The following is a 230,686-nucleotide window of genomic DNA, read 5'->3' as shown; positions in this document are numbered from 1 at the left end:
TTCAAAAGCTTTTCATATTTTTTACTATAAAAATAACATTTTGTTTTTCGAAAATTTTCTTACAGGAGATAAACAATTTCTTATAGGCTTTTTAAGTTTTGTCACCTATGATCAAACCTAGGCAATATTATGTTGTAGTCAATGAGGTATCGAAGATATGGCAAAGAATGCAAGTTCACCTGGCAAACGATTTATGAAACTTGCAGGAATGACCGCGAGCATTGCAACAAAAACCGTTTCTAACTCGATTCGAAACCTGACTGCGGATGAAGAACAGAAACTGGCTGCAAAAACAAAATTATTTCAAGATATCGGACTTCAAATTGCAGACACCTTGGGAGAAATGAAAGGTGCGGTCATGAAGGTCGGACAAATTGCATCGCAATATAAAGATATCTTCCCGCCCGAAGTCGCCAAAGCGATATCAAAACTACAACGCCAAGCTCCAGCTATGCCTTTTGCAGCGATTCAGCAACAAGTTGAACGTGAGCTTGGCAAACCACTGAATGTTGCCTTTAAATCTTTTGAACAAGAACCTTTTGCTGCTGCATCGATTGGGCAAGTTCACAAAGCTGTTCTGCCAAGTGGCGAACAAGTTGTGGTTAAAGTTCAATATCCCGGTGTTGATGAAGCCTGTGAAAGTGATTTAAAACAAGTACGTTTAGCCCTTCGCTTAATGGGTGTACTTAAGATTGATAAAAAGCTACAAGATCAGCTTTTTGCAGAGATTCAAGATAGTCTATCAGCAGAGCTTAACTATGAAATCGAAGCTCAAAATCTTGAAGTCTTTAAAACTTTTCATAGTAAATTAGACGACAAAATTATTATCCCGACTGTTTATAAAGATTACTCTTCAAGACGTATTTTAACCTTAAGCCTTGAACAAGGTGACAGCATTGAAACTGCTAGTTCTTGGCCTATCGAAATTCGAAACACAATTGGCCGTCGTCTAATCCGCGCTTTAGGTCAAGAAATGTTCTTTTTAAAACGTTTCCACTGTGACCCCCACCCAGGTAACTTTGCCTTCCGCCAAGATGGTAGTGTGATTATTTATGACTATGGCAGTGTTAAAACACTTTCCAATGAAATTGTGTATAGTTTCAAACGACTGGTGAATGCAGCTCGCCATGAAGATATCGACTTAATTGAAACAGAATTACTCGAACTACATTCACTAGCAGAAAAAGGTAAATTCCCGAGCGATCTTTATAAACTCTGGATTGAAGTGTTATTGCGCCCGCTTACCACAACCTATGATTTTGCAGAGAACTCATCACATCATGATGGCATGCTACTCGTGAAGAAATCTTTAAAATATTGGGATGTCTTTAAGCCTTCACCAGATACATTAATGGTCAATAGAACCATTTCAGGACACTACTGGAACCTCATTCACTTAAAAGTGCATGACAATCTTAACGATCTATTTGAAGAGCTTGTACCACTTTCTAACTAACTTAATTTACTTATCAATGTAGCCTTTTTAGGGTTACATTGACTTATTTAATGTTATGTTATAACATTTCTTTAATCAAAAATAATTTAGGACAATTTCTCATGCGTAAAGATATTCATCCTGCTTACCAACAAGTGTTATTTCATGACACCAATGCAGACGTGTACTTCTTAATTGGTAGTACCATTCAGACTAAACAAACCAAAGAATATCAAGGACAAGTCTATCCTTATGTGACTCTTGATATTTCAAGTGCATCACACCCGTTCTACACAGGTGAAGTACGTCAAGCAAGTAATGAAGGGCGTGTTGCAAGCTTTAACAAACGCTTCGCTCGCTTTAATCGTAAGAGTTAATCTTACGTTAAGTTTTAACCAATACACTTAAACCATTGGAAGCCTAAGACTCATCTCCTCCACTTAGGCTTCTTTTTTTATGTGCATTTTTTAATGATTTTCTAAGGTGTGTATAAAGTTAAACTTATCCACAATTTTCACAAGAACGCTTCTGATCTTTCTCAACAACCCATCATTTTTTATAGCTCTCAAGCTTTCAAAGCATGTATTCAATGCTATGCTTAAGCCCCATTTGATAGGAAGTTTAAGATTATGGCACAAGAGTTACTTGCCCAATTACAAGCAGGCACAGCAAAATTTTCAGATGTTTTAGCTTATATTGAAGCACGCTACCAACATACTCCAACAGCTTTTCAAAATGGCGCACAGCATAACGCTGCAACTGAAAATCAAGGCAGTGCGAAAGTTTTCTCTTTTGCCAAGTTACAAGGTTTAGACCAAGCACAAACTTTAAGTTTATTTGCAGAGCACTACGCATCTGTATTGGCTACCCCAGAGGGAACTGACCACCAAAATATTCGTCAGTTTATGCAAAATGGTTGGGATGGTGTGAAGTTTGAAGGTCAGGCTTTAACTGAAAAGTAATTAAGAATTTGTGAATACGCGAGGGAGTCTTACCGTTTATTCTCAAATGAAAGTAGCTAATTCTGTTACTTTGGTTTTGCCCAAAGTAACCAAAGGCATTTGTCATCAACAGAACCTGTTCCCTGTTTACACTTATCAACTATCTTGCAAAAACAAGATATAGCTGATTTCAGTCAGGCTGTTGATGACTTTAACGCGTATCAAATCCCAAAAATAAATCAGAAGTTTTTAATTCGTCATTTACTATCGTAACAAGCGGCATGGATGCCGCTGTTTTGCTGTGCTACATGGATGTAGCATCAGCGAAACAGAAGATTTTTGCTTACTTTTGATCTTTCAAAAGTAAGGTATGCCTATACAAATGCTCTTTGAGAATATCGTAAAACGGAGGCCGTGCCGTATATCTCGCTCCTTAAACATCCCAATAATCAGTTGCCCGCTACCCAATAATAAGTCGCCAACCCCAAACACGTAAAAATTAAAGACCCAATTAAATGAATAGAAATGGCCAACATCGCCATTCCCCACTTACCACTTTGCAATAAGGTGACGATCTCAATTGAGAAAGTTGAGAATGTAGTTAAAGCACCACAAAAACCGGTAATCACAAAAAGCTTATAGTTCGGACTCAAATCACTATGAGCAAAATAAGCCATCGCAAAACCAATAATAAAGCCACCGACCAAATTAACAGTAACCGTACCCAACGGAATTTGCGGATAAATCGGGTTCAGTTTTAAACCTAAAAACCAACGCAACCACGCCCCAAGAACTGAACCTAAGGCAATTGAAAGTAAAGGATAATACATAGAACCACCCCTTTAGTGAGATGCTAAAAGAGCAAACAAAAATGATGGGAAATGTGACATGGCGCACTCCAAAAATAAGCAGAGTACGCAATAACCTACGTACCCAGCGTTATAAATACATGAGGGTAACGTAGGCATCATTAGCCAATACGGCGGTTTTTCAAGGGAGGAATGCCATCTCCCTGTTTTAAGTATATTAAATCATCTACAATTTGATTAAAACATACTTTTTAAATCATGGACGTTCATCATATTGCGGTAAATCGTCATGAATGCATTCCCACTCTGCCTTTGAAGCAGCAAAAATATGCATTGTCGGCTTTTGGTCTAATGGTGTATCTAGTGTCCCAATTCTTAAACGATACAGTTCAGGCTGAGCATCACGCGAGCTAATAAGCGGTGAACCACATTCGCTACAAAACCAACGGTACACACCATTCACAGCAAATTTTTTGATAAGGTCTTCACCTTGCGTAATTTTAAAATCTGCACTATTGATAGGAGCATTCGTTGCAAATGCTGTTCCATTGGATTTTCGGCAGCGTTGACAATGGCATTGGATAATATCTCCGATATCGCCTTTAATTTCATAGCGAATACCCTGACATAAACAACTTCCCTGATAGACTGGCGATGCTTGAGACATACGATTCCGGCTCCTATTATTATTGATCGCTCAAAAATAACACTTTTCACATATCAAACATAGCACCGAATTCGTTGTTATTTCTCTAAGAATGAATGCACACCTTCACCAGCTGCTCGTCCCGTAGCAAAGCATGCTGTCAGCAAATATCCCCCTGTAGGAGCATCCCAATCCAGCATTTCGCCACAGCAAAAAACACCTGAAGTTTGTTTCAGCTCTAAACTTTCAGTTAATGCATCTTGCTTAACACCACCAGCACAGCTAATCGCTTCTTCAATAGGCCTAAAGCCATCTAACTTAATTTGAAGTGCTTTCATTTTTTGCGCCATCATCTCTGGTTGACTCCATAGTGCTTTATCAACCACTTCTCTAATTAAGTTAATTTTAGCTGTGTCTAAGCCTGCTTTACGCCAGATATTGGTGAGAGATTGTTTTTTGCTAGCCCGTAACTTTTTAACTAACTGTGTAAGCTCTACATCAGGCAATAAATCTAAAAATAGATTTAAGCTTTTTCCTTGTTTTTGTTGTTCTCTTAAGGCACGTCCGAGTTTATAAATGACCCCACTTTCTAAACCGTAGTGAGTAATCACAATATCACCATGAGTAACTTGGCTGGGTTCAACCCACGCATTGATACGCTTTAAAGGCTCACCAAAACAGCTTTCCATAAAAGCTGACCAAGTATGCAATACCCCTGCATTACTTGCTTGAAAAGGTTCAATACTAGATTGATCCATCCATTGTTGCCAAGCACCATCACTGCCCAATTGAGACCAAGAGACAGCTCCACAAGCCAACACGACTGCATCGTATTGCTGGGTAAAGGTTGCAGTGTTCTGTTTATTTTGGTTTTCTAAAGTCACTGTTGTACCTTGCAAATTAATACAACGATGACGATAAAAGAATTTAACCTGCTGTTCTGCTAAACGTTTTAACCAAGCACGCAGTAAAGGAGCAGCTTTCATTTCGACAGGGAAAATACGACCGGAACTACCCACATACGAGTCTATTCCCAATCTTTTCATCCAGTTCTGAATCCAGGCTGCATCCCATTTTTCAACCCACGGTTTGAGCCATTCTGCATGGTCATAACGTTCAATGAACTGGGGTAATGGTTCAGCATGCGAGATATTTAGCCCTGTTTTACCAGCCATCAAAAACTTACGCGCAGCCGAAGGTTTTTGCTCAAACACATCAATTTCATAAGCATACTGGCTCAGCACCTCCGCGGCCATTAAACCAGCCGGCCCCGCACCAATAATGGCAATCCGCTTATTCGACATATATTTGCCCTTGCAGCGGTGCAAACTCATCAAATCGAGTTTTATAACCTTCAGGCTTAGTCATAATGAGCTGCTGACAAAGCTCACCACGCTCTAAATATTTAATTTCAAAATGGGTACGTGCAGAGGTTTGAGCAATTTTTTCTTTTTGGTAAGGCAGCTTCCACACATTTAATAACTGTTGTTCAGCTTCTTCAATATATTCAGGAATATTACTTGCCAAAGTAATGGTTCCACCTGTTTTCAGACGTGATAGCAGGAACTCAAAAAATGGCATGTTCAACCAGCGTTGTGCCGGATTATGAGGTTCTGGGTTCGGATAGAGGATAAAGAAATGTTCTACTTGAGCAGGATATAGAGCATGTACAACCCAAGGTAAAGCATCTGCATGTACAGGCACCAAGTTGTCTCGTGGTTCCAAACCATGCTGCTTTTGCATGGCCAAGAATTTTTCTCTAGTTCGTTCAATTGCATATAACGTGTGCTGAGGATTTTGCCCACTAAATAGCAAAGCATGTTTACCTTTGCCTGCCCCAATTTCCACACAAATCGGAGTATTTTCAATTGGGGTAAAATCGCGAGGCGCTTGCATACGTTGTGCTTGAAATTGACGAATCTGCATAATCACATCAAACTAAATAAAAATCGGCACAAGTCTAACAAGTCACCTGACTTTTGCCTAATCTATTTCTCTTCACTTTGAGGTTACTGCTTTATGCCACGTACATTTCCCTGCCCACGCTGTGGTGAACCAAGTGTTTGGGAAGGTAATGAATTTCGCCCGTTTTGTTCTGAACGTTGCAAACTTATTGATTTAGGCGCTTGGGCAAACGATGAATATAGACTGCCTACCCAAGATGCTCCTCAGCAAGACAAGGGTAGTCAGCATGAAGATGATTATGAGGATTAACCCGCTTTACTTGCGACAAACGGGTTAAATTGTTTTTCATAGCCAATGGTACTCATTGGTCCATGCCCTGAAATAAACTGGGTTTCATCTGGTAAGCTAAAACACTCACGCTGAATTGATTCAATCAGTTGATCATGATTACCACGTGGAAAATCTGTTCTTCCAATTGAGCCTTTAAACAGGACATCGCCAGTCCAGAGTAAACCATGATTCTTGTTATAGAACATGACATGACCTGGTGTATGTCCTGGTGCAAAACGCACTTCAAACTCATCTTCACCCAGTTTTAGCACTTCACCGCCTTCAAGCCATTGATCGACTTTTACAGGCTGTGGGATTGGAAAACCATAACGGGCCGAAACTTCCTGAATCATATCTAGCCAGAACTGATCTTCTTTATGCGGACCAACAACAGGAACACTCCACTCTTTTGCGAGTTCACCTACAGCCCCTGCGTGATCTAAATGCCCATGAGTAAGCCATAACGCCTTTACTTTTAAACCTAAGGCTTCTACTTCTTTCTTCAAAACAGCAGCATCACCGCCTGCATCAATCAAAACTGCTTCTTTTGTTTCACTGTCCCAAACTAAAGAACAATTTTGAGCAAAAGCAGTAACTGGAACAATTTTGACTTGCAGCATAAGAACCTCTGGCTAAAACGCAATTAACGGTGGGCTAAGGTATGGGTAAGGGCATCAAGATTAGCCTGAACTAAACCTGCAAGCAAATCAATATGCACTTGATCACTGTTTAAAGCAGGGATGTAAGCATAGCTTCCGCCACCAGCTTGCTGAAATAACTCAGCATTTTGAATAGCGAGCTCTTCAAGCGTTTCTAAACAGTCAGCAGAAAAAGCTGGGCTTAAGATCTGAACAGACTTAACGCCCTGCTTCGCCCAATCTTGTAAAAGTTGATCAGTATAAGGTTTCACCCATTCTTGTTTGCCAAAACGTGATTGGAAACTAATTGCCCATTCATCATCTTTTAAATGCAAAGCTTCAGCGACTAACTTTGCGGTAATACGACAACGGTCTGCATAAGGGTCACCTTTATCTGCATAAGGCTGTGGAATACCATGAAATGACATCAACAGCTTTTCAGGTTTGCCGTGTTGCTCTTGGTAAGCTAGAACACTTTCTGCCAACGCCTGAATAAACATTGGATGTTGATAATAATCTTTAATAATGGTCAGACCCGGCAAATTTCGCTGAGTAGGAATCCACTTAGCAAATGCGTCGTATAACGGTGCTGTAGAAGTGGCTGAATATTGAGGAAATAAAGGCAATAAAATGACATGCTCTTGCGGATTAGTCGCCAGTTTTTCTAAAACTGCATCAATACCCGGATTACCATAAGTCATAGCGGGCAACACAGTTAAATCAAACTGTTTATTTTCACGCTCTAAATAAGCCTGCACACGTTGAGTTTGCTCAAATACAATTTCACGCATTGGTGAATCGGTAGACCATACCGAAGCATAGGCATGCGCTACTCTTTTTGGGCGAAAAGGTAAAACAAACAGATTTAAAATAATCCACCAAATGAATTTTGGTATTTCAATTACACGTGGATCAGATAAAAACTGCTTTAAAAAACGGCGCACCGCTGGGACAGTTGCCTCATCCGGTGTGCCTAAATTCGCTAAAATGACAGTAACTTTCGGTTTTTGTTCAAACGACATGTGTAAATGCCTTTCAATTCATCTTATGACACTAATGTAACAGCTTTCATGGTCATATCTAAATTGAATCGCTCTAAGCTTTTAATCGAGTACTCCGATGATTCCATTTATAACTGAGCAAGAGCTTTTGGGCTTTGGTCGTTACTTTCCATAAACTATGTTGTTGATCAATCTTGGTTGGAACAATCCATCCTTGTGATTGCATTTGCTTTTTAATACGAAACAGGGCCTTATGATTAATTTGTGCACCTGCCACTGCATGTGCTCTAGGCAACTCTTGGCGAGCGTCCTCTAACCCGTCCTGATTTAAATACTCATTGAGGCAAGTCCCAAAGTTCTCTTCTGGCATGGCTGTCTCAAAATGTTTAGCCAAAATACTTAACAGTTGAGACCAAGTCATTTGTCTCTGGCGCTTAAGCTCTTTAAAGTTGCCATCTTGAAAAGCCTGAATTTGATATTCAAAAGCAAAAACATCTTGCGGTGCCACTTCATTTGCTTGAATTGATGACTCTGATAACTGTTGTTCTAATTGTAAAATTTTACTTTTTAATCGATTAATTTCATCTTCCAAATGATGCGCTTGGCGTGCAGGCACCCAACCTTGTCCCATATATTGTTCAACCATTAAAGGCATATTTAAACGGACAGCAAGTTCTAAATCACGTGGGCTTTTAAAATAAAAAATATGATTCGCTTCATGTAATAACTTTTTTCGGAATGCCAGAAATTTCTCTTTAAGCTGCGGATGAGTCTCTTGTAAATGCATATCACGACTTTCAGGTTGTTCATGCATAAAGACGACAATGGGCTTCGCCCGACTTAACGCATATTCATACTCTAAAGAAAAATAACTCGCCCCTGAAATTGATTGCTCCCCATACTGACTACCCAGCAGCAAAACAACATAATCCGATTCATCAATTTGCCGACGGGCAAGTGTCGTTGTTAGAGGATTTCTATATTCTAACCCCCAAGCAAAAAATCCCATATTGACTAAAGTTTGGGAAAGAACCATACGCTCAGGTTGCATCTCGCGACCTGAGGTTGAAATAAAAATCTGATAGCGTGTATCGAGCATAGCAATACCCTTATCGCCCCATAATCTTGATATGGCCTGAATCAGCCAAGATTATGAACCGCCCCAAATAAGAAAAATAAATATAAAAAAACGCTTTCTTCTGAATGCCTACAACAGAGCTCAACTCAGATTGTGCAGCGTCCATGTCAATTCTTGTGGAATCATATTTTGTAAAACAGGTTGTAATGCATCTGCATTATTACCACTTACATAACATTCAATACGTGCAACATTCTGACGCATTTGGTCACATAATAACTCATTTTTTATTAAAATACGGGCTGTTTGTCGGGCAACTGCCAATCCCGAATCAACCAGTGTGAATTGGTTATCAAAAAGATAATGAATGGCTTCATTTAAAAAAGGATAGTGCGTACAACCAAGTACCAAATAGTCCGCGCCTTGCTCAACTGCAGGTTGTAAAACTTCTCTTAATGCATTTAAACAAGCAGGGCTCATTTGCTGCCCTGCTTCTACACAAGGGACAAGCTCTAAACTCGTTAGAGTCATCACTTTAACACCCGCTGGAACAGCAAACTTTTCGACAACATCCTTAATGAGTTGTCCACGAAAAGTAGCTGGTGTCGCCAATACTGCAACCACTTTAGAACGAGTTTGTAATACTGCAGGTTTTAGTGCCGGTACCAAGCCAACAATCGGGAAGTGTTCGCCATAATGTTCTCGTAAATGATCAAGGCTAAATGCGGAAGCCGTATTACAAGCTACGACCGCAATTTTACAACCCTGACGATATAACCAGTCGACGGCACGAGCCGTTAGCTCTCTGATTTCTTCATCAGAGCGAGGACCATACGGAACATAGGCTGTATCTGCATAATACACAATACGTTCGTTTGGCAAATATTTGGCAATTTCTGCTGCAACCGACATACCTCCAATACCTGAATCAAAAATACCAATTGGGGCATCTGCTAATGCTTTAGGCATAGGTTCTAATTCAGTAAATAAAGGCTGTATGGCTGTCATGGCAGTACTAGAGAGTGTCGGAAAATTTCACTCTATAAAGCTTAAACCTCAAGTGCCTAATTGCAAGTGCAAATTACCACTTTTTAACTGCAAAATGGTTTCGCCTTTATCATTTTCGACCAGTGTTCCATAGTTCACGAGATGATAGAAAGCCTGACGTTGAATAAGCGCATTAATACCAAATCGAACATGGACATAAGGACGCAACTCCCCTGCATATTCCCGCATAAAAATCGGGTGTTCTGCATCAACTAAAATCACATCCTGATTGGTCGTCGTCAGTTGTAGAAACTCATCACCTGAAATTTCAATCTGATCTACCTGATTGACTAATAAAGGTTCATCTTCAACTTCGATTTCAATTTGTTCTACAGGGGTTTTCAGGTAGAATTTACCCTCTTCTTTCCATAGGACTTTGGTAAACAAATCCAATAGGGCTTGGCGCTTGATTAATTGACCTTCGTGCCACCATTCTCCATTGGCTTTCACCGTTAAATCCATTTTACCGCAATGCTTTGGATGCCATTGCTCTAAAGGTGGGATTGACCTTTTGTGACTTTGCTGTACACCTTTTAAGTATTGTGCAATGTTCATTAAGTTTTTATCATCAGATAACGGTATTTTTCCCATATCCGATGGGGAATTATTTTGATTTACCATAGTTTATGCCTTGCTGACGAAAAAATATGACGACTCAGCCAATTGGCTAGATCATGGTTTAAAACTATACTAGCCCAAACGATAAAAGGCACAATAGCATATTTGCGCCTATGGATTAAAACACTCACGGCAGCACCGGATGATCTGACATTACGGTTGCCACCTTTAAGTATTGAGGAGTCCTACATGGAACACATCGAACGTGAATCGATGGAGTTTGACGTTGTCATCGTAGGTGCAGGACCTGCAGGTCTATCTGCTGCGATTAAGATCCGTCAATTAGCGATTGAAAATAACTTACCCGATCTTTCAGTTTGTGTAGTTGAAAAAGGCTCTGAAGTAGGTGCGCATATCTTATCTGGTGCTGTACTTGAACCGCGTGCTATTAATGAACTTTTCCCGAACTGGAAAGAAGAAGGCGCGCCTCTTAACGTACCTGTAACTGAAGACAAAACATTCTTCTTGCTTTCAGAAACTACCTCTAAAGAAGCACCTCACTGGATGGTTCCTAAAACCATGCACAATGACGGGAACTATGTTATCTCGCTAGGTAACGTTGTTCGCTGGTTAGGTCAAAAAGCTGAAGAATTAGAAGTTTCTATCTTCCCTGGCTTTGCTGCATCTGAAGTGCTTTACCATGAAGACGGTACTGTAAAAGGTATTCAAACTGGTGACATGGGTATTGGTAAAGATGGCGAGCCTACACATAACTTTACTCCGGGTTATGAACTTCACGCTAAATACACTCTCTTTGCTGAAGGCTGCCGTGGCCACTTAGGTAAACGCCTAATTGCAAAATATAATCTTGATAAAGATGCAGATCCTCAACATTACGGGATCGGGATTAAAGAACTTTGGGAAATCGACCCAGCAAAACATAAACCGGGTCTAGTGATGCACGGTGCTGGTTGGCCATTGTCTGAAACTGGTTCTTCTGGTGGTTGGTGGTTATACCACGCTGAAAACAACCAAGTGACTTTGGGTATGATTGTGGACTTGTCTTATGAAAATCCACACATGTATCCATTCATGGAAATGCAGCGCTGGAAAACTCACCCACTCATCAAACAGTATTTAGAAGGTGGTAAACGTATTTCTTACGGCGCACGTGCTGTAGTGAAAGGCGGTTTCAACTCTTTACCTAAATTGACTTTCCCGGGTGGTTGCTTAATTGGTGATGATGCAGGCTTCTTAAACTTTGCGAAAATCAAAGGCTCACACACTGCCATGAAATCAGGCATGTTATGTGGTGAAGCTGTATTTGAAGCAATTGCTGCCGGAGTTGAAAAAGGTGGTGATCTTGCGGTTGCTCGTGTAACCGAAGGCGAAGATTTATTCGTTAAAGAATTAACTTCTTACACAGACAAATTTAACAACAGCTGGTTAAAAGAAGAGCTTTATAACGCTCGTAACTTTGGCCCTGCAATGCATAAATTTGGTCAATGGATTGGTGGTGCATTTAACTTTATTGACCAAAACGTCTTTAAAGTGCCATTCACTTTACATGACTTGAAACAAGACTTCGCTGTATTGAAAACTGTTGATGCAACGAGCTTCAAGCCAACTTATCCAAAACCAGATGGCAAACTGACATTTGACCGTTTATCTTCTGTGTTTATCTCAAACACTGTACACGAAGAAAACCAGCCAGCTCACTTGAAGCTTACTGATCCTTCAATTCCAGTGAACGTAAACTTACCAAAATGGGATGAGCCTGCGCAGCGCTATTGCCCTGCTGGTGTTTACGAAATCATGGAAAATGATGACGGCTCTAAACGCTTCCAGATTAACGCAGCGAACTGTGTTCACTGTAAGACCTGTGATATTAAAGACCCATCTCAAAATATTACTTGGGTAACACCTGAGGGTGGTGGTGGTCCGAATTACCCTAACATGTAATTCCTTGCGCCGCTTTAGCTGCGGCTCATATCCTAAGATGTAACAAAAAGCCCCGATTATTCGGGGCTTTTTATTCATTTACATATCGAACAACCTTACCCTTTCTGTACCAGATAACGGTATTCTTTATGGTTCTGCTCATCTAGAACTTCTTCTTTTAATAGGAGTTCGTGTCCCAAATGCATACAAAACTTAGGGATATCCCAAGAAGTCGAAGGGTCAGTCGCCAACACTTCAACAACATCTCCTGATTTTGCTTTGCGAATCGCCTGATGCAGCATCATGACAGGTTCCGGACAACGTAAACCACGCGTATTAAGTTGTACAGTAGGTGAAATAGGTTGTTCTGACATAACAAACTCGAACAAATAGAATTTTCATATTTTAGCATAAACCCATCACTGTCTTATGAACTGTAACTGGCGTTTACATAACAATATGTGTTTTGTCTTTTACTTTGTTTTATAGATGCATAAGGGCTTTTTCTTCGGTATGATCAGTGTATTCATTTGATACATTGAGTCTTTAGGAAAGATCATGCAAGAGGAACCGAGTCCGTCGTGGGGTATGCGAGGCTTACGAAAGTGGTTAGGTACAGCGCCAGAAACCCGAGATGAATTATTAAAACTAGTCCAAAATTCACGTCGTTTTTTAGAACCTGATACTGTTGCCATGCTTGAAGGTGTTCTTGACCTTCCTGCTACAAAAATTCGTGAAGTCATGACGCCACGAACAGCAATGATCAGTATGCAAGAAGATGATCAGTTACTTGATATTCTTCACGTATTGGTTGAGTCTGCTCACTCACGTTTTCCAGTTTTCTCAGCTGACCAGCCTGATAATGTTGTTGGTATTTTACTGGCAAAAGATTTACTACCATTTTTGACTGAACCAAATACTAAATTAGATATTGGCTCGCTCATGCGTCAGCCATTATTTGTGCCTGAAAGCGCACGTTCAGATCAAGTTCTTCGTATGCTTAAGCATACCCAGACCCATATCGCGATTGTGATTGATGAATATGGATCAACAGCGGGACTGGTCACGCTTGAAGATATTCTTGAAGAGATCGTTGGTGAAATTGAAGACGAACATGATACTGCGGATGAAGATGCACAGTACATTGTTCCAGATAACGACCATACAATAGCGAATGCATGGATGGTGCAGGCACTTACACCAATTGAACACTTCAACACTGTTTTAGATGCTGATTTTTCTGACGATGAAGTAGAAACTGTCGGCGGTTTATTGCTTCAAGAAATTGGTCTAGTTAGTGATTTACAAGGTCAGACTGTTGAGCTTGGAAATTGGTTATTTACGATTGTTGAAGCAGATGCCCGCACTATTCATCTGATTCGAGCTGTACGTCAATGAGAGCATACTTTGAAAAGCTGTTAGATTCTTCGCAACAACAAAAACAGCTTCCTTTAATTTTTCTATTGCTCATTGCTTTATTTTCAGGTGCCGTGTTCAGTTTTGCACTGGCACCTTATTATTGGTGGTGGCTGGCAATTTTGTCTCCTGCTCTACTCTATGCGACATTGCATAACCGCTCAGCCAAACAAGCATTTGCAATTGGCTGGAGCTATGGCTTTGGTTTATGGTTTGTCGGGGCTTTCTGGCTCTATACGTCGATCCATGTATATGGCGATACCAATGCTTTTCTAAGCGTATGTATGATTGCTGTTATGGCCCTTGTGATGGGTTTATTTACAGCATTTCAGACATGGATTTATCGACGCTTCTTCCCTGAAACACCGCTGACTTTCGCCCCTCTCTGGATTATTTTTGAGTGGGCTAAAACTTGGGTATTTACTGGTTTCCCTTGGCTGTTTGTAGGTTACGCTTTTACTGAACGTTTACTCGATGGTTATGCTCCGCTATTTGGTATTTATGCAATTTCCTTTGTAGTAATTGTATTGGCATGTGCTTTAGTTGAAATTCTACGTAAGCGTATTTTCTGGATTATCCCTGCTGCCCTATTGGTTTTGGGTGCATGGGGAGCATCATATATTCAGTTTGTACAACCTAAAGCGGCTAAACCGCTTAGCGTTTCGCTCATTCAAGGTAACATTCCACAAGATTTAAAATGGCTAACTGAATATCAAGTTAGAACATTAGAAATTTATGCTGGTTTGACTCAATCTGAATGGGGCCGTGACCTCATTGTATGGCCTGAGTCTTCAATTCCACTCTTCCAAACCGACATTGAACCGTTTTTGGATGCAATGGATGCACAAGCTAAAAAGAACCATACCGCTTGGGTAACTGGCATACCTTATTGGGATGTAGCGAAATCGCATCAAGTCGGAAGTCCACTGTATTACAACAGTATTATGGCCTCTGGCAGCGATTCAAGCGGCCTTTATAAAAAGCAGCGTCTCGTACCTTTTGGTGAATATATTCCGCTGTCAGGTTTGCTTTCTTGGGTGTTACCAGCCATGCAAAATGATATTAGCATGAGCGGTTTTACACGTGGTGAGAGTGATCAGAAACCACTTTTAATTAAAGGGCACGCGCTTGCGGCTGCAATTTGTTATGAAGTGGCTTACCCGAATCTGACACGTCGTAATGCAGAAGATAGCGACTTTTTGGTAACTGTATCTAACGATGCTTGGTTTACGGGTACTGCTGGGCCTTGGCAACATTTACAAATGGTGCAGATGCGTGCGAAAGAAAATGGTCGCTGGTTTATTCGTGCAACTAACACAGGAGTAACAGCGTTTATTGATCAAAATGGTCATATCACTGAACAAGCACCGATTGATAAAGAGTTTGTCTTGAGAGGCGATTTACCAGCCATGCAAGGTCAAACTCTCTATAACCGTCTAGGTGATTATCCAATTTTAGGTTTTGCAATATTACTGCTGGTTTTAGGTTGGATCTATCGTCCACGTAAAGTAGACGTGTCTTACAAATCACGTCGCTAAATTATAATAACTTTGTACCCAGAGGTACTTCAAACTCTGGGATACAAAGTGCTACATCCCCATCTGCATTATGAAACCCTGTTACCAAACATTCCGATTGGATAGGACCAATTTGTTTCTTAGGGAAATTCACTACCGCAACAACTAATTTACCAATCAAATCCTGCGGTTGATAAAGTTTAGTAATCTGTGCACTCGATTTACGTACACCCAATTCTTCACCAAAATCTACATGCAAAATATAGGCAGGTTTTCGCGCCTTTTCAAAAACCTCAGCTTGAATAATTTTACCAACGCGCAGTTCTACTTTTAAAAAGTCATTCCACTCGATTTGTTCCATTTCATATTTCTCATCTTCTTAAATTGCTGATTTGAAGCATATAATATGTACAAATGAAGAAACACCCTGTTTTAAGTCCAGTTAAAAAATAAAACGTAGATGTTGAGTCTACGTTTTATTTAAAAATTCTGTTTTAAAATAAGATTAAAAAGCAATCGATAATTGCAAAGATAAATAAGCAACTAAACTGGATAAAAAAACCATCGGCACATAACGATAAGCTTTAAAAAGCAATTGTTCGTATTTAGAAGCCATCTGTTTAGTTTGCCATACACTCGTTTTTAATGCGGTAAAGAAGCTCACCATTAACCAAGCGCTTACAATACTTAAGGCAAAGAAACCAATCATGATTTGGCTACTTCCCTCAGTACTCAACCATAGCTTTAATGAAACTTCAGCAATAGGTAATAATGCTAAAATCAATAGGACAGATTTAAGCATCGCCCAATGAAACTGATTCAGCTCATCAAGTACGAGAAATGCTTTCATTTAATCTCTCCCATTCATTGAATAAAGTGCTTTTTATTTATTATGCAAAGCTTTTATTTAAATATATAGCTTATTTTCTCTTATATTTTAACTTTCTTGTAACTATTAAATATGGGAATAATTCTTATTTTAAATCTCAAATCTAGATATTAACTTTTTTACTTTATTTTCAATGCATTATTATATTTTTATGATTAAGAAAGATTATCAATTCGGATTATTGTTTTATCTTATTAACCGAATCGATAATCTCTCTTACATTTTAATTAAGGCTGATAATAAATATCGGCATCGTTACCTTCACCACCTTCTTTACCATCTGCGCCAAATGAATATAGATCAAAAGGATGGCCGTCTTTTCCAGGTACGACATATTGGATATCATTTTTCCAGCTATCTTTAGGATAACCACCTTTCACATAACCACCCGGCATCCAGTTTTTTGCTGTAGCAGGTTGATTAATAAGCGCATCTAAACCACCTTCTTGCATGGTTGGGAAATGCCCATTATCGAGCTTGTATTGATCTAAGGCACCCGCTACCCCTTTCAAAGTAATTTGAGTCGTATCAATTTTAGCTTTTTCACTACGGCCCATGACGTTCGGTACGATTAAAGCAGCCAACACACCTAAGATTACAATCACGACCATAACTTCAATAAGGGTAAAGCCTGAGGCACGTTTCATTCGAGCACGGCTCGAACGTGTCGCAAGTCCGAAAGCACTTGAAGAGCAAACATCTGATACAGAGCTATGCTCGGAATGGCACGTTGGTTCAAACTGATTTGAAACCACAGATTCACTATGTTGTTTCATCGCTGTTTCGCTTTGAATATTTTTTACTTTCATCATTATCTCTAATATCAAAGTTATTAAATCATATTGTTCATATTTACGATTGGCAGCATAACCGCAATTACAATAACCAGTACGATGCTTGCCATTAAAACTAGCATTAGCGGTTCAAGTAATGCTAATAAGGTTGAGATAAATGTCGTCACCTCGCGGTCTTGCATGGTCGACGCACGTTCAAGCATACGGTCAAGCTCACCTGATGCCTCACCACTTCGAATCATTTGTACCATCATTGGTGGGAAATAACCACTGCGCTCCAGTTGCGTACCGAGGTTACCGCCTTCGGTAACACGCTCAGCCGCTTGGGAAATTGAATCACGGATAACCCAGTTATTGGTCACAGCAGCACCAATCTTTAAGGCATCTACCAATGGCACGCCTGAACGAGTCAAAATAGATAAAGTACTGGCAAAGCGCGCAGCATTAATACCACGGGATAGTTTACCGAATAATGGCAATTTGAGTGTTAATCGATCAAAAGCATAATGTCCCGCAGTAGTTTTTAAAAAACGGACAAAAGCTACCACCCCTACAATTGCAAAAAGAATAATAAATACCCATGCATGACGGATAAAATCACTCGCTTTCATTAAAGCAACTGTAATCCATGGTAAGGCATCTTTGCTTTGATCGAAGGTTTTTACGATCTCTGGGACCACATAAGTCATTAATCCCATCACAATACCGAAAGACATCAGCATTAAAATGATTGGGTAAATCATGGCACCTTGAACTTTCTTTTGCATGGCAAAACGGTTCTCGGTGTAGTCTGATAGCTGATCTAAAATGAGATCTAAGTGTCCTGAACGCTCACCTGCAGCAACAGTAGCAATATAAAGGTCAGGAAAACGCCCGGACTGTTGCATACCTTGTGCGAGTGAATGCCCTTCCAATACTTTCGAACGAACTGAGAGTAAAAGATTTTGTACATGCGCTTTTTCACTTTGTCTGCTCACGGCGCGGAGAGCTTCTTCTAAAGGAATTGCAGCAGCAACCAAAACCGAAAGCTGTCTGGTCATGAGCGCCAAATCGTAAGCACTAAACTTTTTTTGGAATAATCCGTGGCTTTGATGCTTATCTTTTTGTTCAACCGGGTCAACGCTAATCGGAGTCCATGCTTTATCGCGTAATTGTTGGCGAATCTGACGTGCCGAGTCTCCTTCAAGCACCCCCTTTTGCTGCTTCCCTGAAGCATCAATAGCAGTAAATTGATATGCAGGCATGGTAATGTTCTAATTTTCCAAAAATAATAGTCGCTGCTGTTGCATCTATGCTACGCAATCATTCATATTCATTCTATAGCCTGTGTAGAATACCCAAGTCCTCTTCACGACGCTATGCCGTTTTTTAAAATTGACGAAATGAGCCTCTATGACCATAACGCCAAAGCCTGATTCAGTTGTTTATCGTGTGCGTGTTGCCGTACCTGTGCATCTGTACGACACTTTTGACTATACACTCACCAAAGCACAATATGAACGGGCTCAAGTAGGTTCACGCGTCGCGATTTCATTTGGACGGCAAAACCTGATTGGTATCATTACTGAAAAAGTTGACCCACAAGAATCATTTACAGGTCACTTTCAGCTTAAGGCCATTTCTGAACTTTTAGATGATGAGCCTATTTTAGATGAACAAGTTTTAAATTTATTGACATGGTCAGCACAATATTACCAATTTCCGATTGGCGAGGTGATGCAGACTGCTTTACCTGCGTTATTGCGTCAGGGCAAACCCATGGATGTTTTATTTCATCTATGGAAAATCATTCCATGTGATAATGCCGAAGCTTTATTAAAACGCTCAATCAAACAGCAAGACGCTTATCAAATTTTAAAATTACATCCTGCCGGAACCACTGAAAATATTCTCAATTTAAGTGGTGTAGAAACTGCAACACTTAAAGCACTGCAAAAGAAAGGTCTCGTAGACTGTACGCTTGAGCCTCATGACTTTAGCCCAGCCCCTGTGCAATTGACGCAAATGCCACTCACGCTCAATGAAGACCAAAAGAAGGCCACCCAGCACGTCCTTAATGCACAGCATCAATATCAAGCCTTTTTATTAGATGGTTTAACGGGAAGTGGTAAAACTGAAGTTTATTTGCACATCATGCATGAAGTGCTAAAGCAAGGTAAGCAAGTACTGGTGTTAGTTCCCGAAATTGGTTTAACCCCTCAAACCATTTCGCGCTTTAAGTCTCGTTTTAACTGCGACATTGCTTTATTACATTCGGGGTTAAATGACTCTAAACGCCTACAAGCATGGCAACAAGCACAGACTGGAAAGGCCTCTATTATTTTAGGAACACGTTCAGCCATTTATACTCCGCTGCCACGTTTAGGCCTTATCATTTTAGATGAAGAACATGACCTTTCTTATAAACAACAAGAAGGTTTCCGTTACCATGCGCGTGATGTCGCGCTTTATCGAGGACATTTACAAGGCTGTCCTGTTCTTTTAGGTTCGGCAACTCCAAGCATTGACAGTTATCACTTAGTCGAAACTGGCAAGTTAACTGCACTTCAGCTGAACCAGCGTGCAGGCCATGCGCTTTTACCAAAAATGCATTTGATTGATCTTAAAATTGTCAAAAAACAGCATGGTATTAGTCAGCCTTTAATCGAACAGATTAAAAATACCCTAGCAAGAAAAGAACAGGTTTTAATTTTTTTAAACCGACGTGGTTATGCACCTGTTCTGGTCTGTGAAAGTTGTGGTTGGCAAGCGAATTGTCCGCATTGTGATGCGCATTTTACGTTACACACTCAGCCTTATTCTTACTTACATTGCCACCACTGTGGCACAGTTCATCGCTTGCCAGACCACTGCCCTGAGTGTCAGCAAAAGAGCCTCAAAACTTTAGGTGCTGGCACAGCCAAGGTTGAAGAGCATTTACAAGAATTATTTCCAGATCATGATGTGATTCGGGTCGATCGTGACAGCACCAGCCGAGTCGGTAGCTGGCAAAAAATTTATGATCGCATTCAGCAAAATAAACCTTCGATTTTGCTCGGTACACAAATGTTGGCAAAAGGTCACCATTTTCCGCATGTGACCTTGGTTGCTATTTTAGACATCGATGCAGGTTTATTGAGTGTCGATATTCGAGCGCCAGAGCGTACTGCTCAATTGATTGTACAAGTGGCTGGTCGTGCAGGTCGTGGAGAACATAAGGGTCATGTTTATTTACAGACTTTAAGGCCAGATCATCCTTTACTCACCACACTCATCGAAAAAGATTATCGGGCAGTCGCGAAACAAACATTGGCTGAGCGTAAAGTTGCATTACTGCCGCCTTATCGCTATGCCGTACTTATACGCGCTGAATCGAAAGATCGTGACTATACCTTGCATTTTTTAAATGAAGCTGCCGAGCAACTTCGCCAAATTGCAGGTGACATTGTTGATATCTGGGGGCCAATTCCAGCGCCAATGGAACGTAAAGCGGGACGTTACCGCGCACATATGGTGATTTTGTCTGCTGACCGCGCTCGTCTGCATTTTTACTTAAGACAATGGTGGGCTCAGTTGGTCCATGCGCCAAGACAGCATCAACTTAGACTCTCAATTGATGTTGACCCGCAAGAATTTAGTTAGATGATTTGAATATCATGGTGTGAAGAACACTTTTTCCCTTTACACTTAAAAAAGATCAATACATTCGGGGCAATGAATGTCATTCCTACTGCAAGCAACTATTTTTCTTGGAGCATCTCTGATTTTAGTCCCTTTGGGCAAACGCCTAGGGATTGCAACAGTTTTAGGTTATTTATTTACGGGCATACTTCTTGGCCCGAGTGTGTTAAATATTGCCCATGACCCTGAGGCCATTATGGAGTTGGCTGAATTTGGGGTCATTTTACTTATGTTCCTGATTGGTCTAGAGCTCCGCCCACAACGTTTGTGGGAAATGCGTGACTCTATATTTGTGATGGGAAGTTTACAGGTCGTGATTACGGGCATAATTCTTATGCTCACCGTATTGCTGCTATTTCAACAACACCTTGCTGCCAGCTTTGTGATTGGTTTTGCGCTTGCGCTGTCTTCTACGGCCTTTGTATTACAGCTTCTGACTGAGAAACAACAGCTCAATACCACCTACGGTCAGCAATCGTTTTCAATTTTGCTTTTTCAAGACATTGCAGCAATTCCATTACTTGCGGTAATTCCTCTTCTGGCAGGAACCGAATCTACCCATCATGGTATTGCTTATTTTGCAGCCATCATCGCGACTTTTACCGGCTTGTTCCTATTTAGCCGTTATGTCATGCGCCCATTTTTCCGTTTTGTCGCCAAGAGTGGTGCGACTGAACTGATTACGGCTGTAGGGTTATTTATTATTCTTGCCGTTGTGTTACTGATGGACACTTTAGGCATTAGCACAACATTAGGTGCTTTCCTTACCGGGGTTCTTTTAGCCGACTCAGAATTCCGTCATGAGCTTGAAGCGAGTATTGCACCGTTTAAAGGGCTCTTACTTGGCTTATTCTTTATGACCGTAGGTATGACGACACAATTGTCGTTACTGATTGAAATGCCTTGGCTCATTATTGGTGGAGCAATCGGCCTACTCGTCATCAAAACCCTCGTTTTAACTGCCATTGCCCGCTATAAAAAGTACAGTTGGAACAATAGCTTGTTACTCGGGACTTGCTTGGCTCAAGGCGGTGAATTCGCTTTTGTAATTTTGAGCCTAGCAAAAAGTGAAAAGATTTTAACGGATGCCTTATTAGAGCCTGTCACGTTGATTGTGACCTTATCAATGGTCCTTACCCCAGTGATTTACTGGATCATGGCCTGTAAGATCATTCCCCTTTTTCATAAAGAATTGCCACCTGAATATGATGAGATTCCTCAGCAAGATAACCCAATTATCATTGCCGGTTTTGGGCGCTTTGGACAAATTATTGCGCGTATTGCCCGCTTACAGCATTTAGGCTTTACTGCCATCGACAACAATCTTCATCAAGTGGACTTTGTTCGACGTTACGGCGGTAAGCTCTATTATGGTGATGTCACCCAGCCTGACTTACTCCGCTCAGCAGGCATTGAAAAAGCGAAAGTATTTATTTTGGCAATTGATGATGTCGAAGATTCTATGAATGTCGCACGTCATCTCAGATTGAACTATCCGAACTTAAAATTACTGGCTCGTGCTCGTGACCGCCACCATGTGCACCTATTAAGAGACTTAGGTGTTGAACATATTTGGCGTGAAACCTATTTATCATCATTAGGTATGGCTTATCGTGCTTTACGCGAACTCGGTATTTCCGATGAACAAGCTTATAACAATATCGAAATCTTTCGGGATTATGATGAGAAATTACTCATACAGCAGCAAAGCATTTATACCGATGAACAAAAGGTTTTTGAAACCCATCGTAATGCTCTGGCAGAACTTGAACACCTATTTGAAAGCGATGCTCAACAAGCCACATCGAAGCACGACGTTAACTTAAAGCGTCATTTACAACCAAATCGTATCGACATTACACGAGATCACGAAGAATAACTTGAGATTTCGCAAAATGGCTATATTAAGGACTTATTCACATTGCCTAAATGATTGCGACAATCGGTACAAGAGTTGCCGTTGTCCTGCTTGCAGCTTCGCTGCATTCCCTAAGCCTGATTAAACCGAAATTGTTATAATCTGCTTAGGGCCCTGGAGAATATTATGTCTGATTTACGCCAACGCTTTTATATAGAGGACTTTCCTGTTCGCGGTGAAGTGGTTCATCTAGAAGAAGCATTAAAAACTATTTTAGCTCAACGCGACTACATGCCTGCGGTTCAAATTCTATTAGGCGAGATGTTGAGCGCTACAGCATTACTTGCGAGTACTTTAAAAATCAAAGGTCGTATCAGCTTGCAAATCCAGGCTAACGGCTCTTTCAAATGGGCTATGGCAGAATGTAACCATTTAGGCGAAGTTCGTGCTTTAGCAGACTACGAAACAGATCCACGTTTTGGTGAAGCAACAGATAGCAGCACTGTTTTAGCTGCTTTGGTTAACCCTGTTTTATTTATTAACATTGAACCTGAGCATGGTGAGCGTTATCAAGGGATTGTACCTCTTGATCAAGCAAATTTAGCTGGCTGTTTAATGCAGTACTATGACTTGTCTGCACAAATTCCAACTCGAATTGTACTGGCAAGCACCGCACAGCGCTCAGGTGGTTTGCTCATTCAGTTATTACCTCGTCATGATGAGGAAGAGCAAAAACTGGTTGATGAAGATTTATGGCCACGTTTAACCATGCTAACTGAAACGCTTAAGTCAGAAGAACTAACAGAGCTTTCAGCAAATGAGATCTTGTATCGTCTTTATAACGAAGAAGAAGTACGTTTACCAGAAGTTGAACACTTAAAATTTGGTTGTACTTGTTCTAAAGAACGCTGTGCCAAAGCCCTCATTCAAATTGGTGTTGATGCTGTTCATGAAACATTGGAAGCACAAAACCCGATTCAAATGGATTGCCAGTTCTGTAACACCCGTTATGAGTTCACTGCTGAAGAGGCATTGGGTCTGTTTGGTGAACATTTGAGTTAATTACTTACTTTATAAAAAGGCGGGCAATCCGCCTTTTTATTTATCTATAATTTTTTGATGATAATTTTCAGCATGTTATTTTAAATCAGTTAATATGAGCTTACTTGATAACCCAATAAATAAGATGCTTATATCTCATGAATTATTTTGATTATTTTCTCTTTATTTTTAGTGTCATTATTATGATTGCGACCCCTGGCCCTGTCATGATTTTAGTGGCAAGTGCCGGACTTAAAGGTGGTTATAAAAAAGCACTGGAAACCATTTTTGGTACAAACCTTGCCTCTCTCGTTTTAATTTTTATTTCAGTACTCGTACTTAAAGGCGTATTGGGTATTAATGAAAACTATTTAAATATTATTCGTATTTTAGGCTGCCTATATATTGGTTATTTGGGTTTTAGTATTCTCAAAGAAGTCATTCAAGCCCCTCATCCTGAAGCAATTCAAACCGTTTCTGCTCAAAATGGCGGTTTTAAAAAAGGCTTTTTAGTGGGTATTTCAAACCCTAAAGATATTATTTTCTTTTCAGCTTTCTTTCCGCAATTTGTTTCTATTTCACCTCATCTAGATTTAAGTTTAACTATTCTTACGCTGACATGGATAGTTTTAGACTTTTTAACGCTATCTTTAGTCTATATATTTTTCCGCCGCCTCTCGGACAGCCATTTATACCCGAAGATCCTCGGTTTATGCGGTCTATTACTGTTAGTTATTGCCGTTTACGGTTTATATCAGACATTCATTTAAACAATGAGAGGCATAGCTCCCACAGTTCGATGTCTCTTTTATTTTGCTCGCCTTATTTCGCACGAGAACAACTCTTATACAATCTAGCTCATTGAAAGCTTTAAAAATCGTTTCATAATGAAATAAACAACACCATCGTGATAAAACATTATGGCTAAAAATTATTATGAAGAATTAGGGGTTAAACGAGAAGCCTCAGCTGATGAAATTAAAAAAGCGTATCGGAAATTAGCTCGTAAATATCATCCCGACATCAGCAAAGAAAAAGATGCAGAAGAAAAGATGCAGGCAATTAATGTTGCCTACGATACCCTAAGCAACCCTGAGAAAAAAGCTGAATACGACCAAATGTTAGACCACCCACAAGGTTTTAATGGTTTTGGTCAAGGGGCAGCTCAAGGTGGTTTCGATGGTGCCAGATTTTATCGTCAAGGTTTTACAGGCGGCGAGCAAGCAGACTTTAGTGGCTTTGAAGACTTATTTGGACGCTTTGGTGCAGGCTTTGGCGGTGGACAACAGCAATATCAAAGACAACAACGTAGTTATCGAGGTGAAGACCAGCATGCCAGCATAGAGGTCGATCTTGATATTGCTTACCATGGATCAACACAACATATCACACTGCAAATTCCAACCATTAATGCCTATGGTGAACCAGAGGTACAACGAAAAACCTTACAGGTAAAAATACCTAAAGGCATGAAAGAAGGACAGCAAATTCGCCTAAGTGGACAAGGACAAAGTGGTATTAATGGTGGTGCCAACGGCGATCTTTATATCGAGATTCAATATAAAGATACAGATCGTGTGCATGTCGAAGGCAGTGATGTATATTTGACTGTAGATGTAGCCCCATGGGAAGCCGCATTAGGGCAAGGCATTGAAGTAAAAACACCTGCAGGACCTTTACACGTCAATTTACCTAAAAATGCAAAACAAGGACAACAGCTACGTTTAAAAGACAAAGGGATACCAAATAAAACGCCAGGCCATCTTTATTTAATTTTAAATATTGTATTCCCACCGGCGCATTCTGAAAAAGAAAAAGAAGCCTATCAGCAATTGGCAGAAGCCTTTGCTTCATTCGAACCTCGTTCATCTCATTAGGGAGCAAGATCATGACAACCATCCATTATCGAGAAATTGTATGTGACGGCCACACCTTTAGTGCTGAAGTCGTTGATGAACAATGTACATTTGACTTGCAACAGTTTGCTCAAGCCTGTGGTCAAAGCCCTGACTGGATTCTCCAGCTCATTGAGTACGATATTTTAGCGATTGATACGCCACCTGAAAAACATCAGTTTATGGGTGAAGATGTTATCCGCGCTCGTAAAGCATATCGTTTGCAACGTGACTTTGGCGCAAGCCTTGCAGCTGTTGCGGTGATGTTAGATTTGATTGATGAAGTGCAACAACTTAGAAAACAGTTGAAGCATTTTCATTGAGGAATAGCATTAATACAGCATAAAACCCTAGTTGAAATCTGATAGTCGAGAAAGCCATCTGCAACCTGCGTGGTATCAATCAGATAATGGTTTTGTAATACTGTTATTTAAAAATAGGTATTGAACAGGTTTTGCAGATGGTAATGGTTTTGCCTACTTTTGCCGAAACAAAAGTAGGTCGAACCGAAGGTTCATGACTATATTAAATAACAAGTTAGCAAGACCCAGTCGTGCAGAAATAAAAATTTATTTCAACCGAGTAATCTTTTCCACTTCCTTCAAAGTCTGCTTAATCGGTTCATATTCCAAAAACCAAAACAAATTCATACGATCTTGGCGGTGCTGCTGCGCCAGTAAATCAATCACACTTTTTTCCCCACGCCCTACCAAATGCTGTCTATAAAAATAGTAGAGCAATAAAATGGTACTGAGCAGCATAACCCCGAGCATAATCCAAAAACCTACTGGTGATTTAAGCCCCGGAATAAACTCAAAGTTCATTCCATAAATACCCGTTAAAAGCGTAAGCGGCGCAAACACAGCAGTAATAATGGCAAGAATACGCATGTTCTCATTGGTCTGGTTAGCAATTGCCGAGAAATGCAAATCTATTGCCGATTGAATCGCACTACGTAAACGTAAAGTATGTTTTTGAATACGTTCGACATGACTCATTAAATCGTTTAAACGCACTAATAAAAGGTCTTGAGAACTATGCGTCTTCTCTCCAATAACATGATGATAGTTTTCTACAATTTCATCACGAAACTCTTGTAAGGTTTCGATTTGTTCTTCGCATAGATTTTCAACCTGTTGAAAGGCCATATTTTCATGAAACAGTTGATGCCACTGCTTAAAACGCCGATTCCCTTGTAATAGCTGTTGTTGCCAATGTTCGACCCTTCTGGTCAAAGGTGAACGAATATCAAGATAACCATCCACCATACTATTGAGCAGACGTAAACACAGATCTACAGGTGAATTAGGCAGCTTACGGGTTTTATTTTGCTCTTCGAGAGTTTTACATAAAATATTTTCAAGACGCTGAATATAGTTTTCAATCGACTTGTTGCCCTGCTCACGTACGCTAATAAGTACTTTAGGCGTAAAGATAAAACTGATCGGTGTGGTGGCTAAACCAAATACACTCTCATGTGATTCGCCATTTTTAATTTCATCATCCGGCGTTACGAGTTTTCTAAAAATAAGCAGGTCGTATTCTTCAAGCGTATCAAATGCACAAGGATGTTCGATATTCGCAATATCTCGCATATGAAACTCATTAATGGATACATCTGCAAGTTGCTGAATTTTTTGTTGCCATTCTTCATTCTGGCTCACAACATCCGATCTCACACTATCAATCCAGAAAAACTCCAGAATATGTTCAGTGTGCTTTTCACGGCTTATAAAAACATAGCCGTCGTTTTGATGACGATAAAAATAATAAACCTGCATACTATGTCGATCTATTGGTGTATTACTTGCATCATGCCATAAAAAAAGCCCGCATCAAGCGGACTTTTTTAGTGTGTTAAGCAATTATGCTTGCTCAATATCTTTCATAGTCAATTTGATACGACCACGATTATCAACGTCTTGAACCTGTACTTTTACTTCCTGACCTTCTTTAAGAACATCAGTTACGTTCGCAATACGCTCATTAGAGATTTGCGAAATATGAAGAAGACCATCAGTACCCGGCATGATGTTTACAAATGCACCGAATTCTACAATACGAATTACTTTACCGTCGTAGATCTTACCTGGTTCAACTTCAGCAGTAATCGCTTGAATTTTCGCAATTGCAGCTTTAGCAGCAGCTTTAGTTTCACCAAATACGCGAACTGTACCGTTATCTTCAATATCGATAGCAGCTTTAGTTTCTTCAGTGATTTGACGGATTGTTGCACCACCTTTACCAATAACATCACGGATTTTATCCGGATTAATTGTAATCACTTCGAATGTTGGAGCGTGCATTGAAATTTCAGGACGAGCACGTGAAATTACTTTGTTCATTTCATTAAGGATATGCATACGGCCAGCAAATGCTTGGTTTAATGCAACTTCCATAATTTCTTCAGTAATACCTTCAATCTTGATGTCCATTTGAAGTGCAGTAATACCGTTTGCAGAACCTGCTACTTTAAAGTCCATGTCACCAAGGTGGTCTTCGTCACCTAAAATGTCAGAAAGTACTGCGAAACGCTCGCCTTCCTTCACTAAGCCCATTGCGATACCAGCAACTGGTGCTTTAAGCGGAACACCTGCATCCATAAGTGATAATGACGCACCACATACAGAAGCCATTGAAGATGAACCGTTAGATTCAGTAATGTCAGATACAATACGAATAACGTACGGGAAGCGGTCAGCTGCAGGAAGAACTGCTTGAACACCACGACGCGCTAAACGACCATGACCAATTTCACGACGCTTAGGACCAGATTCACGACCTGTTTCACCTACTGAGTAAGCAGGGAAGTTGTAGTGCAACATGAAGTTGTCAGTTTTAGTACCAGCAAGAGTATCAACCATTAATGCATCACGAGTATTACCCAAAGTCGTTGTTACCAACGCCTGAGTTTCACCACGTGTAAATAATGCAGAACCATGTGCACGCTCAAGTACACCCACTTGTACGTCTAACGCACGAACAGTTTTGGTGTCACGGCCATCAATACGTGGTTTACCAGATAAAATGTTGTCACGTACAGTACGGTATTTAAGATCTTCAAATAAGTAGTCTACTTCGTCAGCAATACCGTCTACATCTTCTTCAGGAACGAATTGAGCAACAGCTTCAGCATGAAGTGCATCTAATGCTGCATAACGATCTTGTTTTACTGCAATGGTATAAGCTTCTGAAATTTTTGCTTCAAATGCTTCTTTTAATTTTGCACGTAATTCTTCGTTGTGTGCAGGAGCAACCCAGTCAGATGGTTTCGCACCAGCAGCAGCTGCAAATTCATTGATCGCTTGAATTGCAATTTGCATTTCGTCATGACCAAAAAGAACCGCACCTAACATTTGGTCTTCTGAAAGTTCTTTCGCTTCAGATTCAACCATTAATACAGCAGACTCTGTACCAGCAACCACAAGGTCAAGGTCAGACTGAGCCATTTGCTCAAAATTCGGGTTTAAAACATATTCGCCGTTGATTAAACCAACACGTGCTGCACCGATTGGACCACGGAATGGAGTACCTGCAATTGCCAACGCAGCAGAAGTACCTAACATAGCTGCAATATCAGCTTCCATCGTTTTGTCAGAAGAAACCACAGTTGCAGTTACCTGAATTTCGTTGTAGTAACCTTCTGGGAACAATGGACGAATTGGACGGTCAATAAGACGTGAAATTAAAGTTTCAGCTTCAGAAGCACGACCTTCACGCTTACCATATCCACCAGGGATACGACCTGCTGCATATTGTTTTTCTTGATAGTTAACTGTTAAAGGGAAGAAATCCTGACCAGCTTTTGCTGTTGGAGCAGCAACTACTGCTACCAATACAGTTACACCACCCATTGTGATTAAAACTGTATTTGCTTGACGTGCAACGCGACCCGTTTCTAAAACGACTTGATGCTGACCGAATTGAAATTCTTTACGAACGATGTTAAACATTGACATGTATTGTATTTTCCTAATTTTATTCTAGTGAGACCCCTAAGGTTTGGCATTCAGGCTACAACTATCGGTAGGTAAATGACAAAGCTTAGAAGCCATCACACTAGACCAAAAATTTTAAATAATATTAAACGCAAAGAAGGAGCGCACAAGCGCCCCTTCTATAAATCGCCTAATGGTTTATTAGACGAAACTTTCTTTTCAGAAACAAAGCATAGCAACATGCGATAAACCGAAAACAAAGCAAAATCGAATTAACGACGTAGACCTAAAGCACCGATCAAAGCAGTGTAACGCTCGTGGTCTTTACCATTTAAGTAGTCAAGCAATTTACGACGTTGGTTAACCATACGGATCAAACCGCGACGGCTGTGGTGGTCGTGTTTGTGAGCTTTGAAGTGACCTTGTAAATCATTGATTTGAGCAGTCAATAAAGCTACTTGTACTTCTGGTGAACCAGTGTCGTTTTCAGCGCGAGCAAATTTAGCAATGATCTCTGCGCGGTCTGCATTAGTTAAAGCCATTCGATTTCTCCGAGATGCTTAAAAAATAAAATGATATGAATCAGTTGAGCGCAACTGACTGCCGTGCATCACTACAGCAAGTTGCCTATTTTAAGGTATCTATATATGGATTGCAAAATAGTTTTCTGTTACCTGTCATTTTAGACACTGACATCAGCCCCTTAACCCTGCACACTTGGCCTTGAATAAAAAGAAAGAAACGCGAGGGACGTGTGAAAATATTTTCGACCAATACCTGTCCGGTACCGAATGACCTTGAATCGGTCATTCATCACAAAGATGAAGTACCTGCCGAACTAGGTGGAATGAGTGAACAGCAAGTTCAAAAAATCTGGAAAAGTATTGAGTCACTCTATAAAACCGGAAACTATCCGCTCATTACTTTTTGCTTACGTCGACAGGGGAAAATTTTATTAAATCGAAGCATTGGCTATGCTCAAGGAAACTCGCCGGCTGGTCTGCAAAAGGATGCCCTCATCGCAACGCCGGATACTCCCGTTTGTCTATTTTCAGCATCCAAAATGATTACTGCCATGTTAATTCATCTTTTAGATGAAAAGGGCGAAATCAACTTACTTGACCCCGTGAGCTATTATATTCCCGAGTATGGGGTGAACGGAAAGCGCCGTGCGACAATCTTTCATTTATTATCTCATCGTGGAGGCATTCCTTATGTTGATGGAGATGTCACACCTGAACTGCTTTTTGATAAAGATGAAATTTTAAGGCGCTTATACGCAGCAAGACCTGTTTCTCCAGCGGGAAATCACCTTGCCTATCATGCAGTAACGGCAGGTTATATCTTAGGAGAAATTATTGAACGCGTTACAGGACAAGACCTTCGCCAATTTGTGCATGAGACTATCGAAAAACCGATGGATATGCCCTATTTTAACTATGGCTTAAAACCAGAATATCGTGCTGAAGTTGCTCTTAATTGTGCAACAGGTTTGCATCCTCGTTTAGGAACAGATCATTATCTCAATCATGTACTAGGTGGAGGTTTACAACTCGCTGTAGATGTTACTAATGATAGCCGTTTTATGGATACCATCTGTCCCGCCGGTAATATTTATACCAGTGCAGAGCAAGCTGGACGCTTCTTTGAAATGCTTTTAAGTGGGGGAAGCTACCAAGGCAAACAAATTTTAAGCGAGAAAACAATTTTTAGAGCAACACTCCCTACCACAGGAGTTAACATTGACCGAACTTTATTAATACCGATGCGCTATGCCTTAGGACCAATGCTAGGCAGTAATCCGGTAGGGTTATTTGGTCCAATGACTGGACAAGCTTTTGGTCACCTCGGTTTTTCCAATATTTTGTGTTGGGCCGACCCAGAGCGTGATATCAGCGTTTCTTTGTTAACCACTGGCAAATCTGTGGTCGGTACACACCTTCCTGCTCTAGCCAATCTGCTTTATCAAATTTCGACTCAATGCCCACGAATTCCTAGAGATCAACGCCGTTCACTATTTGGTAGTGATTCGCATGAAACCGATCTGGTATAGCTAAAATTAACCCAGCGACAAAATAAAAAACCCAAGCATTTCTGCTTGGGTTTTTGGCGCTGTAGTTGTTGTTTATCGTGTTTATCGCTGTTCTTATTGTTATGTGTGAGATGCTTTCCACATCCTTCTTCTCGTTTTACTCACTTCCGTTGTTTTAGTTCTATTTCCTTATGGGATGTATTTTGTCATATCCAATTATGAAGAAAAGTAGTATTTTTCTTATCATCATGTAAGCGAAAACGTACAGGTCTGTCTAATATTTATCGTTTATCTGTAAATGCTAAATAACATACGGTTCTGTATAACATTTAACTTAACAATTCACGCGAAAAATGCTTATTTAAGAATCATATTATAAATAAATATATTAAAAATTATTGAGTTAAATAATTGATAATATAAGCAAGAAATAGGGTGAGTCATCTAAAGATTTATTCAGATATTTTGGTGGGGTTAAGACTTAAATATAAAAAAGCCCTGTAGTCTCTCCCAAAACTACAAGGCTTAGCGGCTGTAAGTTTCCTCTTTATTCACCTACATCATTGTAAGTTCGCAGTCTCTCGACTTAAGTTATTATTATTGTGCGATTTTGCCCGACATTCCTTGCCAAGCTCGTTGTGCGTTTATAATCTCAAAAACAGGGTGGGTTCTCTAGCAGCAAATATCTCGAATCCATGTAAGCTTTTTCTTACAAGGGTAAAAATATTAAGTTTGGCTTAACGAACTAACCGATTAACTTTTTCAACTAAACCGCTTTTTCTTGTCGTGCGAACTGTAAAAGATTGGAGTAATGCCTCTGGGTGAACCAATAAACTCACTACTTTTTTGGCTCGTGTAATCGCAGTGTAGATCAACTCTTGGCTTAACAAATTCTTGGCAGCCTGATCAAGAACAACAGCTGTATGGGTAAATTCAGAACCTTGTGATTTGTGAATTGTTAAGGCAAATGCACTTTGAATACTTTTAGGTAGCCGATTTGCAGCAACCCACTTATTTAAACTTGGGAAATACACTTCAAACTGTTGCGGCTGGGTTCTATGTTCAAAACATAAACCAATGTCACCATTTGAAATGCCGAGTTGGTAATCGTTATAAGTCATCATAACCGGACGGCCAACATACCATCCTCCTAAAGTCACAATACCTAGCTGTTGTTGTAACCAGCGTTCGGCATATTGATTAAGTTGCTGTAAACCAAATGGCCCATGACGTACGGCAGTTAAAATACGGTAGTCATCGAATGACTTAACGATATTTTCAATATGTTCAAGTGAACGATCATCTTGTATATAAGCTTTTAAGCTTTGCACATAGCCTTGAAAACCCACCATCAATTTTTGGTAGTAAGTTTCTAGCGCTATAGGTGACTCTTCGGGTAAGTATTCAAGCTGAACCACATCGGGCATATCAGCTTCTAAAGGTATTGAACGTAGCTCTGAAACCTGAACAATATCAATTTCAAACTGTTGTAAAACTTGCTCATGGTTGATTTGACTGGTTTGCATTTGAATAAATCGAGCAACCTGACCAATCAAAGCACCCTCTGCAAAACGACGGCTGGTTTGAAGGTGAACACGGTTTTCAGACAAAGCCTCGATTTGCTGTAAATCTGCAAGTACCGCTCCGACATCTACGGAAGCAAGCTGGTTGGCATCGCCTAATAAAATAATTCGACAAGACTCAGGAACCGCTTCAAATAATAACGTTGCCAGATTTAAGTCCAGCATAGAGGCCTCATCCACCACAATAACGTCATAAGGCAAAGGCTGTTTTTGATTAAACCGTGGAGTTTGACTATGCCCCATACCTAATAATCGATGGATAGTTTGGGTACTTTGGTTTCTTAGCTCATCACTCATTAGCCCCGACTCAAGCAGTTTGGGATCATTAAACGAGTTTTGTAAGGCTTCTTGCATACGCTGTGCAGCTTTACCCGTCGGAGCAGCCATCGCCACACGGATATGCGGAATTGCCTGACTAAGCACAGCAATAATACGAGCAAGCGTATAGGTCTTACCTGTACCCGGCCCACCTGTAATAATACTTAAGCTCTGCCGAGTCACCATTTGCAAAGCAGCTCGCTGATGAGGATCAGTTAATAAGTCTAAATGCTCTTCACATGAAACAGGTTGAATTGGTTGTTGCTTTAATCGGCGAATTTGCTCAGCTAGACGTTGCTCTAGGTTCCAATATCGGTATAATGCCAACCCCTGCCCGTCGTGGACACAAGGGGCAACTTGAGACTTTGCTTGTTCAGCAGATATCACCAGTTGGCCAAGTGTTTCTATTTGCTCTGGGCTAATCTCAATACAACTGTCACCCTGCAAGCTCGCTTCAATCAGCTGCTGCAAAAAACAAGCTGCCTCTGGAGCTTGTGTCTGTGCAGTAAACGGGGCTTGATTTAGAAAGGTACTCCAAGTCGTTAACCAGCTTAAATCGCTTTGTTCAGGGCTATTTAGATTGTCCACACACTTATCCACCTAGTTTTCCACACGCTTGTCCACATGGTTATAGACAGGCTTATCCACACCCCAAGTATTTGTTAATTCTAAAATTAGATCATTTATCAGCATTTTTTATGCAATTTTATCCTCAGCAAAGTACCCTAAAATAGCATCGAGTCGTAGAACAAATTCTGTACTTGGCTGCCAATAATAATAACCTTGCTCAGCTTCGCCATTCATACCGCGTAAGTAAAGATAAGTTGCCCCACCTAAGTGTTGTTCAATATCATAATTCTGCATTTTGACTTTTAAATAACGATGTAACGCAACCAAATACAGGCCCGCTTGTAGCCAATAGCTGGCTAAAGACATACTTTGTGCAATGCTTTCTACACTGTAATCAGCAAGGTTCTCACCCAAATAGTTACTCTTATAGTCAGCAATGTGATAACGCTGCCCATCAAAATAAACCAAGTCTATCGAACCATTTAAATATCGTGCAGAACGAGCCTCTAATAACTCTGGCATTTCCATACCATATTCAGCAAACAGCTGCTGAATACGTTTCATGGCTAGTACACGATCTGACAGGGCCAAATAAAAAGGACACTCTGATAAATAGTGCTCTGGCTGTAACCGATTTAGGCGAAAGCCTTGATATAACGGCGTGCTTAAAATCTCTTGCAACCATTCGGCCACAGCGTGATAAAGCGAATATTCCGCTTCTTGTTCTTCGGGAAAGCTTTCTTGGTATTTGATTAATAAATCTTGCCACAAACTACTGTAGTCATTTTTAAAACGACGACGTATTTTGCTTACCCACTCATCTGAACATTGAAAATCAATATGCTCAAAAATTTCATGTAAGAAATTACCTGCGAGCGTCCCTCTTGGAAAATTGCTTTTGATCCAGCTAATGGGCTGTGCTGCGGGCGCCTCAACAGAAATAACCTGATCGAGTTCATCTTCGGCTAAAACAGCTTCATGGCTCTGACTCGCGAGTAAATCTGTACCTACTTTATGTCTTAAATGCTGTGCCAGATAACTAAAACTGGTTTTGCCTCTCGAATAAAAGCGCTGATCAGGAAAATGCTGTGCCTGTATCTCAATAATATTGATGTGTTGATTTAAATGTCTTGCAGCAGGTGGTTGCTCCAAAATTATTTCATCGGTACAACAACGGTGCTGGAATGGTTCAGCTCTGTTTTTCCAAAATGCCAAACCTGAAACAGACTTGCCATCCGTATCTTGTAAGAGCGCATAAACACGATGACTTGCCCGAGTTAAAGCAACGTACCATAGACGGTTTTGTTCCGCCAAAGCCCGTTCTTCATGCTGCTTCAGCTCGGTTTCGTTTAAATATGTTTTATCGGCAATCGCAACAACACGTTGTGTTAGAGTTTGAGCCGACTCTGGAACTGTTATATCTTGGGTCGAGAAGTTAAGTGTTTTGTTATTTTCCCGAAATGGCTTGTCGGCCCCGAGCAAAAAGACAATTTTAAACTCAAGACCTTTTGACTGGTGAATGGTCATGAGCTGTACGCCAGCTTCACTCGACAACCTACGCTCTAACTCCCATTCACGATCAAGCGGTGATTGTAATTGCTTGAGATACCAGTGATAGAGATTTTGCGCGCCCTGATATTTCTCGCTATGTTGGCTCAAAATTTCGGTCAAATGACGCAAGTTCACCACAACCCGCTCATTATCTTTACTCTGGACAGCAACCAGATTTTTCCAAATGCCAAATTGGTTTAAACATTGCTGCCATGCTACTAAAAAGCCCTGAGCTGACCACAATTCCCGAATAGTATCAAAACCCGTCATAAACTGGCTTAAACCTTCGGCCGTTTGTTCGAGTTGCAACAGCTGTTTAAGGTCCATAGCAAATAAACGGCTAATCAAAGCTCGTTTCACTTTGGCCTCATCGTAAGGATGAAGAATCGCAGTGAGTAAGGCCCCAACATCCTGAGCAATTGTGCAATCAAAAACACTTCGTTTTGATGGCCGATTAACTCGTATTCCTAAACGTTCTAATTCAAATTGAACTTTATCAAGACCATCATGATTACGCGACAAGACCGCAATATCATCTTCATTTAAGGTTTGAGTCTGAGCATCTTTTTGAAAATAAAGTTGTCCTGCATGTGACTGATTGAGTAAATCACGTATTTTCCACGCGACTTGCTGTGCTTCCGTTTCCTTGTCTTTTAGCATGAGCCAACGTAAAGGATGCGGATTAGGCTGGTTTTGATCAATTAAAACCGGATGAGGTCGAGTCCCTGCCCGAATCGGGTCATATTGAACCTGTTCACCAAAGTCGATTTGCCTTTGAAATAAGGCATCAACCACTTCAACCAAGTCAGCGACTGAACGGTGGTTATGAATTAACTTATATTCACGACCATGCTTTGCCTGAATATCTTTGTAGGCATTCAAGAAGGTGAGCATATCCCCACCACGGAAACCGTAAATTGCCTGCTTACGGTCACCCACCATAATCATGCAACCTTTTTGGTAACGTTCTGGATGACGCCAAATGCTGGCAAGCATGTCATCTTGGTCTTGGTTGGTGTCTTGAAACTCATCAACCAAAATTAAGGGGTATCGAGCCTGCACAAATACGGCGAAACGTTGCCCCTGCTCGCCCTTTAAAGCTTCTGACAAAGTGCGAATTTGCTGAGAAAAAGTCGTCTCGCCCTTGTTTTGTAAAACCTGTGGTAAACGTTTTTTAACCTCTACACACAAATAGGCTTTTAAATAAATATGAAGCTGATCGAACTGTTCAGCATAGTTTTTCAGCACACCAAATAACTGCTGAATCTGCTGAATACAAGGATGCTGATAAAATCCATCCGAAATTTCGGCAGGACATTTCTTGAAAACTTTCTGATCGGCAAGCTGGCCTAAAAACTTAAAAACAAGTTCCCGTTGTACTGCCAAAGACCCATCAAAAACTAAAATACTGTCGCTTTGCTTTAAAACTTGTAATAACTGTGGCAAACATTCACTAAATAACTTATTAAATGCCCCATTACGGAATATTGTGCCGCTTACATGTTTATAGTGCTCGCCATCAAGCGAGTAATACGGTTCTAGAAGACTGATATCAATTTCTGCTGCCAGCTGTTTGAGCTGAGCAAGCTGTTCAAACTGAATGGTAGGCTTTTCAGGAAGTTTAAAGTGAGCCGAACTAAAATTCAGTGAGTCTTCGACCAGTTTGACAAAACTGTCGACACTTTTTAACTCTCCTGCCAGATACAACGCATCAATCACGGTTTGAGGTTGAGACTGTATCCATTCACGTAGTACATCATGAATCAGTTGTCGGCTATAGGTTTTGGCATCATCGGTAATTTGAGCACGTTCAATTTTGCCACTTTCAAAGGCAAACTCACGTAATAGCTTTTGGCTAAAGCTATCAAGTGTTCCGACAAACAGCTCATCCAACTGATCGATCACGAGCTTTAAACGCTCACAGGCATAGGCAATCCGTGTCGCAAAATGCTTGAGAATATGTTGCAGCAATAAGTCAGATTCTTGCTCGGCCTGTAAAAGAATCTCTTTTTCGGTCAGGCTCCGCTTGGCATCTAAGTAACGGTAGGTTTCGACCAAACGTGCACGAATTCGGCTTTTTAACTCAGCCGCAGCCGCACGGGTAAAGGTGGTCGCAATGACTTGGCCCGGTAAATATTTCTCAAGAAAAATACGGACCATTAAACTCGACAGTGTATAGGTTTTTCCAGTACCCGCCGAAGCTTCAATTAAATGCAGTCCACTAAATTCAATATCAATAATAGGTTGATAAGACACCTGTACTCTTGAGTTCATGTCTTACTCCGAATGTTGAAATTGAAAAACCGGATGATACAGGTCATAGGCAAACTCATCACAAGCATGTTGAAGTAATGCTTGTGCATCTTGTTCTTGCAAAATGAAACGCCAGTCTTGATGTAACTTACACGCTTCATTTTGTGTCATATCAATAGAGGTAAATGTCCCCGTTTCATTCCAGTATTTTAACAGCTCCGCATAGCTCTTCTCATCCAGTTTTATTTTTTCTGTCGGATTTGTTGTTTCCCACTGATATGCCTTGGCTTTTTCAAGTGGCTTTAATAATAAAGCTGCTGGTAACACGAGTGGCTGCTGTTGAGCATAACGCCAGATTTTAAACCACGGTTGTAAATACTGCCGAGCTTGCTCTGAACTAATACCCTTACAGATGACGGTTTGGTCACTAAAAACCACAATACGGCGTCTTTCAGTTCCTGCACTTCCTTCATTTAAATAGGCCAACCAAAGCAGGTACTCTAACCAGACTTTTGCACGTCTTTTTGCCCGAGCACTTGATGCTTCCATGCTGACCCAATCCTGAGTTTCAGATTTTGGCACCGTAATATTCATATGAAGCTGTTTGGCAATTCGCCACACACGCTGAGTCGTTTGTGTCACGGCTGACGCATAATGATGAAGGCGCTCAAGCAAACATTCCTGTTCAAAAATGCCCTGTTGCCATGCGCTGTATTGAACTTTGCCTACAGGCAACTGATCAAGTAGGACTTCAGGCTGTGCCTGCTGTTCGTTTTGCTGTAAAAAATGTCGAATGGTATAACGGCCCAAACCATCTAAAAGCAAAGGTTCATTCTGATCTAATACGCCTACATTTCCTAAGTTTTCTACGCCCAAAGTTTTTAAATATAAGCGTGCAGGAAAAGTCACATCCTGTATCCACTGATGGCTGTCTAAAACCAACATGTCAGGTATTTCTAAAGGATAAGATATATTTGCCCAAGGCTTAAGAACACCGGAAGCTTGCTGAATTTGCATCGCCACGTTAAACCAGTGATCTTGATAACGAATATAGCGGTTTTCGGCCATAAAACCTTTAGGGTCAAACGGCTGTAAATAATGTAAGTGATAGAGCTGTTTTAATTGAGAGGGAATTTCAATACCTTCAATCACTTCTCGATCGGGTGCATTTGGTTCCGGCTTTACAATAAGTGCAAGATGCTCACGGAACTCTTGAAGAATACTAGAAGGATCTCTCACCTCACCGTCATTGACATCAAAGCCGTTATAAAACAGCCATAAGTTTTCTTGAGCTAAAAGTAAGGCGTCTAAGAAAGCGCCTTGGTCATCCTCAAGACGGGAACGGTCACCTAATTGTTGACGTAAGGCATCCATCAAATCAAATGGCACATGGGTGTCTCGATTTGGAAACTGCCCCGCATCAAGGTTCAACATCACAATTAAACGATAAGGTAAAGGACGAATTTGTCCAATCTGGGCAAAGGTAATCTGTCCAGTCGGTTCAGCTTGAGCCGTTTGATTTTCTAAAGTTCGCTGAATCTCATCCAGAATATAAGGCAAAGGCAAGGTGATTTTACGTAAGGTGCCTGTTTCTGTCTCGGCATAGTAGCTTGCGAGCGTTAACATACGCTCTTGTTTTTTTACAATTTCCCGCGCAGTTTTTAAAGCAGCAACACCGGCCTGCTCAAACTCAATAATATCTTGCGAGAGTATTTGCAGCCAGTATTCCACCGTATGACTTTTTTTCTGCTCATGCATAATGAGCCAGTCACGGCGTTCATTTAAATCTTGATAAATTTGAATGAGTGTACCAATAAGCTCAAAATCGCCCGGTTGAACCTTAGCGTAACTCAGCACCTGATTAAATGTAGCATGTTCGGGAATTGCTATGCCGAGCGCTAACCGCTCTAAAGCAAATTTAAAGCTATATCGATAATCATCATCGCCGTCACATAAACTACGTTTCAGATGTTCTGCATCAAGCCCACGTTTAAACCCTGCATCGGCAAGTAAATTTAAAATTCGCTCTACTTGAGCATATTCAAGTGCATAACGCTGTTGAGTCGCGTGTAAACCAAGCCAGTCAGCAAACTCATCAAAGCTAAATCGCCCTTGCATAAGGTGAATACGCCCAATCACGGCACGCCATGCATTAAGTGCATCGAGTGAGGCAATTCCTGCTATTTTGACAGGCAAATGCACGCCTTGCTCAGTCGCTGTAGCAGGAAAAACACTTCGTATTAAAGGCTCTACTTCTGCCAAATTAGGAACTAAAACCAAAATATCATTTGGACGACGCGGCTGTTCGTGCGGTTTTGCCAACCAGCCAATCAATTGTTCTTTCAATACTTCAAGTTGCCGTAATGTCGAGTGGCAGACATGAATCTGAATTGAGTCATCGTTAGGGGCAAGCTCATACTGCTTTGCTTGGGGCTCCACCAAGTGCAAAATATCTGACTGAACTTTGCCAAGTAAACTTTCAGGAAAATCATCGACAAAAGCATCCACCCACTTACCTTCTTCACCTGTAGACAAGTTTGAGAGTAATGAGAAGTGGTCGCGGGCTTGTTTGCCCAATCTTGTTAACAGCGGATGTCTTGACTCACGCGCCTCAGCATTAAAATTAAGCGTAAATTTATTAAAGAAATCGGCAATTTCCGCATCGGTCGCTTGGGGGTTCTTCGCTATAAAACGCTCTTTTACCCCTAAGTCATAGCGCTGTTTCCAGAGTGGGTCGACACTATCGGCCCAATATTCTTGCGAAGGGTTATAGTGCAAAATCAAAACATCAATGTATTGCCCTAAACGACGTAAAAACTGAAGCTGGCTGGGTGGTAAATCCAGTAAAGTAAAAATGACTATTTGCTCCGGCAAACGAGCCAATGCCTTCTTCTGGCGCTCAGGATGCTCTAACTCTTGCCAAAACAACTCATCAATTTGCTGCATTTGCATAAAATCATCATGAAAATGCTGCTGCCATAACCAGCGCTGCCAACGCTCTAACTCTTGGGTTTGCTGTAAAGTAAAAGCAGAAATTTCTTTATCTTTCTGCGCAATATACTTTTCGATATCGAGTGATCGTCCTTGTCCCCATGCTGCTAACCAGTTATTTGGACAAGTACAGGTATTTTCACAACCACGCTGGCACTGTCCCCGATAGACCATATAGTTACTAAATAAATCGGCAACCTGCTCGGCAACCCAATACAACATTTTTTGTTTTTTTAGCTGCTTCTCAATACCTTGTTCAAGCCGATCTGCGCTGTCATAAATACGTTGAACAATAGAATGCAGTGGATGAGAGCTATCTATACTCATAACTTCAGGCTGAATAAATTCCTGTAAGGCTTGATGTACACGCCATTTAAAAATCAAGCGTGGAATATTGGCTTTACGAACCTGCTCCTTATGCGCCGTGAGGACCTGTTGATAGGCATACCACTGAAACCCGCGCACACGTTGGTGAAACTGGTAATTAGCGCTCATTCCCTGCTGTTCTGCAAGTTTTTGTATCAGCCACTGCTCGATGGCAGGACTTGGCACAATGAAATGCTGGGCTTTCAAAACCTGTAATGGATGCGTTGACGGCTGGGACGTAGATGCCAGTACGCCCTGCAACAACACATCAATACGTTGACTTTGAATAACATGGATACCCATTTATTTCATATCCTACTCGCATAATTTATGCACAAAATCATAAACATTCATTACTATACAACTGAATCTGACTATGTCACGTTGGTTTAAACACAGCATAATCTCATTTTAGGTGTCACTTACCTTGTGTTGGCAAGGCACCTTCAAGGAACACATTACAGGTAAAACATTATGAAAATTGATAACATTCCTGACTATATTGATCCTAGCCTAAATCTGGAACAAATTCGCGATGAGTGCCAAGAACTCATTCAGAAAAGAGCTTACGTCTCTGCTGGTGCAGCAATTGTACCCATTCCTTTTTTTGACGTGGTAGTAGATTTGGGAATTTTGTCACAGCTTATTCCCGATATTAATTCCCGTTTTGGTTTAGCGCCTGAACATGTCAGTGTCTATGATCCAAAAACAAAAACAATTCACTGGGATGAATTACGAAAACGCGGCTTTCAATTTTCAGGCTTTGTGGTCGCTCGCACTACCGTTAAAAAAACCTTTAACGGTTTCTTTGGAAAGATTGTTACCAAACAAGTGACAAAATTCGTTCCACTAGGTGGGCAACTTGTCGCAGCAAGTTTAGGCTATTTTATGATGAAAAAAATAGCCCAAACTCATCTAAATGACAGCTACAACCTTGCTAAACGTATTCAACAAAAAAGTCGTGGCACGGTTGTAAACTAAAATCTAACTTACGGCTGAGAGTTTAATCTGCTCTCAGCTGTTTTAAAATAGCTCTTAACACTTCTAAGCGTGCAGTGTATTTATCGTCTGTTGCGACAATATACCAAGGCGCATATTCGGTACTGGTTCGCTCAAACATATCTGCAGCCGCCTTTAAATAATCATCCCACTTATCACGGTTACGCCAATCTTCGGCAGTAATTTTAAAGCGTTTGTGCGGTGTCTCTTCTCTGGCTTTAAAACGCTGCTCTTGCTCATCCTTACTAATTGCCAGCCAAATTTTTACCACAATCGTTTGACTATCAAATAAGTCTTTTTCAAAGCGATTGATTTCGTCATATGCCCTTTGCCATTCGATAGGTGAAGCAAATCCTTCAACACGCTCGACCAGCACACGACCATACCAGGTACGGTCAAAAATGGTAATTTTTTCAGCTTCATTAATACGATTCCAAAAACGCCACAAATACGGGTGTCTTGCTTCGAAACGTTCAGGCGCCCCAATACAGTGAATATCATATTCACGCGGGTCTAAGTTTTTAACAATTCGCTTGATGGCACCCCCTTTACCCGCAGCATCCATCCCTTCAAATGCAATCACCACATTACGTTTATCAAAGCGCATGGTATCGGCAATTTTTTTACTGAGTTTGTCGAGCTCTTTTTTATATTCGGCTTTATCCATTTTTTCCTGAGCAGGTTTTAATAAACTCTCGGGAATTTTTGCCTGCTGCCATTTACCTTTGACTTCAGTTTCATGTTCAGGCAGCTGACGCATGTGTTGTAAAAGATACTGAGCAAAAAATTGATCGCGCTGTTTTTCATCTTCCCCATCAATAATGTACCAATCGTCGGTAAAGCGACGGCGTAGCTTTTGCAAAGTGTCATATTGTTTTTTATTACGCCAGTCTAGGCCGTGAAGCTTATGCCAATGCTGTTCAGATGGATCTATTTTATCTAACCGTTTTTGGAGTGATTTCCACGAAAGATCAAACCAAACCTTAATGACATCGACATAGTTATTTTTTAGGTCCTGTTCAAACGCTCGCATATTTTCAACATAAGCATCAAAACGCGCATCATCCAAAGGTTCTGACACATGAGTTGCCGTAACCAACAAATCGCTATACCAGTTGCCAAACATCACCACAATTTGGCCTTCAGTCGGAATAAATGCTGAATAAGACTGCCAGAATGCTTCAGAGTCTGTCAGCACACGTGGTGCATCTGCTTTCACCCGCAGATATCTTGGATCTAGCCACTCACGAAGCTGTTTAACCGCTTCCCCTTTTCCAGCTAACTCGATACCACTCATTAAAATGAGTGTGCTTTTGGCATTGGGTTTTCCTCGGCTTTCTTTTAAAGCATATTGTGCTTCAATTAAATCAACTGAAAGCTGTTCTTCGTCTCGTATTTCAAATTTTGGTTGTTGTTCACTCATGGTCCACTGCTCTAATCTTTTTATTTAATTTCGCCATTATTTAACTTATGCGCTTGGATGATGAATTGCTATACAAATTATGTCATTGCAACATGATTTAACCTGAAAATTGACGCATAAATCATTTTTTTTACATCTACTCGCCATAGTAGAAGGTTACAATGCCTCTTATGATTTTTTGTAAATAGCCCAATATTAGAGCCTTACATGTCTAAACTCGCTGCTTTTGATGAACTTTTACAACAATATAAAACATTTAATTATCACGACAATCCAGTGCTTGCCCAACGTTTGCAAGATGTACAAACATGGCTAAAAGAACGGATGAAAGAGACGCATCACGACTTTTTTAATTTACCAGAACACAAACTGATGGCTCAGTACTTTTTAAACCGTTTATATGGTGGACCAGAGTTCGATGCGCTTGCAGCACAAATTGAACGTTTATTGAAATATGCACATAAAGCAGAAAAGGTTTTACCTGAAAACGCAATTAAGACAGGTACAAAGTCGGTAAGTTTGGCTGTACTTGCCACTCAACTTGATGAACAAGTAGCAATGCAGCTTCTTGAAGACTATCCGGCAGATACTGTACTTACCGACGAGATCATGCGCTTAACCTTAATCAAGCTTGATCAGGCCGAAGCCCGTTACCAGCAGCTTGCCCTTCTTGACGATTTAGGAGCAGCACTCGATAAATACATGCGTTCATTTATGATGTTTACTGCTTTTAAAATGTGTAAAGGTATTGCACAAAAATATCACTTCGAATTGATGTATGATTTTATTCAAGATGGTTTTAGCGCAATGAAACCTTTAAAATCGGCTGAGGCCTTTATTAAAACTTTTACGGAAAAAGAACGCCAGATTGTTGAAAAAGTACATTCAGGACATCCGAATCCGTTTAGAGTGTGATAAGGTCGGCACATAGAAAAAACTCAACCTCACGAAGTTGAGATTTTATTCATTATATTTGCATGATGATGCCTGTAAAAATAGACAAAATCTGTCATCATGCAGAACTTATTCCGTTTCACTTGAGTTTGAGTCTAGGAGAGACAATATGTCTAACGAAAACCAAAAGCCAACATCTCCAACTGAGCAGGCACAAAGTTCAGACAAAGTTAGCCCATTCCTAAGCTCACCGTTACCTCAAGGTACCCCTCAAGGGCAACAACAATCTTTACAGCAAACCTTAACAGATACGCCTGTGAATGGTTCTGTACCTAAATACAATTTACCACGTGGTGCAGGCAACACTGGCAACGTTGGTGAAACAACACACTTTGGTTATTCAACAGTTCGAACTGAAGACAAAGCACAAAAAGTTGCTGAAGTTTTCCACTCGGTTGCAAGCAAATATGACCTTATGAATGACTTGATGTCATTTGGTATTCACCGTTTATGGAAACGCTTTGCAATTAACATGTCTGGTGTTCGCCGTGGCCAACACGTGTTGGATATTGCAGGTGGTACAGGTGACTTAGCAAAAGTATTTAGCCGTGAAGTTGGTCCACAAGGTCATGTGGTACTTTCAGACATTAACGAATCTATGCTCAATGTAGGTCGTGACCGTCTAATTGATGCAGGCTGCACCAATGTCGATTTTGTACTTGCCAATGCTGAAACTTTAGAACCATTTGCAGACAACAGCTTTGACCTTGTCACCATTAGCTTTGGCTTACGTAACGTGACAGATAAAGACGCAGCGCTTGCTTCTATGTTCCGTGTGCTTAAGCCAGGTGGTCGTTTACTTATTCTTGAGTTTTCTAAACCAGTATTTGAGCCATTCTCAAAACTTTATGACCTTTACTCATTCACTGCTTTACCGATTATGGGTAAATTGGTTGCCAATGACTCAGAAAGTTATAAGTACTTGGCTGAATCAATTCGCATGCACCCAGACCAACGCACCTTAAAAGGTATGATGGAAAATGCTGGCTTCCAGAACTGTGACTATCACAACCTGACTGGCGGTATTGTTGCTGTTCACCGCGGTTTCAAACTGTAAGGGATAACGATATGTGGTCGATTCTGGCACTCGGTGCAGTCGAACGTATCATTCATCATCTGATCGATCTGGATGCATTAACCCGCATTCAGCTCAATCAGCTACAGGGCAAAATGTTGCGTGTTATCATCGATAGCCCGCAACTTTCTGTTGATGTATTCTTTGACCAAGAAAAAGTACGTCTTGAACCTACCGTTACAGGGCACAGTGAAAAGCCATCTATTTTTGAGCAGCGCCCTTTTGATCCACAATTTAAAATTTCTGAAGCCACTGCAACTTTGCATGTCAAAGATGTCGTTGAACTGATCAAATTATTATTAAGCGATCCAGACCAGATTGGTAATATCCCGCTTCAAGGTGATTATCACCTCTTGCAGGATATTCAAAAAATTATGCAGCAAGCTGAACCTGATTTAGCTGCGCATCTATCAAAATGGGTTGGTCCTCAACTCGCTCACGAAATCGGTAAGATTCAACTTGCACCAAAACATTTAAAACGCTCTCTTCAAAGTCATCTATTTTTTGCTGAAGATGCCTTAAAAGAAGACAGCGGTTTATTTGCCCCACGTTGGGAAATGGACGATTTAAATCAGGCTACGCGTAAGCTTAATCAAGACATTGATCGTCTAGAAGCTAAATTGCAGCAGCTCAATGCACAACTACAACCCACTCAAGACTAGGTAAGACTTTATATGATTCCGCACGTTTCACGTTTACTCGAACTTTGGCGTATTGCAGCGCACTATAGACTCGATACGTTGTTCCCTGCGGATGAATTACCTGTTAAAGCTAAGCATGCATTGAATATTATAAAAATGCATCCGGCAGCATGGTCTAGTCGTGAACGCAAAAATCCTTTAAAGCTTAAAGAAGCTTTAGAAGATATGGGGCCGCTTGCAATTAAGCTTGGACAACTCCTGTCAACTCGCCGTGATTTGATTCCACCTGAAATACTCGCCCAACTGGTTTTGCTTCAAGATCAGGTCAAACCTTTTGATGGAGAAGTTGCCAAACAACGTATTCAAGATTCTTTAAAAGCAGACGTAAATACACTATTTGCTCGCTTTGATGACCAACCCCTTGCTGCTGCCTCAATTGCACAAGTTCATACAGCGGCACTACATGATGGACGTGAAGTTGTTGTTAAAGTTACTCGTCCAGACATTCGTAGCCAGATTTTACAAGACTTTGAAATTCTGGCTTGGCTAGGCAACACCTTAGAAAGTCGTCTTGAAGCTGCCCGTGCATTACATTTATCTGAAATTATTCAAGACTACCGCCAAATCATTTTAAATGAGCTGGACTTGAGTATTGAGGCAGATAACACCCGTCGTATGCGCCATTACTTCACTGATTCAACCATGATGTATGTGCCAGAAGTCTACATGGACACCAAAGATGTGATGGTGGCTGAGCGTATTACTGGTGTCCCTATTTCAGATACGGCAACCTTTGATCGTTTAGGTATGGACCGCGCACAACTTGCAGAAAAAGGGTTAACCATTTTCTTTACGCAAGTATTCCGCGATAACTTTTTCCATGCCGACATGCACCCCGGTAATGTCTTTGTAGAAACCATTAACCCAAGCAATCCACGCTTTATTGCGCTGGACTGTGCAATTATGGGTGAGCTATCTAAACACGACCAAATGACGGTTGCCCGCATGTTACTTGCTGTCATGAACAGCAACTTTATGCAGCTCATTCAAATTGTGCATCAAGCTGGCTGGATTCCACCGGGTACAGACCAAGACGCGTTAGCACGTGAAATGCGCCGTACTGTTGGACCAATGGTGTCTAAGCCAATGGACCAGCTTGATTTTGCGGGTATCTTAATTCAAGTGATGGATATTGCCCGTCGCTTCCATTTAGAAATCCCGCCACAACTCATGCTGCTACTCAAAACTTTGGTGCATGTAGAAGGCCTAGGTACGGACCTTTATCCGCAGCTCGACATCTGGAAATTGGCAAAACCAATTTTGACAGAATGGGTCAAATCTAATATGAACCCAGTCAAAAATGTAAAAGAGCTTGGTCAGCAATTACCAGACCTGCTTTTAGGCGCTCAAGATTTCCCAAGTTTAATTATTGATAGCTTAAATGGTTTAAAAAATCAGTCTGCTTGGCAAGATCGTCAGTTACGTGAAATTCAACAGCTTCGTTTACAAATGGAACACCAACAACGTCGTAGCTGGATGTTTGGCAGTACTATGCTAATTTTGCTAACTATTGCGATTATTAGCCCTTGGTTTGTATCTATTATTTTGATTGTGTTGAGCAGCTTATTGGCGCTTTGGCGTGTATTGAAATAACTTCCAAGTCCCTTGCCCATGCAAGGGATTTCTTTATGGGTAAAACTTATAATTTAAAAAAATATAGATCAATTATCCGTTCATTGCTAAATTTAGTTTTATGAATGCTTGAAAAGAACAAACAATGAAAACACCTCATTTTGCCATTATTGGTGCAGGCACGGCAGGTTTAGCCACTGCGATTTTGCTCGCCCGTGAAGGCAACCACGTTACTATTTTTGAACAAGTTGATGAGTTATCTCCGGTAGGTGCAGGTTTACTGCTACAACCTGCGGGCTTAGCCGTATTTGAGCACTTAGGTGTGCTCGACAAAGCCCTAACCTTAGGTGCGAAAGTCACAGGCTTAGAAGGACAACTTCCAGACAAGCGTCTTTTAGTTAACAGTCACTATCGCGAAGCATCAACAAATCTTTATGGTCTAGGTATACACCGAGCCACTTTATGTCACGTTCTCACTCAAAAACTTAGCGAATATTCAAGCCAGATTACCTGGTGCATGAATCATTCCGTTGAAAGTTTTGTAGAACATAACGATGAAGTTCGGCTATTCGGCAGTCATCAAAATCAAAAGTTTGATGCTTGCTTTGATGGACTACTCATTGCCAATGGTGCTCGTAGTCAATTACGCCCTAAAGCATGGGTAAAGGTTGACAAAGCTTATCCTTGGGGGGCTGCGTGGAGTATCGTGCCTGAGTGCCAAGTCCTCGATTCTGAAATTCTGCATCAATTTTATGATCGCTCGAAAATTATGATGGGAATTCTTCCTACGGGAGCGATTCCAACCGAACCTCAACAGCGCCTTTCAAGTGTTTTTTGGAGCTTACCTACGCCACAATTACAAAGTTTTTTGCAAGATGAGCAGGCTAAACAAGCTTGGTTAAAGCAAGTCTCAGAACGTTGGCCCAAAGTTGCAGAGTGGCTCAAAGAAATTTTGTATAACAGTCAAACTCAGCCCAAATGGCTATCTGCAAACTATCGTGATGTCGTCATGACTCAATTTGGTCAAGGTCGAATTGGGGTAATTGGAGATGCAGCTCATGCGATGAGCCCACAGTTGGGACAAGGGGCCAATATGGCATTATTAGATGCTTGGGCTTTTTCTCAATCATTGCGACATGCTCAAAAAAACCAGAATATTGATTGGCCCCTACTCTGGCAGCATTATCACCAGCTTCGCGGTTCATCCACCCAGTTTTATCAATTTCTTAGTCGCTTACTAACACCACTTTATCAATCTGACCATTGGTGGGCGGGAGGTTTAAGAGATTTAGTTTTCCCTTGGATGTATCAAATTCCTTATTTTCGAAAAGAAATGGCCATCACAATTTCAGGTTTAAAGACAGGACCATTCCGCCATCTTGAATATGATCAAGTAGCTCAATTACCTAAAGAAAGCAGTACGTTTCATTTAAAAAGTGAATCTCTGACTGATTTTTAAAAGTAGCCGAGCACAAGCTACTCATTACGCTGGGAGAGACAAAAAGGACAAAGAATTTTTCCGCAAAGTGGCGTTGATGCCGTACACTATACAAGCTATTTTTAGCATCTGACTGAAATCAATTTATAGTTCATATTTCTTTGGTGATTCCTCATGAATAACACGCAATGGCTCGATGAAGTAAAATTTAACGAACAAGGTCTTATCCCTGCCATTGCTCAACATCATCAAACCGGACGTATTTTGATGGTGGCGTGGATGAACCGTGAATCACTCGCACTCACAGCAGAAAAAAATCAGGCTGTGTATTTCTCCCGTTCTCGCCAAAAACTTTGGCACAAGGGTGAAGAATCAGGTCATTTCCAAACGGTATATGAAATTCGTCTGGACTGCGATGGCGACGTGATTGTATTACAGGTTGAGCAACATGGCGGTATCGCATGTCATACAGGTCGTGAGTCTTGTTTCTACCGTAAACTCACCCCACAGGGCTGGGAAATTGTCGATGCACAGTTAAAAGACCCTACTGCAATTTATGGCGACAAAGCCAAAGCTGAAAATCACGATCATGCTCATACTACTGAACAAGTGGATGTACTTGCTCACTTAGGGCAATTGATGCAAGAGCGTAAGCAAGCAGAAGCAGACACTTCATATGTTGCAAGCCTCTACAAAAAAGGCATCAATAAAATTTTAGAAAAAGTCGGCGAAGAAGGTGTAGAAACCATTATTGCTGCGAAAGACTACGCTGCTCAAAATACAGAAAGCAATTTAAATGACTTGATTTATGAAACTGCCGATTTGTGGTTCCATAGTATTGTCATGTTGGGTTATTTCGATCTTAATCCACAACTTATTATTGACGAGTTAGGTCGTCGTCAGGGTTTATCTGGTTTAGTTGAAAAAGCTAACCGCAATAAGGTTTAAAATCACTCAGTGTCGAATATCGAAAAACCTAAAGCCACCTATGAGCAAGCAATTGCCATAGATAACGCACGTCTTGGGCAATCATTTAAAGTGATTGCCTATGCGGGCACAGGTAAAACTACTACGTTGCAAATGATTAGTGATGCCATGCCTGAACGGCGTGGTATGTATTTGGCTTTTAACAAAGCCATTGCTGGTGAAGCTCAAAACAAATTTCATCGCAATGTAGACTGCCGTACTTTTCACTCACTCGCCTTTCGCAGTGTGCCACGTGGCGTAACTGATAAATTACGTTTACCTCGCTTAAGCCCAAGCTTTATTGCAAAAGAATATCGACTAGAACCGATTACCTTACGGCGCATGATGGGTGGACGTTATGAAAAATACGTCTTAATGCCAAGTCGCCTAGCGAGTCTTGTCGCCAATGCGGTGAGCTATTTCTGTTCGACCAGTTCTCAATATCCAGCGCCTCGACATATTCAGGCGCCAAACTGGTTACATCCAGACGATATTACTGCACTTCAAACTCACCTTTACCCGGCAGTAGAACGTCGCTGGTTAGAGTCCATCGATCCAAACCATCAAGCCGGAATTGGTCACGATATTTACCTCAAACTTTGGGCATTATCTGAGCCTAATATTCCGGCCGATTATGTCTTATTTGATGAAGCACAAGATGCTGACCCTTTAATGCTAGGTATTTTGCTTCGTCAAAAAAGTACTCAGGTTATTTATGTAGGCGATGCCCACCAGCAAATCTATGCGTGGCGTGGTGCAGTAAATGCCATGCAACAACTGCCTTTGCCTGAGTCTCGCCTAACGACCTCTTTTCGTTTTGGAGAGGCAATTGCCGATGTCGCCAATGCGTTGCTAGGCGGCTTAAATGAGACAGTTCCTTTGCTTGGTAATCCGAACCAGAAATCAAGTGTAGTCAATAAACCGCATACAAAAATGCGTGATGCGATTTTGTGTCGTACCAATGCTCGCGCAATGGAGCTGTTATTGGCAGGCTTAGTTCACGGCGATAAAGTGAGTTTGCAAGCTGACCATCAAAAACTAAACCGCTTTGTAGATGCTGCAAGTCTCTTAAAGCAAGGAAAACGAGTTACTGACGTTCCTGAGTTGGCATGGTTTAACTCATGGCATGATGTTCATGAGTACTGCGAAACCAATGAAGGAAGCGATATTAAACCATTGGTTAAGCTGGTAGATGATCACGGCACTGACCCATTAAAAAAAGCACTTGCAAAGATTACTCCCCTTGAGCAAGCTGACTATGTCATCTCGACTGCCCATAAAGCGAAAGGGCTGGAATGGAACCGTGTCCATATTGAAGACGACTATCAATTTAAAATTAATGGATTAGAGCATAAGATTACAGATGAAGAGTTAAGATTACTGTACGTTGCCTGTACTCGTGCTAAAGTAAGTCTAAATATCCATCATCTTTATGATCTGATACAACAATTAAAACTAAGGGCGCCTTTAAGTCTTCGTCAGTCGGTTGGTTGAAGCGCTCATAATTAGGTGAGCCTATGAAACTTGAATCTATCCAATTTAAACATATTGCTCTGTTTCATGACCTAAAAATACAGTTTCAATATGACAAACAACCGATTACTTTAATTTTAGGCGAGCAAGCAACTGGCAAAAGTATGCTACTCAAGCATATTTATCATGCTTTAACGTGGTTTCCTGCGCGCCTTAAAGATGCACGCACCCCAGGCATTGTCATGCCAGATCAGGACATTAGCCATTCTCGTTTGCAGTCTAAAATAGAAGTCAGCATCCAGATTCCACCGGAATTTGGACAGCTCCCTGAAACCACTTCAACCCAGCAAACCGACACATCTCTTTGTAGCTGGAAACTGTTCAAGACCTTAAATTCAAGTGGCGTAGGGATTAGTCAAGTTGAAACCCAGCAGCTCGATCAAACCATTACCCTTTATCATCAAGTCACAAGAAAAGACCCACTTCAAGGTCTTCCCTTACTCGCTTATTATCCGTCAGAGCGATTTGTTAACGATATAAATTTACTGAATAAAAATTTACCGGGTATTACTCAGTCTATTTCTGCTTATGACATTAGCTTTATTCCGTTTACCACCTTCGCCCGCTTTTTTGAGTGGTTACGTGAAATTAGCGATATTGAAAATGCGCAAGCGGCTCATGTTGTGCAGCGAATTATTTCGAAACAATCCAATTCACAAGATCAGGAAGAAATTTTACGTCAGCTACAACTTGAATTGGCAGGACACCCTAAACAGCTTCCTTCACCTAATTTGTACGCATTAAAATCGGCGTTAAAGATTATTTTTCCTGAGCTTGAAGACTTTTATTTGCAATATCACCCAAAACTTCAACTTATGGCACATTACAAGGGTGAAGTCTTGGCCTTTCAACAACTTTCCAACACCACTAAAACATGGATTGCACTCGTAGGCGATGTGGTTCGCAGGCTTTGTTTGCTCAATCCGTTGAGCTTAGACCCTTGTCTTGAAGGTGAAGGCGTTTTGTTAATTGACCAGATCGATTCACAACTAGATGCAGCACATTGCTCAGAAATTTTAAATCGTCTTCATCGCGCATTTCCACGCTTACAAATTATTGTGACTGGAAGCCGTGAAGAATTGCTTGAACATGCAGCCGCATATCAATGTTTTAAATTAGAGCATGGAAAAATAAGTCCACTTGATTTAAATACTACTCAGCAGCAACTCGAACATCTTTATACGTTATTACAACGAGATGAAGCGTTAACGCCACATATGGATCCCTTACCGCTTGATACCGAGCCGGCAACAGCTCAAATTGATAGTTTGTACCAACAAATCCAAAATCTAAATGAACAGCAAAAAAATGAATTATTACGTATGATTCATGCAGGAGACACCTCGGAAGAAACCTCCTCTCTTTAAAATTTATTATCCATTTCGCTCAATTTTTATAATAAAACCGAATTCGCTAAATATATGATGAAATCTGGTTTTTTGAGCTGGAAAATCACTAGATGTTGTTACCACATGTAATAACATCAGATTTTTAATGATTTTTTAGTGTACAATAAATTTCATTTTGCGTTTTTATTATTCAAGTTGCGCAATACAACTTGTTTCTCGCTTTATTTTTCTAATTTGGTCGGGTTTTCAGAATATAAGCTTTGGAAATCTCTTTGAATTCCTATCTATTCTGAAATGAAAATTTCACCTTTAGGCTTCGGTCTAAATTATATATGGATACGAGTGTGCTACCGATAATTATCTTATTACCGTTAATATTAGGCACCACCCTTGTTTCATTGCTTCAACGGTTTTCACGTGGAGTAACGGCTTTAGGGGCGATCGGAGTCAGTTTAACCAGTTTTGGTTTATTACTGACTCAGGCTAAAACTGTGCTTGGTGGTGCAAGCATTCAACAAAGTTGGGATTGGTTACCACAATTAGGAATTAATCTGAGCTTTAGACTTGATGCCCTTGGTTTATTATTTTCTCTTCTTATTACCGGTATCGGTACACTCATTTATATTTATGCCTATTATTATCTAGGCCCTAAAAATTCATTAAGTAAATTATATTTATTACTCATGCTGTTTATGGCAGCAATGCTTGGTATTTCTCTTTCTAACAATTTAATTATTTTATTAGTCTTTTGGGAACTTACCAGTATTTCATCCTTCCTATTAGTCGGTTACTGGAGTCATTACGAAGCTGCTCAACGTGGCTCGCGTATGGCACTTACCATTACAGGTATGGGTGGACTCGCCATGCTAGGTGGGTTTGTCTTATTAGGACAAATCACAGGAACCTACGAAATTAATGATATTGTCGGAATGAAAGACCTCATTCAAAGTCACTATCTGTTTGTTCCGACGCTTTTGCTTATTTTACTGGGTGCATTTACTAAAAGTGCTCAGTTCCCGTTCCATTTTTGGTTACCCAATGCAATGGCAGCGCCCACTCCCGTGTCGGCCTATTTGCACTCTGCCACCATGGTAAAAGCTGGGATTTTCTTATTAGCTCGTCTTGCACCTATTTTCATTGGCGCTGCGCTTTATCACAACATTGTCACGTTTGTCGGCCTATTTACACTTTGTATGGCCGCATGCTTCGCAATTTTTAAAGAAGATCTAAAAGGACTGCTAGCCTATTCTACAATTAGTCATTTAGGTCTTATCGTTTGCCTGCTTGGTATTGGTTCACCTTTAGCTGTTGCTGCGGCAATTTTCCATATTATTAACCACGCAACCTTTAAAGCTGCCCTGTTTATGATTGCCGGGATCATTGACCATGAAACAGGTACACGTGACCTTAGAAAGTTAAGTGGGATTTGGCAACTATTACCGTTTACCGCAACACTGACTATGATTACAGCGGCATCAATGGCAGGTGTTCCTCTCACTAATGGCTTTATTTCTAAGGAAATGTTCTTTACCGAGCTATTAGCGAGCCTTTCAGGATCTACTGTTATCTTTGCCAGTATTATTGCGACGCTTGCCGGTATTTTTGCAGTCAGTTATTCAATTCGCTTAGTACACGGCGTATTTTTTTATGGCCCCGTAGGTAAACAAGTTCCAAATAAAAATGCCCACGAACCACCTATCGGCATGCGAGCACCAGCTATATTGCTTGCGATACTATGTATTTTGGTCGGTATTTTCCCTGCTCTACTGGTCGAGCCTCTAGTTAACAGCGTGACACGTGCAAGTCTTATGCAACCTGATTTTGCAGGTACTCATCTTGCAATTTGGCATGGATTTAATGCGCCATTAATCATGAGTATTATTGCTCTGGTTGGCGGTACGCTTTTCTATTTTGCCCTAGCAAAAGATGGCATGATTCGTAAGATCGACCTTGACCCACGTTTAGGGCGCTTACAAGGCCGTATTTTATTTGACTTATTCTTAAAGCATTTATTATTAACAAGCCGAAAAATTAAACAAAAAACCGAAAATGGTTCTTTGCAAAGTTACCTGTTCTTAATCATTGCTTTTAGCATCGTCATGGTTACTCTGCCTTTGTTCAATCAGAGCCTTACCACAGGTACACGTGAGCTGACTCACGCACCATGGATTGCAGTAGTTCTTTGGCTGACCTTATTCTCAGGTTGCTGGATGATGCTTTGGTTCCACCACGAACGTATCAAGGCTGTACTCATTAGCGGTGCAATTGGTCTTGTGGTTACCATGGTATTTGTCACCATGTCGGCACCTGACTTAGCACTCACTCAAATTACGGTAGATGTAGTTACGACTGTTCTGTTGTTGATGAGCTTATCGTTACTCCCACAACTTACGCCATATGAATCTCGTCGCTCAAGACGTTGGAGAGATGCTGCGTTAGCAATTATTGGCGGTTTAGGAATTGGTTGGATTACATGGCTTATTTTAACGCGTGATCATAATTCGATTTCATGGTTCTTTGCTCAGCAATCTTTACCACTTGGCGGCGGTTCAAACATTGTAAATGTTATTTTGGTGGACTTCCGTGGCTTTGATACCTTTGGTGAAATTACAGTACTAGGCATTGCTGCGATTGGTGCGCTATGTCTCATGGATGGCATGCGCGTACATGGCACCACCATGACCCAAGGCCTCACCTACCGTTTTAACCCATCTCCACTCATGTTCCGTATTACGGCCTCTTGGGTGTTACCTTTAGCATTGGTCGTAAGTGTCTATATCTTTATGCGTGGACACAACTACCCGGGTGGTGGCTTTATTGCAGGTCTAATTACCTCAATGGCACTGATTATTCAGTACATTGCTTTAGGTCAAGATCAAGCAGAACAAATGTTAAAAGCACAATCCGGTCGTCTTTACGAAATCTGGATTGGCTCCGGATTAACAATTGCAGGCCTTACTGGCATTGCCGCATGGTTCTGGGCACGTCCATTCTTAACCAGTGCGCACGTCTATGTTGAATTACCAGTTTTAGGTAAGTTACATCTGGCTTCAGCAGCAAGCTTTGATCTGGGTGTGTATATCACCGTAGTAGGCGCTACCATGCTACTCATTTCTGTATTAGGGGACTCTCGCCACTCGAGTATGTCTGGTCCTGTACCTCATGGGGAGAAATCATCATGATCAGTTTAGAATTCTTACTGGCCTCTGCCATTGGGCTACTTGTTGCGACAGGCATTTATCTAATTTTACGTGCGCGTACCTTTCCTGTTGTGTTGGGCTTAGCAGTGCTGGGCTATGCGGTTAACTTATTTTTGTTTGCGATGGGTCGTTTGCAAGTCAGCTCACCAGCCATCCTAACCGAAACCACCAATATTACAGATCCACTTCCACAAGCACTTGTTTTAACAGCAATCGTGATCGGTTTTGCCACTACCGCTTTTATTGTGCAACTCGCATTACGTAGCCGTTATGAATCCGGTAGTGACCATGTTGATGCCAAAGAAGATATTTCTCCAACATACGACCCACGTGAGGATGAGCCGTGATGTTTGATTTTTTATCTTTTTGGCAAGCTAATACACCAATTTTCAGTATCCTCATCCCGGCATTTACTGGTTTTATCTTATTGCTTCTAGGCAACCCTGGCGCTGGTGCATTAAAAGAAGATTGGCGACAACCTTGGCGCCGTGGCATTAGTTTGATCTCAGCAATAGCTGGGTTAATCACTGCCGTTAGTTATCTGCTTGTTGCAAACACTAGCCAAATTACGGTTTATCAGTTGAGCGAGTGGTCAGCTCCCTTTGGTATTGTGCTGGTACTCGACCGCCTTTCAGCTTTTATGGTGGTTTTAACTTATGCCTTGGCAGTTCCGGTTTTATGGTATGCCAGTGAAAACTGGGATACGAGAGGTCGCTATTTCCACGCCATATTCCATTTTCTTTTAATGGGGCTATGTGGCGCATTTCTCACAGGCGACTTATTTAACCTGTTCGTTTTCTTTGAAATCTTGCTCATGGCATCCTACGTCCTCTTATTACATGGACAAGGAAAACCGAGATTTCAGCTTGGGGTGCACTACGTCATTATTAACCTTTTAGCCTCTGCCCTGTTCTTAATTGGTCTTGGCATGATCTATGGCAGTGTAGGTAGCCTCAATATGGCTGACGTTTCACGTTTGCTACCGACCTTAGATGCAGATCAACATAAATTAGCAGTTGCAGGTGCCTTACTATTATTTGTCGTATTTGGTATTAAAGCGGCCATGCTACCAGTTGGTTTTTGGCTACCAAAAACTTATGCCGTGGCAAGTACACCTGTCGCAGCAATTTTTACCATTATGACCAAAGTGGGGATCTATGCCATTTTGCGTGTCAATGGAACTGTATTTAATGATGTACTCAGCCAAGAAATCTTTAAAAGCTGGTTGCTTCCAATTGGTTTAGTGACTTCTTTATATGGCGTGATTGGCGCAATTGGTGCAGATCGCCTCAGACGTTTTGTTGGCTTTATGGTGCTGTCTTCAATTGGTACTTTATTGATTGCAATTGCTATGTCAAATACACAAGCGTGGTCTGGAGCATTATTCTATTTAGTCCACAGTACCCTGATTGGTGCAGCATTTTACCTGTTCTGTGGCTGGATGACTTCACAGCGCGGTGATTTTAAAGACCATTTAAAGATTGCACCGAGAATTAAACAAGAAAAAGCAGCCATGCTGACCTATTTCCTGATTGCCATGATGCTCGCAGGCTTACCACCTTTTAGTGGCTTCTTTGGGAAAGTATTTATTTTACAGGCTACTGTTGAAACTGCATATCAAGGCTGGGTTATTGGTATTGTTCTTTTGGTGAGTTTATTAAGCATTATTGCATTAACACGTGTCGGCTTTATTTTATTCTGGCGTGCATCACCACCAGAAGAAGACCCGATCAATCCTGCTTATATTATTTATCGTGCTTTACCTGAAAAAGCACCGCCACGTAACGATACAGTCATCTATATCTTGCTTGCCGGTTTAGTGGCTTATGTAGCATTTGCTTCACCTGTATTGCACTACACCACAAATACCGCTCAGCAAATTCAAGATCATGCCCTGTATCAGCAATCTATTCTTAAAACTGATCAAAATGGCGAAGTTATTAGTGTTCAGCCATATGACTCAACTTATTTACCAGAAACAAAATATGGTGGTGAAGTTGAAGATCATAATGCCTATCTTATTCCTGACATTATTTCGAAAGATACTTTCAACGGTGAGCATATTTCTGAATATAAACACCGCCAAATTCAGCAGCAAGAAAAATTGCAAACCCCAACCATTGCTGATGAAAGTCAACTGAAACCTATGGAGCCATAACAATGCAGCTATCTAAATTGCTTGACCGCTGGTTTCCGCATCCATTTGTTTCTTTTTTGATTATCATCTTCTGGTTAATGCTCGCGCATAGTCTTGATGCGAGCGACCTGCTTATGGCTGTAATTTTGGGGCTTGTTATTCCTCGTCTAGTTCGTCCTTTTATTACCAGAACCCCACATATCCATTGGAAACCAGCCATAAAACTGTGTTTTGTTGTCTTATGGGATATTATTATTTCCAATTTTCGGGTTGCTAAACTGGTATTAGGGTCACCGAAAAAATTACATCCTAAATGGTACCGTGTTCCATTAGAAACAGAACATGAGCAAGTAAACTCTTTACTGGCAATGATTATTACCACAACGCCTGGCACGGTCTCTGCCGGTATTGATCAAGAGCGTGGTGATATTTTGGTCCACTCTCTTAGCACAGAAAATACTGAAAGTGATGTGCAAGACATCAAACAACGCTATGAGGCTCCACTCATGGAAATTTTTGATGTGAAAAGCAAATCGGAGGACAACGCATGACCATCCTACCTTATGCTCTTGGCATTAGCTTGATTGCTATCACAATCTCTATGTTGCTTTGCCTATTTCGAATGGTAATGGGACCATCTATTGTCGACCGCCTACTAGCGCTTGATACCCTATTTTTAAATGCGACCTGTCTCATTATTGTGTTAGGCATTTACTGGACAACCACCTCTTTATTCGAAGGGGCATTGTTAGTCGCTATGCTAGGGTTTGTTTCAACGGCTGCTTTAGCTCGTTATTTTACAACCGGTCATGTAATCGATTAGGGGAAGGTCAAAATGCAAATTACAATGGAAATTATTGTTTCGATCTTTCTGGTTTTCGGTGCTTTTTTTATGTTAGTCGGATCTATCGGTATGGTACGTCTACCCGATTTATTCATGCGACTACATGCACCTACCAAGTCGAGTACATTAGGCTTAGGTAGCTTTTTAATTGCTTCAATGATCTTTTTTGCTTTTCAAGGCCGATTTGGCTTTGCCGAGTTACTTATTACACTGTTGGCTTTTATTACTGCACCTGTATCAGCCAACTTAATTGCTCAAGCCGCGCTACATTTACGTTTACGCTCATTGAGTGGTGAAGTTCCTGAAGCTATTGAACGTCCTCTACCGTGGGATCGTTATAAAATTGGGCAACGTTTTTCACAAAACAAACCACCCATGGAACCTCCTCAAGAATAAAAACTTGAACACATAAAAAAGCCACCCCAAGGTGGCTTTTTTATTTTGAGTTTTCATTACTCTTCGTCATCTGACTCACGTTTCGGTAAATCTTGTACCGCTTTTTCGATAAGACCAAACATATAGTTACCATATGCATTAGTTTTATCGTAATGGAAACGCAAGCGAGGCGTGATGCGCGTTTTAATACGACGACTCAACTCCTGACGTAAAAAACCAGATGCTTTATTCAAAATATCTAGTGTTTCACGGTGAGCCACTTCGTTTTGGTCATCGCTTAATTCACGACCCATCACGGTCACATAGACATCGGCATAACCTAAGTCCGGACTGACTTTAACGCCTGAGATGGTCACAAGACCACCCAGACGCGGATCTTTCAACTCCTGACGGATAAGTTCAGAAAGCTCGCGCTGTACTGAATCCGCCATTCGCTTTAAGCGTTGTCCACCCGCCATTAAAGACTCCGTTTAACCATTTGAACATCATAAACCTCAATCTTATCAAGAGGTTTGATGTCGTTATAACCTTTCACGGCAAGACCACATTCCATACCGGCACGAACTTCATCAACGACATCTTTATAACGACGTAATGATTCAAGTTCACCTTGGAAAATCACAACATCATCACGTAAGACACGGATTGGTTTGTTACGGTGAATCACGCCTTCCATAACCATACAGCCCGCAGCAGCACCAAACTTACTAGAACGGAACACTTCACGTACTTGAGCAACACCCAAGATAGTTTCACGGTGTTCAGGAGCAAGTTTACCGCTCATGGCATCTTTTACATCATCAATCAATTCATAGATGATGCTGTAGTAACGAATATCGATACCGTCTTGGTCACTCTTCTGACGAGCAGCTGTATCAGCACGAACGTTGAAGCCTAACAATACAGCTTCTGAAGACTCGGCAAGAATTACGTCAGACTCAGTGATCGCACCAACACCAGAACTAATTACGCGAACTTTTACTTCATCAGTAGAGAGTTCATGTAATGCAGCATTCAATGCTTCTAAAGTACCACGAACATCTGTTCTTAAAACAACATTCACTGTAGGAACGTCTTTTTTGCCCATAGATGCCATGATGTTTTCAAGACGCATTGCGCTTTGACGTTCGATACGTTTTTCACGTTCACGGTCTGCACGAGCATCAGCAACTTCACGTGCCTTCTTCTCGTCATTTACGACAAGAACTTCATCACCCGCCATTGGAGCTTCTGGTAGACCCAAAATTTCCACTGGAATAGATGGTCCTGCTGACTTAATCGGCTTACCGTTTTCATCAGACATCGCACGAACACGGCCATATGATGAACCAGCAAGAACAAGGTCACCAATATTTAATGTACCGTTTTGAACAAGAATTGAAGTTACTGCACCACGGCCTTTATCAACACGTGCTTCAATAACAACACCTTGTGCAGCACCTTCAGCAGATGCTTTTAATTCCATCAATTCAGATTGAATCAGAATTAAATCAAGGAGTTCATCAATACCTTGGCCAGTATGTGCTGAAACCTTAGCAACCGGAACATCACCGCCCCATTCTTCTGGAACGATTTCTTTGGTTGTTAATTCATTTAACACACGGTCTGGATCAGCAGATTCTTTATCCATTTTGTTGATAGCAACAATAATTGGAGTTCCTGCTGCACGTGCATGGTCAATCGCTTCTGCAGTTTGCGGCATTACACCGTCATCTGCTGCAACAACCAATACCACGATATCCGTTGCTTTAGCACCACGTGCACGCATTGAAGTAAATGCTGCGTGTCCCGGTGTATCAAGGAATGTAATAATCCCTTTGTCTGTTTCAACGTGATATGCACCAATGTGCTGAGTAATACCACCTGCTTCACCTGCCGCCACTTTAGAACGACGGATACGGTCAAGCAATGATGTTTTACCATGGTCAACGTGACCCATGATTGTAACAACTGGAGGGCGAGTAGTCTGTTCACCACGTGCTTCTTCAGCTGCTTCAAGTAAGTTATCTTCTGCTTGTGTATCAGAAACTAGAACAGGGTTATGACCCATTTCTTCTACAACAAGTGCAGCTGTATCTTGGTCAATTGTCTGGTTCTGGTTAACCAATTCACCCATTTTCATAAGTGTCTTGATAACTTCACGTACTTTAATCGCCATCTTTTGAGCAAGATCGGCAACAACAATGCTTGAACCGATTTCTACATCATAGACTTGCTTTTTAACTGGCTTTTCAAAACCATGCTTGTTCGCTTGGCTTGATTTTAAACCACGTTTGTTATGGTTAACGAAGCTTTGCTCTTCTTGACCACGACGACCGCCTTTCTTACCAGCGCGAGGGTTAGTTGTAGCACCACCACGTTTAATTTCACGGTCTTCTTGATTAAATGAATCTTCATAAGCTTGGCCAACAAGACCTGAAGCAAGAGGAGAATCATCAATCACACGAATAGTTGCAGTAGCATCATCATTTGAATATTTAGATGCCATCTTACGCATTTGTTCAAGCGTACGCTGCTGAGCTTCCTCAGCCGCTTTACGACGTGCAGCTTCTTCAGTGGCTTTCAACTGAGCTGTTTGTGCTTCACGCGCTTTCTTTTGCTCTAATGTTTCTGCTGGTTTTGGTGCAGGTTTTACTGTACCACCACCACGTTTTTTCACTACAACAGCAGCTTTAGGAGCTGACTGTGCAGCGCTATCTTGTTGATGAGCAGCACGCATTGCATCTAAAGTTGCTTTTGCTTTTTGCTCTGTTTGAAGACGCGCTTTTTGCTCTGCAGCTTCACGCGCTTGTTGTTCTGCACGCGCTTTAGCTTCTGCTTCTGCACGCGCTTTAGCTTCTGCTGCAATTTGTTCTGGGTTTGGTTTAGCAAAAACCTGTTTTTTACGTACTTCTACGTTAATTGTTTTTGCTTTACCCGAAGTACTTGCAACTTTAGCGGTACTGGTTGTTTTACGTTTCAACGCAATTTTTCCTGTGTTACCACTTTCCTGACCATGCACCTTTTTCAAATAATTGACTAAGGTATCCTGTTGTTCAGTGGTAATAATGTCGTCTGCTGTACGTTGAGGCAAACCTGCTTCACGAGCCTGTTCTAGGAGCTTCTCAACAGGACGTCCTACGCTGAGAGCTAACTCTTTAATCGACTTGTCCGTCATATTTCATCTCCTAGTTAAACCATGATTCGCGAGCTTTCATGATCAATTGACCTGCTTTTTCATGACCAAGACCTTCAATATCAGAAATATCGTCAGTTGCTTGATCTGCCAAATCATCAACAGTAATAATACCGCGAGCGGCTAGCGAGTAAGCGATCTCAGAGGTCATGCCTTCCATATTGAGAAGGTCTGCACTCGGTTCTTGAATATTTTCTTGCTGTTTCAATGCATCAGTTAATGCAGCTTCTTTTGCACGACTTTGCAATAACTCAACTAACTCAGCGTCAAGTTCAATTTCGTCAAAAGTTTCAGCTGGCACATAAGCAATCTCTTCTAAAGAAGTGAAGCCCATCTCTACTAACGCCATTGCCAAGTCTTCTTCAATATCTAAACGTGATACGAACATGTCGAGATATTGCTGAGCTTCATTCTGCTGACGAGCACGATACTCTTCTTCAAGCATCATGTCGAGTTTGTAGCCAGTTAAATCAGAAGCTAAACGAACATTTTGACCTTGCGAACCAATCGCACGTGCCAATTGATCGTTGGTAGCAAAAATAATGTCTGCACTTTTTGCATCTTCATCAAGCACAATGCCTGATACATCAGCTGGTTCTAATGCACTTGCGATGTATTGAGCTGGATCATCAGACCAAACTACAACATCAATACGCTCACCATTTAACTCTTGCTGTACCGCTTGGATACGTGTTCCACGCATACCAATACATGCACCAACAGGGTCAATACGGTGGTCGTTCGTTTTTACTGCGATTTTTGCACGAACACCTGGTTGACGTGCCGCAGCTTTAATTTCAATAATTTCTTCAGAAATTTCAGGAATTTCTTTCTTCATCAAAGCAATAAGCATTTCAGGCTTAGCGCGTGATAATAGAAGCTGAGCACCACGGCCTTCACGGTTTACACTATATAAAATAGCATTTACACGTTGTTTTGGACGAAGAATCTCTTTAGGAATCATTTCTTCACGAGCTAAATAAGCTTCAGCATTGTCACCTAAGTCAATGATGAAACCATCTTTAGTTTGCTTTTTCACTTCACCGTAAATTAGCTCGCCAACTTTTGATTCATAAGCATCAGCAACTAATGCACGCTCTGCTTCACGAATTTTTTGTACGATAACCTGTTTCGCAATCTGCGCAGCGATACGACCGAACTCAATCGATTCTACTTCAAGCTCACGAACGTCGCCAATTGACCATTTTGCAGGATCAACATCAGAAATTGCGTCTTGGCATGCTGGCATTTCATGATCTTCATCTGCCACAACAGTCCATTGACGGAATGTACGGTAATCACCAGTTCTACGATCAATTTCTACACGAAGCTGAGCTTCTTCAGAATTAGTACCCTCGTAAAATTTTTTCTTCGTTGCAGCAACTAGAGCTTGTTCTAAAGCTTCGAAGATCGCTTCACGACTAACACCTTTTTCATTACTAACCGTTTCAACAACGGTAAGAATTTCGCGGCCCATAAGTCACCTACCGATTTCTTATATAATTTAAATAAATTTAATCTTGATAGATCAAGTTTGCTTTATCGATATTGTTGCTGTCGATATCAAGCACATGCTTTCCTTCAACTTCAACCTGAATCTCTTCATTTTCAAGGTCTACAGCAAGGAGTTTTGCTTGAAATTTACGACGATTTTCTACTGCAGCAATCAAACGCAAAGCAACCTGTTGTCCAATGTAGCCTTGCAACTGTTCGAGTTGAAAAAATGGGCGATCCCAACCTGGTGAAGAAACTTCTAATGCATATTCACCTGAAATCGGATCATGGACATCCAGCATTGCGCCGACCTGTTGTGTAACACGAACACAATCTTCTACACCAATACCGCGGCCTTGCTCTACTTCACCATCTTCATTAATCACTGGTTCAGCATTTTCATCAACCGGTCTATCGATATAAATACGCAATAATGAACGCTTACCTTGTGGAAGGAATTCAATTCCCCAAAGGTCGACACCACATGCCTCCACTGCTGGAGCAATCATGTCATACAATGCTTGGGATTTATTTGATAATTTCATTTACTCTCGTCATTCTCGTGCGATTCAATCGGTTGTTTTAACCGACACAGACTTACTATAGTGAAGCATGACTATTTGACCAATTGATGTCGACACTACACGATAGCGATACGATAACCAATAAAAAAGGGCGTTAATCGCCCCTATATAGCACAGAAAACAATAGTCCACTGTGCAAAAAGGCCCACCTTGTCTGTGAGCCTCTTTAAGAAACTTGGTAGCGGGAGCTGGATTTGAACCAACGACCTTCGGGTTATGAGCCCGACGAGCTACCAGACTGCTCCATCCCGCATCAACGTGCAAAAATTATATACAAATATCGAAAAAAGTCAATGTAAACTTATCCAATATTAGCTTGATTAAGTTGCACCTTAATCAAATTGGTAGCGGGAGCTGGATTTGAACCAACGACCTTCGGGTTATGAGCCCGACGAGCTACCAGACTGCTCCATCCCGCATCAAAAACAAAACTGCTTGCACTCAACTTTCTGGTTCAAAGTTGGTGCGGAAGGGGGGACTTGAACCCCCACGCCCGAAAGCACTACCACCTCAAGGTAGCGTGTCTACCAATTCCACCACCACCGCAGCTTGTGGGACGCATTCTAGTCCTTTCAATTCCAAAAGGAAAGTCTTATTTCCAATTATTGGCCAGTTTTTGGTGCATTTGGTGAAGTTTCAGGCGATGTAGTCTGCGCTGGCGCAGTCGTTTGTACAGTTTTCAAACTATATGCTTCAGTCGTTTGCTTTTTGGCAAAAACAGCCAGAGTCAAACTGGTCACAAAGAATAAAGCTGTCAAAATTGCAGTCACGCGAGTCAAGAAGTTACCTGAACCAGACGCACCAAATACTGTTGCTGCGCCACCTCCACCAAAAGAGGCACCTGCATCTGCGCCTTTACCATGTTGCACTAAAATTAATGCAATCATCAGTACTGCTAAAATAATATGTACAACAAGTACAAAAGAGTGCATACCCTATCCTCGTTATTTGCTTTGCGCGAAGGCTTGTACAATTTGATAAAAAGATGCTGCATTTAATGAAGCACCACCCACCAACGCACCATTGATATCTGGACATGCAGCTAACTCAACAGCATTTTCAGCTTTTACACTACCGCCATATAAAATAGCAATATTTGAGCCTGCTGGTGTAAGTTGGCATAAGCCTTCACGAATTTTAGCGTGCATCGCTTGCGCATCTTGCGGAGAAGCTGTTTTACCTGTACCAATTGCCCAAATAGGTTCATAGGCAATAACCACTTGGTTTTGCCATTGTTCTGCAGTAACTACAGGTGCAATATCACAAATTTGCTGTAGAACAACTTGCTCGGCCTGACCTTGCTCACGTTGTTCAAGGCTTTCGCCCACACAATAAATGACAGTCATACCCGCATTTAATGCATTTTGGAGTTTTGCCTTCAAAATTTCAACGTTGTCACCAAAAATATCACGACGTTCAGAGTGTCCTACCAGTACGAAATTAATTTGGCTATCTTTTAATAGTTCTGCACTGACTTCACCAGTATAAGCACCTGTACCAGCAACACGTGATACATCCTGTGCAACCGTATATACCGTTCTTGCAGCATCCTGTAATTGCGCTTGTACCGTTGTAAGAGCAATAGAAACAGGGGCAACGCCCACATGGCAGTTTTCATCTGCAATTTGGTTTTGTTGCAATAATTGTTTAAATTCTTCTATAAGTTGGTTGGCGTTGGCACGCATTGGATTCATTTTCCAGTTACCAACTACCCAAGGCGTAATCGTCGAACCCGACATACTGCTCACCTTTCATCAAAAATGCAGCACATTCTACACGCATTTATACAAATTTCAGATACTTTTCTTTAACGCGATTACTCATATCTTTTCTAGTGTTTGAAATTAAGAAAAAACTTTACTTTATTAAAAGTCCGACATTCTAAAAATTAATAAAGAAAAACTTCGACTGGTTCAAGCTTTAATAGGCTGAGTAGGACCCGAGCAACACTTTCTAAGGTAGTAATTTTACATAACAAAAGTATAATTTTTCATATACCAATTATAAACACATTAACATAGGCAGGCAGATGTCAGCATTACATACATCTCCAAAATTTACGGGGTTTTTTCGACGTTTAGTCGAAGAAAAGCATGTGTCGGCAGCGACCATGCAAACTGCATTAGATGCAGCGAAAAGAGCTAAGCAGGACACAGTCGCATATTTAATTGAAGAGGTTCATCTCTCCCCTTCGTTATTGGCTGAAACAATTTCTGCTGAGTTTGCTGAACCATATTTCGATCTGGATGTTTATGACACTTCTCAGATTCCTAAAGATCTGGTCGATCAGAAACTGATTTTAAAACATCGAATTTTGCCGCTCATTCAAAGAGGGCAAATTTTATATGTTGCGACCAGTAATCCAAGCAATATCGAAGCGATTGATGCAATTCGTTTTAATAGTAAATTGCTGGTTGAACCTGTAATTGTGGAGCACCATAAACTCGAAAAAGTTTTAGGCCAGCATTTTGCAGAAGAAAGCAGCTTTGACTTCAATGATGAAGAGTTTGATCTCGATGTTAATCTTGATGGTCCTACCGCTCAAGACGATGAAGAAGAAGCTCCACAAGGCGATGAAGCCCCTATTGTTAAATATATTAATAAGTTATTAATTGATGCTATTCGTATGGGTGCTTCAGACTTACATTTTGAACCGTACGAAAAATCCTATCGGGTGCGCTATCGTGTCGATGGTGTGTTACGTCAAATTGCCAATCCCCCTCTACAGCTTGCAAACCGCTTGGCATCACGCTTAAAAGTAATGTCTCAAATGGACATTTCTGAAAAACGCGTCCCACAAGATGGTCGTATCAAACTCAAGCTGTCAAAAACCAAAGCGATTGATTTTCGTGTGAACTCCCTCCCGACTTTGTTTGGTGAAAAGTTAGTTCTACGTATTCTTGACCCATCAAGCGCAATGCTAGGAATTGATGCACTAGGATATGAAGAAGATCAAAAAGCTTTGTTCATGGAGGCATTAGATAAACCTCAAGGCATGCTTTTAATTACCGGACCAACAGGTTCTGGTAAAACCGTATCGTTATATACAGGTTTAAATATTTTAAATACTGAAAGCTCCAATATTTCTACTGCTGAAGACCCGGTAGAAATTAACCTTGAAGGAATTAATCAAGTTAACGTAAACCCCAAGGTAGGGCTTACTTTTGCGGCCGCACTTAAATCATTTTTACGACAAGACCCTGACATTATTATGGTGGGTGAGATTCGTGACTTGGAAACAGCAGAAATTGCGATTAAGGCGGCTCAAACCGGCCACATGGTGATGTCAACACTACATACTAATAGTGCTCCGGAAACATTGACCCGTCTACGCAATATGGGGGTTCCTTCTTTTAATATTGCAACATCAGTAAACCTAGTTATTGCACAGCGTTTAGCACGTCGTCTTTGTTCTCAATGCAAAATACCTGCTGATATTCCTAAACAAAGCTTATTAGAAATGGGCTTTACCGAACAAGATTTAGCGCACCCAGATTTTCGGGTTTTTCAGCCCGTAGGTTGCCCTGAATGTCGTGAAGGCTATAAAGGCCGTGTCGGTATTTATGAGGTAATGAAAGTTACACCTGAAATTTCCAAGATTATTATGGAAGATGGCAACGCTTTAGAAATCGCAGCTGCTTCTGAAAAATTGGGGTTTAATAATCTACGTCGTTCAGGTTTAAAAAAGGTGATGCAAGGGGTGACCTCTTTACAAGAAGTCAACCGTGTCACCAGTGAATAAGACACTATTTAAAAAATAAGGATAATCTAATGGCTGTCAAAAAGGCACAAATGATGCCGACTTTTGCTTATGAAGGGGTTGACCGTAAGGGCGTAAAAATCAAAGGAGAACTTCCGGCTAAAAACATGGCCTTAGCCAAAGTAACCTTACGCAAACAAGGGGTGACTGTTCGAACTATACGTGAAAAACGTAAAAATATTCTTGAAGGTTTATTCAAGAAAAAAGTCACCACACTCGATATTACGATTTTTACTCGACAACTGGCGACCATGATGAAAGCTGGTGTACCACTCGTACAAGGCTTTGAAATTGTAGCTGAAGGTTTAGAAAACCCGGCCATGCGTGAGGTTGTACTCGGTATTAAAGGCGAAGTCGAGGGTGGTAGTACTTTTGCCTCAGCTTTAAGAAAATATCCTCAACATTTTGATAACTTGTTTTGTTCACTTGTTGAGTCTGGTGAACAATCAGGCGCACTCGAAACGATGCTGGACCGCGTTGCAATTTACAAAGAAAAAAGTGAATTGCTCAAGCAAAAAATCAAGAAAGCAATGAAATACCCAGCAACAGTTATTGTAGTAGCCATTGTGGTGACCATTATTTTGATGGTTAAAGTAGTTCCCGTTTTCCAAGATTTATTTGCGTCTTTTGGAGCAGATTTACCTGCATTTACGCAAATGGTTGTGAATATGTCGAAATGGATGCAGGAATACTGGTTCATTATGATTATTGCGATTGGCGCAGTCATTGCTGCCTTTCTGGAAGCAAAAAAACGCAGTAAAAAGTTTCGTGATGGCTTAGATAAACTGGCGCTTAAGTTACCTATTTTTGGGGACTTGGTTTATAAAGCAATTATTGCCCGCTATAGCCGCACGCTTGCTACAACATTTGCCGCAGGTGTTCCACTTATTGATGCATTAGAATCGACTGCTGGCGCAACCAATAACGTGATTTATGAAAAAGCTGTGATGAAAATTCGTGAAGATGTCGCAACGGGTCAACAGCTTCAGTTTGCTATGCGGGTCTCTAATCGTTTTCCATCTATGGCTATACAAATGGTAGCAATTGGTGAAGAATCGGGTGCACTAGACAGCATGCTCGATAAAGTTGCCACTTATTATGAAAATGAAGTGGATAATGCCGTTGATGGTTTAACTTCTATGATGGAACCTTTAATTATGGCAATTTTAGGGGTGCTCGTAGGCGGTCTGGTAATTGCTATGTATCTTCCAATTTTCCAAATGGGCTCAGTTGTATAATGCAAGACATCATTGCGTATTTTATTCAAAACTTAACTGCACTTTATATTGCTGTTGCACTCGTGAGCCTATGTATCGGTAGCTTTCTTAATGTAGTAATTTACCGCACGCCAAGAATGATGGAGCAAGATTGGCAGCAAGAATGCCAAATGCTGCTCAATCCCGAGCAACCTATTATTGATCATGAGAAGCTAACTTTAAGTAAGCCTGCTTCATCGTGCCCTGCATGTCAGCAACGGATCCGTTGGTATCAAAATATTCCTGTTATAAGCTGGCTTGTGTTAAGAGGAAAATGTGGTCATTGCCAGCACCCAATCAGTATCCGCTATCCAGCCATCGAACTACTCACCATGCTATGTTCATTAGTAGTCATCATGATGTTTGGCCCAACCATACAAATGCTTTTTGGACTCGTCCTCACATGGGTACTGATAGCCCTTACCTTTATTGATTTCGATACACAATTATTGCCTGATCGCTTTACCCTACCTTTAGCTGCGCTCGGCTTAGGTATTAATACCTTTAATATTTATACCTCACCCAACTCAGCCATTTGGGGTTATCTCATTGGTTTCCTATGTCTTTGGATTGTCTATTACTTATTTAAAGTGATCACTGGCAAAGAAGGTATGGGCTACGGCGACTTTAAATTGCTTGCAGCATTAGGAGCATGGATGGGGCCATTGATGCTGCCGTTAATTGTGTTATTGTCATCGTTACTTGGCGCAATCATTGGCATCATTTTATTAAAATTAAGAAATGACAATCAGCCTTTTGCTTTTGGGCCATATATTGCCATTGCTGGTTGGGTTGCCTTTTTATGGGGTGATCAGATTATGAAAATTTATTTGGGAGGTTAAGATGGCTTTTATTCTGGGAATCACAGGTGGTATAGGCAGTGGTAAATCAGCTGCAACACAATGGTTTGAATCCCAAGGAATCCAAGTCGTCGATGCCGATATTGTTGCTCGCGAAGTAGTTGAAAAAGGGCAACCTGCCCTTCAAAAAATTCAACAAACCTTTGGAGATTGGGTGCTTCAACCCGATGGCAGTTTGGACCGCCGTGCCTTACGTGAATATATTTTTCAAAATCCACAAGCGCGTCATACACTCGAGCAAATTACCCATCCCGCAATCCGTCAATCTATTATTCAACAGCTACAAAATCGTAAAAGTCCGTATGTGATTTTAGTTTCACCACTACTTTTTGAAACAAATCAACATGAACTAGTCAATCACACGCTACTGATTGATGCGAGTGAACAAACTCAAATTCAGCGTGCGAGCCAGCGCGATGGACAAAACCAAGAACAAATCCAGAAAATTATTGCTGCACAAATGCCACGCGAACGAAAACGTGAGCTTGCAAATGACATCGTGTTTAACGACGGATTACTCGAACATTTATATCAGCAATTAGAGCCTTTACATCAAAGCTATTTGAAGCGTGCAAACTAATTTTGTGTATTTTGCTGCTTAATCTTTTGTGTCAGGCTATCTTGTCTAAACCAACGCCAAGGCTGTAAAGCACCTATTCCCATACCTACTAAGCCCACTACAATTGATGGGCTTAATGATTCACCAAGTAAAGGTACAGCTAAAATAGCAGCAATAAACGGCGCCAAAGTTACAATACTTCCCGTTTTAAATGCGCCAAGACGCTGAATAGCAGCAACATAGGTTAATGTCGCAATAATAACGACAAACACGCCATGGAAAATACTTTGTACAGCTAAGTGCAAAGGATCTACATCCATAAAGTGCTTAGGTAAGAACAACAAATAAATCGGCAAATAAATAATTGCGGACCAGATTGCGACGCTTGCCATAGAATGCCAAGCAGAGAGCTTCCACTGTTTAAGTAGTACAGTAAAAATCCCCCACCAAATCGCACTGATAAACAGAAGTAAATCTCCAATTCCAAAAGCAGAGGTACTACTTTTCAACATCAATGCGCTCATGAGAGCCAAGGCAGTAATCATAATTGCCAGACTCACCCATGTATGTTTATCAAATGGCTGTCTAAATAAAATATAAGCAGCTATAGCAGTACAGATAGGAATACAACCATTTAAAAATATTGCAGCATGGGCAGCTGGTGCATAAAGAAAAGCTGTATAAACCGTAAGGCAGTAAATGACTCCACCAATCAATGCCAAAATAACCGCATGCTTACTCCATAAAAAAGCAAGATCTTTTTTATAAATTAAGATAGGCATCAAAATTAGGAAGGCTATAGCAAAGCGTAGTGCGGCAATATCCCAAGCACTGATGTGCCATTGTGCATTTAAGCGGGCAAAAAGCGTAAACCCACCCCAAATGCACATGGTCACCAATACAAAAAAATAACCTTGCGTACGGGGAGACATATCAAGACTGCATAAAAACTAGGAAGGCAGCTAAATTATACCTCAGAACGCTGACGACAAGCTTCATAAAGTGCCATACCCGTTGCCACACTTACATTTAAACTTTGTAAGTTACCTGACATTGGAATATAGGCTTTTTGGTCACACTGTGCTTGAGTAATTGGACGTAAACCTGTGTCTTCTGCCCCCATTACAATCACAACAGCACCCGAGAAATCACACTTCTGAATAGGTAATGCATTTTCATCAAGCATCGTACCGATCACACGTACGTGAGTTGTCTCTTTAAGATGCGCTAAAGTACGAGCCAAATTAGTCACTTGAATAAATTTAACTTTTTCGGCCCCACCCGCTGCGACTTTACGAGCAGTTGGAGTTAAGCTTGCTGAGCGATCGCGAGGCACAATCACTGCCTGAACACCCATTGCAGCGGCAGTACGGATACATGCCCCTAAGTTATGTGGATCTGTCACCTGATCTAATGCCAGCAATAAGGCATCTGGAGTTTCAGCCAAGAGCTGGTCTAGATCTTTTTCATTTAAAGTCGGGTGCGGACGTACTGCTGCAACTACGCCTTGGTGAAATGGCAAACCCGCAAGCTTTTCGAGGCTATCACGGCTTGCTTTTTGTACACTAATCCCAAAAGGCTCGGCCAATTGCAGAATCTTCTGCAAACGCTGATCGTCGCGCCCTTTCAATGTAAACAGGGTCAGCACGCGCTCCGGCTCAAGTTCTAACAATGACTCCACTGAGTGAACGCCATAATAATATTCCGGTTTTGCCATGCATGACCTCTAACAACGTTTGAGCAAAAAATAAAAATCCTGTAAAGCCAACTTCACAGGATTTCTTTGGGCATAGTGTACCCGATTTAAACAGTAATTTCTTAGCCTTCTAAGTGGCAAACATAATCAAGCACTTCATCAGTCTCGATTTTGAAAACACTATTGCCTGGTACATAAAAAGATTGCCCAGCGCGGAACAATTCACTTTCATTGCTGTCTGCAATTTTAACGCGACATTCACCTGAAATAATTTCCATACGCTCAGGAACATGGGTTTCAAATGTTAAAGGCTGTTCAGTCGGCAAAATAACACCTAATGTTTTTTTCGTTCCATCTTCAAATTGCACGGTATGGCTGATACATGCTCCACCAAAATAAACATTTGATTTTTTGATGACCGTTACATGATCAAATTGGGTTGAACTCATGCACACTCTCCAGATAATGCCGCATTTATATAAATTATGATGAATGTAGTTTAATTGTGCCTAAATAACTAATCAATCAGTTTTCATACGGATAGACTTGTAATTTCCACTGCTGTAACTGAATTTTTTTAGCAAAAGCGTGGGGTAAATTCACTTCAATATTTCGACTCTTCGACACAATTGCATCATATCTGCAAACTTCATCGTGATTTTCATCGAATAAAATCCAGTAAACTTTTTCTGCCGTTGGATGATTAACCGCAGTTGTAACTACTGGTGAACCATTATCCATCCCTACATGAAAATTGTCTTGGTCATTTTGCATTGAAGTTAGATCATAAACCGGAAAATCGGCACTATTTTCATCAAATTGCTGGCTATCATGTACAAGCACACTTTGTTTTAAAGTCGGCCAAATACAATAACGCAGGTAATGTTGATCTATGACTCGATTGTCCGGATACCTTCCAGTGGCAACATAATCCCTGATATGTGCTTCAATATTATGAAAAATACCTGTACAACCGCCCCACATACCCGCCAAAATTAATTCAGTATGAGAATAGCTATCTCTCATTAAATGGAACCATTGATCACTCTTAAGCCAAGCATAAACAGCGGCTTTTTCACGATAAGACACAACAGAGTCGGCATCACGTACTAAAAACCGTTTAACTACCGGATCGTCCATAACTAAAAAGCGCCAAAATAAACCTGATAACTGTTTTTGAGTGGGGCTGACATGTACGACTTGTGCACCATTTGCTTGTAACCGTTGTTGTACAAATTCGGGAACGCTCTCATCCACATAGAATCGACACGTCCACTCAGGATAGATTTCTTGAGCTAACTTAGTATTTAGAATGGAAGTTTCACAGTACCGCGGATTTGCTCCAAATAGAGAAAAAGCAATAATATTTTCTTGTGGATTTGGGCTAAAGGGCGCGGGTTTATGAGTAGGTATATTTAAAGCAGGCTCATTCTTTGTGAGTTCTTTTTTGGTTGAAATGGCTAAACGCCCAAATTTAATCTTCTCTTCTTTTTTATTTAAATGATGACAAACTTCGGTCAATCCATCGTATAAATTTGTATTAACGTTAGAACCACTTGCTTTAATGGCTTGCATATAATGTTGATATGCATCGTCATAACGGCGTAACCGTAGCTCGGTATAAGCTAAATCAGACAATGCTCCGGGATGTCCGGGAACCAGACTTACTGCTTTTTTTACATGTTGATATGCTTTGACATAATCACCTTGTGCAGCAGCCTGTTTAAATGCATTAAAATGCTGATTTAAAATTTTATTCATTTCAGCAGGATTAATTTTTTTATGGCGGTTGATCATCCCTATTGGTGCTTTCGGTAAGCTTAATGTTTTTTCATTGTAAAGATCCGCAATCTTGCTGTTCTATAATTTCAGTTAGAATAATAGATCACTTGTAGCAAATTCAAAACTTCTCTATCTTTAACCCATAATTTGGCGCGTTGGATGCGTTTATGCTCACACATTTAACTTTAATCAATTTTGCATTAGCTGATCATTTAGCTATTGATATAGAACAAGGATTTAATGTTCTAACAGGTGAGACAGGTGCAGGAAAATCATTATTACTGGATGCACTATCTGCCTGCTTAGGGGAACGTACAGATACAAATTATGTCCGCTATGGTTCGGACAAAGCGGATGTAACCGCAGTTTTTACTTATCAGGACAATAGCCCTGAAGCAAAATGGTTAAAAGAACATGAACTAGATGATGATTCAGGGGAAATTCATTTACGTCGGGTTATTTTTGCAACTGGCCGTAGCAAAGCATGGGTAAATGGCCGTCCAAGTAGTCTCTCTGAGCTTAAAGAATTAGGCCGCTTATTGGTTCAGCTGTATAGCCAGCACAGCCAACAACAACTACTTGAACCGCCTTATCCAAAGCATTGGCTAGACCGTTATAGTAATTTTTACGCCGAAGCAAATGATGTTCGTGAAGCATATAGTACATGGCAGCGTAATATCCGCCAGCATCAGGCTGCGCTCGACGCTCAAGCGACCCGTCTACAACGTATTGCGACCTTAGAGTTACAAATTGAAGAGCTTGAGGAAGTCATTCAAACCGATTACAAAGAAATCGAGCAAGAGTTCGATCGCCTTAGTCATCATGAACATATCATGCAAGACTGTAGCTATAGTCTAAATGCGCTTGATGAAGCTGAACAAAACATTACTCAAGAAATGTCGTCGATCATTCGCCGCCTAGAGTCTCATGCGGGGCGTAGTGAGCAGCTTTCCGAAATTTATAATTCGTTATTAAATGCGCAAAGTGAAATTGATGATGCCACATCAAATTTACGTCAATTTATTGACCGTCAGAGTTTCGATCCTGAACGGATGGAAGAACTGAACTCCAAGCTAGAGGTTTTCCATCGACTTGCTCGTAAATACCGTACTCAACCAGAAACACTTAAAGAAGAGTACGAAACTTGGCAAAGTGAGCTTGAGCAATTACATCAGTTAGAAGACCCTGAAACTCTGGCTGAACAAGTAGAAAAGTCACATCAAGAATTTTTAGAAAAAGCCCAGCATTTGGATAATATTCGTCGTGAAGCTGCTGCCCCACTTGCAAAACAATTAACTGAACAGGTTAAACCTTTAGCGCTGCCTGAGGCACATTTTGAGTTTAAGTTTGAACCATTAGAACAACCAAATGCAGAAGGTTTAAGTTTTATTCAACTTTTATTTACTGCCAATAAAGGCATACCTCCTCAACCATTGGCACGTGTAGCATCTGGTGGTGAGCTTTCTCGTATTGCACTCGTTATGCAAGTCATGAATGCTGAAAAGACCGAAGCAGAAGTTTTGGTATTTGACGAGATTGATGTCGGAATTAGTGGTGGTACAGCTGAAGTGGTTGGACGTTTATTGGCCGACTTGGCTCAGCATGTCCAACTTCTATGTATTACCCACCAAGCACAGGTGGCTGCACAATCCGATCAACATTTGTTAGTCAAAAAACAACAAACTGATCCGGCAAGTAGTACTATTGTACAACTTGATGAAAATCAAATTATTTCCGAGCTAGCACGCATGTCAGGAGGTGTTGAAATTAATGAAACAACCTTGCAGCATGCTAAACAATTACGTCAACTTAAATTTCAGGCTTCTTCAACTTAATAAAGAAAATGAGAGAAAAAGATTGGCGAAATCCGATTAACTCTTGTATGTTGATAAAAAGAACCTATATAGATAAAAAGGGTCGAGAGACCCTATAGCGACATTTTTTGAGGGAGAACCGCTTAGGTGACCAAACAATATATGACTCACCGTTGTCTGATTGCCCCGCCAGAAATGGCAGATGACTTTTTTGCAAATACAGTAATTTATCTTGCCCGTCATGACGAAGAAGGTGCCCAAGGTATTATTATCAATCGCCCTGCCGGTATCCAAATTAAAGAGCTACTCAATGATTTAGACATTGATGCAGACAATGTAAATCCGCATGAGGTTTTACAAGGTGGTCCTTTACGCCCTGAGGCGGGCTTTGTTCTTCATACAGGCCAACCAACATGGCACTCTTCTATTGCTGTGGGTGAGAATGTCTGTATTACTACCAGTAAAGATATTCTCGATGCGATTGCGCATAACGAAGGTGTTGGTCGCTACCAAATCGCCCTTGGTTATGCGAGTTGGGGTAAAAACCAGCTAGAAGATGAAATCGCTCGTGGTGACTGGCTTATCTGTGATGCCGACATGGATCTGATTTTTAACTTGCCGTACGATGATCGTTGGGATGCAGCCTATAAAAAAATTGGTGTAGATCGTACATGGCTGGCTTCTGAAATCGGACACGCTTAATGACTGCAACACAATCAAAATCAATTATGGCTTTTGACTTTGGCACTCAGAAAATGGGAATGGCGATTGGTCAGTCTGCAATTGAAAGTGCTAACCCATTACCACTTTTTGTGATGAAAGATGGTATTCCCAACTGGGACCAACTTTTAAAAATTGTGAAAGAGTGGCAGCCTGATTTATTTATTGTTGGTCTTCCATTGAATATGGATGATAGCGAGTCAGAACTTTCAACACGGGCACGTAAGTTTGCACGTCGCTTACGCCATCAAACCAATATTGAAACGTGGATGGTCGATGAACGGCTCACCACTCGTGAGGCAAGAGAAGAACTTGGTTTTTATCAAGAACAAGGTCGTGCCAAGAAGTTGTCAGCCGATAGTTTTGCCGCGGCTTTGCTAATTCAGAGCTGGTATCGCAATCCTGTTGGTTTAACGCCATAAAATAAAAAAAGCATGTTTCAAACATGCTTTTTTATTGAGTTTAAAAACTTAAAGCTTTTATTTTTCAATAATATGTACTGTAGCAGTACGGCCAGACACAAAAGCCAACTCATTTTTTGGTGCTTCGTCTAACACAATTTTTACAGGTACACGCTGCGCTAAACGAACCCAGCTAAATGTCGGGTTTACATTTGCAAGCAGTTTCGAACTACTTGAACGCTCACGATCTTCAATACCCGATGCAATACCCTGCACATGGCCTTTAATTTTCTGTCTATCACCCATTAATTGCACAGTTGCTTCATCACCAATATGAATACGGTCTAATTTTGTTTCTTCAAAATATCCCACAACATAAAGCTGCTTACGATCTAGCAATGCTGCAACTGCTTGTCCAACTTGAACATAATTACCCGGACGTAAATCAAAGTTAGATAATGTTCCATCTGCCGGTGCAACAACAGCCGCACGGTGCATATTGAGTTCTGCTAAATGTAAATTACTTGTTGCTGCTTCAACCAATGCCTGTTGCTGTTTAATAGTGGCTTCAGCTTGTTGAATAGCAGCTTGGAGTTGCTCATGTTCCGCGTGTGATTGATCGCGAGTTGCAAAGACCTGATCTTGTTCTTGCTTAGAAATCGCACCATCCATTAAGTTTGAATAACGGTTTGCGTTTTTCTCGGCTAACTTAATGTTAGTACTCGACTTAATCAAGTTTGCTTTGGCTTGGGCTAGACCTGCTTGTGCTTGAGCATAGGCCGCTTTTGCTTTTGCCAAATCAGATTTTGCTTGTTCTACATCTAAAGCTCGGCGAGAGACATCAATTTTAAAAAGCACCTGACCTTTTTTTACAGTCTGGTTATCTTGAACCAATACTTCCGTTACAAGTCCTGCTACATCTGAAGAGACCTGAATAACGTCACCACGAACTCGACCATCACGTGTCCACGGTGCTGCATTATAGTAGTTCCATAAATGCACAATGGTATAGACAGCAATCATTAATGCGACAATCAAAATCACTGGACGGATGACTTTTTTCAACTCCAATTGATTCATTTTACTCACCTAACTCAATCTTTAATCTGGCAATCATCTTTAAGCACCTAACCCAACAAAAATTTGGTGTATCACCAAAAGTAGTAAAAGGTAAAAACACAAATTGAAAATACTGGGTAATGCAATCCAGCCTTGTGCAATCCATTTGTTGGTTAAGGGACTTAACCAGCGAAAACATATATATGCAAAAATGGCTTGGACGAGCAAAGCAGGCACGTAAATACCGTAGACATTAAACTCACCCATGCGCTGTGGCTCCTGTAAGCGTACGATCTGCATTCATTTGGTTTGATGAAACATGACACATGCTATAAGCAATATTATTTAGTGAAATAAATAATCTTTGACGCAGAGTCATATCTTCAATATTTGAAGCAAGTTGTTTAAGTTCAAATAAGGTTTGGTGAATGTGCTGTACCAATACATCACTTTCACCTTTTTCATTTTCTTTAGCTCTAAATAGCTCATCTAAATCTTGTTGCAAACGGCCAATGTGATGGGCCAATTCTGAAGATGTCGGAACTTGATTTGCTAGCTCTTGTAGTCGGCTTAAATCAATGATCGCACTTGATTCAACTAAAGCCTGTTGAATAGATTTTTTAATCTCCTCTGACTGAACCATTTTAGTATTTAAGACACCAACACGGTCTAACATCCCCCGTAAGTGAACTTTAAATTCAATACCATAAGGAATGTATATGGCTTGGCGCATCGCACGGTAATGTAAAGCCAAAATACGGTTTGCACTGGTATCGGGTGACATGGCACGCACAACATCAATAACGACTAATGACACCAATACGCCCATGACCATACCAAATGAGCTATCCAAATAAGACACTGCGTCCATGCTGTAAGCATTGTGCAAGTTCAGCCCCATCATGGTATTAATACCTAGCACCATCCCGACTGGCATGAGTGCCTGATTCGCCATCATGGAAACCGCAAACAAGAACATTGGTAATAAAACGAGTCCAAGTTCCCAAAACGTTGTGACATGAGGAAAAATACCAAACGCGTAAATAAAAACTAAAACCGCCGAGGCCACACTGCCCCATATAAAAATACGCAAGACAGGAACAGGGTTATCTAGGGCCGTTAAGATACAGGCAGTTACTGCACCGATCTGTGCCATCATGAACCCAGCTTTCCAGCCAGAAAGAATCCACACACCAGTCACAATAAATGTAATCAGCACTGCACTAATACCACCTCTGACTGCCACACCATGATCTCGGTGTAAACTTGGATAGGTCGTAGTCATTGGGGTAATGTTATCTGGAATCTCTTTATTACCTTGCTTGATGCGTTGCCATAAAACTTTTACAGCTAAAACATTACTAATGAAATGACGCACATCCATTTTCATGGCAGCCAATAACACTTGCTGATGTTCAGAAGCCGAATCATTTAAGTTCAAGAAATCATTTTCAAACTCGTCAGGTAACTGCAGAATATTTTCATCAGTCATCTGATCTTTTTGTTCCAGAAAATGAATCACATGCCCTGAAAGCTGCTTTAATTTATCTGAATGACTTTCAATAAAATTGAGTTCTTGCAGTTGTTTAATTCGTTCAGATAAAGCAACCAAGTTCGCGACCACCATCGACATTTGATGGAGCATTTCTTGCAAAGGTTTGGTCATCCCATGCAACTCACCTTTTTCATAGCTCAAGTGAACTGCCAGAGCATGAATATCGGTCGTATCACGAGTAATAGCAGCTAAAAGCTGTGTATTGTTTTGCTGTTGATCTGCATTTAACAAATTAGCAAACAGGTTTTCTGTATCTTTGAGGGTTTTTGTTACACGCTGTTTGATTGCCGAACCAATATGCATGGGCAAAATAGTCGCAGACACAACCGCACTCGAAATCACACCAATTGAAATCTCAAGTACACGAGCCAAAGCAATATCAAAAATATTGTACTGATCAATATAAGTAATCGCGTTATACACAATCATTGCGGTTGAATAACCTGCCAACATAAATGCATAACTGCGAGGAGTACGGTCTAATAAAGACACATAAAGCGCAAAGCCCACCCATAGTGATAACACAACCGTAAAGATCCACGGCGTATTAATCAGATGCGGAGTAATGGTTAAGGCAATAATGGCCCCGCCTACCGTTCCCAATAAACGATAAACACACTTAGACGACACCATACCCGAATAAGGATTGGCGATAATCAGGACGGTACCGATCGACCACATTGGATTAATCAGGTCTAATTCGAACGATACAAATAATGCCAACATACCGGCAATAAATGTCTTTATTGCAAAAATTAGATCAAGCTTACTCGGGCGGAAAGCCAGTATTTGCTTTAATAACATGAACTCATCTCAAATATAGATTTGAACTGATGAGCATGCTCATCAGTGTCCGTTTGCTTTTAAAAAAAGACAATACGACTTTGCCATTTGCCTATAAGACAAATGAGTTAATGAGAGCATCCTTCAATACAATGATTTTTCCTACATCTCTGCATGATGTACCGAGATGATTTCAGTTTGACCGCTATTTATACGACCAAGCTTAGGAAAGAAGAGACATCGAGAAAGCCGGTAGAATAAACCAATTTCTCGATTAGATATTTTGTTGCACAATTTTTTCAAATTAAAGTGATTTAGTCAACTAAAATATCTTCATTTGATAATTTGATATGTTTTTAGTTAATCATATATGATGTGTGAATCAAGAGAACTTTTCTGATTCTGAGCGTAAAATATTTAAATCAGGCAGTTATCTTGGAATTGAGACAAAGCTTCAATTTTTCTGTTATAAGAACTCAAGTGTGACCCGTTTATTAAGGATACGAATAAGACATCATGGCAATTTCAAGTTTTGGCAAAATTTTAACCGTACTGGATTTATTTTCCGTTTCACGACCAGTGATTAATGTCGATATTATTTGCGAAGAACTTGGCTTGTCTAAACCGACCAGCTACCGTTATCTGAAAGAACTCGTATCAGCCGACTTATTAAAACGTATTAATGGTACTTCTGGCGATTACACTTTAGGCTCAAAAATAGCAGTTCTTGACTATGTATCTAGAACAACCGATCCATTGGTCCAAATCAGCACGCCATTTATGCGAAATATTGTAGAGCGTACTGAACTTTGCTGTTTACTCACCTATTTAAATGATGACTACTGCATTGATATTCATCATGAGATTTTTAAAGATACTGAATTACTTTCATATGGTCGAGGCTGCCCACGCCCAATTTATGTTGGGGCCTCACCAAAAACGATGGTTTCACATTTAAGCAAACAACGCATGCATGACTACTATGAACGTTTTCAACATGAGCTGTCTGAATCAGGTTTTGCTGTAGACGAACCTAGCTTTATTCAACGTATGCGTAAAATAAAAAAACAAGGCTTCTATTTCTCGCAAGGTGAGATTGACCCGAATGTTTCAGGGCTTGCTGTACCCGTTCGTTTTTCGAGTAAAGAAGTTCCTTTGGCTTTAACGTTAGTCGCATCAAAGAACCGCTTTGATTTTTTAAATATTGAAAAGTTGATTGAAATTTTGCAAGAAAACGCGGCATTGATTGAGCAGCGCTTTATGGAACTTTCAGAAAAGGGCGAGATCTAAAATAATATTTTTGATAATTTAAAGTTTTCTTACACTTTGAAGCATTGAAAATATCCAAATATTCTCATATTATGATTTTAGCACCTATTGATGATTCTTTTCATCAGCAGCTCATCAATAGTAGGCTCTCCCTCAGAGGAATAAGCTCATGTTGCCATCATGGGCTTTTTTCTTGCCCAATTTTTAGAAAAAACTTATGAAAATTTGAACTGACGAAAAGTCAGATTAATGCGTGGTTGTAAAATCTTGGTTGAACGATTTAAACGGTGTTGCCAATATTGTTGAGTCTCACCACGCATCACAATAAGTTGACCCGGTTGTAACCACATCTCAACTTTTTCTTTGGTTTGAATATGCCTAAAAGAGAATTTCCGCGTTGCTCCAAAACTTAAAGAGGCAATTGTAGTGGTTCTAGCTAAAGACACATCCGAATCACTATGCCAAGCCATTCCTTGAGTTCCGTCTTCATAAAGATTTGCCAAGCAAGAATTAAATTTTTCTGAAAGGATCTGCTCTACTTGCTGTTTTAGCTGAGCAAGTGCTTTGTCCCACGGTAAAGAATCACGAAAGACACCAGAATATTTATATCGATAATGCTCATCTCCATACCAAGCAACTTTACGAGGTGTTATAAAGTGCTTGCCATATAGCTTCGCTTCATCATGTCGCCACGCCAAATGGTGGTACAAATAATGAAAATATTGTTCAGCTTCTTCGGTAGTTAAAATACATCCATAATCCTGAACCTCACCATCATAAGGCAATAAGTTTGAACAAGGTTCTGGAGAAAATAAATCTAGTGTCATGCAATCTTCCCTTGCTGCTTAGCCATCTCCCAAGCTAACAATGCCAGTTTACGCCCTTTTTGCCAATGGTACTCACCGACCATTCCTGTTGCGCGAATGACCCGATGACATGGAATTAAATACGCAATCGGATTTTGGCCAATTGCTGTAGCCACTGCTCTGACTGCCTTAGGTTTTCCAATTTGCTCAGCAATATCTTGATAGGTTCGTAACTGTCCTTCGGGAATAGTAAGCAGTGCCTCCCATACTTGTAGCTGAAATGGTGTTCCTGCAAGATTAAGCGGTAATTTCTGCTGTAAATGTTCTGAGAAATCTTGTCTAAACCACTGTGCAATCTGTTGATGCCAAATCGGAGAGTGATTTTTTAATTGAGCTTTCGGAAAATACTGTTTAACGATTTCTTGTATGTTCTTACTGTGATCAACAAAGCGAACAGAACAAATCCCTTTATCACTACTTACTACCAATAAGTCACCAAATGGACTCGTTTCAACTGAATAATTCAGTTCAACGCCATCACCTTGCTGCTTGTATTCACCAGGGGTCATCCCTTCAAGCTGAATAAACAAATCATGTAAACGACCCGTACCCGACAGTCCAGTATTTAAAGCAGTATCTAATAAGCTACGTTGCTGCATTAAATAATATTTTGCTTGCTGCAAACTCATATATTGCACAAACTTCTTAGGGCTAATGCCTACCCATTCTTGGAACTGCCGCTGGATATAACTCGGGCTTAAATTCATATATGTAGCGACATCTTCTAAGCTTGGTTGCTGGTCTAGATGTTCATATAAATATTCAATAATTGTGGCAATCGCAGCAAATTGCCGAGAAGAAAGCATTTGCATCTGTCACCTCCTTAGTACTCAATCTTACTTTAAAGTAGCCAAGACACCATGACGACCCGATTCTTGCACTTTCCAATAAAAAAGCCTTTCGCAAGGAAAGGCTTTTGAAAATCTTTTTAATTTTATGGCTGCTTTAGGTATGGCCATGCAGCTTTTAAATAAATAAACATTGACCATAAAGTCAAAATAACGGCGGTATATAACAAAGCATAGGCCAATACTTCTAAAGGCTGCCAATTCAACAGGAATACACTAATCGCAATCATTTGAAATGCAGTTTTATATTTACCGACTGTTGATACGGCTACACTGGTCCGCGCGCCAAGTTCTGCCATCCACTCACGTAAAGCAGACACAGTAATTTCCCGTGAAATAATAACAATTGCAGCGAAAGCCATCGCAATTGTCGGTTTCCACTGCACTAAAACAATAAGTGCAGCTGCAACCATAAGTTTATCTGCAACCGGGTCTAGGAAACGGCCAAATGCTGAAGTCTGGTTTAAAGTTCGTGCTAAATAGCCATCAAACCAGTCGGTTACGGCAGCCAGCACGAAAATAGCCGTCAAGATAATATGACGTGTCATACTTCCTACGTGCTCACCAATACCTATTGCAGGCGGCCAATATGCAATCACCAAAAATACAGGAATAAGCGCAATACGCGCCAAAGTTAGGATATTTGGGATATTCAGGATTCGCCCTGTGGTCATAAACACCGCCAATTTAGTCTTCACGCATCTTTTAACAGACAAAGACACATACTTCAATATTGTATCTATCTGTAACAGCCACTTTATACGAAATATGTGAATCGAGAAAGTAGATTACTTAGGTAAATACCGTAACAGTTTGCCGCAAGATTGCAATTAAATGATCATTTTGATCCCAAAGATATGCATATTCTGTGGAGTACCCCTCAGCTGCATATTCAGTAGTTACTTTATATTTAAACCAGTCACACAACTGGTGCCGAACTGGATGAACATAAGTAATATGCCATGATAAAGAACTTGCAGGTGCAACTTGCTTAAACATAGGCAAAACACCCGGTGGCCAAATATCCATAAGAACAATCAAATCAGATAATGTCATTTGACGATTCGCATGCTGCTCTGGTGAGAACCTTGACCAGCCACCAAAGTCGGGTTGTTTACTTCCCGTTACCGGATAATTCCCCTCAGCCCAACAGACTTCAAAATGCTGAAAGCATTCAGGCATATGTTTCGCAAAAGGAATGACTGATAAATTTTCAGGTGGTACATAAGCAGGGACGACTGGCTCTTGCTTTACCTCAATACTCGATGCACGAGAAGCCCCAAAACTTGCAACCAAAATCGTTTGTACTGCATCATCTTGCCATAAACGTGCTTCAAGCGTAGTGACTGACTTTCCTTCTCTTAAAACTTCAATAGTCAATCGGGCAGCGCCTTGTTGTACAGGGCCTACAAAAGTAACACTACAACTTAATAATCTTTTATTTGAATCTTGAATATAGGAGCATGCCTTTTGCATTAATAACCCAGCAACAAGACCACCAAAAACGGTGCGGCCCTGTAACCATCCTGCGGGTATATCAATCCATTCATTTTGCTTTACATCTTCCCATAGTTGCAGTAATGACATTCATATCCCTAAATCATGCGCATGATTAAGAAATATCTTTCATTATTTTGACCAATATGTGAATGATCATTCAGCTATTAATTTACGAGCGCTTTTGTCACTCATCTTCTCAAGACATGACTACTCATGCAAAATTTTATAAATCGTTCTTGCCATCACTTCACCTAAGCCCGGCACGACTGTCAGTTCTTTTTCAGATGCTTTTAACACACCTTGGATACCACCAAAATGTGTTAATAAATCTCGGCGGCGTTTAGGTCCTAAGCCCGGAATTGCTTCTAAAACTGAGGTGCTACGGCGTTTATCACGTTTAGCGCGGTGTTTAGTAATGGCAAAACGGTGAGCTTCATCACGTACCTGTTGAATCAAATGTAGCGCCTTACTATCTTCAGGTAACTGAATTTTTGTGCCATCGGTAAAATGAAGCGTTTCAAGCCCCGGTTTACGGCCTTCACCTTTTGATACACCTACCATAAAAGCTTCTAACCCAAGCTCTTGCATTACTTCCATGGCCATATGGAGCTGGCCTTTACCACCATCAATTAAAAGCAGATCTGGCAACATTGCCTTTTTATAGCGACGCGTTAAAGCTTGGCGCATTGCTGCATAATCGTCACCCGCAGTAATATCTTGAATGGCAAATTGGCGATAGTCCCGTTTACGTGCTCCACCTTGGTCAAACACTACGCATGATGCGATCGGTGCTTCGCCCATGGTATGACTAATATCAAAACATTCAATCCGATCAATTGGACGGCCAACTACCTGCTCAAGCTGGTGGAAACGCTCATTGAGTTCTAAGTGGTTACTCAACTGCCCTTTAATCGCATGTTGAACATTCATTTCGGCAAGTTCTAACCATTCAGCACGTGTTTCTCGTACACTGCTCTTAATCTGGACTTTCTTTCCAAACTGCTGTGCTAAAGCTTCTTCCAGCTCTTTACGGTCAGGTAAGGCAGTATTCACAATCAATTCGCTTGGTACTTCATCGGCAACCTGAAAGTAAAAGTTTGCCATGAAGTCACTTAGCATTTGTCCAAGGTCATCGCCTAACATGTCAGGGAAATAGCTTTTACCTCCTAACATACGACCGTTACGTACATGCATAATCTGCACACATGTCACACCAGCCTGATAGGCAATTGCCAAAATATCAGCCTCACCTTTCACTTTGAAAACGGCTTGCTGTGCTTGTACTTCGCGAAGTAAAGACAACCGATCTCGATAAAAAACCGCTTTTTCAAATTCAAGATCTGCCGCTGCCTGTTCCATTTTCGCAATCAGTTCCTGGTTTAATTCTTTGGTGTCACCTTGTAAGAAACGAATACTGTTATTCACGTCTTCTTTGTAATCTTCTGGTGAAACCAAGCCTACACAAGGGGCCGAACAACGCTTGATTTGATATTGCAAACACGGCCGCTTACGCTGTGAGAAATAACTATTTTCACATTGGCGAACATTAAAAAGTTTTTGTAAAACAAGTAAGGTATCTCTGGCACTATAAGCACTTGGATAAGGGCCAAAAAATTTACCGATTTGGTGCTTACCTTTGCCACGTCCACTGGCAATTCGCGGATAAGGTTTATCTGCCGATACAAAGATATAGACATATGACTTATCGTCACGCAGCATAATGTTATAAGGCGGACGATGCTGTTTAATGAGATTTTGTTCTAAAAGCAGCGCTTCGGTTTCTGAACGCGTAACTAGCGTTTCAATATCATAAATTCGAGCAACTAAAGCTTGAGTTTTCGGGTGCTCAATGGTTTTAACAAAATAACTCGACACCCGATTTTTTAGATTTTTAGCTTTACCAACATATAACAACTCCCCCTCTTTCCCTAGCATCTTATAAACGCCTGGAAGTTGGGTCAGATTAGCTAAAATTTTTTCAATATGGGGACGAGCGTTTTGATTCACTATTGGCATACATGGCTTAATACTGAATACCTAATGTGATGTTTTCATCCTTACTTTTCAAGTGCTTTACTGTACCAGAAACTAAATTTGAAAAGGGATAGGAAACTAGCCCGACAAAGTGTGTCGTACTTCCTTAAGAATCGAGGCGATAGTAACTATATTTCACATCTTTTTCTTTATAGACCGCATAGGTTTTTTGACGGAAATCAGAGAACCAGCCATTACCCGTATAGCCCGCAATATGCCCGTAAGTATGACCACTGGTCCGTTCGATAATATAAATATCCCCTTCTTGAGGACGATTAAATGCCGGCTTGATTTTCTTATAACCATTCTTTTCTAAGGTGTGCCCCCAGTCAGATGCAGCTATAGGATGCTTTGATACATCTGCACCCGCAGCTTGTAAGGCAATGCGAATATTCTTGGCACATTTTTCTTTACTGTGCTTTGCAGACATACTTTCAAGCTTACTTGAGAACTTATGTAGATCAATATTTTGATCTTCCGATTTATGTCGTTTAGAAGCCGGTCGATGAAGTTTTTTATTTCCCGAAGAAGCTTTGCTTAACATCGCTTTCGTTTTTAAGTCACCTTGAGAACTTTCTTCTTTTCTCACTTTGATATGGTGAACATATGCATGAGCTGCGTGATGAGCATGAGCCATTGTAAAACCTACTTCCGCTAACCAAGTCTTCGAAAAAACCGCGCTATTGTAGAATCAAAATTATCTGTTGACTTTTAATAGTTGTAACAAATTGCCAGCACTGTGAAATGAGTCACAAAATTAATTTGTCGTTTTTAGTGTCTATAAAAAAACGCCCTTTCGGGCGCTTTAATATTTGTATAAATATACATTACAAATGAAATTCAATTACTGAACTTAAGGTTTCCCTTTCCAAGTTTTAATCATAGTATCCGCAGCAATTTCACTAACAAAGTCACAATATTTACCAGTATAAGGTGGGACATATTCATCAGCACCGGATTGATGATGATACTGTCCTGAATAATCAGTATTATCTATTGTAAATTTCATTGCTAATGAAGCCTCATCACGTGACCACGTAATACCTTGCCACGTCCCCGTTACTGGAGCGGTACGATTTGAATCAATATATAAAGGTGAAGTGCCATCACTAGAAAATTCTATATAGTCTTTATTGCTGTAGACCTTATTAATCATCCAACAAGTTGAGCCTTTAGGAAAATTCACTACATTTTGCTGTAATAATGCATTGTAATAATCTTCAAAAAACACCTGTTGACTAAGAGGTAATGATTCAAAAATCCATTGCCCTAAATATTTAGTTACAGGCTGACCTGAAATATCAATTTTAATTAAATCTTGATTTAAAAATAAATTATCGTCTTTCACTAAATTGGCAGGTTGATAGTTTAAGACTTTATCTGAAAATTGAACTTGTGTACCCAACAAATACCATGTCCCATCTGTTGTTTTAATGGGTTCCAAGGTCACACCCCGATCAGTGAAATAATGTCGACTAAGCTCATAGCCTAATGGACGCCCATCAGGATAGCTAATATAGATTTTATTATCTAAAATCTTATAATTATTCTTCTCAAGCATTGGAATTCCAGCGACTTGACTCGCAGAAAAACCAACAAGTTGCTCACTTTGTTCCTCTGTCTCATCATCACATGCTGAAAGGCTTAATATACATAAACATGAAAGTAGTATTTTTTTCATTTTATTCCTCGATTCAAATTATTAATATAATGTAATCTGAATTATCAATAATTTTCTCTTTTTATCAATCTAAAATTAAATACTCAGATAAAAAGCACTATTTTTTTATTAAGAACTATTTTATAAAATTTTAATCTTAGACTAAGAAAACCATATAATTAAATAAGATAAACCACTACTATTATCTTTTTTCTAAATTATTTTATAATCTTTTTTATTTTTTCTTTTAGGAAAGAGAACTAAAATTTTCATGTTAAATTAATCTAAAAAACTTCAATATTAAAACTTAATCATTAACATCACGAATCTTTATAAAAGTTTTGTGTAATTAGACTAGCAGGTTAAATTCCATTGAAATATCCCATGCCCTTACAAGAAATGATATCAAATATTGAACATATTTCTGATGAACACACCATCTATGCTGAACAACCTTGGGATATTACATCCAAAGCAATTGCTCTATCAAACGATGAAAAGATGGAAGTTTTTATCAAGGATACGTGCTACAGCTATTTTCTTGAAGTATTTATTATCAAAGAGTTAATAGAAGACTTAGATGACTCTTTAAGTAATCAAGACGTTATATTTAAGATCATTCAATACGCAATAAATGATGCATGATGAATATCATTATTTAAAATAAAAACGCCCTTAAGGGCGCTTTTATTAAAATACATATGGTCGAACAAAAATCAGGAAGAAAATTCCAAGCATGAGGAACCACTTCAACAAGTAATACAATTTACGGTTTTTAGCTTTTAAAGCTTTAGCTTTAATACGAATTTGGTAAACATAACCAAAGGCTTTATTTAAGCCCCCTGTTTGGTCACCAGTTTCATTCGGTGAACTTGCCGCAGTCATCACATTACGACCAAACCAATGGTTGAAACGTTCCATCCATTTTACTTTCATTGGACGTTCAACATCGGCAAAGAAGATGATACGGTTTTGATCAGTCTTATTTTCAGCATAGTGAATATAAGTTTCATCAAACACGACACTTTGACCATCACGCCAAGAGTATCTTTCACCATCTACATCAATGAAACAACGGTCATCATTCGGAGTAATCAAGCCCAAATGATAACGGAGTGACCCCGCATATGGATCACGGTGTCTGACCAAACGGCTGTCAGGAGCAAGCTCTGTAAACATTGCCGCTTTAATGGTTGGTAATGTTTTGAGTAAAGCCGTTGTTTTTGGGCAAAGCTCAGCAGCAGAAGGATGGCTTGATTCATACCACTTGAGGTAAAAACGTTTCCATCCTGTTTTAAAGAACGAGTTAAAACCTAAGTCGTTATAGGTACTTGATGCTTTAATCCCACCTTGGTCATATAAAGCTTTCGCTTCATCTCGAATCATTTCCCAATTTTCATCCAGCACTTTTAAATCTTTAAAATGCTGTGTGTCGATATAGGGTTGATTCGGTACCTTTGAAAAGATGTACATTAAAAAGTTAATCGGTGCGAGCAAGGTTGAATGGTCAAAAAATTGACGATAAAACGAGTGACGCACTTTGCCGCGATGTTGGATATACAATGCAGATATCACAAAAATCGCTAATATGATCCACTTAATCATATTGCTACTCTTTCAAAGTTTAGGGCAACCTTACCTTAATTTTCTAAGGTAATAGCAACCGGAAGTTTATTTAATTGGCGCAAATTTTAACAAAATTGACTTATAAAAAGCGAATGTAAAAAATTAAACATTGTATTTTGGAAAATTAAGGGGTCTTAATATAAAAAAGCGCTTAATTTGTGGTGGTGATCATTCATTAGAAAATTGTGACTTTGTAGTCGACTTTTTTAGACATTACCCCAGAACAATTGACCTTTTTGACAAGAAGTGAATAGGATAAAATTCTCATTTTTTATATAAAAAATTAAAGATTTGTACTTTTTATAAATAAAAACTTAAATTAAAACAAAAGCCTTTACTCAGCAGCTATCTCTATGATTTTCTTTATGCATTTAATTGGTATGAATTCAATTAAAAATAAGATGACCCTTGCGTCACGGCTTGATACAACTTGTCGGGTTCTTTTTAGATATAGTTATCGTAAGATTAGCGAAGCATAAATGTGTACCGGAGCTGTACACACGCTTCATAACATCAACTTAGAAATCCTCCAAAACTAAGGAGATCAGGCATGATCCACGCTGGCAATGCCATTACCGTCCAAATGCTTGCGGACGGAATTGCAGAATTCCGCTTTGACTTACAAGGTGAGTCGGTCAATAAATTCAACCGTGCAACAATTGAAGATTTCAAAGCTGCTATCGCTGCTGTAAAAGCTAATAACGATATTAAAGGCTTAGTTGTTACCTCGGGCAAATCTACATTCATTGTTGGTGCAGATATTACCGAATTTGGTCAAAACTTTGCACAAGGCGAAAAAGCGATTGTTGACTGGCTTATGCCTGTTCACGAAATCTTCAATAGCTTTGAAGATTTAGACCTTCCAAAAGTTGCTGCTATTAACGGCATGGCTTTGGGTGGTGGTTTTGAAATGTGTTTAGTTTGTGACTATCGCGTGATGTCAGAAGCTGCACAAGTCGGTTTACCAGAAATCAAACTCGGTATTTACCCTGGTTTCGGTGGTAGTGTTCGTTTAAGCCGTCTTATTGGTATTGATAATGCAGTTGAATGGATGGCAATGGCTATTCCAAAGAAACCGGCTGCTGCACTTAAAGATGGCGCTGTAGATGCTGTGGTTGCTGCGGACAAATTACTTGACGCTGCTACTGACCTGGTCAAACAAGCGATTTCTGGTCGTTTAAACTGGAAAGCAAAACGCCAAGAAAAACTTGAAGCTGTAAAATTGAACCCACTTGAACAAATGATGGCGTTCAACACAGCAAAAGGTGCGGTACTTGCGAAAGCAAATCCTGCTCAATACCCTGCTCCAAAATTATTACTTGATTCATTACAAGCTGGTGCAAGCCTTGCACGTGATGAAGCGTTAAAAGCTGAGGCTGAAGGCTTTGCCAAAGCAGCCGTAACTCCTCAAGCTGAAGCATTAATTGGTTTATTCATTAATGACCAAGTTGTTAAAAAAGCATCTAAGCAACATGAAAAAGGTGCTCATCCTGTAAACCAAGCTGCTGTACTTGGCGCAGGTATCATGGGGGGTGGTATTGCTTATCAAGCGGCAAGCAAAGGCACTCCAATCATCCTGAAGGATATTGGTAACCCACAACTTGCATTAGGTATGAAAGAAGCAAACAACTTGTTAACCAAGCAAGTTGAACGCAAGAAAATGAAACCTGCGCAAATGGGTGAAACACTTGCTCGCATCCGTCCTACTTTAAGCTACGAAGAGTTTAAAGAAGTTGACATCGTGATCGAAGCGGTAACTGAAAATCCAAAAGTAAAAGAAATCGTACTTGCTGAAACTGAGAAAAATGTTCGTGAAAACACGATCATTGCTTCTAACACCTCTACTATTTCAATTACACGTTTAGCAAAAGCATTACAACGTCCTGAAAACTTCGTTGGTATGCACTTCTTCAACCCAGTTCACATGATGCCACTTGTTGAAGTTATTCGTGGTGAGAAAACTTCTGAAGAAGCAATTGCAACTACGGTCGTTCTTGCTCAAAAAATGGGTAAAACACCAATCGTTGTAAATGACTGCCCAGGATTCTTGGTTAACCGTGTATTGTTCCCTTACTTCGGTGCATTTGACCTTCTTGTAAAAGACGGCGCAGATTTCCAACAAATCGACAATGTAATGTCTAAGTTCGGTTGGCCAATGGGTCCTGCTTATCTGATCGATGTTGTAGGTATCGATACAGGTGTACATGGTGCTGAAGTGATGGCTGAAGGTTTCCCTGACCGTATGAAGCCAGACTACAAAGGCGCGATCGAAGCAATGTACGAAGCGAAGCGTCTTGGTCAAAAGAATGATGTAGGTTTCTACAAATACGAACTCGACAAGAAAGGCAAGAAAGCAAAAACTGTTGATCCAACAGCGTATGAAGTAATTGCTCCATTCGTAACTGGCGAAAAACGCGAATTTGATAACCAAGAAATTATTGACCGTATGATGCTTGCTCTTTGCAATGAAACTGTTCGTTGCTTAGAAGACAACATTGTAGCGACTGCATCTGAGGCAGACATGGCAATGATTATGGGTATTGGTTTCCCTCCATTCCGTGGTGGTCCATGCCGTTACATCGACCAAACAGGTGTTGCTGAATACGTTGCACTTTGCGACAAATATGCGCACTTAGGTAAGGCTTATGAAGCGCCACAAATGTTGCGCGACATGGCTGCTAACAACAAAAAATTCTACGGTTAAGGAGCGACGTGAATGGCTACTTTAAATCCACGTGACGTTGTGATTGTTGATGGCGTTCGTTCTGCCATGGGCAAATCTAAAAACGGTATGTTCCGTAATGTACGTGCCGACAGTTTATCTGCTGAACTTGTACGTGCGCTCGTTGCCCGTAACCAGTTTGATGTAAATGAAGTTGAAGACCTGATTTGGGGCTGTGTAAACCAGACCCTAGAACAAGGTATGAACATTGGCCGTAACATCGGTTTATTGGCTGGCTTGCCTAAAACTGTGGCTGGTCAAACAGTTAACCGTCTTTGTGGTTCTTCTATGCAAGCGATCCACACTGCGGCTGCACAAATTGCAACAAACCAAGGTGATATCTTCATTATTGGTGGTGTAGAGCACATGGGCCACGTAGGTATGATGCACGGCATCGACCTTAACCCTGAAGCATCTAAACACTACGCTAAAGCATCTAACATGATGGGCTTAACTGCTGAAATGTTAGGTCGCATGAACGGCATTACCCGTGAAGAACAAGATGCATTCGGTGTTGAATCTCACCGTCGTGCTTGGGCTGCAACTCAAGAAGGCCGTTTCAAAAATGAAATCATTGGTGTTGAAGGCCACGATGCAAATGGCTTTAAAATCCTTTGCGACATCGATGAAGTGATTCGTCCAGATGCAAACCTTGAAGCGTTCAAAGCATTAAAACCTGTATTTGACCCTAAAGGTGGTTCAGTAACAGCAGCAACATCTTCTGCTCTTTCTGATGGCGCTTCTGCAATGTTGCTTATGTCTGCTGAACGTGCACAAGCATTAGGTTTAAAACCACGTGCCGTGATCCGCTCTATGGCGGTTGCTGGTTGTGATGCAGCAATCATGGGTTATGGTCCAGTTCCAGCAACTCAAAAAGCACTTAAACGTGCTGGCTTATCAATTGCTGATATCCAGACTGTTGAGTTAAATGAAGCATTTGCTGCACAAGGCTTGTCTGTTCTTAAAGGCTTAGGTCTGTATGACAAACAAGACATCGTGAACTTAAATGGTGGTGCGATTGCTTTAGGTCACCCACTAGGCTGTTCAGGTGCTCGTATCACCACTACGTTGTTAAATGTAATGGAACAACAAGATACTCAAATCGGTCTTGCAACGATGTGTATCGGCCTTGGTCAAGGTATCGCAACAGTGATCGAACGTGTTTAATTAACACCAAGATAAAAAAATCCCCGCTATGTGCGGGGATTTTTTTATCGACCTTTTAAACCATCTTGAATTTGCTGCTGTAATTTCAAAATATCATCTAAATTTACTTTCATCGTACCTTCACGATAAGCATCGACATTACTTCGGTTAATTTGTAGAGGCTTTAACATTTCAAAAAGACCATTGGTTGGGTCAGAAGATTGGATTCCACCCGCTACAGCTAGAATATATTCTCGTAAAAATGGAGAAAGCTGAGACAAGTCTGGCTGTGCCATGACAGGTTGATAGTCTACTGTCGTCATACCTTCAGGGACTAAAGCATTCTGTATATCGTTATGAGTTTTATACTCACGATGTTGTAGAGCCTGACGCACTTTTTTATCTTCTTGAAATGGGACAAAGCCTACTTCTTCACGTAGCTCAGATTCGGCCATAACGCGAATTGTAGGTAAAGTAGCCACTTCTTCTGCTTGAACAGTTGGTAAACCCATAAAAGCAAATACAGCAATGAAGGCTGATTGTTTTAGAAAGTTCATAACTTGCTCCCAAAATCAGTCACCCTACGCGAACTCAAAATGATGACTAAATAAAATGTTCTATAAATAGGCTACAACAAAGTCATTTTTGATTCAGTAATGCTCAGATAAACGGTAAATATAATTAAAATTTTTAATGTAATAGTCAGGGATTTTTATCCATAGAAAACTGAATATATAGAATCACCCTATAAATTAAATATAACCATTTATAGGGTGGGATTTATCTTATAAGTTTTATTCACTTTCTAACATTTCTTTTAAAGAATCGACTAATTGCGGAAATTCCGTATAACCTTCCCGACCTAAAAAGTGCCCACCATTAGGAACGGTAATATAAGGCGCATCAATATCCTTAGCCAATTGAATCGTTAGTTGTGGTGGAACCAAATCATCATTATCAGACAAATAAACCAGCTTTTTCTTTATGTCACGGAAATAGTTGGTGTCGACTTTACTCTTTGTTATATAAGGGCTAAGAGGTGAAGAGTCTGAAATTGGTCCAGAGAATCCAGATACTAAAATCATTCCTCCAATATTTTGATAATCATGTCTTTGTAAAAAGTGTAGCAAGGTAATTACCCCTAAACTATGGGCAACAAAATAAGTATTTTCATTAACTGCAGGAATCTGATCATCTAAGACTTTCTGCCAAGCATCGACGTCCGGATGCTCAGAATCTGGAAATGGTATTAAAGTAACAGTTGTATTTTCATCTTCTATTTGGTGTTTTAGGTCCAAAAACCAATGATCGTTAATAGAAGCTGAGTAACCGTGAAGTACAAATATTTGACGCATGTTCTTCTCCTGAAATTCAAGGTTTTTGGCATTTGTAACAAATGACATTAATCCGAATATCACCAATAAAATGAGTTTTCTAATCATGGAACAAGTACCATTTTGAAATATAAAAACATGCTAAACTATGACACCACTGTTAAGGTCAACCCTATTTTATGAACTTAGCTAAAGTTTCCGAGCTCACAAAAGTAAGCCCACGTATGCTGCGGTATTATGAAAATTTAGGGCTTATACAGCCTCATCGAGCGAGTAATAATTATCGAAGTTATACGCAAAAAGATATTGAAAATATTAAGAAAATTAAAATATTAAATGACGCAGGTATGAACCTGAAAGACATTCATGTTTTATTGCCATGTTTTGATTTAGATGAACGGGTATTTACGCTGTGTCCAGTGGTTCAAGAAAAACTGCAAACAGAACTTAAGCATGTGTCCGATCAGTTAAACAAACTGCAAACTTCTCAAAGTTTATTACAATCTTTCTTGGCAAAAGGAAAAGCTGAGAGCACCAATATTTAAAAAGTGATGCTCCTCCTGTCGCTATTCTTTTAACTCCCCTTCTAAGGCAGCTACATTCTTTTTCTTAATTTTTTCAATTTTTGCATTAAGTTTTAAAACGTCTTGATACAGTGTATTAAACTTTTTGACCTGAGCATTTTCATGGAAAAGTATCATCTGATCTTTCTTTTGCCATGGATAAGTTTTTAAAAGCTTAAACATTTCTTCTGCTTTATCTAAAATTTGTAGCTCAATCATAAAAATTGCATGGTCCTGATCGGCTTTTTGCTGAGCTCCTAATTTTATTTCGAGGATTTGTCTCATCTCTTTATCAACAGACAGTTCCTGAATTTTTGACAAGAAGGTTTTATGAATTTTTTCATATTCGGATTGATACTTATCTGAAGCTCTGCGAACATCGGCTAACATTTTTTCGGTTTCAGCATATTTTTGTTTTTTATCATGATCTAAACGGTCAACATTTAAGAACGTATCCCATTTCGCCGCTTTTAATTCTCTTAAATATTCATTACGTGCATTTACATTTTGGACCCAATAACTCAAAAGAAACTCTGAGACTTGTTTGTAGTGTCCTGCCAGCCGTTTATCGTGAATATCAAGTTGTACAGGTTTAGTCCAGTCTTGGGCCTGATCATAAAGCTGATTCATTTTTTCAGTCATTACCACATCAAACATTTGACTGCTATCTTTGGCTTGCTGCTGTTTTATATGTTGATAGGTAAAAAAAACAATACTCGTAATAACAACCAGACTTGCAATTGCAATCAAAACTCGGCGCATACACACCTCCTATTTCCATTCTTATAGTTTTGCTCTTTATAGTTATAAAATAGAGCTTATAGCTCTTTATATGCCATTTATTTCACAATACGCAACACTCTATTCTCTATTCAATGCTTTAAATCCGTGTACATCACCCCTATTATGATGGGTAAATTATATTTATGAGATTCTCCCATGCGTGTTGATGTCTGGTCTGATGTAGTATGCCCTTTCTGCTATATCGGCAAAAAACGCCTTGAACATGTCGCTGCCGAGGCAGGTATCGAGCTTGATATTCACTGGCATAGTTTCGAACTAGATCCTGATGCTCCCGCAAAACATGACACTTCAAATACTGAGCGTTTGGCTAAAAAATATGGCCGTACCTATGAAGAGATGGAAGAAATGGAACGCAACATTGCGGCCATGGCTGCTTCTGAAGGTATTGACTTCCAATGGCAAAAAGCCAACTCAGGCAATAGCTTTAATGCACACCGTATTATCCACCTTGCACAAAGTAAAGGTTTAGGAAACGAAGCAAAAGAAGCCTTTTTCCATGCTTATATGACTGAAGGTTTAGCTATTGGCGAACGCGAAGTTGTAGAAGAAATTGCTTCTCGTATTGGCCTTGATAATGCCGAAGTTGAATATGTACTCGATACAAATGAGTTGGCTGACTTTGTTCGTCATGATGAAAAAATTGCACATGAGCAACTCAATGTAACTGGCGTACCTTTCTTTGTATTTGACCAAAGAATCGCACTTGCAGGAGCACAACCTCGTGAAGTGTTTTTACAAGTACTAGAACAAGCACAACTCAAGGCAAATGCTGAAAATATCGAGCAAGATGACGCAGCTGTTTGTAATGATGAAACATGCGATATTCCACAAAATAAATAGGCTTAACGATAAAGTGTGAACGAGTCGTATGTTTTATCACCATTTTAGCAATAGAGCGTTCTAAAAAAAGAACTATTCAATTGTTTAAAATCGGTTTATGATTGCGGCTTAGAATATTCGCGCTGTAATGTTCTGTTTTTTATGTGTTTAATGATCGGAATTTTAAGTTTCCTTGATCAAAAACTCCCCCTAGTTTGGGGGATTTTTTTTGCTTAAAAATTATCGCTAATAGCTTAAACTTTTTAATTAATTTCAAATATGTAAGAAAAGTTAAATTTACTTAAGTTTTGTGTCGTCCTCTTGATTTTATTAGAAAAATCTACAAAAGTGACAATAACAACAAAACATAAAGATAGATATGAAAACATTTCACATCATTACATATCGGCAGCTTTTTGCCCTTTTGACCTTAGGATTTGGTTCAGTATGTATGGCTCATGCAGAAGTAAATTCTTCCTCAACCCAACAAGTAAACGGTTTGTCATCTGGAGCACAAACTGAAGAAAATAAAGATGAAAATCTTTTAGACCAAATTCCAAGATGGATTGATGCAACCCCAACGATTTTCCCGGAGCAGTCCAACGAACCGATTGTTCCACCAACCGAGCAAACCGAAGATCAGACTTGGTTTGACCGTAAACAAAAGAAAATCCGTAATTGGGCCGATCGTACATCTGGAAAAATTGATAATTGGTTTGGTGAAGTTGACCCACAAAAACCCGCGTCAGCCACCATTCGGGTCATGATCGATAACTATTGGAATGAATATGATAATTATGAAATCAAGCCCAGAATTCGCGGTAAGATTAAATTACCTACTCTAGAGAAGCGTTTAAGTGTGGTATTTGGTGATGACTCTTTAGATGACGAATTTAATAATAGCCCAGCCAATATCAATCAAAACCCAAATCAAGATCCAAATAAAAAGTTAGATGGTAAACGAACTCGAGATGACAACAGCTCAATCGCATTACGTTGGTCAAATTTCTCGAAAAAGCTACCTTTTGAAACAGACGCTGACTTAGGTATCCGTTCTGGCGATGATATTTATGTCCGCTTAAAAGCATCGAGAGACTGGCAACTCCGTAATGATTTTAAATTTTATGCAGAACAAATTTATCGTTATGGCATAGATAGTGAAAACTACTTACGTACTAATCTTGAACTCACTCATGCTCGTCCAAATCAGCCAATCTTATCAAACCAGTTCAGCTTAACTTATGCCGATGATCAAGATGACGATTTAACATGGGAAAACCGTCTTTTCCGAGAACATAGCTTCTTTGCAAATAACCGTTTTAACTATGGCATTTATACAGGTGGCTACTACAATGACAACGATTTACGTTTAAACAGTTGGGGACCATTTGTATCATGGCGTCAGCCTGTTTTACGTGAATGGTTCTTTGTACAAGGCGACCTCAATTACTTTAATGACCATCGTGAAGATCGCAACCATTATGTGAGCACATTCTTACGATTAGAAGCCCTTTTCTAAGCTTAAAGATCACCTTGGGTTCCCCATCCAAGGTGATGAATAATAAAATACTTTTAAATAAAAATTTAAGTTTTTCTTCTTACAATAACGAGCTAATTTTTGATTCCTGATCTTCAGAAAAATGAATCAATTCTCTTCTTTTTCATTTGAATACAGATCTACTGCCTTACTTTGCATTTATAGCTTAGGTATGCTGGTTTTAATTCCTCATATACAGCTTTTTCCTACTTCTTTGAAACACTCACGCTCTACAAGGCGAACCCTGTATTCGTCTGTGGTTACTCTCAAAACAAAAAGTCAGTCTGTATCTTTTTTACATTCACCATGCGAAGTAGAAACAGATCATAGTTCAGATACCGCACTTATTCAGGACCTGATGGCTGTATTTGGAAATGATACGTTGTGGAATCGCGCAGCCCAACATAAACATCCTTATAAAACCTTTGGCAAGATCAAGAAGAAAGCTTCAACTCCTCATGTTTCAGAAAATAATCCGCTCACAGCAAGTTGGAATACCATTTCAACCTGGATGCCATTTGAAAATGATCTTGATCTAGGCTCAAACTCGGAAAGTGATGTTTATGTACAATTTCTTGCCAAGAAAAAATGGAATTTACGACATAACATTAGTCTAGATACTGAACAAATTTTCCGATATGGTTCGACTAGCCGGAATTACACTGAAACGACGCTGAACTTAACGCAGAAAATGCAAGATAACACATTATTTTCCAATACATTTAATGTAAATAAGAGTGGAAAAGAAGATTACAACTGGGGGAATTGGACTTTCCAACAATTTGAATTTGTAAAAGATAATCGACTGACTTACGGTATTTATAGCGGTGGTGTATATGCCAATAATGATATCCGCCTAAATAGTTGGGGACCTTATATTTCATGGCGTCAACCGATATGGAGAGATTGGATTTTTATGCAAAATGATCTTAATTTCTTTAACCATCTTGATGATGACCCCAAGCATCAGCTCAGTGTCCAAATGAATCTAGAAGCTAATTTTTAGACAAAAATCATCAAATTGTGGATAACTCTTTCTTTATCCACAAAAAAGCCCCTGATAATTCAGAGGCTTTTTCTATTGCAAAATTATTTTAGCAATAAGCTATTAATACGCTTCACATAAGCTGCCGGATCTTCCGGTAAGCCACCTTCTGCAATCACCGCCTGATCAAAAATCACATTCGCCAAATCATCAAATTGTTCTGAACCTTCAAGTTTTTTTACTAAAGGATGCTCAGGGTTAATTTCTAAAATTGGCTTGATTTCAGGTACGGCTTGCCCCGCTTGTTTGAGCATACGAATAAGTTGAGGAGACAATTCCCCTTCACTAGTCACTAAACATGCTGGAGAATCTACCAAACGAGTCGTTACACGGACTTCTTTGGTTTTAGCCTTCAATGAGTCACTTAATTTCTCAACAACAGGTTTAAACTGTTCAGCCGCTTGCTCAAGTGCCTTTTTCTCTTCAGCATCTTGCAAGTCACCTAAATCAACTGCACCTTTAGATACATTCTTCAATGGTGTACCGTCAAACTCGTGAACAAAGTTCATTGCCCACTCGTCAACACGCTCTGCCATTAATAATACTTCAATGCCTTTTTTCTTAAACAACTCCAACTGTGGAGAGTTCTTAGCAGCAGCTAAACTTTCAGCAGTCACATAATAGATAGCTTTTTGGCCTTCTTTCATGCGTGCCTTATAGTCCGCAAAAGAAGTTGTTACTTCATCATTTGTGGAAGTTGCATAACGTAATAATTTTAAAATACGTTCGCGGTTAACGAAGTCCTCACCCAAACCTTCTTTAAGAACTGAGCCAAACTCAGTGTAGAACGTCTTAAATTTTTCTTGGTCTTTCTCATCTTCAGATTTAGCTAAGCCATCAAGCAAAGTGAGTACACGGCGTGCGTTACCTTCACGGATTGTCTTAACATCACGGCTTTCTTGCAACAACTCACGGCTGACATTAAGCGGTAAATCAGCGCTGTCCACGACACCTTGTACAAAGCGTAAATAGTTTGGAATTAAATTGTCCGCATCATCCATAATAAATACGCGTTTTACATACAGCTTAATTCCTGCTTTTGCTTCACGTGTAAAAATGTCATGAGGTGCTTTACTTGGAATATAAAGTAACTGGGTATATTCCGTACTACCTTCTACACGGTTATGTGCCCATGCAAGCGGAGCTTCAAAATCGTGAGTTAAGTTTTTATAGAACTCAACATATTGCTCTTCAGTCACTTCACTCTTGTTACGTGTCCATAGGGCACTTGCCGAGTTAATTGCTTCCCACTCATCTGTTTTGACCATTTGGCCGCCTTTAGGCTCCTCACCTTCAGCAACCTCTTCTTCTTGCCAAACTTCTTTCTGCATTTCAATTGGCAAGCTAATGTGGTCAGAATATTTATTAACGATTTGCTTAACTTTATAAGACTCTAAATAATCAAGCGCATCATCACGCAAGTGAAGAATAATGTCAGTACCGCGTGAAGCTTTATCAATTTGCTGAACTTCAAACTCACCTGTACCACCACTGATCCAACGCACCCCTTCAGAAGCATCTAGACCTGCGCGGCGTGATTCAACCGTAATTTTATCGGCAACAATAAAACCTGAGTAGAAACCAACACCAAACTGACCAATTAACTGAGCATCCGCTTTCTGGTCACCCGTCAATTTTGACATGAAATCTTTAGTACCTGATTTTGCAATTGTACCCAAGTTATCAATAGCTTCTTGTTGGCTTAAACCAATACCGTTATCAGAAATCGTTAAAGTTTTATCTTCTTTATTTAAGCTGATTCGTACATGTAAATTAGGGTCATTTTCATAATATTCAGGATGATTAATTCCTTCGAAACGCAATTTATCACATGCATCTGATGCATTAGAGATAAGTTCACGTAAGAAAATTTCAGGGTTTGAATAGAGAGAATGCGTCACTAAATGTAAAAGCTGTGCTACTTCCGCTTGGAAACTATAATTTTGTGATGCTTGTTCACTCATAAATCACTCCTTAAATTTTGAAGTCTGTTTGTTCTCGAATGCTTTATGAATGGAGTACTTCTAGAATTTTTCAATCCTGAATATTAAAAAATTTTACTCTAATTAAAATGGTCCATGGCTTAAGACCCTATCTTGTAAAATAGTGTCTAGTTGTTTTTGTCTTTGCTGATATGCCTTAGAAATACAACTCACATTAGCTGCACAAGCATTTCTTTTTTTCAGCCATTGCTGCTGTGTATCTTTTTGATTATCACGTCCACCCATTGGTAGTGCATGTAAAACAATTTGATATGTCGTTGCCATTTTGACATCGGCATCATTTAAAGATCGGTTCTTACAAATACTGAGTTCAGTCTTTGTTTTTGCAGCATTGCAAGAGAAACTAGCAGCTTGCAAACTATGCGTAAAAGCTAAACCACTAAAAAGTGCTAGCCCCATGGCAAATTTTCTATTCATCATGTTATTCCTTTAAAAATGTATAAAAAATAGTTTAGAAATAAAGAGCGGTAAAATATGTATAAAACTGTCTATTTTATGCGTTTTTTAGTGAGAACCATGAAATAAAAAACCTCACATAAAAAGCTATGTGAGGTGCCTGAATCTAGGTTTATTATTATATTCTTTCTATTTATTATTATGCTTAGAATTTATAGCTATAACCTAAAGTGTAAACAAACGGGTTGATATCTAAATCAAACTTATAATTAGCTACTGAAGGATCAATTGTTACCTCTGGACTAATATCTGCATAACGCACATCTACAAATACTCCCCAATTTTTAGCATCAGCAGGTTGGAAATTAAAACCAACTTGGCCAGCGACACCAAAATCTTCTTTTACTTTTACAGCAACACCTTGTTCATCCCAAGGAATAAATGCTGTTGCCCCGATACCAATATACGGTGTAAAACGAGTCGAGTTTTTAAAATGATATTTTGCTGTAATTGTTGGTGGTAATTGTTTAATACGCGCTTTTTTTTCGCCATTGAGCAATACATCGTGATTAATAGGTGTTGCTAATAATAATTCTGCCGAAAATGGAGATTGACCAAAAAAGTATTCTACTGATGGAGTAAATGCATATTCATGATCAGCCTTTACTACACCTAAAGGTGTTGTTGTATCTTCCGATGGAGCAATAACACTACCCCCAAATTTTACTTGCCAATTACCAGCAAAAGTAAATGAAGACACCCCCATTAATGCAATAACTAATGCTTTTTTGAACACTTTAATATCTCCAACCTTATTTATATTTATAATAAACATTTATTTTAAATTGATGCAACACCCATTATAAAATTATTTTTATATTTATTTTTAAATAACTGTTTTAAATAAAATTATATATTAACCGACTATTTTAATTGGTTTTTTATTCCAACCTAATTAATCAGAATTATTTTATATAACCAACCTTTTTAATAAACTTTAAATCCCGAGTATTTTAATATAGTTTATTCTAAATACATGTTTTGTTTATACCACAAAAAAAACCTCCTTAATCATTATCTCTAGATAAAAACTAAGGAGGTCTTTATTTAATATTTTATAAAAATTATAAAACCATGGCTGCAATCCAACCAAAAATTAATAGCGGAATATTAAAGTGAATAAATGTTGGTATCACAGTATCCCAAATATGGTCATGTTGCCCATCTACACCTAAACCTGCTGTTGGTCCTAAGGTAGAATCAGAAGCCGGAGATCCAGCATCACCTAAAGCAGCAGCTGTCCCGATAAGCGCAATTGTCGCTAATGGTGAGAAACCGAACTGGACACATAAAGGTACATAAATAACAGCTAATACAGGAACACTTGAGAAAGATGAACCTATACCAATCGTGACAAATAGGCCAATACAAAGCATTAAAAATGCAGCAAGCGCTCGGTTATCACCAATGATTTCTACCACACCTTTAACCAACTGGTTAATATCTCCGGTATGAGTCATAACTGAAGCAAAACCAGCAGCAGAGATCATAATAAAACCGACTAGAGCCATCATTCTCATGCCTTGTACAAAGACATCATCTGCATCTTGCCATTTAAAAATGCCTGCCGTAGAAAGCACTGCAAAGCCCACTAAACCACCCAAGATCATTGAGCCGGAATAAAGCTGCGCAACTAAAGTGAGTCCAATAGCCAGTAAAGCCATAAAAATTGTTTTTTTAGCAATAACAGGGCCTTGCTCTGCCTCATGTTTAAGTTCTTCTGCGTCTGCTTTTAAGTCTGCTGTTTCATCTTGTGCAGTTGCACGAAGAGGTTTATCTAAATCAATTGTAGTTACAGGGCTTATCGAACGGTCAGCATAAATTCGTGGCTTACGGTAACTGATAAATACCGCAACCAAGGTGCCTAGAACCATTCCCAAAACTGGAATTGCCATACCAATAGGCATCATGCCACGTTCTACATGTAAGCCATAAGCAGCACCAATCTTGTTGATATTTCCCATCAAAATCTGTTCAAGGAAAATCGCACCAAAGCCAACAGGTAAGAAAATATATGTCCCAACTAAGCCTAGCGTAAGAACACAGGCTGCGGCGCGGCGGTCTAGTTTTAAATGGTTCATGACTCGTAATAATGGCGGTACAAGTACAGGAATAAATGCAATATGAACTGGAATAAGGTTTTGAGAGAAAATAGCTGCGATCAGTAAAATACCTAAGAGTAAATATTTCACTTTAGTTTCTCGGCTTTTCCCCGCTTCCATTCCCAATAAACCAATCAGTTTATGGGCAAGTAAATCGGGTAATCCAGATTTTGAAAGTGCCAGAGCAAATGCCCCTAACACTGCATAGGCAAGTGCAACCTCAGCACCATCACCAAGACCAGCGTTAAAGGCTTCAACAGTTTGAGAAAGGCTTAAACCCGCTACGAGGCCGCCCACAATGGCAGAAACCACTAAAGTCAGTACGACAGAAACGCGCGCCAGTGATAATAAGAACATCACTGCAATCGCAATAACGACAGCATTCATGAATAAGTTCAGAGCAAAACAAAAGGCGATATTCTACCAGATTCACCTCTATGAAGCCGAAAATATCGCCGAATTACCAGTTTTGTATATTAAACAGTCACTTATTAGCTCTGCGAGTTAATAAACTGGCGAATATGAGCTGCCACTTTTTCAGCCTGACTCAAAATCGCCCAATGATTTGCTTCAAGCTCAACATATTCGAAGTTTTCAACCCATTTTGGCATCGCTTCTGTAATATATTCTGGGCTGACAAAAGTGTCATACTTTAAAATAATTGCTTTAACTGGACATTGCGCATAACGCTGACGAGGACGAGTTAAACGTGGAATAAAATTCGCACGATATAAGTTAATACCGTATTTCCCATCTGAGGAAATATTACTATTTAAAGGCAAATTATCTTTTCGCTCTAAGTCATTTAAGATCTTACCCCACTTCTCTGGACTAAACAGCGACCATACAGTTGGAGCAATTAGCGGTAAATGGAATGCTCCGATATACCATGATTTTGTGAGTATTTTTAGGATCTGTGCAGGTGATGTTTTAAACTTCTCTCTTAAGAAAAGTGCCGCATGATCCAAACATGGACCGGAAATTGTTGTATAAGAGAGTAAACGGCCTTTAAATTTAGGTTCTGTTGCAGATTCCCAAGACTGAATTGAACCCCAATCATGCGCAGCCATATGGAACTGTCGATTTGGGATTACCTCATCTACGACTTCCTGCAAATCTAAAGATAAACGTTCTAAACGGTAATCTCGTATCCGTTTAGGAATAGAGGATAAGCCTGCCCCACGGACATCATAAGTCACAATATAAAAATCATTGATTAAATGCTCAATGACCGATTCCCATACTTCCTGATTATCTGGATAACCATGCACTAACACTAATGGAGTATTTTTCTCATCACCCCAAGCTTTGGCACACAAGGTTTGTTGATCACTTGTCGTTACGGCATAAATCTTTGGCTGCATAATCATTTCCTATTTTGTTTTTCAATCGATCATGTCGTTAATCGGATAAAGCATTGCCATCAATATAAAAAAGATGATACTTATCTAGTATGACCAGTGTTGCAATAAAAAAAATTGACTATTATGGCTATTTTAAAAAAACTTCAGAACATTCCTTCAATTTCCAAATTCTTATTTAACCATTACCCACCTTACCGTGGAGCTGGAATTCATATTGAAGTCATGAATTTAGAGCTCTGTCATGTTCGGGTAAAAATGCCACTTACTTGGAAAAATCAAAATCTGGTAGGCACTCACTTTGGCGGAAGCCTTTATTCAATGGTTGACCCGTTTTATATGTTGATTCTTATGCATCATCTCGGATCAAAATATATTGTTTGGGATAAAGCAGCTGAAATTAATTTTTTATCACCTGGCCGAAGTACCGTTTATGCTGACATTCGAGTTGATTTAGCAGAAATCGAACAAATTCGTGAACTTGCCGAAAACTATGCTCCTGTTCTTAGAACATATCATTTAAATATTTTCGATGAATCAGGTGTGAGAATTGCTGAAGTCCAAAAGACACTTTATATCCGACGTAAAAAAGCAAAGCCTTCTACTAATAAAATAAGCGCCTGAAGGCGCTTATTTTTCATTTCACTTATTTTTATTTCTTTTCTTCAATCGCAGCACCAGCACCGCCGCCGATTGCGCCACCAATTGCAGCACCTGTATCACCACCTATGATTGCTTTACCAACGACCGAACCAATACCTGCACCAATCGCACTCTTGGTTGTAGTTTGTTTACTGCCACCTTGAGTATTAGAACCCACACCTGCACCTACCGCAGCACCTAAGCCTGCACCGATACCACCACCAACATGGTTACCAAGACCGCCACCCAATGCACCACCCGCTGCTGCTGCACCAATACGCTGGTCAGACGGACTCATATTTTGACAGCCGGTGAACATAACTGTAGATAATATGACAGTAGATATTAAACCAATTTTTTTATTCATGACCGTACTCACTCCTTTGGGCTTTAATCAAAGCATAGTCTTCTTTTATGGGGAATTTGATCAGTTTGTGTTATTGCACTGTCGTAATTAATAGATATTTTGTAAAGCCAATTTATGCACAGTGATGAGTTAAATTTTCATCTTTTAAAAACAGATAAAAAAGAAGCTCTTAATGAAATAAGAGCTTCTTTTTTAATATAGTTAGAGCTAGTTTTAGTACTTACCTTTTTTCTCTTCATAGGCTGCACCAGCACTACCACCGAGTGCTCCACCTGCAGCAGCACCAGCGTCACCACCAATCACTGCACCCCCTAAGATTGCCCCAACACCTGCACCAATCGCACTATTACGTACTGTTTTACTGCTAGAGCCTTTAGCATTAGCGGCAACACCAGCACCAAGCGCTGCTCCTAAACCTGCACCAATATTACCGCCTATATGTTTACCTACGGCACCACCTGCACCACCACCGATAGCTGCCGAACCAATACGTTTGCTTTCTGGGCTAGCATTTTGGCAACCTACAAATAGAGTAGTTGACATTAAACCAACACCTGCAATCATCATCATTTTTTTCATTAAAGCTACTCCTCTACTCAGTTGCGCCTAGAATAGTATGCTTTCATGGAGGGTTTTCCCCCATTAAGTAATAAATTAAGAGTGCTTTAATAGACTTTTTGTAAAAATGGCTTATTTTTTCCACAAAAAAGGCGCCCTAAGGCGCCTTTTTAATGCAAGTTTAAGCTTAGAATTGTTCTGAGTTTAAAGCTTGGCTAAATGCTTGGTCTACTTCGCTGAAGTCATTGTGAAGAGCATGTTCTGCTGCTTCCGCTTCTTGACGACGACGCTCTAAGTGGTATGCAAGACCAGTACCAGCTGGAATCAAGCGACCCACTACAACGTTTTCTTTCAAGCCACGTAAATCATCTTCTTTACCTGTTACAGCCGCTTCAGTTAACACACGAGTTGTTTCCTGGAACGATGCAGCAGAGATGAACGAGTCAGTAGAAAGCGATGCTTTCGTAATACCCATCAATTGACGTTCAAACTTCGCAGGGAACTTGTTCTGAGCCAAGACAGCTTGGTTCTCTTGAACAACACGGATGTAATCCACTTGTTCACCTTTGATGAAGCTTGTATCACCACCATCGATGATATCAACTTTACGCAACATTTGACGTACGATAACTTCAATGTGCTTATCGTTGATTTTTACACCTTGGAGACGGTAAACGTCTTGAACTTCGTTCACGATGTAGTTAGTTAAAGCAACTTCACCTTTCAAGCGTAAGATGTCATGTGGATTTTGTGGACCATCAGAAATGGTTTCACCACGGTTCACATGTTCACCTTCAAACACGTTGATTTGACGCCATTTTGGAATCAACTCTTCGTAAATTTCAGAACCGTCATCTGGAGTAATCACTAAACGGTTCTTACCTTTGGTCTCTTTACCGAAGCTTACGATACCAGACACTTCTGCTAAGATCGCATGCTCTTTCGGCTTACGTGCTTCGAACAAGTCAGCAACACGCGGAAGACCACCGGTAATATCACGAGTACGTGAAGATTCTTGTGGTACACGACCGATAACGTCACCCACACCAATTGTTTCGCCGTCGCGAACAGTCACAATTGTGTTTTGTGGTAAGAAGTAGAACTGTTCACCGCCATCAGTTGTATCTAATACGATTGCTGGACGTAAATCTTTACCAGAAGCAGGACGTGCTGTTACAGGCAAGATTTCAACAGTTGTCATACCAGTTGCATCATCAGTTTTAGATGTTGCAGTTACACCATCAGCAATTTGGCTGAAACGTGCTTTACCAGCAACTTCTGTTACCAATGGATGCGTATGCGGATCCCATGTCGCCACGATACCACCAGCCTCAACAAGCTCACCATCTTTCAACAAGATGCTCGCACCGTAAGGAAGTTTGTAGCGTTCACGCTCACGGCCTAACTCATCGGCAATACCAATTTCACCTGAACGTGAAACTGAAACCAAGTGGCCTTTCGCATGTTGTACAGTTTTTACGTTATGGAAACGTACAGTACCTTTGTTACGTACTTGAACACTGTTTGCAGCAGAAGTTCGGCTTGCAGCACCACCCACGTGGAACGTACGCATTGTTAACTGTGTACCTGGTTCACCGATTGACTGTGCAGCCATTACACCTACTGACTCACCTGGGTTTACCAAGTGACCACGAGCGAGGTCACGACCATAACATTTCGCACATACACCGAATGTTGATTCACATGCGATTACAGAACGTACTTTAACTTCATCGACACCAGCCTCTTCAAGCTGAGCTGCGATTTTCTCGTCAATTAACGTACCGCGAGGTAATACAACTTCATCATCAGATGCACGACGTACATCTTCAGCAGTTACACGACCTAATACGCGGTCACGTAATGGCTCGATGACATCACCACCCTGAATGAATGGAGTCATCACTAGACCACCACTTGTACCACAATCTGGCTCAGTAATTACTAAGTCTTGTGCTACGTCTACAAGACGACGAGTCAAGTAACCAGAGTTCGCAGTTTTCAATGCAGTATCGGCCAAACCTTTACGCGCACCGTGTGTTGAAATGAAGTACTGGAGTACTGTCAAACCTTCACGGAAGTTCGCTTTAATTGGAGTCTCAATAATCGAGCCATCCGGTTTTGCCATCAAACCACGCATACCTGCAAGCTGACGAATCTGAGCCGCACTACCACGGGCACCAGAGTCAGACATCATATAGATACTGTTGAATGATTTTTGCTTCTCGTCTTCACCTTGTTTGTTTTTCACAAGTGTATAAGACAAGTTATCCATCATTGCTTTAGCAACTTGGTCGTTTGTACGCGCCCAAATATCGACAACTTTGTTATAACGTTCACCAGCAGTTACGAAACCTTGTTCGAACTGTTGTTCGATTTCACGAACCTCTGTTTCCGCTTTGTCAATAATTGTGTGTTTCGTAGGTGGAATTAACATGTCTTCCATACCTACAGATACACCTGAACGAGTCGCTTGACGGAAGCCCAAGTACATTAATTGGTCAGCGAAGATAACTGTATCTTTCAAACCAAGTTTACGGTAGCAAGAGTTGATTAACTTAGAGATGTTCTTTTTAGTCATCTCAAGGTTGATCATGTCAAAGCTTAAACCTTCTGGAACAACTTCCCAAAGTAAGCAACGACCTGGTGTTGTATCAACAATAATAGTTTGCTGTTCACGCTCACCATTTTCATTAATAACCGTTTGATGCACACGTACTTTAACACGAGCATGGATCGCAACTTGACCAGTTGCAAGTGCACGGTTTACTTCGTGAGTATCCGCAAACACCATGCCTTCACCTTTCGCGTTTACTGCATCACGAGTGATGTAGTAAAGACCCAAGACAACGTCCTGAGAAGGAACGATAATTGGCTCACCGTTTGCTGGTGACAAGATGTTGTTTGTTGACATCATCAATGCACGAGCTTCTAACTGTGCTTCAAGTGTCAATGGAACGTGTACCGCCATTTGGTCACCGTCGAAGTCGGCGTTAAACGCAGCACAGACGAGTGGGTGAAGACGGATTGCCTTACCTTCAATAAGAATAGGTTCAAATGCTTGAAGACCTAAACGGTGAAGTGTTGGCGCACGGTTCAACATTACTGGATGTTGACGAATTACAGATGCAAGAACGTCCCAAACTTCCGGGGTCTCACGCTCAACCATTTTCTTCGCAGCTTTAATGGTTGTTGCCTGACCTGAAGCTTGTAATTTCGCGAAAATGAATGGCTTGAATAATTCAAGTGCCATTTTCTTCGGAAGACCACATTGGTGAAGACGTAAAGTAGGACCTACAGTAATTACCGAACGACCAGAGTAGTCAACACGCTTACCTAACAAGTTCTGACGGAAACGACCTTGTTTACCTTTGATCATGTCTGCCAAAGATTTTAATGGGCGTTTGTTAGAACCAGTAATTGCACGACCACGACGACCGTTATCAAGCAACGCATCTACAGACTCTTGTAACATACGTTTTTCGTTACGTACGATGATGTCCGGCGCTGCAAGGTCAAGAAGACGCTTCAAACGGTTGTTACGGTTAATTACACGACGATATAAATCGTTCAAGTCAGAAGTCGCGAAACGACCACCTTCAAGTGGAACTAATGGACGTAAATCTGGTGGAAGTACCGGAAGTACGTTCATTACCATCCATTCTGGCTTGTTGTTTGAGTCTTTGAATGCTTCCATCAATTTCAAGCGCTTAGACGCTTTTTTCAACTTCGTTTCAGAAGTTGTTTGAGGAATTTCTTCACGTAAACGTGAAATTTCAGCTTCAAGGTCGATGTCTTTCAACAAGTCTTGAACTGCTTCTGCACCCATTTTTGCAACAAATTCGTCGCCGTGCTCTTCTAGAGCAGTAAAGTATTCTTCATCATTAAGAAGTTGATACTTTTCAAATGGTGTCATACCAGGATCAGTAACAACGTATGATTCGAAATACAATACACGTTCGATATCACGAAGTGTCATATCAAGTAATAAACCGATACGGGATGGTAACGATTTTAAGAACCAGATATGTGCAACTGGAGAAGCAAGCTCAATGTGACCCATACGTTCACGACGAACTTTTGCTGTAGTTACTTCAACGCCACATTTTTCACAAATGACGCCTTTGTATTTCATACGCTTGTATTTACCACACAAGCATTCGTAATCTTTTACTGGACCAAAGATTTTGGCACAGAACAAACCATCACGTTCTGGTTTGAACGTACGATAGTTGATTGTCTCAGGTTTTTTAACTTCACCATGAGACCATGACTTAATCATTTCTGGTGACGCAAGACCAATACGGATACGGTCGAACTCAACTGGCGCATGACCATCTGAGTCCGTTTTCTTACGCATGATATCGAGCAAGTCTTTCAATTTTTTTCTCCGTGTGTCGGGAAGCCTCGCTTACCCGACTGGGTCACAAATATTGTTTTTACCTAAAAAATCGTGAGTCTTACGACTTAGTCACCATTTTTTAGTTCAATGTTGATACCTAAAGAACGGATCTCTTTGGTCAATACGTTGAACGATTCAGGCATACCCGGATCCATATAATGGTTACCATCTACAATATTCTTATAGATGCGAGTACGGCCTTCAACGTCATCCGACTTCACTGTAAGCATTTCTTGGAGTGTATATGCTGCACCGTATGCTTCAAGTGCCCATACTTCCATCTCACCGAAACGCTGACCACCGAATTGTGCTTTACCACCAAGCGGTTGTTGTGTAACAAGTGAGTAAGAACCAGTTGAACGCGCATGCATCTTGTCATCAACCAAGTGGTTCAATTTAAGCATGTACATGTAACCAACAGTTACTGGACGGTCAAACTGTTCACCTGTACGTCCGTCAAACAATACTGTTTGACCAGTACGTGAAATGTCAGCCAATTCAAGTAAGTCTTTAATTTGACTTTCTTCAGCACCATCAAATACAGGAGTAGCTAAAGGCACACCCGCACGCAAGTTACCTGCAAGCGCTAGAATTTCTTCATCAGTCAAGCTATCAAGATCTTCTTGCTCACCACCGACTTTGTTATAAATCTTGTCTAAGAATTCGCGCAGTTCTAAAACTGTACGTTGTTCTTTCAACATTTTTTCGATTTTGTCACCAAGCCCTTTAGCCGCCATACCCAAGTGAGTCTCTAGAATCTGACCCACGTTCATACGAGATGGTACACCCAGCGGGTTCAATACGATATCTACCGGCACACCGTTAGCATCATGTGGCATGTCTTCAACAGGTAAGATGTTAGATACAACACCTTTGTTACCGTGACGACCAGCCATCTTATCACCAGGCTGAATACGACGTTTAACAGCTAAGTAAACTTTAACAACTTTCAATACGCCAGTTGTTAATTCATCACCTGTTGCAAGCTTACGTTTCTTCTCAGCGAATTTCTCATCGATTTCTGCGCTCTTCTCTTTTAAGAACACTTGAATTTGAGTTAAACGCTCAGCGATTGCTTCATCTGCTGGTTGAATTTCAAGTAAGTCAACAAGCTCTAAACCAGATAATAAATCTTCAGAAAGTTTATCACCACGTTTAGTTGAACCACCGCCATTAGACTCTTGGCCTTTAAGCAAACGAATTACACGCTCACGAGCCGCTTCTTCGAAGATCTTGTATTCTTCTTTCAAGTCTTTACGGTAAGAATCAAGCTGTGCTTTTTCAATTGCTAAAGCACGGTCATCTTTCTCTAAGCCATCACGAGTGAAGACTTGAACGTCAATAACTGTACCTTTAGTACCAGATGGAACACGTAAAGATGAGTCTTTAACGTCAGCAGCTTTCTCACCAAAAATTGCACGAAGCAGTTTTTCTTCAGGAGTTAACTGAGTTTCACCTTTAGGCGTTACTTTACCAACTAAAATGTCGCCAGCAGTAACTTCAGCACCGATATAAACGATACCTGATTCATCAAGTTTAGAAAGCGCAGCTTCACCTACGTTAGGAATATCGGCAGTAATTTCTTCTGCACCTAACTTAGTATCACGTGCTACACATGACAATTCTTGAATGTGAATAGATGTTAAACGGTCTTCTTGAAGTACACGCTCAGATAACAAGATCGAGTCTTCGTAGTTGTAACCATTCCATGTCATGAACGCTACACGCATGTTTTGACCAAGCGCAAGTTCACCCATGTCTGTTGACGGACCGTCTGCCAAGATGTCACCACGAGCAACTTTGTCGCCCAAGTTCACGATAACATTTTGGTTAATACAAGTATTTTGGTTTGAACGCGTATATTTGATGAGGTTATAGATATCTACACCTGCCTCACCTGCAACCATTTCATCTTCGTTTACACGAATAACGATACGAGAAGCATCTACATATTCAATTACACCGCCACGGTTTGCGATTACACACACACCAGAGTCACGTGCAACGTTCGCTTCCATACCTGTACCTACAAGCGGTTTATCCGCACGTAAAGTAGGAACTGCCTGACGTTGCATGTTTGAACCCATGAGCGCACGGTTTGCGTCATCGTGTTCAAGGAATGGAATAAGTGATGCAGCAACAGATACTACCTGCTGTGCAGAAACGTCCATATGCGTTACTTTTTCAGGCGGCATACGTACGAATTCACCTTGATGACGAACAGAAACGAATTCTTCTGTTAAGTTGCCATCTTTATCTACTGCAGAGTCGGCCTGTGCAATAACAGTACCTACTTCTTCAATTGCAGATAAATATTCAACATCATCAGTTACACGACCATCTACAACTTTGCGGTATGGTGTTTCCAAGAAACCGAAGTCATTCGCTTTTGCGTATACAGAAAGCGAGTTGATCAAACCAATGTTTGGACCTTCAGGAGTTTCAATTGGACAAACACGACCATAGTGAGTTTGGTGTACGTCACGTACTTCGAAGCCTGCACGTTCACGTGTTAAACCACCAGGACCAAGCGCAGATACACGACGTTTATGTGTAATCTCAGATAATGGGTTGTTTTGGTCCATAAACTGAGATAACTGGCTTGAACCAAAGAATTCTTTGATTGCAGCAGCAACTGGTTTTGCATTAATCAAATCTTGTGGAGACAAGTTATCTGTTTCTGCTTGGCTTAAACGCTCTTTAACAGCACGCTCAACACGAACTAAACCTACACGGAATTGGTTCTCTGTCATTTCACCAACAGAACGTACACGACGGTTACCTAAGTGGTCGATATCGTCGACTTCACCTTTACCGTTACGGATTTCAACCAATGTACGTAATACATCGATAATATCTTCGTGCGATAAAATACCTTCAACTTCGCGTGACTTCTGATCAGTACCAACTTCGTAAGGACGACCTAAACGACGGTTGAACTTCATACGACCTACTGGAGATAAGTCATAGCGTTCAGATGAGAAGAACAAGTTATTGAATAAGTTTTCAGCAGCTTCTTTTGTTGGTGGCTCGCCCGGACGCATTACTTTGTAGATTTCTACTAATGCTTCTTCACGGTCACGCGTCAAGTCTGCACGTAATGTATCAGCTACGAATGAACCACGGTCAATATCGTTAGTGAACAAGATATTAAATTGCTTAACACCGCCTTCTGCCAATTTCACCATTACTTCATGGCTTAACAGAGTGTTTGCAGCAATTACTTCACCATCACGTAAAGTAATATCTTCAGCAGTGATACGCTCATATAAGTATTCATCAGGTACTGAAAGCTTAGTTAAACCTGCAGCTTCCATTTGACGTACGTGACGAGCATTAATACGTTTACCTTGCTCAACAATGACTTTACCTTCATTGTCAGTAATATCAAATTGAGCCATTTCACCACGTAAACGCTCAGGTACGAGGTCAATTTGATAGCTACCCATGTCAAGATACACAGGTACTTTTTCATAGAACAAATTCAAGATCTGTTCATTGTTATAACCTAGTGCACGTAACACAACTGTAGCAAGTAATTTACGACGACGGTCGATACGTACGTAAACTAAGTCTTTTGCATCAAATTCGAAGTCTAACCATGAACCACGGTAAGGAATGATACGTGCTGAATACAACACTTTACCACTTGAGTGGGTCTTACCTTTATCATGGTCAAAGAATACGCCTGGCGAACGGTGTAATTGAGATACGATTACACGCTCAGTACCGTTGATAACAAAGGTACCATTTTCAGTCATGAGTGGAATTTCACCCATATAGACTTCTTGTTCGCGTACATCTTTAATTGATTTAGTTTCGCGATCTTTAATAATCAAACGAATTTTAACGCGCATTGGTGCCGCATAAGTCGAGCCACGAAGAATACATTCGCGTACATCGAACTCAGGTTTACCAAGGCTATACTCAACAAATTCTAAAGCAGCATTGCCAGAATAACTTTCGATAGGAAAAACTGAACGAAATGCGGCTTGGAGACCGATATCTTCGCGGTTTTTTGGTGATTTGCCATCTTGCAAGAATGTTCTGTACGAATCGACCTGAATCGATAATAAGTACGGTGCATCCATTACTTGGGGCAATTTACCAAAATTCTTACGGATCCGTTTCTTTTCGGTATATGAGTATGCCATCTGGAGTCCTCGGAAAGTAAACCAAGCCCGCCTGCAGAACGGGCTCAGAAGGAATTACGCAGGCCGATATGGCCACCACTGTTTACAAATGCTGCAATTTTTAGTGGTATAAAAACGCTTAACAATATTTTTAAAAATGAAAAATATTGGTAAGCATTTGAATTTATTTATTTTATTTAGGCTTTCTCTAAAAACCAAACAAAACTAACAAAAATCGAGCCGATTATTGTAACGCAAAAAGGCTGATGACCCAAGAGCCATCAGCCATTTTATGGAGCCGATTTAAAAACCGACTCCTTTTACAATTACTTAAGTGTAACTGTAGCACCAGCTTCTTCAAGTTTCTTCTTAAGTTCTTCGCCTTCTTCTTTAGAAACGCCTTCTTTAAGAACTTGAGGAGCGCCTTCAACTAAGTCTTTAGCTTCTTTAAGACCAAGACCAGTTGCTTCACGAACAGCTTTAATTACAGCTACTTTGTTAGCACCGAAAGAAGTCAACTCAACGTTGAATTCAGATTGTTCTTCAGCAGCAGCAGCAGCGCCACCAGCTGGAGCAGCTACAGCTACAGCAGCTGCAGATACGTTGAATTTCTCTTCGAAAGCAGAAATTAATTCAACAAGTTCAAGAACAGTTTTTTCAGCAACTGCATTTAAGATTTCTTCGTTAGTTAAAGCCATGAGAATAACTCCAAATGGATATTGAATGGTGTGTAAAATTGATTAAGCAGCTTCTGACTCGTTTTTCTCTTTGAGTGCTGTAATGAGGCGACCCAATTTCGAAATAGGAGCTTGAAGGACAGAGGCAAGCATAGTAAGCGCTTTCTCTTGGTTCGGAAGATTAGCAATAACGCTAACATCAGCACCTTGATAAACTTTGCCGTCAAATGCAGCAGCTTTTAATTCAAATGCTTTGTTAGTTTTAGCAAATTCTTCGAACAAGCGTGCAGCTGCACCCATGTCATCTTCAGAAGTTGAAAAACCTAGAATTGTTGGACCAACAAGGTTATCGTTCAAGATATCAAACTGAGTACCTTGAAATGCGCGTTTAGCCAAAGTGTTACGTACAATACGTGTAGTTACACCTAACTTACGAGCTTCAACACGAAGTGTTGTTAATTGCTCTACGCTTAAACCTTGATAGTCAGCAACAACGGCTGCAAACGCTTTAGAAGCAACTTCACTTACTTCTGCAACGATCTGTTTTTTGTCTTCAATAAGAAGAGCCATTGTAAAACCTCCTAAGGTGATTTATGTACCCAATGGGCACACTCCCAGTTCGTAAGTCTTTCGACTTACACGCGGAGGAGGAACAAATCACACCACCGCGTCTACGCAGGCTGGTTTATTAAGAAAATCGCTATTCGAAAATAACGTCTTTTCGCCTGAGGTCTTTGACGCTGATAAATTCTCATTTATCAATTCAAAGTCCGCCTGATAAGTAATAGATAAAGCTTTACTCTACCGAAGCAAAAGCAGAAATAACTTTTCTGTTTTATGCTTAATCCTCATCAGGACTTTAAAATTCTTTACTTAACCAAGTTAAAACTTAGTTAGAAACGTTGTTTACATCAACAGTAAGACCAGGACCCATAGTTGAGCTCAAAGTGATCTTCTTGATGTATACACCTTTAGAAGTTGCAGGTTTTAACTTTTTCAAGTCAGCAACTAAAGTTTCAACATTTTGACGGATTGCAGCAGCATCAAAGCCAACTTGACCAATCGCAGCGTGAATAATACCCGCTTTGTCTACACGGTAACGTGCCTGACCAGATTTAGCGTTTTTAACAGCGCCAGCAACGTCAGGAGTTACAGTACCAACTTTAGGGTTTGGCATTAAACCACGTGGACCAAGAATTGTACCGAGCTTACCAACAACACGCATAGCGTCAGGAGCAGCGATTACAACATCAAAGTCAAGGTTTCCACCTTGGATGCTTTCAGCAAGGTCATCAAAACCTACAACATCAGCACCAGCTTCTTTCGCAGCTTCTGCTTGCGCGCCTTGAGCAAACACAGCTACACGTACAGTTTTACCAGTACCTGCAGGTAATGTAGTCGCACCACGAACAACCTGATCAGATTTACGTGGATCTACGCCAAGGTTTACAGAGATGTCTAAAGATTCTTTGAACTTTGCAGCAGGCAAGCTGTTAAGAACCTGTACTGCTTCTTCCAAAGTGTAAACTTTGTTCGCTTCAACAGCAGCAGCAATGGCTTTTTGACGTTTAGTTAACTTTGCCATGTCTTATAGCTCCACTTCCAAGCCCATAGAACGTGCAGAACCAGCGATGGTACGAACACGCGCGTCTAAGTCAGCACCAGTTAAGTCTGGTTCTTTAGTAGTCGCGATTTCTTCTAATTGAGCACGAGTCAACTTACCAACTTTAGTTTTGTTAGGTACAGATGAACCCTTTTGGATACCAGCAGCTTTCTTAAGAAGAATAGAAGCTGGAGGAGTTTTCATGATGAATGTGAACGACTTGTCGTTGTACACAGTAATCACTACAGGGATTGGAAGACCTGGTTCAACTTTTTGTGTAGCAGCATTGAATTCTTTACAGAATGCCATGATGTTTACACCACGTTGACCTAGTGCAGGACCAATCGGTGGAGATGGATTTGCTTTACCAGCTGGAACTTGCAGCTTGATATAGCCGTCAATCTTCTTAGCCATTTTAAATACCTCTGGGTACAAACGCCGTTAGGCTCCCCAATTTCTACGTAACAATACTGTTACAACAACAATGCCCGATAAAATCGGGCGCTTTTCAACCAATTAAGATTAAATCGTTTTTTCGACTTGGCGAAATTCGAGTTCAACCTGAGTTGGTCGATTAAACACGTTAATCGTCAACGTTAAACGTGACTTATCGTATTGAACCTCTTCCACCACACCTTTAAAGTCTGTGAATGGACCGTCAATAACAAGTAATTCTTCACCTGGCTCAAACATCGTCTTAGGACGTGGGGCTTCACCAGTATTACGTACACGCGCAAGAATCGCATCTGCTTCACGTTGAGTGATTGGCGCAGGTTTTTCAGGTGTACCACCAATAAAACCTAATACTTTTGGACACTCTTTAACAATGTGCCAAGTATCGTCATTCATTTCCATTTCAACTAACACATAGCCAGGAAAGAATTTACGCTCAGATTTACGCTTCTTACCATCCTTCATTTCTACCACTTCTTCGGTAGGAACAAGGACATCACCAAAGCTATCGGCAACAGCGCTACGCTGGATTCGTTCTTTAAGTGAACGCATCACTTGTTTTTCATAACCAGAATAGGCATGAATAATGTACCAACGTTTCATAGCTCTTTTACCCGATAATCAACTTAATTAACCAACCCAAACCATAGTCAAAACACCATAAAACTAATGATGCAACAACTACAACCAATAGAACCTGCCACGATGTTGTGACTGTTTCTTGTTTTGTTGGCCAAGTTACTCGACGCAATTCGACTCGTGCATCTTTCAGCAAACGAACGAAGCCTTTACCTTGATGGGTGGCGTATAATAAACCTAAAGCCACAACGATACAAGCAAAAATTACCCCAACGCGCACCCAAACATCATTTGCAGGGGCCCAATACGCTGGTAAATGCTGATTCACCATGGTAGCCGAGAGCAATAATGCAATTGCTATCACCCATAGAACGATATCTAAAGGCGAACCAGAACGAACAACTTCAGCAGAATTATTTCTTTGAGGAATTGGCGCGTCGCTCAATGCGTCACGCGATTTATCATTCGACATTTTTGTACTCGTCGTAGAACTCGCGACTTATTATATGAACAACTAAGCCAGCATCAAGCTTTTTATTTCAAAATATGGCAGGTCAGGAGGGACTCGAACCCCCAACATTCGGTTTTGGAGACCGACGCTCTACCAATTGAACTACTGACCTATAAAGCAAGTTGAGAGCCAAAGCTCTCAACTTGAGACGTAATTCGTCACTATATTATGCTTATGCAGTTACTTTAGCAACAACACCAGCACCTACAGTACGACCACCTTCACGGATCGCAAAACGTAGACCTGGGTCCATTGCGATTGGGTGGATTAATTCTACTGACATTTCAACGTTGTCACCTGGCATTACCATTTCAACGCCTTCTTTCAACTGGATCGCACCAGTTACGTCAGTTGTACGGAAGTAGAACTGTGGACGGTAACCATTTAAGAATGGAGTGTGACGACCACCTTCTTCTTTAGAAAGTACGTATACTTCTGCGTCGAATTTAGTGTGCGGCTTGATTGTACCTGGTTTAGCAAGTACTTGACCACGTTGTACTTCTTCACGCTTAGTACCACGAAGTAAGATACCACAGTTCTCACCTGCACGGCCTTCGTCAAGAAGTTTACGGAACATTTCTACGCCAGTTACAGTTGTTTTAACTGTATCTTTAATACCAACGATCTCTACTTCTTCACCAACTTTGATGATACCAGCTTCAACACGGCCTGTTACTACTGTACCACGACCAGAAATTGAGAATACGTCTTCGATTGGCATCAAGAATGCTTTGTCGATTGCACGCTCTGGCTCTGGGATGTAAGAGTCAAGTGCTGCTACAAGAGCAAGAACTGATTCTTCACCGTAAGGACCAGCTTCACCGTTAAGCGCTGCAAGAGCTGAACCACGGATTACTGGAGTGTCATCACCTGGGAAGTCATAAGTAGAAAGAAGTTCACGTACTTCCATTTCTACTAATTCAAGTAATTCTTCGTCATCAACAAGGTCGCATTTGTTTAAGAATACGATGATGTAAGGTACACCTACCTGACGAGAAAGAAGGATGTGCTCACGAGTTTGTGGCATTGGACCGTCAGTTGCAGCACATACAAGGATCGCGCCGTCCATCTGAGCAGCACCAGTGATCATGTTTTTAACGTAGTCGGCGTGGCCTGGGCAGTCAACGTGTGCGTAGTGACGAGTTGGAGAATCGTATTCTACGTGTGATGTATTAATTGTAATACCACGTGCTTTTTCTTCAGGTGCTGAGTCGATTTGTGAGTAATCTTTCGCTTCACCGCCGTAAGTTTTTGCACAAATTGTTGCAATCGCAGCAGTTAAAGTTGTTTTACCATGGTCAACGTGACCGATTGTACCCACGTTTACGTGTGGTTTATTACGTTCAAACTTGGCTTTAGCCATGATGATCTTCCTCGTTTACGTCGAACCACCTACAAATGGCGCTGAGCTAACTCAGTTTATCGACATATCGCCTAAAAAAACTAGACACCTAATACTTGAAAAGCAGACTATATAGCCTGCTTTTTGAAAACTTTGTGGAAATCCACATTAAACTTTAATATCTGGAGCTCTTATCGAGATTTGAACTCGAGACCTCTCCCTTACCAAGGGAGTGCTCTACCACTGAGCTATAAGAGCGACTATCCTTCGATGGAGCGGGAGACGAGGATCGAACTCGCGACATGCAGCTTGGAAGGCTGCCGCTCTACCAACTGAGCTACTCCCGCAACGTTGGTAATAACCACTTCACTCGAAGTTTAGAGATGGTGGTGAGAGAAGGATTCGAACCTTCGAAGCTTTCGCAACAGAGTTACAGTCTGCCCCCTTTGGCCGCTCGGGAATCTCACCAATATCGCACTTATCTACAGTGCCGTTCTTTACTCAATTAACTTAACACTTTAAAATGGTGCCGGCACACGGATTCGAACTGTGGACCTACTGATTACAAGTCAGTTGCTCTACCAACTGAGCTATGCCGGCGTTTCTTAGTGTTTCGTACGTTTCGTATCGGAACGGTGTGCAGTTTAGCAAAACTTCCAAACGATGCAAGCGGTTTTTTTAAAAAAACCGCTAAAAACTCATAAAATCAATCCGTTTGATGATAATTCAACCGCTTTGATCACTGCACGAGCTTTTATTTGAGTTTCATTCCACTCAGATTCTGGATTTGAGTCAGCAACTAGCCCTGCACCAGCCTGTACATACACCTTTTTGTCACGGATAACACAAGTACGGATTGCAATCGACATATCCATTTCACCATGCCATCCCAAATAACCAACAGCCCCGCCAAAAACTCCCCTTTTCACAGGCTCTACTTCATCAATAATTTCCATTGCGCGAATTTTTGGGGCACCTGATAAAGTTCCTGCCGGAAAGGTGGCTTTAAATACATCAAGTGCATCGATATCATCTCGCACTTCACCTTGTACATTTGAAACAATATGCATGACATGTGAATAGCGCTCAATCACCATTTGATCCGTAACTTGGACTTTACCTATTTTCGATACGCGCCCTACATCATTTCGCCCAAGATCAATCAGCATTAAATGTTCAGCAATCTCCTTTTCATCAGACAGCAAATCTTTTTCTAATGCTATATCTTCTTCTTTAGTTTTACCGCGCGGTCTAGTTCCTGCCAAAGGTCGAACTGTAGCAATACCATTTTCTAAACGAGATAAAATTTCCGGTGACGAGCCAACAATATGAAATGGTTTTTTATCAGTAATCGTTTGCCCTTGAACCAAGAATAGATAAGGTGATGGATTTAAATGACGTAATGCACGGTAAACCTGTAAAGCTTCTCCATCAAAATCAGAAACCATACGCTGCCCAGGTACAACCTGCATCACATCGCCTGCACGGATATACTCTTTAACCTTCTCTACCGTCTCTAAGAATTTTGCTTTACCAGTAATTGATTCAAAATGCGGAGGCGTATGTGGTCGCGCTTGCAAACTAACTGGAGTCGCCAACAACTGTTCTAATTGATCTAATTTTTGTTGAGCGTCTTCATAAGCATTACTCTGCTCTGTATCCGCATGCACAATTAAAAATAGCGTATCTTTAAGATTGTCAAAAACAATGACTGTCTTTGAGAGCATCAACCATAAATCTGGCAGCGTAATCGGATCAGCCGCAGGTACATTCTTTAAACGTGGCTCGATGTAGCGGACAGCATCGTAGCCCAAATAACCTACCAAGCCGCCCGTAAAACTTGGTAAGTCTGGTAAGAGTTTAGCCGTAGGAACTTTAAATTGTTTTTGGAATTCGCGGATATATTGGAATGGGTCTAGACAATTTTGCTGTGTTACTGATCCGTCAGCATGTTGTATAGATAAAACGCCAGCGTTACAGGAAAAAACTGTTGTTTCCCCTAAACCAATCATAGAGTAGCGCGCCCAGTTTTCACCCCCTTCAACAGACTCAAATAAGTAAGCCTGTGTTTGATCCTTAAAACGAGCAAAAACAGATAATGGGGTTTCTGTATCCGCTAAACGTTGACGATAAACAGGAATGGTATTGTAACCAGCAGCCTTAAGTTGCTCGAATTGCGCTAATGTTGTCATGAATCTTCTCTAATATGGTTTCGATTTAAAAGTGTGTTTTTCTAGATTCGGTTTAGACACGCCATCGAAAAACCATACGCTTATTCATTCTTATCTCCATTTTCTTCATTAGACAATTAACTCAGCAAGACTATCAACAACTTGCTGAGGTTGGCAATCATAGATATTCTCTCCATGATTATAGCCATAGCTAACCACAATACAATCAATTCCAGCACGGCGTGCGGCTTCAATATCATTACTTGAGTCGCCAATCATTAATGATTGTGAAGCAGATATTTTTAGGCTTTCCATGCAATGCAATAATGGTAGTGGGTGCGGCTTTCTTTCAGGTAAGCTATCTCCTCCAAGTACAACTTGAAAATAAGAAGAAAGCTCTAGCGCATCCAGTAACCCTTGAGCAAGTTTGACAGGCTTATTAGTCACACATGCCATTTTGATATTTAAAGTTTGGCAATGTTTTAAAAACTCAGGTACACCTGGGTAAATTTGAGTATTCACACACAGCTCCGCACCATATACCTCTACAAATTTCTGTAATAAAACTTTATGTTGTTCAACATCTAATTTTCCAAATATATGAAGCAGAACACTTTCACAAAGTTTTGAAGCCCCTTTACCTACCCATTCACGTATTTGTGCTTCTGTTACCAATGGCCAACTGAGTGATTGCAGACTTAAGTTCATAGACCGATATAAATCGGCAGCGGAGTCAACCAACGTTCCATCTAGATCAAATAAAATTAAATCGCGCTTACTTAGTTGTGCAACAGACATTTTCTTCTACTCAAAATTAAAAAGGCATGCGTTTAGCATGCCTTGATTGTAAAAGCACCAACGAATTATTTAAAGAATAACCACGCCAATACAGCTAAAATCACTAAAATAATAATGGTCACTAGACCAATAGATGCATTCTTTTGCTGCTCTTTCTCTTCAGTAACCCGAGAAACTGGCTCCTCAATAGCAACAGGAGTTTGTTCTGGCTGAGCATGAATATCCACCCCTTCAGGAATCGGTGCTGGTTTTGGCACAGAAACTCGCTGAGGCATTCCATCACGACTCACTTCAGTTTCCGCTGCACGCTCCGCAATACTTGGGATACCTTGATCGCTTAAATCTTGTGTCGGTGCAGCTTGTACTGGCTCCACCTCAATTTCAGGTAAATCAGTATTTTCTTGTGCAGGGGCGAAAACTGAAAATTTTAAACTTGCGAATTGAACAATATCACCATCATGCAACTGTTTTTCTTGCTCAATACGCATATCGTTTACAAACGTACCATTCGATGAATTAAGGTCTTGCACCCATAGCGCTTGATCTTTTAACAGCAATGCTGCATGGCGACGTGAAATTTCAGCAGCCTGTAGTAATAAATCGGCATCTTGATGACGTCCCACCAACATATCACGATCAACATTAATTTCTTGGCCAGTAAATTCACCAGTAATTGCTTGTAATTTCCAAGTCATGCCTATGTCCTATTCATTTTTTATTAATCATAACATGCTACTACGGCGCTGTGCTTGGACGCAGTGTCGTTGTTGTTACTGTATTTTTAGTACGATTAATTTCAGGATCAGGCAACTGTAGTGTTTGCTTTTGGACGGTAGGTTCTACAGCTACCGGCGTAGTTATGGTCGAACTTTTACCACCTGATGGAACCTGTTGGTAATTTTTTGGCTTAGAGGCAATACTCGGTGGGGTCATTTTTTGATTATAAAGATCATCAACTTGCTCAGGTAATTTTGCAAAGTTGCCATTTTTATCCATAGCCAATTGCAAACTATAAAGTTGATTATAGCGCTGCTGAGATAAACGGCGTACATCATTTGCATCGCCCACAATTGTTGGGTGAATAAAAACGAGAAGGTTACGTTTAGTATTGCTTCGAGTATCTGAGCGGAATAAACGTCCTAAATAAGGAATACTACTTAAACCAGGAATGCCCTGACGGTTAAACTCAACGTCATCTGAAACCAAACCACCTAAAACTACTGTTTGGCCATGTTCGGCTAATACAGCCGTTTTAATAGCACGTTTATTAGTAATTAAGTCCGCAGCTTGCCCTTTACTTGCTTGAACATTTGAAACTTCCTGTTCAATTTCAAGGCGAACTGTACCATTCTCACCAATATGAGGAATGACTTTTAATGTTACACCGACATCTTTACGCTCCACAGTTGTATAGGGATTGATACCTGTACTATTGGTAGTGACCGAACCTGTTACAAATGGAACGTTTTGACCTACAACAATATAAGCCTCCTCATTATCCATAGTCACAATAGAGGGAGTAGACAATAAATTAGAAGCTGTATTCTCTTTTAAAGCTTGGATTAGGGCTCCATAAAGTTGACGAGAACCATCTGCACCTTCTTTATATTTTCCTAATGCGATTGAGCTACCAGCACCAATTGCGCTTCCCAAACCAGCAGCTCCTCCTGTTAAATAGCCAGCTGCCAGCGAAGCTAAACTTGAACCCGCATTTGTAAAGTTAATCAAGCCTATACCACTATTAATATCACCAAGAGCCCATTGCACCCCTAACTGATCCGCATCTTTACCAGAGACTTCAATAATTGCAGCTTCGATGAGTACTTGTTGACGGCGAACGTCAAGTTGCTGAATCGCAGACTCAATTTCACGCATTAATTGGGGATCAGCTTTAACTACTAATGAGTTCTGAGCATTATCTGCAATAATACTCACACCGTTTTGATTAAAGCTGGTGATATTATTCTGATTACTACTGTTCGAATTACCGTTTAGGTTAATTGCAGGAGTTGAAATTGAGGTACCACTTGAACCCGATGTATTTGAACCAGAATTCTGGTTATTACCAATTAAACTATTAATCGGATTCGATGAGTTAGATGAATTATTACTATTATTCGATGAAGATACTGCCTGTCTTGTGACTAAGCCTTGCAAAATTTCAGACAAGTTTTTAGCACTGGCATACTTCAAACGGAAAACTTTTAAGCCACCTAAACGATCTGCCGAAGGTACATCCAGCATCTCAATCATATGACGAATACGTTTACGTGTTTGCGGATCACCTTTTATTAAAATACGGTTTGTCCGATTATCAGCAATAATACGAATACGGGCACCACTAAAATCTTTAGATGCGCCTGTTGCGCTCATCGCTTCAAGCTGGGTAATAATTTCTTCTGCTTGGCTCGACTGAAGCGTGATCGCTTCAATATCATTTTGCCCAGTTCCATCCAAGTTACGAATAATATTTTCAAGTTGATAAATATTCGCCGCTCTATCAGAAACAATAAGTGCATTGGTTCCTGCAATTGCCGCCATATGTGCAAATTGCGGCATTAAGGGACGGAGTGCTGGAATTAAGTCATTTGGATTAGTATTTTCCAGCCAAATCACACGTGTAACGATTTGATCACCACGGACCCTATTTCTAGAATCATAAGGAATTCCCGAGTTTTTAACATTGCTATCCGGTACAAGCTTAATGGTATTACCAGAAGGAATTGCAACCACCCCGTTTACATTTAAGACCCCAAGAAATAGGTCATAAACTTCATCTTTATTTAATGGCTTATTAGAAATAACCGTGACATTACCACGTACTCTCGGATCTACAGCGAAGTTCTTTCCTGTAATGTCTGCAACTTCATTAATAAAGGCAGTTAAGTCAGCATCACGTAAATTGATCTTCCATGTTTGGGCATAGGCACTGCTACTTACTGTCGCAATCAATGGGGCTGCTGCAAGTAATGCCCAAAGTGGACGTTGATGATTCAATAAAGCCATAACTCGCGATATTTCCTAACTCTTATGGTGACGTGTTATCACTAAAAATTTTGTTGTATGGTCATCACTTGATCACCACGTTTTATTTCTATTTTTACTTGCCCTGCTCGACGAGCCTGCTCAAGTAATTGCACATCCGTTTGCCCTTGCCCAACCGTTTGACCATTCAAAGAGACAATTCGATCGCCAGGTCTTAAACCTAACTTATTTCTAAGTGCAGTCGGTGTACGTTCTGTAACTTCATAGCCTTCACCTGAGTTACCACTTACCCCCATATCTCGGAGATACTGCTCTCGGTTACCTTGCATCTGCTGGATCGCTTGTCCCAATGCCTGTTGGGCCGTATTCATAGGCTCTGTAGGTTGAGACGGTGTAGCACTTTGTTGTGAAGCATCCGGAGTCATCGGTTGATATAAACCATTTGGCAAACCTTTGAACTGAAGTTCACGGGTACTGCCATTTCCTTGACTCAACACAACATGATCCCAATACACCTCTGCCAATTGGTAAGAAGTTGAACCAATGGTTTCACCAACTCGATAACGCTCAGCAGTATTATCAATTTTAATAACAGCAGAGGAAAACCGGTTTGGATAGCCGACCATTACACCCTGCAATTCTAAATTCACGCTTTCTTGAGCCGCATTGGCAGAAGGTTCGTTAAAAAGTGAAAAAGTACTAATATTTGGTATTTGTGGTTGTTGAGAACCGAGTTCTACCCGATCAAATTGCATCAGTTGAGGAGGCGCAATCACCAACCAAAAAAAAGAAGCGAGTTTCCAGCATAACCATAAAATTAAAATGGCAAGGACCACTACACTCAGTCGATCTAATTTTTGCCATTGCAATTGCTGTAATTTATCAATCCATACTTTCATTAGTTACCACCTTGTAATAATGGTTGGCGAGAACTAATGACAAAAGTATCCAAACCAGCTTTACCGTCATATGATGGAACATTGAGTAATAAACGCTGTGTGAGCTGAACATCCAGCATCATATTGGCATCTAGTAAAAGATTGGCCATTTTTTGATTACGCTGATCACGGATGTCCACTTGTAGTTGTCCGTTCTGGTCAGTCAACTGCCCACTTAAAGAAGGCATATTCATACGATCTTGACGATCACCAATATTATAAATGAGCGCCCCACCACCCCAATGCAATTGTCCATCAACTGCCGCAAAGCCTTGCTCTTTTTTATAATTAAACTGGATATCTTTAAGTTGAATACTGTTTACAGGCCATTGCCAATTTACAATTTGCTTCAGTGTTTCTGGAGCAATCTGGCCATTCATATCCCTTACAATAACTTTTTTTCCAAAACCATACGCCATAATCCCCGTTAATTGCGTATTACCACTATGAATATCAACATCTGCAGCAAAGCGTAATAAAAGTAAGTCTAGCGGTCTCGTTTTCCAGTGGATAGTGCCTCGTAACGCTCCACGGTGCCAGTCTGCCTGCCCCTGCCAGATATTGCCACTTACATTATGGACAGTTTGATTATTCTTTGAAAATTTAGAGATAAGCCAAGTCGCCGGAATCTGTAAAATAATAAAAATTAAAAATGCAATGAGGGCAAAAAACCACCACTTCCATTGCTTAGACTTTTTCTTCATTCAGCCTTACCAACATGCAAATTATCATCCTTATATGAGAGTTCCTCTCTAGTCTGACATTATGCATACTTTTTCAACATCGCCAATTCACTTCATATAAAAAAACCAAGCAATCGGGCTTGGCGTCTCGCTAAAGACTATAAGTTGAACGTATGACAAAATCATGAAATTTACGATTGATCTTGCTAAATGAAAGTTTAGTCTCAACAATGCTCTTAATTAGCAACTCAAGCACCTTATTGAATATTCATATTTAAAATAAAATTTTTTTAATTCTTTTTAAAAATAAAAAAGCCAAGCAGAATCGCTTGGCTTTTTAAGAGGCAATACAATTAGATTAAGAAATCTTCAAGTTTTGCACCTTTTTCAATTTCAGCAACTAACCAACGTGGTTGTTTACCGCGACCAGTCCAAGTCTCTTCAGCATTGTTTTTGTTACGGTAACGTGGTTCTACAGATTTACGTGTTGTTTTCTTACGTTTTTGAGCGCCAAATTCTAGAAGCTGTTCAACACTAAAACCTACATTTTCAGCAATTTCGATAATTTGATTATAAGCATCTTCGATTGCTTGATCTTTTTTGCTTGCAATTAAAGCTTCTGCTTCTTCTTGTAAGCGTTTTAACTCTTCAACAGATAATTCACTAATATCCGGTTTCATTAATAAATACTCCAGTCTTACTGACAATTCAAATAATACAGACAAAATTTAAAAACATTAAATCATAACCAATAGTATTTATAATCTATTCAATAAGCAATAGTTTGAAAGTCAAGTTCATCAGAATAACGCTATAAATTTACTTTTTAATTACATTAGTAATTATAATTGTAATATATTTTCTTAATATTTATTTAAGCTAAATGTATTAAATCATGCCCCACTGATTTTTCTAATTCAATAATTTTACTTTTTACTTCACTTGGTATTTCACATTTTAATCCTGTCATTTTATTCACACAAACCATAACTGCTTCACCTGTAGCAACGATTTGCTGCTGAGATTCACTCCATAATATATAAGCCATACGGAACGCGCTCTTACGTAGCTCTTCTACACGAACCCCTACTTTCAATACATCTGGATAAAACACAGGTTTTAAATATTTGCACTGACTTGAAGCAACAACAGTATATATATTTGGAGTCAATATATTTACATTTTCCATATATAAAATACGTGAGCTTTCAATATATCTATAATATTGCACATTATTGACATGACCAAAAGCATCCATATCTCCCCATGCTACTTTCTGGTCGTATATTACAGGGTAGACAGACAGTTCTTTCATTTTTACCTCAGATTTTAAATTTTAAAAAATTCGCATCATTTTCAAAGATTAGGTTTAACTGTTTGATTAACTCATCATCTTCTTTTAAGGTTGATTTAATACGTAAATAGCTCATTAAAATATTATCTGGATATAAACTTAATAATATTTCTGCTTCAGCTTGACGACCTGTTGCCATGTAAACATGCCATTTTGCAAATGTTAAAACTGGCAAATTCATATATTGAGATTCAAATTGATTAATCTTTTCTTCGACATCGGCATAGTCAGGAACCTGCTTAAGCAATTGTTGCTGAAACCATAAGTAAAATACGTCCGGATCGAATTGCTCTTTGAGTAAATGCAAGGTTAATGCTTCATGCTGAATACTCATTTCTGGCATACGGGCCAAAAGTTTTAACCATAACAATTTACTGCTATAAGGTCTGGTTTGAATTTCTGACTCTAAATCCAGATAGCGCTGTTGCAGTGCTTGTAAATCATCTATTGAAGCTTGATCAAACTGTTGAAGAAGTTGTTGTAGCCATAAATCACGATGTTCAGCGTCCAACAAACCATATTTCATAGAACGTAAGTATACCCATGGTTGTTGTAAAGCAAGCTGGCCCCAAAGCGCTGTTAAACGTTGTTGATATGCTGTCTCAATCTCTTCAAGCCATGGCGATAACTGATGCTGATATAAAAACTCAAGATGGGTTAAGGCACGTTCAGCTTCGTTTTGTGCCAAGAATATTTCAATACGCTGTAATTCTGCTAACTCAAAAGCCATTGGTGGGGATTGATCCAAGGCCTCTAAAGCTTTTTGGTAATCTCCACTTAAAACTAGAAATTTGGCATCAATAATATTTTTTAGAAGGCCTGATTGAGTAAAAACACGTTCGATAAATACCCGTTGATCTTCTGCAGCCTCTAATAACCAGACAATACCTAATTGTTCATACGGATGGAGGTTTTTAAACTGAAAAATATTCTCTCTCTTTCTTTGTTCCCGAGAAGAATAACGCTTAATCCAAAGCCATATCACCTGAGCAATAAAGCTCATCACAACAAACGTAAGGACTAATCCCCATACATTTGTTTGCAATTGCAATTGCCGCCAATAGATATAAACATAACCCATACCATAGCCATAACTGAATAAGGCCAAGGCTGCAAACAGGATTAAGCTAATTAAAAAGTAAACCCACAGGAGATGCTTCATATGTCCTCCTTATGAGCCGATTAGACCAAGTGTCGATAATTTAGGAACAGGCACTACTGATAAATGTGCCACTTTAGCAATACGGTTTTTGAGTTGTTGGCTAGTTGCATCGGGTAATTCATTTAGTTTTTGCATTACAGTCTGCAACTCATTTTGATATTCAGCCATTTTTCCTTGGTTTAAAGCTTGCTCAGCAATTAATAGCCTTAATTGCACTTCTTTAAGCACTACACTTCGGTTCATTAAATTAATAGACGGCGTTTCTACTTTCTCAATACGGAACCATTTTTTCCACCATGACACAGCCTCGGATTGGTCCATCTCAAATTTAGGCTGCTTTAAGGCTTGCTGAATATTTTTATCAATATTCTGGAGTAAATCATCAATGAGTTGATGTCGCTGATTTTGAGCAAGCACAAACTGTTGAATGGCCTGCTTATCTTGCTCAAGAGCTTGATTTAAGCTGTGTTGTAATGCAGGAGCAATTCCATATTGTGGTAGGGTTTGCTGTAGTTGGGTTAGATGATCTACAGCATAAATAAATTGCTGTTGGTCAATTGCAAACTGGATTAACTCTAATTTTTGTTTAATTAATACGGTCGGTGCAATTCCGGTTTGAACAACTTCAGTCGTTGTTAAAGGCGTTGTTTTAGAATTATGACTTGGTTGATTTTGAATTTGTCTTTGCAAAGCAACCAATTGATCATTCAAATTGGCATATTGCTGTTCAGATTGCAGCAAGTTTTGCTGAATTTCAGGGACGGTACGAGAAATTTGCCACATATCGTAGCTGAGCTTAGCCACCCAAGCGATGCCCAGCAAAATGATGATAGAAACAAGTTTTCTCATACGAATCCTTATAATGCCTGAATGTGATGAATCATCCCCGAAGGCGATAAATTTTCAAGTTGAATAATGTGAAAATGAGCTTGTTGCTGATCGCGATAGTCTTTAACAAGTTGAAAAAGGCGTGGTCCTAAAACTAAATATACGCAATCAGGTTGTGCCTTATTTTTTAAACAAAGCTCTAACCAGTATTTCCAGCTCGCCTCACTAGTAATTAAGACGAGCCATTTATCTAAATTATAATTTGAATTCTGTGTCAGATGTTTGAATGTCGAATATGAAGCTTGCGGACACTGCCGGCGATATAGAACAAAATTTAAAATCTGAATTCCTTGCTGTTGCAAAGTTTCCATCATAAATTGACGGCCGCCTTCACCTCTCCAAAAAGCCACGCTACCTGATTTTTGCATACGATGAAGGAGAGGTAAGTTAAGCATTCCCTCGGAAGTTTCAACCTCAGGAACATGCGCTTCAATCCCATAGTCGTGAAGACGATTAGCCGTCGCCTGTCCCACCACAATCCATTGAATATGTTTTAGCTCATCTATTTTTAAACCACTTTGTGTTAAATACTGCATCCCCACATCAACAGCAGTAGGACTAACCACTACAATCGCTTGTGCACCAGTTAACTGCTGATAGAGTTGAGAGAGTGATTCTGAAAAAGGTTGAGCAACCAGTTCTAAAAGAGGTAAAGACTCGACCTGAAACCCCTTCTTCTGCAAAGCATGAGTTAATTCAGCCGCACGCGAGTCAGGTCGGGTATTAATAAACAACATAGCGTTAGTAGAGGGCCTTTAATAAATCACCAGCGCCTTGATCAAGTAAGTTCCGAGCAAGGTTTTCACCTAATTGCTGAGCATTATTCGCTTCATCTGTAAGCTCAGCCCGTAATAATGTTTGCCCATCAACACTACCTACACGGCCTTCAATATGAATTTTACCATCTTGGAGTGTTGCATAACCTGCAATCGGCACCTGACAACCACCTTCAAGATAAGCATTGAATGCTCGCTCAGCACGTACACATACATCTGTCTCTGGGTGTAGAAGTGGCTGAATTAAAGCCAACACTTCTTGGTCATCTGCACGGCATTCCAAACCAAGAGCGCCCTGTCCCACCGCAGGCAAACTTACACTTGGCTCGATACAGTGGCGAATGCGTTCTGCCAATCCTAAACGTTTTAAACCAGCACTCGCCAAGATAATAGCATCATATTGACCATCGTCTAGCTTCGCTAAGCGGGTACCGACATTACCACGTAAATCAATAATTTGTAGATCTGGACGTTGTTTTAAAATTTGTGATTTACGACGTAAACTTGAGGTGCCAACTTTTGCTCCTTGCGGCAAATCAGCAAATTTTTCAAATTGATTCGAAACAAAAGCATCTAACGGATCTTCACGTTCGCAAATTACGGCCAAAGTTAAACCTTCTGGTAATGCCATCGGAACATCTTTCATTGAATGTACAGCAAGGTCCGCACGACCATCTAAAAGTGCTGCTTCCAATTCTTTAACGAACAACCCTTTGCCACCAATTTTTGCTAAAGGTGTATCTAAAATTTTATCGCCTTGCGTGACAAACTTAACCAACTCCACCGTTAAATCTGGGTGAAGCTCCTGTAAACGGGCACGAATATGTTCTGCCTGCCAAAGAGCAAGTGGGCTTTGTCGTGTAGCAATTTTCAAGGTTTTCATAAATTCAAGCATGGGCTGGTCAAACAATACACCCTAAACTTAACTTGATCCCTTAAAATTGCAAGTAAAATCTCACAAGCAAAAATAAGATGAATACAGGTTAAAGTTGGTGTATCCGTTCTCTAAGGGTAGATAAATGACGGCGGCTTACGGAAAGTCTTTCATCTAAGCCACGTAAGCGAACCTGATATTGGCCCGAACTTACTAGCTCCAAACCATCTAAATAAGCAATCGAGACCAATGCATTACGGTGAATACGGATGAACTGATCTGCGAACTCAGTTTCAAGTTCTTTAAGTGTTTCGTCAATCAATACGCTGCCATTTTTATGACGTACCGTGACATATTTCTGATCTGCTAAAAAGTAATAGATATTTTCAACAGGAATTAGCTCAACCCCACGATAGGTTTTAGCAGCAATTTGATGACGTTGTGTTTTTAAATCCTGTAAAAGCTCAGGTTTAGGCAAAGCGCTGAGCTGTGCTTGTGTTAGCTGGGTTAATTGCTTAAATGTCTGCTCCAGCTCTTGAGGATCAATGGGCTTAAGAAGATAAGCTTGTGCTTGTGACTTAAATGCCTCCAATGCATGCTGATCATAAGCTGTGCAAAACACTATGGCAGGTCGAGGATTAAGTTGGCTTAATTGCTCCGCACAGACGAGACCATTCATACCCGGCATCTGGATATCAAGTAAAATCACATCTGGGTGATGAAGCCGTGCCTGTTCCAAGGCATCTTGGCCATGATGAGCTGTTGCGACAACCTCATGTCCCATCTTTGAAACTAAACGTGACAATCGTTCCACTGCAAGTGGTTCGTCATCACAAATTAGCACCTTCATTCATCCTCCTTGTCACCGTTAACTTGGTCCATTTTTTTATGGTTAACTCTGACTGACTTATTATTTTGATTGGTATTGATAGCTCATAATAGTGGTATATAAAGCCTCACCCTTATATACCTGGAATCTCACTGAATTCCCATAATACGCTTTTAAGCGCTGTTTAACATTTTCAAGAGCGATTCCATGCCCTTTCCGTGAATTTATTGTATCGTGTGTATAAGGGTTGGTAATGACTATACTGACCTGATTTTGCAATATTTCAACCAATACCCCAATGGTTGCTTTACCCATCATTGGCTCTACCCCATGAAAAATACTATTCTCTAATAAAGGTTGTAATGTCAATAAAGGAATAGTGACCTGTTTTAATTGCAAAGGTTCAATTTCCACTTTCCATTCGACTTTTAAACGCTCGCCCAAACGTATTTGCTCAATCATTAAATATTGTTTACTAAGCTCAATTTCTTCATGCAAGCTCACCAATTTTAATTCTTGAAAACTCGCCCTAAACAGTCGTGACAGGCTAATTAACATACTTTCTGCTTTATCTGGATCTATCGTTATTAAACTCACCACATTATTTAGACTATTAAATAAAAAATGAGGATGAATGCGAGCCTGCATTGCCTGAATACGGGCATTTAATTCTGCATATTGTTGGTGTAACCATTGTTCTCGAACATATAAATAACGCAGACAAAAGGCCCCTAATAATATTCCATAACTTAAATATAAAGGGACATTGGTAAAATAAATGCTCCAGTCCTGCGCTATAACAGATGTTTTTTTCAAAACTCCAAACTGAAAAAAATTGCTTATTATGGTGGTTACCACAACTATCGCTTGCAGCATAACAAAGCCAATTACCAAAGCATATTTTTGCTGTAGCTGACTAAAAAAATCCTGAAAATGTTCAACCAATGCAAAAAAAGACAAAATCACCCAGTTAATAAAAACGATATATTGTAAAAGACGTGAGCCGTTTAATGCATGCCAAGACTGCGCTTCAGCCAAAGCTAAAACCAGAGCTAAAACATTACTTGCGATAATTAATTCTAATAAATGTTGCCAACGATCAATTTTCGTAAAAAAATAGGAGGAATTTTGATTTCGATATGCTGTAGAAAACAACTTTGTTTGTTGAGCTTCGGCAAGTGATATACTCTTTTTTATTTTACTGAGCCACCATGACCACATCTTCAAATCCCCCTAATTCAGCAGCCCCAAACCAAACCTCAGGTATGTGGGGTGGTCGTTTTTCTGAAGCGACGGATGCTTTTGTAGCCGAATTTACCGCCTCTGTTCAATTTGACCAGCGTTTTTATAAGCAAGACATCGCTGGTTCTATTGCGCATGCTACCATGCTTGCGAAAGTTGGCGTACTGACAGAAGCAGAACGAGACGACATTATTGAAGGTTTAAGCACCATTCGTGCAGAAATTGAAGCTGGAACTTTTGAATGGCGTATCGATCTTGAAGATGTTCACATGAACATTGAATCACGTTTGACTCAACGTATCGGTATTACAGGTAAAAAACTTCACACTGGCCGTAGCCGTAACGACCAAGTTGCAACTGATATCCGTCTTTATCTCCGCGACGAAATTGACGACATTTTAGGCTTATTAGAGCGTTTACAAAAAGGTTTGTTGGGCTTGGCTGCCAAAAATGTAAATACTATTATGCCTGGCTTTACACACTTACAAACAGCTCAACCGGTAACTTTCGGCCATCACTTGTTGGCATGGTTTGAAATGTTAGTTCGTGATACTGAACGTCTTCAAGACTGCCGTAAGCGTGTTAACCGTATGCCACTTGGTTCTGCGGCTCTCGCTGGTACAACTTACCCGATTGATCGTGCTTATACAGCAGAGTTACTAGGCTTTGAAGCTGTATCTGAAAACTCTCTTGATGCTGTATCTGATCGTGATTTTGCTATCGAATTTAATGCAGCAGCATCTTTAATCATGATGCATTTATCGCGTATGTCTGAAGAACTTATTCTTTGGACTTCTGCACAGTTTAAATTCGTAAATATTCCTGATCGCTTCTGTACTGGTTCTTCAATCATGCCGCAGAAGAAAAACCCTGATGTTCCGGAACTCATCCGTGGTAAATCTGGCCGCGTATTTGGTGACTTAATTAGCTTACTTACGCTTATGAAAGGTCAACCACTGGCGTACAACAAAGACAACCAAGAAGATAAAGAACCTTTATTTGATGCCATTGATACCGTTCGTGGTTCACTCATGGCGTTTGCTGACATGATCCCTGCATTGGTTCCAAATGTTGAAATCATGCGTGAAGCTGCTCTTCGCGGATTCTCTACAGCAACTGACCTTGCTGACTATTTAGTGAAAAAAGGCGTTGCGTTCCGTGATGCACATGAAATTGTAGGTAAAGCTGTTGCATTAGGTGTTGCTGAAGAAAAAGATTTATCTGAGTTAACACTTGAGCAATTACAACAATTCTCTGACCTAATTACAGCAGATGTATTTGATAAAGCTTTGACACTAGAAGCTTCGGTAAATGCACGTGATCATATTGGCGGAACTTCACCAAAACAGGTTGAAGCTGCGATTGCACGTGCCCATAAACGTCTAGAACAGTTATACGCTTAAGGATACAAAATGAGTCGACAAGTATTTTGCCGTAAATACCAAAAGGAAATGGAAGGATTGGACTTTGCTCCATTTCCAGGTGCCAAAGGCCAAGAATTTTTTGAAAATGTTTCTAAGCAAGCATGGCAAGAATGGTTACAGCACCAAACTACGCTAATTAATGAAAAGCGTTTAAACGTGTTTGAACCAGAAGCGAAAAAATTCCTTGAAGAGCAACGTGAGAAGTTCTTCAATAATGATGAGAGCGTTGAAAAAGCGGAAGGCTGGAAACCAGAATAACAGGTTTATTCCAAGCCCATCATTTTTTAAAAAGGCAGGTTTATATACATAGACCTGCCTTTTTTACGTGAAACTTACACAAACATATAAAGCCTTACATAGAGCGCACAGGACTCTACATGACATGAAATAGCTGAAACTTTAATATCAATTCATAGCAAGTAAGACACGATCCCTGTCGTGTTTTCTCTTAATGCACTTGATTTTCTGTCCTGAACTTCCCCCCAAAGTTCGGGACATTTTTTTATCTATTATTTTAAAAAAATAAAAAAGCCTTGTCTGAAACAAGGCCTTTAAATATCTCAGCTCACATATTACTTTTCGTGTACTTTTGCTTCAATTTCTTCAATTTTGGTATGACGTGCATCAAAGCCTTTTGCCATGTAAATGACTTGTTCAGCAATATTACGAGCGTGATCACCGATACGCTCTAAAGAACGTAAAACCCACATGACATTAATCACACGAGCAATATGACGCGGGTCTTCAATCATATAAGTCATTAAAGTACGCGTTGCCGACTGATATTCACGGTCAATGTCAGCATCGGCTAAAAGTACACGTAATGCCTGATCTGCATCTAAACGTGCAAAAGCATCAAGTGCGTCATGAATCATGACCCGTACTTGGTTACCAATATGACGTGTTTCCATGTAGCCACGAGGAGAACCGCCCTCTTCACATAGATTTTGCGCAATACGGGCAATTTTTGCAGCTTCATCCCCAATACGCTCTAGGTCAGTATTGGCTTTGCTCATGGCAATTACCATACGCAAGTCAATTGCTGCCGGATGACGACGTGCCAAAATCAGCGTCAGCCCTTCATCAATATCACGTTCGTATTGATTGACCGCATTATCTTTAAATTGAACATCAATTGCTAAGTTCGCATCTGTATCAAGCAAAGAATGAATTGCATTGGCAACCTGTTGTTCGACCAAGCCACCCATGGTCATAAACTTTGTGTTCACATCTTGCAAATCTTCATTAAATTGAGAAGAAATATGATGGCTTAACACCGGATTACTCGGACTCAAGGGAAGCCTCCAACATGATGGCGCAGGGATAAAATGATTGAGCATTAAAACACATCAATCATTAAATTTTTATGACAAAATTAAATTTCAGATAAAAGCATTTTTTTATTACTGATACGTTAACCAGCTATTTAATTCAACTAGATCTTTTTCTCCTAGCTGACCTACAGCCGCTTTTAAACGTAATACATTTAATAAATAGTCATACTGAGCATTAAGATAATCCTGTTTTGCTGAAAAAGCATTACGCTGCGCCAATAAAACATCGACCATACTTTTTAAGCCTTCGTTATAACTTGCTTTTGAAGCTTGAGAAACAAGTGCTGAAGAGTCCATTGCCGCCTTTCTTGCTTCAAGCTTTGCTCGGTCGGTATCTACCTGCATAAAAGCACTTTTCACATCGACATTGGCACGGCGAATGGCCGCATCAAGTTGGGCTTGCGCTTTATTTAACTCCACACTGGCTTTTTTAATAGAAGTTCGGGTCCGGCCTCCATTAAATAAGTTCCAGTTCATTTCTACCCCGACCTGATCAAACTTCCCATCAGTTGAAATCAGCGTTTCTGGCGTTTGTTTGGTATAACCATAACTCGCCACTGCATCTATCTGTGGATAAAGTGCAGCTTTTTCCACACGACGTTGATCTTCAGCATATCGCCTTTGTAAACGTGCTTGTTGAATCTTTAAATTTTGCTGTTGGGCTAATCCTAACCACTCATCGAGCTGTGCCGGATAAGGTTTTTGAAAGATAAAATCACTTCTCAATACAGCAAGCCTATCTTGATACGGACCAATATATTCAGATAGTTGCTCTTGAGCCAATAAAAGCTGCACATTGGTAGCAATACGGTTGGCTCGGGCATTTTGATATTGGGCATTTGCTTCACTCACATCACTACGTGCTACCAACCCTTCTTTAAGCTTGGCGTTCATCATATTGAGCTGTTCAAGCAAGGCTTTTTCTTCTTGTAAATATGCAGCGGTAAGTGCCTGCTGACGCAGTACATTAAAATAGGCTTCAGCTACATTTAAAACATGATCTTGTTTTTGCAGTCTTAAAGTAATTTCACTAAGGGCAACCGAAGTTTTAACCTGTTTATAACCTTCCCATGCATCCATACGAAAAAGAGGCTGACGGGCAGATAAACTAGCCTGTTTGGTAGTCGATGTATTACTTACCAAAGCATCGGAAAGTCCTTCCTGATCAACACCAGGAAAATTTGAACGCTTTACCGTTTGTCGATTACGGGTAATATTTCCAGATAATGTAACTGTTGGTAGTAAAGCGCCTGTTGCTAAGCCTAAATTAAGCTGATCTGCTTCAAACTGTTGTTGATTCGCTTGCCACGTCGGATCATTTAGTTTTGCGCGCTCATAAGTTTCAACTAAATCTAGAGCAAAACTCGACGATGTAAAACTCCATAAACCCGCAACAAGCATTAATTTTATTTTCATTGTTTAAATCAACGATAAAACTTGGCTTTAAGACTAAGAAAAATTTAATTTAAACTCAAGCCAGTAAAAGTTTTCATTTTTTATGTATTTTCAGGCTTTGATAACATCAAAATACAAATGAAAATCAAAAACATACCTGCCCACCCAATCCATGAGACACTTTCGCCAACCAAAACAATGGCAAAAATCGCTGCAACAAGAGGTTCAAATAAAGTTAAAGTGGTGGCTTTACTGGCATTTACAGTTTTTAACCCGAAACCAAAAAGCAAATAACCCAAAAACATAGGAATCAGCATCATATAGCCAGCAACAAGTAAATTTGTTGAACTTTGCAGTAGCCCACCACCTGTAATTAATAAAGTTGGAAGCAAGATGACTGCCCCACCACCCATAATCATGCCCATTGCAGCTTTAGCAGCAATACCCCGATCTATTAATCTTTTTGCGGCCCATGAATAAAGTGAATAGGTTGCACCCGCTACCAGCCCAAGAAAAATACCAAAAATTTTATTCCATTCATTTGTACTCTCTTGTGCTGCGTGGCTTTCGCCCATAGATAATAAACTTACCCCCACAACACCCAACACAAAACTTAGGAACCACGTTTTAGATAAAACTTTACGGTCAAAGAATCGCTCTAAAACTGCTGCAATGAGTGGAGCCGAACCAATTGAAACCACCGTACCAATCGTAATTCCGGCATAATGCATGGAAGAATAAAAAGCTAGTGGATATATCCCAACCGCCACAACACCTAAAAGAATAATAGAAATATTTCGCCCAATAAATTGTCGATGTTCCCGAATGGCCTGAGATGCAATCAATGCCTGTAAAAGCCCACCTCCCCCCATAGCAACCGCGCCAATTGCAAGTGGTCCGAGTGTTGGGGCAAATGCTGCGGCTGTGCCCGTGGTTCCCCATAAGAAAGAGGCTACTAAAATTGCAATAGTGCCACCATAACTACTATTTTTAATAAGGCTAATCATGTCGGCATTCTCGATCTAAAATATCTTCTGCCATTTGTCTCGCTAATTGAAGTTGACGGCTACTACCCTCTAAACCAGCTCTTGCCATCGACCCTTCTAATAAAAAAGAAAGTTGTGCGGCGATATAGCTAACACGCTGTGAATCTTTTAATAAGCGATTTAAATGCTCGGCAACAATCGCCTCAACTTGTTCTTTATGTTGTCTTACAGCATTTCGTCCTGAACTGTTCGCTGGGAACTCTGCGGCAGCATTTAATAGCCCACATCCTCTAAAACCCTTTTCATAAGCAAACTCGGCATGATCTTGATAGGCATCAAATACGGCCAAAATAGCTTCTTTAGCTGTTTTTGTTTTTTCTAAACGCTTTTGATAAAGGTCTAACCACTCTTGATGTCGTGCAGCAATATAGGCATCAACAAGTTCACCTTTTGAAGAAAAATTATTGTAAAGCGACATTTTGGCTACATCTGCTTTAGCCGTAACCGTATTAATTCCTGTTGCGGTAATGCCATCGTTATAAAACAGTGTTGCCGCTGCATCGAGAATTTTCTGTCTTGCTGTTCTATCATTCATAGCTTTTACTTAAGTAGACCGACCTACCTAATAATAAAGATTTCTAACAGTGATGCAATCTTTTTAAGCGTTATAATTTGAGCAATATCAATTTCGATAAAAATATAAAGATGAAAAAAATTCTAATGATGAGTATGTGCAGTGCACTACTTTTAGCTGGCTGCAATAAAACCTCACAGCAAGATCAAACTGTATCTAAAGAGCAAAAATCAACTGCGCAAAAGGCCACCGAACAGCGAGACAGTAGTTGCTTGCAAATTATGGTAGCCATGCACACGATTAATCAGAACAGTAAAATAGAAGACTTAAATCAAATTAATGAAAAGCTTAAAAACTGTGTTCCTTCGTTAAAAAATGAGGAACAGCTTAAGCTAATTGATGCATCAACAACCATGTATCAACGTTTTCTTAAACAAGACTACACTGATAAAACAGCTAGAGCTTTTGAAGCATTTGGCTATGCTGTTTTAGAACAGAAACAAGACCTTAAAAAGGTGATTCAAAGTCAGAAAAAGCTCTTCGCCCAACTGAGCCCGCGTGATCAATATTTACTTCAACATGAAGGCCAAGCCTATATTGAGCTGCTCTATCAAGGTGAAGGTATGTTTACTTATCGTCGCCAGCCAAACTACTTAGTTGATGTTTTTTCTAAGGCTTTACCTGCTGACCAGAAAGAATTTTTATCTCGTATGGCGAAAGACAATCAAGACATTTTCTATAACGATGGTGCTTTGGCTGTTTCATGGAAAGAGCTCACTGAACGTGCTTTATTTTGGGAAAAATTTATTCAAAAATATCCAAAGAGTTATTTTATTAATGATGCCAAATTACTCTTCAATGAATATCGATACTTCATTTTCTTTGGTCTAGATAATACGCCTGTGTCGGATGAATATGCCCCGAACACATGGTTTGACCAAGATGCACTTCAGCAAATCCGCTTTTTATCAACTCAGAGCCAATCAAGTTTAGCGAAACCTGCCCAACAATTTCTCAAGTTTATTGCCACCCCTGTCGATGAGCGCAATAAGCAATTTAAAATAGATTTAACTGATGAAAATAGGCAAAAGAAATCTACCTATCAGATTGTGCATGAACAACTTGAACAGTTATTAAAATTTGATTCGCCATGGAACACGGAAGTCTATCGTGACTGCCATATAGATGCGGTTTGTATAGATACAAATTGACAATGCCAGCCAACCTAAAACATGTTAGTCTTTAAATCGCTTGACGGAGCGCGAGTAATAGCTCGCTGAGATTGTGTAAATTTCGTGTTATCGCAACACCAGTTTGATCACAAGTACCGTTGAACCTGATCAGGTTAAGACCTGCGTAGGAATCAAGCCATCTGAAAACCTAAGCCCTCAATTTATCTAGTTCAAGATAAATCCGCCATCGTTTTTGGTCGTGCTTGATTCGTTGATGTTATTCATAAGGATCATGTGATGAACCAATTAACGAATCTCTCTTCTGCTGAAATTTCAGCACAACATGAACAAGATGCAAAAGACTTAACCCGCATCTTACCCGCTTCTAAAAAAGTTTATATTGAAGGCTCTCGCCCTGATATTCAGGTTCCAATGCGAGAAATTTCTTTAACCGATACCCCAACTGGCCTTGGTGGTGAGCACAACCCACCTATTATGGTATATGACACTTCAGGTGTTTATACTGACCCGAATGTTCAAATTGATTTAAATAAAGGTTTACCTTCAGTTCGTCAAAAATGGATTGAAGAGCGTAACGATACTGACGTTCTTTCTGGCCTAACTTCAAAGTTTGGACAGGAGCGTTTAAAAGATATTCGTACTGCTGATATTCGCTTTGCACATATTCAAAACCCACGCCGTGCTAAAGCAGGCAAAAATGTCACTCAAATGCACTATGCCAAGCAAGGTATTATCACGCCTGAAATGGAATATATTGCAATTCGTGAAAATCAGCGTCAACGCGAAGCTGTAGATATGCGTCAGCACCCAGGTCAAAACTTTGGTGCGAAAAACTTAAAAGAAATTACACCTGAGTTTGTTCGCCAAGAAGTTGCCGAAGGCCGCGCTATTATTCCTGCCAACATTAACCACCCAGAACTTGAACCAATGATTATTGGCCGTAATTTCTTGGTTAAGATTAATGCCAATATTGGTAACTCGGCGCTTGGTTCTTCAATTGATGAAGAAGTTGCGAAAATGACATGGGCAACCCGTTGGGGCGCTGACACCATTATGGACTTGTCTACAGGTAAGAACATTCATGAAACACGTGAATGGATTATTCGTAACTCACCAGTTCCAATCGGTACCGTACCAATTTATCAAGCACTTGAAAAAGTTGATGGTGTTGCCGAGAACCTGACTTGGGAAATCTTTAAAGACACGCTTATTGAACAAGCTGAACAAGGTGTTGACTACTTCACCATTCACGCAGGTGTTCTACTTCGTTATGTGCCACTTACAGCAAACCGTTTAACAGGTATTGTGTCTCGTGGTGGTTCAATCATGGCGCAGTGGTGTCTCGCTCATCATGAAGAGAACTTCTTATACACACACTTCGATGAAATCTGTGAAATCATGAAAGCCTATGATGTGTCATTTAGCTTAGGCGATGGCTTACGTCCGGGTTGTATTCAAGATGCAAATGACGAAGCGCAGTTCAGCGAACTTAAAACACTGGGTGAGCTGACTCACCGTGCATGGGAACATGATGTGCAGGTCATGATCGAAGGTCCGGGCCACGTACCAATGCACATGATTAAAGAGAACATGGACTTGCAGTTAGAAGTATGTAAAGAAGCTCCATTCTATACGCTTGGGCCTTTAACTACAGACATCGCTCCGGGTTACGACCACATTACTTCTGCTATTGGTGCAGCTATGATTGGCTGGTATGGTACAGCAATGCTTTGCTATGTGACACCTAAAGAACATTTAGGTTTGCCAAACAAGAAAGATGTGAAAGACGGAATTATTACCTACAAGATTGCAGCACACGCAGCCGATCTTGCCAAAGGTCATCCGGGTGCACAGGTTCGTGATAATGCCTTGTCTAAAGCACGTTTCGAATTCCGTTGGGACGACCAGTTCAACCTAAGTCTAGACCCAGATACAGCACGCAGCATGCATGACGAGACTTTACCAAAAGAAGCGCATAAATCTGCTCACTTTTGCTCAATGTGTGGTCCAAAATTCTGTTCGATGAAAATCACCCAGAATGTTCGTGACTATGCCAACAATCTCACCAATAGCGATTCAGAGGTTGAAGAAGGCCTCAAAGCGATGAAAGAGGTTTATCAAGAGCAAGGACAAAAACTGTATCATAAAGTGTAAATATTCAAAAAAAACACTTGCCTAGCCATGATTCTCGGTTAGGATGAAATAAATAGATTTCGTCCTGATCGAATCATGAGTATTGTCGAGCGTCCAAGTTATACATATAAAGATGTCGAAGTAACATCACGTGAACCTCTGTTCAGTGGTTTTATTCAAGTTGAAAAAGTCAGCCTTCGACATCGTCTATTTAATCAATCTGAATATACTCCTGTATTGCAGCGCGAACTTGTGCATCGGCCTGAAGCGGCTGGCGTTCTACTCTACAATGATCAAAAACAACAGTTTGCCCTGATTGAACAGTTTCGTGTTGGTGCTTTAGATGACTCCCATTCGCCATGGCAACTCGAAATTATCGCAGGCGTATTAGATGGCAATGAATCACCAGAAAGTTGCATTCGACGCGAGAGCCTTGAAGAATCAGGTTGCGAAGTTCAGGATTTAGAACATCTATTTAGTTTTTACCCATCAGCTGGCGCCTGTTCAGAGTTATTTCATCTGTACGTTGCCGAAACCAATTTACCTGCTGTAGGTGGTGTTTTTGGGGTAGATAATGAGGGTGAAAATATTCAGCTGCATTTGTTTAGTTATAGTGAAATTCAAACACTACTCAACAGCGGACGTTTAAGAAATGCCCCTGTTATTATGGCATTACAATGGCTGGCTCAACACAGCAAAACGATAATAAATCCGAAGAGGTAGGACGGTGACTTTTCAAGTCTCAACACTTTCACAAAAAAATCATGTCATCATACAAATTACCGATACACATTTATTGGAGTATCCACAGCTAGAATTTGTGGGGATGAATCCTGAAGAAAGTTTCCACGCCATTATTCAACAGATACTAAAACAACATCCCGAAGCTGATGCGATTATTCATACCGGTGACCTCGCACAAGCCCCAACACCTATTACCTACAAACGTTATATCAATTTTATGCAAACCTTGGGTCTGCCTTTTTTCCAGACCCTCGGTAATCATGACAATGTCGACCACTTTCCTCTACATAACGAAAACCATCAACAACCTGTAGTTGTCGGTTTAGGAAACTGGCGTGTGATTATGCTAAATAGCGCTGTAAAGGGAAAAGTAGATGGTCATCTGTCTTCGGAACAATTAGAAAATTTAGCGAATTTACTTGAACAATTTGCAGATCATCCTGTTTTGCTGGCTTGTCATCACCATCCATTTGCCATGAAATCAAAATGGATTGACCACCATAAGCTTCAAAACTCAAATGCACTTTTAGATACTTTAAGTCCATTTCAAAACGTGAAGGCCCTAGTCTGCGGGCATGTTCATCAAGATTCCCTTAATATCTGGCAAGGTATCGAGTTTTTTTCTACGCCTTCCACAAGTGTACAGTTTAAGCCGTTTAGTAATGATTTTGCACTCGACCAAAATGCACCGGGTTATCGTTACATTCGTCTGAATAACGATGGTAGTTTTGAAACAAAAGTGTTTCGCCTTGAAAATTTCAAAACCCGTATAAATACTGATATTTCAGGTTATTAGCCCTAAAGTTTATATAACGCAAAAGAATTATGACTAGGGTAAACACGTTTTGAAAATATTTACGGGACAGAATGACTATCATCTTGCAGGAAAAATCTATATGATGACGACCCGATGGAAAAATCCATCGATGGTTTTCTATAAAAACACTTGCATATCACCATATTTTTTGCGTATAGATAATACGTGTATGATGAGGAATGCCCTATTATGGCGAATGACAACCACAACCAAGTTTTGGATGAACATACAGAAGTTGTAGTAGAAGGTGATAAAGCTTCTGCAAAACGTGCACGTAAAGTGAAACCTAAAACTTCTGACGTAGGCTCAACTGCAAGTTTATTTGGTATTGCACCTTATCAACCTAAGAAAAATGAAGAGTACATGTCTGAAGGACAGCTCGAGCATTTCCGACAAATTCTGCAAGCATGGAAAGCTGAATTAATGTCTGAAGTTGATCGTACTTTAAATACGATGCAAGATGAATCAACTGCATTGCCAGACGTAAATGACCGTGCTACCCAAGAAGAAGAATTTGCAATTGAATTACGTACACGTGATCGTGAACGTAAATTAATTCGTAAAATCGAACAATCTCTTGAAGCGATTAAAAACGAAGACTACGGTTTCTGTGAAACTTGTGGTATCGAAATCGGCTTACGTCGTTTAGAAGCACGTCCAACTGCAACGTTATGTATTGACTGCAAAACTTTGGCAGAAATTAAAGAGAAGCAAAATAACGGTTAATTGTGACGGTTAAGAATTCTCCAGCCGAGCTTAGTTCGGCTCTTGTGAATCAGCGAAACGATGTTCCACTGATTCGCTACTCAGGTCGGTTTGCGCCCTCGCCAACCGGCCCTTTACATTTCGGATCACTCATTACTGCTGTTGCCAGTTACTGCGATGCCAGAGCCCATCAAGGTCGATGGTTAGTTCGTGTTGAAGACACCGATATTCCCCGCATCTACCCCGGTAGTGAAGACCATATACTCGCATCAATTGAAGCTTTTCAGTTCGATCCGGATGCCGAGATCATTTTTCAAAAAGACCGCCTAGATATTTACGAAAGTGTATTAGACCAACTTAAAAAAGAGGGTCTGGTTTACGCCTGTCAATGTACCCGTAAAATGCTCGGTTCAAACGCTATTTATGCAGGCACATGCCGAGATTTGCAGCTCGACTTCCAACATCAAGCCATTCGGGTAAAAGTTCAAGATCAGCCAATCTGTTTCAATGACCGCCTACAAGGGCTTCATTGTTCTAATCTAGAGCATGACCTTGGTGATTTTGTCCTTAAACGCCGTGATGGAATTATTAACTACCAGCTTGCTGTCGTCGTAGATGATTACCTACAAGGCATTACTCACGTTGTGCGAGGCGCAGACCTGTTAGATAACACTGAGCGTCAAATCTGGCTTGGTCAGCTCCTCGGCTATCCTAAGCTGAGTTACATGCATCTTCCGCTCGCCATGAACGACCAAGGGCAAAAACTTTCAAAGCAAAACCTTGCCCATGCACTTGATCTAACTAAAGCTCCTGAATTACTACAACAAGCCATACAAGCCTTAGGTCAACCAAATGTTGATTTAGATCGCCCCGAAGCGATGCTCAAGCAAGCGGTAGCCCAGTGGAATGTAGATTTGATTCCTCATGGGCAACAGCTTTGCGGAACATATCTATAAAGAATAAAAAAGCCCGATTTGATATCGGGCTTTTTATAACGCTTCATGGTTTAGAAGTTTGATTCTTCCCTCTCAGGGTTCACTTCTTGAGTTGAAGCATCAATCTTCAAGATCAAGCTAATCATAGCTGCACACATCATTAAAGACGTACCACCATAACTAATAAATGGCAGAGTTAAACCTTTGGTTGGCATTAAGCCCATGTTCATACCCGCATTTACCAAAATCTGGAGTAAGAAAATAATACTAATACCGTAAGCCAAATAGCCTGCGCGAAGATAATGATGTTTCAAGGCACGGTGGCCGATTTTGATACAACATGCCAGCATCAAGAAAGATAAGCCAATGACAATTGAAATACCAAAGAAACCAAATTCTTCACCTAACACAGCCAACATAAAGTCAGTATGCGCTTCTGGTAAATAGGAAAGCTTTTGAACACTATGCCCCAAGCCTGTACCAAACCACTCACCACGACCAAAAGCCATTAACGCATTTGATAACTGATAACCCACACCTAATGGGTCTGCCCAAGGGTCAGTAAACGAAATCAAACGTTGGAAACGGTAAGGTTCAAATAAAATCAAAAACACAATACCCGTGACAATTGCACCAAGCATGATTAAGAATTGTGTTGGAGGCGCACCCGCTAGAAAGAACACACCGACCATCATCATGACAATAACCACCGTCGCACCCAAGTCAGGCTCGGCAATAATTAAACCTACCGTAATTGCCATAACGCCACTTAAACGAAGTAAGCCTTTCCAGTGGGTACGGACTTCTTTGGCACGGCGTACTACGTAATCTGCGGTAAAGATGGCCATCATAACCTTGGCAACCTCTGTTGGCTGCAAGGTAAAACCACCAATTTTAATCCAACGTGTGGAACCGTTAACTTCCGAACCTACAGCCAAAGCCGCAAGTAACAAAACCATAGTTAATAACCACAGTGGAAAGGTATTTTTAAACCATGTATTGAGTGATATTCGATAGGTTAAATAAGCCACCACGCCAGCAGCAACGATTGAGATCCCATGACGAATCACATAGTGAAATGGGTTTTCATGCATATATTCAGCATAAGGCATGGAAGCAGATGCGACCATCACTGAACCGATACATAACAATGCAACCACACAGAAAATCAAGACATTACGTGGCGTCACTTCCGCTGGCCATTTCGGCAATATCCGTTCATACCAATGATTGATTTTCTGGATTGTGGTCTGAGCTAAGCCTGCCATACTACATTCCTAATCATATTTTCTTTAAACCAACGAATTGACGCAGGCAACAAACTGCTGACCACGGTCATTATAACTTTTAAACATATCAAAACTTGCACATGCTGGTGATAGCAATACCACATCTTCAGCTTGTGTTTCACGTTGACACAGCTCGACAGCTTCTTTAAGCGTTGCTGCATGTAAAATTTTAGTTGCGCCTTGAATGGCTTGTTCGATGACAGGCGCATCTTCACCAATCAATACCACAACTTTGGCATATTTTTCGATAGAAGAACGTAATGGACCAAAATCTTGCCCTTTGCCCTGTCCACCTAAAATAAGTGCAACCTTACCTTTTTTCACTTCAATGGCAGCGCCTAAGCCATCAATAGCTGCAAGTGTAGCACCAACATTGGTACCTTTAGAGTCATTATAATAACGGACATCATGCACGGTTTTAACATATTCACAGCGATGCTCTAGTCCTTTAAATTGTTTTAAAGTTTCAAGCATTGACTCCATAGGTAAACCAATTGCCTCCCCCAATGCTAAACACGCTAAAGCATTGGCTACGTTGTGCATACCTTGAATATATAAATCTGAGCTTTTAATTAACCGCTGTAAACCACGAGCAAGCCAAAGCGTACCATCGGCATCTCTTAAAACGCCATATTGATTTAAATCTGGTGCGTTTAAACCAAAGCTTTGCATTGGTGTCGTATCTGGAACAAGTGGGCGGCTTAAAGCATCGTCTCGGTTAAATACAACTTTTTTAGCGCCTTGGAAAATACGATGTTTTGCTTGGTGATACCCCAGCATATTTCCATGACGGTCTAAATGGTCTTCACTCATATTGAGAACCACTGCTACCTCAGCGTTTAAGTGAGAGGTGGTTTCTAACTGAAAGCTTGATAACTCAAGGACCAGTAACTCCGGTTGATCTTTAAGTAAATCTAACGCTGGTCGACCAAGATTGCCGCCTACTGCAACTTTCTTACCTGCATCCTTAGCCATTAAGCCAATTAAAGTCGTTACAGTACTTTTTGCATTGGAACCTGTAATCGCCACAATCGGCACATCAGTGGCACGGCGCAATAACTGGATATCACCCACCACAGAAATACCTTTAGCAATAGCTGCCTGAATTTCCGGTAATTGTGGTGCAAGGCCTGGGCTTAAAATAATCTCTTCTGCTTGTAATAATAATTCTTGATCAAGCTGACCAAAACTGGTTTTAACGCCAGCCGGAATCTGATCGTGTCCGGGAGGTGTGGGGCGGGAATCCGTTACAGCAACTTGGTAGCCTTGTTCATGCAGGAAATTTACAGCAGAAACGCCTGATATTCCCAAGCCTGCTACAACTTTTAATCCACCACGTTGTATTAACATTTTTGCCCCACAATTTATCAATCGACAGAATGGCAAAAATGTTAGCACTTTGCTGTTTTGAATGCTTTTTCAGTTTGAACTTTATTCATCTTTTTTTGTGTCAGTGCGTAAAAAAGCCATCAATATGATGGCTTTTTATACGAAACAGGAATGGCTGAATTTACTGCCATTTAACTGGTTTAATTTCTTGAACTGTATTAGTGGGTTTATCTTCACTTGAGCAGCCACAGCCACCTGCACAACCAAAAGTCATTTTTGGTTTCAGCCATTTTGCTAAAGTTGCCCAACCCTGCTTTTCACAAAAAACGGATAGTGCTGAAAAGGCCGAGTTTGCTGTTTTTGGAAATACTTTCTTAAAAACAACAACAGCACTCCAAATCACTAAAACCGCAATAATTAGATATTGAAGCATATACAACCTCCTTTATTGCTTTAACCCCAATAGTGGGAAGCAATTTGATAGGTAACAAACGATGCAAAATAAGCTAAACCAAACAGATATGTAGTCATAGCTGCAACATGTTTCCATGAACCTGTTTCACGACGTACTGTTGCCAATGTTGCCAAACAATGCGGCGCATAAATGAACCACACTAAAAGCGATAAACCTGTTGCCAACGACCAACCTGTACCATCTGCACTAATTAAATGAGATAAACCTTGTGCTACTGCATCTTCATCGGTTGCCGACAAGGCATATACAGTACCTAATGCAGCGACCACAACTTCACGAGCTGCCATAGCCGGGATTAACGCAATACAGATTTGCCAGTTAAAACCAACTGGAGCGAATAAAGGCTGGATAAGGTGTCCAAGCATACCTGCGAAGCTGTAATCTATAGCAGGCAATGTTGCCCCTTCTGGTGGCTGTGGGAAAGTACACAAGAACCAGAGCAAAATAGAAAGCGCAAAAATAATGCCGCCGACACGCTTCAAAAATATCTTCGCACGATCTAACAAACCGATTCCCACACTTTTTAAATCAGGGAAACGATAACTCGGCAGCTCTAGCAGTAAAGCGTGTTGAGACTTATCTTTTTGGAAAAATTTCATTAAGAATGAAACACATAGTGCACTCACAATCCCAGCCATATACAGACCGAACAGCACCAGTCCTTGTAGGTTGAAAATACCCCAGACCATTTTCTCTGGAATAAATGCAGCAATCAGCAAGGCATATACGGGTAAACGTGCCGAACAAGTCATTAGTGGCGCAACCATAATCGTTGTAAAACGGTCACGAGGGTCACTAATACTACGCGTTGCCATAATTCCCGGTACTGCACAAGCAAAGCTTGAAAGTAACGGAATGAAAGCACGTCCACTTAAACCGGCTTGAAACATTAATTTATCAAGTAAAAATGCTGCACGCGGTAAATAGCCCGATTCTTCTAGTACTAAAATGAAGAAGAACAAAATTAGAATTTGTGGCAAGAAAACAACTACGCCACCTGCACCCGCGATAATTCCGTCAACCACCAGACTATGCAGTAGTGGCTGTGTAATCACAGAACCGACTACTTCACCCAGCCAGCCGAAGAAGCCTTCAATACCATCCATAAAAGGCGCTGCCCATGCAAAAACTGCCTGGAACACAATAAACATCATGATGGCAAGACTAAGTAGACCTAAGACTGGATGTAAGAAAATTCGATCGAGAAAATCAGTACGCTTGTCTTCCTGATCAACATAATGAACAACATCTTTAAAAATCATATCGATTTTTTGATGATGAGTCCCAGTTAAACCACTCAGTTCAGTTTGTGGCACACTGTATTTTTCTTGATCAAGGGCATGTAATAAATTTTCAATACCCGCATTACGGACAGCTACTGTTTCAACGACTGGTACGCCCAAACGTTGAGATAACTTTTGAGTATTAATCTGGATGCCACGACGACGTGCTTCATCCATCATATTCAGTACAAGTAAAATTGGGCGACCCAACTCGATCATTTCGAGTACAAGGCCTAAATGCAATTTTAAGTTAGTGGCATCAACCACACATAAAAAAGCGTCTTGTTGCCCCTCTTCCGCTATTTTTCCTAAACAGACATCACGAGTAATTGCTTCATCCGGACTGGTCGCATTAAGACTGTATGTACCCGGCAAATCGAGCACTCGAACTGAACGGCCTGAAGGTAACTGAAAATGACCAACTTTACGCTCGACCGTTACACCGGCATAGTTGGCGACTTTTTGTCTAGTTCCAGTTAAATGGTTAAAAAGAGAGGTTTTACCACAGTTAGGGTTTCCCACAAGGGCAATACGTAACGCATCACTCATGCGGGTACTCCTTCTTCTACCTGAATTTCGATTTTTTCCGCTTCTGCTTTACGTAAAGCGAAACGAGTAAAGCCAATTTGGATTAAGATCGGATCACCACCAAAAACACCCTTGGTAATCACTTCCACTCGCGTGCCTGGTACAAAACCCAGACTTTCCAAACGAATTGCGACCAAATCTTGCTGCTCGGACTCTACTTCTATCCGATTCACTTTGGTGATGGTCGCCGCTTGCTTCACTTTCAACGCTGATAAACGCACCGCATCCGATCCTAAACCTTTTTTACTAGTATACATATAAATGAGAATAATTACCAAATAAGGTTAGATTTCAATTCTTATGGAGTTTAATCGACAAACCTTAAAGTTTCTTTTACAGTACAGTGGTTTAGAGGAAGTTGTTTATGATAAATAAAAAACCGCGTATTCCAAGCCCTGTTCAAATTCCTGAACATTTAAGCTTTTTACAAGGTTTTCGCGACTATCTGGTTGCACAAACAGTCAGTCCGCATACGCGCAATGCCTATTTATCCGACCTGATCCAATGTAGTGAACTTCATAAAAAAAATAGATTGCCAGATTGGACGAGCGATGACATTTCTGACGTCCTCATTGAACTTACCAAAGTAGGGAAAAGCCCACGCTCAATTGCCCGTTGCTTATCTGCTCTACGTCAGTTTTATAAATTTCTACGTGAACAGAAATTACGAAGTGATAATCCTGTAGCTACTCACCATTCACCAAAAATTGGTAGAGCCTTGCCCAAAGATTTGTCTGAAGAAGATGTAGAAGCGCTCATTCAGGCGCCAGACATTACAACGGCGTTGGGCTTACGTGACCGAGCAATGTTTGAAGTCCTTTACGCTTGTGGTTTACGTGTCTCCGAATTACTGAATTTACGCCTCGAACTTATTAATTTAAAACAAGGTTACCTGCGTATTACGGGTAAAGGTAACAAAGAACGTTTAGTGCCTTTAGGCCAATATGCCTGCGATTGGGTGGAACGCTATTTAAACGAGGCACGTCCACAACTTTATAAAAGTTCAACTGACTATTTATTTTTAACCCAGCACGGTGGAATTATGAGCCGTCAGAACTTTTGGTATGCCATTAAGCGTTATGCACTACAGGCCAATATTCAAGCTGAACTTTCACCTCACACCTTACGTCATGCTTTTGCCACGCATCTACTTAATCATGGGGCGGACTTACGCGTAGTACAAATGTTACTGGGTCATAGTGATTTATCAACCACGCAAATCTATACGCATGTAGCACAAGTCAGAATGCAACAATTGCATGAAAAACATCACCCTAGGGGTTAAAATTTTTTAAAAGAATATTTTGAAATACACCAAACAATCACTTGATTTCGTTCACAAAGGTTAAGAAAGTTTTAACAATACACACTAGATTTTTTGTTATGCTTAGCAGCTTCCGACTATAAATACTGATGAAATAAGGGTTATCTATGTCCTTTACCCGATCTCAAATTTTTCTTGCCTGTGCTTTGGCTTCTAGCCTATTGTTCAGTGCTTGTTCTAAAGAAAACAAACCACAAAAAGAAGATGCGCTCACAGCGACCGCACCTGCTACAGGGGAAGCTTCAACCATTATTGAACGCAATGCTAAACAGCGTTTAATTGAAACTTTGCAAAAACAATTTAAGAATGCAAACATCAACGTCAAAATTTTAGATATTAAGCCTACCGAAGTTCCTAATTTATATTGGGTTAACCTTGAAGGAATGACATCGGTTTATACAACAAGTGATGGTAAATACCTGATTCAAGGTGATGTCATCCGTTTAGGCGGTAAAGAACTTCATAATATCGGCGATAGCCTTCAAGCCTCAGAAAACAAAAAGCATCTTGCTGCTTTAAAAAATGAAGACTTAATTGTTTATCCAGCTAAAGGCGGTAAAGCTAAACATGTGATTTATGTGTTTACCGATGCAAGCTGTCCTTACTGCCATAAATTACATGAGCATTTAGCTGAGATTAATGAGAAAGGCATTGAGGTTCGTTACATTGCATGGCCACGCGGCGAACAGTTTATGCCAACTATGGAAGCGGTTTGGTGTAGTGCAGACCGTAAAGCTGCATTTGACCAAGCTGTACAGGGCATTAGTATTCCACCTGCTCAATGTAAAAACCCTGTTCGCGAACAATACCAACTTGGTCTAAACATGGGCGTAAATGGTACACCAGCTATTTATAATGTTGATGGTGAGTACTTGGGTGGCTACTTAACCCCAGATGAATTGATTAAACGATTGGATAAATAACCCTCTCCAAGTTGATGAACAATTCATCGTCCATCTTACAAATAAAGCGCTGATCTTATTGCAGCGCTTTGTTTTTTCAATAAATACTTCTTCTCATACCAGTGTTTAAAGAGTGATCTACTCTTCTTTTCCAAACATTGCACTCTAAATCACTGAACAGGCGCTAAAAGCGCTAGAGTCTGGCGTTTTTTTTAGCTATGATCTAGCTTCAATTAAATGATTCAATGATGATATGGAGTGTGACGTGAAACCAGTTCGCCTGGCAATACTCGGTCTAGGTACCGTAGGTGGAGGAGCCCTTAAACTACTACAAGAAAATGCCGCTGAAATTAAACGTCGCACCGGTCGAGAAATTCAAATTACCCACGTTGGAACACGTCGTCCTCGTCCAGATCTCGAATTGGAAGGGATTAAACAAAGCGCAGACTTACTTGATATCGTTCGTCAACCCGATGTGGATGTGGTTGTAGAAGTTATGGGTGGTATTCATCCTGCTTACGAAATCATTATGGAAGCGATCAAACACGGCAAACAAGTCGTGACTGCAAACAAAGCATTACTCGCTGAACATGGTAATGAACTATTTAAAGCAGCAGAAGATAATGCTGTACAAATTGCTTATGAAGCAGCTGTTGCGGGTGGCATCCCAATTATTAAAGTAATCCGTGAAGGCCTTGCGGCAAACCATATCGAATGGCTTGCAGGCATTATTAATGGCACAGGTAACTTTATTTTGACTGAAATGCGTGAAAAAGGCCGCGCATTTGATGATGTATTAAAAGAAGCTCAAGAACTCGGTTATGCAGAAGCGGACCCAACTTTTGACGTTGAAGGTATTGATGCTGCACACAAGCTTACAATTTTAGCGTCTTGTGCGTTTGGTATTCCTTTGCAATTCGATAAAGTCTATACCGAAGGTATCAGCAAAATTACTGCACAAGATGTGAAATATGCTGAGGAGCTTGGTTTCCGTATTAAACATCTAGGCATTGCCCGCCGTGCTGAAAAGGGTATTGAGCTACGTGTTCACCCTACACTTATTCCAGATGAGCAGCTTATTGCGAATGTAAACGGCGTTAAAAATGCTGTTTTAGTTCAAGCCAATGCAGTAGGTCCAACACTTTATTACGGTGCTGGTGCTGGTGCAGGCCCAACAGCTTCTGCGGTTGTTGCCGATGTAATTGATATCGTTCGTGATATTTCTTATACAGAAGATGGCGCAGGTACAATTCCTCAACTGGCTTTTGAAGCATTAACAAATATGCCAATTTTAAGCCGTGAAGAAATGACCACAGGTTATTACATCCGCTTAAATGCTGAAGATCAGACTGGTGTACTTGCAGATGTGACGACCATCTTAAGCCGTGCCGGAATCAGTATTGATGCCATCATGCAACAATCTCGCTTAAAAGACCTCATTCCAATTGTGATTTTGACCGATCCAATCGTTGAATCCAAAATGGATGACGCTCTTGCGCAAATTCAAGCATTACCTGCAATTCGTGGCGAAATCGTAAGAATTCGTTTAGAATCGCTCGATAGTTAATCAGGTTGAGGGAAAGATTCCCTCTCCCGCTTCACCTCATAATTGGAACACCATCATGTCTAATGCCAATCGTTATACTGGTCTTGTAGATCGTTATCGTGACCGTTTGCCAGTTTCGGCAACTACTCGTGCTATCTCTTTGGGTGAAGGCAACACCCCTCTCATTAAACTTGAGAATATTCCACGTATTATTGGCAAAGACGTTGAAATTTATGTGAAATACGAGGGCTTAAACCCGACTGGTTCATTTAAAGACCGTGGTATGACCATGGCTGTAACCAAAGCAGTTGAAGAAGGCTCTAAAGCAATTATCTGTGCATCTACAGGTAACACTTCTGCTGCTGCTGCTGCCTATGCTGCACGCGCAGGTATCAAAGCATTTGTTTTGATTCCAGAAGGCAAAATTGCGATGGGTAAAATGGCGCAAGCCATGATGTATGGTGCGATCACTATGCAAATTCGTGGTAACTTCGATGATGGTATGCGTCTTGTAAAAGAAGTGGCTGATCAAGCACCTGTAACGATTGTAAACTCAATCAACCCTTACCGTTTGCAAGGTCAAAAAACTATTGCTTATGAAATCGTTGAAGCTTTAGGCCGTGCACCTGATTACCACTGCTTACCAGTTGGTAACGCAGGTAATATTACAGCTCACTGGATGGGTTATACCGAAGCAGTAGCTAACCAGCCTGCTGACCAATTTGAACAAGTTGTTTATGACGCTGCGACTGATCAATTCACTGGTCCAAAACCAGAAGGCTTACCAACAATGGTAGGTTATCAAGCTTCTGGCGCAGCTCCTTTCTTACGTGGTGCTCCAGTAGAAAAACCGGAAACAGTTGCAACTGCGATTCGTATTGGTAACCCACAAAGCTGGAACCATGCAAAAGCTGTAGTACGTGACTCTAAAGGTTGGTTCGATGAACTTCAAGACAGCGAAATTTTAGAAGCTCAACGCTTACTTTCTATGTATGAAGGTGTATTTGTTGAGCCTGCGTCTGCTGCTTCTATTGGCGGTGCAATCCGTGACATTAAAGCCGGTAAAATTGCTGAAGGTTCTGTCATTGTATGTACTGTAACGGGTAATGGCTTAAAAGACCCTGATACAGCAATCAAACAATGTGCTGATGCAGTGATGTTGTCAATTGATGCAACAATGGACCAAGTAAAAGATTCGATTTTATCTAATATGTAAGATCTGAGTTTTATAAAAAGCGGCTGTTTAATACAGCCGTTTTTTTATGCTTTTTAAATGGCATAAAAAAACGCTTCTTAAAAGAAGCGTTTTTAAAAATAATTAAATTAAATACGTTTTGGCAAATTACTTAACCAACCGAGCAAGTTAGTTGCATCATTATTACGTGCCTGTGTACTTGGTTCACCCAATAATACAATCACTGCTGGACGTGAGTTCACAGTAGTGTGCATAACTACACAACGGCCTGCTTCATTAATATAACCAGTCTTAGATAAGTTGATATTCCAACCACCATTACGGACTAAAGCATTTGTATTATTTGATTTAAGAACACGATAACCTAAATTAAAGTCATAGGTCGGTGTGGTTGAGAACTGACGAATCAAACCATATTGAGATGCTGTACTCGCCAAGATTCCCAAGTCACGCGCAGAAGATACATTACGCGGATCTAAACCAGTTGACTCATAATAATGAGTTGCATTCATACCTAAAGCACGCGCTTTAGCATTCATTGCCGCCACGAATGCAGCACGGCCACCCGGATAAGTACGCGCTAGAGCTGCTGCTGCCGGATTTTCTGACTTCATAAGAGCAAACAGAAGAACTTCTGCTCGATTCATTTTATCGCCAACACGAAGTGTTGAGCTTGAATTTTTCCCGCCAGCCCCAGCAAAATCAATTTGCTCAAGTGTAATTTCTTCAGACATGTTTAAACGTGCATCTGCCGTTACAACTGCCGTCATCAATTTGGTAATAGAAGCGATCGGCACTGATGCGTTGGTATTTTTACTATAAAGTACCTCACCTGTTTGCGCATCCATTACAAGTGCAGCACGTGCACTGACACTCGGCTGGGCGTTATAACCCACAGTATCACGGATTGGAGCAACTTTAGGGGTAGAAGTAATAACTCTCGGCGCATTACTGCCACGCAATGTTGTGGTTACAGAAGTTGAACCTTGCGGAGTCGGTTCATCATCTTCATCATTTAAAAGTTGACTAGCATCCGCTGCAGTCCAATTTAAACTTGCAGTACCAGTACTCCCTGAAGACGGGTTATTGACGAGTTCTGCAAAGCTTGTTGAACTCAAACTAAGCAAAATAGACATGCTTAGCACATGCATTAAAGACTTTTTAGAATTTTTCACGGCACAATACTCGACTCAGGGTGACACACATTTGCGCTTACTATCATTATGCCTTACATTTGAGATATAAGGTATAAAGCTTTTACCGACACAATTGTGCACAACTATTCGCTCACTATAGAAGAATAGGATTGCTAATTTTGTCATTCCATTGCAAGCTTATTTTGCTTTATGTAACAAAAAACTTGTTTTTTGAAAGAAAGGAGGTCTTCTTGATTACAGTTTTAGTTGTCGATGACCATGAACTGGTACGTACGGGTATTTGCCGTATGTTAGAAGATCATGCCGATGTTGAGGTAATTGGACAAGCCGAATCGGGCGAAGAAGCAATTGCTATCGTTCGCCAACAACATCCGCAAGTCGTACTGCTGGATGTCAACATGCCGGGCATCGGTGGCGTAGAAACAACCCGTCGTTTATTACAGACGGCTCCAGAGACGAAAGTCATTGCTGTAAGCGGCCTCGCCGAAGAGCCTTACCCATCTTTATTATTAAAAGCCGGTGCAAAAGGCTATATCACTAAAGGCGCGCCAATTGCCGAAATGGTTCGTGCAATTAATAAGGTCATGCAAGGCGGTAAATATTTTAGTGCAGATATTGCCGAACAACTCGCGAGCTCATATTTATCCGACACTCAACAATCCCCTTTTGATTCGTTATCGGAACGGGAAATGCAAGTTGCAATGATGGTCGTCAACTGTATTAGCGCCCAAGAAATTGCCGATAAACTTTTTGTAAGTGTGAAAACTGTAAATACTTACCGTTATCGTATTTTTGAAAAGTTAGGAATTGATAGCGATGTAAAACTAACACATCTTGCGATTCGTTACGGTTTGATCAAGCCATAACCAAACTTACATGCAATTTCCCTTAAATTCATCCTTGTCCCATACGATTTTTCGTTTGGGCACTTGGTATGGCTTATACCGTCTTATTATTGCGGTTAGCCTGAATATTATTTTGGTTTTGACCGATGCGCAAACTGATAACAGTTTGCAGCAACCTGCCTTATATTCCTACACACTACTCGGCTATTCGCTCTTAAGTCTTGTTCAGCTGTTATGCTTTAAATTTATTGCCACTCAAGCCACGCGACAGCTTATTTTATTTTTTATTGTTGATATTATTTGTTTGAGTTTACTAACTTTTTCTGTGGGTGAACCAAATTTACAACTCAGCTTACTCTATGTAATTGCCATCTTTACCTCGGCGATTTTACTCAGCGCAAGAATGTCTTTGCTGATTACATTGCTTGCGGTTATCGCTGTTATTTATCAAAGATTTGTAGGTAGTCTATTTGACTATAACAATCTAAATACTATTGGTAATAGCGCTCTCTTAGCTTTCTTATTTTTTGTGGTTCACGGAATTGGCCAAATTGCAGTGCAGCGCTTTAAATTACTTGAAGCACTCACCTTTCACCAGTCAATTGAACTTTATCAACTCCAAAATATTAACCGTTATATCTTAGAACAAATTGAAGAAGGCTATTTAGTTTTAGATGAGAATTACGACATCGTTGTCAGTAATCCTGCGGCCTGTTCACTCTTGGGTATTCCCCCTCAATTTGCCAATGAAAAATATCCTTTAGCAAAGTGGCATGCCGATTTATTTGAAATTTTAAAGTTTGGCGACTTAAAAGAAGGTGACCGATTCATTTTTGAGTCTCGGCTATCGGCGTACTCCATCAACATTAAAGTGCAACATCTTTTGGTCCCACAACAAACGCTAACCCTGCTCATTTTACAAGATGCCCAACAAATTAATCAGCAAGCACAACAGCTTAAGCTTGCTGCGCTAGGGCAACTCTCAGCAAGTATTGCACATGAGATCCGCAATCCTCTCGCTGCAATCGTACAAGCAAATGAGTTACTGAAAGATAGCGATCCAGAACAACAAAATACTTTGCGTCATATGATTGGCAAACAAACCAAACGCATTGATAGTATTGTTCAAGATACTTTAGGACTTGCTCGTAGTGAAAGAACACATCCTATCCAGATCGATGTAAAACACTTCATAGATACATTGCTCGAAGAAGATTTATTTGACGTTAAACATTCAATTCAACTTAAAATTTCTGATAGTTCTCTAAAATTTTTATTTGATGAAAAACAATTAAGACAAGTCATGATCAATCTGGTGAGAAATGCTTTACGGCATAATGCCCCCGACTCACCGTACATTACGGTCAACATCCATTCACAGACAAATAAAATTTATATTGATGTGATCGATTACGGTGAAGGTGTTTCAAAACGTGATATATCTCAACTATTTAAACCATTTTTTAGTACCGAAATTAATGGAACTGGTTTAGGATTATATTTGTCTCATAGTTTTTGTGAGGCGAACCATGCAAAGCTCATCTATGTAGAGCAAAAACAAGGGGCATGCTTCAGAATAGAATGCCCAATAATATATTGATTTTTTATTAGGTTTTTGGGGAAATGGCAGAACAGCAACCACTGGTTTTGCTTGTAGACGATGAAGAAGATTTGTGCCTTTTAATGCAAATGACACTTGCACGAATGGGGATTAAAACACATCTTGCTTATCGGGTTGAACAGGCCAAACAACTCTTCACTCAGTTTCATTACGATGCGTGTTTAACCGACTTAAACCTACCCGATGGGAGCGGGATAGATTTAGTTAAACATGTCTCTCAAAATTATACTAATACTCCCATTGCCGTTTTAACCGCCTACGGCAATATGGATATTGCAATTGCAGCATTAAAAGCAGGCGCTTTTGATTTTGTAAGCAAACCGGTCAACCAAGTACATCTAGATCAATTATTACAAAAAGCCTTGAATCGGCAAAAAGTAGAGCATGATGCTGCCGAGAATGCGTTAGAAAATAAATTATTAATCGGCCGTTCTCTACCCATCCAGCAGCTACGTATTGCAATTAAAAAAATTGCGCGCTCACAAGCACCTGTATTTGTTACCGGTGAGTCTGGAACAGGTAAAGAAGTAGTTGCCAATCTGGTTCATCGGCTGAGTAACCGTAGTGAAGGCCCTTTTATTGCGATTAACTGCGGTGCTATTCCAACCGAACTGATGGAAAGTGAGTTGTTTGGGCATAAAAAAGGGAGCTTTACCGGAGCAACTCAAGATAAGCAAGGTCTAATTTTATCGGCACACGGCGGCAGTCTATTTTTAGATGAAATTGCCGAATTACCTTTAAGTATGCAGGTCAAACTGCTCCGCGCAGTACAGGAAAAAAAGATCCGACCCGTCGGTTCAGATCAGGAAATCGATGTTGATTTCCGTGTGATTAGTGCAAGTCATCAAGACTTAGATTTATTGGTTAGACAAGGTAAATTCCGTCAAGATTTATTCTTCCGTATTCACGTTATGGACCTCATATTGCCACCTCTACGTGAACGTGGCGAAGATGTCCTTTTACTGGCCAATCACTTTATTCAGAAAATTTGTATGGAGTGGGAAACGCCACCTAAACAATTAACAGAAGCGGCCAAAACTTATCTGCTACAGCAACACTTTCCGGGTAATGTTCGCGAATTAAGAAATATGATTGAGCGCGCAATTACCTTAAGTGAAGACGCCACCATAGATATATCTCATTTACATCCTGCTCCTCTAAGAGCGAATATTTCTAATCCTTTTACTTCGGCTACTCAAAGCATAGAAACCACTGTGGCAGCTCCTCAAGTCGTAAAAAAATTACCAAGTGAAGGCCTAGAACGTTATTTAGAAAATATTGAAAAAGATATTTTACTCAATGCACTCAATATGACTCATTGGAATCGTACTTTAGCAGCTAAAAAATTAGGAATGACTTTCCGCTCTTTACGCTATCGTCTGAAAAAATTTGGCTTAGATACGGAGACAGAACAGGAAGTATAAAATTTACTTTCTTTTTAGAAGGAGATCGGCAACACGATCTAGATAAACTTCTTCTTTCATTTCTGGAGGTAAGGGATAAGTCTGGTTAGGCTGAATACCTTGCCCCTCAATCATATTACCATTTGGTGTGTAGTAATGTGAGACTGTCATTTGTAGCGCTGCCCCACTCGGTAAAGGGAAAAGCTTCTGTACAACACCCTTTCCATAACTTTTTTCACCCATGACCCAAGCACGTTGATGCTCTTTCATTGCAGCAGTAAAAACTTCTGCTGCCGAGGCAGATCGGTGATTAATTAAAATACCAACTTTTATATTTTGAAAATCGTTACCTGGCAAAGCCTGAAATTGCTGATTGCCTTCTGAACGACTTTTTGTCGAGACAATAATGCCATGATTTAAAAATAAATCGGCTGACTCAACAGCAGCAGATAACAAACCACCTGGGTTATTTCTTAAATCAATTAACACCGCTTTTAAACGCGAAGAACTATTTTCTTCAATTAAACGCTTAATCTCATTGGCGGTATCTTGCTGAAATACTCTAATTTTTAATACCAACACCTGATTGTGCAACATCACAGGCTCAATATCGGTTTCAATCTTTTTATTACGGACTAAACTAATTGGACTATTTGACTCTTCTGTTTGTACTTGAAGCGTCGAGCCTATCGATCCATAAAGCAAACCTAGCACCTGATCATGTGTCAGATTTTTAAGTTCCTGATTATCAATCTTTAAAATAGTTTGGCCATTTCTTAAGCCTAGTTTATATGAGTCAGAACCCGTCTTAAGGTCACGAATCATCCATTTATGAACATGTGATTCGGGGCTTAGTACAAAATCAACTGAAGCAAGATCCCCTTCAGTATATTGAATGAGTTGACGGTATTCTTCAGCTGACAAATAGCGGGAGTAACGGTCTAGACCACTGACTAAACCTTTAATTGCCTGTAAAAATAAAGCATCGTCCGATTTTTCATCGACATAGTTATCACGGACGATTCCATATATTTGTACAAACTGTTGAATAGACTCAATAGGCACTTCTGCATAACTTTCTTCTGATTCTGGGGAATCAGGATGCAGAGGCGATAATTTTTCTTTTACAACAGGAGCTGCAAAAGCGAGCTGGCTGCAACACATCAATACGCTAACAAAAAAAGCTTTATATATATTGTGTTGCAGCATTTAGTCACCTATCGCTTAAGCAGACAATGTAATGAGATTACGACCTTGCATTTCAGCAGGCACAGGAATCTGCATTAAGTTCAGAATGGTCGGTGCAACATCAGCAAGCACACCACCTTCTGCAATCGTTGCTTGGGTTGGCCCCACATAAATAAAAGGCACAAGCTCTGTTGTATGCTGAGTATGAACCTGACCACTTTCATAATCTTGCATTTGTTCAACATTACCGTGGTCAGCCGTAATAAGCATATGGCCTTTTTTCGCCATTACAGCTTCGTATACACGACCTAAACATGTATCAACTGCTTCAACGGCCTTAACTGCAGCATCAAATACGCCTGTATGACCGACCATATCACCATTGGCATAGTTCACAACAAGTAAGTCGTACTCACCCGAGTTAATTGCTTTGACTAGCTCATCAGTTACTTCATAAGCACTCATTTCAGGCTTTAAGTCATATGTCGCAACGTTTGGCGATGGGATTAAAATACGCTTTTCACCTGGATATTCGTCTTCACGACCACCACTAAAGAAGAAAGTCACATGGGCATATTTCTCAGTTTCAGCAATACGTAATTGCGTTTTACCTAAAGAAGATAAATATTCACCAAGCGAGTTCTTTAACTCTTCAGGCATATATGCCACAGGTGCATCAATGCTTGCCTGATAACGCGTCAACATGACAAATTTAGAAAGGTTCGGTACAACTTTACGCTCAAAACCTGCGAAATCTTTTTCAACAAACGCACGCGTAATTTCACGGGCACGGTCAGCACGGAAATTCATAAATACAACGCTATCGCCATCTTGAACTTTAGCGATCTCACCAATACGGGTTGCTTTTACAAACTCATCATTTTCATTTGCAGCATATGCAAGCTCTAAGCCTTCAACCGCAGTAGTTGCAGTACGAACAGCTTCACCTTCCGTTAATAAACGGTAAGCCTGCTCAACACGATCCCAACGGTTATCACGATCCATTGCAAAATAGCGACCAATCATGGTTGCAATACGGCCCTTGCCTTCATATTGAGCAAATAAGGCGTCTAATTTTTCTAATGAAGGTTGAGCACTACGTGGAGGAGTATCACGACCATCAAGGAATGCATGTAAGTAAACTTTCGCACCGCGTTTTAAGGCAAGTTCACACATCGCCACAATATGATCTTCATGTGAATGGACGCCACCTTCTGAAAGTAGCCCCATAATATGAACTGCACCACCCGCTGCTTTTGCTTTTTCTACGGCATCAACCAATACTTCGTGCTCAAAAAAAGCACCAGTACGAATATCTTTAGTAATACGTGTGAAGTCTTGGTATAACACTCGGCCAGCGCCAAGGTTCATGTGACCAACTTCAGAGTTACCCATTTGTCCATCAGGTAAACCAACATCTTCACCAGAACCAGAAATGAGACTATTTGGATGCTTTGCTTTCATTGCAGTTAAATTCGGGGTTTTTGCTGCAAGAAAAGCATTATCTTCAATCGCTTCACGGTGTCCAACACCATCCATAATGACCAGAACGTGAGGGATCTTGCCAGCAGTTGCATCCGTCATAATCAATTTCTCTTTTGTCTACAATTTCATCGCAATATCTTACCGAATTTTCGGTGAAGACTCTATTTTTTCCTATGGCTTTCCCCAATGCTCCTCATTGAGAAAGTCATTCATATACTTTCAATTTAACGGGCCCGATAAAGCAAATAACTTCCGGCACCAAACATTAAAATAATAGGCATGAGTACAAACCAAGCTGGTGAAGGCGCGTATACCAAACTTGCGTAGCCCAAGAAGTCTTGTAAATAATAAAAGCCTAAACCAATGAAGAGCGCGATCACCAAACGGAAACCCATCGACTGTTGACGTAGTGGACCAAAAATAAAAGAACAAGCCACTAATACAAGAGTAATGAGTGAAAATGGAGAAGCGACTTTTTGCCAAAAAGCTAATTGGTAAGTTTTCGGTACTTGGCTATATTCGTCCATATAACGCATAAAACTAATCAGTTGACTTGGAGACAAGTCCTCAGGGTCTAAAGTCACCATATGTACATATTTAGGCTGTAGAGCCAAACCTAAAGACTGCTGATCATGATTATTTAGTATCGAATTACCATCTGTAAGAATGTCCATCTGGCTGGCTTTTTGTAAAGTCCATTGACCATCCTGGATAAACTTTCCTTGCTCTGCATTAATTAAAGACTGTAAATGGTAGTCTTTGTTAAAGTCTACGACCTGGATATCTCTTAAATTTCCTTGTGAGTTCGCATAATCAATATAAATAAAACGTTGCCCTTCTCGTGACCAATAACCTTTCACTTCACCTAAAGCAGCAACTGATCGATGGCTTTTGACACTTTGCGCTTTCTCATTTGTATAGGGAACAACCCACTCACTTAGAGCAAAAGATAAAACAATAAGTAGCAAAGCTGAGCGCATAACCCAACCTACAATACGCCATAAGCTAATCCCGACTGAACGCATCACGATCAGCTCACTATTGGATGCTAAAGCGCCTAACCCAATCACAGCGCCAATTAAGGCCGAGATAGGTAAAATTTCATATAGATAGCGAGGGGCACCCCATAACACATAGATAAAAGCTTGCCATGCATTATAGTCAGGTTTTAGCTCACCTAATTCACCCAGATAAGTAAACAGGATTTGCAAAACAGACAAAACAATGGTGGTACCAAACATTGCGAGCGCAGTGGTTTTCGTCACATATTTGGCGACTATTCGACGTGCTAACATTATAATTTCACTCGCTTAATCTGTTTCTTGATTTTCGGCCCTAATTTCTGCTTACGTGAAAATAAGGCAGCTGCGATTGCATAAACCAATAAAGCCACTGGATAAGCCCAAATATCCAGTTCTCCTTTACTTATACGAGTTTTAATTGCAATCATGAGTACGATCAAACTCGCGAAAATAAAGATAGATGGAATAAGACGATAATAACGACCTTGTCGTGGGCTTACTTCCGACAATGCCACAGATAGCATCAAGGCAATAATAATGGTAAATGGACCAAATAAGCGCCAGCCCAACTCACTTCTTACGACCGGATCATTTGCTTTAGAAAATAGTTTTGATGTTGAAAGTGCTTCTACATCGCCACTCTCAAACTTAACATCTTTGTCATTTTCTAAACGTAGACGATAAGACTGGAACTCTGCTTGCGTATATTTTGGTTGTCCCGGGAATATTTCATAGCGACGACCTTGAACGAGATCAACCACATTGGCTGTATCATTCGCGACCTCAACACGTGTTGCCTCTTTTGCCAAAATCATGACATCTGGCTTGCCTTCTTTGGCTGCACGCTGATAAAAGAAAATATCTTTAAGGTTTTTTCGATCTTCCGACAATGAACCTGCATAAATCGTATAAGGTCCAGAAGAAATAAACTCTCTTGGTCGCACCAAGTCAAACCCTGTACGCACTGCTTGGGTTGTAGTTAATTTTTCGAATTCACGAAGTCCCCACGGCGTCATCCAAAGCATAAGTACGGACTGACACACCATGTAAACCAGTGTCATTGGAATAAGTAAGCGCGCTAACTGATGACGACTTACCCCACTACCATTCAATACGGCCATTTCATGGTCAACATATAAACGACCAAACACCAACATTAAACCAATAAAAAACCCAAGTGGTAAAATGAGGGTTAGAAATTCAGGTAAACGATATCCAATGATGCTAAACAAGATACTGGCATCTAGCCGCCCCTGTGCCGCCACACCAAAGTATTTGATCAGACGACCACCCATCATGATTAAGGTCAATAATGCAATGACCACCAATGAGGTAGAGACAACTTGCTTGACGAGATAACGCCGAATAATCAAATTAATACTTCCAAAAGGCTAATCGGGACGAACGCTAGTTTACCCGAATGTTAAAAATATAAAACCGCACATTGCAACGCTATGCTTGAAAGTGTTTCAATGTTTTAATCCAACATAACTTTCTATAGGCAATCACGGCAGCCATGAAATTTACAACTTATACAACTTTTCCTGAACAAACATCTAATGAATCTTTGTGGATTTTAGTTGATTCAGAACAGCTACAAAGCAATCTCAATACATATCAAATCAATAATCTAGAAAGTATTCTTACAGCAACTCAATTTAAAGCCAACTTCAATGAAACGTTGCCATTATTTGGTCAACTTAGCACTCAGTCCCATAGCCAATTACTTGGTTTAGGAAAAGCAGCTGAACTTCAATCAGCTAAGTTAGCAAAATTGGCGCAAACCATTATCAAGTCGGCACAAAATAAATTTAAGCATATCGCAATTGATATTGCTGCGTTACCTGTCGAATACCATTATTTATTTGCATTAAGCTTAACTCAAGCAGCTTATGGTTATGATGAGTTTAAATCGAAAAAAAATGAATTTGTGTTACAACAAGTTGATTTAATTAGCTCACAAACCAGCCTTGATGAAAATCAACTCGCTTTAGTACATGCCGTACAATCTGGTCAGTCTTATGCTCGTGACTTAGGAAACCGACCAGGTAATATCTGTTTCCCTGAATATCTGGCAGAACAGGCATTAGCTTTAGCAGCAGAATTCCCAGACTTACTTAAAGTCACTGTCTTAAATGAGCAACAAATGGCTGATTTAGGCATGTATGCATTTCTTGCAGTCAGCAAAGGGTCTGAGCGTCCGGGCCGTATTGTGACTCTTGAATACCAAGCACAGCTTGAACAAGCTCCTGTCGTACTTGTCGGTAAAGGCGTAACCTTTGATACAGGCGGTATTTCTTTAAAACCAGGACTTGGCATGGATGAAATGAAGTTCGATATGTGTGGTGCAGCTTCTGTACTCGGCACAATCCGTGCTTTATGTGAGGCACGTCTTCCAATCCATGTTGTGGGTGCGATTGCAGCTGCGGAAAATATGCCTTCAGGTAAAGCAACTCGCCCAGGCGATATTGTAACAACCATGAGTGGTCAGACCGTTGAAATTTTAAACACTGACGCTGAAGGCCGCTTAGTCCTTTGCGACACCTTAACGTATATCAAACGTTTCAATCCGGCAGTTGTGATTGATATCGCAACATTAACTGGTGCTTGCGTAGTTGCGTTAGGTAAAGTACTGAGTGGTTTATTCTCTCCGGACGATACTTTGGCAGCTGAACTCCAACAAGCTGGTGAGCAGTCATTTGACCGTGTATGGCGCATGCCAGTGATTGATGATTATCAAGAACTATTGGACTCTCCTTTTGCAGACATCGCTAATATTGGTGGACCACATGGCGGCGCAATTACAGCAGCCTGCTTCCTTGAGCGTTTTACTCGTGACTATCGCTGGGCTCATTTGGATGTTGCCGGAACAGCATGGTTATCAGGCTCAGCAAAAGGCGCAACTGGTCGTCCAGTACCGCTACTTATGCAATTCTTGGCTAACCGTGTAAGTACGAATGGCTAAAGTTAGCTTTTATCTGTTTGAAACCAGTGAAGAACGGCAAGTCGATAGTGCTTGCCGTTTATGTCGAAAAATTTTACTGAAGCATTCACAAATCTGGTGGTATTGCCCAGATGTGCAGTTACAACAAACACTTGATGAAAAATTGTGGAGCTTTGATCCGACCAGCTTTATTGCCCATGGTGTTGATCAGGTAGATGCAGCAGTATGTATTTCGGCTAAACAACCTTCTGAACAAGGTTGGCTGGTATTTAATTTTAACAATCATGCACTTGAACAAGTGAATCATTTTAGCCACATTATAGAAATTGTTGAAAATAATGAAGCAGCCAAGCAAATTGGCCGAGAAAAATTTAAAATGTATCGTCGTTTAGGTATAGAACCTCGAACCTTTAAATTATAACGCGCTAAAATGTAAATACTGTTGAGCAAAGGAGAACTGTGGTGGCATTAAATGTCGGGCAAGATTTTAAAAAAAGATGGTTAAATGCGCCTGAAGCTGTCCGTCATGCTTATCAACAGGATTTGGCTCGTATTTGCGATTTATTAGAGCCTCAGACCCCTATTCAACTGTGGGTTTTAAATGACGAAAAAGCGCAGTTAGAATCACAACAAAATATTGAAAAGGCATATGCTGACTTAAAGGCAGAGTTAATCGAGCAAGCACGAATTCGTCGCCAGCTTGCTTTAGAAAAAGCTCTTGCAGATAAGCGCGCAAAGGAAGCAGCTTATGCTGCTGAATTACAAGCTGACGAAGTTCGTAAATTTAGTGAACAAACGGAAGCTTTGCAGGCTTTACGCAGTCATTTAGAACAAGAAGTTGCTGAATATACTGCACGTTATCAGAAAAACCCTGAAACGCCAGCAATTGACTATTCTTCTGGTGCAAAACTTAGCATTACTGACGATCAGATCTTATCTGAGCTTGAAAGTGTACGCGTTCGCCTAGAACTTGAAGCTGAAAGCTTAATTGAACAGGCAGTAACAGTTTTCCGTGCCAAACTGCATGCTGCGGCTCAAGAAGAAATTGAATATATTTTAAAGAATTCTAACTTTTCTGATGAAAAAATAGAAAAGTAAAGTTTTAATATTCTTCCTGTCATAAAAATGACATTTAATTGTCACAAAATGGTCATGCATAATATTCTTATAGTTCAAGCAATTATAAGAATAAGTCATGATTATTTATGAAAATTAATGAGGGTAAGAAATGGACATTCCGCATCAGATTTCAACGCAAATTGAGCAACTTAATCAAGGCGAGCAATGGACCTTCTCAGCACAAGAACTTTATATGAGTCATAACGACTTTAATTCGCTTTCAATCTTACTCACACGAGCATCGGAAAAAGGCGAATTTTCAATTACACGCACTCAGCATAATAAACCTTGGGTCGGCACACACTCAGTTACTCTCACCAAGCATTAATTTTTAAAATAAAAAACCGGAACGTATGTCCGGTTTTTTATTTTGGCAATTTAAAAGTTTATTTTAAAAAACCATTTTCAGCTAAGAAGGCCATACTAATATTTGATTCAGTTTTCTGTTCAGCAGCTTTATCACCTAGTAATAAGCGTTCGATATAACGTGCTAAAACATCAACTTCAAGATTGACCTTGCTACCCACTTGCCACGTTCCAATATTAGTACGCTCTGCTGTGTGTGGGATGAGGTTTAAACTTAAAATATTACCGCGTAAATGATTAATGGTTAAGCTAATACCATCTACAGTTACTGAACCCTTCTCTGCCAGATATTTAGCAAGTTCTACAGGCGCAGTCACTTCAAAATAAATTGAGCGAGCATCTTCACGTACTAGGGTAATTTCACCTACACCATCAACGTGACCACTTACAATGTGCCCACCAAAGCGAGTGGTCGGTAACATTGCCTTTTCAACATTGACACGTTGACCCACTTTCCAGTTACCCAAAGTCGTGCGGTTTAAACTTTCACGAGATACATCAGCCGCATACCAGTTATCACCCCACTCAATCACTGTGAGGCAAATCCCGTTAGTTGCAATTGAGTCACCCAAATGTACATCAGACATATCCAAATCGGTTTGAATACGTAAACGCACATCGCCACCTACACTTTGCAGGCTTTCTACTTTACCTAAACTTTCAATAATGCCTGTAAACATGGCTCAATCTCCAAATCTTTTACACTGCTTAAATTGCAGCGCTTACCAAAGTGCGAGCTGTGTACTATTACCTGATGTATCTACACCACCTAGCTCGGCAAAGTGGTAAAGCTGGCCTAACAATTGACGTAACGGTGGCCCTGGTTTGGCATGAGTATCTGTAATCACGATAAACTCAAGCACACGTGCACGTTCTGACTGACGTTGTTTACTTACACGATAACGTGGAACATCTTGAGTAAGTAAAGTCACTTTTCCACGTTCCAGATTGGCCATCAGTAAATCTTTCGGCTCAATGTTACCATCGGTCGAATAACTGGTCAGAATATAACGTGCATTGATGGTTGAAAGTAATTTTTCATACGCATCTTTTGCATGTTTAGAAGAGTTGTATGGGCTTGGACGCTCTTTACGCCATGCACGGTCAATACCACTCTTATAACCCTTAGTGTCTGGTGGAGGTAGGTCGACTTGATCCCATAACGTCAATGCATTTAAAACGTGATAGTTACTACTGTAAGCATGCTGATTATAAGGTGGGTCAAGATAGGCTACATCTACTTCAAAACCGCTCATTTGATTTGCTAGATGCTGAGCATCTACACACCACATTTCAGCAGCAGGGCGTTTACGATCGCCAATCTCACAGAAACGGCTCGGTGTTAACCAAAGTAATGATTCAATCCGCTCTAACGCTGTTTGTGTACGTCCGCCCCACCCTTGGTGGAAGCTTTTAAATACACCACTAGTATTACTCACAAAACTTGCCGAATAGAGTAATGGCGCAAGCAAGGCACTCATTTCTACATCATTAATTGCACCTTGCGCTTGCCATGTGGCAATTTGCTGGCGAATCGCATCGATGCGCATACCATTGCGACGTTTAAAGAATAAACGGTCACGAGATGGATCATAGACATCATCATTACGAGGGCAAAGATTGTGTGTTACCCAGCCTTTAACCTCGGGTAAGCGGTTTAAATAATCAATCGCTTTCTGATAGCCACCCAACTCTTTAAAAGCAGGTGCATCGACACACGCTAAAATTGCATGATTTAAAGCATGACTATAAGGTTCCCAGTCATTCGCAATGACACGGTAACCATTTTGACGCGCTAAACGAGAAACCACTCCACTGCCTGCAAAAAAGTCAGCAAAAATCGGGGGGTTCTTTTTCTTGCTATTCAGCGTCCCTGTGATTTCCAGAGCTTCTAAAATCAAATGGAGCAATCGGCGCTTGTTACCCAAATACGGGACAAGCTGATGGAAAAGATATTCGTCTGTCGTGCGGGCTGCATGACGACGTTTGTGGTATACCGAAGGCTCTGAATTCATACTTTCTCTTGCGTAGGGATTAACCTTAAGCGTATATCTTGATCAAGTTGTGTTACATCAAGAAGTTTAAAACGAAGTTGCTGTGCCATATATTCAAAATCTGCATTGAACATGGCTCTTGCACTTTGCCCCAATAAAGTTGGAGCCACATAACTGATCATTTCATCAATCAAGCCTTCTTGCAAAAAGGCACTTGATAATGTCGCGCCAGCCTCGATCAGCACATCATAAATTTGGTATTGCTTAGATAAGGTCTGTAATAACGTTTTTAAAGGTTGAATTTCTAATTGTATCACGCCTAAGTCAGCGAGTTCCTGACGATATGGCCCCATCACCATGACAGTTTCAGGATTTTCTAATATTTTAGCGGTGAGTGGTAAACGTCCTCTCCGATCTAGAATTACTCGTTTTGGCTGAGCAACCGTCTCGATATCAATATTATGGAGTGAACGTACATTAAGCTGGCAATCATCAGCAATTACAGTATCAATGCCTGTAATCACGGCGCCTGAAATGGCACGCCAATGTTGGACATCTTGACGGGCAGCAGAACCCGTAATCCACTTCGACTCACCAGATGCCATTGCAGTACGTCCATCTAGACTAGAGGCTACTTTTAAACGTACATATGGCATGCCCGTAGACATCGCTTTTAAAAAGCCTTGATTAAGTTTAGCGGCTAAGTCTTCACAAATACCGATTTCTACTTCAATACCGGCATTTTTTAATATCTGAACACCTTTACCTGCAACAAGCGGGTTTGGATCAGGACATGCCACTACCACTTTTTTAACTTGCGCCTTAACCAGCGCCTCAGCACACGGAGGGGTTCGTCCATAATGAGCACACGGCTCAAGCGTCACATAAGCAGTTGCGCCTTGTGCCTGTTCGCCTGCCTGACGTAATGCAAAAACTTCCGCATGAGGCTGACCAGCTTTAGGGTGAAAACCTTCACCAATTAACTGATCATCTTTGACAATGACACAACCGACATTTGGATTTGGTTTTGTCGAATAGAGTCCTCGTTTGGCAAGTTCAATGGCTTGCTGCATCCAGTATTGATCTTGTTTTAACTCAGACATAAAAATCTCAAATGATTAGTGCTCACGTTGTTGCATTTGCTCAATTTGGCGGCGAAACGCTTCAACATCCTGAAAATCTTGATAAACCGAAGCAAAACGAACATAGGCAACGTGGTCAAGTGCAAATAAAGATTGCATGACAATCTCACCAATCGTTCTGGATTTCACATCACGCTCACCCAAACGACGAATTTGCAACTGAATATCGCTGAGAACCGTCTCGATCTGCTCTTGTGTCACTGGACGTTTTTGTAAGGCATGCATAAGCGAACGACGTAGCTTCGCCTCATCGAACGGTTCATTTTTTCCATTCGATTTGATCACACGGGGCATCACCACTTCATAGCTTTCAAAAGTGGTAAAACGTTCACCGCAACTTACACACTCACGACGTCGACGAATCTGACAACCTTCTGCGGCTAGACGCGAATCGATGACTTTACTATCTGCGGCGTTGCAAAATGGACAATGCATAGCGGACTTAATAGGGTCAATTACTTTGACCTAGTGTAGCAAAATTTCTACACTTACAGAACCAGCATTCTATGAGACAAAAAAACAGTCCTGTCCGAGATCAAAGCATCGCTTTGATCACAGCACAAGACTGTTTTTGATATAAGAATTATTAGTGATTATTCAATACGTTCGCCATGTTGGCTTAAGTCCAGACCCATACGTTCATCATCGGAATTAACACGAAGTCCAATAATAAGGTCAATCACTTTAAGAATAATGAAAGTTGCGATACCACTGTAAACCATTGTCGCAAGCACACCTTCGACTTGTACCCACAACTGACCAGCGAATGTTGGTGCTAATGCTACGTTGGCTGCCTTAATGATTTCATCACTATAAAATACGCCAGTTAAAATCGCACCGACAATACCACCTACAGCATGTAAACCAAACGCATCCAAAGCATCATCTGCTTTAAGTAAGCGTTTAAGTGCCGTAATACCCCAGAAGCAGACTACGCCACCAATAAGGCCCATTACTAAAGCTCCGCCTACACCAACAAAACCAGCTGCAGGCGTAATCACAACTAAACCAGCAACAGCTCCAGACGCACCGCCCAATACAGAAGCTTTACCACGGATCATACGTTCTACTACCAACCAAGAGAACGCAGCAGCAGCGGCAGCAACTTGAGTCACTAAAATTGCCATACTTGCACGAGCACCAGCACCTAAAGCACTACCACCGTTAAAGCCGAACCAACCCACCCAAAGTAAACTTGCACCGATTACAGTTAAAGTTAAGTTATGTGGCGCCATAGATTCACGGCCAAGACCAATACGTTTACCAAGCATATAAGCAGCAACTAGGCCTGCAACACCGGAGTTAATGTGTACAACCGTACCGCCAGCGAAATCTAATGCACCTGCTTTAAATAACCAGCCATCTGCCGCCCACACCCAGTGAGTAATTGGCGCATAAACCACTAGTACCCAAATTGCAATGAATGCCATGAAAGCTGAGTATTTCATACGATCAGCAATCGAACCACTCAAAATTGCGACAGTAATGATGGCGAAAGTCATTTGGAAAATAACAAAGAGGCTTTCAGGAATTGTCCCACTTAGTGCATCAAAAGCGACACCATTGAGCATTGCTTTAGACAAATCACCAAAGTATGCACCTGTGCCAGAGAACGCGATTGAATAACCTGCAATCACCCAGAGCAAACTTACTAAAATTGCAGCAGAAAGGCTAAACATCATAGTGCTTAAGACATTTTTCTTACGGACCATACCACCGTAAAATAACGCCAAGCCTGGAATTGTCATCAACAGAACCAAAGCTGTTGAAATTAAAATCCAAGATGTATCACCGGTATCGAGTTTTGCAGTCGGTGTCGGAGCGGCCGGAGTTTCCTCAGCTGCTGGTGCCGCTGCAATTGTTGCAGGAGCTTCAGACGTTGATGTTGCTGTAACCTCAGATGTTGGTGTTGTTACAGTCTCTTCTGCCCAAGCGGCAGTACCACCCAAAAGTGCGCCGGTTAAACTCAGCGCCATAAGCATTTTTTTCATTCGTGTCCCCCAACCTCATTTGCGAGCTATTTATTGCTCAGCAAGCTTTGTGCCAATTTAGACAGCATCTGGTCCTGTTTCACCTGTACGGATACGGATGACTTGTTCCAGATTAGTCACAAAAATCTTACCGTCGCCGATTTTTCCAGTGCTTGCCACACGTGTAATTGACTCAATTACCGCGTCGACCATTTCATCACTAATCGCAATTTCGATTTTTACTTTAGGTAAGAAATCAACCACATACTCAGCGCCGCGGTAAAGTTCTGTATGTCCTTTTTGACGACCAAAACCTTTAACTTCAGTTACGGTAATCCCTTGTACACCAATGTCAGAGAGTGCTTCACGCACATCATCCAATTTAAACGGTTTTACAATTGCAGTTACAAGCTTCATGTTTGTTTCCTTCGGCTTCTTTTCACCAGTAAGGTTTTATGTTCAATTTTCATGCCAATATTTCAAAGGTTGGAGGATATGAATCTTTTGCATGAGCTTTCTTTATAACCTATTTAGTTATCAAGATGTAGATGAGCAACTAAAAATAAAATGAATTTTCAGTCCTGTTTTTATTTCAATTTATCGTTATGACATGGCTAAAAGCCAAGAAGCCTATATCCTAGATTCAAGCAGTGTTAAACTGGCGAGCATAAGGTAATACAACAGTTTGGATATCTCATGCTAGAAACTCTATTACAGGCCATCTTGGAACAAATTGACGAGCCTAAAAAAGATTTAGAAAAAAACTTACGTGCATTATTAAATGAAACTGTCGAGAAATTAGATCTTGTCTCTAAACAAGAAATCGAAAGACAAAAAACAGCCCTTCATTTAGCCAATCAACGTTTAGAAGCGCTACAAAAACAAGTCAGTCTATTAGAAGAAGCTTTAAAGAATAAAAAATAAGCACCAACGTAGCGCACTTATACTTTACAACGATTAAAAATGAAGCACCATAATGGAACAATAAGATGTCTTTTTCTAAAATTTATACTCGGGGACTTTTAGGATTACATGCGCCTCTCATTGAGGTTGAGGTGCATGTGAGTCAAGGCTTACCCTCTCTGACTATTGTAGGCTTAGCTGAAGCAGCAGTTAGGGAAAGTAAGGATAGGGTTCGCTCAGCTATTATTAACAGTGGATTTCAATTCCCAACTAAGCGGCTGACCATTAACCTTGCTCCTGCAGATTTGCCCAAAGATGGTTCACGGCTAGATTTACCAATTGCTTTAGGCATCTTAATTGCCTCTGGTCAACTTCCGGAAAACTGCACAGAAGACTTTGAATTTATTGGAGAGTTAGCTCTAGACGGTCATGTAAGACCTGTGTCAGGCGCCTTAACTTTAGCAATGGCATGCCAGCAAGCTCAGCATAAAATCGTTTTACCAGTCGATAATAGCCAAGATATTAGCCATTTACCTAATCTTGAGTGTTATCCGGTTAATCATTTAAAAGAGGTGTGCGAGCACTTTTTAGGCACACAAAAGCTAGCTCACGCACAGCCAAGTGCCCATTCAAATGAAATGCCCTATAAATTTGATCTTGCAGATGTTAAAGGTCAGCTACGCCCACGGCGTGCACTAGAGATTGCTGCCGCTGGGGGACATTCCCTGCTCTTTAAAGGACCACCAGGCACAGGTAAAACTTTATTGGCCTCACGCCTGCCTTCCATTTTACCGCCACTTTCTACTCAAGAAACTCTTGAAGTTGCAAGTATTTATTCTATTTCAAATACACCACATACTTTTGGGCAGCGTCCATTTCGCGCGCCCCACCATACAGCATCAGCAATTGCACTGGTTGGGGGCGGTTCACACCCTAAACCAGGTGAAATTACTTTATCTCATTTAGGTGTTCTATTTTTAGATGAACTTCCCGAGTTTGACAGAAAGGTTCTAGAAGTCTTACGCCAACCGCTTGAGTCAAAAGAAATCATTATTTCACGTGCGGCTCGGCAAATTACTTATCCTGCGAACTTTCAGCTCATTGCAGCAATGAATCCTTGTCCATGTGGATATGCATTTAATCAAGATAGCCGTTGTCAGTGTTCTCCAGAAAGCATTAAGCGCTATCAAAACCGTATATCGGGACCGTTACTCGATCGTATCGATTTACATATTGATGTACCGCCATTAAAAGCTCAAGAACTGCAAGACCCAACACCTGCAGAAGATTCTACCACTGTACGACAACGTGTGATTTATGCTTATGAACAACAAATGCAAAGACAGGATTGTTTGAATCAGGCGCTCTCACCCAAACAACTGGAACAACATGCCGTTCTCGATAGTACTTCACAGCGAATGATTGAAATGGCTCAGCAACGTTTAAATTTATCTGCTCGTGCTTATCATCGTGTTTTACGGGTTGCTCGTACTATTGCCGATTTGGCCCAAAGTGAGGTCATTCAAAGTCCTCATCTTACAGAAGCACTCTCTTATCGAGGTAATCACTCTTAAAATAAAACAGCGGATTATAAGTCCGCTGTTCTTTTATTAAGAGCTTCATTTAAGGTCTCAATTAGAGAGGTGATTTCTTTCTCTGATAAAGCTGCAAAACCAAAGCGGATACTACAATTAGGATATTCTTTCTGTTTAAACTTCTGCTCTGTATCAATGTTGAGTTCTTTTAGCTTTATGAGCTGATTTTGAGTAAATGATTTCTGAAATTTTACCCACAAAGCCATTCCACCCGCGGGCGGTTGTATCTGAATACTCTCAGCAAAAACTCTTTGAAACTCAGCTAACGCATGGTCTCGACGTAACTGATAAATCTTTTTCATTTTACGGATGTGTCGCTTGATTTCCCCTCGTTGCATTAAATCGGCTAAAGCGAGTTCCGTAATATTATTGCCCTGCCGATCAATCAATAAAATATCTTCAGTAATGGTTTGAATGATAGTTGGAGCTGCCACGATGTAACCTAACCGAATACCGGGTGCAAAAACTTTAGACAATGAACCTACATGAATAACCAACTCAGAATGAGGCAAACTTGCTAAGGGTGGCATAGGCCGGCTGTTATAGTGAAATTCGTGGTCATAGTCATCTTCAATAATGTAAAACCCCCATTTTTTTGAAAGTTCTAAGAGTTGAAGACGGCGGCTCATTGTCATGGTAACGGTTGTAGGGTACTGATGATGTGGGGTTGTATAAATTGCTGCAACCGAGTGTTCTTTTAAAATCCGTTCGAGATCTTCAATAACAATACCTTGTTCATCTAATTTGACAGAAACCACTTGAAAGCCATTTGACTGGAATGCTTTAAAAGCAGATGGGTAATATAATTCCTCAACGACGATGACACCCTGCCGATTGGGTAATGCACGAGAGGCAAGAAAAATTCCCATCTGGCTTCCACGTACAACACAGATCTCATCTTCGGCAACATTCATGAAACGTTCCATCGACAACATTTGTTTTAAAGCCTGCCTTAGTTCAGCCATACCACGTGGGTCACCATATCCCATATACTGGTTTTGAGTAATTTTAATGAGTGCGTGCCGATAGGCCCTCGAGAATAATTCATAGGGAATAAGCCTCGGATCTGGCACACCATCGTTATGGGGCCGCTGAGCAACTTGTTGAATTATTGGTTTATCACTAACTTTTCGATCAGCTCTTGGCTCTATTTGAGGTTTTTTTTCCGGTAAAACATCTGCCACAAATGTGCCTTTTCGAGGCCGAGTCACAAGCCAACCTTGTGCCTCCAATTCTTCATAAACTGCTTGTACCGTTTTTCGATTAATTCCCAATTCTTTTGACAGGCTGCGAGACCCCGGCAGCATAGTGCCCTGTACTAAACGGCCACTCAAAATTTCCTGACTAATCAAGTTAGTTAGTTTTAGAAAAACCGTTTTTTCTTCTCTTTCATCAATGCGGAAATGTATTTGCCAAGGTCTTAGCATATTCGCCCCATCTGGACCATATAACTTATAAAAACTGGATGTATTGATCCATCCAGCTATTTTCTATTCTGCCTTCACCTACTTAATTTGGTCAACTGGACTGGAGAAGAGATGAAGACTGCTTCTGTAAACAAACACGACTTGATGCAACACGCACAGCAAGACATGCAAAAGTGGATGAGCGACTTAGATTTAACAGACCGTCAAAAGCTTGCACTGACTTGCCGTATTTTATTTGATCATGGGCATGACGCTGGGTTAGCGGGTCAAATTACATGCCGTAGTGAAAATAAAGAAACCTTTATTACTCAACGTTTCGGTTTAGGTTTTGATGAAATTACTGCTTCAAACTTGCTTGAGGTGAATCAGGACTTAGAACCCATCAATCAAGAAGGCATGGCAAACCCAGCCAACCGTTTCCACACATGGATTTATAAAGAACACCCAGAGGTGAACTGTATTATCCATACGCATCCTACCTATGTAGCGGCCCTGTCGATGCTACAGATTCCGCTTATGATTTCCCAAATGGACGTTTGCGCACTTTACGAAGACTGCTCATTTGTAGGTCATTGGCCGGGAGTTCCTGTAGGTAATGAAGAAGGTATTTTGATTTCTTCTGCTCTGGGTAAAAACCGCGCTGTTTTGTTGTCTCATCATGGTCAATTGGTCACAGGAAAAACCATTGAAGAAGCCTGCAACTTGGCGCTTTTAATTGAACGTGCAGCTCAACTGCAACTGCTAGCCATGTCTGCCGGACAAATCCAGCCTATCCCCCACGCTTTGGCAGCAGAAGCCCATGATTGGGTGTCTACCGATAAACGCAACAAAGTGAACTTTGCTTACTACGCACGTAAAGCTTTGAAAAAACATTCTGACTGTATTTAAAAAGAGACCTCGACCATGAAATTAAACGGCATTATTGGCTACCCTGTTACGCCCTTTTCTGATGACAACACCATTAATCTTCCTGTTCTAAAACAAATGCTGGATTTGCTTATTGCAAATGGCTGCGACGCGATTGCACCTTTAGGCAGTACAGGTGAAAGCGCTTATCTTGAATGGGATGAATGGTGCTTAGTCGCGAAAACTTCAATTGAAAGCATTAATAACCGCGTACCTGTCATTATTGGGATTTCAGAACTCACCACTGATCAAGCCATCAAAAAAGCCCAAGTCGCGCAAAGCTATGGTGCAGATGCACTTATGGTGATTCCTGTATCTTATTGGAAGCTAACAGACCAAGAGATTTTTGAATATTATCAAGCAATTGCCCAAGAAACTACTCTACCAATTATGATTTATAACAACCCCGCGACCAGTGGTGTTGATATGTCTCCTGAATTAATCGTGCGCATGTTTAACAACATTGCAAATATTATGATGGTAAAAGAAAGCAGCGGCGATATTCAGCGCATGCATAAAATTTATGAGCTATCAAAAGGTGAACTTCCGTTTTATAACGGCTGTAACCCTCTAGCTTTAGAAGCTTTATGCGCAGGAGCAAGCGGTTGGTGTACAGCAGCACCCAATCTGTTAGGTCAAGGACCTCAACAGCTCATTGAATATGTAAAAAATGGTGAATTGGAACAAGCCCAGAAGTCATTTTATCAGCAGCTTCCTCTATTACGCTTTATTGTAAGTGGTGGTCTGCCTAAAACGATTAAAGCAGGTTTACAACTAAAAGGTGTCGCTGCAGGAGCACCACGCAAGCCGTTGACCAAAGCCACGGATATTGAGCTTAACCAGTTAAAACAACTACTTTCTGAAATAGAAAACTAATAAAAAAGCGGGTTTATTGACCCGCTTTTTTAAAACCCCAACTTAGAATGTTTTAGTTAAACTAAACACTAAACCTGTGTCATAAGGTTTTTTCTGAGCATCAGTCATGCCAGAAGTACTAATATCTGTACCGACAACATCTAGCTCAGCAACAATACCCAAGATGTTATAGTTTACGCCGACTTTATAATCAATATAGCTATCATCTTCACCTGGTCCACCTGCAACTACCAGTAAAGAATCTTTGTTTTTAAGCTTGTTATAACCAACTGAAGCAAGTCCAGTAAATCCTGTGTCTGCAATTGGTGCCGAATAACCTACGTTAAAATACCAGAACTCGTCAGAGTGGCCCCAGTAATCATTAGAATAATTCACGCCGACACTAAGGGCATCACCTTTAAATAAAGAATCTGCAAACGTTAATTTTCCGTAAAACTCGGTAAAGTCAAAACCAGTGTCACCATTGTATGGATTAGTGAATTTTGAGTCAGAGCCAATGTAACCATAACGGATCACACCAACATCATAAGTCGGTGCAAGTGTATCTGACAGTTTTAAGGTGTTGGTATAACCTAACGAGATATCAGTTTCAGTTGAAACACCAGGTGTATTAAAGTCTACGCTTGACCCCCAAAGCGCAACATAAGCACCTGACTTATGAGAGAAAGTGAAGCCACCTTGAATAGCTGGATTATTTGAAGACTGCGTAATACCACGGAAGCGATAATCTGTAGTAGCAGCCACACTACCAGTTGCGGTGATGCCGTAAAAAGATGGAGCATCTTCAGCCATAACCATGGTTGAACCTGCCGTGAGTACGCCGAATGTTACTGCTTTAAGTGCAAACTTCATCATTTTGATCTCCCCCACAATGAACGCACGATTTATATGACTTAAACAAATTTTGTTACTTAAGCTTTAGCAATTGCTGTGCCAAGTTCATATTTGGTATCGCTACACTTCATTAATTTAGAGACTAAAAAACTTATATAACGCGAAAAATAAAAATCTCTTAAATAATTATTTTTATATATAACAATAAAGTATGAACATTTTGTTTGCGTAAAATATAAAGAAAACATGAGAAAACACCTTATCGGAAATAAACAAGCCGAGATCGGTAGTATTGAATGGTAGAGCGTAAAGTCTCTATTTCATTTCTATATAAAGAGATAAAAACTCCATAAATTTATTAGTACAGAGCCTCTTTATTTAACCCTTATTTTTATTTATGAACCATTTTGGGCTTTTTCCACACGAAAATATAAATAAAAAATAAATTGCACAAATTTCATGCAAATTATCGCACTAAATTTGATCGATAGAGTCTAGGGGTTTTCTGACGTTGCTTTCGTCTCTGTTTTAAACAATTTTTTGATACAAAAATGTTATAAAGTAACAATATAGAGTGAGATTACTAGAAATTGCTCAAGAAAATTGCTTAAGAAGAGATTAAAAAGTAAACATATCAAACAAAAAAGAGTAAAAATTGAACACAAAAATCAAGTATTTTTAAAATTTTCACATAAGAAAAAATGGTAAAATTCAACTAAAAAATAAATTACTTTTTTCATTTTAAACAATAAATTAACTATAAAAATTTAAAAATAAATTCAGTTAAACTCCCCTACCACATTAATCAAATCCTGCATAGCATATATAAAATAAAATGAACAAAAATATATCTTTTTTATAGATTACTTATACAATTGATGGAAATCCTAGGCCCTGAACAATAACAAGGCACAGGATTTATCGTTTTTATGAGGTTCTTTAAATATGCTAAAAGCACAAAAACTTACATTAGCAGTTCTCATTTCTGCGGCAATAATTTCCTCAGCTCAGGCAAGCGAGCAAAGTGAGGCAAAAGGATTTGTTGAAGATGCGAACGGTTCTATTCTCTTCCGTACAGGTTATCTAACTCGTGACAAAAAACAGGGCGCGAAAGATACCAGCTCAGTTGCTCAATCAGCAATTGTAAGTATCGAATCTGGCTTTACCCCTGGTATCGTTGGTTTCGGTGTAGGCGTTGTTGGTGACGGATCATTTAAAATTGGCGAAAACAAAAACGCTGGAAACCAAATGATTCCAAAACACAACGATGGTTCAGCTTACGACCACTGGGCTCGTGGTGGTGGCAGCGTAAAAGCACGTTTCTCAAATACAACAGTACGTTACGGTACTCAAGTACTCGACTTACCAGTCCTTGCAAGTAATACAGGACGTATGGTTCCTGAATACTTCACAGGTACTTTATTAACTAGCCATGAAATCAAGAACCTTGAGGTTGTTGCTGGTAAATTTACTAAAGACCAAATGTCTGACCAAATCAATACCGATGCGGATGCTTCTGGCAGAGGTCTTGACCGTGCAATTGTTTGGGGTGCTAAATATAAGTTTAATGATAACTTAAATGCATCTTATTATGGCTTAGACAGCAAAAATGCTCTTGAACGCCATTATGCTAATGTTAACTTTAAACAACCTTTAGCAAATGACAGTTCATTAACTTATGATTTTAGTGGATACCATACTAAGTTTGATGCAAATGCACACACTTATTCAGCAACTGGAACTGTAGCACCAAATTATGCTGCAGATGGTATAGCTGGCGAAGAAAAGACCAATAATATTTGGGCTATTTCAGGAACTTATGCGACTGGTCCACATAGTGTGATGTTAGCATATCAACAAAACACTGGTAATGTTGGTTACGACTATGGCCAAAATGCTGATGGTTTCCAAAGTATTTATTTGCCAAACTCTTATATGTCTGATTTCATCGGTAACCACGAGAAATCTGCTCAAATTCAATACAATGTTGATTTTGGCAAGTTAGGCGTATTACCTGGTTTAAACTGGACCACTGCATTTGTATATGGTTGGGACATCAAGGTTAGAAATGTAACTGATGATGCTCAAGAACGCGAATTCTTTAACCAAGTGAAATACACAGTTCAAAGTGGTTTTGCTAAAGATGCAAGCCTTCGTATTCGTAACTCTTACTACCGTGCAAGTGATGCTTACCAAGGCGCTTACATCGGTGATACCAATGAATGGCGTATTTTCTTAGATATTCCTGTGAAATTATTCTAATTCACAGATTTATCAAGCATAAAAAAACCTACCTCTGGTCACACAGGTAGGTTTTTTATTAAGCCCAGAATATCAATTGCGACACTCTAGGCTTAAAAATTAGAGCTTATTTTTTAGCAGCTTCGATTGCTTTCAATACTTCCGCTTTAGCAACGTCAGCACCTTCCCAACCGCTGATTTTCACCCATTTGCCTGGTTCTAAATCTTTATAGTGGCTGAAGAAATGCTCAACTTGGCTAATCAACAATGGAGGAAGATCTGTATATTCCTGAACATCTTTGTAAAGCGGAGATAATTTTTCGTGTGGAACAGCGATTAATTTCGCGTCGATACCACCGTCATCTTCCATGTTTAATTTGCCCACTGGGCGGCAACGAATTACAGAACCGGCAGCAACAGGATGTGGAGTTACAACAAGTACGTCTAATGGATCACCATCTTCAGACAAAGTATTTGGTACATAACCGTAGTTTGCTGGATAGAACATTGCTGTACCCATGAAACGGTCTACAAACAATGCATCAGAATCTTTGTCAATTTCATATTTAATTGGCGCTGCATTTGCAGGAATTTCAATGATGACATAGATGTCATTTGGTGCATCTTTACCTGCTGGGATATTGCTGTAACTCATATCAATACTCTTTCGTTATGAAGTCAGATGTAAAATCCACTCGATTATAACGTGGATATCATCAAAATGATGCCGATTATACAATGCGCACACGCGAAAGTTGATATGAATGGTGACAGAATGACACTCAAGTCAACTTAATTGTCACGATCAACAAGAATATTGGGCATAACAATGATAAAAACCAGACAATAGAGCGTAAAGTTGCCCAATTGCTTAAGTAACAAATGCCATAAATCACACGTAAAATAATATAGGCCCAGCCCAATCTTAAAATAAAGTATTCAGGAACCACCATATATTCAGCCATCAAAATAGCTGTTAAAAATAAAGGTAAACTTTCAAAACTGTTTTGTTGTACTGCATTTGCCCGAGCAGCGATACCCTTTGTATTAGCAAGAAAGTCTCTTGGGTTCTGATTATCGACGGGCTGAAAACCACCGGTAAATTTTGCAATCACGGTAAATGCGTATGGCAGCAAACATGCCACTAAAATAATATAGATAATGCTGCTGATGCCGTGCATAGTGCCATCCATCACTGAAAATACTGTTGATCATGCTATCATAACTCATCGTTTTTACCTGAAATTTTATGCAACCGCATGTCATCACTGATTTATAGGGCTATGTATGCAACAACCTGATCAAAAAGAATTGTTCGAGGTCTTAGAAAAGCAAAAGAAGAACCAGCTTCAGGTAGATCGTATATTCAAAATTGTATTACCGATCGTCGCTTTTTTACTGAGTGTAATTTGTGCGAATTTTAATTGGCAATCTACACTGGGTACCTTCGTGATCTTAACAGTGACCTTTATTGCTGTGGGTGTAAAAAGACTTCCTTTGTGGCACTGGCTCATTGTGATTACCATATATTGTCTTGTAGATAATTACCTCAGTTATGGTCAACTTGATGTAACTCACTTACGTCTACAGCTCGGTACCATGTTAGTTTTTGTTGGTATGGTCGGAATTGGTCGTCCTTATGTAGATCGTTGGTTTATGAAAAACCATTAAAATAAAAAAAGCGCCTTACGGCGCTTTTTTATTCATCATTACGCAGGCTTACGTAAATCTTTACGTAAAATTTTGCCTACATTTGATTTTGGTAATTCATCCATAAACTCAACATAACGAGGGCGTTTATAGCCTGTTAAGTTTTCTTTAGCAAAGTTCAAAACTTCTTCTGTAGTTAAGCTTGGATCTTTTTTCACAATAAAGAGTTTTGGCACTTCACCTGATTTTTCATCTGGAACACCAATTGCAGCAACTTCCAATACTTTTGGATGTTTAGCAATCACTTCTTCAATTTCACTTGGGTAAACGTTAAAGCCAGAAACCAAAATCATATCTTTTTTACGGTCTACAATTTTGACGTATCCACGGCTGTCCATTACACCAATATCACCGGTACGGAAGAAACCATCTGCTGTCATGACTTTAGCAGTCTCATCTGGACGGTTCCAATAGCCTTTCATTACTTGAGGACCACGAATTGAGATTTCCCCTTGTTCACCCAAAGGTACTTCTTTTCCGTCATCATCTAAAATTGCAACCTCAGTTAACGGTAATGGAATACCAATGGTGCCACTAAATTCAGTAGATGCAGGTGGATTTGCAGTTGCAACTGGTGAAGTTTCTGATAAGCCATAACCTTCAATAATGGTGGTACCAGTAATTTTCTTCCAAGCTTCTGCTGTAGATGGCAAAACTGCCATACCACCGCCCATCGCCATTTTTAAGTTGCTATGGTCAAGTTGCTTGAACTCTTCATTATTCACCAAGGCATTAAATAATGTATTTACTGCAGGGAAGAAAGAAGGTTGATATTTACGTAATTCCTTAATCACAGCCGGTAAGTCACGCGGGTTCGGAATTAAGATATTTGCCTGTCCTTTGTACATACCGTACATCGCACAAACCATGAACGCAAAAATATGGTAAAGCGGCAATGCACAAACAATACGATCGCCTTTAGCACCATCGTTTGCACCGAATTTGCTTTGGAAAATACCATCACACTGTAAAAGGTTGGCAACCAAATTGCGGTGAGTCAGCTCAGCACCTTTTGAAACACCCGTTGTACCACCGGTATATTGAAGCACAGCAGTATCACTTAAAGTTAAAGTCGGGCGTTTATAATTGCTTGGATTTTCTTTATTTAATGCACTGTTAAATTTAACATGGCCAGGAATATTCCAATTTGGAATTTGTTTACGGACTTTACGTAAAACAAAGTTCACCAAAGTACCTTTCAGTGTACCTAGCATATCTCCGACAGAAGCAACAACTACATGCTTCACTGGAGTTTTACCCAAAATGCTTTGGTAAACACTTGCAAAGTTCTCGATAATAACGAGCACTTCTGCACCTGAGTCATTTAACTGATGCTCAAGTTCACGCGCAGTATATAGTGGGTTAACATTCACTAAAACCAAGCCTGCACGTAAGACTGCCAATGCCACTACAGGATACTGCAGCACGTTTGGCATCATTACTGCCACACGCGTACCTTTTGCTAACCCCAAATTTTGCAAATAGGTCGCGAACTTACGGCTTGCAAGCTCCAACTCGTTAAATGACATGGCTTTATCCATAAAGATAAAGGCATCACGAGAACCAAATTTTTGGAAATTACGCTCAAAAATATCAACAAGTGAGGTATTTTCTGCAGGCAATGCTACTGTTTCTGGAATCCCTGTCTTTTGGTATTCTGCAAACCAAATCTTTTCCATAATGCCATTATCTCCGATTCGTAATCCTTAGTAATAACTGTTATTCAATGCCCCAGCTATTCTTTAGCTTCTTGGTGCCAGAACATATTTAAAACTTATTGGCACATTCATGACACTTTTGAACAAGATTATGAGACAGAAGTTTTGACAATTTAAGCCTGCCAAATTTTTTGCATGGAGTACAAATTACGTACTCCAAATTGCTGCCCTTTTAATCATTATTCAATACCAACAAGTTCAGTTCATTGCTTGAACATGTTGCCATATATAGCGTATTTATGTTGCCAGACGCTAGCTTTATCTCTGAATCAACAGTTTATTTGCTTTTTGATATCCACGTGGTAAGAGCTGACCTTTCGAAGCACGTTTACCCATGTATTTTTGTAGATCATCACCTTTTAATTTGAGATGTTGTTGACCTGCAACCACCTGAATTATTTCATCTAAGTTCAGGGTTGTCATGGATAAAATTTGCTCTTTGCCTTCAAGTTGTATCAACTTATTACCTTTACCTTTATTTAAATTTGGTAGTTCTGCCAAATCTAAAATTAACAAACGCCCTGCTGAGCTCAGTACAGCCAAATGCGTCATGTTTTGGGCAGAAATAAGTGGTAAAGCCTTTGCCTTATCCGGAACCGTTAAGAATGTCTTACCGGCTTTCGCATTGGTATCTAATTGCTTGGTTTGCGTTTTAAAACCATAACCTGCCGAACTTGCAGCAATCAACTCAGACTCATCATCATCTAAATAAACCTGAATAAACGATACGCCACTTGCTGGTGATAATTTAGAACTTAATGGATCCCCCAAGCCTCTCGCTGAAGGTAAGTTACTAATTGGCAAGGCATAGCTGCGCCCTGTTTCATCAAGGAAGTAAACTCGCTGATTGGTTTTCCCGACAGCATGACTTAAATATTGGTCCCCAGCACGGTAGTTCAGATTTTCAGCATCCACATCCGCACCTTTTGCCGCACGAACCCAGCCTGCTTCAGACAACACGACTGTTACCGTTTCAGCTGGCATTAAATCCTGTTCTTTAATTTGAACCGCTTCAGCACGTGCAACAATTGGAGAACGGCGCTCATCACCGAACTTTTTCGCATCTTCTTTTAATTCGCCAATAATCAAATTTTTTAAAGATTCAGGATTTTCGAGTTGTTCACGAATAATGGCAGCTTTCGCGGAAAGCTCATCTTGTTCATGACGAATTTCCATCTCTTCAAGCTTTGCCAAATGACGTAATTTAAGCTCTAAAATCGCCTCGGCCTGTATCTCATCAATATTAAAGTGTTCCATCAAGACTGGCTTAGGCTGGTCTTCTTCACGAATAATACGAATGACTGTATCAATATCGAGATAAGCAATTAAAAGACCTGCCAAAATATGCAGGCGCTTTTCAATACGGTTTAAATGGTACTGCAAACGACGAGTTACCGTTTTTTTACGGATCTCGATCCATTCAAGCAAAATACGACGAATTGATTTCACCTGAGGACGGCCATCTTCGCCAATCATGTTTAAATTGACACGATAGCTTGATTCTAAATCGGTGGTCGCAAATAAGTGACTCATTACTGCTTCCGCATCAATACGGTTAGAGCGCAGTACAATCACGAGTCGTGTCGGGTTTTCATGATCCGATTCATCACGCACATCAACGACTAATGGCAGCTTTTTAGCCTGCATCTGGTCAGCAATTTGAGTAATTACCTTAGAACCAGAGACTTGATATGGCAGCTCAGTAATTACGATTTCATTTTTCTCAATGGTATATACCGCTCGCATACGGTAACTACCACGACCAGTGGTCTGGATTTTGAGTAATTCTTCTGGCGGGGTAATAATTTCAGCTTTGGTTGGTAAATCCGGAGCCGGAATATATTCAGCTAATTTTTCGTCCGAGGTTTGCGGATTACGGATTAAAGCAATTGTGCCTTTTACAACTTCACGCAAATTATGTGGCGGGATATCAGTTGCCATCCCGACAGCAATACCTGTCGTACCATTAAGAAGAATATTAGGTACACGTGCAGGTAAAGTGATCGGTTCTTTTAAAGAACCATCAAAGTTATCTTGCCATTCGCTAGTGCCCTGACCTAATTCGCTCAGCAATAATTCACTATAAGCCGAGAGTTTGGCTTCGGTATAACGCATCGCAGCAAAAGATTTAGGATCATCTGGTGAACCCCAGTTCCCCTGACCTTCGATTAAAGGATAGCGGTAACTAAATGGCTGAGCCATGAGTACCATGGCTTCATAACATGCCAAGTCACCATGTGGGTGGTATTTACCAAGTACATCACCCACTGTACGCGCTGATTTTTTTGGCTTGCCACTGCTTTTTAAGCCTAGCTCGCTCATAGCATAGACAATACGGCGCTGTACGGGCTTTAAGCCATCACTGATATGCGGCAATGCACGGTCCATAATGACGTACATGGCATAATTCAAGTAAGCCTGTTCAGTAAATTCGGCTACAGAGCGGTTTTCTGTCGCATGATGCGCAAGGCTGGTCATAGTCAGCTTATCTTCCAAATCAGTCGTTATTTTAAGTGTGTATTATGCTAAGTGGGCTATGTTACAGACACAAGGGGGACTCTGTCACCTGAGCGTCAAATTGTGTCTTATCTCTCTATATTTTTAGTTACTTGCTATAAAGTTAGGCAAAAACTATAGCCCAATTGACTCTAGCCTTTTACCTTGAGTCTCTTCACCTAATATCAAAATCACTAAAGCTACGGCAAGTAAAACCACAGTAAACATCATAAAAACGTGATTAAAGCCGTTTTTAGCAACCATCATATGTGTCACGACCATTGGCGCGACAATTCCACCGATACGCCCCATTGCCGATGCCCAGCCTGACCCGAAAGCCCGAATATTGGCCGGATATTGTTCTGGTGTATAGGTATATAACACTCCCCATGCACCCAAATTAAAGAATGACATGAGACAGCCCCAGAACATAATGCTATTTACACTGTCGGCTTGTCCAAAGAAATATGCCGACAAAGCACAAAAACCGATAAATGCGGCAAGTGTAATTTTTCGACCTAAACGCTCGACAAACCAAGCAGCCGCCAAGTAGCCCGGTAACTGCGCCAAAATCATAAGCAATACATATTCAAATGATTTGACAATGTCATAGCCTTGTTTCACCAATAAACTCGGCAACCACGTAAAGATGCCGTAATAGGAATACACAATGCCAAACCAGATTAGCCAGAGCATTAAACTTCTACGAGCAAATTGACCACTCCAGAGCTGTTTAAATGAAACTTTTTGTCGCATCGCCACAGGCACGACTTCAATATGGTGAACAATTTGCACACATGCTTCGGCTTCTAGTTTTTGTACCAGTGCATGCGCTTCTTCAATACGACCACGGTTAATCAAATACGGTATCGACTCAGGAACTTTTTTCCAAATCACTAAAATATAAATAAGTGGAAGACCGCCTATAAGAAAGGCAATATGCCAACCAAATTTAGGAATAATAAAATAAGAAATGAGCGCAGCAACCAACCAGCCTAATCCCCAAAAACTTTCAAGTAGAACGATAAATCTTCCACGAACATGAGCAGGCACATACTCACTGACCAGCGTGACTGCTACAGGTAATTGACCACCTAGCCCCAACCCAACAATAAACCGAAAAATTAATAGCCACTTTAGATCAGGGGCAAAAGCACATAACGCAGTCGCAATACTATAAATTGCCATTGTCATCGCAAATACAGTTTTACGGCCAAAACGATCTGCCAAGGCACCAGAACAAACTGCACCTATAGCCATGCCTACAAAGCCAATACTGACAATCCAACCGCTTTCAACTGGTGTTAATGACCAGTCTTTAACAAGGGTTGTCATAATAAAAGCGATAATGCCGGTATCCATCGCATCAAACATCCAGCCTAAACCCACTACCCATAAAAGCGTGTAGTGAAATTTGCCAATTGGAAGATTTTGTATACGTGAAACCAGATCCATAGGATTAACTCTACTGGAAAGAATAAGTGGACAAGACCATATATAGAATTGTTATATCATGCCCACATGAAATTCTGCATGATTAATGTTCGTCGGTTGAAGAAGCCGACTCTGCATCATCATCTTTATAAATAAATTTAGGCATTTCCAAACCAAAATAAATGGCAATTAAACGAAGCGTAAAACCAAATACTAAGGTTGAAATAACGGTAAGTTCTAAACTCAAACCTAAGTCTAGACAGACCCAATAACAAATAACTGCAACAAAAGAAATACTCGCATACAGCTCACGGCGGAAAACAAACGGGACATCGTTACATAAGATGTCACGTAAAATACCACCCGAAACTCCCGTTAAAACGCCTGCTACAGCCGACACGACAAAACCATGCCCCATCTGTAAGGCAATCTGACAACCAATGATCGTAAACCCAATTAGACCTAAAGCATCGAGCACCAAGAAAATGTTATGTAAATGACGCATCCATTTAGCAATAACGATGGTAACAAATGCAGCACAACACGTTAAAACTAAATATTCAGGATGTTTTACCCACGTTAAAGGATAGTGTCCAAGTAGTACATCACGCACAGAGCCACCACCCAAGGCCGTCACACAGGCAATTAGTACAACACCGAACCAGTCCATACTCCGTCGCCCAGCAGACAATGCACCAGTCATGGCTTCGGCAGTAATCGCAATAATATAAATAACGGTGAGTAACATTGCCCTTTCCCTCAGGCCAAACGGTGGGCGTATTTTAAGATAAAGTTATAGGAATTGTGCACAGCATTGCTTAAATTTTTTTCCTGAACCACATATACAAGGTTGTTTCATGGTGACCTGCATATCGACCGTCGGATCAAGGAAAAACCATTGTTGCTGATGAAATACAAAATGTGAAACTTCATGATGAATTTGAGCGCTTTTACCATCATGATAATGGGCCTTGAACTCTACCTGTGCATGGGTTTTATCTAATTTTTCGTTGGCGTTAACCACCTCTAAACCCAACCATTGATTTTGTTTGCTCCATTCCGCAATAGCCTCTTTATCAAGAGCAGTTTGCTGACCTAAAGCCGTCGTTTGCACAATATAATCAATTTGCTGCAATGCAAATGCACTATAACGTGAACGCATAAGCTGCTCTGCGGTGAGTGCTTTTGTTGTGCCTAAATGTAAAGGTTCACAACATTCTGCATAGCTGCCTTTTCCGCATGGACAAGTTTGTTGGGTCATTTGGTACTTCTCAAATAAAAAATAGCTCAAAGTTGAGCTATTTTATGATGTTTCTAAATCTGACACGCAATTTAATCTTTCGATTCATCCTGTTCGATAGAAACAATATGAACTTTCTCGATTTTATGGCCTTCCATGGTTACAACTTCAAAGCGATAACCATCCGCTTCAACAGTTTCACCATTTTCAGGTAAACGACCTAAATGGAATAACAAATAACCCGATAAAGTAGAATATTGTTCGCTTTCATCAACTAAGTCACGACCAAGTAAAAGCGATACATGGCGAATATCGGTTGAACCCTCAAGTATTAACGAACCGTCTTCCAAACTTTCTGCTGCTGCATCTAGTTCGTCTTCATCAGGGAACTCACCCGCAATTGCTTCTAAAATATCAATTGGTGTGGCAATACCTTCAATTGAACCATATTCATTTAGAACAATCGCCATTTGTAAAGGAGCCTGACGTAATTGCTCCATCACCATAAGCACTTGAGCATTTTCATGCACAATAACTGGCTCACGTAAGTGCTTTTGAAAATCGATAACGCCTGTTTCAATAAAGCCATTTAAAACTTTATGTGTAAGCGCAATACCTTCAATATTATCAAGTTCACCACGAGCAACAATTAAACGTGAATGTGTCATCGACATTAAACGTTCTTTTAAAACTTCTGGTTCTTCGTCTAAATCAATCCATTCAAGCTCAGGTCTTGGTGTCATCACTGACTTTACTGGACGTTCAGATAAACCAAGTACACCTTGTACAAGCACACTATGGTAAGCGCCATTTTCTTCATCAAAGACTTCATCAGCAAAAGCTTGAGTTGCCAATACATCTTCTTTATCAGCCGTTTGAGCGTCTGAAGTAGAACCGCTATTTTTACTGCCTAACATACGTAAAACCGCAGAAGCTGTGCGATAACGTAAATCTGTAGTAGTCACTAGCTTCTCTTGGTTGCGACGCATGGTTTGGTTGATCATTTCGACTAAAATCGAGAAACCAATCGCAGCATATAAATAACCCTTCGGAATATGGAAACCAAAACCTTCCACCACCAAAGAAAAACCAATCATCATCAAGAAGCCAAGACATAGAATAACCACTGTTGGGTGTTTATTGACAAAGTCCATGAGGGGTCTTGAAGCCCACAGCATAATACCCACAGCAATCACAACAGCAACCATCATGACTGACAGCTCTTTCACCATACCTACAGCAGTAATTACGCTGTCTAATGAGAATACGGCATCAAGTACAACAATCTGAACGATGACCATCCAGAACGCAGCATGAACAGGATTATCTTCTTTATGAAGTTGTTTACCTTCCATCCGCTCATGCAATTCCATGGTGCCTTTAAAGAGCAAGAACACACCACCGAACAATAAAATCAAATCGCGGCCAGAGAATGGATGGCTAAAAATATGGAAAAGTGGTTGGGTGAGTGTCACGACCCAAGCAATTGAAGCTAAGAGGATAAGACGCATTCCCAAAGCGAGTATTAAACCCACTATACGTGCCTTAGTACGTTGTTCTGGTGGCAACTTTTCAGCCAAAATGGCAATAAAGACGAGGTTATCGATCCCTAGTACGATTTCAAGAACAATTAATGTCGCTAGGCCTACCCAAGCAGACGGATCAGACATCCATTCAAAGATCATTGATCCTGCTCCTGTGCTGGGTGGATTTTATCTTTATTGGGCAACGCAAAAGGCATGCCTAGACAAAGGGGGAATAATGTTTTTTTAGGACAAGAAATTAAAACGGAGCGACTACAACCACTACCCATATTTGTTCATATGTTGTTAAACGAATTTTCAGTATAGGCAAGATTTAACATAAATTCATCATTTTTATTTGATCATTATATGTATTCACCAAACCCATACAAAACATGAATCTTTCCTATAAAACTGCTTATAAAGTTGTCATATTTTTTGCTTAGTGTAGACAAGAAATATGAACGTGATAAGGTGAAAATAAAGCAATGAATAGCGTATTAACAATGGCAGTAAATGATTCACCAATAACATCTGTAAAAACAACACAACCTCTTATTGCATTATATTGTGGCTCACGAGCAGGAAATAACCCGATTTATCGCGAAAAGGCAATTGAGTTAGCCAGCGGAATTGCTGAACAAGGTTTTGGTTTGGTCTACGGCGGTGCCAGTATTGGTTTAATGGGACAAGTCGCAGAAAGTGTACTTGCACATGGTGGAGAAGCTGTAGGGGTCATTCCTGAATTTATGCTTGATTATGAAGTGGCGCATGCAGGACTGACCGAGTTGCATGTGGTAGAAACCATGCATGAGCGTAAAGCCATGATGGCAGAGCGCGCGAGTGCTTTTATCGCGCTACCTGGCGGTTTAGGAACATTCGAAGAAATTTTGGAGATTGCGACTTGGGGTCAACTCAACCAGCACCAAAAACCCATGATTTTATATAATGTAAATGGTTTTTATAATGCGTTAATTGCTCAGTTAGACCATGCTGTACAAGAAGGTTTCCTTCCTCTTCAGCATCGAGCTAAATTAATTGTATGTGAAGAAATCGACCAAATTTATAACGTCATTAAAAACTTAAAAATGCCAAAGAGATTTGTTGTTTAAGCTCTCTACCTCAACAAAAAAGCGGATTCTTCCGCTTTTTTTATTTTATCTATTTATACTCATTTTATAATCATTCACTTGAAAGTCCGGTTATATAGTTGCTCTAAATAATAGAAGTTAAACTTACAAAGCGTTTATTCAACATTGACTTACTTTTTTTAAATTCAATTTGTTTTACACTAGGCGAAAACGTTAATTTTCAAATGTTATGAATGCCACGCCAACCCATCAAGCCTTGCAACCCGAATATCGCCTATTGGTTCTTTTGGTTTCCATTGGCTTTTTTATGCAGGCATTAGATACAACAATTGTAAATACTGCCATTCCTGCAATGGCACACCATTTAAATGAAGATCCATTACGTATGCATAGCGTAGTGGTGGCTTATGTTTTATCTGTAGCGGCCTGTATTCCTTTAAGTGGATGGTTGGCTGACCGTTTTGGTGTTAGAAATACGTTTTTATCAGCAATCATAATTTTCACGCTTGCTTCCTTAGGTTGTGGTCTTTCTCAAAGCCTAAATCAGCTTTTATTTTTCCGTGTCATTCAGGGTGTTGGGGGTGCGTTATTACTCCCTGTTGGTCGTTTATCACTTTTAAAAATTATTCCCCGAACTCAATTTTTGGCAGCCATGAGTCTCATGAGTCTGGCAGGTTTACTAGGCCCTTTAGCTGGTCCAACACTAGGTGGTTGGCTCGTTGAAGTTGCAACGTGGCATTGGATCTTTCTTATTAATATTCCAATGGGAGTATTGGGCATATTAATGACATTAAAGGTCATGCCAAATGTAAAAGAGCCTACCGTTAAAACATTTGACCTTATTGGGTTTGTGCTCTTAGTCGTCGCAATGATTGGCTGGTCTTTGGGTATTGAACATCTTGCCTCACCTGAGTATTCCAAATGGTTTAGTATTTCTTTATTAGTGGTCGGGGTAGTCGCAACCCTTTGGTATGCCTACCATTCACATACCCATCAAAACGCATTGTTCCGTAGCCGACTCTTCAGAAACAAGATTTACGCGATTGGTATTTTAGGTAATTTCTTTGCCCGCTTTGGTGGTAATGCCTTACCTTTTGTTTTACCGCTCATGCTACAGGTCGCTTTTGGTTTTGAGCCATTCATTGCGGGATTAATGATGATTCCGTTAGTGTTAGGGTCACTTTTCTCCAAGCCGATTGTTAGACCGATTATTCAGAAAATGGGTTATCGCCGCTTTCTGTTAATTAACACAACCTTAGTGGGCCTATGTATTGCATCTTTTGCTATTATGACTGTCGACACCCCAACTTGGTTTAGAGCCGTACACTTTTTCTTATTTGGTACATTAAACTCATTACAATTTGTGGGAATGAATACGCTCACCTTAAAAGATTTGCCTCAACAAGATGCAAGTAGCGGTAATAGTTTCTTATCAATGATTATGATGCTTTCAATGAGTATTGGTGTTGCACTGGCAGGTACCCTCATTAATGTATTTACCGATTACTATGGTACAACACATGTGACAACTGCCTTCCATGTCACCCTCATTTGTTTAGGTTGTATTAATATCATTACCGCACTGATCTTTTGGCAAATTCCCAAAAATACGCCTGTGTAAGCAGTTGCATTTTTAGCGTGGTTTCTCGCTCGCGAATCACGCTATGATGTGAACTTCATATTAATACTGAGTTTTGCATGACCAAGCTGGCAAAAACCTTTTCTGCACCACGCTACAATACCCTCATTGGGATTGTTTTAGCTTGTGTTATGGGGGTTCTCACCTACTTCGGTCTGTTCTACCAGCAAAAAGCTATTGCTCAAGATTACCCAGTTCAAGGCTTTGATGTCTCTCACCATCAAGAAAATATTAACTGGAAAAAAATATCACCCAAAAAATTTCAGTTCGTCTATTTAAAAGCGACTGAAGGCGGTGATTATAAAGATCCAAAATTTCAAGAAAACTGGTTAAAAGCACGCGAACATGGCTTTCATGTCGGGGCTTATCATTTTTATCGTTTATGTCGTGATGGTAAAACACAAGCTGAAAATTTTATTTCAACCGTACCCAACAAAGCTGATGCCCTTCCTCCCGTTATTGATCTGGAATATGACAGCAACTGTATTAATGCGCATACTAAAGAACAATTACTTAAAGAAATAGGCATCATGCATGACAGCTTAAAGCATCATTATGGTAAACAGCCTATCTTTTATATTTCCAAAACTTTTTACCACATTGTATTAATAGGTAGTTTCCCTAATACTCCTCTTTGGGTCAGAGATTACGAAGGGAAACCTGAGCTGAAAGACAAGCGAAAATGGCTCTTTTGGCAGCATAGTAATCAAGGTAAAATTGAAGGCATGACCAAGCCAGTAGACTTAAATGTTTATGAAGGTTCAGTCAAAGAATGGCACCAATTTTTACAGCAGCAAGGCATCGTGAAAGCACAATAATATGCGCAAAATCATTCATATCGATATGGATGCCTTTTATGCATCGGTCGAATTGCGAGAGCGTCCTGATCTAAGGCATCTCCCAGTAGTTATTTCATCACATCACCCACGCGCCGTAATTGCAGCTGCTTCTTATCCTGCCCGTGAGTTTGGCTTACGCTCTGCCATGTCCATGAGCCAAGCAAGAAAACTATGCCCTCAAGTTGTTATTATTGAGCCGAATTTTGAAAAATATCGTGCCATCTCGGCTCAAATTCATAGTATATTTCAACAATACACCACTCTTATTGAACCTTTATCTTTAGATGAAGCGTATCTTGATGTCACTGAAAATTTAAAACAAATCGCGAGTGCGACCGAAGTAGCTATGCATATTCGGGAAGATATTTTCAGGCAAACCGGACTGACAGCCTCGGCTGGTATAGCACCTAATAAATTCTTGGCAAAAGTTGCGTCCGACTGGAATAAACCGAATGGCCTGTTTGTTATAAAACCTTCTCAAGTAGCCAGTTTTATTCAGGACTTACCCTTAAAGAAAATTCCAGGAGTAGGCAAAGTTACTCAAGAAAAACTCCAACAGCTTGAATTGCATACACTAGGCGACTTACAAAAAATTGAAGAAGCTGTTTTAGTTCACCACTTCGGTAAATATGGCCAACAGCTTTATTTATATGCTCAAGGCATCGATAACCGGCCCGTACAAGCTGAACGTGCCCGACAGCAAATTTCGAAAGAAACCACATTTGATAGTGACTTTACTTTAGCCCAGTGCCAACCCTACTGGCATGGTCTAGCCGAAAAAGTCTGGCAAAGTTTAGAGAAAAAGCAACTGAATGCCCGAGGCGTAAATATTAAGCTCAAACTTAAGAATTTCCAGACTTTGCAACACAGTAAAAGTTTTAAAAACCCAATTCATTCTCAACAAGACCTGATTCAAGTTTTATTCTTACTTTTAAATGAGATGCATATTCCCGAAAACTTCCAATTTCGGCTGATTGGTATTGGAGTTTATCAATTACAAACTAAAGCTGACGACTTTCAGTTGTCCTTATGGTAAGTGTTGTTTTTTTATACAAAAGAACAAGTTTTAAACAAAAACAGTTCCCTTTTGCTTAAAGTTTGAAGTAATCTAATCAGCGCATATTCATTACCCATGTATTTGCAACATGCCAAAGCAACCTTTACTTTCGGCATATCGTCCTGTGATTGGCGTGACGACCAAATCCGAATATTACAGGGCACTTAAAGTACATGGAGCTTGCCCGTTCTTATAAATCACAACAATAATCTACTGAAATTCTTTTGCACTTGCTTGCACCTGCCTACGAACTCTTCATAAAATCGAACTATTCAATAAAGACACTTTAGAGCATTTTTATGACGGTAAAACGCTTACACGTAACTTCAAGATATTGTGAAGTGGCGATTTCAGGTAATTTAGTCCATTTAGCAGGGCAGCTCGCTGATGACACCAGTGTGGATATTACAGCGCAAACTCAACAAACTTTGGACAATATTGATCGCTTACTTGCTGAAGCCGGAACCGACAAAAGTCATATCCTGTCTGTCATGATTTTTCTAAAGGATATTGATAAGGACTATGCAGCCATGAATACAGTATGGGATGCATGGATTAGCAAAGAGCATCCACCTGCTCGTACTTGTGTTGAATCTAAACTTTATGCACCTGATGTACTTGTAGAAATGACCGTTGTTGCGGTACTTCCTTAATTCTTATTAATTTTAATTAATAAAAAAACTGAGCAAGATCATGATCGATATTGCTCAGTTTTTATACTTTTAAAGTTGATAATATCAGCATTTTTTAAAATCTTATTTAATGAGGCTTAAAATTAAATCACTGTAAGACCTAATTTTTAAGACTTTACAAAAGCATTTGAAATTCTTTCTAGCTGAGGCGTTGCATGTAAAGTTGCCATCTCTGATTCAGGGGTCAATAAGTCTCTTCTTAACTCATGATAATCTGGCACAGTGCTGTAACTTAATACACGATAGCCCGCAAGCTGTAATAAACGGCGCTCATATTGTTGATGTGCTCGGCGTAAACCACTTTCTTCAAGCATAACCACTACAACAACTTGATAATTTTGATCAAGCACAACAAAGTCAGCTGTCATATTTTGATATTTGCGACGAGTGTGAGCATATTTCGTTGTTAATAATGCATCAAATGAAACATGAGCTAACACAGTAAATTTAGGCAATACTGTCTGTAAACGAGTTAATGTCATTTGTTCATGACTACTTAACACGGCACGGCGCTTTAAAGCACTGTCTTGTTGATGCTTTCTTGAGAGGCTTTTCGCCGCCATAATAACGGTCAAAAATAGTAATAAGATTGTAATTAAATAGTACATGGGTCCATCCTTTAAGTTTTTTATAATGATTTTGCTAGATCACGCTTTGTTTTAATTGATAACGACACAGCCGTTCTTTAAAAGGTCCACTTAGTAATTTCACTTGTAGTTATCAAGCTTGGCTTAAATTTAGCCACCCTCACATTATTTATAAACACAGACTCAGCAACAATCAAGTGCAGCTCGTCAGATTTTTAGGATTTATCATTTTTCATTACACTTTTTACATAAAAAATGCTCATAAATCTCACCATATGATTTATTCACTCACTTTAAAAATAAAAAAGGCTCTTAAACAGAGCCTTTTTTATCGTTATCCACGAGCTTTTGATTTTGGTTTACTTTTACCACCAAATGGTCTCTTTTCACCTGTTTCACGAGGTGGTAGACCCGTATGTTGAGTCAGTACCTGCCCTTTTTGCGGTCGTTTATGCTGATTTTTATTTTGAACTGTTTGACCTGAACGCTTCACTGAATCGCCCGCAACAGTCGAGTTCTTCTTACGTGCAGATTTATATTCTCCTTCCGCCCCTTTCGGTTGATAAGTTGGAATTAAATGTTGCTTTGAATTACCAATTAAATCAGCGCGGCCCATTTCTTTAAGTGCTTCACGAAGTAATGGCCAGTTATTTGGATCGTGGTAACGTAAGAATGCTTTGTGCAAACGACGGCGTTTTTCACCTTTTACAATGTCTACATTTTCAGTGTAACGCGCCACTTTTGCGAGTGGGTTTTTCCCTGAATAATACATGGTTGTCGCAGTTGCCATCGGTGATGGGTAGAACGTCTGTACCTGATCAGCACGGAAACCATTCTTCTTCAGCCAGATCGCAAGATGCATCATGTCATAATCAGAAGTACCTGGGTGTGCAGCAATAAAGTAAGGAATTAAATATTGCTCTTTTCCTGCTTCTTTACTAAAGCGATCAAACATTTGTTTGAAACGGTCATACGTACCAATACCCGGTTTCATCATCTTAGATAACGGGCCTTGTTCAGTATGCTCTGGTGCAATTTTTAAATAACCGCCAACATGGTGTTGTACCAGCTCTTTGACATATTCAGGGTTCAATACTGCGAGGTCATAACGTAATCCCGACCCAATCAGAATCTTCTTCACCCCTTTAATCGCACGTGCTTTACGATAAAGCTGTACTAAAGGTGCATGGTCGGTATGCAAGTTTTGACAAACACCCGGATATACACAAGAAGGTTTACGACAGTTCTTCTCAATTTCAGGGTCTTTACAATGCAAACGGTACATGTTTGCTGTTGGACCACCTAAGTCTGAAATAATACCGGTGAAGTTCGGCGCTGTATCACGAATTTTCTCGATCTCACGTAAGATCGAATCTTCCGAACGGTTTTGGATAATACGGCCTTCATGTTCTGTAATCGAACAGAATGTACAACCACCAAAACAGCCACGCATAATGTTGACCGAGAATTTGATCATATCAAATGCAGGGAAACGCGCATCTCCATATGCAGGATGCGGCAAACGTGCATATGGCAAATCAAATACATAATCCATTTCCTCTGTGGTTAGCGGAATTGGAGGTGGATTGATCCAGACATCACGCTCACCATGACGTTGAACCAAAGCACGTGCATTACCCGGGTTGGTTTCAAGGTGCAAAATACGGTTTGCATGTGCATAAAGCACTTGATCATTTGCCACTTCTTCAAAAGAAGGTAAACGAATTACAGCCAATTCTCGCGGAGGTAACTTGTGTTTAATCGCTTTTGACTGAGCAGGCTTTAGCTGAACAATCTGAGTATTTTCATCAAGTTGGTCGCCTTCACGTACAATCGGATTTGCAACAATTTCTTTTTGAAAACCTTGATATTGAGCTAGTGTGTTGCCTTTATCTTTCTCAATTTCACAACCATCAATATCTTCAGTCATGACATAGGGGTTAATAATTGGGTCAACACGCCCAATCGTATCTACATCATTACTGGCAATTTCAACAAATTTTGCTTTAGCCGCTTTGTTATGTTTATTAATAATAAATGCTGTACCACGAACATCTGTAATCTCGTGGATTTTTTCACCTTTTGCCAAACGGTGCATCACATCAATAATGGCACGTTCACCATTACCATACATAAGCATATCGGCTTTTGAATCCATCAAAATTGAACGACGGACTTTGTCTGACCAATAATCATAGTGCGCAATACGACGTAAACTACCCTCAATACCACCTAATAGTACAGGTACATCTGGGAATGCTTCACGACAACGTTGGCAATAAACCGTTGCCGCACGGTCAGGACGTTTATTTGGTTCGTTATTAGGAGAATATGCATCATCCGAACGGATTTTACGATCTGCCGTATAGCGGTTGATCATCGAATCCATATTGCCCGCAGTCACTCCCCAAGCAATCGTTGGCTTACCCAATACACGGAAACTTTCAACATTGGTCCAGTCTGGCTGTGCAATAATACCGACACGGAAACCTTGCGCTTCCAATACCCGTCCAATTACACCCGATACAAATGATGGATGATCAATATAAGCATCGCCACAGACTAAAATAAAGTCACACGCATCCCAGCCGAGTTGGTCCATTTCTTCTCGTGACATCGGCAAAAATGGCGCTGGTTCAAAACACGACGCCCAATATTTGTCGTAATCAAACAACGCTTTTGGCGCAGTTTGCATAGTATAAGCGGTAGACATGGCTTGCGAATCTCGGCTAGCAGATGGAGGAGAGACATCTAAAGATGAAAGCCGATCATTTTAACATGAATTTCATTCATTTTCCTTGTTTATAAAACACGCGAAAACAACAATATAGAAATTAATTTGATTAAAGTTTACTCAATATTTTATTCTTAGATTAAATACGGCGGAATAAAATCCGCCGCAGATCGAACTCATTTATTTATATGAATTAGAAGAGAGCTTTTGGTAAACGAATCTGAATAATCTCGTTATCATCGGCCAACTTTGCATTACGTCCTGTCGACCCAGGGAAGTTATTATCATTGAAAACCGTCAGTGTTGTACCATTTTCAATAATTACATCTTCAATGGTTTCAAATGGGAAGGCAAAAACCTGTCCCGTACCAATATCCCCGGCTCTAGCTGTGCCATACAACATATTCGGGTTAGCAATTTTAATTAAATCGACTAAGTCTTCGCGGCTGACCAACTGGCCTGACTCATTTAATTTAATACGGATTAATTTTTTATAGCCGCCTAAATTATTCTGCGTGGCATCACGTTCAATAATGATCCCTTCTTTATCATTAAAGAGTTGGAAATCACCAATATTGGTAGCTTTACTGTCTAACTGGAACCAATAATATTTTCCTGTATACGCTTTTTTCTTAATATCGAATTGGGAAATCAACAGTTGTCTTTCTGTTTCCCGAATTGATTTAATTGGCTTTTCTATAAGCGGATAGAGATATTGTCCATCTGGTGAAATCGCCATTCCTTCAAAACCGCCACTTTGTTGAACAAGAGGTTCCACAAAATTAATTTGTGCTTTATTAAATTGATTTTGTGGTGAACGTAATTCTTGAGTTGGATTTAATGGATTTGGTAAAGGAATCGGAGCGTCTAAAAGTACACCATCTGCTGAGAAATGGAGTAAATATGGACCAAATTCATCTCCAATCCAGTAGGTCCCATCACTAGTACGCTGCATCGATTCTGGGTCAAAATCAGCACCCGTTAATAAACGCTCAGGTGTATTACCATTGATGATATTAAATGGAATTAATTTATTCGGATCACGCAGTTGGATAAAACTTTGCACAGTAACTTGACCGGTGCCTTTAGTTTTAGTTTTGAAATCAGGCTTTATTTTATAAATACGAAGTAAAAAGTCTGATGAATTATCTTGAGTGCCAAAACCGTTATCGGCCATTACCATATAACTGCCATCTTCATTTTTTAATGCAGCAGAAAATCCCTGTACAGGTTGACCTTTAAACGGAGGATAAATTCCATTTGCACCTTTCACATATGCCCCTGAGTCTGGTCCAGCAGCATAAGTTTCTACAGGTAACTTAGCAAAAGAAATTAGAGTTGGTTCGGTAACGTTTTCAGTAGGTGAAGTTTGATCTTGATCGTTATCATCGTTACATGCCGTCAATCCTAAACTGGCACAGCATAATAATGCGATTAAAGTTTTTTTGCTCATGATTTTATACAGTTGGTAAAAAATTAAGCAAATTTAATCAAGCTTGTATGAAGTTTTTGCTTCAAAAATATGAAATCTTTATGGCGAAAATATGACAAGCCTATTGTTTAACACCCAATAGAAAACCGAACTTGTTAGTAAAGCTAATTAAAGTTTTGTTGGCTGATATTCTCCAGCAATTGCTGCTTTTAAAAATTTTTGGAAAGTTGGACATTCCATATGATTTTCAGCAGGACATACAGCAGCGTGTTCTAATCCCTTGCTGATAAAATGCAATCGCTTTGCCATTTGCTCTAATTGTTCAGCTTTATCTTTTAGTTTTTGACGGTCAAGATCAGGCTTACCATCTTGCCCAAACATTGTGGCAATTTCATTTAAAGAAAATCCTGCAGCACGACCTAAAGCAATTAATGCCAGTTGATCAATTACTTGTTTGCCATATTGTCGACGTAAGCCTTGCCGCCCTATCGATTTAATTAGTCCTTTCTCTTCATAAAAACGTAGGGTAGCCGTTGTGACTTTTGCCTTCTTAGCGACTTCACCAATATCCATAATACCCTCTTGACTTCAAGTGAACTTTAATTTGCACAATAAATTTATCACGTTTCATACGTATAAAAGCAAGGTGTAAAAATGAATACATCCACTCTGTTCTTTCAAGCTTTATGTCTTGGTATTGGTGCAACCATCGTTATGGATATATGGCTGTTAATACTAAAAATATTTAAGGTCCCGACTTTAAACTTTGCCTTTCTTGGACGTTGGGTGGGCTGGATATTTCAAGGAAAACTCGTCCATCAATCTATTGCTAAAAGTACCCCAATAAAGGGGGAATATTTATTAGGCTGGATTGCTCACTATAGTGTCGGGATTATCTTCGCATTGAGCTTTCTTTTAATTGTAGGTTCGACTTGGCTCGACCACCCTCAGTTTTACTCAGCACTACTGTTTGGTTTGGTCACCGTTCTTATTCCTTTTTTTATTATGCAACCAGCTATTGGTAGTGGTTTTGCCTCATCAAAAACACCTCATCCTTTTTTGAACTGTCTGAAAAGTTTGCTGAACCATAGTGTTTTTGGCTGTGGTTTATATCTCACTGCAAAACTATTTCAAATTTAAATAAAGGGAAACTTCCATGAAAACTGTTGCCATTATTTACCATAGCCGCCAAGGCCACACTCAATTTATTGCTCAGCAAATTCAAATTGGCGTCTTGAGCCATCACAATATTAAAGCAGATTTACTCAATGCCGAGGATCTTATCGAGCGCTCAGGAATTCTTATCCAATATGACGGATTAATTTGGGGATCTCCCACTTATTTAGGTGGTGTATCTTCCAAGTTAAAACAGCTCATGGATGCAACTGGTCCATTATGGAAAAAACAAAGTTTTAAAGGAAAATTAGCGGCTGGGTTTACCGTTTCATCTCTTCCTGCTGGTGATAAACAATCCACACTAATTTCAATTTTTACTTTTTGCATGCAACACGGCATGTTATGGGTAGGTAACCCAATTCTACCAGAACAGCATCAAGGTGTTGCCTATACACAAGCAGCTAACCGACTCGGTTCATGGTCAGGTTTAATGGCTCAGGCTGAACATGCTAGTAATGCAGATGGTTTTGATGAGGGAGATATTAAAACTGCTCAACAATTTGGTGAAAATTTTGCATTAACCTTAAATGCTTATCAAGGGACTTAACACCATAGTTGAAAAATACCTGTAAGTTAAAACGTACAAAATTTGGGGTCATTAACGGATATTCAACTTAAGTATTTTTTCATAACATATAAATCATAGAGAGACAGGAAGTCTCATTGAAGAAGAATAAGAACGCAGGAAGCGGTAGTTGACAGGAGTTAGCTACATAAAGCTGAATACGAAGAAACCTCGACAGGATGTCGGGGTTTTTTCATTTCAATAATACAAAAATCTTACTTTCTGGTTGGGCTGAGCAACAGAACTTATATTGATCCGATAAGTACGGCTAAATACCATCATTTCATTTGAAATTTGATTATTGGTTTTGTATTTTGCTTACCTCATCTTTAGCTCAAGATCATTTTGCACCATCACAATTACAGCGCCTTAGTCTCAAATTTTTTATTATTGCGTTGATGACAATAATGACGGGATGTACAAGTTTAGGCCCTAATAGCGGTTCATTTTCTTGGCGCTCAAGTAAGCTTTCGTCTGGCTTACAAAAAGCTTATTCCGTTCCGCCAAGTACAGCAAATCGCCTATCTCCATTGATTATTCAAAGCGCTGATAGATATAATGTTCCACCGCTTTTATTGGCAGCCGTGATCAGGCAAGAGTCTAGCTACAATAGTAATGCTCGCTCTCCCACCGGGGCTATTGGGTTAACACAAATTATTCCCAGTTATTGGCAACAAACTTGTGTTGGTAACTTGTATGATGAATCTACCAACATCCAATGTGGTGCTTATATTTTAAATCATTACTATCAGACAGCAGATAGCTGGTTCAAAGCGACAGCATATTATAATGTTGGTCCAACAGGATATGAACGAAGTTTCTGGACACGCCACAAAGCAAAAAAATATGCTCGATCTGTGAAACGTCATCAGAAAACTTTAAAAAGTGCTTTATAAATTAAGATTAAATAAAAAAAGCCCATTTATTCATGGGCTTTTTTATATGGTTAATTTTATTCGTCAAATAAACCTTCAAATAAAACAGAAGATAAATAGCGTTCCCCACTATCTGGAAGAATAACAACAATTGTTTTACCTGCATTTTCAGGACGTTCTGCAATTTTAGCCGCTGCTGCCAATGCAGCACCGCTCGAAATACCCACTAAAATACCTTCTTGGGTGGCACACTTTCTCGCCCATTGAATTGCTTCTTCACTACTCACTGGTATGACTTCATCAACCAAATCTAAATCAAGATTCTTTGGAATAAAGTTTGCTCCAATTCCCTGAATTTTATGCGGTGCGGGTGTAATGTTCTCACCTTTTTTTGTTTGAGTAATAATTGGAGACTCAGCAGGTTCAACTGCTACTGAGTACAATGGCTTATTCTGAACTTGTTCAAAATAACGAGAAATACCCGTAATCGTACCTCCTGTACCTACACCAGCTATCAAGATATCAACTTGCCCACCTGTTGCTTGCCAGATTTCTGGTCCAGTCGTATCAACATGAATTTGTGGATTAGCTGGGTTTTCAAACTGTTGTGGCAAGAAATAAATTTCTGGCTGTTCAGTTGCTAATCGCACAGCTTCATCAACTGCACCTTTCATTCCCTTCGCTGGTTCTGTTAGGACTAAATTGGCACCGAGTGCTTTTAACACTTTTCTTCGCTCAAGGCTCATGCTTGCAGGCATAGTTAAAGTAATGGAATAACCTTTTGCCGCCGCTACGAACGCCAATGCAATACCAGTATTACCACTGGTTGGTTCAACAATATGCTTGCCTTCTTTTAGCACACCACGTTTTTCCGCATCTGCAATAAGTGCCGCCCCGATACGACATTTCACAGAAAAAGCTGGGTTACGACTTTCTACTTTGGCTAATACGGTTGCGCCCGTTTTAATCAAACGGTTAATACGTACTAAAGGTGTATTACCAATAGCTTCGGCATTATTGGAATATACTGCGATACCTAAATTATTGGGTGTTGGGAATTGTGGATCAGTAGACATGTTATATCCTTATTAGATTTGGAATGATTCTGAATCATTATAGGCTTGTCAGTTAAACAGGAAAGTAGAAAAAGTGAAGTAAAATAAAAAATGGAATTTACATTAAAAATAAAAAGATATAAAAATAGTAAAATCAAATACTTAAAATATATAGCATCCAATCTAAAGTAAACTTTCGCTGCAGCATTAAAGCCCAAGTATAATTACTACCAAAGTTCACCTTCTCGCCAATCTGCACAAATAGTGTCCTCTTCTGAACTATTTGATAGCTGGTCTTTCATCTGAATATTTAAAGGATATAGCATAATTTCATACTCATCCGTTAGATAACTACAAGTGTTTTGTTTGATAGATAAATTTCCTTTCCAAACAGTCCATCCTAATTTTTCATAAAATGCTTCATCTTCTGGTTGTAATGCAGCAAGCTCATATTCCAGATGAGTTAATGTGTCTACTAAATATTTTAATAATTGTGATGCAAGCCCCTTACCTCTCATCGTGTAATCAGTGGTCACATACTCTACATAAGCAGTTTTCACATCGGAACTACCATTTATGGTAAAAACTCTATCCGTCCATAAGGCATGTGAGACAATTTGATTGTTTAATATACCAACGACATGAATAGCTTTTTGCATAAAAGCATATTGAGTCCAAGGATCTTCATCAAAAGCAGAAAAACATAACTCAGCAATCTGATGACGTTGATTTCTATCTAGATCTTGGGCTGCGATAATTTTGAACTGCATAGATGAAAACTCAATTTGAACTATTTATAGATTAAGCAAATATTGGAATATTATGAAATTATTCTTTAGTATCGATGATTCTCTGAAATTTTGATTTCCCATATAAAAAAACACCCCAACCTCTTTTGAGCTTGGGGTGTTTAGAATAATGAGCTGGCGATGACTTACTCTCACATGGGTAATCCCACACTACCATCAGCGCTAAGAGGTTTCACTTCTGAGTTCGGGAAGGGATCAGGTGGTTCACTCTTGCTATGGTCGCCAGCACAACTGTTTATGGATACTTGCTTGGGTCTTATTTAATGCCGAAGCGTTTTCCAAATCTGTAACAGACTGGGCTGAATTGAATCTTACTTTATCTGTTCATTTTAGCTAGAGGTATAACTAAATCAAGTTGTCTTGCATATTTAAGAATCGATTGATGCTTCATATACAACTGCTTGGGTGTTGTATAGTCAAGCCTCACGAGCAATTAGTATTGGTCAGCTTCACATATCACTATGCTTCCACATCCAACCTATCAACGTCCTAGTCTCGAACGGCTCTTTAGAGGACATAAAGTCCTAGGGAAATCTTATCTTGAGGTAGGCTTCCCGCTTAGATGCTTTCAGCGGTTATCCCTTCCGAACATAGCTACCCGGCGATGCGACTGGCGTCACAACCGGTACACCAGAGGTTCGTCCACTCTGGTCCTCTCGTACTAGGAGCAGATCCTCTCAAATTTCCAGCGCCCACGGTAGATAGGGACCGAACTGTCTCACGACGTTCTAAACCCAGCTCGCGTACCTCTTTAAATGGCGAACAGCCATACCCTTGGGACCTGCTTCAGCCCCAGGATGAGATGAGCCGACATCGAGGTGCCAAACACCGCCGTCGATATGAACTCTTGGGCGGTATCAGCCTGTTATCCCCAGAGTACCTTTTATCCGTTGAGCGATGGCCCTTCCATACAGAACCACCGGATCACTAAGACCTACTTTCGTACCTGCTCGACTTGTGGGTCTCGCAGTTAAGCGCGCTTTTGCCTTTATACTCTACGCGTGATTTCCGACCACGCTGAGCGCACCTTCGTACTCCTCCGTTACTCTTTAGGAGGAGACCGCCCCAGTCAAACTACCCACCAGACACGGTCCTCGTCCCGGATCACGGGACAGAGTTAGAACCTCAACATTACCAGGGTGGTATTTCAAGGACGGCTCCACTGGAACTAGCGTTCCAGCTTCAAAGCCTCCCACCTATCCTACACAAGTAAGGTCAAAGTTCAGTGTCAAGCTGCAGTAAAGGTTCACGGGGTCTTTCCGTCTAGCCGCGGGTACACTGCATCTTCACAGCGATTTCGATTTCACTGAGCCTCTGCTGGAGACAGCGCCGCCATCATTATGCCATTCGTGCAGGTCGGAACTTACCCGACAAGGAATTTCGCTACCTTAGGACCGTTATAGTTACGGCCGCCGTTTACTGGGGCTTCGATCAAGAGCTTCGCTTACGCTAACCCCATCAATTAACCTTCCAGCACCGGGCAGGCATCACACCCTATACGTCCACTTTCGTGTTTGCAGAGTGCTATGTTTTTAATAAACAGTTGCAGCGGCCTGGTTTCTGCGGCTGTCGTCAGCTCAGGAAGCGAGTTCCATCACCAACAACAGCGTACCTTCTCCCGAAGTTACGGTACCATTTTGCCTAGTTCCTTCAGCAGAGTTCTCTCAAGCGCCTTGGTCTACTCGACCTGACCACCTGTGTCGGTTTCGGGTACGATTCCTGTGTAACTGAAGCTTAGAGACTTTTCCTGGAAGCATGGCATCAACCACTTCGCTGTACAAGTACAGCTTGCTATCAGATCTCAGCATAGAGTACCCCGGATTTGCCTAAGATACATGCCTACATCCTTTCACCTGGACAACCAACGCCAGGCTGATTTAGCCTTCTCCGTCCTCTCATCGCATTACACAGAAGTAATGGAATATTAACCATTTTCCCATCGACTACGCCTTTCGGCCTCGCCTTAGGGGTCGACTCACCCAGCCCCGATTAACGTTGGACTGGAACCCTTGGTCTTTCGGCGAACGGGTTTTTCACCCGTTTTGTCGTTACTCACGTCAGCATTCGCACTTCTGATACCTCCAGCATGCTTCTCAACACACCTTCATCGGCTTACAGAACGCTCCCCTACCACGTATACAAAGTATACATCCGCAGCTTCGGCACATAGTTTTAGCCCCGTTACATCTTCCGCGCAGGCCGACTCGACTAGTGAGCTATTACGCTTTCTTTAAAGGGTGGCTGCTTCTAAGCCAACCTCCTAGCTGTCTATGCCTTCCCACATCGTTTCCCACTTAACTATGATTTTGGGGCCTTAGCTGGCGGTCTGGATTGTTTTCCTCTTGACTACGGACGTTAGCACCCGCAGTCTGTCTCCCGGATAGTACTCATAGGTATTCGGAGTTTGCATCGGTTTGGTAAGTCGGGATGACCCCCTAGCCGAAACAGTGCTCTACCCCCTATGGTATTCGTCCGAGGCGCTACCTAAATAGCTTTCGGGGAGAACCAGCTATCACCAGGCTTGATTAGCCTTTCACCCCTATCCACAAGTCATCCCCTGGCTTTTCAACGACAGTGGGTTCGGTCCTCCAGTTAGTGTTACCCAACCTTCAACCTGCTCATGGATAGATCGCCTGGTTTCGGGTCTATACCCAGCAACTAAACGCCCTATTAAGACTCGATTTCTCTACGGCTCCCCTATACGGTTAACCTCGCTACTGAATATAAGTCGCTGACCCATTATACAAAAGGTACGCAGTCACACCACGAAGGTGCTCCCACTGCTTGTATGCATGCGGTTTCAGGATCTATTTCACTCCCCTCACAGGGGTTCTTTTCGCCTTTCCCTCACGGTACTGGTTCACTATCGGTCAGTCAGGAGTATTTAGCCTTGGAGGATGGTCCCCCATATTCAGACAAGGTTTCACGTGCCTCGCCCTACTCGTCATCATTATGTGTGCCCTTTCGTGTACGGGAATATCACCCTCTACGTTCGCACTTCCCAGAGCGTTCCACTAAAACACACATAACTTAATGGGCTGATCCCCGTTCGCTCGCCGCTACTGAGGGAATCTCAATTGATTTCTTTTCCTAAGGGTACTGAGATGTTTCACTTCCCCTCGTTCGCCTTGCAACACTATGTATTCATGTTGCAATACCTACCTTAAAGTAGGTGGGTTCCCCCATTCAGACATCTCCGGATCAAAGGATATTTGCCGCCTCCCCGGAGCTTTTCGCAGGCTATCACGTCTTTCATCGCCTCTGACTGCCAAGGCATCCACCACATGCACTTAATTACTTGACTATACAACCCCAAACAGTCGATGTTACCTACAAGTTAGTAACTTCAACATTTCAGTTTAGAGCACTGTGCACTTAAGCACCGTACAGCTTCAATCTAAATTCACATACCAAAACGCTTGATTCAGTTAATTTGCTAGTTCTCAATTCATCTAGATTAATTGCTTAACCTAAACTCTTGAGTGAACAATTTATTTCAGACTCAATTTTGCCAATCTGTTAATGAGTTAATGTGTCTTCGTCAGATCACACTAATTACCGTGATAATGAAATCACAGAAGTTAATAAACCAAGATCTCAATCTTTATTTACTAATTTCTGTAATCCGAACTTATCTTAAGTTCTGGTGGAGACTAGGAGAGTCGAACTCCTGACCTCCTGCGTGCAAAGCAGGCGCTCTACCAACTAAGCTAAGTCCCCAGCTTACATCATCAATCATGTATCTTTTATCTATAACTTCAACCAGTCAAAGTCATGGTGGGTCTGACAAGACTTGAACTTGTGACCCCACGCTTATCAAGCGTGTGCTCTAACCAACTGAGCTACAGACCCTCAGATACATCTATGAAGAACAACTTGTTGTGGATTCTTACCAATCGTCAATCTTTCGTTAAGGAGGTGATCCAGCCGCAGGTTCCCCTACGGCTACCTTGTTACGACTTCACCCCAGTCATCGGCCACACCGTGGTAACCGCCCTCTTTGCAGTTAGGCTAGCTACTTCTGGTGCAACAAACTCCCATGGTGTGACGGGCGGTGTGTACAAGGCCCGGGAACGTATTCACCGCGGCATTCTGATCCGCGATTACTAGCGATTCCGACTTCATGGAGTCGAGTTGCAGACTCCAATCCGGACTACGATCGGCTTTTTGAGATTAGCATCACATCGCTGTGTAGCAACCCTTTGTACCGACCATTGTAGCACGTGTGTAGCCCTGGCCGTAAGGGCCATGATGACTTGACGTCGTCCCCGCCTTCCTCCAGTTTGTCACTGGCAGTATCCTTAAAGTTCCCATCCGAAATGCTGGCAAGTAAGGAAAAGGGTTGCGCTCGTTGCGGGACTTAACCCAACATCTCACGACACGAGCTGACGACAGCCATGCAGCACCTGTATCTAGATTCCCGAAGGCACCAATCCATCTCTGGAAAGTTTCTAGTATGTCAAGGCCAGGTAAGGTTCTTCGCGTTGCATCGAATTAAACCACATGCTCCACCGCTTGTGCGGGCCCCCGTCAATTCATTTGAGTTTTAGTCTTGCGACCGTACTCCCCAGGCGGTCTACTTATCGCGTTAGCTGCGCCACTAAAGCCTCAAAGGCCCCAACGGCTAGTAGACATCGTTTACGGCATGGACTACCAGGGTATCTAATCCTGTTTGCTCCCCATGCTTTCGTACCTCAGCGTCAGTATTAGGCCAGATGGCTGCCTTCGCCATCGGTATTCCTCCAGATCTCTACGCATTTCACCGCTACACCTGGAATTCTACCATCCTCTCCCATACTCTAGCTCACCAGTATCGAATGCAATTCCCAAGTTAAGCTCGGGGATTTCACATCCGACTTAATAAGCCGCCTACGCACGCTTTACGCCCAGTAAATCCGATTAACGCTCGCACCCTCTGTATTACCGCGGCTGCTGGCACAGAGTTAGCCGGTGCTTATTCTGCGAGTAACGTCCACTATCTCTAGGTATTAACTAAAGTAGCCTCCTCCTCGCTTAAAGTGCTTTACAACCATAAGGCCTTCTTCACACACGCGGCATGGCTGGATCAGGGTTCCCCCCATTGTCCAATATTCCCCACTGCTGCCTCCCGTAGGAGTCTGGGCCGTGTCTCAGTCCCAGTGTGGCGGATCATCCTCTCAGACCCGCTACAGATCGTCGCCTTGGTAGGCCTTTACCCCACCAACTAGCTAATCCGACTTAGGCTCATCTATTAGCGCAAGGTCCGAAGATCCCCTGCTTTCTCCCGTAGGACGTATGCGGTATTAGCATCCCTTTCGAGATGTTGTCCCCCACTAATAGGCAGATTCCTAAGCATTACTCACCCGTCCGCCGCTAGGTCCAGTAGCAAGCTACCTTCCCCCGCTCGACTTGCATGTGTTAAGCCTGCCGCCAGCGTTCAATCTGAGCCATGATCAAACTCTTCAGTTAAAATCATTTTGCACCTTATTTATAGACAAGGTGCCAATTCTGGCTCATCAATTACTGACTTAAATTTCGCTCAAATAAACTTCGAGTAATTTAAACCAATCAATCAATGAAAATTATTTCGATTAATCAATCAGTAAAAATCCACACAAGTTGTTCTTCAATTCTCTTAATGATCTTCTTACTAGTTCGTCACCAGCAAGCTAGGTCGGCTATATTACTCTTAATCTCTTAAAAGTCAACAGGTAATTTCGATATTTTTAAAACTTATTCTCCAAACCAACTTACCATCAAATTCATCACTTAAAGCAATCAATCTAATCACAAGTAACTGTTTTTCAACAAGTTTCTATCTGCATCACCGCCGATGGATGTGCATTATAGACCATCTCATTCCCTTTGCAAGCGAAAATTAAAATTTAATGACTCGAGCGTTTATTTTTAAATCAATACCAATATTAAACCTTTGTTTTATATTGATAATTATTTTAATTTTTTATTTTTGACTTAAATAAGCCAGTATCATGCTCGATAATTCTCGCTTAAGTTGTTGTTCTGAGATAAGAAAATTGTTTTGGCTTACATAACGCATCATCGTAAAAAGCGTACTATTAATAATTACAAAGGACTTATGCTTCACCTGTTCGAAGTCCCATTGATGAGGATTTCTACTGAATGTATATAGCCCTACTTCAAAAAAATGCTTTTCTAAAATCTGAGCAGCTTGCGAATGACTATAGTCATGCCAGTGTTTCAGCACTTCTATAAAAAATCCATGATCGGCTTTTAATGCATTAAATCCCAACTCTATTGCTAAGGGAATGAGCAGCTCTAAAGGAATGTTTCCTTGCTGTATAACTAATTCTTTAAGTTGTTGCCCCAATAATTCGCTTTTACGGCGCAATAGTTCTTCTATGATTTGATCTTTATTCTCAAAGTATTGGTAAATCGACCCTACACTGACTCCAGATTTCTCTGCAATTTTAGGCGTCGTCGTATGTAGTAATCCATATTGAGCGATACACTGCTGTGTCGCCTCTAAAATATGATCAACAATAATTTTTGAACGCTGTTGCTGTGGGGCTTTTCTCATCGTTTTTTTATTGGTTAAATGCGAATTGAATGCGAATAATTATTCATATTAGCCTATTTACTGTTCAGTTCAATAAGTAAGTAACGATATGCAAATGATTAGCCCGACTCGACTTGCTTCTTTTAATGACATGCAAGACAGTAATTTCTTTACTCAGTTTTTAAATATCTGTTGTGAAAAACCAGTACAACCAAGCTATACGGAATATGTGTCTTTACAACATGCCCTTTATGAAGGGGATATTGAAATGGACAAGGTGATTGATTGGATTATACAAAATCCCAAAGATCACCGAATAATTTTTGAGAAGATATTATTTCAAGGCCGTGATGAACTCTCTGAGCCTATACCTACTGAGTTAGAGAATTTCTTTAATTACATTGAACAAAAGCCTGAATGGTTAGACCAACAACAAATTGATGAGGCTGTTAAATTTACCCATCGTTTAGGAATAAATAATGGTTTTATTCTTAGAGATTTATCCTTAATGGCGGGATATTTATATCCGGGATTTAATCAACCCCTAATTTTAACGGGTGCATTAAAGAAAGAAGCGGGAACACGTTTAGCAGAAACCACAAAATGGTGGGTGGATATTACTGAACCCCAAGGGCTTTCTCGTTTGAGTGCAGGTTTTACGTCAACGATTTATGTTCGCTTTATTCATGCACTCGTTCGCCGGCAATTAAAAAAGTCTGATCGTTGGGATAGTGAGGTTTGGGGAATTCCTCTTAATCAATTTGATTTAGCAATGACTAATTTGGCTTTTAGCAGTGTCGTTTTACTCGGTATTAGAGCTTTAGGTATATGGCCAACAAAACAAGAGGCAAAGAGTTTTTTACATTTCTGGCGTTATGTTGGTTGGTTAATGGGGATTGATGAAAAATGGCTTATTCAGTCTGAACCTGAGGGTTGGAGGTTACTTTACTGGATGCAGTTTGCTCATCCTCGCTCCGATCACAGCAGTATTGAATTAGGATTGAGCTTGTCGAAAGAACCTTTTGAGAGAAAATATCTGCATTTACGCTCTTTACAGCAGAAACTTGCTTATCGACAACATTTAGAACTTACCCAATTTTTTATTGGTAAGAAAAGAATGAAACTACTCGGATTGCCTCAGCAATCTGCCTCATGGTTTGCTTATTATTTAATTGTGCGTAATTTACTACTTTATAATGGCGCAAAGCTTTCACCAAAAGTTGAAAAGTTTTTATCTAAATCAGGCCGTAATATACAAAAACTTGGCTTAACGCTTTATCAGAATCAAGGTAAGGCAAAAACCTTAGCAAGTATGCATCAATAATTCTGGAATCTAAAAAAGCAAAAAATGGAAGCCCGTTATCCAGACTTCCATTTTCAACTATTAAGAACCTTATTGAGCTGATGAACTATGCATTTCAGCGTGATTCATTTGCTCATGTGACTCCATCATCTGCTTCTTTTTTTGACTTGGCATGTAGTCAGGCTCATTGTTGATGGCCAAGTAAAAAATAATCATAAACAATACACTCAAGATAGAAGCCACAATAAGTAACTTCCATCCCCACCAAGACTGTTCAGGCGATAATTTATTAGTCATTTCATTTCTCTCATTAAATTAATAATTTCAGTTCTTTAATTCGCTAAAGCTTATTAAAACTTCATACTCATACGAACCCAGTAATTTCTTCCGATATTGTTAAACTGCTCTTCGCTCGCAAATCCAAAGCCTGCACTACCCGCTTTATTTAAGTGTTCGGTATAGGTCTTATCTAATACGTTATCAATGCCAACAGAGACATCAATATCTTTACGAAGGTTATAACTTCCGTTTAAAGAAAGTGTCGAAAAACCTTTACTTGGTTTTAGGTCATATCCCACGATATTACCTTGATGTAGACTCACACGGTTTTGCTCAGCAACAGCTCGCCATAACAGACCTAAGTTATATTTGTCAGCCACATAGCGAATATTTAAACGACCTTCTAAAGGTGAAATTTGAGGTAGAGGTTTGTCATCTGTGGTGTTTTTGCCCCACGCATACATCGCACTCAAATCTGCCTGAATACGGTCAGTGAATTGGTACCCAATACCCGCTTCTGCACCAGCGATGGTTGCATCGACATTTTTGGCTCCCGCAGTAATATCATGGCTCATATCATGTCCATCCATTCCCATACTTGGGTGATGGTGGTAACTCATTAATATGTAGTCATCTACTAAACCTGCATAGGCAGAAGCCCATGTGTTTAAAGCACCATGTTGTTGCTGAAAACCCAGGTCCAACTGTAGTGTTTTCTCAGGATTCACACCGTTAAAAGTATTGGTTGAACCCGCATTACCATGTTTAGGCGAGAAAAGTTCCCAATAATCAGGCATACGCTCTACATAACCTAAACCAATATAACTTTTTAGGTCATGCTCAGGATGTTGATTTTCCCAGCGAACAAATGCGCTTGGCAAAGTCTTTTCAAGCTTCGTGTTAAAGCCTTTTGCTTGAGAATCAGCACGTTCATCTTCAACTGTGACTCGATCTAAACGTGCACCTGTAACCAGCTTATTTTGATCGTTCCATTGATAACCAAGTTCACCAAAAGCGCCGTATGATTGAAAACGCATATCTTGACGATATGGAACATTCATAGAAGGCATTGTTGGCGATGACATGCTGCCACCATGTTTATTAAATTGAGAGTCAACGCCTGTGATCAAACTCCATTTGTTCCATTCAGAAGTTATTGCCAAACGTGAGTTTAATGTACGGCGTGTCACTTGCATGGCCATTGCATTTGGCATCAGCATGGTCATACCACCATGATTCATTTCAACTAATGGTGGTGTACGCAAGCTAAAGTTATCCATAATATGGTCGTTATAGCTATAGTTCACCTGCCCTTCAATTTTCTTGATCACATCAGTGATATTTTTCTTTTCAAAACGAAGCCCTAAACTTTCACGCGCAAACTGAGAACCATCCATTGAACGTCCAGCATAAAGCGATTCACCATCAGATTTCCCACCCGTGATTTCGACCCACGTGTTTTCATCTGGAGTAAAGCCAAGCGCTACATCAACATTCCACTTTTTCCATGCTGATGGAACTGTATTGCCATCACCATCTTGATAACTATTCGATTCTGAACGGTTGGCATTTAAACGGATATATTTTTTCTCATCGCCAACAGCCGCTTCAATATTATGGTCAATACGCCCATATGAACCTAGCAAGACACTCGCTTGACCGCGATAGGGTTTTTCAGAAGTAAGCTTTTCAGGCTGACGTTCAAATAGAACTGTTGCAGCTGAACCAGTATTGGCATATTGAACCGTTTGTGGTCCCTTAATCACAGAAATCCGGTCATAACTTTCTGGTGAAATATAAGAAGTTGGAGCATCCATTCGGTTTGGGCAGGCACCCAAGTTCTCTGTGCCATCCGTTAGAATTTTAATACGTGAACCAAACATACCTCGGAATGTCACATCACCATTTGTTCCACCGCTTTGAATTGAATTAAAACCCATAATACTTTGCAGATAGTCTGCGCCATCTGTGGCAGGGACTGGCTGAATCGGTTGCTTTGGATCTGCGTGTACGATCAGACCATTTGCATCATTGCCTTGCTGTGCTGTAACAACAATAGGTGCTAATGAATGAAGTGTGTTGGTTTCGGCATCATTTTTTTCTGATTCGGCAAACACTAGACCCGAATGAGAGACAGCAAGCATCGCAACCCATAAAGGTTGTAGTAAAAATTTAGAATGTGGCATTTTTTATACGCTCTAAAACATAAATAAAGTGATATCGAAGTCAGTTAAGACCCCAACAAAAATTGCTTTTATTTATGCAAATAGAGGCGGCGCACGTCCTTGCGGGAGTAGGAAAAGTCGCTGTAGCGCAAAGTAAACATGCCGGAAAGCTTGTTGATACGCGACTAAGCGAACTTGTATACGAACAAGCACCTCTTTTACGCCAAATTCAGGTGGTAAAACCAAATTGGCATAAACGGTACAATATTGACACTGATGGTTTGCATCATGGTGATCATGGTGGTCAGGTACTTGCGCCTGTTCGATATGATGCTGGTGATGTGAATGGTGCATGGCATGTGACATGGCTTCCGTCTGTGCTTTTGGTTTAAGCAAAGCACGGGTAATAGTTTCACAGACCGGAGCAATTTGATATTGCTTCGGTAATAGCGGCTGTAGAAATACCGCAATCTGTAAAAATACTGCTGCACAGGCAAGCAGCAAACCACTACGAAAAACCAAAAATCACATCCACACTATATTGGTGTTTGAAAAATATTAACGTTTTACCGCAACTTTTTCACGTTCGCGTTGGCGAACAATTTTTTCGACTTTTTCACGCGCACGCTGACGCTTAAGTGGTGACAAATAATCCACAAACAATTTGCCATTTAAGTGATCCATTTCATGTTGGATACAAACAGCGAGAAGTCCGTCAGCTTCTATCTCAAATGCTTGACCTTCAAGGTTAATTGCCTCAATTTTCACGCGTGACGGGCGATCAACTTTGTCGTATATTTGTGGCACTGATAGACAGCCTTCTTCGTACGGCTGCGTCTCTTCAGTCAGCGGAGTTACTTTGGGGTTAATGAAAACCATAGGTTCATCTTTAGATTCAGACAAATCCATGACGATAAGCTGAATATGACGATCGACCTGAGAAGCTGCTAAACCGATACCTGGTGCCGCATACATGGTTTCAAACATATCTGCTGCAAGTTGACGAATTTCATCAGTAACTTCTTCAACGGGCTTAGCAATGGTACGAAGACGGGGATCAGGAAAACTTAAAATAGGTAATAAGGCCATACTGTCGTCCTCACTTATGCCATTGATTGAAAAACCAAATGAAGGAAATACTTCATCGAAAAATTGTGTGTAAGCCGCCCATTATAACGCAACTGCACACATAATTTTTAGGAATTATCATAATGAAAAAGGTTTTTAACGGCATGGTTAATTTTCATGCCTTGGGGATAAAGAAGCATTTACTTGCCTTGGCGCTCTGTACAGGTGTCGCAATCGGTACGATAGCAGAGGTTCATGCAACCAGTCCGAACCATAATCCACCCTCACTTAAAAGTAATGCACCCAATGTATATGTTGTAAAACGTGGGGATACTTTATGGGATATTTCAGGACATTTTCTAAATAAACCATGGCGTTGGCCTGAAATCTGGGCGAGCAACCAACATGTTAAAAATCCACACTGGATCTATCCGGGTGACCGATTACTATTATGTAGCCTAGATGGGCATCCTTTAGTCGGTAAAGATGAGGGCGATGGTTGTGTCGGTATTATTCGCCGCTATACAGGTCAAACCACAAACCTACAACCACAAGTTCGCGTCGAAGCATTAAATAATAGCGTTCCAGTTATTCCACTTGAACATATTAAACAGTGGTTAGAGAACAGTACTATTTTACCAGCCGATTCAATTACCAACACACCTTATATTGTTGGTACCGCCGATCAACGTGTACTTGCAGGAAAAGGCCAGACCATTTACGCACGAGGACAAGGCTTAATTAATGGGCAGCGTTATGCAGTCTACCGAGAAGGTGAACCTTACTATTTCACAGACAATAAAGGTAAAAAGCATAGTTTAGGGATTGAACTACTACAGGTTGCTTCAGGTGTTGCGGTATCTTCTGAAAAAGATATTACTACACTAGAACTAACAGATAGTTATAACGCTGAAGTACGTCGTGGCGATCGTGTTATGCCTGAAGAGCAAGCTACTTTGCCAACATTATTTTACCCAGTAGATGCGAAGCAAGTGACGGATGGTGGCAAGATTATTCGTGTCATGGGTTCAATTGGCAGAGCTGCAAAAAATAGTGTAGTGACTTTGGACCGCGGTACAACTCAGGGCATCCAAGTAGGTCAAGTTTTTGATATTACTCAACAAGGTGAATCAATTCGCGACCCTAAAACTAAAGAAGTAATTCAACTTCCTGGCCAACAAATTGGCAGTCTAATGGTTTTTAGAACTTTTGATCAGCTAAGTTATGCTTATGTTTTAGAGAGCGATTTACCAATTAAGGTTGGTTCAAGCATTCAGCCACCTCAATTTAATGATTAATGCTGGATGTACCTTTTACAATGCTCACTCAACTTTCTTCACACCACTACCACACACTTAAAGTGTGGTATTTGGTGCAGCACTCTTTAGTCAGCTTTAAAAAAATTATTGATTATTTTGGAAATTGTGAAAAAGCCACTCAACCTGATGGTTTAGCAAAGTGGTCCTCTCTGGGGCTACATGCTAATCACTTAAAACGTGTAAACGAATTTCAAACGCCCCAAGGTCAGACGCAGTTTGAACAACTTGTACAACAAGTTTGTCAGTATACGGATTTTATTTTAACGCCGGATGACTCTGGCTATCCCACTCAATTACTTCCTTATACAGATCATCCACCTATTATTTTTGGGAAAGGTCAAGCGCAAGCTTTATTGCAACCTCAGATTGCGATTGTCGGTAGCCGAAAACCAAGCCCACATGGACGACAGGTCGCTTATGATTTTGCTTACTACTTAAGTGAAAAGGGCTTTTTCATTAGTAGTGGTCTGGCTTATGGCATTGATGAAGCCGCACATCAAGGTGCATCTACTCATCAACGTACCATTGCAGTGACGGGTACGGGCTTAGACACTACTTATCCAGCTCAAAATAAAAAACTTGCAGAATATATTTTGGCTCAAAACGGCGCCATTATTACTGAGTTTTTACCGGGTACACCGCCATTACAACAGCATTTTCCACGTAGAAACCGAATTGTCAGCGGTTTGAGTTTAGGCGTTTTGGTGGTAGAAGCGACATTAAAAAGTGGCTCACTCATCACGGCCAATAAAGCTGCTGAACAAGGTAAAACCGTATTCGCGATTCCGGGCCATATTTATAGCGAGTTTCATCAAGGATGCCATCAACTTATCCGTGAAGGTGCAATTTTAATCGACCATCCTGAACAGATTATTGAGGATCTTGCTTTACCAACCCAATGGCAAAGTCAGCAACAAAATCAAACTGAAGAAGCTAATACGAATACTCCAGAAATTCCTGAGCATTTGATTGACCTTTATCAGTCTTTAGACTGGGTGGGACAAAATATTGACCAACTTGTAGTTCACCATAATATTCCAGTTTCTGAACTGACCTCTTCACTAATGGAACTAGAACTACTCGGTTTATGTATGCAACAATCAGGGCTGTATTTACGTTGTCGTTCTTAGTATTAGAGCGCACAATAGCGATTCTGTTTGATTGAAAGGAAAGTATTACCATGATTACGACCTCAGTGACCGAAGCAGCCGAATGTTTACAACAAGGTCAAGTTTTGGCATATCCAACTGAGGCAGTCTGGGGACTAGGCTGTGATCCATTTAATGAACAAGCTTTTCAAAAAATTCTTGAATTGAAACAGCGCCCTATTGAAAAGGGCGTCATTTTATTGGCTGGCCATATTAGTCAAGTAGAACATCTACTAACTTCCTTACCGCAAACTACTCAGCAAGAAATTATTGATTGCTGGACAAACCATCAACCATCAGAAAGAGCCACAACTTGGCTATTACCTGCTGATCAACACATCCCCTCATGGATTAAAGGCGAGCATCCTCTTGTTGCAGTACGTGTAACGACACATCCTTTATGTGTCGCTTTATGCAATGCTTTTCATGGTTTTATTGTATCGACGAGTGCCAACCCTAGTGGACAAGAACCTGCACATTCTTTACAAGATGCCTGCCAATACTTTGGTTCACAATTAAACTATCTCAATGGTGATTTAGGCCAAAGCCAACAGCCAAGCCGCATCATTAACGCCTTAACTGGTGAAGTGATACGTCCTTAATTCCAGACAAAAAAAAGCTCAGTTATATAGGGATAACTGAGCATAAAAAAGGATGGGTATATACCACATCCAGAGGGTTTGGATATCTCTGGAACGAAAGAAAAATTGCTTAAAAGAGCATCTTTCGTAGTGGTCGCTATTATGTGGCAAGAGACTTAATGTGAGAAATATATTATTTCTCTAAAAAAAGCATGAAAAGTGTAGGGAATTTGGCGTTTTTAGCAGTTGAATTAAAATTATATTAATATTTTTATTGGCGTTTTTTAATATTTATGTTACACAATCTTTTCATAAATATATTTATAAATCATATAGAAAAGCTTAGATTGATAAAAAACTGGCATATTTTCATCACTTTTTTTAAAAATATGCCATAGTTTTTTTATGATTCTTAATTTTGCTCTGGCAAAAGATCTGATTTTTTAGAATTAACCTTCTTTTGTGCCATGATAATGCCCACCAGAATCATAATTCCGCCGAAGGTGTGATATATGGTCCATTGTTCAGATAACCAGATACTTGCAATAATGGCGGTGAACACTGGCACAAGATTCATAAAGATACTGGTTCTATTTGGCCCAAGTTGTTGTACGGCTAACATCCAAACTAGCGGCGCAATGAGTGAAGCAAATACACCGGCATAAATTGCACTTGGCGCATTTTGTGCATTTAAGGCATCCAGACCAAACCAGAAAATTAAAGGAAGATGGAACAGCACGGAAAACCCAATCTGAACGTATAAGCTTGTCATAATTGGAAGTGGGAGCTGCCATTTCTTTAAGAAAACTCCATAAAATGCATAGAAGAATACGGCAATAATCATCAATGCATCGCCAAGGTGCCCGCCACCACTTAAAAGCTTATTAATATTTCCTTGGGACATAACGTATAGCAGACCAGCAAAAGACAAAATACTGCCAAAAACTGCAAAGCGATTAGGCACATCTTTTAAAATGGCAAGCGAAACAAAGATCGTAAAGATGGGAATAAATGCATTCACAATCCCCATATTGGTTGCACTAGTATAATGGGCAGCCGTATAAGCCAAGCCTTGATAAAGCACCATCCCAAATGCACTTAACACAGCAAGCTTAGGTAAATAGGGTATTACTAGTCGTCTTTGTCTCCAAACAGACAAAAACATAAATGGAGTCAAAATAATAAAAGCGATTAACCACCGATAAAAGCTGATACTTACCGGAGAAATATAGTCCGAGACATAGCGGGTGACTACAATATTTAAAGACCAAATCAGTACTGCCAGAATGGGAAAAATAAATGCCCATTTGTGATATTTCATGACCTGACTCATAGTAATACACCAACTACAAAAGAGACTTTATTTTGAAGAATGTCTTAATAAATTGAAATATCGTATTTCCGACATTGATATTGAACTTAAGACATCATTTATTTTTTAAAATAATGTCCAAGCTTTCATGGCATGTTCTACCACTTTATGTAATTGTTCGGTACTTGCACCATCTCTGGCCTGAATGGTAAGCCCCTGAATAACAGTCGCATAAAAATCAGTCATTTCTTGTAGAGGGGCATTAGTAGGCAAATCGCCCTGCTCTACACCTTGTTCGAGACGTTTTAATAATTTTTCTTTGGTCTTTATTCGCTTATCTAAAAGATTTTGCTGTACCTCTTGTGTGGCATCAGAACAGTTCATAGCAGCAACTACCAACATACAACCTGCTGGCTTATTGGGTTGAACCAATCGTTTTACATTGTCATAAAGATATAACTCAAAAGCAATTTTTGCAGTTTTTGCTTCTAAAAATATCGTTTCAATAGGACATGCTTCATGAGCGAGATAGTAGTCAATACTTTTGTAAAACAAACCTGCCTTATCGCCAAAAGCACTATATAGGCTCGGCGCTGTAATTTCTAAAGCATGTGTTAAGTCACTAATAGAGGTGGCTTCATAGCCATGTTCCCAAAAAAGTAACATAGCTTTCTCTAACACTTGCTGCTCATCAAAGCATTTAGGGCGTCCACGCTTCTTTTTTAACGTGTCCTCATTAACAAGATCTGTTTCATGCCTATTTGTCATAAAGATCACATCTATTTTTATAACAATCGTTATTAAATTAATTGACGTTCAATTTTTTATCAACTATTTTATTTTCATAATGATCGTTAGTTAATTATAAATTTGCCTTTCTTCACTTCGAATTTAGCAAAGTAAGGATTTCTTTATGGACCAATCTACTACCTCTAAAGCACGACCCATGACTTCCACACAAGGGAGCTGGTTTGCTATTTTGGCTGTTGCCATCGCAGCCTTTGCCTTGGTAACGAGTGAATTTTTACCTGTTGGTGTCTTAAATAGCGTTGCAGCCGATTTACACATTTCTGTAGGTACAGCAGGTCTTATTATTACAGTACCCGGCATTATGGCAGCGATTGCAGCCCCACTATTACCCGTTTCAGTAAAGCAACTCGACCGCCGTTATGTGCTTATTTTACTGACTGCTATTATGGTGATTGCCAATACCATTACGGCTTTTGCAGAAAACTTTCATGTTCTATTGTTGAGCCGTTTGATTTTAGGGATTTCAATTGGTGGCTTCTGGGCAACAGCAATTGCCTTAAGCGGTAAGCTAGCACCTGCAAATTTACCTATTGCCAAAGCAACTGCTGTAGTAATGGCTGGTGTAACTTTCGCCACTGTACTAGGTGTACCGATTGGAACATGGTTAAGTGAGTTTTACGGGTGGCGCAGTGCCTTTGGAATTACAGCTGCTATCGGTCTTGTTGTATTAGTGCTTCAGCTTATTTTCTTACCAAAACTTTTACCAGAGTCAGCAATACATATTCGTGATTTACCTGCATTATTACGCACACCTAAAGCACGTAGCGGCATGCTTATTGTTTTATTAATTGGGCTTGCTCACTTCTGTGCATATAGTTATTTAGCCCCTTTCTTTAAAAATGTAGCCGGGTTTAATGGGACAACTATTAGCTCATTATTATTGCTTTATGGAATAGCCGGTATTTTTGGAAATGCATTTGCAGGGTACAGTGGTAATTTAAATGTTCGGTATACCTTAGCTTTCGTTGGAACATGTTTTGCCATTGTATTCTTTGGCTTCCCAATCTTTGCTATCCATGAGTTTGGTGCCATTGTCCTTACTGCATTATGGGGCTTCGCATTTGGCGCATTCCCTACCTCTGCCAATATTTGGATGTTTGTACACGCACCTCATGCTGTAGAAAAAGGTATGCCACTTTTTGTTGGTATGTTCCAAGTCATGATTGCTACAGGATCATTATTAGGTGGTTATGTAGTTGATCATTTTAATGAAAATACTTTAATTTATGGGGTATTAAGCTTCGTTGCCTTAGCTTTAATTAGTACATTTACCTTAGCCAAAGGTTTAAACAATCCCAAAGCAACATGTGAAAATTAGAATATTACTTAGAGTAGACCCATGAAAAATGAGGACCAACAATTTTCTTTATTAGAGAGTATAGAAGTTCATGAATTTCTATACGAAAAAGAAGATATTGTTCGTCCTCATGCTTCACTATGGGGAGATTTTAATTTTAGTTTAAATGGTATTTTAGAAATACAGGTAGAAGAGCAAATATACTTGTCTCCTCCAAGCTATGGGCTTTGGATTCCCCCTCAAACGGTTCATCAATCTACCCATATCGATCATGAAATTCATTATATCTGCATTCGTTTACACCCTCGGCTTTGCTCTATTTTAGGAGATATCTGCCGATGCTTTAGTATTCAGCCCTTCTTTCGAACCTTAGTTTTACAAATATTGGAACAGCAAAAACAAACGGAAAAGCCTGAATATTTAGAACATCTTTTACAGGTTTTATTCGATCAATTACAACAAGCACCCGCCTATTCTCATTATTTACCACAAACACGGCATCCTGTTTTACTGCCAATTTTAGAAAAGCTTTCAGACCCATTACTTTTTAATCTCTCTTTACAGCAGTTACTTCAGAACTTTTCTGTCAGTGATCGTCATCTATTACGCTTAAGCCAACAAGAACTACAACTTTCATTATCCGAATGGCGCAATCGAGCCAAAATTGTTTACGCCATTCATCAGATCCGTCAAGGAACACCGATTAAACGCCTAGCATACGATTTAGGATATCAACACAGCTCAAGTTTTATCGAATTTTTTAAAAGATATACAGGCCAAACACCTGTTCAAATCAGAAATAATTAGATAGTAAAACTGCTTTTGTATATCTTTTTATTTTTGAACACGAATATTATTGCACTACTCAAGAATAGCAGTTAAAACAAATGCGTTACTTGATATCAATTACAATCTTCAGGAAAGACTCATGACTCAATCTGTATATCATATTCCAGTAAAAGCTATTTCAGGCGAAACGGTTGACCTTGACCAATATAAAGGGAAAGTTTTATTAATCGTAAACACAGCGTCTAAATGTGGTTTAACTCCACAATACGAAGGTTTAGAAAAGCTGTATCAAACAAAGAAAGATCAAGGTCTTGAAATCTTAGGCTTCCCTGCAAACAACTTTAAAGAACAAGAGCCTGGTTCGGATGAAGAAATTCAACAGTTCTGCTCATTAAACTACGATGTTCATTTCCCACTTTTCTCTAAAATCTCTGTAGCTGGCGAAGATAAACATCCACTTTATCAAGCGCTAACAACAGCTCAACCAGAACGCATTGGAGAAGGTCCTTTCCGTGAGCGCTTAGAAGGTTTAGGTATTCCTACTAACCCTGCCCCTGAAGTGTTATGGAACTTCGAGAAATTCCTAGTAAATAAAAACGGTGAAGTTGTTGCGCGTTTTGCACCTAACTTAACAGCAGACGATGAACAAATTGTAAAAGCAGTTGAAGCGGAATTAGCTAAATAATTTTTGCATCAAACTAATAAAAGGAGTGCTATGGCACTCCTTTTTTATTGTCTACTCAAAATGTTGTTCATTTGCAACAATACCTTATTTCTACATATTTTATGCATATAGTACCTACTTGCTTCAGTTGGTATTGTTTGTAGTTATGAAAAAAGTTTTACAAGGTGCATTTTTCCCATTTGTGATTTTTGCTTCAGGTATGTTGTTACTTGGATGTGATCAGGCACAAGACCACGCAAAGGAACAAGAATCCGTTCAGACTAACGATCAAATATCAGAACAAGCTGATGACTCTCAACAAGAAATCACAGCTACACAAAATAAAACTGAATTAAAAAATGGTAATGTTTTTTATATCGTTCGTGATGCCGCTAATTTACAGTTAAAGGCTGGCGACTATATCGAAAAGCTCAAGGACACTCAACTTGACGTTGAACAAGCCATTCAAGATAAAGATCAGTATGAGCTAAAAACAACTGTGACGACTTTGAAAGCACAGTTAGAAGGTTTAAACCAAGCTTTGCTTGGTTTAGATATCAGAAGTCAGGAAGTTGAAAATATCCGTCAAAGCCTACTACAGGCAAACCAGCAAGCTTTAAGCATGCCTTTATTAAATGGGAATTTAGAGCAAATTAATTTCGACCAAATTGAAAAGCAACTTAATACCATCCAAATGGATATGGTCAAGCTCGCTGCTATGATTATGGCAGGAGATGAAAAATCAGATTCAAAAACTGATTCTTAATTTTCTTTTTAGCAATAAAAAAAGCCACCGAAAGGTGGC

Annotated in this window: 204 protein-coding genes, 10 tRNA genes, 3 rRNA genes, 3 pseudogenes and 2 riboswitches; of the genes and pseudogenes, 86 read left to right on the top strand and 134 right to left on the bottom strand. The window is 40.3% G+C overall.

All coding sequences use genetic code 11. From position 1 onward, the window contains the following. Positions 1 to 157: 157 nt before the first annotated feature. The 3 genes from EGT34_RS13295 to EGT34_RS13285 all read left to right on the top strand — a co-directional run bounded on the left by EGT34_RS13295 (position 158) and on the right by EGT34_RS13285 (position 2,397). Complete coding sequence (locus EGT34_RS13295; protein ID WP_001096917.1) at positions 158 to 1,456, top strand: ABC1 kinase family protein; 1,299 nt, start codon at positions 158 to 160, stop codon at positions 1,454 to 1,456. A gap of 101 nt (positions 1,457 to 1,557) precedes the next feature. After that, positions 1,558 to 1,812 carry a type B 50S ribosomal protein L31 gene (locus tag EGT34_RS13290; protein ID WP_001224256.1) on the top strand — a complete coding sequence of 85 codons (255 nt, stop codon included), beginning with the start codon at positions 1,558 to 1,560 and terminating at the stop codon, positions 1,810 to 1,812. 252 nt (positions 1,813 to 2,064) lie between these two features. Then, positions 2,065 to 2,397: a HopJ type III effector protein gene (locus tag EGT34_RS13285; protein ID WP_000046495.1), complete on the top strand. Its 333-nt coding sequence runs from the start codon at positions 2,065 to 2,067 to the stop codon at positions 2,395 to 2,397. A 135-nt stretch (positions 2,398 to 2,532) separates the two neighbouring features. Here the strand turns inward: EGT34_RS13285 and EGT34_RS13280 are convergent. From EGT34_RS13280 to EGT34_RS13260, 5 genes and pseudogenes are all read right to left on the bottom strand, one after another. Continuing rightward, positions 2,533 to 2,659: pseudogene (locus EGT34_RS13280) on the bottom strand (hypothetical protein). A gap of 166 nt (positions 2,660 to 2,825) precedes the next feature. Next, positions 2,826 to 3,206 (bottom strand): fluoride efflux transporter CrcB, encoded by a 381-nt coding sequence (gene crcB, locus EGT34_RS13275; RefSeq protein WP_000291735.1) that lies wholly within the window; start codon positions 3,204 to 3,206, stop codon positions 2,826 to 2,828. A 124-nt stretch (positions 3,207 to 3,330) separates the two neighbouring features. Beyond that, positions 3,331 to 3,397: riboswitch (Fluoride riboswitch) on the bottom strand. Positions 3,398 to 3,441: 44 nt separating this feature from the next. Continuing rightward, on the bottom strand, positions 3,442 to 3,852 hold the full coding sequence (locus tag EGT34_RS13270) for a GFA family protein (protein WP_000075982.1): 411 nt from the start codon (positions 3,850 to 3,852) through the stop codon (positions 3,442 to 3,444). Positions 3,853 to 3,929: 77 nt separating this feature from the next. Continuing rightward, positions 3,930 to 5,135, bottom strand: a complete 1,206-nt coding sequence (locus tag EGT34_RS13265; RefSeq protein WP_000066773.1) for a TIGR03862 family flavoprotein — start codon at positions 5,133 to 5,135, stop codon at positions 3,930 to 3,932. Beyond that, positions 5,125 to 5,763, bottom strand: a complete 639-nt coding sequence (locus EGT34_RS13260; RefSeq protein WP_161631880.1) for an SAM-dependent methyltransferase — start codon at positions 5,761 to 5,763, stop codon at positions 5,125 to 5,127. The genes EGT34_RS13265 and EGT34_RS13260 overlap by 11 nt, the downstream gene beginning before the upstream one ends. A gap of 87 nt (positions 5,764 to 5,850) precedes the next feature. On the opposite strand from EGT34_RS13260, the gene EGT34_RS13255 reads away from it, so the two are divergent. Beyond that, positions 5,851 to 6,045: a DNA gyrase inhibitor YacG gene (locus tag EGT34_RS13255; RefSeq protein WP_001138289.1), complete on the top strand. Its 195-nt coding sequence runs from the start codon at positions 5,851 to 5,853 to the stop codon at positions 6,043 to 6,045. Here EGT34_RS13255 and EGT34_RS13250 read toward each other — a convergent pair. The 5 genes from EGT34_RS13250 to EGT34_RS13230 all read right to left on the bottom strand — a co-directional run bounded on the left by EGT34_RS13250 (position 6,042) and on the right by EGT34_RS13230 (position 10,451). Then, complete coding sequence (locus EGT34_RS13250; protein WP_000942274.1) at positions 6,042 to 6,686, bottom strand: MBL fold metallo-hydrolase; 645 nt, start codon at positions 6,684 to 6,686, stop codon at positions 6,042 to 6,044. The genes EGT34_RS13255 and EGT34_RS13250 overlap by 4 nt on opposite strands. 23 nt (positions 6,687 to 6,709) lie before the next feature. Further along, positions 6,710 to 7,726 carry a ferrochelatase gene (gene hemH / locus EGT34_RS13245; protein WP_000007330.1) on the bottom strand — a complete coding sequence of 339 codons (1,017 nt, stop codon included), beginning with the start codon at positions 7,724 to 7,726 and terminating at the stop codon, positions 6,710 to 6,712. 73 nt (positions 7,727 to 7,799) lie between these two features. Beyond that, positions 7,800 to 8,804 (bottom strand): DUF4062 domain-containing protein, encoded by a 1,005-nt coding sequence (locus EGT34_RS13240; RefSeq protein ID WP_000887662.1) that lies wholly within the window; start codon positions 8,802 to 8,804, stop codon positions 7,800 to 7,802. Between the two features lie 120 nt (positions 8,805 to 8,924). Then, positions 8,925 to 9,791: a glutamate racemase gene (gene murI, locus EGT34_RS13235; RefSeq protein WP_000125341.1), complete on the bottom strand. Its 867-nt coding sequence runs from the start codon at positions 9,789 to 9,791 to the stop codon at positions 8,925 to 8,927. A gap of 48 nt (positions 9,792 to 9,839) precedes the next feature. Further along, positions 9,840 to 10,451 (bottom strand): DUF1285 domain-containing protein, encoded by a 612-nt coding sequence (locus EGT34_RS13230; RefSeq protein WP_000248028.1) that lies wholly within the window; start codon positions 10,449 to 10,451, stop codon positions 9,840 to 9,842. Positions 10,452 to 10,637: 186 nt separating this feature from the next. Between EGT34_RS13230 and EGT34_RS13225 the strand changes: the two genes are divergently transcribed. Then, entirely contained in the window at positions 10,638 to 12,350 is a 1,713-nt protein-coding gene (locus EGT34_RS13225) for an electron transfer flavoprotein-ubiquinone oxidoreductase (protein ID WP_000400008.1), read from the top strand. Positions 12,351 to 12,445: 95 nt separating this feature from the next. Here EGT34_RS13225 and tusA read toward each other — a convergent pair whose 3' ends face one another. Continuing rightward, complete coding sequence (tusA, locus tag EGT34_RS13220; RefSeq protein WP_000003406.1) at positions 12,446 to 12,703, bottom strand: sulfurtransferase TusA; 258 nt, start codon at positions 12,701 to 12,703, stop codon at positions 12,446 to 12,448. Between the two features lie 184 nt (positions 12,704 to 12,887). Here tusA and EGT34_RS13215 point away from each other — a divergent pair, with 184 nt between their 5' ends. After that, a complete protein-coding gene (locus EGT34_RS13215) occupies positions 12,888 to 13,727 on the top strand; it encodes an HlyC/CorC family transporter (RefSeq protein ID WP_001154809.1) in 840 nt (279 codons plus the stop codon). Further along, entirely contained in the window at positions 13,724 to 15,283 is a 1,560-nt protein-coding gene (gene lnt / locus EGT34_RS13210; protein ID WP_001203084.1) for an apolipoprotein N-acyltransferase, read from the top strand. The genes EGT34_RS13215 and lnt overlap by 4 nt, the downstream gene beginning before the upstream one ends. Before the next feature lies 1 nt (position 15,284). Here lnt and EGT34_RS13205 read toward each other — a convergent pair whose 3' ends face one another. From EGT34_RS13205 to gspF, 4 genes are all read right to left on the bottom strand, one after another. Continuing rightward, entirely contained in the window at positions 15,285 to 15,623 is a 339-nt protein-coding gene (locus tag EGT34_RS13205) for a tRNA-binding protein (RefSeq protein ID WP_000434938.1), read from the bottom strand. Between the two features lie 144 nt (positions 15,624 to 15,767). Next, positions 15,768 to 16,112 carry a hypothetical protein gene (locus EGT34_RS13200; protein WP_000643174.1) on the bottom strand — a complete coding sequence of 115 codons (345 nt, stop codon included), beginning with the start codon at positions 16,110 to 16,112 and terminating at the stop codon, positions 15,768 to 15,770. A 266-nt stretch (positions 16,113 to 16,378) separates the two neighbouring features. Then, positions 16,379 to 16,960: a type II secretion system major pseudopilin GspG gene (gspG, locus tag EGT34_RS13195; protein WP_000865310.1), complete on the bottom strand. Its 582-nt coding sequence runs from the start codon at positions 16,958 to 16,960 to the stop codon at positions 16,379 to 16,381. A 23-nt stretch (positions 16,961 to 16,983) separates the two neighbouring features. Further along, entirely contained in the window at positions 16,984 to 18,189 is a 1,206-nt protein-coding gene (gene gspF, locus EGT34_RS13190) for a type II secretion system inner membrane protein GspF (protein ID WP_001112089.1), read from the bottom strand. 148 nt (positions 18,190 to 18,337) lie between these two features. Here gspF and EGT34_RS13185 point away from each other — a divergent pair, with 148 nt between their 5' ends. The 6 genes from EGT34_RS13185 to EGT34_RS13160 all read left to right on the top strand — a co-directional run bounded on the left by EGT34_RS13185 (position 18,338) and on the right by EGT34_RS13160 (position 25,722). After that, entirely contained in the window at positions 18,338 to 20,566 is a 2,229-nt protein-coding gene (locus EGT34_RS13185; protein ID WP_000156642.1) for a primosomal protein N', read from the top strand. Between the two features lie 76 nt (positions 20,567 to 20,642). Then, positions 20,643 to 22,484 (top strand): monovalent cation:proton antiporter-2 (CPA2) family protein, encoded by a 1,842-nt coding sequence (locus tag EGT34_RS13180; protein ID WP_000008979.1) that lies wholly within the window; start codon positions 20,643 to 20,645, stop codon positions 22,482 to 22,484. 165 nt (positions 22,485 to 22,649) lie between these two features. After that, a complete protein-coding gene (locus EGT34_RS13175) occupies positions 22,650 to 23,525 on the top strand; it encodes an Hsp33 family molecular chaperone HslO (RefSeq protein WP_001281765.1) in 876 nt (291 codons plus the stop codon). A gap of 137 nt (positions 23,526 to 23,662) precedes the next feature. Further along, positions 23,663 to 24,274, top strand: a complete 612-nt coding sequence (locus tag EGT34_RS13170; RefSeq protein ID WP_001105720.1) for a LysE family translocator — start codon at positions 23,663 to 23,665, stop codon at positions 24,272 to 24,274. Between the two features lie 150 nt (positions 24,275 to 24,424). After that, the gene (locus EGT34_RS13165) at positions 24,425 to 25,381 is read left to right on the top strand and encodes a DnaJ C-terminal domain-containing protein (RefSeq protein WP_001107916.1); all 957 of its coding nucleotides are present in this window, start codon (positions 24,425 to 24,427) and stop codon (positions 25,379 to 25,381) included. An 11-nt stretch (positions 25,382 to 25,392) separates the two neighbouring features. Continuing rightward, positions 25,393 to 25,722, top strand: coding sequence for a chaperone modulator CbpM (locus EGT34_RS13160; RefSeq protein ID WP_031974959.1), 330 nt, complete (start codon positions 25,393 to 25,395; stop codon positions 25,720 to 25,722). 246 nt (positions 25,723 to 25,968) lie between these two features. Here the strand turns inward: EGT34_RS13160 and EGT34_RS13155 are convergent, their stop codons facing one another. The 3 genes from EGT34_RS13155 to rpsO form a co-directional block, all read right to left on the bottom strand. Then, complete coding sequence (locus tag EGT34_RS13155; RefSeq protein ID WP_001198548.1) at positions 25,969 to 27,180, bottom strand: magnesium transporter CorA family protein; 1,212 nt, start codon at positions 27,178 to 27,180, stop codon at positions 25,969 to 25,971. A gap of 84 nt (positions 27,181 to 27,264) precedes the next feature. Continuing rightward, entirely contained in the window at positions 27,265 to 29,352 is a 2,088-nt protein-coding gene (gene pnp, locus EGT34_RS13150; RefSeq protein ID WP_001985790.1) for a polyribonucleotide nucleotidyltransferase, read from the bottom strand. A 257-nt stretch (positions 29,353 to 29,609) separates the two neighbouring features. Then, the gene (gene rpsO, locus EGT34_RS13145) at positions 29,610 to 29,879 is read right to left on the bottom strand and encodes a 30S ribosomal protein S15 (protein ID WP_001229357.1); all 270 of its coding nucleotides are present in this window, start codon (positions 29,877 to 29,879) and stop codon (positions 29,610 to 29,612) included. 212 nt (positions 29,880 to 30,091) lie between these two features. Here rpsO and EGT34_RS13140 point away from each other — a divergent pair, with 212 nt between their 5' ends. Then, positions 30,092 to 31,390 (top strand): EstA family serine hydrolase, encoded by a 1,299-nt coding sequence (locus EGT34_RS13140; RefSeq protein ID WP_000689285.1) that lies wholly within the window; start codon positions 30,092 to 30,094, stop codon positions 31,388 to 31,390. A 716-nt stretch (positions 31,391 to 32,106) separates the two neighbouring features. Here the strand turns inward: EGT34_RS13140 and recD are convergent. The 3 genes from recD to EGT34_RS13125 form a co-directional block, all read right to left on the bottom strand. Further along, positions 32,107 to 33,858, bottom strand: a complete 1,752-nt coding sequence (gene recD, locus EGT34_RS13135) for an exodeoxyribonuclease V subunit alpha (RefSeq protein ID WP_000369434.1) — start codon at positions 33,856 to 33,858, stop codon at positions 32,107 to 32,109. A gap of 108 nt (positions 33,859 to 33,966) precedes the next feature. After that, positions 33,967 to 37,665 carry a UvrD-helicase domain-containing protein gene (locus tag EGT34_RS13130; RefSeq protein WP_001088731.1) on the bottom strand — a complete coding sequence of 1,233 codons (3,699 nt, stop codon included), beginning with the start codon at positions 37,663 to 37,665 and terminating at the stop codon, positions 33,967 to 33,969. A gap of 3 nt (positions 37,666 to 37,668) precedes the next feature. Further along, complete coding sequence (locus EGT34_RS13125; protein WP_000511255.1) at positions 37,669 to 41,304, bottom strand: exodeoxyribonuclease V subunit gamma; 3,636 nt, start codon at positions 41,302 to 41,304, stop codon at positions 37,669 to 37,671. A gap of 171 nt (positions 41,305 to 41,475) precedes the next feature. Here EGT34_RS13125 and EGT34_RS13120 point away from each other — a divergent pair, with 171 nt between their 5' ends. Then, complete coding sequence (locus EGT34_RS13120) at positions 41,476 to 41,982, top strand: hypothetical protein (RefSeq protein ID WP_000687236.1); 507 nt, start codon at positions 41,476 to 41,478, stop codon at positions 41,980 to 41,982. A gap of 22 nt (positions 41,983 to 42,004) precedes the next feature. Here the strand turns inward: EGT34_RS13120 and EGT34_RS13115 are convergent, their stop codons facing one another. Continuing rightward, positions 42,005 to 43,423 carry a polyphosphate--AMP phosphotransferase gene (locus EGT34_RS13115; protein WP_000003544.1) on the bottom strand — a complete coding sequence of 473 codons (1,419 nt, stop codon included), beginning with the start codon at positions 43,421 to 43,423 and terminating at the stop codon, positions 42,005 to 42,007. 207 nt (positions 43,424 to 43,630) lie between these two features. Between EGT34_RS13115 and EGT34_RS13110 the strand changes: the two genes are divergently transcribed. The 14 genes from EGT34_RS13110 (at position 43,631) to EGT34_RS13045 (ending at position 59,588) form a co-directional block, all read left to right on the top strand. Beyond that, the gene (locus EGT34_RS13110) at positions 43,631 to 44,338 is read left to right on the top strand and encodes an FFLEELY motif protein (protein WP_000039800.1); all 708 of its coding nucleotides are present in this window, start codon (positions 43,631 to 43,633) and stop codon (positions 44,336 to 44,338) included. 148 nt (positions 44,339 to 44,486) lie between these two features. Continuing rightward, entirely contained in the window at positions 44,487 to 45,434 is a 948-nt protein-coding gene (gene ubiE, locus EGT34_RS13105) for a bifunctional demethylmenaquinone methyltransferase/2-methoxy-6-polyprenyl-1,4-benzoquinol methylase UbiE (protein WP_000064210.1), read from the top strand. An 11-nt stretch (positions 45,435 to 45,445) separates the two neighbouring features. Continuing rightward, on the top strand, positions 45,446 to 46,114 hold the full coding sequence (locus EGT34_RS13100) for a ubiquinone biosynthesis accessory factor UbiJ (RefSeq protein WP_000269705.1): 669 nt from the start codon (positions 45,446 to 45,448) through the stop codon (positions 46,112 to 46,114). 12 nt (positions 46,115 to 46,126) lie between these two features. Further along, complete coding sequence (locus tag EGT34_RS13095) at positions 46,127 to 47,746, top strand: ABC1 kinase family protein (protein WP_000612212.1); 1,620 nt, start codon at positions 46,127 to 46,129, stop codon at positions 47,744 to 47,746. A 124-nt stretch (positions 47,747 to 47,870) separates the two neighbouring features. Continuing rightward, the gene (locus EGT34_RS13090; protein ID WP_000856580.1) at positions 47,871 to 49,184 is read left to right on the top strand and encodes an FAD-dependent oxidoreductase; all 1,314 of its coding nucleotides are present in this window, start codon (positions 47,871 to 47,873) and stop codon (positions 49,182 to 49,184) included. A gap of 153 nt (positions 49,185 to 49,337) precedes the next feature. After that, positions 49,338 to 50,111 carry a bifunctional phosphoribosyl-AMP cyclohydrolase/phosphoribosyl-ATP diphosphatase HisIE gene (gene hisIE, locus EGT34_RS13085; RefSeq protein ID WP_001066566.1) on the top strand — a complete coding sequence of 258 codons (774 nt, stop codon included), beginning with the start codon at positions 49,338 to 49,340 and terminating at the stop codon, positions 50,109 to 50,111. Positions 50,112 to 50,120: 9 nt separating this feature from the next. Further along, a complete protein-coding gene (locus EGT34_RS13080; RefSeq protein ID WP_000065138.1) occupies positions 50,121 to 51,623 on the top strand; it encodes a UvrD-helicase domain-containing protein in 1,503 nt (500 codons plus the stop codon). A 23-nt stretch (positions 51,624 to 51,646) separates the two neighbouring features. Continuing rightward, positions 51,647 to 53,029 (top strand): AAA family ATPase, encoded by a 1,383-nt coding sequence (locus tag EGT34_RS13075; RefSeq protein ID WP_000764524.1) that lies wholly within the window; start codon positions 51,647 to 51,649, stop codon positions 53,027 to 53,029. 314 nt (positions 53,030 to 53,343) lie between these two features. Further along, entirely contained in the window at positions 53,344 to 56,193 is a 2,850-nt protein-coding gene (locus tag EGT34_RS13070) for a monovalent cation/H+ antiporter subunit A (RefSeq protein ID WP_031972041.1), read from the top strand. Continuing rightward, positions 56,190 to 56,558: a Na+/H+ antiporter subunit C gene (locus tag EGT34_RS13065; protein WP_000624229.1), complete on the top strand. Its 369-nt coding sequence runs from the start codon at positions 56,190 to 56,192 to the stop codon at positions 56,556 to 56,558. The genes EGT34_RS13070 and EGT34_RS13065 overlap by 4 nt, the downstream gene beginning before the upstream one ends. Then, entirely contained in the window at positions 56,558 to 58,369 is a 1,812-nt protein-coding gene (locus EGT34_RS13060; RefSeq protein WP_000459277.1) for a monovalent cation/H+ antiporter subunit D, read from the top strand. Before EGT34_RS13065 ends, EGT34_RS13060 begins: the two co-directional genes overlap by 1 nt. A 2-nt stretch (positions 58,370 to 58,371) precedes the next feature. Continuing rightward, on the top strand, positions 58,372 to 58,899 hold the full coding sequence (locus EGT34_RS13055; protein WP_001177203.1) for a Na+/H+ antiporter subunit E: 528 nt from the start codon (positions 58,372 to 58,374) through the stop codon (positions 58,897 to 58,899). Continuing rightward, on the top strand, positions 58,896 to 59,171 hold the full coding sequence (locus tag EGT34_RS13050; protein WP_000154076.1) for a monovalent cation/H+ antiporter subunit F: 276 nt from the start codon (positions 58,896 to 58,898) through the stop codon (positions 59,169 to 59,171). The genes EGT34_RS13055 and EGT34_RS13050 overlap by 4 nt, the downstream gene beginning before the upstream one ends. Positions 59,172 to 59,183: 12 nt before the next feature. Beyond that, on the top strand, positions 59,184 to 59,588 hold the full coding sequence (locus EGT34_RS13045; RefSeq protein ID WP_001167533.1) for a Na+/H+ antiporter subunit G: 405 nt from the start codon (positions 59,184 to 59,186) through the stop codon (positions 59,586 to 59,588). A 56-nt stretch (positions 59,589 to 59,644) separates the two neighbouring features. Here the strand turns inward: EGT34_RS13045 and EGT34_RS13040 are convergent, their stop codons facing one another. From EGT34_RS13040 to tpiA, 9 genes are all read right to left on the bottom strand, one after another. Further along, positions 59,645 to 60,046 (bottom strand): ribosome-binding factor A, encoded by a 402-nt coding sequence (locus tag EGT34_RS13040; RefSeq protein ID WP_000897046.1) that lies wholly within the window; start codon positions 60,044 to 60,046, stop codon positions 59,645 to 59,647. After that, positions 60,046 to 62,745 carry a translation initiation factor IF-2 gene (gene infB / locus EGT34_RS13035; RefSeq protein WP_000130326.1) on the bottom strand — a complete coding sequence of 900 codons (2,700 nt, stop codon included), beginning with the start codon at positions 62,743 to 62,745 and terminating at the stop codon, positions 60,046 to 60,048. Before infB ends, EGT34_RS13040 begins: the two co-directional genes overlap by 1 nt. Positions 62,746 to 62,755: 10 nt before the next feature. After that, positions 62,756 to 64,240, bottom strand: coding sequence for a transcription termination factor NusA (gene nusA / locus EGT34_RS13030; RefSeq protein WP_000532248.1), 1,485 nt, complete (start codon positions 64,238 to 64,240; stop codon positions 62,756 to 62,758). Between the two features lie 37 nt (positions 64,241 to 64,277). After that, positions 64,278 to 64,802 (bottom strand): ribosome maturation factor RimP, encoded by a 525-nt coding sequence (gene rimP, locus EGT34_RS13025; protein WP_000777730.1) that lies wholly within the window; start codon positions 64,800 to 64,802, stop codon positions 64,278 to 64,280. A 215-nt stretch (positions 64,803 to 65,017) separates the two neighbouring features. Then, positions 65,018 to 65,094, bottom strand: a tRNA-Met gene (locus tag EGT34_RS13020). Positions 65,095 to 65,183: 89 nt separating this feature from the next. Beyond that, positions 65,184 to 65,260 (bottom strand) — tRNA-Met (locus EGT34_RS13015). A gap of 42 nt (positions 65,261 to 65,302) precedes the next feature. Beyond that, positions 65,303 to 65,387, bottom strand: a tRNA-Leu gene (locus tag EGT34_RS13010). A 56-nt stretch (positions 65,388 to 65,443) separates the two neighbouring features. After that, a complete protein-coding gene (gene secG / locus EGT34_RS13005; RefSeq protein ID WP_000555570.1) occupies positions 65,444 to 65,773 on the bottom strand; it encodes a preprotein translocase subunit SecG in 330 nt (109 codons plus the stop codon). A gap of 12 nt (positions 65,774 to 65,785) precedes the next feature. Next, positions 65,786 to 66,580, bottom strand: coding sequence for a triose-phosphate isomerase (gene tpiA, locus EGT34_RS13000; RefSeq protein WP_000016939.1), 795 nt, complete (start codon positions 66,578 to 66,580; stop codon positions 65,786 to 65,788). Between the two features lie 290 nt (positions 66,581 to 66,870). On the opposite strand from tpiA, the gene pilB reads away from it, so the two are divergent. From pilB to coaE, 4 genes are read left to right on the top strand one after another with little or no spacing between them, the layout of a single operon-like run. Further along, positions 66,871 to 68,583, top strand: a complete 1,713-nt coding sequence (pilB, locus tag EGT34_RS12995) for a type IV-A pilus assembly ATPase PilB (protein WP_001274984.1) — start codon at positions 66,871 to 66,873, stop codon at positions 68,581 to 68,583. 29 nt (positions 68,584 to 68,612) lie between these two features. Beyond that, the gene (locus EGT34_RS12990; protein WP_000279218.1) at positions 68,613 to 69,839 is read left to right on the top strand and encodes a type II secretion system F family protein; all 1,227 of its coding nucleotides are present in this window, start codon (positions 68,613 to 68,615) and stop codon (positions 69,837 to 69,839) included. Beyond that, a complete protein-coding gene (locus EGT34_RS21450) occupies positions 69,839 to 70,699 on the top strand; it encodes a prepilin peptidase (protein ID WP_001152284.1) in 861 nt (286 codons plus the stop codon). Before EGT34_RS12990 ends, EGT34_RS21450 begins: the two co-directional genes overlap by 1 nt. A 1-nt stretch (position 70,700) precedes the next feature. Beyond that, complete coding sequence (gene coaE, locus EGT34_RS12980) at positions 70,701 to 71,297, top strand: dephospho-CoA kinase (protein ID WP_000874127.1); 597 nt, start codon at positions 70,701 to 70,703, stop codon at positions 71,295 to 71,297. Here coaE and EGT34_RS12975 read toward each other — a convergent pair. The 4 genes from EGT34_RS12975 to EGT34_RS12960 all read right to left on the bottom strand — a co-directional run bounded on the left by EGT34_RS12975 (position 71,294) and on the right by EGT34_RS12960 (position 74,769). After that, positions 71,294 to 72,208, bottom strand: a complete 915-nt coding sequence (locus tag EGT34_RS12975; RefSeq protein ID WP_000075011.1) for a DMT family transporter — start codon at positions 72,206 to 72,208, stop codon at positions 71,294 to 71,296. The two genes, coaE and EGT34_RS12975, sit on opposite strands and share 4 nt — an antisense overlap. 35 nt (positions 72,209 to 72,243) lie before the next feature. Continuing rightward, the gene (rlmB, locus tag EGT34_RS12970) at positions 72,244 to 72,993 is read right to left on the bottom strand and encodes a 23S rRNA (guanosine(2251)-2'-O)-methyltransferase RlmB (protein ID WP_001118149.1); all 750 of its coding nucleotides are present in this window, start codon (positions 72,991 to 72,993) and stop codon (positions 72,244 to 72,246) included. Between the two features lie 101 nt (positions 72,994 to 73,094). Beyond that, the gene (locus EGT34_RS12965; protein ID WP_000099685.1) at positions 73,095 to 73,421 is read right to left on the bottom strand and encodes a pyrimidine/purine nucleoside phosphorylase; all 327 of its coding nucleotides are present in this window, start codon (positions 73,419 to 73,421) and stop codon (positions 73,095 to 73,097) included. Positions 73,422 to 73,497: 76 nt separating this feature from the next. Continuing rightward, positions 73,498 to 74,769, bottom strand: coding sequence for a tetratricopeptide repeat protein (locus EGT34_RS12960; RefSeq protein WP_000610365.1), 1,272 nt, complete (start codon positions 74,767 to 74,769; stop codon positions 73,498 to 73,500). 152 nt (positions 74,770 to 74,921) lie between these two features. On the opposite strand from EGT34_RS12960, the gene recN reads away from it, so the two are divergent. The 3 genes from recN (at position 74,922) to ruvX (ending at position 77,710) form a co-directional block, all read left to right on the top strand. Then, entirely contained in the window at positions 74,922 to 76,589 is a 1,668-nt protein-coding gene (gene recN / locus EGT34_RS12955; RefSeq protein WP_000955429.1) for a DNA repair protein RecN, read from the top strand. Positions 76,590 to 76,715: 126 nt separating this feature from the next. After that, a complete protein-coding gene (locus EGT34_RS12950; RefSeq protein ID WP_001979301.1) occupies positions 76,716 to 77,270 on the top strand; it encodes a YqgE/AlgH family protein in 555 nt (184 codons plus the stop codon). Next, a complete protein-coding gene (gene ruvX / locus EGT34_RS12945) occupies positions 77,270 to 77,710 on the top strand; it encodes a Holliday junction resolvase RuvX (RefSeq protein ID WP_000127528.1) in 441 nt (146 codons plus the stop codon). The genes EGT34_RS12950 and ruvX overlap by 1 nt, the downstream gene beginning before the upstream one ends. A 57-nt stretch (positions 77,711 to 77,767) precedes the next feature. On the opposite strand, the gene EGT34_RS12940 is transcribed toward ruvX, so the two are convergent. From EGT34_RS12940 to EGT34_RS12930, 3 genes are read right to left on the bottom strand one after another with little or no spacing between them, the layout of a single operon-like run. Next, complete coding sequence (locus tag EGT34_RS12940) at positions 77,768 to 78,769, bottom strand: HlyD family secretion protein (RefSeq protein WP_001072475.1); 1,002 nt, start codon at positions 78,767 to 78,769, stop codon at positions 77,768 to 77,770. Positions 78,770 to 78,808: 39 nt separating this feature from the next. Then, entirely contained in the window at positions 78,809 to 79,015 is a 207-nt protein-coding gene (locus EGT34_RS12935) for a DUF1656 domain-containing protein (protein ID WP_000503613.1), read from the bottom strand. Then, positions 79,008 to 81,107 carry an FUSC family protein gene (locus EGT34_RS12930; protein ID WP_000925021.1) on the bottom strand — a complete coding sequence of 700 codons (2,100 nt, stop codon included), beginning with the start codon at positions 81,105 to 81,107 and terminating at the stop codon, positions 79,008 to 79,010. Before EGT34_RS12930 ends, EGT34_RS12935 begins: the two co-directional genes overlap by 8 nt. Positions 81,108 to 81,602: 495 nt before the next feature. On the opposite strand from EGT34_RS12930, the gene EGT34_RS12925 reads away from it, so the two are divergent. Then, a complete protein-coding gene (locus EGT34_RS12925) occupies positions 81,603 to 82,376 on the top strand; it encodes an IclR family transcriptional regulator (protein ID WP_001018361.1) in 774 nt (257 codons plus the stop codon). A 194-nt stretch (positions 82,377 to 82,570) separates the two neighbouring features. Here EGT34_RS12925 and EGT34_RS12920 read toward each other — a convergent pair whose 3' ends face one another. The 7 genes from EGT34_RS12920 to EGT34_RS12890 form a co-directional block, all read right to left on the bottom strand. After that, on the bottom strand, positions 82,571 to 83,182 hold the full coding sequence (locus EGT34_RS12920; RefSeq protein ID WP_000171260.1) for an alpha-ketoglutarate-dependent dioxygenase AlkB family protein: 612 nt from the start codon (positions 83,180 to 83,182) through the stop codon (positions 82,571 to 82,573). Continuing rightward, a complete protein-coding gene (locus EGT34_RS12915) occupies positions 83,179 to 84,033 on the bottom strand; it encodes a methylated-DNA--[protein]-cysteine S-methyltransferase (RefSeq protein WP_001178158.1) in 855 nt (284 codons plus the stop codon). The genes EGT34_RS12920 and EGT34_RS12915 overlap by 4 nt, the downstream gene beginning before the upstream one ends. Before the next feature lie 122 nt (positions 84,034 to 84,155). Then, positions 84,156 to 84,743: a CDP-diacylglycerol--glycerol-3-phosphate 3-phosphatidyltransferase gene (gene pgsA, locus EGT34_RS12910; protein ID WP_000206941.1), complete on the bottom strand. Its 588-nt coding sequence runs from the start codon at positions 84,741 to 84,743 to the stop codon at positions 84,156 to 84,158. 118 nt (positions 84,744 to 84,861) lie between these two features. Further along, positions 84,862 to 85,656, bottom strand: coding sequence for a thioesterase family protein (locus tag EGT34_RS12905; protein ID WP_000055162.1), 795 nt, complete (start codon positions 85,654 to 85,656; stop codon positions 84,862 to 84,864). A 120-nt stretch (positions 85,657 to 85,776) separates the two neighbouring features. Continuing rightward, on the bottom strand, positions 85,777 to 87,576 hold the full coding sequence (gene uvrC, locus EGT34_RS12900) for an excinuclease ABC subunit UvrC (RefSeq protein ID WP_012300759.1): 1,800 nt from the start codon (positions 87,574 to 87,576) through the stop codon (positions 85,777 to 85,779). A 133-nt stretch (positions 87,577 to 87,709) separates the two neighbouring features. Beyond that, a complete protein-coding gene (locus EGT34_RS12895; protein WP_000929591.1) occupies positions 87,710 to 88,240 on the bottom strand; it encodes a CHAP domain-containing protein in 531 nt (176 codons plus the stop codon). A gap of 216 nt (positions 88,241 to 88,456) precedes the next feature. Then, the gene (locus EGT34_RS12890; RefSeq protein ID WP_000722375.1) at positions 88,457 to 89,284 is read right to left on the bottom strand and encodes a hypothetical protein; all 828 of its coding nucleotides are present in this window, start codon (positions 89,282 to 89,284) and stop codon (positions 88,457 to 88,459) included. A gap of 363 nt (positions 89,285 to 89,647) precedes the next feature. Between EGT34_RS12890 and EGT34_RS12885 the strand changes: the two genes are divergently transcribed. Then, positions 89,648 to 89,908 (top strand): hypothetical protein, encoded by a 261-nt coding sequence (locus EGT34_RS12885; protein WP_001130903.1) that lies wholly within the window; start codon positions 89,648 to 89,650, stop codon positions 89,906 to 89,908. 45 nt (positions 89,909 to 89,953) lie between these two features. Here the strand turns inward: EGT34_RS12885 and lpxO are convergent, their stop codons facing one another. Then, the gene (lpxO, locus tag EGT34_RS12880; protein WP_000598900.1) at positions 89,954 to 90,868 is read right to left on the bottom strand and encodes a lipid A hydroxylase LpxO; all 915 of its coding nucleotides are present in this window, start codon (positions 90,866 to 90,868) and stop codon (positions 89,954 to 89,956) included. A gap of 571 nt (positions 90,869 to 91,439) precedes the next feature. Between lpxO and fadB the strand changes: the two genes are divergently transcribed. Together fadB and fadA are read left to right on the top strand one after the other, a co-directional pair. Further along, complete coding sequence (gene fadB / locus EGT34_RS12875; protein ID WP_024437446.1) at positions 91,440 to 93,593, top strand: fatty acid oxidation complex subunit alpha FadB; 2,154 nt, start codon at positions 91,440 to 91,442, stop codon at positions 93,591 to 93,593. Between the two features lie 12 nt (positions 93,594 to 93,605). Further along, positions 93,606 to 94,778: an acetyl-CoA C-acyltransferase FadA gene (gene fadA, locus EGT34_RS12870; RefSeq protein ID WP_000212712.1), complete on the top strand. Its 1,173-nt coding sequence runs from the start codon at positions 93,606 to 93,608 to the stop codon at positions 94,776 to 94,778. A gap of 44 nt (positions 94,779 to 94,822) precedes the next feature. Here fadA and EGT34_RS12865 read toward each other — a convergent pair whose 3' ends face one another. Beyond that, positions 94,823 to 95,314 carry a hypothetical protein gene (locus EGT34_RS12865; RefSeq protein WP_001010132.1) on the bottom strand — a complete coding sequence of 164 codons (492 nt, stop codon included), beginning with the start codon at positions 95,312 to 95,314 and terminating at the stop codon, positions 94,823 to 94,825. Between the two features lie 237 nt (positions 95,315 to 95,551). Beyond that, complete coding sequence (locus EGT34_RS12860) at positions 95,552 to 96,199, bottom strand: RBBP9/YdeN family alpha/beta hydrolase (protein WP_073392676.1); 648 nt, start codon at positions 96,197 to 96,199, stop codon at positions 95,552 to 95,554. Between the two features lie 71 nt (positions 96,200 to 96,270). On the opposite strand from EGT34_RS12860, the gene EGT34_RS12855 reads away from it, so the two are divergent. Next, positions 96,271 to 96,636 carry a MerR family transcriptional regulator gene (locus EGT34_RS12855; RefSeq protein ID WP_001046657.1) on the top strand — a complete coding sequence of 122 codons (366 nt, stop codon included), beginning with the start codon at positions 96,271 to 96,273 and terminating at the stop codon, positions 96,634 to 96,636. A gap of 21 nt (positions 96,637 to 96,657) precedes the next feature. On the opposite strand, the gene EGT34_RS12850 is transcribed toward EGT34_RS12855, so the two are convergent. Further along, a complete protein-coding gene (locus tag EGT34_RS12850) occupies positions 96,658 to 97,416 on the bottom strand; it encodes a hypothetical protein (protein WP_001255248.1) in 759 nt (252 codons plus the stop codon). Between the two features lie 177 nt (positions 97,417 to 97,593). On the opposite strand from EGT34_RS12850, the gene EGT34_RS12845 reads away from it, so the two are divergent. From EGT34_RS12845 to EGT34_RS12835, 3 genes are all read left to right on the top strand, one after another. Continuing rightward, entirely contained in the window at positions 97,594 to 98,298 is a 705-nt protein-coding gene (locus tag EGT34_RS12845) for a DsbA family oxidoreductase (protein ID WP_001261850.1), read from the top strand. A gap of 358 nt (positions 98,299 to 98,656) precedes the next feature. After that, on the top strand, positions 98,657 to 99,796 hold the full coding sequence (locus tag EGT34_RS12840; protein WP_000846679.1) for a hypothetical protein: 1,140 nt from the start codon (positions 98,657 to 98,659) through the stop codon (positions 99,794 to 99,796). Positions 99,797 to 99,917: 121 nt separating this feature from the next. Then, a complete protein-coding gene (locus tag EGT34_RS12835) occupies positions 99,918 to 100,820 on the top strand; it encodes a hypothetical protein (protein ID WP_024437447.1) in 903 nt (300 codons plus the stop codon). Between the two features lie 83 nt (positions 100,821 to 100,903). Here EGT34_RS12835 and htpG read toward each other — a convergent pair whose 3' ends face one another. The 5 genes from htpG to EGT34_RS12810 all read right to left on the bottom strand — a co-directional run bounded on the left by htpG (position 100,904) and on the right by EGT34_RS12810 (position 106,790). Further along, a complete protein-coding gene (gene htpG, locus EGT34_RS12830; RefSeq protein ID WP_001294945.1) occupies positions 100,904 to 102,823 on the bottom strand; it encodes a molecular chaperone HtpG in 1,920 nt (639 codons plus the stop codon). A gap of 102 nt (positions 102,824 to 102,925) precedes the next feature. Further along, positions 102,926 to 103,279 carry a lysozyme inhibitor LprI family protein gene (locus EGT34_RS12825; RefSeq protein WP_001080202.1) on the bottom strand — a complete coding sequence of 118 codons (354 nt, stop codon included), beginning with the start codon at positions 103,277 to 103,279 and terminating at the stop codon, positions 102,926 to 102,928. Positions 103,280 to 103,463: 184 nt separating this feature from the next. Next, the gene (locus tag EGT34_RS12820) at positions 103,464 to 104,054 is read right to left on the bottom strand and encodes an OmpW/AlkL family protein (protein WP_000472952.1); all 591 of its coding nucleotides are present in this window, start codon (positions 104,052 to 104,054) and stop codon (positions 103,464 to 103,466) included. 328 nt (positions 104,055 to 104,382) lie between these two features. Beyond that, a complete protein-coding gene (locus EGT34_RS12815; protein ID WP_000994938.1) occupies positions 104,383 to 105,807 on the bottom strand; it encodes a Na+/H+ antiporter family protein in 1,425 nt (474 codons plus the stop codon). Positions 105,808 to 105,911: 104 nt separating this feature from the next. After that, positions 105,912 to 106,790, bottom strand: coding sequence for an alpha/beta fold hydrolase (locus EGT34_RS12810; protein WP_001987811.1), 879 nt, complete (start codon positions 106,788 to 106,790; stop codon positions 105,912 to 105,914). A gap of 117 nt (positions 106,791 to 106,907) precedes the next feature. On the opposite strand from EGT34_RS12810, the gene EGT34_RS12805 reads away from it, so the two are divergent. Beyond that, positions 106,908 to 107,405, top strand: coding sequence for a DUF4442 domain-containing protein (locus tag EGT34_RS12805; protein ID WP_000996189.1), 498 nt, complete (start codon positions 106,908 to 106,910; stop codon positions 107,403 to 107,405). Between the two features lie 28 nt (positions 107,406 to 107,433). On the opposite strand, the gene EGT34_RS12800 is transcribed toward EGT34_RS12805, so the two are convergent. The 30 genes from EGT34_RS12800 to EGT34_RS12655 all read right to left on the bottom strand — a co-directional run bounded on the left by EGT34_RS12800 (position 107,434) and on the right by EGT34_RS12655 (position 136,727). Next, on the bottom strand, positions 107,434 to 107,790 hold the full coding sequence (locus tag EGT34_RS12800; RefSeq protein WP_001034851.1) for a YMGG-like glycine zipper-containing protein: 357 nt from the start codon (positions 107,788 to 107,790) through the stop codon (positions 107,434 to 107,436). 213 nt (positions 107,791 to 108,003) lie between these two features. Continuing rightward, a complete protein-coding gene (locus EGT34_RS12795; protein ID WP_000738603.1) occupies positions 108,004 to 108,369 on the bottom strand; it encodes a hypothetical protein in 366 nt (121 codons plus the stop codon). Between the two features lie 166 nt (positions 108,370 to 108,535). Beyond that, the gene (gene rpoC, locus EGT34_RS12790) at positions 108,536 to 112,729 is read right to left on the bottom strand and encodes a DNA-directed RNA polymerase subunit beta' (RefSeq protein WP_000653927.1); all 4,194 of its coding nucleotides are present in this window, start codon (positions 112,727 to 112,729) and stop codon (positions 108,536 to 108,538) included. Between the two features lie 86 nt (positions 112,730 to 112,815). After that, a complete protein-coding gene (gene rpoB, locus EGT34_RS12785) occupies positions 112,816 to 116,904 on the bottom strand; it encodes a DNA-directed RNA polymerase subunit beta (RefSeq protein ID WP_000331899.1) in 4,089 nt (1,362 codons plus the stop codon). A 305-nt stretch (positions 116,905 to 117,209) separates the two neighbouring features. Continuing rightward, complete coding sequence (gene rplL, locus EGT34_RS12780) at positions 117,210 to 117,581, bottom strand: 50S ribosomal protein L7/L12 (protein WP_001229360.1); 372 nt, start codon at positions 117,579 to 117,581, stop codon at positions 117,210 to 117,212. 42 nt (positions 117,582 to 117,623) lie between these two features. After that, positions 117,624 to 118,130, bottom strand: coding sequence for a 50S ribosomal protein L10 (rplJ, locus tag EGT34_RS12775; RefSeq protein WP_001196213.1), 507 nt, complete (start codon positions 118,128 to 118,130; stop codon positions 117,624 to 117,626). A gap of 319 nt (positions 118,131 to 118,449) precedes the next feature. Beyond that, on the bottom strand, positions 118,450 to 119,145 hold the full coding sequence (gene rplA / locus EGT34_RS12770) for a 50S ribosomal protein L1 (RefSeq protein WP_001096694.1): 696 nt from the start codon (positions 119,143 to 119,145) through the stop codon (positions 118,450 to 118,452). Between the two features lie 3 nt (positions 119,146 to 119,148). Next, on the bottom strand, positions 119,149 to 119,577 hold the full coding sequence (gene rplK, locus EGT34_RS12765) for a 50S ribosomal protein L11 (protein ID WP_001074682.1): 429 nt from the start codon (positions 119,575 to 119,577) through the stop codon (positions 119,149 to 119,151). A 108-nt stretch (positions 119,578 to 119,685) separates the two neighbouring features. Continuing rightward, complete coding sequence (gene nusG, locus EGT34_RS12760; RefSeq protein ID WP_000832994.1) at positions 119,686 to 120,219, bottom strand: transcription termination/antitermination protein NusG; 534 nt, start codon at positions 120,217 to 120,219, stop codon at positions 119,686 to 119,688. Between the two features lie 7 nt (positions 120,220 to 120,226). Further along, the gene (gene secE, locus EGT34_RS12755) at positions 120,227 to 120,667 is read right to left on the bottom strand and encodes a preprotein translocase subunit SecE (RefSeq protein WP_000063880.1); all 441 of its coding nucleotides are present in this window, start codon (positions 120,665 to 120,667) and stop codon (positions 120,227 to 120,229) included. A gap of 75 nt (positions 120,668 to 120,742) precedes the next feature. Beyond that, a tRNA-Trp gene (locus tag EGT34_RS12750) sits at positions 120,743 to 120,818 on the bottom strand. 60 nt (positions 120,819 to 120,878) lie between these two features. After that, on the bottom strand, positions 120,879 to 122,069 hold the full coding sequence (tuf, locus tag EGT34_RS12745) for an elongation factor Tu (protein WP_001029610.1): 1,191 nt from the start codon (positions 122,067 to 122,069) through the stop codon (positions 120,879 to 120,881). A gap of 162 nt (positions 122,070 to 122,231) precedes the next feature. Beyond that, positions 122,232 to 122,306: transfer RNA gene (locus EGT34_RS12740), tRNA-Thr, on the bottom strand. A gap of 13 nt (positions 122,307 to 122,319) precedes the next feature. Beyond that, positions 122,320 to 122,395 (bottom strand) — tRNA-Gly (locus tag EGT34_RS12735). A 37-nt stretch (positions 122,396 to 122,432) separates the two neighbouring features. Beyond that, positions 122,433 to 122,516: transfer RNA gene (locus tag EGT34_RS12730), tRNA-Tyr, on the bottom strand. A 56-nt stretch (positions 122,517 to 122,572) separates the two neighbouring features. Further along, positions 122,573 to 122,648, bottom strand: a tRNA-Thr gene (locus EGT34_RS12725). A gap of 98 nt (positions 122,649 to 122,746) precedes the next feature. Further along, positions 122,747 to 124,240 carry an anthranilate synthase component I gene (trpE, locus tag EGT34_RS12720; protein WP_000209090.1) on the bottom strand — a complete coding sequence of 498 codons (1,494 nt, stop codon included), beginning with the start codon at positions 124,238 to 124,240 and terminating at the stop codon, positions 122,747 to 122,749. A 108-nt stretch (positions 124,241 to 124,348) separates the two neighbouring features. Then, positions 124,349 to 125,017 (bottom strand): phosphoglycolate phosphatase, encoded by a 669-nt coding sequence (locus EGT34_RS12715; protein WP_000109463.1) that lies wholly within the window; start codon positions 125,015 to 125,017, stop codon positions 124,349 to 124,351. 65 nt (positions 125,018 to 125,082) lie between these two features. Next, positions 125,083 to 125,712: an FHA domain-containing protein gene (locus EGT34_RS12710; RefSeq protein WP_024437338.1), complete on the bottom strand. Its 630-nt coding sequence runs from the start codon at positions 125,710 to 125,712 to the stop codon at positions 125,083 to 125,085. A gap of 40 nt (positions 125,713 to 125,752) precedes the next feature. Continuing rightward, the gene (gene gspD, locus EGT34_RS12705; protein ID WP_024437337.1) at positions 125,753 to 128,023 is read right to left on the bottom strand and encodes a type II secretion system secretin GspD; all 2,271 of its coding nucleotides are present in this window, start codon (positions 128,021 to 128,023) and stop codon (positions 125,753 to 125,755) included. A 41-nt stretch (positions 128,024 to 128,064) separates the two neighbouring features. Next, positions 128,065 to 128,901 (bottom strand): type II secretion system protein N, encoded by an 837-nt coding sequence (locus tag EGT34_RS12700; protein ID WP_000870031.1) that lies wholly within the window; start codon positions 128,899 to 128,901, stop codon positions 128,065 to 128,067. Then, positions 128,901 to 129,644: a type II secretion system protein N gene (gene gspN / locus EGT34_RS12695; RefSeq protein ID WP_000730343.1), complete on the bottom strand. Its 744-nt coding sequence runs from the start codon at positions 129,642 to 129,644 to the stop codon at positions 128,901 to 128,903. Before gspN ends, EGT34_RS12700 begins: the two co-directional genes overlap by 1 nt. A 332-nt stretch (positions 129,645 to 129,976) precedes the next feature. Beyond that, positions 129,977 to 130,303, bottom strand: coding sequence for an H-NS family nucleoid-associated regulatory protein (locus EGT34_RS12690; protein ID WP_000801427.1), 327 nt, complete (start codon positions 130,301 to 130,303; stop codon positions 129,977 to 129,979). A gap of 194 nt (positions 130,304 to 130,497) precedes the next feature. Continuing rightward, positions 130,498 to 130,938 (bottom strand): acyl-CoA thioesterase, encoded by a 441-nt coding sequence (locus tag EGT34_RS12685; protein ID WP_000661569.1) that lies wholly within the window; start codon positions 130,936 to 130,938, stop codon positions 130,498 to 130,500. 7 nt (positions 130,939 to 130,945) lie between these two features. After that, positions 130,946 to 132,139 carry a hypothetical protein gene (locus EGT34_RS12680; RefSeq protein WP_000681770.1) on the bottom strand — a complete coding sequence of 398 codons (1,194 nt, stop codon included), beginning with the start codon at positions 132,137 to 132,139 and terminating at the stop codon, positions 130,946 to 130,948. 9 nt (positions 132,140 to 132,148) lie between these two features. After that, positions 132,149 to 132,988, bottom strand: coding sequence for a hypothetical protein (locus EGT34_RS12675; protein WP_001230192.1), 840 nt, complete (start codon positions 132,986 to 132,988; stop codon positions 132,149 to 132,151). 8 nt (positions 132,989 to 132,996) lie between these two features. Next, positions 132,997 to 133,764: a uroporphyrinogen-III synthase gene (locus EGT34_RS12670; protein WP_000897411.1), complete on the bottom strand. Its 768-nt coding sequence runs from the start codon at positions 133,762 to 133,764 to the stop codon at positions 132,997 to 132,999. 4 nt (positions 133,765 to 133,768) lie between these two features. Further along, positions 133,769 to 134,686 (bottom strand): hydroxymethylbilane synthase, encoded by a 918-nt coding sequence (gene hemC, locus EGT34_RS12665; protein ID WP_002159654.1) that lies wholly within the window; start codon positions 134,684 to 134,686, stop codon positions 133,769 to 133,771. A 100-nt stretch (positions 134,687 to 134,786) separates the two neighbouring features. Next, positions 134,787 to 135,527 (bottom strand): LytR/AlgR family response regulator transcription factor, encoded by a 741-nt coding sequence (locus EGT34_RS12660; protein WP_000865993.1) that lies wholly within the window; start codon positions 135,525 to 135,527, stop codon positions 134,787 to 134,789. 60 nt (positions 135,528 to 135,587) lie between these two features. Then, positions 135,588 to 136,727: a sensor histidine kinase gene (locus tag EGT34_RS12655; protein WP_000269799.1), complete on the bottom strand. Its 1,140-nt coding sequence runs from the start codon at positions 136,725 to 136,727 to the stop codon at positions 135,588 to 135,590. On the opposite strand from EGT34_RS12655, the gene argH reads away from it, so the two are divergent. Together argH and EGT34_RS12645 are read left to right on the top strand one after the other, a co-directional pair. Next, on the top strand, positions 136,718 to 138,151 hold the full coding sequence (gene argH / locus EGT34_RS12650) for an argininosuccinate lyase (RefSeq protein WP_000213740.1): 1,434 nt from the start codon (positions 136,718 to 136,720) through the stop codon (positions 138,149 to 138,151). The two genes, EGT34_RS12655 and argH, sit on opposite strands and share 10 nt — an antisense overlap. A 9-nt stretch (positions 138,152 to 138,160) precedes the next feature. After that, entirely contained in the window at positions 138,161 to 138,430 is a 270-nt protein-coding gene (locus EGT34_RS12645) for an oxidative damage protection protein (protein ID WP_000089996.1), read from the top strand. 314 nt (positions 138,431 to 138,744) lie between these two features. Here the strand turns inward: EGT34_RS12645 and phoU are convergent, their stop codons facing one another. The 4 genes from phoU to EGT34_RS12625 all read right to left on the bottom strand — a co-directional run bounded on the left by phoU (position 138,745) and on the right by EGT34_RS12625 (position 142,482). Continuing rightward, positions 138,745 to 139,467 carry a phosphate signaling complex protein PhoU gene (gene phoU, locus EGT34_RS12640; protein WP_000075183.1) on the bottom strand — a complete coding sequence of 241 codons (723 nt, stop codon included), beginning with the start codon at positions 139,465 to 139,467 and terminating at the stop codon, positions 138,745 to 138,747. Positions 139,468 to 139,575: 108 nt separating this feature from the next. Then, positions 139,576 to 140,907, bottom strand: a complete 1,332-nt coding sequence (locus tag EGT34_RS12635; protein ID WP_024437336.1) for a TolC family outer membrane protein — start codon at positions 140,905 to 140,907, stop codon at positions 139,576 to 139,578. Between the two features lie 95 nt (positions 140,908 to 141,002). Next, positions 141,003 to 141,908 carry a DMT family transporter gene (locus tag EGT34_RS12630; RefSeq protein WP_000624464.1) on the bottom strand — a complete coding sequence of 302 codons (906 nt, stop codon included), beginning with the start codon at positions 141,906 to 141,908 and terminating at the stop codon, positions 141,003 to 141,005. After that, positions 141,901 to 142,482 carry a TetR/AcrR family transcriptional regulator gene (locus EGT34_RS12625; protein WP_000999894.1) on the bottom strand — a complete coding sequence of 194 codons (582 nt, stop codon included), beginning with the start codon at positions 142,480 to 142,482 and terminating at the stop codon, positions 141,901 to 141,903. Before EGT34_RS12625 ends, EGT34_RS12630 begins: the two co-directional genes overlap by 8 nt. 110 nt (positions 142,483 to 142,592) lie before the next feature. Here EGT34_RS12625 and EGT34_RS12620 point away from each other — a divergent pair, with 110 nt between their 5' ends. From EGT34_RS12620 to gluQRS, 6 genes are all read left to right on the top strand, one after another. Further along, entirely contained in the window at positions 142,593 to 143,672 is a 1,080-nt protein-coding gene (locus tag EGT34_RS12620) for a hypothetical protein (RefSeq protein WP_198063959.1), read from the top strand. A gap of 34 nt (positions 143,673 to 143,706) precedes the next feature. Next, a riboswitch (TPP riboswitch) is annotated at positions 143,707 to 143,841 on the top strand. 89 nt (positions 143,842 to 143,930) lie between these two features. After that, positions 143,931 to 145,808, top strand: a complete 1,878-nt coding sequence (gene thiC / locus EGT34_RS12615; RefSeq protein ID WP_001072861.1) for a phosphomethylpyrimidine synthase ThiC — start codon at positions 143,931 to 143,933, stop codon at positions 145,806 to 145,808. 75 nt (positions 145,809 to 145,883) lie between these two features. Next, positions 145,884 to 146,510, top strand: coding sequence for an NUDIX domain-containing protein (locus tag EGT34_RS12610; RefSeq protein WP_024437334.1), 627 nt, complete (start codon positions 145,884 to 145,886; stop codon positions 146,508 to 146,510). A gap of 4 nt (positions 146,511 to 146,514) precedes the next feature. Continuing rightward, entirely contained in the window at positions 146,515 to 147,327 is an 813-nt protein-coding gene (gene cpdA, locus EGT34_RS12605) for a 3',5'-cyclic-AMP phosphodiesterase (RefSeq protein ID WP_000143915.1), read from the top strand. A 210-nt stretch (positions 147,328 to 147,537) separates the two neighbouring features. After that, positions 147,538 to 148,074, top strand: coding sequence for an RNA polymerase-binding protein DksA (gene dksA / locus EGT34_RS12600; protein ID WP_001262524.1), 537 nt, complete (start codon positions 147,538 to 147,540; stop codon positions 148,072 to 148,074). Positions 148,075 to 148,076: 2 nt separating this feature from the next. After that, complete coding sequence (gluQRS, locus tag EGT34_RS12595; RefSeq protein ID WP_000216743.1) at positions 148,077 to 149,009, top strand: tRNA glutamyl-Q(34) synthetase GluQRS; 933 nt, start codon at positions 148,077 to 148,079, stop codon at positions 149,007 to 149,009. Positions 149,010 to 149,059: 50 nt separating this feature from the next. Here gluQRS and ftsW read toward each other — a convergent pair whose 3' ends face one another. The 5 genes from ftsW to EGT34_RS12570 form a co-directional block, all read right to left on the bottom strand. Further along, entirely contained in the window at positions 149,060 to 150,256 is a 1,197-nt protein-coding gene (gene ftsW / locus EGT34_RS12590; RefSeq protein ID WP_000907680.1) for a putative lipid II flippase FtsW, read from the bottom strand. Between the two features lie 24 nt (positions 150,257 to 150,280). Further along, positions 150,281 to 151,627, bottom strand: a complete 1,347-nt coding sequence (gene murD, locus EGT34_RS12585; protein WP_000908240.1) for a UDP-N-acetylmuramoyl-L-alanine--D-glutamate ligase — start codon at positions 151,625 to 151,627, stop codon at positions 150,281 to 150,283. 160 nt (positions 151,628 to 151,787) lie between these two features. Beyond that, positions 151,788 to 152,039 carry a DUF6587 family protein gene (locus EGT34_RS12580; RefSeq protein WP_000942501.1) on the bottom strand — a complete coding sequence of 84 codons (252 nt, stop codon included), beginning with the start codon at positions 152,037 to 152,039 and terminating at the stop codon, positions 151,788 to 151,790. A gap of 20 nt (positions 152,040 to 152,059) precedes the next feature. Continuing rightward, positions 152,060 to 153,913: a ferrous iron transporter B gene (feoB, locus tag EGT34_RS12575; RefSeq protein WP_001278226.1), complete on the bottom strand. Its 1,854-nt coding sequence runs from the start codon at positions 153,911 to 153,913 to the stop codon at positions 152,060 to 152,062. Further along, the gene (locus EGT34_RS12570) at positions 153,910 to 154,173 is read right to left on the bottom strand and encodes a FeoA family protein (protein WP_001991212.1); all 264 of its coding nucleotides are present in this window, start codon (positions 154,171 to 154,173) and stop codon (positions 153,910 to 153,912) included. Before EGT34_RS12570 ends, feoB begins: the two co-directional genes overlap by 4 nt. 143 nt (positions 154,174 to 154,316) lie before the next feature. Between EGT34_RS12570 and xerD the strand changes: the two genes are divergently transcribed. The 4 genes from xerD to thrC all read left to right on the top strand — a co-directional run bounded on the left by xerD (position 154,317) and on the right by thrC (position 158,940). Beyond that, complete coding sequence (xerD, locus tag EGT34_RS12565) at positions 154,317 to 155,237, top strand: site-specific tyrosine recombinase XerD (protein ID WP_000608735.1); 921 nt, start codon at positions 154,317 to 154,319, stop codon at positions 155,235 to 155,237. Between the two features lie 146 nt (positions 155,238 to 155,383). Then, complete coding sequence (locus EGT34_RS12560; protein ID WP_000011163.1) at positions 155,384 to 156,199, top strand: DsbC family protein; 816 nt, start codon at positions 155,384 to 155,386, stop codon at positions 156,197 to 156,199. Positions 156,200 to 156,443: 244 nt separating this feature from the next. Further along, positions 156,444 to 157,745, top strand: a complete 1,302-nt coding sequence (locus EGT34_RS12555) for a homoserine dehydrogenase (protein WP_000805827.1) — start codon at positions 156,444 to 156,446, stop codon at positions 157,743 to 157,745. Positions 157,746 to 157,800: 55 nt separating this feature from the next. Then, entirely contained in the window at positions 157,801 to 158,940 is a 1,140-nt protein-coding gene (gene thrC, locus EGT34_RS12550) for a threonine synthase (RefSeq protein WP_000063593.1), read from the top strand. A gap of 107 nt (positions 158,941 to 159,047) precedes the next feature. On the opposite strand, the gene pbpG is transcribed toward thrC, so the two are convergent. Continuing rightward, a complete protein-coding gene (gene pbpG, locus EGT34_RS12545) occupies positions 159,048 to 160,094 on the bottom strand; it encodes a D-alanyl-D-alanine endopeptidase PBP7/8 (protein ID WP_031946417.1) in 1,047 nt (348 codons plus the stop codon). A 212-nt stretch (positions 160,095 to 160,306) separates the two neighbouring features. Between pbpG and EGT34_RS12540 the strand changes: the two genes are divergently transcribed. Genes EGT34_RS12540 through EGT34_RS12530 form a run of 3 tightly spaced genes read left to right on the top strand, consistent with a single transcriptional unit; the run spans position 160,307 to position 163,966 of the window. Beyond that, positions 160,307 to 160,942, top strand: a complete 636-nt coding sequence (locus EGT34_RS12540) for a response regulator (protein ID WP_000633799.1) — start codon at positions 160,307 to 160,309, stop codon at positions 160,940 to 160,942. A gap of 10 nt (positions 160,943 to 160,952) precedes the next feature. After that, positions 160,953 to 162,521, top strand: a complete 1,569-nt coding sequence (locus tag EGT34_RS12535; protein WP_001160330.1) for a sensor histidine kinase — start codon at positions 160,953 to 160,955, stop codon at positions 162,519 to 162,521. 23 nt (positions 162,522 to 162,544) lie between these two features. Continuing rightward, positions 162,545 to 163,966 (top strand): sigma-54-dependent transcriptional regulator, encoded by a 1,422-nt coding sequence (locus EGT34_RS12530; RefSeq protein WP_000840550.1) that lies wholly within the window; start codon positions 162,545 to 162,547, stop codon positions 163,964 to 163,966. A 3-nt stretch (positions 163,967 to 163,969) separates the two neighbouring features. Here the strand turns inward: EGT34_RS12530 and EGT34_RS12525 are convergent, their stop codons facing one another. From EGT34_RS12525 to lptF, 4 genes are all read right to left on the bottom strand, one after another. Then, positions 163,970 to 165,154 (bottom strand): S41 family peptidase, encoded by a 1,185-nt coding sequence (locus EGT34_RS12525; RefSeq protein WP_000939105.1) that lies wholly within the window; start codon positions 165,152 to 165,154, stop codon positions 163,970 to 163,972. A 15-nt stretch (positions 165,155 to 165,169) separates the two neighbouring features. Next, positions 165,170 to 166,717 (bottom strand): 2,3-bisphosphoglycerate-independent phosphoglycerate mutase, encoded by a 1,548-nt coding sequence (gpmI, locus tag EGT34_RS12520; RefSeq protein ID WP_000128749.1) that lies wholly within the window; start codon positions 166,715 to 166,717, stop codon positions 165,170 to 165,172. A 125-nt stretch (positions 166,718 to 166,842) separates the two neighbouring features. After that, the gene (gene lptG, locus EGT34_RS12515) at positions 166,843 to 167,913 is read right to left on the bottom strand and encodes an LPS export ABC transporter permease LptG (RefSeq protein ID WP_000881094.1); all 1,071 of its coding nucleotides are present in this window, start codon (positions 167,911 to 167,913) and stop codon (positions 166,843 to 166,845) included. Then, on the bottom strand, positions 167,913 to 169,013 hold the full coding sequence (gene lptF, locus EGT34_RS12510; RefSeq protein WP_000586912.1) for an LPS export ABC transporter permease LptF: 1,101 nt from the start codon (positions 169,011 to 169,013) through the stop codon (positions 167,913 to 167,915). Before lptF ends, lptG begins: the two co-directional genes overlap by 1 nt. A 143-nt stretch (positions 169,014 to 169,156) precedes the next feature. Here lptF and EGT34_RS12505 point away from each other — a divergent pair, with 143 nt between their 5' ends. The 4 genes from EGT34_RS12505 (at position 169,157) to EGT34_RS12490 (ending at position 172,031) form a co-directional block, all read left to right on the top strand. Next, positions 169,157 to 170,605, top strand: coding sequence for a leucyl aminopeptidase (locus tag EGT34_RS12505; RefSeq protein WP_000673455.1), 1,449 nt, complete (start codon positions 169,157 to 169,159; stop codon positions 170,603 to 170,605). Beyond that, on the top strand, positions 170,598 to 171,005 hold the full coding sequence (locus EGT34_RS12500) for a DNA polymerase III subunit chi (RefSeq protein WP_001151592.1): 408 nt from the start codon (positions 170,598 to 170,600) through the stop codon (positions 171,003 to 171,005). The genes EGT34_RS12505 and EGT34_RS12500 overlap by 8 nt, the downstream gene beginning before the upstream one ends. Before the next feature lie 38 nt (positions 171,006 to 171,043). Then, positions 171,044 to 171,682 carry a hypothetical protein gene (locus tag EGT34_RS12495; protein WP_002041864.1) on the top strand — a complete coding sequence of 213 codons (639 nt, stop codon included), beginning with the start codon at positions 171,044 to 171,046 and terminating at the stop codon, positions 171,680 to 171,682. Between the two features lie 130 nt (positions 171,683 to 171,812). Then, positions 171,813 to 172,031: a hypothetical protein gene (locus tag EGT34_RS12490; protein WP_000354154.1), complete on the top strand. Its 219-nt coding sequence runs from the start codon at positions 171,813 to 171,815 to the stop codon at positions 172,029 to 172,031. 58 nt (positions 172,032 to 172,089) lie between these two features. On the opposite strand, the gene EGT34_RS12485 is transcribed toward EGT34_RS12490, so the two are convergent. The 6 genes from EGT34_RS12485 to glnK form a co-directional block, all read right to left on the bottom strand. Continuing rightward, positions 172,090 to 172,749, bottom strand: coding sequence for a riboflavin synthase (locus EGT34_RS12485; protein WP_000493866.1), 660 nt, complete (start codon positions 172,747 to 172,749; stop codon positions 172,090 to 172,092). Positions 172,750 to 172,791: 42 nt separating this feature from the next. Further along, complete coding sequence (locus tag EGT34_RS12480) at positions 172,792 to 174,084, bottom strand: DNA adenine methylase (RefSeq protein ID WP_001083669.1); 1,293 nt, start codon at positions 174,082 to 174,084, stop codon at positions 172,792 to 172,794. Further along, entirely contained in the window at positions 174,081 to 175,166 is a 1,086-nt protein-coding gene (gene ribD, locus EGT34_RS12475; protein WP_001292504.1) for a bifunctional diaminohydroxyphosphoribosylaminopyrimidine deaminase/5-amino-6-(5-phosphoribosylamino)uracil reductase RibD, read from the bottom strand. The genes EGT34_RS12480 and ribD overlap by 4 nt, the downstream gene beginning before the upstream one ends. A gap of 15 nt (positions 175,167 to 175,181) precedes the next feature. Further along, positions 175,182 to 175,640: a transcriptional regulator NrdR gene (gene nrdR, locus EGT34_RS12470; protein ID WP_000543541.1), complete on the bottom strand. Its 459-nt coding sequence runs from the start codon at positions 175,638 to 175,640 to the stop codon at positions 175,182 to 175,184. 158 nt (positions 175,641 to 175,798) lie between these two features. Beyond that, positions 175,799 to 177,196 (bottom strand): ammonium transporter, encoded by a 1,398-nt coding sequence (locus EGT34_RS12465; RefSeq protein ID WP_000738520.1) that lies wholly within the window; start codon positions 177,194 to 177,196, stop codon positions 175,799 to 175,801. A gap of 57 nt (positions 177,197 to 177,253) precedes the next feature. Then, positions 177,254 to 177,592: a P-II family nitrogen regulator gene (glnK, locus tag EGT34_RS12460; RefSeq protein ID WP_000780326.1), complete on the bottom strand. Its 339-nt coding sequence runs from the start codon at positions 177,590 to 177,592 to the stop codon at positions 177,254 to 177,256. A 279-nt stretch (positions 177,593 to 177,871) separates the two neighbouring features. Between glnK and EGT34_RS12455 the strand changes: the two genes are divergently transcribed. Further along, complete coding sequence (locus tag EGT34_RS12455; RefSeq protein WP_000894500.1) at positions 177,872 to 178,099, top strand: accessory factor UbiK family protein; 228 nt, start codon at positions 177,872 to 177,874, stop codon at positions 178,097 to 178,099. Between the two features lie 65 nt (positions 178,100 to 178,164). Further along, entirely contained in the window at positions 178,165 to 179,652 is a 1,488-nt protein-coding gene (locus tag EGT34_RS12450; protein ID WP_000010455.1) for a YifB family Mg chelatase-like AAA ATPase, read from the top strand. 14 nt (positions 179,653 to 179,666) lie between these two features. Here EGT34_RS12450 and EGT34_RS12445 read toward each other — a convergent pair whose 3' ends face one another. After that, entirely contained in the window at positions 179,667 to 181,100 is a 1,434-nt protein-coding gene (locus tag EGT34_RS12445) for a PLP-dependent aminotransferase family protein (RefSeq protein ID WP_000945959.1), read from the bottom strand. Between the two features lie 111 nt (positions 181,101 to 181,211). On the opposite strand from EGT34_RS12445, the gene EGT34_RS12440 reads away from it, so the two are divergent. Continuing rightward, positions 181,212 to 181,988 carry an aldolase gene (locus EGT34_RS12440; RefSeq protein WP_000845034.1) on the top strand — a complete coding sequence of 259 codons (777 nt, stop codon included), beginning with the start codon at positions 181,212 to 181,214 and terminating at the stop codon, positions 181,986 to 181,988. 15 nt (positions 181,989 to 182,003) lie between these two features. Then, positions 182,004 to 182,882 carry a dihydrodipicolinate synthase family protein gene (locus EGT34_RS12435; RefSeq protein WP_000772980.1) on the top strand — a complete coding sequence of 293 codons (879 nt, stop codon included), beginning with the start codon at positions 182,004 to 182,006 and terminating at the stop codon, positions 182,880 to 182,882. 42 nt (positions 182,883 to 182,924) lie between these two features. Here the strand turns inward: EGT34_RS12435 and EGT34_RS12430 are convergent, their stop codons facing one another. Together EGT34_RS12430 and EGT34_RS21270 are read right to left on the bottom strand one after the other, a co-directional pair. After that, the gene (locus EGT34_RS12430) at positions 182,925 to 183,737 is read right to left on the bottom strand and encodes a TorF family putative porin (protein ID WP_000975212.1); all 813 of its coding nucleotides are present in this window, start codon (positions 183,735 to 183,737) and stop codon (positions 182,925 to 182,927) included. 56 nt (positions 183,738 to 183,793) lie between these two features. Beyond that, entirely contained in the window at positions 183,794 to 183,964 is a 171-nt protein-coding gene (locus EGT34_RS21270; protein WP_002009550.1) for a hypothetical protein, read from the bottom strand. Between the two features lie 697 nt (positions 183,965 to 184,661). Here EGT34_RS21270 and EGT34_RS12425 point away from each other — a divergent pair. Continuing rightward, positions 184,662 to 185,978: an OprD family outer membrane porin gene (locus EGT34_RS12425; protein ID WP_000910009.1), complete on the top strand. Its 1,317-nt coding sequence runs from the start codon at positions 184,662 to 184,664 to the stop codon at positions 185,976 to 185,978. 106 nt (positions 185,979 to 186,084) lie between these two features. On the opposite strand, the gene ppa is transcribed toward EGT34_RS12425, so the two are convergent. After that, complete coding sequence (gene ppa / locus EGT34_RS12420; protein ID WP_000122443.1) at positions 186,085 to 186,612, bottom strand: inorganic diphosphatase; 528 nt, start codon at positions 186,610 to 186,612, stop codon at positions 186,085 to 186,087. A 127-nt stretch (positions 186,613 to 186,739) separates the two neighbouring features. Then, positions 186,740 to 187,138, bottom strand: a complete 399-nt coding sequence (locus tag EGT34_RS12415) for an MAPEG family protein (protein ID WP_000546045.1) — start codon at positions 187,136 to 187,138, stop codon at positions 186,740 to 186,742. A 106-nt stretch (positions 187,139 to 187,244) separates the two neighbouring features. Here EGT34_RS12415 and EGT34_RS12410 point away from each other — a divergent pair, with 106 nt between their 5' ends. Next, positions 187,245 to 187,628, top strand: a complete 384-nt coding sequence (locus EGT34_RS12410) for a hypothetical protein (RefSeq protein WP_001187001.1) — start codon at positions 187,245 to 187,247, stop codon at positions 187,626 to 187,628. Between the two features lie 38 nt (positions 187,629 to 187,666). Here the strand turns inward: EGT34_RS12410 and EGT34_RS12405 are convergent, their stop codons facing one another. From EGT34_RS12405 to EGT34_RS12380, 6 genes are all read right to left on the bottom strand, one after another. Next, positions 187,667 to 189,346: a long-chain-fatty-acid--CoA ligase gene (locus tag EGT34_RS12405; protein WP_000411994.1), complete on the bottom strand. Its 1,680-nt coding sequence runs from the start codon at positions 189,344 to 189,346 to the stop codon at positions 187,667 to 187,669. Between the two features lie 297 nt (positions 189,347 to 189,643). Beyond that, complete coding sequence (gene parC, locus EGT34_RS12400; RefSeq protein WP_000202252.1) at positions 189,644 to 191,863, bottom strand: DNA topoisomerase IV subunit A; 2,220 nt, start codon at positions 191,861 to 191,863, stop codon at positions 189,644 to 189,646. A 153-nt stretch (positions 191,864 to 192,016) separates the two neighbouring features. Then, complete coding sequence (locus EGT34_RS12395; RefSeq protein WP_000366687.1) at positions 192,017 to 193,336, bottom strand: MFS transporter; 1,320 nt, start codon at positions 193,334 to 193,336, stop codon at positions 192,017 to 192,019. An 82-nt stretch (positions 193,337 to 193,418) separates the two neighbouring features. After that, entirely contained in the window at positions 193,419 to 194,063 is a 645-nt protein-coding gene (locus tag EGT34_RS12390; RefSeq protein WP_000927792.1) for a trimeric intracellular cation channel family protein, read from the bottom strand. Positions 194,064 to 194,108: 45 nt separating this feature from the next. Beyond that, positions 194,109 to 194,576 carry a YchJ family protein gene (locus tag EGT34_RS12385; protein WP_000194004.1) on the bottom strand — a complete coding sequence of 156 codons (468 nt, stop codon included), beginning with the start codon at positions 194,574 to 194,576 and terminating at the stop codon, positions 194,109 to 194,111. A 71-nt stretch (positions 194,577 to 194,647) separates the two neighbouring features. Further along, complete coding sequence (locus EGT34_RS12380; RefSeq protein ID WP_000575778.1) at positions 194,648 to 196,240, bottom strand: TerC family protein; 1,593 nt, start codon at positions 196,238 to 196,240, stop codon at positions 194,648 to 194,650. A gap of 326 nt (positions 196,241 to 196,566) precedes the next feature. Between EGT34_RS12380 and EGT34_RS12375 the strand changes: the two genes are divergently transcribed. The 4 genes from EGT34_RS12375 to dinB all read left to right on the top strand — a co-directional run bounded on the left by EGT34_RS12375 (position 196,567) and on the right by dinB (position 200,683). Then, positions 196,567 to 197,190, top strand: a complete 624-nt coding sequence (locus EGT34_RS12375; protein WP_001089658.1) for a TIGR00730 family Rossman fold protein — start codon at positions 196,567 to 196,569, stop codon at positions 197,188 to 197,190. Between the two features lie 208 nt (positions 197,191 to 197,398). After that, on the top strand, positions 197,399 to 198,790 hold the full coding sequence (gene mdtD / locus EGT34_RS12370; protein WP_000994609.1) for a multidrug transporter subunit MdtD: 1,392 nt from the start codon (positions 197,399 to 197,401) through the stop codon (positions 198,788 to 198,790). Between the two features lie 77 nt (positions 198,791 to 198,867). After that, positions 198,868 to 199,626, top strand: coding sequence for a GH25 family lysozyme (locus EGT34_RS12365; RefSeq protein WP_000163499.1), 759 nt, complete (start codon positions 198,868 to 198,870; stop codon positions 199,624 to 199,626). 1 nt (position 199,627) lies between these two features. Next, positions 199,628 to 200,683: a DNA polymerase IV gene (dinB, locus tag EGT34_RS12360; RefSeq protein WP_001226140.1), complete on the top strand. Its 1,056-nt coding sequence runs from the start codon at positions 199,628 to 199,630 to the stop codon at positions 200,681 to 200,683. 58 nt (positions 200,684 to 200,741) lie between these two features. Here dinB and EGT34_RS21265 read toward each other — a convergent pair. Further along, positions 200,742 to 200,804: pseudogene (locus tag EGT34_RS21265) on the bottom strand (hypothetical protein); the annotation flags it as partial. Between the two features lie 199 nt (positions 200,805 to 201,003). Here EGT34_RS21265 and EGT34_RS12355 point away from each other — a divergent pair. After that, on the top strand, positions 201,004 to 201,357 hold the full coding sequence (locus EGT34_RS12355; protein ID WP_000216805.1) for a RidA family protein: 354 nt from the start codon (positions 201,004 to 201,006) through the stop codon (positions 201,355 to 201,357). Between the two features lie 146 nt (positions 201,358 to 201,503). Here EGT34_RS12355 and EGT34_RS12350 read toward each other — a convergent pair whose 3' ends face one another. The 4 genes from EGT34_RS12350 to EGT34_RS12335 form a co-directional block, all read right to left on the bottom strand. Further along, the gene (locus tag EGT34_RS12350) at positions 201,504 to 202,004 is read right to left on the bottom strand and encodes a DUF2726 domain-containing protein (RefSeq protein WP_000291523.1); all 501 of its coding nucleotides are present in this window, start codon (positions 202,002 to 202,004) and stop codon (positions 201,504 to 201,506) included. A gap of 313 nt (positions 202,005 to 202,317) precedes the next feature. Beyond that, positions 202,318 to 204,696: a YgiQ family radical SAM protein gene (locus tag EGT34_RS12345; RefSeq protein ID WP_000102049.1), complete on the bottom strand. Its 2,379-nt coding sequence runs from the start codon at positions 204,694 to 204,696 to the stop codon at positions 202,318 to 202,320. Between the two features lie 214 nt (positions 204,697 to 204,910). Next, a complete protein-coding gene (locus EGT34_RS12340; RefSeq protein WP_000039496.1) occupies positions 204,911 to 206,170 on the bottom strand; it encodes an esterase-like activity of phytase family protein in 1,260 nt (419 codons plus the stop codon). A 147-nt stretch (positions 206,171 to 206,317) separates the two neighbouring features. Beyond that, positions 206,318 to 206,722 carry a helix-turn-helix domain-containing protein gene (locus tag EGT34_RS12335; protein ID WP_000350994.1) on the bottom strand — a complete coding sequence of 135 codons (405 nt, stop codon included), beginning with the start codon at positions 206,720 to 206,722 and terminating at the stop codon, positions 206,318 to 206,320. A gap of 81 nt (positions 206,723 to 206,803) precedes the next feature. On the opposite strand from EGT34_RS12335, the gene EGT34_RS12330 reads away from it, so the two are divergent. From EGT34_RS12330 to EGT34_RS12320, 3 genes are all read left to right on the top strand, one after another. Then, on the top strand, positions 206,804 to 207,289 hold the full coding sequence (locus tag EGT34_RS12330; RefSeq protein WP_001098172.1) for a DUF2938 domain-containing protein: 486 nt from the start codon (positions 206,804 to 206,806) through the stop codon (positions 207,287 to 207,289). Positions 207,290 to 207,305: 16 nt separating this feature from the next. Continuing rightward, positions 207,306 to 207,872: a flavodoxin family protein gene (locus tag EGT34_RS12325; protein ID WP_000859331.1), complete on the top strand. Its 567-nt coding sequence runs from the start codon at positions 207,306 to 207,308 to the stop codon at positions 207,870 to 207,872. A gap of 305 nt (positions 207,873 to 208,177) precedes the next feature. Continuing rightward, positions 208,178 to 208,786 (top strand): lytic transglycosylase domain-containing protein, encoded by a 609-nt coding sequence (locus EGT34_RS12320; protein WP_086241984.1) that lies wholly within the window; start codon positions 208,178 to 208,180, stop codon positions 208,784 to 208,786. Positions 208,787 to 208,842: 56 nt separating this feature from the next. Here the strand turns inward: EGT34_RS12320 and cysK are convergent, their stop codons facing one another. From cysK to EGT34_RS12280, 8 genes and pseudogenes are all read right to left on the bottom strand, one after another. Beyond that, entirely contained in the window at positions 208,843 to 209,841 is a 999-nt protein-coding gene (gene cysK / locus EGT34_RS12315) for a cysteine synthase A (protein ID WP_000102365.1), read from the bottom strand. Positions 209,842 to 210,047: 206 nt separating this feature from the next. Continuing rightward, positions 210,048 to 210,590 carry a GNAT family N-acetyltransferase gene (locus EGT34_RS12310; protein WP_001159744.1) on the bottom strand — a complete coding sequence of 181 codons (543 nt, stop codon included), beginning with the start codon at positions 210,588 to 210,590 and terminating at the stop codon, positions 210,048 to 210,050. 151 nt (positions 210,591 to 210,741) lie between these two features. After that, positions 210,742 to 210,856: ribosomal RNA gene (gene rrf / locus EGT34_RS12305) — 5S ribosomal RNA — on the bottom strand. Between the two features lie 185 nt (positions 210,857 to 211,041). Further along, a 23S ribosomal RNA gene (locus EGT34_RS12300) occupies positions 211,042 to 213,933 on the bottom strand. A 340-nt stretch (positions 213,934 to 214,273) separates the two neighbouring features. After that, a tRNA-Ala gene (locus tag EGT34_RS12295) sits at positions 214,274 to 214,349 on the bottom strand. Between the two features lie 55 nt (positions 214,350 to 214,404). Beyond that, a tRNA-Ile gene (locus EGT34_RS12290) sits at positions 214,405 to 214,481 on the bottom strand. 59 nt (positions 214,482 to 214,540) lie between these two features. Further along, positions 214,541 to 216,077 (bottom strand): 16S ribosomal RNA (locus tag EGT34_RS12285). The 16S, 23S and 5S rRNA genes sit together here with 2 tRNA genes alongside, the layout of an rRNA operon. 519 nt (positions 216,078 to 216,596) lie before the next feature. Further along, a pseudogene (locus EGT34_RS12280) lies at positions 216,597 to 217,167 on the bottom strand (TetR/AcrR family transcriptional regulator). Positions 217,168 to 217,255: 88 nt separating this feature from the next. Between EGT34_RS12280 and EGT34_RS12275 the strand changes: the two are divergent. Further along, the gene (locus EGT34_RS12275; RefSeq protein WP_001177953.1) at positions 217,256 to 218,470 is read left to right on the top strand and encodes an oxygenase MpaB family protein; all 1,215 of its coding nucleotides are present in this window, start codon (positions 217,256 to 217,258) and stop codon (positions 218,468 to 218,470) included. A gap of 69 nt (positions 218,471 to 218,539) precedes the next feature. On the opposite strand, the gene EGT34_RS12270 is transcribed toward EGT34_RS12275, so the two are convergent. From EGT34_RS12270 to def, 4 genes are all read right to left on the bottom strand, one after another. Next, the gene (locus EGT34_RS12270; RefSeq protein ID WP_000182542.1) at positions 218,540 to 218,746 is read right to left on the bottom strand and encodes a hypothetical protein; all 207 of its coding nucleotides are present in this window, start codon (positions 218,744 to 218,746) and stop codon (positions 218,540 to 218,542) included. A gap of 53 nt (positions 218,747 to 218,799) precedes the next feature. Next, entirely contained in the window at positions 218,800 to 220,914 is a 2,115-nt protein-coding gene (locus tag EGT34_RS12265; RefSeq protein ID WP_001120681.1) for a TonB-dependent copper receptor, read from the bottom strand. A gap of 72 nt (positions 220,915 to 220,986) precedes the next feature. Continuing rightward, positions 220,987 to 221,415 carry a DUF2946 family protein gene (locus EGT34_RS12260; protein WP_000231981.1) on the bottom strand — a complete coding sequence of 143 codons (429 nt, stop codon included), beginning with the start codon at positions 221,413 to 221,415 and terminating at the stop codon, positions 220,987 to 220,989. 36 nt (positions 221,416 to 221,451) lie between these two features. Further along, positions 221,452 to 221,982, bottom strand: a complete 531-nt coding sequence (gene def, locus EGT34_RS12255) for a peptide deformylase (protein ID WP_001196539.1) — start codon at positions 221,980 to 221,982, stop codon at positions 221,452 to 221,454. 122 nt (positions 221,983 to 222,104) lie between these two features. Here def and EGT34_RS12250 point away from each other — a divergent pair, with 122 nt between their 5' ends. The 3 genes from EGT34_RS12250 to EGT34_RS12240 are packed head-to-tail and all read left to right on the top strand — an operon-like array spanning position 222,105 to position 225,030. Further along, on the top strand, positions 222,105 to 223,259 hold the full coding sequence (locus EGT34_RS12250) for a LysM peptidoglycan-binding domain-containing protein (protein WP_000755271.1): 1,155 nt from the start codon (positions 222,105 to 222,107) through the stop codon (positions 223,257 to 223,259). A 20-nt stretch (positions 223,260 to 223,279) separates the two neighbouring features. After that, positions 223,280 to 224,410 (top strand): DNA-processing protein DprA, encoded by a 1,131-nt coding sequence (gene dprA, locus EGT34_RS12245; RefSeq protein WP_031971973.1) that lies wholly within the window; start codon positions 223,280 to 223,282, stop codon positions 224,408 to 224,410. Between the two features lie 50 nt (positions 224,411 to 224,460). Then, the gene (locus tag EGT34_RS12240; protein ID WP_000633612.1) at positions 224,461 to 225,030 is read left to right on the top strand and encodes an L-threonylcarbamoyladenylate synthase; all 570 of its coding nucleotides are present in this window, start codon (positions 224,461 to 224,463) and stop codon (positions 225,028 to 225,030) included. Between the two features lie 391 nt (positions 225,031 to 225,421). Here the strand turns inward: EGT34_RS12240 and EGT34_RS12235 are convergent, their stop codons facing one another. Together EGT34_RS12235 and EGT34_RS12230 are read right to left on the bottom strand one after the other, a co-directional pair. Then, on the bottom strand, positions 225,422 to 226,342 hold the full coding sequence (locus tag EGT34_RS12235; RefSeq protein ID WP_000084546.1) for a DMT family transporter: 921 nt from the start codon (positions 226,340 to 226,342) through the stop codon (positions 225,422 to 225,424). 105 nt (positions 226,343 to 226,447) lie between these two features. Further along, complete coding sequence (locus EGT34_RS12230) at positions 226,448 to 227,098, bottom strand: TetR/AcrR family transcriptional regulator (RefSeq protein ID WP_001984979.1); 651 nt, start codon at positions 227,096 to 227,098, stop codon at positions 226,448 to 226,450. Between the two features lie 136 nt (positions 227,099 to 227,234). Between EGT34_RS12230 and EGT34_RS12225 the strand changes: the two genes are divergently transcribed. The 4 genes from EGT34_RS12225 to EGT34_RS12210 all read left to right on the top strand — a co-directional run bounded on the left by EGT34_RS12225 (position 227,235) and on the right by EGT34_RS12210 (position 230,647). Then, entirely contained in the window at positions 227,235 to 228,449 is a 1,215-nt protein-coding gene (locus EGT34_RS12225) for an MFS transporter (protein ID WP_000372838.1), read from the top strand. Positions 228,450 to 228,470: 21 nt separating this feature from the next. Next, positions 228,471 to 229,235, top strand: coding sequence for an AraC family transcriptional regulator (locus EGT34_RS12220; RefSeq protein WP_000786954.1), 765 nt, complete (start codon positions 228,471 to 228,473; stop codon positions 229,233 to 229,235). Positions 229,236 to 229,356: 121 nt separating this feature from the next. Further along, positions 229,357 to 229,902, top strand: a complete 546-nt coding sequence (locus EGT34_RS12215) for a glutathione peroxidase (RefSeq protein WP_000194682.1) — start codon at positions 229,357 to 229,359, stop codon at positions 229,900 to 229,902. A gap of 145 nt (positions 229,903 to 230,047) precedes the next feature. Further along, positions 230,048 to 230,647, top strand: a complete 600-nt coding sequence (locus tag EGT34_RS12210) for a hypothetical protein (protein ID WP_000757148.1) — start codon at positions 230,048 to 230,050, stop codon at positions 230,645 to 230,647. The last annotated feature ends 39 nt before the right edge of the window (positions 230,648 to 230,686 follow it).

This window comes from Acinetobacter sp. FDAARGOS_558 (assembly GCF_003937785.1).
Classification (GTDB): domain Bacteria; phylum Pseudomonadota; class Gammaproteobacteria; order Pseudomonadales; family Moraxellaceae; genus Acinetobacter; species Acinetobacter baumannii.
The sequence above is the reverse complement of the archived record's forward strand: the minus strand, read 5'-3'. Positions and strand labels throughout refer to the sequence as shown.

Excerpts from the sequence above, each read along its gene's own strand:
- EGT34_RS13295 (WP_001096917.1), top strand. The coding sequence starts at position 158 with ATGGCAAAGAATGCAAGTTCACCTGGCAAACGATTTATGAAACTTGCA.
- EGT34_RS13290 (WP_001224256.1), top strand. The coding sequence starts at position 1,558 with ATGCGTAAAGATATTCATCCTGCTTACCAACAAGTGTTATTTCATGAC.
- EGT34_RS13285 (WP_000046495.1), top strand. The coding sequence starts at position 2,065 with ATGGCACAAGAGTTACTTGCCCAATTACAAGCAGGCACAGCAAAATTT.
- crcB (WP_000291735.1), bottom strand. The coding sequence starts at position 3,206 with ATGTATTATCCTTTACTTTCAATTGCCTTAGGTTCAGTTCTTGGGGCG.
- EGT34_RS13270 (WP_000075982.1), bottom strand. The coding sequence starts at position 3,852 with ATGTCTCAAGCATCGCCAGTCTATCAGGGAAGTTGTTTATGTCAGGGT.
- EGT34_RS13265 (WP_000066773.1), bottom strand. The coding sequence starts at position 5,135 with ATGTCGAATAAGCGGATTGCCATTATTGGTGCGGGGCCGGCTGGTTTA.
- EGT34_RS13255 (WP_001138289.1), top strand. The coding sequence starts at position 5,851 with ATGCCACGTACATTTCCCTGCCCACGCTGTGGTGAACCAAGTGTTTGG.
- EGT34_RS13250 (WP_000942274.1), bottom strand. The coding sequence starts at position 6,686 with ATGCTGCAAGTCAAAATTGTTCCAGTTACTGCTTTTGCTCAAAATTGT.
- hemH (WP_000007330.1), bottom strand. The coding sequence starts at position 7,726 with ATGTCGTTTGAACAAAAACCGAAAGTTACTGTCATTTTAGCGAATTTA.
- EGT34_RS13240 (WP_000887662.1), bottom strand. The coding sequence starts at position 8,804 with ATGCTCGATACACGCTATCAGATTTTTATTTCAACCTCAGGTCGCGAG.
- murI (WP_000125341.1), bottom strand. The coding sequence starts at position 9,791 with ATGACAGCCATACAGCCTTTATTTACTGAATTAGAACCTATGCCTAAA.
- EGT34_RS13230 (WP_000248028.1), bottom strand. The coding sequence starts at position 10,451 with ATGGTAAATCAAAATAATTCCCCATCGGATATGGGAAAAATACCGTTA.
- EGT34_RS13225 (WP_000400008.1), top strand. The coding sequence starts at position 10,638 with ATGGAACACATCGAACGTGAATCGATGGAGTTTGACGTTGTCATCGTA.
- tusA (WP_000003406.1), bottom strand. The coding sequence starts at position 12,703 with ATGTCAGAACAACCTATTTCACCTACTGTACAACTTAATACGCGTGGT.
- EGT34_RS13215 (WP_001154809.1), top strand. The coding sequence starts at position 12,888 with ATGCAAGAGGAACCGAGTCCGTCGTGGGGTATGCGAGGCTTACGAAAG.
- lnt (WP_001203084.1), top strand. The coding sequence starts at position 13,724 with ATGAGAGCATACTTTGAAAAGCTGTTAGATTCTTCGCAACAACAAAAA.
- EGT34_RS13205 (WP_000434938.1), bottom strand. The coding sequence starts at position 15,623 with ATGGAACAAATCGAGTGGAATGACTTTTTAAAAGTAGAACTGCGCGTT.
- EGT34_RS13200 (WP_000643174.1), bottom strand. The coding sequence starts at position 16,112 with ATGAAAGCATTTCTCGTACTTGATGAGCTGAATCAGTTTCATTGGGCG.
- gspG (WP_000865310.1), bottom strand. The coding sequence starts at position 16,960 with ATGAAAGTAAAAAATATTCAAAGCGAAACAGCGATGAAACAACATAGT.
- gspF (WP_001112089.1), bottom strand. The coding sequence starts at position 18,189 with ATGCCTGCATATCAATTTACTGCTATTGATGCTTCAGGGAAGCAGCAA.
- EGT34_RS13185 (WP_000156642.1), top strand. The coding sequence starts at position 18,338 with ATGACCATAACGCCAAAGCCTGATTCAGTTGTTTATCGTGTGCGTGTT.
- EGT34_RS13180 (WP_000008979.1), top strand. The coding sequence starts at position 20,643 with ATGTCATTCCTACTGCAAGCAACTATTTTTCTTGGAGCATCTCTGATT.
- EGT34_RS13175 (WP_001281765.1), top strand. The coding sequence starts at position 22,650 with ATGTCTGATTTACGCCAACGCTTTTATATAGAGGACTTTCCTGTTCGC.
- EGT34_RS13170 (WP_001105720.1), top strand. The coding sequence starts at position 23,663 with ATGAATTATTTTGATTATTTTCTCTTTATTTTTAGTGTCATTATTATG.
- EGT34_RS13165 (WP_001107916.1), top strand. The coding sequence starts at position 24,425 with ATGGCTAAAAATTATTATGAAGAATTAGGGGTTAAACGAGAAGCCTCA.
- EGT34_RS13160 (WP_031974959.1), top strand. The coding sequence starts at position 25,393 with ATGACAACCATCCATTATCGAGAAATTGTATGTGACGGCCACACCTTT.
- EGT34_RS13155 (WP_001198548.1), bottom strand. The coding sequence starts at position 27,180 with ATGCAGGTTTATTATTTTTATCGTCATCAAAACGACGGCTATGTTTTT.
- pnp (WP_001985790.1), bottom strand. The coding sequence starts at position 29,352 with ATGTTTAACATCGTTCGTAAAGAATTTCAATTCGGTCAGCATCAAGTC.
- rpsO (WP_001229357.1), bottom strand. The coding sequence starts at position 29,879 with ATGGCTTTAACTAATGCAGACCGCGCAGAGATCATTGCTAAATTTGCT.
- EGT34_RS13130 (WP_001088731.1), bottom strand. The coding sequence starts at position 37,665 with ATGAACTCAAGAGTACAGGTGTCTTATCAACCTATTATTGATATTGAA.
- EGT34_RS13125 (WP_000511255.1), bottom strand. The coding sequence starts at position 41,304 with ATGGGTATCCATGTTATTCAAAGTCAACGTATTGATGTGTTGTTGCAG.
- EGT34_RS13120 (WP_000687236.1), top strand. The coding sequence starts at position 41,476 with ATGAAAATTGATAACATTCCTGACTATATTGATCCTAGCCTAAATCTG.
- EGT34_RS13115 (WP_000003544.1), bottom strand. The coding sequence starts at position 43,423 with ATGAGTGAACAACAACCAAAATTTGAAATACGAGACGAAGAACAGCTT.
- EGT34_RS13110 (WP_000039800.1), top strand. The coding sequence starts at position 43,631 with ATGTCTAAACTCGCTGCTTTTGATGAACTTTTACAACAATATAAAACA.
- ubiE (WP_000064210.1), top strand. The coding sequence starts at position 44,487 with ATGTCTAACGAAAACCAAAAGCCAACATCTCCAACTGAGCAGGCACAA.
- EGT34_RS13100 (WP_000269705.1), top strand. The coding sequence starts at position 45,446 with ATGTGGTCGATTCTGGCACTCGGTGCAGTCGAACGTATCATTCATCAT.
- EGT34_RS13095 (WP_000612212.1), top strand. The coding sequence starts at position 46,127 with ATGATTCCGCACGTTTCACGTTTACTCGAACTTTGGCGTATTGCAGCG.
- EGT34_RS13090 (WP_000856580.1), top strand. The coding sequence starts at position 47,871 with ATGAAAACACCTCATTTTGCCATTATTGGTGCAGGCACGGCAGGTTTA.
- hisIE (WP_001066566.1), top strand. The coding sequence starts at position 49,338 with ATGAATAACACGCAATGGCTCGATGAAGTAAAATTTAACGAACAAGGT.
- EGT34_RS13075 (WP_000764524.1), top strand. The coding sequence starts at position 51,647 with ATGAAACTTGAATCTATCCAATTTAAACATATTGCTCTGTTTCATGAC.
- EGT34_RS13070 (WP_031972041.1), top strand. The coding sequence starts at position 53,344 with ATGGATACGAGTGTGCTACCGATAATTATCTTATTACCGTTAATATTA.
- EGT34_RS13065 (WP_000624229.1), top strand. The coding sequence starts at position 56,190 with ATGATCAGTTTAGAATTCTTACTGGCCTCTGCCATTGGGCTACTTGTT.
- EGT34_RS13060 (WP_000459277.1), top strand. The coding sequence starts at position 56,558 with ATGTTTGATTTTTTATCTTTTTGGCAAGCTAATACACCAATTTTCAGT.
- EGT34_RS13055 (WP_001177203.1), top strand. The coding sequence starts at position 58,372 with ATGCAGCTATCTAAATTGCTTGACCGCTGGTTTCCGCATCCATTTGTT.
- EGT34_RS13050 (WP_000154076.1), top strand. The coding sequence starts at position 58,896 with ATGACCATCCTACCTTATGCTCTTGGCATTAGCTTGATTGCTATCACA.
- EGT34_RS13045 (WP_001167533.1), top strand. The coding sequence starts at position 59,184 with ATGCAAATTACAATGGAAATTATTGTTTCGATCTTTCTGGTTTTCGGT.
- EGT34_RS13040 (WP_000897046.1), bottom strand. The coding sequence starts at position 60,046 with ATGGCGGGTGGACAACGCTTAAAGCGAATGGCGGATTCAGTACAGCGC.
- infB (WP_000130326.1), bottom strand. The coding sequence starts at position 62,745 with ATGACGGACAAGTCGATTAAAGAGTTAGCTCTCAGCGTAGGACGTCCT.
- nusA (WP_000532248.1), bottom strand. The coding sequence starts at position 64,240 with ATGGGCCGCGAAATTCTTACCGTTGTTGAAACGGTTAGTAATGAAAAA.
- rimP (WP_000777730.1), bottom strand. The coding sequence starts at position 64,802 with ATGAAATTATCAAATAAATCCCAAGCATTGTATGACATGATTGCTCCA.
- secG (WP_000555570.1), bottom strand. The coding sequence starts at position 65,773 with ATGCACTCTTTTGTACTTGTTGTACATATTATTTTAGCAGTACTGATG.
- tpiA (WP_000016939.1), bottom strand. The coding sequence starts at position 66,580 with ATGTCGGGTTCGACGATTACGCCTTGGGTAGTTGGTAACTGGAAAATG.
- pilB (WP_001274984.1), top strand. The coding sequence starts at position 66,871 with ATGTCAGCATTACATACATCTCCAAAATTTACGGGGTTTTTTCGACGT.
- EGT34_RS12990 (WP_000279218.1), top strand. The coding sequence starts at position 68,613 with ATGGCTGTCAAAAAGGCACAAATGATGCCGACTTTTGCTTATGAAGGG.
- EGT34_RS21450 (WP_001152284.1), top strand. The coding sequence starts at position 69,839 with ATGCAAGACATCATTGCGTATTTTATTCAAAACTTAACTGCACTTTAT.
- coaE (WP_000874127.1), top strand. The coding sequence starts at position 70,701 with ATGGCTTTTATTCTGGGAATCACAGGTGGTATAGGCAGTGGTAAATCA.
- EGT34_RS12975 (WP_000075011.1), bottom strand. The coding sequence starts at position 72,208 with ATGTCTCCCCGTACGCAAGGTTATTTTTTTGTATTGGTGACCATGTGC.
- rlmB (WP_001118149.1), bottom strand. The coding sequence starts at position 72,993 with ATGGCAAAACCGGAATATTATTATGGCGTTCACTCAGTGGAGTCATTG.
- EGT34_RS12965 (WP_000099685.1), bottom strand. The coding sequence starts at position 73,421 with ATGAGTTCAACCCAATTTGATCATGTAACGGTCATCAAAAAATCAAAT.
- EGT34_RS12960 (WP_000610365.1), bottom strand. The coding sequence starts at position 74,769 with ATGATCAACCGCCATAAAAAAATTAATCCTGCTGAAATGAATAAAATT.
- recN (WP_000955429.1), top strand. The coding sequence starts at position 74,922 with ATGCTCACACATTTAACTTTAATCAATTTTGCATTAGCTGATCATTTA.
- ruvX (WP_000127528.1), top strand. The coding sequence starts at position 77,270 with ATGACTGCAACACAATCAAAATCAATTATGGCTTTTGACTTTGGCACT.
- EGT34_RS12940 (WP_001072475.1), bottom strand. The coding sequence starts at position 78,769 with ATGAATCAATTGGAGTTGAAAAAAGTCATCCGTCCAGTGATTTTGATT.
- EGT34_RS12935 (WP_000503613.1), bottom strand. The coding sequence starts at position 79,015 with ATGGGTGAGTTTAATGTCTACGGTATTTACGTGCCTGCTTTGCTCGTC.
- EGT34_RS12930 (WP_000925021.1), bottom strand. The coding sequence starts at position 81,107 with ATGTTATTAAAGCAAATACTGGCTTTCCGCCCGAGTAAGCTTGATCTA.
- EGT34_RS12925 (WP_001018361.1), top strand. The coding sequence starts at position 81,603 with ATGGCAATTTCAAGTTTTGGCAAAATTTTAACCGTACTGGATTTATTT.
- EGT34_RS12920 (WP_000171260.1), bottom strand. The coding sequence starts at position 83,182 with ATGACACTAGATTTATTTTCTCCAGAACCTTGTTCAAACTTATTGCCT.
- EGT34_RS12915 (WP_001178158.1), bottom strand. The coding sequence starts at position 84,033 with ATGCAAATGCTTTCTTCTCGGCAATTTGCTGCGATTGCCACAATTATT.
- pgsA (WP_000206941.1), bottom strand. The coding sequence starts at position 84,743 with ATGACCACAGGGCGAATCCTGAATATCCCAAATATCCTAACTTTGGCG.
- EGT34_RS12905 (WP_000055162.1), bottom strand. The coding sequence starts at position 85,656 with ATGTCATTACTGCAACTATGGGAAGATGTAAAGCAAAATGAATGGATT.
- EGT34_RS12895 (WP_000929591.1), bottom strand. The coding sequence starts at position 88,240 with ATGGCTCATGCTCATCACGCAGCTCATGCATATGTTCACCATATCAAA.
- EGT34_RS12890 (WP_000722375.1), bottom strand. The coding sequence starts at position 89,284 with ATGAAAAAAATACTACTTTCATGTTTATGTATATTAAGCCTTTCAGCA.
- EGT34_RS12885 (WP_001130903.1), top strand. The coding sequence starts at position 89,648 with ATGCCCTTACAAGAAATGATATCAAATATTGAACATATTTCTGATGAA.
- lpxO (WP_000598900.1), bottom strand. The coding sequence starts at position 90,868 with ATGATTAAGTGGATCATATTAGCGATTTTTGTGATATCTGCATTGTAT.
- fadB (WP_024437446.1), top strand. The coding sequence starts at position 91,440 with ATGATCCACGCTGGCAATGCCATTACCGTCCAAATGCTTGCGGACGGA.
- fadA (WP_000212712.1), top strand. The coding sequence starts at position 93,606 with ATGGCTACTTTAAATCCACGTGACGTTGTGATTGTTGATGGCGTTCGT.
- EGT34_RS12865 (WP_001010132.1), bottom strand. The coding sequence starts at position 95,314 with ATGAACTTTCTAAAACAATCAGCCTTCATTGCTGTATTTGCTTTTATG.
- EGT34_RS12860 (WP_073392676.1), bottom strand. The coding sequence starts at position 96,199 with ATGATTAGAAAACTCATTTTATTGGTGATATTCGGATTAATGTCATTT.
- EGT34_RS12855 (WP_001046657.1), top strand. The coding sequence starts at position 96,271 with ATGAACTTAGCTAAAGTTTCCGAGCTCACAAAAGTAAGCCCACGTATG.
- EGT34_RS12850 (WP_001255248.1), bottom strand. The coding sequence starts at position 97,416 with ATGCGCCGAGTTTTGATTGCAATTGCAAGTCTGGTTGTTATTACGAGT.
- EGT34_RS12845 (WP_001261850.1), top strand. The coding sequence starts at position 97,594 with ATGCGTGTTGATGTCTGGTCTGATGTAGTATGCCCTTTCTGCTATATC.
- EGT34_RS12840 (WP_000846679.1), top strand. The coding sequence starts at position 98,657 with ATGAAAACATTTCACATCATTACATATCGGCAGCTTTTTGCCCTTTTG.
- EGT34_RS12835 (WP_024437447.1), top strand. The coding sequence starts at position 99,918 with ATGAATCAATTCTCTTCTTTTTCATTTGAATACAGATCTACTGCCTTA.
- htpG (WP_001294945.1), bottom strand. The coding sequence starts at position 102,823 with ATGAGTGAACAAGCATCACAAAATTATAGTTTCCAAGCGGAAGTAGCA.
- EGT34_RS12825 (WP_001080202.1), bottom strand. The coding sequence starts at position 103,279 with ATGAATAGAAAATTTGCCATGGGGCTAGCACTTTTTAGTGGTTTAGCT.
- EGT34_RS12815 (WP_000994938.1), bottom strand. The coding sequence starts at position 105,807 with ATGAATGCTGTCGTTATTGCGATTGCAGTGATGTTCTTATTATCACTG.
- EGT34_RS12810 (WP_001987811.1), bottom strand. The coding sequence starts at position 106,790 with ATGATTATGCAGCCAAAGATTTATGCCGTAACGACAAGTGATCAACAA.
- EGT34_RS12805 (WP_000996189.1), top strand. The coding sequence starts at position 106,908 with ATGGCTATTTTAAAAAAACTTCAGAACATTCCTTCAATTTCCAAATTC.
- EGT34_RS12800 (WP_001034851.1), bottom strand. The coding sequence starts at position 107,790 with ATGAATAAAAAAATTGGTTTAATATCTACTGTCATATTATCTACAGTT.
- EGT34_RS12795 (WP_000738603.1), bottom strand. The coding sequence starts at position 108,369 with ATGAAAAAAATGATGATGATTGCAGGTGTTGGTTTAATGTCAACTACT.
- rpoB (WP_000331899.1), bottom strand. The coding sequence starts at position 116,904 with ATGGCATACTCATATACCGAAAAGAAACGGATCCGTAAGAATTTTGGT.
- rplL (WP_001229360.1), bottom strand. The coding sequence starts at position 117,581 with ATGGCTTTAACTAACGAAGAAATCTTAAATGCAGTTGCTGAAAAAACT.
- rplJ (WP_001196213.1), bottom strand. The coding sequence starts at position 118,130 with ATGGCTCTTCTTATTGAAGACAAAAAACAGATCGTTGCAGAAGTAAGT.
- rplA (WP_001096694.1), bottom strand. The coding sequence starts at position 119,145 with ATGGCAAAGTTAACTAAACGTCAAAAAGCCATTGCTGCTGCTGTTGAA.
- rplK (WP_001074682.1), bottom strand. The coding sequence starts at position 119,577 with ATGGCTAAGAAGATTGACGGCTATATCAAGCTGCAAGTTCCAGCTGGT.
- nusG (WP_000832994.1), bottom strand. The coding sequence starts at position 120,219 with ATGAAACGTTGGTACATTATTCATGCCTATTCTGGTTATGAAAAACAA.
- secE (WP_000063880.1), bottom strand. The coding sequence starts at position 120,667 with ATGTCGAATGATAAATCGCGTGACGCATTGAGCGACGCGCCAATTCCT.
- tuf (WP_001029610.1), bottom strand. The coding sequence starts at position 122,069 with ATGGCTAAAGCCAAGTTTGAACGTAATAAACCACACGTAAACGTGGGT.
- trpE (WP_000209090.1), bottom strand. The coding sequence starts at position 124,240 with ATGACAACATTAGCGCAATTCGAGCAACTTAAGGCTGCTGGTTACAAT.
- EGT34_RS12715 (WP_000109463.1), bottom strand. The coding sequence starts at position 125,017 with ATGTCTGTTGCACAACTAAGTAAGCGCGATTTAATTTTATTTGATCTA.
- EGT34_RS12710 (WP_024437338.1), bottom strand. The coding sequence starts at position 125,712 with ATGACTTGGAAATTACAAGCAATTACTGGTGAATTTACTGGCCAAGAA.
- gspD (WP_024437337.1), bottom strand. The coding sequence starts at position 128,023 with ATGGCTTTATTGAATCATCAACGTCCACTTTGGGCATTACTTGCAGCA.
- EGT34_RS12700 (WP_000870031.1), bottom strand. The coding sequence starts at position 128,901 with ATGAAAGTATGGATTGATAAATTACAGCAATTGCAATGGCAAAAATTA.
- gspN (WP_000730343.1), bottom strand. The coding sequence starts at position 129,644 with ATGAAGAAAAAGTCTAAGCAATGGAAGTGGTGGTTTTTTGCCCTCATT.
- EGT34_RS12690 (WP_000801427.1), bottom strand. The coding sequence starts at position 130,303 with ATGAAACCGGATATTAGTGAATTATCTGTTGAAGAGTTAAAACGCTTA.
- EGT34_RS12685 (WP_000661569.1), bottom strand. The coding sequence starts at position 130,938 with ATGAAAGAACTGTCTGTCTACCCTGTAATATACGACCAGAAAGTAGCA.
- EGT34_RS12680 (WP_000681770.1), bottom strand. The coding sequence starts at position 132,139 with ATGAAGCATCTCCTGTGGGTTTACTTTTTAATTAGCTTAATCCTGTTT.
- EGT34_RS12675 (WP_001230192.1), bottom strand. The coding sequence starts at position 132,988 with ATGAGAAAACTTGTTTCTATCATCATTTTGCTGGGCATCGCTTGGGTG.
- EGT34_RS12670 (WP_000897411.1), bottom strand. The coding sequence starts at position 133,764 with ATGTTGTTTATTAATACCCGACCTGACTCGCGTGCGGCTGAATTAACT.
- hemC (WP_002159654.1), bottom strand. The coding sequence starts at position 134,686 with ATGAAAACCTTGAAAATTGCTACACGACAAAGCCCACTTGCTCTTTGG.
- EGT34_RS12660 (WP_000865993.1), bottom strand. The coding sequence starts at position 135,527 with ATGAAGGTGCTAATTTGTGATGACGAACCACTTGCAGTGGAACGATTG.
- argH (WP_000213740.1), top strand. The coding sequence starts at position 136,718 with ATGACCACATCTTCAAATCCCCCTAATTCAGCAGCCCCAAACCAAACC.
- EGT34_RS12655 (WP_000269799.1), bottom strand. The coding sequence starts at position 136,727 with ATGTGGTCATGGTGGCTCAGTAAAATAAAAAAGAGTATATCACTTGCC.
- EGT34_RS12645 (WP_000089996.1), top strand. The coding sequence starts at position 138,161 with ATGAGTCGACAAGTATTTTGCCGTAAATACCAAAAGGAAATGGAAGGA.
- EGT34_RS12635 (WP_024437336.1), bottom strand. The coding sequence starts at position 140,907 with ATGCTTGTTGCGGGTTTATGGAGTTTTACATCGTCGAGTTTTGCTCTA.
- EGT34_RS12630 (WP_000624464.1), bottom strand. The coding sequence starts at position 141,908 with ATGATTAGCCTTATTAAAAATAGTAGTTATGGTGGCACTATTGCAATT.
- EGT34_RS12625 (WP_000999894.1), bottom strand. The coding sequence starts at position 142,482 with ATGAATGATAGAACAGCAAGACAGAAAATTCTCGATGCAGCGGCAACA.
- EGT34_RS12620 (WP_198063959.1), top strand. The coding sequence starts at position 142,593 with ATGAAAAAAATTCTAATGATGAGTATGTGCAGTGCACTACTTTTAGCT.
- thiC (WP_001072861.1), top strand. The coding sequence starts at position 143,931 with ATGAACCAATTAACGAATCTCTCTTCTGCTGAAATTTCAGCACAACAT.
- EGT34_RS12610 (WP_024437334.1), top strand. The coding sequence starts at position 145,884 with ATGAGTATTGTCGAGCGTCCAAGTTATACATATAAAGATGTCGAAGTA.
- dksA (WP_001262524.1), top strand. The coding sequence starts at position 147,538 with ATGGCGAATGACAACCACAACCAAGTTTTGGATGAACATACAGAAGTT.
- ftsW (WP_000907680.1), bottom strand. The coding sequence starts at position 150,256 with ATGGCAGGCTTAGCTCAGACCACAATCCAGAAAATCAATCATTGGTAT.
- murD (WP_000908240.1), bottom strand. The coding sequence starts at position 151,627 with ATGTTAATACAACGTGGTGGATTAAAAGTTGTAGCAGGCTTGGGAATA.
- EGT34_RS12580 (WP_000942501.1), bottom strand. The coding sequence starts at position 152,039 with ATGCTTCAATATCTAATTATTGCGGTTTTAGTGATTTGGAGTGCTGTT.
- feoB (WP_001278226.1), bottom strand. The coding sequence starts at position 153,913 with ATGAGTGATGCGTTACGTATTGCCCTTGTGGGAAACCCTAACTGTGGT.
- xerD (WP_000608735.1), top strand. The coding sequence starts at position 154,317 with ATGATAAATAAAAAACCGCGTATTCCAAGCCCTGTTCAAATTCCTGAA.
- EGT34_RS12560 (WP_000011163.1), top strand. The coding sequence starts at position 155,384 with ATGTCCTTTACCCGATCTCAAATTTTTCTTGCCTGTGCTTTGGCTTCT.
- thrC (WP_000063593.1), top strand. The coding sequence starts at position 157,801 with ATGTCTAATGCCAATCGTTATACTGGTCTTGTAGATCGTTATCGTGAC.
- EGT34_RS12535 (WP_001160330.1), top strand. The coding sequence starts at position 160,953 with ATGCAATTTCCCTTAAATTCATCCTTGTCCCATACGATTTTTCGTTTG.
- EGT34_RS12530 (WP_000840550.1), top strand. The coding sequence starts at position 162,545 with ATGGCAGAACAGCAACCACTGGTTTTGCTTGTAGACGATGAAGAAGAT.
- EGT34_RS12525 (WP_000939105.1), bottom strand. The coding sequence starts at position 165,154 with ATGCTGCAACACAATATATATAAAGCTTTTTTTGTTAGCGTATTGATG.
- gpmI (WP_000128749.1), bottom strand. The coding sequence starts at position 166,717 with ATGACGGATGCAACTGCTGGCAAGATCCCTCACGTTCTGGTCATTATG.
- lptG (WP_000881094.1), bottom strand. The coding sequence starts at position 167,913 with ATGTTAGCACGTCGAATAGTCGCCAAATATGTGACGAAAACCACTGCG.
- EGT34_RS12505 (WP_000673455.1), top strand. The coding sequence starts at position 169,157 with ATGAAATTTACAACTTATACAACTTTTCCTGAACAAACATCTAATGAA.
- EGT34_RS12500 (WP_001151592.1), top strand. The coding sequence starts at position 170,598 with ATGGCTAAAGTTAGCTTTTATCTGTTTGAAACCAGTGAAGAACGGCAA.
- EGT34_RS12490 (WP_000354154.1), top strand. The coding sequence starts at position 171,813 with ATGGACATTCCGCATCAGATTTCAACGCAAATTGAGCAACTTAATCAA.
- EGT34_RS12485 (WP_000493866.1), bottom strand. The coding sequence starts at position 172,749 with ATGTTTACAGGCATTATTGAAAGTTTAGGTAAAGTAGAAAGCCTGCAA.
- EGT34_RS12480 (WP_001083669.1), bottom strand. The coding sequence starts at position 174,084 with ATGAATTCAGAGCCTTCGGTATACCACAAACGTCGTCATGCAGCCCGC.
- ribD (WP_001292504.1), bottom strand. The coding sequence starts at position 175,166 with ATGTCTGAGTTAAAACAAGATCAATACTGGATGCAGCAAGCCATTGAA.
- nrdR (WP_000543541.1), bottom strand. The coding sequence starts at position 175,640 with ATGCATTGTCCATTTTGCAACGCCGCAGATAGTAAAGTCATCGATTCG.
- EGT34_RS12465 (WP_000738520.1), bottom strand. The coding sequence starts at position 177,196 with ATGAAAAAAATGCTTATGGCGCTGAGTTTAACCGGCGCACTTTTGGGT.
- glnK (WP_000780326.1), bottom strand. The coding sequence starts at position 177,592 with ATGAAGCTTGTAACTGCAATTGTAAAACCGTTTAAATTGGATGATGTG.
- EGT34_RS12455 (WP_000894500.1), top strand. The coding sequence starts at position 177,872 with ATGCTAGAAACTCTATTACAGGCCATCTTGGAACAAATTGACGAGCCT.
- EGT34_RS12450 (WP_000010455.1), top strand. The coding sequence starts at position 178,165 with ATGTCTTTTTCTAAAATTTATACTCGGGGACTTTTAGGATTACATGCG.
- EGT34_RS12445 (WP_000945959.1), bottom strand. The coding sequence starts at position 181,100 with ATGCTAAGACCTTGGCAAATACATTTCCGCATTGATGAAAGAGAAGAA.
- EGT34_RS12440 (WP_000845034.1), top strand. The coding sequence starts at position 181,212 with ATGAAGACTGCTTCTGTAAACAAACACGACTTGATGCAACACGCACAG.
- EGT34_RS12435 (WP_000772980.1), top strand. The coding sequence starts at position 182,004 with ATGAAATTAAACGGCATTATTGGCTACCCTGTTACGCCCTTTTCTGAT.
- EGT34_RS12430 (WP_000975212.1), bottom strand. The coding sequence starts at position 183,737 with ATGATGAAGTTTGCACTTAAAGCAGTAACATTCGGCGTACTCACGGCA.
- EGT34_RS21270 (WP_002009550.1), bottom strand. The coding sequence starts at position 183,964 with ATGTTTTCTTTATATTTTACGCAAACAAAATGTTCATACTTTATTGTT.
- EGT34_RS12425 (WP_000910009.1), top strand. The coding sequence starts at position 184,662 with ATGCTAAAAGCACAAAAACTTACATTAGCAGTTCTCATTTCTGCGGCA.
- ppa (WP_000122443.1), bottom strand. The coding sequence starts at position 186,612 with ATGAGTTACAGCAATATCCCAGCAGGTAAAGATGCACCAAATGACATC.
- EGT34_RS12415 (WP_000546045.1), bottom strand. The coding sequence starts at position 187,138 with ATGCACGGCATCAGCAGCATTATCTATATTATTTTAGTGGCATGTTTG.
- EGT34_RS12410 (WP_001187001.1), top strand. The coding sequence starts at position 187,245 with ATGCAACAACCTGATCAAAAAGAATTGTTCGAGGTCTTAGAAAAGCAA.
- EGT34_RS12405 (WP_000411994.1), bottom strand. The coding sequence starts at position 189,346 with ATGGAAAAGATTTGGTTTGCAGAATACCAAAAGACAGGGATTCCAGAA.
- parC (WP_000202252.1), bottom strand. The coding sequence starts at position 191,863 with ATGACCAGCCTTGCGCATCATGCGACAGAAAACCGCTCTGTAGCCGAA.
- EGT34_RS12395 (WP_000366687.1), bottom strand. The coding sequence starts at position 193,336 with ATGGATCTGGTTTCACGTATACAAAATCTTCCAATTGGCAAATTTCAC.
- EGT34_RS12390 (WP_000927792.1), bottom strand. The coding sequence starts at position 194,063 with ATGTTACTCACCGTTATTTATATTATTGCGATTACTGCCGAAGCCATG.
- EGT34_RS12385 (WP_000194004.1), bottom strand. The coding sequence starts at position 194,576 with ATGACCCAACAAACTTGTCCATGCGGAAAAGGCAGCTATGCAGAATGT.
- EGT34_RS12380 (WP_000575778.1), bottom strand. The coding sequence starts at position 196,240 with ATGATCTTTGAATGGATGTCTGATCCGTCTGCTTGGGTAGGCCTAGCG.
- EGT34_RS12375 (WP_001089658.1), top strand. The coding sequence starts at position 196,567 with ATGAATAGCGTATTAACAATGGCAGTAAATGATTCACCAATAACATCT.
- mdtD (WP_000994609.1), top strand. The coding sequence starts at position 197,399 with ATGAATGCCACGCCAACCCATCAAGCCTTGCAACCCGAATATCGCCTA.
- EGT34_RS12365 (WP_000163499.1), top strand. The coding sequence starts at position 198,868 with ATGACCAAGCTGGCAAAAACCTTTTCTGCACCACGCTACAATACCCTC.
- dinB (WP_001226140.1), top strand. The coding sequence starts at position 199,628 with ATGCGCAAAATCATTCATATCGATATGGATGCCTTTTATGCATCGGTC.
- EGT34_RS12355 (WP_000216805.1), top strand. The coding sequence starts at position 201,004 with ATGACGGTAAAACGCTTACACGTAACTTCAAGATATTGTGAAGTGGCG.
- EGT34_RS12350 (WP_000291523.1), bottom strand. The coding sequence starts at position 202,004 with ATGTACTATTTAATTACAATCTTATTACTATTTTTGACCGTTATTATG.
- EGT34_RS12345 (WP_000102049.1), bottom strand. The coding sequence starts at position 204,696 with ATGTCTACCGCTTATACTATGCAAACTGCGCCAAAAGCGTTGTTTGAT.
- EGT34_RS12340 (WP_000039496.1), bottom strand. The coding sequence starts at position 206,170 with ATGAGCAAAAAAACTTTAATCGCATTATTATGCTGTGCCAGTTTAGGA.
- EGT34_RS12335 (WP_000350994.1), bottom strand. The coding sequence starts at position 206,722 with ATGGATATTGGTGAAGTCGCTAAGAAGGCAAAAGTCACAACGGCTACC.
- EGT34_RS12330 (WP_001098172.1), top strand. The coding sequence starts at position 206,804 with ATGAATACATCCACTCTGTTCTTTCAAGCTTTATGTCTTGGTATTGGT.
- EGT34_RS12325 (WP_000859331.1), top strand. The coding sequence starts at position 207,306 with ATGAAAACTGTTGCCATTATTTACCATAGCCGCCAAGGCCACACTCAA.
- cysK (WP_000102365.1), bottom strand. The coding sequence starts at position 209,841 with ATGTCTACTGATCCACAATTCCCAACACCCAATAATTTAGGTATCGCA.
- EGT34_RS12310 (WP_001159744.1), bottom strand. The coding sequence starts at position 210,590 with ATGCAGTTCAAAATTATCGCAGCCCAAGATCTAGATAGAAATCAACGT.
- EGT34_RS12275 (WP_001177953.1), top strand. The coding sequence starts at position 217,256 with ATGCAAATGATTAGCCCGACTCGACTTGCTTCTTTTAATGACATGCAA.
- EGT34_RS12270 (WP_000182542.1), bottom strand. The coding sequence starts at position 218,746 with ATGACTAATAAATTATCGCCTGAACAGTCTTGGTGGGGATGGAAGTTA.
- EGT34_RS12265 (WP_001120681.1), bottom strand. The coding sequence starts at position 220,914 with ATGCCACATTCTAAATTTTTACTACAACCTTTATGGGTTGCGATGCTT.
- def (WP_001196539.1), bottom strand. The coding sequence starts at position 221,982 with ATGGCCTTATTACCTATTTTAAGTTTTCCTGATCCCCGTCTTCGTACC.
- EGT34_RS12250 (WP_000755271.1), top strand. The coding sequence starts at position 222,105 with ATGAAAAAGGTTTTTAACGGCATGGTTAATTTTCATGCCTTGGGGATA.
- dprA (WP_031971973.1), top strand. The coding sequence starts at position 223,280 with ATGCTCACTCAACTTTCTTCACACCACTACCACACACTTAAAGTGTGG.
- EGT34_RS12240 (WP_000633612.1), top strand. The coding sequence starts at position 224,461 with ATGATTACGACCTCAGTGACCGAAGCAGCCGAATGTTTACAACAAGGT.
- EGT34_RS12235 (WP_000084546.1), bottom strand. The coding sequence starts at position 226,342 with ATGAGTCAGGTCATGAAATATCACAAATGGGCATTTATTTTTCCCATT.
- EGT34_RS12225 (WP_000372838.1), top strand. The coding sequence starts at position 227,235 with ATGGACCAATCTACTACCTCTAAAGCACGACCCATGACTTCCACACAA.
- EGT34_RS12220 (WP_000786954.1), top strand. The coding sequence starts at position 228,471 with ATGAAAAATGAGGACCAACAATTTTCTTTATTAGAGAGTATAGAAGTT.
- EGT34_RS12215 (WP_000194682.1), top strand. The coding sequence starts at position 229,357 with ATGACTCAATCTGTATATCATATTCCAGTAAAAGCTATTTCAGGCGAA.
- EGT34_RS12210 (WP_000757148.1), top strand. The coding sequence starts at position 230,048 with ATGAAAAAAGTTTTACAAGGTGCATTTTTCCCATTTGTGATTTTTGCT.